This window comes from Methylobacterium sp. 2A (assembly GCF_009806555.1).
Lineage (GTDB): Bacteria > Pseudomonadota > Alphaproteobacteria > Rhizobiales > Beijerinckiaceae > Methylobacterium.
Map to the genome: position 1 here is coordinate 112804 of NZ_VUOK01000018.1, position 222658 is coordinate 335461.

General features: G+C 69.8%; 209 protein-coding genes, 3 tRNA genes and 3 pseudogenes (1 of these 215 cut by a window edge). 112 read left to right on the forward strand and 103 right to left on the reverse strand.

From position 1 onward, the window contains the following. The first annotated feature begins 2 nt into the window (after window positions 1-2). Both addB and FVE89_RS08825 read left to right on the forward strand, forming a co-directional pair. Window positions 3-3167: a double-strand break repair protein AddB gene (addB, locus tag FVE89_RS08820; protein WP_160533663.1), complete on the forward strand. Its 3165-nt coding sequence runs from the start codon at window positions 3-5 to the stop codon at window positions 3165-3167. 88 nt (window positions 3168-3255) lie between these two features. After that, on the forward strand, window positions 3256-3747 hold the full coding sequence (locus FVE89_RS08825; protein WP_160533664.1) for a VOC family protein: 492 nt from the start codon (window positions 3256-3258) through the stop codon (window positions 3745-3747). Between the two features lie 196 nt (window positions 3748-3943). Here FVE89_RS08825 and FVE89_RS08830 read toward each other — a convergent pair whose 3' ends face one another. From FVE89_RS08830 to FVE89_RS08845, 4 genes are all read right to left on the reverse strand, one after another. Next, a complete protein-coding gene (locus FVE89_RS08830) occupies window positions 3944-5173 on the reverse strand; it encodes an acyl-CoA dehydrogenase (protein WP_160533665.1) in 1230 nt (409 codons plus the stop codon). A gap of 111 nt (window positions 5174-5284) precedes the next feature. Beyond that, window positions 5285-6214: an AEC family transporter gene (locus tag FVE89_RS08835; protein WP_160533876.1), complete on the reverse strand. Its 930-nt coding sequence runs from the start codon at window positions 6212-6214 to the stop codon at window positions 5285-5287. Window positions 6215-6346: 132 nt separating this feature from the next. Then, entirely contained in the window at window positions 6347-6826 is a 480-nt protein-coding gene (locus tag FVE89_RS08840; RefSeq protein WP_160533666.1) for a hypothetical protein, read from the reverse strand. Window positions 6827-6917: 91 nt separating this feature from the next. Next, a complete protein-coding gene (locus FVE89_RS08845) occupies window positions 6918-8120 on the reverse strand; it encodes an aminotransferase class V-fold PLP-dependent enzyme (RefSeq protein WP_160533667.1) in 1203 nt (400 codons plus the stop codon). An 80-nt stretch (window positions 8121-8200) separates the two neighbouring features. Between FVE89_RS08845 and FVE89_RS08850 the strand changes: the two genes are divergently transcribed. Next, the gene (locus FVE89_RS08850) at window positions 8201-8719 is read left to right on the forward strand and encodes a TspO/MBR family protein (protein WP_160533668.1); all 519 of its coding nucleotides are present in this window, start codon (window positions 8201-8203) and stop codon (window positions 8717-8719) included. 19 nt (window positions 8720-8738) lie between these two features. Here FVE89_RS08850 and FVE89_RS08855 read toward each other — a convergent pair whose 3' ends face one another. From FVE89_RS08855 to FVE89_RS08875, 5 genes are all read right to left on the reverse strand, one after another. Beyond that, window positions 8739-9200, reverse strand: a complete 462-nt coding sequence (locus FVE89_RS08855; protein WP_160533669.1) for a coiled-coil domain-containing protein — start codon at window positions 9198-9200, stop codon at window positions 8739-8741. Window positions 9201-9254: 54 nt separating this feature from the next. Further along, entirely contained in the window at window positions 9255-9782 is a 528-nt protein-coding gene (locus FVE89_RS08860) for a phosphate-starvation-inducible PsiE family protein (RefSeq protein WP_160533670.1), read from the reverse strand. A gap of 173 nt (window positions 9783-9955) precedes the next feature. Continuing rightward, on the reverse strand, window positions 9956-10513 hold the full coding sequence (locus FVE89_RS08865; protein ID WP_160533671.1) for a DUF4337 domain-containing protein: 558 nt from the start codon (window positions 10511-10513) through the stop codon (window positions 9956-9958). 73 nt (window positions 10514-10586) lie between these two features. After that, window positions 10587-13724, reverse strand: a complete 3138-nt coding sequence (locus tag FVE89_RS08870) for an efflux RND transporter permease subunit (RefSeq protein WP_160533672.1) — start codon at window positions 13722-13724, stop codon at window positions 10587-10589. A 9-nt stretch (window positions 13725-13733) separates the two neighbouring features. Next, the gene (locus tag FVE89_RS08875; RefSeq protein ID WP_160533673.1) at window positions 13734-14948 is read right to left on the reverse strand and encodes an efflux RND transporter periplasmic adaptor subunit; all 1215 of its coding nucleotides are present in this window, start codon (window positions 14946-14948) and stop codon (window positions 13734-13736) included. A gap of 244 nt (window positions 14949-15192) precedes the next feature. Here FVE89_RS08875 and FVE89_RS08880 point away from each other — a divergent pair, with 244 nt between their 5' ends. Further along, window positions 15193-15375, forward strand: a complete 183-nt coding sequence (locus FVE89_RS08880; protein WP_160533674.1) for a hypothetical protein — start codon at window positions 15193-15195, stop codon at window positions 15373-15375. 58 nt (window positions 15376-15433) lie between these two features. Here the strand turns inward: FVE89_RS08880 and FVE89_RS08885 are convergent, their stop codons facing one another. The 3 genes from FVE89_RS08885 to FVE89_RS08895 are packed head-to-tail and all read right to left on the reverse strand — an operon-like array spanning window position 15434 to window position 18649. Further along, a complete protein-coding gene (locus FVE89_RS08885) occupies window positions 15434-16477 on the reverse strand; it encodes a glycosyltransferase (RefSeq protein WP_160533675.1) in 1044 nt (347 codons plus the stop codon). Continuing rightward, on the reverse strand, window positions 16474-17553 hold the full coding sequence (locus tag FVE89_RS08890; protein ID WP_160533676.1) for a glycosyltransferase: 1080 nt from the start codon (window positions 17551-17553) through the stop codon (window positions 16474-16476). The genes FVE89_RS08885 and FVE89_RS08890 overlap by 4 nt, the downstream gene beginning before the upstream one ends. A 1-nt stretch (window position 17554) precedes the next feature. After that, the gene (locus FVE89_RS08895; RefSeq protein ID WP_160533677.1) at window positions 17555-18649 is read right to left on the reverse strand and encodes a glycosyltransferase; all 1095 of its coding nucleotides are present in this window, start codon (window positions 18647-18649) and stop codon (window positions 17555-17557) included. A gap of 198 nt (window positions 18650-18847) precedes the next feature. Here FVE89_RS08895 and FVE89_RS08900 point away from each other — a divergent pair, with 198 nt between their 5' ends. Further along, window positions 18848-19192: an NfeD family protein gene (locus FVE89_RS08900; RefSeq protein WP_342389666.1), complete on the forward strand. Its 345-nt coding sequence runs from the start codon at window positions 18848-18850 to the stop codon at window positions 19190-19192. Between the two features lie 51 nt (window positions 19193-19243). On the opposite strand, the gene FVE89_RS08905 is transcribed toward FVE89_RS08900, so the two are convergent. After that, entirely contained in the window at window positions 19244-22117 is a 2874-nt protein-coding gene (locus FVE89_RS08905; protein WP_160533678.1) for a phosphoenolpyruvate carboxylase, read from the reverse strand. A gap of 117 nt (window positions 22118-22234) precedes the next feature. On the opposite strand from FVE89_RS08905, the gene FVE89_RS08910 reads away from it, so the two are divergent. After that, on the forward strand, window positions 22235-22552 hold the full coding sequence (locus FVE89_RS08910) for a hypothetical protein (protein ID WP_160533679.1): 318 nt from the start codon (window positions 22235-22237) through the stop codon (window positions 22550-22552). Continuing rightward, on the forward strand, window positions 22549-23196 hold the full coding sequence (locus tag FVE89_RS08915; RefSeq protein ID WP_160533680.1) for a hypothetical protein: 648 nt from the start codon (window positions 22549-22551) through the stop codon (window positions 23194-23196). The genes FVE89_RS08910 and FVE89_RS08915 overlap by 4 nt, the downstream gene beginning before the upstream one ends. A gap of 4 nt (window positions 23197-23200) precedes the next feature. On the opposite strand, the gene FVE89_RS08920 is transcribed toward FVE89_RS08915, so the two are convergent. Then, on the reverse strand, window positions 23201-23566 hold the full coding sequence (locus FVE89_RS08920; protein ID WP_160533681.1) for a helix-hairpin-helix domain-containing protein: 366 nt from the start codon (window positions 23564-23566) through the stop codon (window positions 23201-23203). A 225-nt stretch (window positions 23567-23791) separates the two neighbouring features. Between FVE89_RS08920 and rpmF the strand changes: the two genes are divergently transcribed. Further along, a complete protein-coding gene (gene rpmF / locus FVE89_RS08925; protein WP_003601373.1) occupies window positions 23792-23980 on the forward strand; it encodes a 50S ribosomal protein L32 in 189 nt (62 codons plus the stop codon). A 16-nt stretch (window positions 23981-23996) separates the two neighbouring features. On the opposite strand, the gene FVE89_RS08930 is transcribed toward rpmF, so the two are convergent. After that, on the reverse strand, window positions 23997-24311 hold the full coding sequence (locus FVE89_RS08930) for a hypothetical protein (RefSeq protein WP_160533682.1): 315 nt from the start codon (window positions 24309-24311) through the stop codon (window positions 23997-23999). Window positions 24312-24406: 95 nt separating this feature from the next. Next, a complete protein-coding gene (gene phaR / locus FVE89_RS08935; RefSeq protein ID WP_160533683.1) occupies window positions 24407-24994 on the reverse strand; it encodes a polyhydroxyalkanoate synthesis repressor PhaR in 588 nt (195 codons plus the stop codon). A 319-nt stretch (window positions 24995-25313) separates the two neighbouring features. Here phaR and FVE89_RS08940 point away from each other — a divergent pair, with 319 nt between their 5' ends. The 5 genes from FVE89_RS08940 (at window position 25314) to FVE89_RS08960 (ending at window position 29877) form a co-directional block, all read left to right on the forward strand. After that, complete coding sequence (locus tag FVE89_RS08940) at window positions 25314-26498, forward strand: acetyl-CoA C-acetyltransferase (protein ID WP_160533684.1); 1185 nt, start codon at window positions 25314-25316, stop codon at window positions 26496-26498. A gap of 111 nt (window positions 26499-26609) precedes the next feature. Continuing rightward, window positions 26610-27338, forward strand: coding sequence for an acetoacetyl-CoA reductase (gene phbB / locus FVE89_RS08945; protein WP_160533685.1), 729 nt, complete (start codon window positions 26610-26612; stop codon window positions 27336-27338). Window positions 27339-27849: 511 nt separating this feature from the next. After that, a complete protein-coding gene (locus FVE89_RS08950; RefSeq protein WP_246730553.1) occupies window positions 27850-28332 on the forward strand; it encodes a hypothetical protein in 483 nt (160 codons plus the stop codon). Between the two features lie 21 nt (window positions 28333-28353). After that, window positions 28354-28593 (forward strand): hypothetical protein, encoded by a 240-nt coding sequence (locus FVE89_RS08955; RefSeq protein ID WP_160533686.1) that lies wholly within the window; start codon window positions 28354-28356, stop codon window positions 28591-28593. Window positions 28594-28887: 294 nt separating this feature from the next. Further along, window positions 28888-29877 carry an EamA family transporter gene (locus FVE89_RS08960; RefSeq protein WP_246730560.1) on the forward strand — a complete coding sequence of 330 codons (990 nt, stop codon included), beginning with the start codon at window positions 28888-28890 and terminating at the stop codon, window positions 29875-29877. On the opposite strand, the gene FVE89_RS08965 is transcribed toward FVE89_RS08960, so the two are convergent. Further along, window positions 29816-30826 (reverse strand): helix-turn-helix domain-containing protein, encoded by a 1011-nt coding sequence (locus FVE89_RS08965; RefSeq protein ID WP_160533687.1) that lies wholly within the window; start codon window positions 30824-30826, stop codon window positions 29816-29818. The two genes, FVE89_RS08960 and FVE89_RS08965, sit on opposite strands and share 62 nt — an antisense overlap. Window positions 30827-31213: 387 nt before the next feature. Beyond that, window positions 31214-31642, reverse strand: coding sequence for a cupin domain-containing protein (locus tag FVE89_RS08970; protein ID WP_160533688.1), 429 nt, complete (start codon window positions 31640-31642; stop codon window positions 31214-31216). Window positions 31643-31742: 100 nt separating this feature from the next. Between FVE89_RS08970 and FVE89_RS08975 the strand changes: the two genes are divergently transcribed. Further along, on the forward strand, window positions 31743-32366 hold the full coding sequence (locus FVE89_RS08975) for a ribonuclease D (RefSeq protein WP_160533689.1): 624 nt from the start codon (window positions 31743-31745) through the stop codon (window positions 32364-32366). A gap of 241 nt (window positions 32367-32607) precedes the next feature. Here the strand turns inward: FVE89_RS08975 and FVE89_RS08980 are convergent, their stop codons facing one another. From FVE89_RS08980 to glnA, 4 genes are all read right to left on the reverse strand, one after another. Further along, window positions 32608-33288 carry a VOC family protein gene (locus tag FVE89_RS08980; RefSeq protein WP_160533690.1) on the reverse strand — a complete coding sequence of 227 codons (681 nt, stop codon included), beginning with the start codon at window positions 33286-33288 and terminating at the stop codon, window positions 32608-32610. A 77-nt stretch (window positions 33289-33365) separates the two neighbouring features. After that, complete coding sequence (locus FVE89_RS08985; protein ID WP_160533691.1) at window positions 33366-33644, reverse strand: hypothetical protein; 279 nt, start codon at window positions 33642-33644, stop codon at window positions 33366-33368. A 1-nt stretch (window position 33645) separates the two neighbouring features. Further along, window positions 33646-34299 (reverse strand): RNase A-like domain-containing protein, encoded by a 654-nt coding sequence (locus tag FVE89_RS08990; protein ID WP_246730562.1) that lies wholly within the window; start codon window positions 34297-34299, stop codon window positions 33646-33648. 161 nt (window positions 34300-34460) lie between these two features. Further along, window positions 34461-35870, reverse strand: a complete 1410-nt coding sequence (gene glnA / locus FVE89_RS08995; protein WP_160533692.1) for a type I glutamate--ammonia ligase — start codon at window positions 35868-35870, stop codon at window positions 34461-34463. A gap of 337 nt (window positions 35871-36207) precedes the next feature. Here glnA and FVE89_RS09000 point away from each other — a divergent pair, with 337 nt between their 5' ends. Continuing rightward, complete coding sequence (locus tag FVE89_RS09000; RefSeq protein ID WP_160533693.1) at window positions 36208-37242, forward strand: glutamine synthetase beta-grasp domain-containing protein; 1035 nt, start codon at window positions 36208-36210, stop codon at window positions 37240-37242. 262 nt (window positions 37243-37504) lie between these two features. Here the strand turns inward: FVE89_RS09000 and FVE89_RS09005 are convergent, their stop codons facing one another. Together FVE89_RS09005 and FVE89_RS09010 are read right to left on the reverse strand one after the other, a co-directional pair. Beyond that, entirely contained in the window at window positions 37505-37684 is a 180-nt protein-coding gene (locus tag FVE89_RS09005; RefSeq protein ID WP_160533694.1) for a DUF2735 domain-containing protein, read from the reverse strand. Between the two features lie 160 nt (window positions 37685-37844). Then, a complete protein-coding gene (locus tag FVE89_RS09010) occupies window positions 37845-38183 on the reverse strand; it encodes a P-II family nitrogen regulator (protein WP_003600526.1) in 339 nt (112 codons plus the stop codon). Between the two features lie 194 nt (window positions 38184-38377). Between FVE89_RS09010 and FVE89_RS09015 the strand changes: the two genes are divergently transcribed. Continuing rightward, window positions 38378-39883: an NAD(P)H-hydrate dehydratase gene (locus tag FVE89_RS09015; RefSeq protein WP_160533695.1), complete on the forward strand. Its 1506-nt coding sequence runs from the start codon at window positions 38378-38380 to the stop codon at window positions 39881-39883. Here FVE89_RS09015 and FVE89_RS09020 read toward each other — a convergent pair. Continuing rightward, entirely contained in the window at window positions 39876-41336 is a 1461-nt protein-coding gene (locus FVE89_RS09020; RefSeq protein ID WP_160533696.1) for a multicopper oxidase family protein, read from the reverse strand. The genes FVE89_RS09015 and FVE89_RS09020 overlap by 8 nt on opposite strands. A 147-nt stretch (window positions 41337-41483) precedes the next feature. Here FVE89_RS09020 and FVE89_RS09025 point away from each other — a divergent pair. The 7 genes from FVE89_RS09025 (at window position 41484) to FVE89_RS09055 (ending at window position 48967) form a co-directional block, all read left to right on the forward strand. Then, a tRNA-Leu gene (locus tag FVE89_RS09025) sits at window positions 41484-41568 on the forward strand. 138 nt (window positions 41569-41706) lie between these two features. Further along, window positions 41707-43125 carry a trigger factor gene (gene tig, locus FVE89_RS09030; RefSeq protein ID WP_160533697.1) on the forward strand — a complete coding sequence of 473 codons (1419 nt, stop codon included), beginning with the start codon at window positions 41707-41709 and terminating at the stop codon, window positions 43123-43125. 125 nt (window positions 43126-43250) lie between these two features. Continuing rightward, window positions 43251-43877 carry an ATP-dependent Clp protease proteolytic subunit gene (locus FVE89_RS09035; RefSeq protein ID WP_091712521.1) on the forward strand — a complete coding sequence of 209 codons (627 nt, stop codon included), beginning with the start codon at window positions 43251-43253 and terminating at the stop codon, window positions 43875-43877. A 184-nt stretch (window positions 43878-44061) separates the two neighbouring features. Beyond that, a complete protein-coding gene (clpX, locus tag FVE89_RS09040) occupies window positions 44062-45333 on the forward strand; it encodes an ATP-dependent Clp protease ATP-binding subunit ClpX (RefSeq protein ID WP_010684321.1) in 1272 nt (423 codons plus the stop codon). A 249-nt stretch (window positions 45334-45582) separates the two neighbouring features. Further along, complete coding sequence (lon, locus tag FVE89_RS09045) at window positions 45583-48009, forward strand: endopeptidase La (protein WP_160533698.1); 2427 nt, start codon at window positions 45583-45585, stop codon at window positions 48007-48009. Window positions 48010-48086: 77 nt separating this feature from the next. Next, the gene (locus FVE89_RS09050) at window positions 48087-48812 is read left to right on the forward strand and encodes an aspartate/glutamate racemase family protein (protein ID WP_160533699.1); all 726 of its coding nucleotides are present in this window, start codon (window positions 48087-48089) and stop codon (window positions 48810-48812) included. Window positions 48813-48891: 79 nt separating this feature from the next. Next, window positions 48892-48967: transfer RNA gene (locus FVE89_RS09055), tRNA-Val, on the forward strand. 119 nt (window positions 48968-49086) lie between these two features. On the opposite strand, the gene FVE89_RS09060 is transcribed toward FVE89_RS09055, so the two are convergent. From FVE89_RS09060 to FVE89_RS09075, 4 genes are all read right to left on the reverse strand, one after another. Next, a complete protein-coding gene (locus FVE89_RS09060; protein WP_342389665.1) occupies window positions 49087-50394 on the reverse strand; it encodes a glycosyltransferase family 4 protein in 1308 nt (435 codons plus the stop codon). 197 nt (window positions 50395-50591) lie between these two features. Next, window positions 50592-51707, reverse strand: a complete 1116-nt coding sequence (locus FVE89_RS09065) for a glycosyltransferase (RefSeq protein ID WP_160533700.1) — start codon at window positions 51705-51707, stop codon at window positions 50592-50594. A 348-nt stretch (window positions 51708-52055) separates the two neighbouring features. Then, window positions 52056-53375 (reverse strand): polysaccharide biosynthesis/export family protein, encoded by a 1320-nt coding sequence (locus FVE89_RS09070; RefSeq protein ID WP_160533701.1) that lies wholly within the window; start codon window positions 53373-53375, stop codon window positions 52056-52058. A 790-nt stretch (window positions 53376-54165) separates the two neighbouring features. Next, on the reverse strand, window positions 54166-54390 hold the full coding sequence (locus FVE89_RS09075; protein WP_160533880.1) for a hypothetical protein: 225 nt from the start codon (window positions 54388-54390) through the stop codon (window positions 54166-54168). A gap of 225 nt (window positions 54391-54615) precedes the next feature. Here FVE89_RS09075 and FVE89_RS09080 point away from each other — a divergent pair. Together FVE89_RS09080 and FVE89_RS09085 are read left to right on the forward strand one after the other, a co-directional pair. Beyond that, window positions 54616-54692 (forward strand) — tRNA-Pro (locus FVE89_RS09080). Between the two features lie 25 nt (window positions 54693-54717). Further along, window positions 54718-55029: an ETC complex I subunit gene (locus FVE89_RS09085; RefSeq protein WP_160533702.1), complete on the forward strand. Its 312-nt coding sequence runs from the start codon at window positions 54718-54720 to the stop codon at window positions 55027-55029. Between the two features lie 106 nt (window positions 55030-55135). On the opposite strand, the gene FVE89_RS09090 is transcribed toward FVE89_RS09085, so the two are convergent. Beyond that, window positions 55136-55594, reverse strand: coding sequence for a nucleoside deaminase (locus tag FVE89_RS09090; RefSeq protein WP_160533703.1), 459 nt, complete (start codon window positions 55592-55594; stop codon window positions 55136-55138). A 47-nt stretch (window positions 55595-55641) separates the two neighbouring features. Then, window positions 55642-56709 carry a spore photoproduct lyase family protein gene (locus FVE89_RS09095; RefSeq protein ID WP_160533704.1) on the reverse strand — a complete coding sequence of 356 codons (1068 nt, stop codon included), beginning with the start codon at window positions 56707-56709 and terminating at the stop codon, window positions 55642-55644. Window positions 56710-57093: 384 nt separating this feature from the next. On the opposite strand from FVE89_RS09095, the gene FVE89_RS09100 reads away from it, so the two are divergent. Together FVE89_RS09100 and FVE89_RS31500 are read left to right on the forward strand one after the other, a co-directional pair. Then, on the forward strand, window positions 57094-59007 hold the full coding sequence (locus FVE89_RS09100) for an EAL domain-containing protein (RefSeq protein WP_160533881.1): 1914 nt from the start codon (window positions 57094-57096) through the stop codon (window positions 59005-59007). A 311-nt stretch (window positions 59008-59318) separates the two neighbouring features. After that, the gene (locus tag FVE89_RS31500; RefSeq protein ID WP_160533705.1) at window positions 59319-60050 is read left to right on the forward strand and encodes a collagen-like protein; all 732 of its coding nucleotides are present in this window, start codon (window positions 59319-59321) and stop codon (window positions 60048-60050) included. 41 nt (window positions 60051-60091) lie between these two features. Here the strand turns inward: FVE89_RS31500 and FVE89_RS09110 are convergent, their stop codons facing one another. Both FVE89_RS09110 and FVE89_RS09115 read right to left on the reverse strand, forming a co-directional pair. Further along, window positions 60092-61102: an NAD-dependent epimerase gene (locus tag FVE89_RS09110; RefSeq protein WP_160533706.1), complete on the reverse strand. Its 1011-nt coding sequence runs from the start codon at window positions 61100-61102 to the stop codon at window positions 60092-60094. 175 nt (window positions 61103-61277) lie between these two features. Next, window positions 61278-62048, reverse strand: coding sequence for an MOSC N-terminal beta barrel domain-containing protein (locus FVE89_RS09115; protein ID WP_160533707.1), 771 nt, complete (start codon window positions 62046-62048; stop codon window positions 61278-61280). Between the two features lie 199 nt (window positions 62049-62247). On the opposite strand from FVE89_RS09115, the gene clpB reads away from it, so the two are divergent. After that, window positions 62248-64872, forward strand: coding sequence for an ATP-dependent chaperone ClpB (gene clpB, locus FVE89_RS09120; RefSeq protein WP_160533708.1), 2625 nt, complete (start codon window positions 62248-62250; stop codon window positions 64870-64872). 357 nt (window positions 64873-65229) lie between these two features. On the opposite strand, the gene FVE89_RS09125 is transcribed toward clpB, so the two are convergent. From FVE89_RS09125 to FVE89_RS09135, 3 genes are all read right to left on the reverse strand, one after another. Then, a complete protein-coding gene (locus tag FVE89_RS09125; RefSeq protein ID WP_160533709.1) occupies window positions 65230-65595 on the reverse strand; it encodes a response regulator in 366 nt (121 codons plus the stop codon). Window positions 65596-65617: 22 nt separating this feature from the next. Next, window positions 65618-65905: an STAS domain-containing protein gene (locus tag FVE89_RS09130; protein WP_160533710.1), complete on the reverse strand. Its 288-nt coding sequence runs from the start codon at window positions 65903-65905 to the stop codon at window positions 65618-65620. A 122-nt stretch (window positions 65906-66027) separates the two neighbouring features. Beyond that, window positions 66028-66237: a hypothetical protein gene (locus tag FVE89_RS09135; RefSeq protein WP_160533711.1), complete on the reverse strand. Its 210-nt coding sequence runs from the start codon at window positions 66235-66237 to the stop codon at window positions 66028-66030. Window positions 66238-66455: 218 nt separating this feature from the next. On the opposite strand from FVE89_RS09135, the gene FVE89_RS09140 reads away from it, so the two are divergent. The 8 genes from FVE89_RS09140 (at window position 66456) to FVE89_RS09175 (ending at window position 77355) form a co-directional block, all read left to right on the forward strand. Then, entirely contained in the window at window positions 66456-67523 is a 1068-nt protein-coding gene (locus FVE89_RS09140; RefSeq protein WP_348644678.1) for a methyl-accepting chemotaxis protein, read from the forward strand. 432 nt (window positions 67524-67955) lie between these two features. Beyond that, a complete protein-coding gene (locus FVE89_RS09145; protein ID WP_160533712.1) occupies window positions 67956-69980 on the forward strand; it encodes a chemotaxis protein CheA in 2025 nt (674 codons plus the stop codon). Then, window positions 69980-70441: a chemotaxis protein CheW gene (locus tag FVE89_RS09150; protein ID WP_160533883.1), complete on the forward strand. Its 462-nt coding sequence runs from the start codon at window positions 69980-69982 to the stop codon at window positions 70439-70441. Before FVE89_RS09145 ends, FVE89_RS09150 begins: the two co-directional genes overlap by 1 nt. Before the next feature lie 16 nt (window positions 70442-70457). Then, window positions 70458-72629: a methyl-accepting chemotaxis protein gene (locus FVE89_RS09155; protein WP_160533713.1), complete on the forward strand. Its 2172-nt coding sequence runs from the start codon at window positions 70458-70460 to the stop codon at window positions 72627-72629. Window positions 72630-72740: 111 nt separating this feature from the next. Continuing rightward, window positions 72741-74798 carry a methyl-accepting chemotaxis protein gene (locus FVE89_RS09160; RefSeq protein WP_160533714.1) on the forward strand — a complete coding sequence of 686 codons (2058 nt, stop codon included), beginning with the start codon at window positions 72741-72743 and terminating at the stop codon, window positions 74796-74798. Between the two features lie 126 nt (window positions 74799-74924). Then, entirely contained in the window at window positions 74925-75398 is a 474-nt protein-coding gene (locus tag FVE89_RS09165) for a chemotaxis protein CheW (protein WP_160533715.1), read from the forward strand. Between the two features lie 17 nt (window positions 75399-75415). Beyond that, window positions 75416-76261: a protein-glutamate O-methyltransferase gene (locus FVE89_RS09170; RefSeq protein WP_160533716.1), complete on the forward strand. Its 846-nt coding sequence runs from the start codon at window positions 75416-75418 to the stop codon at window positions 76259-76261. Beyond that, window positions 76258-77355 (forward strand): chemotaxis response regulator protein-glutamate methylesterase, encoded by a 1098-nt coding sequence (locus tag FVE89_RS09175; protein WP_160533717.1) that lies wholly within the window; start codon window positions 76258-76260, stop codon window positions 77353-77355. The genes FVE89_RS09170 and FVE89_RS09175 overlap by 4 nt, the downstream gene beginning before the upstream one ends. Window positions 77356-77818: 463 nt before the next feature. Here FVE89_RS09175 and FVE89_RS09180 read toward each other — a convergent pair whose 3' ends face one another. The 16 genes from FVE89_RS09180 to FVE89_RS09255 all read right to left on the reverse strand — a co-directional run bounded on the left by FVE89_RS09180 (window position 77819) and on the right by FVE89_RS09255 (window position 96042). Further along, window positions 77819-78628, reverse strand: coding sequence for a universal stress protein (locus FVE89_RS09180; protein WP_160533718.1), 810 nt, complete (start codon window positions 78626-78628; stop codon window positions 77819-77821). 84 nt (window positions 78629-78712) lie between these two features. Next, window positions 78713-79360, reverse strand: coding sequence for a BON domain-containing protein (locus FVE89_RS09185; protein ID WP_160533719.1), 648 nt, complete (start codon window positions 79358-79360; stop codon window positions 78713-78715). 50 nt (window positions 79361-79410) lie between these two features. Continuing rightward, complete coding sequence (locus FVE89_RS09190) at window positions 79411-79857, reverse strand: histidine kinase (RefSeq protein WP_160533884.1); 447 nt, start codon at window positions 79855-79857, stop codon at window positions 79411-79413. 71 nt (window positions 79858-79928) lie between these two features. Beyond that, window positions 79929-81260, reverse strand: a complete 1332-nt coding sequence (locus tag FVE89_RS09195; RefSeq protein ID WP_160533720.1) for a divalent metal cation transporter — start codon at window positions 81258-81260, stop codon at window positions 79929-79931. Further along, the gene (locus tag FVE89_RS09200; protein WP_160533721.1) at window positions 81257-81514 is read right to left on the reverse strand and encodes a hypothetical protein; all 258 of its coding nucleotides are present in this window, start codon (window positions 81512-81514) and stop codon (window positions 81257-81259) included. The genes FVE89_RS09195 and FVE89_RS09200 overlap by 4 nt, the downstream gene beginning before the upstream one ends. 10 nt (window positions 81515-81524) lie before the next feature. Further along, entirely contained in the window at window positions 81525-81740 is a 216-nt protein-coding gene (locus FVE89_RS09205; RefSeq protein WP_160533722.1) for a hypothetical protein, read from the reverse strand. A gap of 83 nt (window positions 81741-81823) precedes the next feature. After that, on the reverse strand, window positions 81824-82342 hold the full coding sequence (locus FVE89_RS09210; RefSeq protein WP_160533723.1) for a two pore domain potassium channel family protein: 519 nt from the start codon (window positions 82340-82342) through the stop codon (window positions 81824-81826). 534 nt (window positions 82343-82876) lie between these two features. Beyond that, complete coding sequence (locus FVE89_RS09215; protein WP_160533724.1) at window positions 82877-86158, reverse strand: PAS domain S-box protein; 3282 nt, start codon at window positions 86156-86158, stop codon at window positions 82877-82879. Next, a complete protein-coding gene (locus tag FVE89_RS09220; RefSeq protein WP_160533725.1) occupies window positions 86155-86979 on the reverse strand; it encodes a Crp/Fnr family transcriptional regulator in 825 nt (274 codons plus the stop codon). The genes FVE89_RS09215 and FVE89_RS09220 overlap by 4 nt, the downstream gene beginning before the upstream one ends. A gap of 455 nt (window positions 86980-87434) precedes the next feature. Beyond that, entirely contained in the window at window positions 87435-89132 is a 1698-nt protein-coding gene (locus FVE89_RS09225; protein ID WP_160533726.1) for a GMC family oxidoreductase, read from the reverse strand. Window positions 89133-89146: 14 nt separating this feature from the next. Beyond that, window positions 89147-89806 carry a gluconate 2-dehydrogenase subunit 3 family protein gene (locus FVE89_RS09230; protein ID WP_160533727.1) on the reverse strand — a complete coding sequence of 220 codons (660 nt, stop codon included), beginning with the start codon at window positions 89804-89806 and terminating at the stop codon, window positions 89147-89149. Between the two features lie 12 nt (window positions 89807-89818). Then, window positions 89819-90883 carry a hypothetical protein gene (locus FVE89_RS09235; RefSeq protein WP_160533728.1) on the reverse strand — a complete coding sequence of 355 codons (1065 nt, stop codon included), beginning with the start codon at window positions 90881-90883 and terminating at the stop codon, window positions 89819-89821. Next, on the reverse strand, window positions 90867-91961 hold the full coding sequence (locus tag FVE89_RS09240) for an enolase C-terminal domain-like protein (RefSeq protein ID WP_160533729.1): 1095 nt from the start codon (window positions 91959-91961) through the stop codon (window positions 90867-90869). The genes FVE89_RS09235 and FVE89_RS09240 overlap by 17 nt, the downstream gene beginning before the upstream one ends. Before the next feature lie 18 nt (window positions 91962-91979). After that, entirely contained in the window at window positions 91980-93770 is a 1791-nt protein-coding gene (locus FVE89_RS09245; RefSeq protein ID WP_160533730.1) for a thiamine pyrophosphate-requiring protein, read from the reverse strand. 183 nt (window positions 93771-93953) lie between these two features. Continuing rightward, complete coding sequence (locus FVE89_RS09250) at window positions 93954-94898, reverse strand: SMP-30/gluconolactonase/LRE family protein (protein ID WP_160533731.1); 945 nt, start codon at window positions 94896-94898, stop codon at window positions 93954-93956. 430 nt (window positions 94899-95328) lie between these two features. Then, entirely contained in the window at window positions 95329-96042 is a 714-nt protein-coding gene (locus FVE89_RS09255; protein WP_246730570.1) for a serine protease, read from the reverse strand. A gap of 401 nt (window positions 96043-96443) precedes the next feature. Here FVE89_RS09255 and FVE89_RS09260 point away from each other — a divergent pair, with 401 nt between their 5' ends. The 15 genes and pseudogenes from FVE89_RS09260 to FVE89_RS31030 all read left to right on the forward strand — a co-directional run. After that, complete coding sequence (locus FVE89_RS09260; protein WP_202130689.1) at window positions 96444-98333, forward strand: methanol/ethanol family PQQ-dependent dehydrogenase; 1890 nt, start codon at window positions 96444-96446, stop codon at window positions 98331-98333. Between the two features lie 124 nt (window positions 98334-98457). Beyond that, window positions 98458-99366, forward strand: coding sequence for a methanol oxidation system protein MoxJ (gene moxJ / locus FVE89_RS09265; protein WP_160533733.1), 909 nt, complete (start codon window positions 98458-98460; stop codon window positions 99364-99366). Between the two features lie 42 nt (window positions 99367-99408). Then, window positions 99409-100008: a cytochrome c(L), periplasmic gene (gene moxG, locus FVE89_RS09270; protein WP_160533734.1), complete on the forward strand. Its 600-nt coding sequence runs from the start codon at window positions 99409-99411 to the stop codon at window positions 100006-100008. 79 nt (window positions 100009-100087) lie between these two features. Continuing rightward, on the forward strand, window positions 100088-100387 hold the full coding sequence (locus tag FVE89_RS09275) for a methanol dehydrogenase [cytochrome c] subunit (protein WP_246730589.1): 300 nt from the start codon (window positions 100088-100090) through the stop codon (window positions 100385-100387). Between the two features lie 62 nt (window positions 100388-100449). After that, complete coding sequence (locus FVE89_RS09280) at window positions 100450-101481, forward strand: MoxR family ATPase (RefSeq protein WP_160533736.1); 1032 nt, start codon at window positions 100450-100452, stop codon at window positions 101479-101481. Continuing rightward, window positions 101478-102335, forward strand: a complete 858-nt coding sequence (locus FVE89_RS09285; protein ID WP_160533737.1) for a DUF58 domain-containing protein — start codon at window positions 101478-101480, stop codon at window positions 102333-102335. Before FVE89_RS09280 ends, FVE89_RS09285 begins: the two co-directional genes overlap by 4 nt. 1 nt (window position 102336) lies before the next feature. Then, window positions 102337-103230 carry a nonribosomal peptide synthetase MxaA gene (locus FVE89_RS09290; RefSeq protein ID WP_160533738.1) on the forward strand — a complete coding sequence of 298 codons (894 nt, stop codon included), beginning with the start codon at window positions 102337-102339 and terminating at the stop codon, window positions 103228-103230. Window position 103231: 1 nt separating this feature from the next. Beyond that, entirely contained in the window at window positions 103232-104275 is a 1044-nt protein-coding gene (locus FVE89_RS09295; RefSeq protein ID WP_160533739.1) for a vWA domain-containing protein, read from the forward strand. Next, the gene (locus FVE89_RS09300) at window positions 104272-104838 is read left to right on the forward strand and encodes an MxaK protein (RefSeq protein ID WP_160533740.1); all 567 of its coding nucleotides are present in this window, start codon (window positions 104272-104274) and stop codon (window positions 104836-104838) included. The genes FVE89_RS09295 and FVE89_RS09300 overlap by 4 nt, the downstream gene beginning before the upstream one ends. Continuing rightward, complete coding sequence (locus tag FVE89_RS09305; RefSeq protein WP_342389660.1) at window positions 104835-105830, forward strand: vWA domain-containing protein; 996 nt, start codon at window positions 104835-104837, stop codon at window positions 105828-105830. Before FVE89_RS09300 ends, FVE89_RS09305 begins: the two co-directional genes overlap by 4 nt. After that, entirely contained in the window at window positions 105827-106360 is a 534-nt protein-coding gene (locus tag FVE89_RS09310) for an SRPBCC family protein (RefSeq protein WP_160533741.1), read from the forward strand. The genes FVE89_RS09305 and FVE89_RS09310 overlap by 4 nt, the downstream gene beginning before the upstream one ends. Further along, window positions 106357-107292 (forward strand): YncE family protein, encoded by a 936-nt coding sequence (locus tag FVE89_RS09315; protein ID WP_160533742.1) that lies wholly within the window; start codon window positions 106357-106359, stop codon window positions 107290-107292. Before FVE89_RS09310 ends, FVE89_RS09315 begins: the two co-directional genes overlap by 4 nt. Then, window positions 107289-107804 carry an MxaH protein gene (locus FVE89_RS09320; RefSeq protein WP_160533743.1) on the forward strand — a complete coding sequence of 172 codons (516 nt, stop codon included), beginning with the start codon at window positions 107289-107291 and terminating at the stop codon, window positions 107802-107804. The genes FVE89_RS09315 and FVE89_RS09320 overlap by 4 nt, the downstream gene beginning before the upstream one ends. Then, window positions 107801-108499 (forward strand): response regulator transcription factor, encoded by a 699-nt coding sequence (locus FVE89_RS09325; protein WP_160533744.1) that lies wholly within the window; start codon window positions 107801-107803, stop codon window positions 108497-108499. The genes FVE89_RS09320 and FVE89_RS09325 overlap by 4 nt, the downstream gene beginning before the upstream one ends. A 30-nt stretch (window positions 108500-108529) precedes the next feature. Continuing rightward, window positions 108530-108628 (forward strand): annotated as a pseudogene (locus tag FVE89_RS31030) (universal stress protein); the annotation flags it as partial. A gap of 83 nt (window positions 108629-108711) precedes the next feature. Here FVE89_RS31030 and FVE89_RS09330 read toward each other — a convergent pair. The 4 genes from FVE89_RS09330 to FVE89_RS09345 form a co-directional block, all read right to left on the reverse strand. Next, window positions 108712-109572 (reverse strand): universal stress protein, encoded by an 861-nt coding sequence (locus FVE89_RS09330; protein ID WP_160533745.1) that lies wholly within the window; start codon window positions 109570-109572, stop codon window positions 108712-108714. A gap of 15 nt (window positions 109573-109587) precedes the next feature. Then, complete coding sequence (locus FVE89_RS09335; RefSeq protein WP_160533746.1) at window positions 109588-109923, reverse strand: cytochrome c; 336 nt, start codon at window positions 109921-109923, stop codon at window positions 109588-109590. After that, window positions 109923-110738 carry a universal stress protein gene (locus FVE89_RS09340; RefSeq protein WP_160533747.1) on the reverse strand — a complete coding sequence of 272 codons (816 nt, stop codon included), beginning with the start codon at window positions 110736-110738 and terminating at the stop codon, window positions 109923-109925. The genes FVE89_RS09335 and FVE89_RS09340 overlap by 1 nt, the downstream gene beginning before the upstream one ends. 139 nt (window positions 110739-110877) lie before the next feature. Further along, complete coding sequence (locus FVE89_RS09345) at window positions 110878-111090, reverse strand: hypothetical protein (RefSeq protein WP_160533748.1); 213 nt, start codon at window positions 111088-111090, stop codon at window positions 110878-110880. A gap of 322 nt (window positions 111091-111412) precedes the next feature. Here FVE89_RS09345 and FVE89_RS09350 point away from each other — a divergent pair, with 322 nt between their 5' ends. Further along, entirely contained in the window at window positions 111413-112273 is an 861-nt protein-coding gene (locus FVE89_RS09350; RefSeq protein WP_160533749.1) for a universal stress protein, read from the forward strand. Between the two features lie 594 nt (window positions 112274-112867). Here FVE89_RS09350 and FVE89_RS09360 read toward each other — a convergent pair. The 3 genes from FVE89_RS09360 to FVE89_RS09370 all read right to left on the reverse strand — a co-directional run bounded on the left by FVE89_RS09360 (window position 112868) and on the right by FVE89_RS09370 (window position 115919). Next, a complete protein-coding gene (locus tag FVE89_RS09360; protein WP_160533751.1) occupies window positions 112868-113680 on the reverse strand; it encodes a universal stress protein in 813 nt (270 codons plus the stop codon). A gap of 276 nt (window positions 113681-113956) precedes the next feature. Beyond that, complete coding sequence (locus FVE89_RS09365; RefSeq protein ID WP_160533752.1) at window positions 113957-114685, reverse strand: SDR family oxidoreductase; 729 nt, start codon at window positions 114683-114685, stop codon at window positions 113957-113959. A gap of 85 nt (window positions 114686-114770) precedes the next feature. Then, entirely contained in the window at window positions 114771-115919 is a 1149-nt protein-coding gene (locus FVE89_RS09370) for an MFS transporter (protein WP_160533753.1), read from the reverse strand. 50 nt (window positions 115920-115969) lie between these two features. On the opposite strand from FVE89_RS09370, the gene FVE89_RS09375 reads away from it, so the two are divergent. Then, complete coding sequence (locus tag FVE89_RS09375) at window positions 115970-116287, forward strand: helix-turn-helix domain-containing protein (protein WP_160533754.1); 318 nt, start codon at window positions 115970-115972, stop codon at window positions 116285-116287. Between the two features lie 66 nt (window positions 116288-116353). Here the strand turns inward: FVE89_RS09375 and FVE89_RS09380 are convergent, their stop codons facing one another. From FVE89_RS09380 to FVE89_RS31035, 4 genes are all read right to left on the reverse strand, one after another. Further along, window positions 116354-117250 (reverse strand): inositol monophosphatase family protein, encoded by an 897-nt coding sequence (locus FVE89_RS09380; protein WP_160533755.1) that lies wholly within the window; start codon window positions 117248-117250, stop codon window positions 116354-116356. Beyond that, window positions 117247-117822, reverse strand: coding sequence for an NUDIX hydrolase (locus FVE89_RS09385; protein ID WP_160533756.1), 576 nt, complete (start codon window positions 117820-117822; stop codon window positions 117247-117249). The genes FVE89_RS09380 and FVE89_RS09385 overlap by 4 nt, the downstream gene beginning before the upstream one ends. Window positions 117823-117831: 9 nt before the next feature. After that, window positions 117832-118539 (reverse strand): glutathione binding-like protein, encoded by a 708-nt coding sequence (locus tag FVE89_RS09390; protein ID WP_160533757.1) that lies wholly within the window; start codon window positions 118537-118539, stop codon window positions 117832-117834. A 181-nt stretch (window positions 118540-118720) separates the two neighbouring features. Further along, window positions 118721-119197, reverse strand: a complete 477-nt coding sequence (locus FVE89_RS31035) for a hypothetical protein (protein ID WP_342389659.1) — start codon at window positions 119195-119197, stop codon at window positions 118721-118723. Window positions 119198-119520: 323 nt separating this feature from the next. Between FVE89_RS31035 and FVE89_RS09400 the strand changes: the two genes are divergently transcribed. Then, window positions 119521-120174, forward strand: a complete 654-nt coding sequence (locus tag FVE89_RS09400; protein WP_160533758.1) for a protein-L-isoaspartate O-methyltransferase — start codon at window positions 119521-119523, stop codon at window positions 120172-120174. A gap of 16 nt (window positions 120175-120190) precedes the next feature. Here FVE89_RS09400 and FVE89_RS09405 read toward each other — a convergent pair whose 3' ends face one another. Genes FVE89_RS09405 through FVE89_RS09415 form a run of 3 tightly spaced genes read right to left on the reverse strand, consistent with a single transcriptional unit; the run spans window position 120191 to window position 123427 of the window. Beyond that, window positions 120191-121669, reverse strand: coding sequence for an NAD(P)/FAD-dependent oxidoreductase (locus FVE89_RS09405; RefSeq protein WP_160533759.1), 1479 nt, complete (start codon window positions 121667-121669; stop codon window positions 120191-120193). Then, window positions 121666-122574, reverse strand: coding sequence for an alpha/beta hydrolase (locus FVE89_RS09410; protein ID WP_160533760.1), 909 nt, complete (start codon window positions 122572-122574; stop codon window positions 121666-121668). The genes FVE89_RS09405 and FVE89_RS09410 overlap by 4 nt, the downstream gene beginning before the upstream one ends. Before the next feature lies 1 nt (window position 122575). Continuing rightward, on the reverse strand, window positions 122576-123427 hold the full coding sequence (locus FVE89_RS09415) for an SDR family NAD(P)-dependent oxidoreductase (protein WP_160533761.1): 852 nt from the start codon (window positions 123425-123427) through the stop codon (window positions 122576-122578). Window positions 123428-123682: 255 nt separating this feature from the next. Between FVE89_RS09415 and FVE89_RS09420 the strand changes: the two genes are divergently transcribed. Then, window positions 123683-124930, forward strand: coding sequence for a nucleoside transporter C-terminal domain-containing protein (locus tag FVE89_RS09420; RefSeq protein WP_160533762.1), 1248 nt, complete (start codon window positions 123683-123685; stop codon window positions 124928-124930). A gap of 147 nt (window positions 124931-125077) precedes the next feature. Here FVE89_RS09420 and pqqA (FVE89_RS09425) read toward each other — a convergent pair whose 3' ends face one another. After that, a complete protein-coding gene (pqqA, locus tag FVE89_RS09425; protein ID WP_091712468.1) occupies window positions 125078-125167 on the reverse strand; it encodes a pyrroloquinoline quinone precursor peptide PqqA in 90 nt (29 codons plus the stop codon). 80 nt (window positions 125168-125247) lie between these two features. Beyond that, window positions 125248-125337 carry a pyrroloquinoline quinone precursor peptide PqqA gene (pqqA, locus tag FVE89_RS09430; protein WP_007559223.1) on the reverse strand — a complete coding sequence of 30 codons (90 nt, stop codon included), beginning with the start codon at window positions 125335-125337 and terminating at the stop codon, window positions 125248-125250. 419 nt (window positions 125338-125756) lie between these two features. Here pqqA (FVE89_RS09430) and mgtE point away from each other — a divergent pair, with 419 nt between their 5' ends. Together mgtE and FVE89_RS09440 are read left to right on the forward strand one after the other, a co-directional pair. Then, complete coding sequence (gene mgtE / locus FVE89_RS09435) at window positions 125757-127127, forward strand: magnesium transporter (protein WP_160533763.1); 1371 nt, start codon at window positions 125757-125759, stop codon at window positions 127125-127127. 210 nt (window positions 127128-127337) lie between these two features. Then, window positions 127338-128561 (forward strand): aspartyl protease family protein, encoded by a 1224-nt coding sequence (locus FVE89_RS09440; protein ID WP_160533764.1) that lies wholly within the window; start codon window positions 127338-127340, stop codon window positions 128559-128561. Between the two features lie 31 nt (window positions 128562-128592). Here the strand turns inward: FVE89_RS09440 and FVE89_RS09445 are convergent, their stop codons facing one another. The 5 genes from FVE89_RS09445 to rpsF all read right to left on the reverse strand — a co-directional run bounded on the left by FVE89_RS09445 (window position 128593) and on the right by rpsF (window position 132795). Next, entirely contained in the window at window positions 128593-130140 is a 1548-nt protein-coding gene (locus tag FVE89_RS09445) for an AMP-binding protein (protein ID WP_160533765.1), read from the reverse strand. Window positions 130141-130299: 159 nt separating this feature from the next. Further along, window positions 130300-130872 (reverse strand): 50S ribosomal protein L9, encoded by a 573-nt coding sequence (gene rplI, locus FVE89_RS09450; RefSeq protein WP_160533766.1) that lies wholly within the window; start codon window positions 130870-130872, stop codon window positions 130300-130302. Window positions 130873-130913: 41 nt separating this feature from the next. After that, the gene (locus tag FVE89_RS09455) at window positions 130914-131957 is read right to left on the reverse strand and encodes a DUF2232 domain-containing protein (RefSeq protein ID WP_160533767.1); all 1044 of its coding nucleotides are present in this window, start codon (window positions 131955-131957) and stop codon (window positions 130914-130916) included. Window positions 131958-132087: 130 nt separating this feature from the next. Next, window positions 132088-132339, reverse strand: a complete 252-nt coding sequence (gene rpsR / locus FVE89_RS09460; protein ID WP_007561044.1) for a 30S ribosomal protein S18 — start codon at window positions 132337-132339, stop codon at window positions 132088-132090. A gap of 3 nt (window positions 132340-132342) precedes the next feature. Then, the gene (gene rpsF / locus FVE89_RS09465; RefSeq protein WP_160533768.1) at window positions 132343-132795 is read right to left on the reverse strand and encodes a 30S ribosomal protein S6; all 453 of its coding nucleotides are present in this window, start codon (window positions 132793-132795) and stop codon (window positions 132343-132345) included. Window positions 132796-133184: 389 nt separating this feature from the next. On the opposite strand from rpsF, the gene FVE89_RS09470 reads away from it, so the two are divergent. From FVE89_RS09470 to FVE89_RS09500, 7 genes are all read left to right on the forward strand, one after another. Continuing rightward, window positions 133185-133934: a pyridoxine 5'-phosphate synthase gene (locus FVE89_RS09470; protein WP_160533769.1), complete on the forward strand. Its 750-nt coding sequence runs from the start codon at window positions 133185-133187 to the stop codon at window positions 133932-133934. Continuing rightward, on the forward strand, window positions 133931-134341 hold the full coding sequence (gene acpS / locus FVE89_RS09475) for a holo-ACP synthase (RefSeq protein WP_160533770.1): 411 nt from the start codon (window positions 133931-133933) through the stop codon (window positions 134339-134341). Before FVE89_RS09470 ends, acpS begins: the two co-directional genes overlap by 4 nt. Window positions 134342-134511: 170 nt before the next feature. Further along, on the forward strand, window positions 134512-135297 hold the full coding sequence (gene lepB / locus FVE89_RS09480; protein WP_342390061.1) for a signal peptidase I: 786 nt from the start codon (window positions 134512-134514) through the stop codon (window positions 135295-135297). Further along, a complete protein-coding gene (gene rnc, locus FVE89_RS09485; protein ID WP_160533887.1) occupies window positions 135294-136073 on the forward strand; it encodes a ribonuclease III in 780 nt (259 codons plus the stop codon). The genes lepB and rnc overlap by 4 nt, the downstream gene beginning before the upstream one ends. Beyond that, entirely contained in the window at window positions 136070-137041 is a 972-nt protein-coding gene (gene era / locus FVE89_RS09490; protein WP_160533772.1) for a GTPase Era, read from the forward strand. Before rnc ends, era begins: the two co-directional genes overlap by 4 nt. Window positions 137042-137199: 158 nt before the next feature. After that, window positions 137200-138105 (forward strand): class I SAM-dependent methyltransferase, encoded by a 906-nt coding sequence (locus FVE89_RS09495; protein ID WP_160533773.1) that lies wholly within the window; start codon window positions 137200-137202, stop codon window positions 138103-138105. Then, the gene (locus tag FVE89_RS09500; protein WP_160533774.1) at window positions 138102-138839 is read left to right on the forward strand and encodes a pseudouridine synthase; all 738 of its coding nucleotides are present in this window, start codon (window positions 138102-138104) and stop codon (window positions 138837-138839) included. Before FVE89_RS09495 ends, FVE89_RS09500 begins: the two co-directional genes overlap by 4 nt. Before the next feature lie 17 nt (window positions 138840-138856). On the opposite strand, the gene FVE89_RS09505 is transcribed toward FVE89_RS09500, so the two are convergent. Further along, window positions 138857-139114, reverse strand: a complete 258-nt coding sequence (locus FVE89_RS09505) for a hypothetical protein (protein WP_160533775.1) — start codon at window positions 139112-139114, stop codon at window positions 138857-138859. Window positions 139115-139375: 261 nt separating this feature from the next. On the opposite strand from FVE89_RS09505, the gene FVE89_RS09510 reads away from it, so the two are divergent. Together FVE89_RS09510 and tsf are read left to right on the forward strand one after the other, a co-directional pair. Beyond that, window positions 139376-140443 carry a 30S ribosomal protein S2 gene (locus FVE89_RS09510; RefSeq protein WP_160533776.1) on the forward strand — a complete coding sequence of 356 codons (1068 nt, stop codon included), beginning with the start codon at window positions 139376-139378 and terminating at the stop codon, window positions 140441-140443. Between the two features lie 118 nt (window positions 140444-140561). After that, window positions 140562-141488, forward strand: coding sequence for a translation elongation factor Ts (tsf, locus tag FVE89_RS09515; protein ID WP_160533777.1), 927 nt, complete (start codon window positions 140562-140564; stop codon window positions 141486-141488). 395 nt (window positions 141489-141883) lie between these two features. On the opposite strand, the gene FVE89_RS09520 is transcribed toward tsf, so the two are convergent. Continuing rightward, on the reverse strand, window positions 141884-142699 hold the full coding sequence (locus tag FVE89_RS09520; protein WP_160533778.1) for a metallophosphoesterase: 816 nt from the start codon (window positions 142697-142699) through the stop codon (window positions 141884-141886). After that, on the reverse strand, window positions 142696-143622 hold the full coding sequence (locus FVE89_RS09525; protein WP_160533779.1) for a diacylglycerol kinase family protein: 927 nt from the start codon (window positions 143620-143622) through the stop codon (window positions 142696-142698). Before FVE89_RS09525 ends, FVE89_RS09520 begins: the two co-directional genes overlap by 4 nt. A 178-nt stretch (window positions 143623-143800) precedes the next feature. Between FVE89_RS09525 and pyrH the strand changes: the two genes are divergently transcribed. The 4 genes from pyrH (at window position 143801) to dxr (ending at window position 147289) form a co-directional block, all read left to right on the forward strand. Next, complete coding sequence (gene pyrH / locus FVE89_RS09530) at window positions 143801-144523, forward strand: UMP kinase (RefSeq protein ID WP_160533780.1); 723 nt, start codon at window positions 143801-143803, stop codon at window positions 144521-144523. Between the two features lie 115 nt (window positions 144524-144638). Next, window positions 144639-145202: a ribosome recycling factor gene (gene frr / locus FVE89_RS09535; RefSeq protein ID WP_160533781.1), complete on the forward strand. Its 564-nt coding sequence runs from the start codon at window positions 144639-144641 to the stop codon at window positions 145200-145202. 19 nt (window positions 145203-145221) lie between these two features. Beyond that, a complete protein-coding gene (locus FVE89_RS09540; protein ID WP_160533782.1) occupies window positions 145222-146091 on the forward strand; it encodes a phosphatidate cytidylyltransferase in 870 nt (289 codons plus the stop codon). A 19-nt stretch (window positions 146092-146110) separates the two neighbouring features. Beyond that, window positions 146111-147289: a 1-deoxy-D-xylulose-5-phosphate reductoisomerase gene (gene dxr, locus FVE89_RS09545; RefSeq protein WP_160533783.1), complete on the forward strand. Its 1179-nt coding sequence runs from the start codon at window positions 146111-146113 to the stop codon at window positions 147287-147289. A 12-nt stretch (window positions 147290-147301) separates the two neighbouring features. Here the strand turns inward: dxr and FVE89_RS09550 are convergent, their stop codons facing one another. Further along, window positions 147302-147940: a TetR/AcrR family transcriptional regulator gene (locus FVE89_RS09550; RefSeq protein WP_160533784.1), complete on the reverse strand. Its 639-nt coding sequence runs from the start codon at window positions 147938-147940 to the stop codon at window positions 147302-147304. Window positions 147941-148078: 138 nt separating this feature from the next. Between FVE89_RS09550 and FVE89_RS09555 the strand changes: the two genes are divergently transcribed. The 9 genes from FVE89_RS09555 to lpxB all read left to right on the forward strand — a co-directional run bounded on the left by FVE89_RS09555 (window position 148079) and on the right by lpxB (window position 159802). After that, window positions 148079-149320 carry an HlyD family secretion protein gene (locus FVE89_RS09555; protein ID WP_160533785.1) on the forward strand — a complete coding sequence of 414 codons (1242 nt, stop codon included), beginning with the start codon at window positions 148079-148081 and terminating at the stop codon, window positions 149318-149320. Window positions 149321-149328: 8 nt separating this feature from the next. After that, window positions 149329-150915, forward strand: a complete 1587-nt coding sequence (locus tag FVE89_RS09560; RefSeq protein WP_160533786.1) for a DHA2 family efflux MFS transporter permease subunit — start codon at window positions 149329-149331, stop codon at window positions 150913-150915. A gap of 138 nt (window positions 150916-151053) precedes the next feature. After that, the gene (gene rseP / locus FVE89_RS09565) at window positions 151054-152208 is read left to right on the forward strand and encodes an RIP metalloprotease RseP (RefSeq protein WP_160533787.1); all 1155 of its coding nucleotides are present in this window, start codon (window positions 151054-151056) and stop codon (window positions 152206-152208) included. Window positions 152209-152642: 434 nt separating this feature from the next. Beyond that, window positions 152643-155213, forward strand: coding sequence for an outer membrane protein assembly factor BamA (gene bamA / locus FVE89_RS09570; RefSeq protein WP_160533788.1), 2571 nt, complete (start codon window positions 152643-152645; stop codon window positions 155211-155213). A 50-nt stretch (window positions 155214-155263) separates the two neighbouring features. Continuing rightward, window positions 155264-156322 (forward strand): UDP-3-O-(3-hydroxymyristoyl)glucosamine N-acyltransferase, encoded by a 1059-nt coding sequence (gene lpxD, locus FVE89_RS09575; protein WP_160533789.1) that lies wholly within the window; start codon window positions 155264-155266, stop codon window positions 156320-156322. A gap of 149 nt (window positions 156323-156471) precedes the next feature. Continuing rightward, entirely contained in the window at window positions 156472-156948 is a 477-nt protein-coding gene (gene fabZ / locus FVE89_RS09580) for a 3-hydroxyacyl-ACP dehydratase FabZ (protein ID WP_160533888.1), read from the forward strand. Further along, window positions 156945-157763, forward strand: a complete 819-nt coding sequence (gene lpxA / locus FVE89_RS09585; protein ID WP_160533790.1) for an acyl-ACP--UDP-N-acetylglucosamine O-acyltransferase — start codon at window positions 156945-156947, stop codon at window positions 157761-157763. The genes fabZ and lpxA overlap by 4 nt, the downstream gene beginning before the upstream one ends. Before the next feature lie 9 nt (window positions 157764-157772). Then, window positions 157773-158642 carry a UDP-2,3-diacylglucosamine diphosphatase LpxI gene (gene lpxI / locus FVE89_RS09590; protein WP_160533791.1) on the forward strand — a complete coding sequence of 290 codons (870 nt, stop codon included), beginning with the start codon at window positions 157773-157775 and terminating at the stop codon, window positions 158640-158642. Further along, window positions 158639-159802 carry a lipid-A-disaccharide synthase gene (lpxB, locus tag FVE89_RS09595; RefSeq protein ID WP_160533792.1) on the forward strand — a complete coding sequence of 388 codons (1164 nt, stop codon included), beginning with the start codon at window positions 158639-158641 and terminating at the stop codon, window positions 159800-159802. The genes lpxI and lpxB overlap by 4 nt, the downstream gene beginning before the upstream one ends. Window positions 159803-159824: 22 nt before the next feature. Here the strand turns inward: lpxB and FVE89_RS09600 are convergent, their stop codons facing one another. Then, on the reverse strand, window positions 159825-160448 hold the full coding sequence (locus FVE89_RS09600) for a peptidase inhibitor family I36 protein (protein WP_160533793.1): 624 nt from the start codon (window positions 160446-160448) through the stop codon (window positions 159825-159827). Window positions 160449-160469: 21 nt separating this feature from the next. After that, window positions 160470-161102: a 2OG-Fe(II) oxygenase gene (locus tag FVE89_RS09605; protein ID WP_160533794.1), complete on the reverse strand. Its 633-nt coding sequence runs from the start codon at window positions 161100-161102 to the stop codon at window positions 160470-160472. A 279-nt stretch (window positions 161103-161381) separates the two neighbouring features. On the opposite strand from FVE89_RS09605, the gene FVE89_RS09610 reads away from it, so the two are divergent. Beyond that, entirely contained in the window at window positions 161382-161699 is a 318-nt protein-coding gene (locus FVE89_RS09610) for a hypothetical protein (RefSeq protein WP_160533795.1), read from the forward strand. Between the two features lie 148 nt (window positions 161700-161847). After that, a complete protein-coding gene (locus FVE89_RS09615) occupies window positions 161848-163959 on the forward strand; it encodes an ABC transporter ATP-binding protein/permease (RefSeq protein WP_160533796.1) in 2112 nt (703 codons plus the stop codon). 66 nt (window positions 163960-164025) lie between these two features. On the opposite strand, the gene eda is transcribed toward FVE89_RS09615, so the two are convergent. The 3 genes from eda to FVE89_RS09630 form a co-directional block, all read right to left on the reverse strand. Continuing rightward, window positions 164026-164655: a bifunctional 4-hydroxy-2-oxoglutarate aldolase/2-dehydro-3-deoxy-phosphogluconate aldolase gene (eda, locus tag FVE89_RS09620; protein WP_202130690.1), complete on the reverse strand. Its 630-nt coding sequence runs from the start codon at window positions 164653-164655 to the stop codon at window positions 164026-164028. Between the two features lie 22 nt (window positions 164656-164677). Continuing rightward, window positions 164678-166504 carry a phosphogluconate dehydratase gene (gene edd, locus FVE89_RS09625; RefSeq protein ID WP_160533797.1) on the reverse strand — a complete coding sequence of 609 codons (1827 nt, stop codon included), beginning with the start codon at window positions 166502-166504 and terminating at the stop codon, window positions 164678-164680. Between the two features lie 210 nt (window positions 166505-166714). Then, window positions 166715-167836: an asparaginase gene (locus FVE89_RS09630; protein ID WP_160533798.1), complete on the reverse strand. Its 1122-nt coding sequence runs from the start codon at window positions 167834-167836 to the stop codon at window positions 166715-166717. 172 nt (window positions 167837-168008) lie between these two features. On the opposite strand from FVE89_RS09630, the gene FVE89_RS09635 reads away from it, so the two are divergent. Continuing rightward, window positions 168009-168221, forward strand: coding sequence for a hypothetical protein (locus tag FVE89_RS09635; protein WP_160533799.1), 213 nt, complete (start codon window positions 168009-168011; stop codon window positions 168219-168221). Between the two features lie 63 nt (window positions 168222-168284). Here FVE89_RS09635 and FVE89_RS09640 read toward each other — a convergent pair whose 3' ends face one another. The 3 genes from FVE89_RS09640 to FVE89_RS09650 all read right to left on the reverse strand — a co-directional run bounded on the left by FVE89_RS09640 (window position 168285) and on the right by FVE89_RS09650 (window position 172603). Beyond that, entirely contained in the window at window positions 168285-169610 is a 1326-nt protein-coding gene (locus FVE89_RS09640; RefSeq protein WP_160533800.1) for an MFS transporter, read from the reverse strand. Window positions 169611-169754: 144 nt separating this feature from the next. Then, window positions 169755-171158, reverse strand: coding sequence for a sigma-54 dependent transcriptional regulator (locus FVE89_RS09645; protein WP_160533801.1), 1404 nt, complete (start codon window positions 171156-171158; stop codon window positions 169755-169757). Next, complete coding sequence (locus tag FVE89_RS09650; protein ID WP_160533802.1) at window positions 171143-172603, reverse strand: ATP-binding protein; 1461 nt, start codon at window positions 172601-172603, stop codon at window positions 171143-171145. The genes FVE89_RS09645 and FVE89_RS09650 overlap by 16 nt, the downstream gene beginning before the upstream one ends. Before the next feature lie 465 nt (window positions 172604-173068). Here FVE89_RS09650 and FVE89_RS09655 point away from each other — a divergent pair, with 465 nt between their 5' ends. Next, entirely contained in the window at window positions 173069-173470 is a 402-nt protein-coding gene (locus FVE89_RS09655; protein WP_160533803.1) for an Hpt domain-containing protein, read from the forward strand. On the opposite strand, the gene FVE89_RS09660 is transcribed toward FVE89_RS09655, so the two are convergent. The 7 genes from FVE89_RS09660 to FVE89_RS09690 form a co-directional block, all read right to left on the reverse strand. Next, entirely contained in the window at window positions 173407-174612 is a 1206-nt protein-coding gene (locus FVE89_RS09660) for an HWE histidine kinase domain-containing protein (RefSeq protein ID WP_160533804.1), read from the reverse strand. The two genes, FVE89_RS09655 and FVE89_RS09660, sit on opposite strands and share 64 nt — an antisense overlap. Before the next feature lie 254 nt (window positions 174613-174866). Next, a complete protein-coding gene (locus FVE89_RS09665; protein WP_160533805.1) occupies window positions 174867-176498 on the reverse strand; it encodes an AarF/UbiB family protein in 1632 nt (543 codons plus the stop codon). A 201-nt stretch (window positions 176499-176699) separates the two neighbouring features. Then, complete coding sequence (locus FVE89_RS09670) at window positions 176700-177401, reverse strand: substrate-binding domain-containing protein (RefSeq protein ID WP_160533806.1); 702 nt, start codon at window positions 177399-177401, stop codon at window positions 176700-176702. Between the two features lie 51 nt (window positions 177402-177452). Then, window positions 177453-178286 (reverse strand): NAD(P)-dependent oxidoreductase, encoded by an 834-nt coding sequence (locus FVE89_RS09675; RefSeq protein ID WP_160533807.1) that lies wholly within the window; start codon window positions 178284-178286, stop codon window positions 177453-177455. 13 nt (window positions 178287-178299) lie between these two features. After that, window positions 178300-179595 (reverse strand): MFS transporter, encoded by a 1296-nt coding sequence (locus FVE89_RS09680; RefSeq protein ID WP_160533808.1) that lies wholly within the window; start codon window positions 179593-179595, stop codon window positions 178300-178302. Window positions 179596-179908: 313 nt separating this feature from the next. Beyond that, on the reverse strand, window positions 179909-180964 hold the full coding sequence (locus FVE89_RS09685) for a lactonase family protein (protein WP_160533809.1): 1056 nt from the start codon (window positions 180962-180964) through the stop codon (window positions 179909-179911). A 13-nt stretch (window positions 180965-180977) separates the two neighbouring features. Continuing rightward, a complete protein-coding gene (locus tag FVE89_RS09690) occupies window positions 180978-182285 on the reverse strand; it encodes an alpha-hydroxy acid oxidase (protein ID WP_160533810.1) in 1308 nt (435 codons plus the stop codon). 119 nt (window positions 182286-182404) lie between these two features. Here FVE89_RS09690 and FVE89_RS09695 point away from each other — a divergent pair, with 119 nt between their 5' ends. The 3 genes from FVE89_RS09695 to FVE89_RS09705 all read left to right on the forward strand — a co-directional run bounded on the left by FVE89_RS09695 (window position 182405) and on the right by FVE89_RS09705 (window position 184999). Then, window positions 182405-183454: a LacI family DNA-binding transcriptional regulator gene (locus FVE89_RS09695; RefSeq protein ID WP_160533811.1), complete on the forward strand. Its 1050-nt coding sequence runs from the start codon at window positions 182405-182407 to the stop codon at window positions 183452-183454. Window positions 183455-183529: 75 nt separating this feature from the next. Continuing rightward, window positions 183530-184201 (forward strand): aspartate/glutamate racemase family protein, encoded by a 672-nt coding sequence (locus FVE89_RS09700; protein ID WP_160533812.1) that lies wholly within the window; start codon window positions 183530-183532, stop codon window positions 184199-184201. A gap of 3 nt (window positions 184202-184204) precedes the next feature. Continuing rightward, window positions 184205-184999 carry a TIM barrel protein gene (locus tag FVE89_RS09705; RefSeq protein ID WP_160533813.1) on the forward strand — a complete coding sequence of 265 codons (795 nt, stop codon included), beginning with the start codon at window positions 184205-184207 and terminating at the stop codon, window positions 184997-184999. A 175-nt stretch (window positions 185000-185174) separates the two neighbouring features. Here the strand turns inward: FVE89_RS09705 and FVE89_RS09710 are convergent, their stop codons facing one another. Next, entirely contained in the window at window positions 185175-186206 is a 1032-nt protein-coding gene (locus tag FVE89_RS09710) for a hydroxyacid dehydrogenase (protein WP_160533814.1), read from the reverse strand. A gap of 4 nt (window positions 186207-186210) precedes the next feature. Then, window positions 186211-187416: an amino acid aminotransferase gene (locus FVE89_RS09715; protein WP_160533815.1), complete on the reverse strand. Its 1206-nt coding sequence runs from the start codon at window positions 187414-187416 to the stop codon at window positions 186211-186213. Between the two features lie 238 nt (window positions 187417-187654). Here FVE89_RS09715 and FVE89_RS09720 point away from each other — a divergent pair, with 238 nt between their 5' ends. From FVE89_RS09720 to FVE89_RS09730, 3 genes are all read left to right on the forward strand, one after another. Beyond that, window positions 187655-188815, forward strand: coding sequence for a branched-chain amino acid ABC transporter substrate-binding protein (locus tag FVE89_RS09720; RefSeq protein WP_160533816.1), 1161 nt, complete (start codon window positions 187655-187657; stop codon window positions 188813-188815). A 212-nt stretch (window positions 188816-189027) separates the two neighbouring features. Continuing rightward, window positions 189028-189303, forward strand: a complete 276-nt coding sequence (infA, locus tag FVE89_RS09725; protein WP_012320343.1) for a translation initiation factor IF-1 — start codon at window positions 189028-189030, stop codon at window positions 189301-189303. Further along, complete coding sequence (locus FVE89_RS09730; protein ID WP_160533817.1) at window positions 189300-190268, forward strand: DMT family transporter; 969 nt, start codon at window positions 189300-189302, stop codon at window positions 190266-190268. Before infA ends, FVE89_RS09730 begins: the two co-directional genes overlap by 4 nt. On the opposite strand, the gene FVE89_RS09735 is transcribed toward FVE89_RS09730, so the two are convergent. After that, window positions 190238-190540 carry a hypothetical protein gene (locus FVE89_RS09735; protein ID WP_043382873.1) on the reverse strand — a complete coding sequence of 101 codons (303 nt, stop codon included), beginning with the start codon at window positions 190538-190540 and terminating at the stop codon, window positions 190238-190240. The two genes, FVE89_RS09730 and FVE89_RS09735, sit on opposite strands and share 31 nt — an antisense overlap. A 165-nt stretch (window positions 190541-190705) precedes the next feature. On the opposite strand from FVE89_RS09735, the gene FVE89_RS09740 reads away from it, so the two are divergent. Both FVE89_RS09740 and FVE89_RS09745 read left to right on the forward strand, forming a co-directional pair. Further along, window positions 190706-191311, forward strand: coding sequence for a sulfite oxidase-like oxidoreductase (locus FVE89_RS09740; RefSeq protein WP_160533818.1), 606 nt, complete (start codon window positions 190706-190708; stop codon window positions 191309-191311). Next, window positions 191286-192023 carry an FAD-binding oxidoreductase gene (locus FVE89_RS09745; protein WP_160533819.1) on the forward strand — a complete coding sequence of 246 codons (738 nt, stop codon included), beginning with the start codon at window positions 191286-191288 and terminating at the stop codon, window positions 192021-192023. The genes FVE89_RS09740 and FVE89_RS09745 overlap by 26 nt, the downstream gene beginning before the upstream one ends. A gap of 9 nt (window positions 192024-192032) precedes the next feature. Here FVE89_RS09745 and FVE89_RS09750 read toward each other — a convergent pair whose 3' ends face one another. Then, window positions 192033-193127: a calcium:proton antiporter gene (locus FVE89_RS09750; RefSeq protein ID WP_160533820.1), complete on the reverse strand. Its 1095-nt coding sequence runs from the start codon at window positions 193125-193127 to the stop codon at window positions 192033-192035. Window positions 193128-193384: 257 nt separating this feature from the next. Here FVE89_RS09750 and FVE89_RS09755 point away from each other — a divergent pair, with 257 nt between their 5' ends. After that, entirely contained in the window at window positions 193385-195136 is a 1752-nt protein-coding gene (locus FVE89_RS09755) for a DEAD/DEAH box helicase (RefSeq protein ID WP_160533821.1), read from the forward strand. Between the two features lie 311 nt (window positions 195137-195447). Here the strand turns inward: FVE89_RS09755 and FVE89_RS09760 are convergent, their stop codons facing one another. Continuing rightward, a complete protein-coding gene (locus FVE89_RS09760; RefSeq protein WP_160533822.1) occupies window positions 195448-196326 on the reverse strand; it encodes a hypothetical protein in 879 nt (292 codons plus the stop codon). A 309-nt stretch (window positions 196327-196635) separates the two neighbouring features. On the opposite strand from FVE89_RS09760, the gene FVE89_RS09765 reads away from it, so the two are divergent. From FVE89_RS09765 to FVE89_RS09800, 8 genes and pseudogenes are all read left to right on the forward strand, one after another. Continuing rightward, window positions 196636-198039, forward strand: coding sequence for an ATP-binding protein (locus tag FVE89_RS09765; protein WP_246730572.1), 1404 nt, complete (start codon window positions 196636-196638; stop codon window positions 198037-198039). Continuing rightward, window positions 198036-198710, forward strand: a complete 675-nt coding sequence (locus tag FVE89_RS09770) for a response regulator transcription factor (protein WP_160533823.1) — start codon at window positions 198036-198038, stop codon at window positions 198708-198710. Before FVE89_RS09765 ends, FVE89_RS09770 begins: the two co-directional genes overlap by 4 nt. 1 nt (window position 198711) lies before the next feature. Then, window positions 198712-199394 (forward strand): annotated as a pseudogene (locus FVE89_RS09775) (TenA family protein). A 145-nt stretch (window positions 199395-199539) separates the two neighbouring features. Continuing rightward, window positions 199540-200190, forward strand: a complete 651-nt coding sequence (locus FVE89_RS09780) for a DJ-1/PfpI family protein (protein ID WP_160533891.1) — start codon at window positions 199540-199542, stop codon at window positions 200188-200190. A 120-nt stretch (window positions 200191-200310) separates the two neighbouring features. Further along, entirely contained in the window at window positions 200311-200772 is a 462-nt protein-coding gene (locus tag FVE89_RS09785; protein WP_160533824.1) for a TerB family tellurite resistance protein, read from the forward strand. Between the two features lie 15 nt (window positions 200773-200787). Next, window positions 200788-201192 carry a CidA/LrgA family protein gene (locus FVE89_RS09790; protein ID WP_160533825.1) on the forward strand — a complete coding sequence of 135 codons (405 nt, stop codon included), beginning with the start codon at window positions 200788-200790 and terminating at the stop codon, window positions 201190-201192. Between the two features lie 3 nt (window positions 201193-201195). Further along, window positions 201196-201912, forward strand: coding sequence for an LrgB family protein (locus FVE89_RS09795; protein ID WP_160533826.1), 717 nt, complete (start codon window positions 201196-201198; stop codon window positions 201910-201912). Window positions 201913-202331: 419 nt separating this feature from the next. Continuing rightward, window positions 202332-202739, forward strand: a complete 408-nt coding sequence (locus FVE89_RS09800; protein WP_160533827.1) for a MucR family transcriptional regulator — start codon at window positions 202332-202334, stop codon at window positions 202737-202739. Between the two features lie 14 nt (window positions 202740-202753). Here the strand turns inward: FVE89_RS09800 and FVE89_RS09805 are convergent, their stop codons facing one another. After that, complete coding sequence (locus tag FVE89_RS09805) at window positions 202754-205408, reverse strand: glucosidase (RefSeq protein ID WP_160533828.1); 2655 nt, start codon at window positions 205406-205408, stop codon at window positions 202754-202756. Window positions 205409-205494: 86 nt separating this feature from the next. Then, window positions 205495-206157: an HAD-IA family hydrolase gene (locus tag FVE89_RS09810; RefSeq protein ID WP_160533829.1), complete on the reverse strand. Its 663-nt coding sequence runs from the start codon at window positions 206155-206157 to the stop codon at window positions 205495-205497. 260 nt (window positions 206158-206417) lie between these two features. Here FVE89_RS09810 and argC point away from each other — a divergent pair, with 260 nt between their 5' ends. The 5 genes from argC to FVE89_RS09835 all read left to right on the forward strand — a co-directional run bounded on the left by argC (window position 206418) and on the right by FVE89_RS09835 (window position 211919). Beyond that, a complete protein-coding gene (gene argC / locus FVE89_RS09815) occupies window positions 206418-207395 on the forward strand; it encodes an N-acetyl-gamma-glutamyl-phosphate reductase (protein ID WP_160533892.1) in 978 nt (325 codons plus the stop codon). Between the two features lie 205 nt (window positions 207396-207600). Beyond that, window positions 207601-208440, forward strand: coding sequence for a tryptophan synthase subunit alpha (gene trpA / locus FVE89_RS09820; protein WP_160533830.1), 840 nt, complete (start codon window positions 207601-207603; stop codon window positions 208438-208440). 81 nt (window positions 208441-208521) lie between these two features. Next, entirely contained in the window at window positions 208522-209418 is an 897-nt protein-coding gene (gene accD, locus FVE89_RS09825) for an acetyl-CoA carboxylase, carboxyltransferase subunit beta (RefSeq protein ID WP_160533831.1), read from the forward strand. Between the two features lie 8 nt (window positions 209419-209426). Continuing rightward, window positions 209427-210752: a folylpolyglutamate synthase/dihydrofolate synthase family protein gene (locus FVE89_RS09830; protein ID WP_160533832.1), complete on the forward strand. Its 1326-nt coding sequence runs from the start codon at window positions 209427-209429 to the stop codon at window positions 210750-210752. 267 nt (window positions 210753-211019) lie between these two features. Beyond that, window positions 211020-211919, forward strand: coding sequence for a porin family protein (locus FVE89_RS09835; protein WP_160533833.1), 900 nt, complete (start codon window positions 211020-211022; stop codon window positions 211917-211919). A gap of 110 nt (window positions 211920-212029) precedes the next feature. On the opposite strand, the gene trxA is transcribed toward FVE89_RS09835, so the two are convergent. Further along, a complete protein-coding gene (trxA, locus tag FVE89_RS09840; protein ID WP_010682902.1) occupies window positions 212030-212353 on the reverse strand; it encodes a thioredoxin in 324 nt (107 codons plus the stop codon). A 390-nt stretch (window positions 212354-212743) separates the two neighbouring features. Next, the gene (gene addA / locus FVE89_RS09845; protein WP_160533834.1) at window positions 212744-216235 is read right to left on the reverse strand and encodes a double-strand break repair helicase AddA; all 3492 of its coding nucleotides are present in this window, start codon (window positions 216233-216235) and stop codon (window positions 212744-212746) included. A 115-nt stretch (window positions 216236-216350) separates the two neighbouring features. Between addA and minC (FVE89_RS09850) the strand changes: the two genes are divergently transcribed. From minC (FVE89_RS09850) to FVE89_RS09875, 7 genes and pseudogenes are all read left to right on the forward strand, one after another. After that, window positions 216351-217100 carry a septum site-determining protein MinC gene (gene minC / locus FVE89_RS09850; RefSeq protein WP_160533835.1) on the forward strand — a complete coding sequence of 250 codons (750 nt, stop codon included), beginning with the start codon at window positions 216351-216353 and terminating at the stop codon, window positions 217098-217100. A 127-nt stretch (window positions 217101-217227) separates the two neighbouring features. Beyond that, window positions 217228-217493, forward strand: a pseudogene (locus FVE89_RS31040) (CopG family transcriptional regulator). A gap of 39 nt (window positions 217494-217532) precedes the next feature. Next, on the forward strand, window positions 217533-217772 hold the full coding sequence (locus FVE89_RS31045; protein ID WP_342389648.1) for a type II toxin-antitoxin system RelE/ParE family toxin: 240 nt from the start codon (window positions 217533-217535) through the stop codon (window positions 217770-217772). Between the two features lie 237 nt (window positions 217773-218009). After that, window positions 218010-218735, forward strand: coding sequence for a septum site-determining protein MinC (gene minC, locus FVE89_RS09860; protein ID WP_160533836.1), 726 nt, complete (start codon window positions 218010-218012; stop codon window positions 218733-218735). Between the two features lie 29 nt (window positions 218736-218764). Next, window positions 218765-219580: a septum site-determining protein MinD gene (gene minD, locus FVE89_RS09865; RefSeq protein WP_160533837.1), complete on the forward strand. Its 816-nt coding sequence runs from the start codon at window positions 218765-218767 to the stop codon at window positions 219578-219580. Beyond that, on the forward strand, window positions 219577-219918 hold the full coding sequence (gene minE, locus FVE89_RS09870; protein WP_160533838.1) for a cell division topological specificity factor MinE: 342 nt from the start codon (window positions 219577-219579) through the stop codon (window positions 219916-219918). Before minD ends, minE begins: the two co-directional genes overlap by 4 nt. A gap of 156 nt (window positions 219919-220074) precedes the next feature. Continuing rightward, window positions 220075-220959, forward strand: coding sequence for an alpha/beta hydrolase (locus FVE89_RS09875; RefSeq protein WP_160533839.1), 885 nt, complete (start codon window positions 220075-220077; stop codon window positions 220957-220959). Here the strand turns inward: FVE89_RS09875 and FVE89_RS09880 are convergent. Both FVE89_RS09880 and FVE89_RS09885 read right to left on the reverse strand, forming a co-directional pair. Next, complete coding sequence (locus FVE89_RS09880) at window positions 220940-222385, reverse strand: cytochrome P450 (RefSeq protein WP_160533840.1); 1446 nt, start codon at window positions 222383-222385, stop codon at window positions 220940-220942. The genes FVE89_RS09875 and FVE89_RS09880 overlap by 20 nt on opposite strands. A 69-nt stretch (window positions 222386-222454) precedes the next feature. Beyond that, a protein-coding gene (locus FVE89_RS09885) for an ABC transporter transmembrane domain-containing protein (RefSeq protein ID WP_160533841.1) crosses the window boundary here: on the reverse strand, window positions 222455-222658 show its end. Its footprint extends 2442 nt past the window's final position; only the last 204 of its 2646 coding nucleotides appear in the window; its start codon lies off the right edge, out of view; it ends in the stop codon at window positions 222455-222457.

Sequence of the window (222658 nt, forward strand, 5' to 3'; positions counted from 1 at the left end):
GCATGCCCGCCCGACAGGCCGTCTTCACCATCACCCGTGGCGTCTCGTTCCTGCCGACGCTGGCCGAGGCGCTGCTCTCCGGCCGGCTCGTCGGGCCGGTGGCGGACGACCCGCTGGCGCTCGCCGCCGTCACCCTCTACCTGCCGACCCGCCGCGCCGCCCGGGCGCTGTCCGCCATCCTGGCCGAGAGGCTCGGTCGGGACGCGCCCGGACAGGCCACGCTCCTGCCCCGGATGATCCCCCTCGGCGAGGCTGACGAGGCGGAGCTCGACCTCGCCGCCGAGCCGCTGCTCGAAGAGAACGCCGATCCCTTGAGCGCCCCGATGCCGCCGCTGGAGCGCCGGCTGATCCTCGCCCGCCTCGTCCAGGCCTGGGCCAGGACCGTGGACCGCACCCTGCTGCCGCTCGATGCGGAAGTGCCGTTCCTCGTCCCGTCGTCTCCGGCCGATGCCGTAGGCCTCGCGGGCGACCTCGAACGGCTGATGGACGCGCTCACCGTCGAGGGCCTGCCCTGGTCCGAGATCGGCGCCGCCGTGGAGGCCGAGTATTCCCGCTATTTCGGCCTGACCCTCGACTTCGTGAAGATCGCCGCCGAGAACTGGCCGAAGCTGCTCGCCGAACGCGGGCTCGCCGATCCCGTCGCCCGCGCCCGCGGCCTCATCCTGGCAGAAGAGCGGCGCCTGTCGCGCGGCGTCACGCAGGATCCGGTGATCGTCGCCGGTTCGCTCGGCTCGGTCCCCGCCACCGCCCGGCTGATCGCCGCCGTCGCCAAGCTGCCCCGGGGCGCCGTCGTCCTGCCGGGGCTCGACCTCGACCTCGACGCCGCCGGCTGGGACGGCATCGACACCGGCGAGGGGTTTTCACGGGTCATCGCCCACGGCCATCCGCAGGCGGTGCTGCACCGTCTTCTCGGACCCGAAAACCTCAACTTCGCCCGCGCGGAGATCGTCGCCCTCGGCGAGCCCGAGCCCGGACAGGCGGCCCGGGCCGCCCTGCTGTCGCAGGCGCTGCGGCCGGCCGACACCACCGACGCCTGGGCGGCGCTCGACCCGGCCGAGCGCGACGCCACCGCCCGCCTCGGCCTCGACGGGCTGGCCTTGGTCGAGGCCGCGGACGAGCGGGAGGAGGCGCTGATCGCCGCCGTGGCGCTCCGCGAGACCCTTGAGACGCCCGGCGCCACCGCGGCCCTGGTCACGCCGGACCGGGGCCTCGCCGGCCGGGTGGCGGTGGAATTGCTGCGCTGGGGTATCGTGGCGGAGGATTCGGCGGGGCTCGCGCTGGCCGGAAGCCCGGCGGGCCGCCTCGCCCGGCTGGCCGCCGAACTCGCCGCCGACCTCGCCCGCAACCAAGCGGATGCGATCCCGGCCCGCCTGATCGCGCTGCTCTCGCATCCGATGGTTCAACTCGGCCTGCCGCGCGCCGATGTGGTGCGGGGCGCGGCGGCCCTGGAGATCGGCCTGCTGCGCGGCCCGGTCCCGGCCCCGGGTTTTTCGGGGTTGCGCGCAGCCCTCGCGGCGGAGCGTGCCGGGCCGCCGGAGCACCGGCCCCGGGCCAAGCGCCGCCTCAAGGACATCGACTGGGACCTCGCCGCGGATCTCCTGGACCGGCTGGATCTCGTTTTCCAGGATTTCCCAGGGCCGGACGGGGCGGGCGAGTGCGACCTCGTCACCACGGCGGCCCGCCACCGGCAGGCCTGCGACCGGCTGGTCGCCGGACCGGAGGACGCCCCCGAGGCGGAGACGGACGGCTCCCTGTCCTGTCTCGACGCCCTGTTCGACGATCTTGAGATGGCCGAGCCCGGCCTGATGCCGGGGCGGTTCGACGATTACGCGACCTTCTTCACGTCGCTCGCCCGCGAGCGCATGGTCGGCTGCTCGGGCGAGGCGCCGCATCCGCGGCTGCGCATCCTCGGCCTGCTGGAGGCGCGCCTGCTCTCGGTGGATCGGGTGGTGCTCGGCGGTCTCGACGAGGGCGTCTGGCCGGTGCGCACCCTGACCGACGCGTTCCTCAACCGGCCGATGCGCGAGCGGGTCGGCCTCAACCCGCCCGAGCGGCGGATCGGCCAGATGGCGCATGATTTCGTGCAGGCTTTGGGCTGCCGGGACGCGGTGATCACCCGGGCGCTGAAGCGCGAGGGCGCGCCGACCGTGCCGTCGCGGCTGATCCAGCGTCTGCGCGCGCTCGCCGGCGACGCGACCTGGGACGCGGTGCTGGAGGCGGGCCGCCGTCTCGCCGGCTTCGCCGCGCGGCTCGATGCCGCCCCGCCGGAGCCACGGCTGAAGCGGCCCGCGCCGAAGCCGGACCCGGCCCTGTTCCCGCGCTCGCTCAGCGTCACCGAGATCGAGACGCTGGTGCGCGATCCCTACAGCATCTTCGCCCGCCACGTGCTCGGGCTCGATCCCCTGGACCCGCTGGCGGCGGCGCCGGGCGTCGCCACCCGCGGTTCCCTGGTCCACGAGGTCTTCGCCGAATTCGCCCGACGCTTTCCACGGGATTTGCCGCGGGATGCCGCGGAGCGACTGTTCAACCTCGCGGTGAACGCCTTCGGGGAGATCGAGGCGGAGTATCCGAACCTCTACGCCGAGTGGTGGCCGCGCTATCAGCGTATGGCCGCCGCCTATCTCGATTGGGAGGCGCAACGCCGGCCCGGCCTCGCCCAGGTCCATCCGGAGGTCCCGGGGCGCTGGGTGATCCCGATGGGCCGGGAGAGCTTCACGCTGCGCGCCCGGGCCGACCGGATCGAGCTGCGCCCGGACGGCACCGCCTGCATCGTCGATTACAAGACCGGCGCGCCGCCCTCCGGAAAGCAGATCTTTTCCGGGTTCTCACCGCAGCTGACCCTGGAGGCGGCGATGCTGATGCATGGCGCCTTCACCGATCTGCCGAAGGTCAAGGCGACGCCCGACCTGCTCTACATCCACGCCTCGGGCGGCCGGAAGCCGTTCCTGCCGGTGCCGGTGAAGCCGCCCCGGGGCGAGGCGCGGGACGTCGCCGCGATCGTCGCCGAGCACGCCGAGCGGCTGCGGGGTCTGGTCGCCCGGTTCATGACCGGGGAGGCGGCCTACACGGCGCGGCCCTACCCGCAATTCGCCAGCCAATACGGGTCCTACGACCACCTCGCCCGGGTGCGGGAATGGTCGCTCGCCGGGGAGGAGGGCGGAGAGTGATCCGACGCGCCGGCGAATCGCGGCAGGATCGCGTAGGGCCGGCGGTGGACCGATCGAGGTCCTCGAGCGGCACCTTCGGAGTGGTTCGATGTCCGACGTGAAGCCCCTGACCGATCCCGCGGCCCGGGCGCGATCCCCCGGCTCGGGCGGTGCACCGCAGGGCGGGATCGGGGCGCTCGTCCCGGAACTCTACGTGACGGATCTCGACGCGAGCCTGCGCTTCTGGTGCGGATTGCTCGGCTTCGCGATCGCCTACGATCGCCCGGCCGCGCGCTTCGCCTTCCTGACGCGCGGCGCCGCGCAGATCATGCTGTGCCAACGCAACGGCAGCTGGGAAACCGCCGCGCTGGACTACCCGTTCGGCCGGGGCATGAATCTGCAGACGATGATCGAGGCGCTGGCCCCGGTCCTCGCTGCGCTCGAAGCGGCGGGCTGGCCGCTGTTCGCGGCGCCGAGCGAGGCTTGGTACCGGGTCGGCGATGCGGAACACGGCCAGCGGGAATGCCTCGTGCAGGATCCCGACGGCTACCTCGTGCGCCTCGCGGAAGATCTGGGAATTCGCGCTCCGGCAGAGGGTTGAGGCGTCCGCGCCCGCAGCCGGCCGGCACCGCCTCTCTCCCTCCCCCGCACAGGGGGGAGGGAGACGCGCGGAGCTGGCTCGTCTCCTCTCCAAGAGAGAAGTGTGAAGATCGTAGCCGCAAGGGGGAGGAGAGCGCGACTGGGCCGGCGATGCGGGGATGAGCGTACCCGCAACGAAAGAACGCCCCGTCACCCCCTCAAAAAAACGCCTGCAACCCCGTCTGCGCCCGGCCGAGGATCAGCGCGTGGACGTCGTGCGTGCCCTCGTAGGTGTTGACCGTCTCGAGGTTCTGGGCGTGGCGCATCACGTGGTACTCGCCCATGATGCCGTTGCCGCCATGCATGTCCCGGGCGGTGCGGGCGATGTCGAGGGCCTTGCCGCAATTGTTGCGCTTGACGAGACTGATCATCTCGGGCGCCATCTTGCCCTCGTCCATCAGCCGCCCGACCCGGAGCGAGGCCTGGAGACCGAGCGCGATCTCGGTCTGCATGTCGGCGAGCTTCTTCTGCACCAGCTGCGTCTGTGCCAGGGGCCGGCCGAACTGCTTGCGTTCCAGCGTGTAGTTGCGCGCCCGGTGCCAGCAATCCTCGGCGGCGCCCATCGCGCCCCAGGAGATGCCGTAGCGCGCCCGGTTGAGGCAGCCGAACGGTCCCTTCAGCCCGGAGACGTTCGGCAGCAGCGCGTCCTCGCCGACCTCGACGCCCTCCATGACGATCTCGCCGGTGGTGGAGGCGCGCAAGCTGAGCTTGCCCTTCAGCGTCGGGGCCGAGAGGCCCTTCATGCCCTTCTCGAGGACGAAGCCGCGGATCGCACCCTCATGCGCGTCGGACTTCGCCCAGACCACGAACACGTCCGCGAAGGGCGCGTTCGAGATCCACATCTTGGCGCCCGAGATCCGGTATCCGCCGTCGATCTTCTCCGCCCTGGTCTTCATGCCGGCCGGATCCGAGCCGGCATCGGGCTCGGTGAGGCCGAAGCAGCCGATCCATTCCCCCGAGGCGAGCTTCGGCAGGAATTTTTGGCGCTGCTCCTCCGAGCCGTAGGCGTGGATCGGGTACATCACGAGGGAGGATTGCACGCTCATCATCGAGCGGTAGCCGGAATCCACCGCCTCGACCGCCCGCGCCACCAGCCCGTAGGCCACGTAGGAGGCGCCGGCGCAGCCGTATTCCTCCGGCAGGGTGACCCCCAGAAGGCCGAGCTCGCCCATCTTCCGGAACAGGCCCGGATCGGTCTTCTCGGTGGCGTAGGCCTCGACGATGCCGGGCAGGAGCTGCTCCTGCGCGAAGCTGTGGGCGACGTCGCGGATCGCCCGCTCGTCCTCGGTGAGCTGGTCCTCCAGCAGGAAGGGATCGTCCCAGACGAAGCGCGGCGAGGCCGGGGCCGAGGGGGACGCGCTGCCCGGGGGGCGCATCGGAGCGTTCATGGGATCCTCGCCTGCAGAAGTTGCGCAGGGCCTCAAGGGCTCGCGCTTGGCGCTACATTAGACCCGCGCCGGCCGTCCTCCAACGCGCGCGGTGACGCCGGGACGCGACCGTCACGCCCGCCCGAGAAGCGTCAGCCAGGCCACGGTCGTAAGCGGCGCCAGCATGGTGGATACCAGCACGGAGGCCGCCACCATCCCGGTCTCGGTCCGGTAGCGGACCGCAAGCAGGTAGGCGTTGATCCCCACCGGCATGGCGGCGAACAGGGTCGCGACCCCGGCATAGGCCGGCGGCATCGCGAAGACGTGGAAGGCCAGGATCCAGACCGCCAGCGGGTGCAGGAGGTTCTTCAGGAGCGCGATCACCAGCGCGCCCTTCAGGTCGAACAGCACCCGGTAGCGCTTCAGCCCGGCGCCGAGTGCCACCAGCGCACAGGTCGAGGCGGTGCCTGCGAAGGCGTCGATCAGCGACCGGACGATGCCGGCCGGCGCGAGGCCGAGGCCCTTCATGGCCATGCCGATCAGAAGGGCCACGAAGATCGGGTTCTTCAGGAGCACCAGGGCAAGGCCCCGGATCCGCGCCAGGATCGGCAGGCCGGCATCCGACTCGATCAGGAAGGTCGCGCTGCCCATCATCATCGGCAGGTGGACGGCGAGCAGCATGAACAGCGGGAAGGCGCCCTCCTCGCCATAGGCCTGGAGGATCATCGGCACGCCGACGAACACGGTGTTCGACTGGCTGGCCGCGAAGCCGTGGAGGATCGCGCCCCGCCGCTCGATGCCGGCCCGCCGCCGGGCGATCAGCGTGCCGACGAACCACGAAATCCCGGCGCCCCCAAAATACGAGACCCAGTAGGACCACGCCACGGTGCCGCTCATCCCGGGCTTCGTCAGCGTGGCGATGATCAGCGCCGGCACCGCGACCGCGAAGACGTATTCCGACAGACCGTCGCTCACCTTGTCGGAGAGCAGCCCCGCGAGCGCCGCCGCCCAGCCGATCAGGACGATCCCGAAGATCGGGGCGATAATGGCGAGGGCGTTCACGGATCCGGGCGGTGCGCTCAAGGGACGGGATCTCGGCCCATAACACGCAGCCGATGAAGCAAGCGTCGGCGAAACGGGCATGGGTCCCCGGCTCCTGCCGCCGACGCCCGGATCGCGGACCTGATCGCGGACCTACTTGCCGTCCAGCACCCGGATCGGATTCGTGCGCTGGCTCGCCGGGGGTTCCTTGGTCAGGTTGGCGCCGCCTTCCTGCTGTGCCTTCACGTCCCGCGGCGAACCCGGGCCGCCGACGGCCCGGCCGCCTTCGTTGCTCTGGGTCGGGACCGTGCCGGAGGCGAGTTCGAGGCAGGTCACCATCTCCACATAGGAGGGGTAGCCGCCCGCCTTGAACTGGTTCTGGCACTGCCGCTTGGCCGCCGGGGTGTAGCTGCCCCAGTGCCGCTCGGCCTCCTTCCTGGCCTCCCGCTCCGAACGGAGACAGCCGTCGTAATTGGCCTTGTCGCTGATCGACGTGTTGGCGACCTGCGCGGACTGGCAGGTCCGTTCCACGTCGAGGTCCGGCACCGCGTCGGCGCGGGCGGTGCAGGGCGCGAGCGCCAGAATGAGGAGGGCGAGGGAACCGGGCATCATCGCTCGGAAACGGGTCGTCATGACGTCGAACTCGCGGTCTGGGGCGTCTAGCGCCGGAGGATATGCCGGCACAACGCGCCAGAAGCCCGTTGGGCACCAGCGCCGTTGCCGCTCAGCCCGCATGCGAATCGCGCAGGGCCTGGTCGAGGTCGGCGAAAAGGTCCTCCGTGTCCTCGATGCCCGTGGACAGGCGGAGCAGATCGGGCGGGCAGGGGCTGCCCGGACCCTCCACCGAGGCCCGGTGCTCGATCAGGCTCTCGACGCCGCCGAGCGAGGTCGCGCGCTTCCACAGGCGCACCCGGGCCGCCGTCGCGATGGCGCCGGCTTCGCCACCCGCGACCCGGATCGACAGCATGAAGCCGAACCCGTCCCGCATCTGCCGTCGGGCGACCGCGTGGCCGGGATCCCCCGGCAGGCCCGGATAGAGGACGCGGGTCACGTGCGGATGCTTGCTCAGTCGCTCGGCAAGCCGCAGGGCGCCCGCCGATTGTGCCGCCGCCCGCAGGTGCAGGGTGCGCAGCGAGCGCATCAGCAGGTAGGCCTCGAACGGCCCGAGGATGCCGCCGTTGCCGGACCGGATCCCGCGGATCCGCGCCCAGAACGCGTCGTCCCGCGCCCCCGCCAGCACGCCCGCCACCACGTCGGAATGGCCGTTGAGGATCTTGGTGGCCGAATGCATCACGATGTCGGCGCCGCGTTCGAGCGGGCGCGTGTGCACCGGCGAGGCGGCGGTGGAATCGACCGCCAGCCGCGCCCCGGCCGCGTGGGCGATCTCCGCCGCGGCCGCGATGTCGGTGACCGTCCAGAGCGGGTTGCCGGGGGTCTCGATCCAGACGAGCCTGGTCTTGCCGGGCTGGACGGCGCCGCGCAGGGCCTCCAGGTCGTCCGTGTCCACGAAGGTCAGGCTCAGGCCGCGCCGGGGCGCCTCCTCGCGCAGCCAGCGTTTCAGCGCCCAGTACATGACGGTGCCGGCGACCACGTGATCGCCCGGTTCGAGGGCGCCGAACACCGCGGTCGCGGCCGCCATGCCGGATCCGAACAGGAGGGCGCCGGCCCCCGCACCCTCCAGCATCGCCAGGACCGATTCGGCCTCCCGCACCGTGGCGTTGTCGGGCCGCGCGTAGCAGTAGCCCGAGCTGTAGCCGTTATCGGGATCGCGGATGAAGGTCGTGGAGACGTGGAGCGGCATCACCACCGCCCGGGTCTCGGGCTCGACCCGGCCCATCGCCTGCGCGGCGAGGCTTGTCCGCGCGAAAGCCGGCGTTCCGTCGGGCTGTGTATCCGTCGGCCCCTGCGGCGCGTTAGGCTGTGTCATCTGGCGATTCCCGGCGGATGGATGAGCGGCGCGTGCCACGGGCCACCGCCCCCGGCAACCCGCCCTCGGAGACGGATGTCATGACGGCCGCCACACAGGTCCCCGAAGGTTCCGCCCTGCCGCGCTGGTTGCGGCTCGCCGCCGCGATCCTGCCGGTGGCGGCCACCGCGGCGGTCGGCTCGATCGCGACCCAGGCCGAGATCCCGGGCTGGTACGCCAGCCTGAACAAGCCGGCCTTCAACCCGCCGAACTGGGTCTTTCCGGTGGCCTGGACGCTCCTCTACACGATGATCGCGCTCGCGCTCTGGCGGTTGCTCGGCGCGATGCCGCGCACCGGGCCGAGCCGGGAAGGCTGGTGGCTGGCGCTGGCCGCCTTCCTGGTCCAGATCGCGCTCAACGCTGCCTGGACGCCGGTCTTCTTCACCGCCCACGCGATCGGCGCCGGGCTGATCGTGGTGGCGATGCTGCTGGTGATGGTGCTCTGGACGATCCGGCTGTCCTGGCGGTTCGACCGGATCGCGGCGTGGCTGCTGGTGCCCTACGCCGCCTGGGTGGCCTTCGCGACGCTGCTCAACGCCGCGATCCTGCGGATGAATTGAACGGCGCGAGCGGGTCGGCTCAGTGCAGACCCTTGGTCAGTGCCACGATGGCGCCGACCACGACGATGGTCTGGAAGCCGATCGCCGAGAGCACCCATTTGAGGATCTCGTAGCGCGTGTCGGCGATCTCGGTTCTGAGCTCGGATCTGACCAGGGCGATCCCCGCAGTGAGATCGGACCTGACGAGGGCAATCTCGGCAGTGAGATCAGACCTGACGAGGGCGATTTCAGCAGTGAGATCGGACCTGACGTGGGCAATTTCAGCAGCGAGATCGGACCTGACGAGGGCGATCTCTGCCTTCAGGTCGGATCGGATCAGAGCGGCTTCAGCTCTCAGATCGGATTTCGTCGCGAGGGTCGTCAGATCGCTTTCGCGCGCATCGCGCAGCACGCCGGTGACAGCGTCGGCCTGAACATCGGAGAACCCGGCCGCCTGCAGCTTCCGTGCGATCGCCAGAGTGTCGAGCGAGGCGAGGCTCATGGAATCGACGATAGCACAGGCGGCTTTGCTTGGCAGGTACTTGCCGCTGAGTCCTCAAGGCCCGCTGGCCGCCGATTCATCCCCCGCCGGCTTCCCGTCGGCCCGGGCACGATGGAGCAGGAAGATCGCGAACACCATCGTGATGATCAGGACCGCCAGCACGGCGAGCTCGATCATCGACGCCTGGAAAAGCGCCTGCTTCTCGGGCGACCAGTCCTTGGCGTGCATGATCTCCGAGGATTGCAGGGTGATCACCAGAACCCGCCGGATCGAGGCGATCAGTCCGACGATCAGGAACGGTTCGCAGGTCAGCGTGCCCGATCGCATCGAGACCCGCACGGTGTGCAGGATCTCGATCAGCATCAGCAGGAACAGCAGCCGGTCGACCACGTCCAGGATCTGGTCCGCGCTCCCGAGCGCTCGGAACGCCTGCCAGGTGAGCCCGGCGGCGTCGACCAGCGCGACGAGTGCGGTCAGCGCCAGGAGAAGCCCGAGCGCCGCGTAGATCGCGTGCTCGGTGTGCAGGAAGATCGCGCTGGCGATCTGCGTCAGGCGACCCTGATTCTCGGTCCCGTTCGACATCATATCCCTTGGAAGTTTGCCGAGACGATTAAGCCTCTGCGCCGCACGCCTCGTCCGGCGCGATGAGGTCCTCAGGGCCGCGCTCGATCGCGTTGCCATCGAGCGCGGCTCTAAGTCTTTGTTGGAACGCGTTCTCCTGCGCCGAACCGGCGTCCGCTTCGGCGCAGAGCGCTCTAGTGGAAGAACGGCAGCGCGTGCGGCGCGAGATAGCCGAAGCCGAGGAGCGCCGCCCCGGCGAGCCCCAGGAAGCCGCCGGCGAAGACCAGCAGTGCGATCCCGGTGATCACCTCGGCGGAGGCCAGCACGATCCCGATCTGGAACGCCGCCGAGGCCAGCTCGTAATGGTGGTAGCGCAGCAGCGCGAGGTCGCGCCGGCCCTCCGAGGTGCGGGCCTTCTCGGAGAGTTCCTTGCGGCCCTCACCGGTCGCCGGCTCCGAATCCCAGCGGGCCAGGGTCTTGGCCCATTCGGCGCGCTTGGCCGCGATCGCGTCCTGGTTCGGTCCCGGCGGCACGAGCGCCAGCGCCTCGTCGGCGGTCTTGAGCACGGTCGAGCGGATCGTGCGGGCCTGGAAGTAGGCCCATTGGTTGGCGGCCTCGACATTGGCGCCGATCGACTCCGTCTGCGACGCCTTGCCCAGGGTCTCGCTGAAGGCGAGGAACAGAGCCAGGACCGAGATCAGCAGCGCCACGCGCTTGTTCGAACCCTCGACCGCCCCGTGACCACTCGACATCCCGATCCATACTCCCGCTCGATTCGCCGGCGGGAGTCACAGCGCATCGCGGCGCGTTGCGCAATGCAGATCACTATTCCGCTGCTATGCGCGGCGGTGGCAGGTGCCCGTCATTGGCCGGATGCGCCGGGTCGGATGCATGCGCGTCCTCCGGGTCGTCCCGCTCGCCCACGAAGCGCCCGAACAGCCGCTTCATCAGGTGGGACAGGTCGTCCATCAGCACGAAGATCGCCGGTACGAAGACCAGCGACAGCACGGTGGAGACGAGCAGGCCGCCGATCACCGCCACCGCCATGGGCGAGCGGAACTCGCCGCCGATCCCGTAGGCGAGCGCCGAGGGCACCATGCCGGCCGCCATGGCGATGGTGGTCATCACGATCGGCCGGGCGCGCTTCCGGCCGGCATCGACGATGGCGACGTTCCGATCGACCCCGGCCCGGATCTGCTCGACGGCGAAGTCGACCAGCATGATGGCGTTCTTGGTGACCACGCCCATCAGCATCAGGATGCCGATCACCACCGGCATCGAGATCGGCATGTGGCAGATCAGGAGCGCCAGGATCGCGCCGCCGATGGAGAGCGGCAGCGAGAACAGGATGGTCAGCGGCTGGAGGAAGTTGCCGAACAGCAGGATCAGCACGCCGAACACCATCATCAGGCCGGCGCCCATGGCGAGGGCAAAACCCTCGAACACCTCGCCCATCACCTCGGCGTCGCCGGTCTGGCTGATCGTCACTCCGGGCGGCAGGTTCCTGGCGGTCGGCAGGTTCATGACCTGGCTGATCAGCTCGGCCAGGGCATCCGAGCCCTGCATGTCGCCTTCGAGCGCCACGCGTACCGCGCGGTCGTAGCGGTCGATGCCGGTCGGTCCCTGGCCGAGGCTGATATCGGCGACGGTGGCGAGCGGCACCGCGGCCCCGCCCTTCACCGGCACCTTCAGGGTCTCGAACTCGGAGAGCCGGCCGCGCAAGCTCTCGGGGAGCTGCACGCGGATCGGGATCTGCCGGTCGGTGGCGTTGAACTTGGCGAGGTTCATGCCGATGTCGCCGATCGTCCCGACCCGCACGGTCTCGGCGATCGTGTCGGTGGAGACTCCGAGATCGGCCGCGACCGCGGGCTTCGGCCGGATCCGGACCTCGGTCCGGTCCAGCGGCACCGTCGACATGACGTTGACGAGGTGCGGGATCTGCTGCGCCTCGCGCTGGAGCTTGGCGGCGACATCGGCGACGACCGCCTTGTCGGGGCCGGCGATGATCAGCGCGAGATCGCGCTGACCGTTCTCGCGCAAAGCCCAGAAACGGAGATCCGGCTCCTCGCGCAGGATCGCGGCGACCTCGGCATCGACCTGTTTCTGGGTGCGATGGCGGGTGTTCTTCGGCGTGAGGTTGATGGTCAGGCTCGCGAGCCGGACCTCCTTCTTGCCGGGCAATTGCCGGCCGCCATCCACGAACACGCTCTTCACTTCGGGCAGCGCCCGGATCTTCGCCTCGATCCGGTCGCTCACCTGGACGGTGTCCTGGAGCCGGGCGCCCGGCGGCAGTTCCAGGACGAACAGCGTGCGCGCCTGATCCTCCGCCGGCAGGAAGCCCGCCGGCAGCAGGCCCGTGGAGGCGATGGAGGCGGCAAAGCACGCGATGCCGAGGACCAGCGTGATGAACTTGTGCCGCACCGACCACGCCACGAGGCGGGTGTAGCCGCGCATCACGAACCCGTCGCGCGTGTGGTCCGGCCCGTGGTCGCGCAAAAAGTAGGCGGCGAGGAGCGGCGTGATCAGCCGCGCCACCAGCAGCGACATGAACACCGCGGCCGCAATCGTCAGGCCGAACTGCTTGAAATACTGGCCGGCGATGCCGCCCATGAACGATACGGGCGAGAAGATCGCCATGATGGTCGCCGTGATGGCGATGACCGCAAGCCCGATCTCGTCAGCGGCCTCCAGGGCAGCGCGGTAGGGCGATTTCCCCATCCGCATGTGGCGGACGATGTTCTCTATCTCCACGATCGCGTCATCGACGAGGATGCCGGTGACCAGCGTGATTGCCAGCAGGCTGACCGCGTTGAGCGAGAAGCCCAGCGCGCTCATCACCCAGAAGGTCGGCAGCACCGAGAGCGGCAGCGCCACCGCGGCGATCAGCGTCGCCCGCCAGTCGCGCAGGAACAGCAGCACGACGACCACCGCCAGGGCGGCGCCCTCGATCAGGCCCATCATGGCCGAGTGGTAATTGCCGATCGTGTTGTCGACGCTGGTGTCGATCAGGTCGAAGCGCACGTCGGGATTGGCGGCATGGAGCGCCGCGATCTTCTTGGCGACGCCCATCGCGACGTCAGCGTCGCTCGCGCCGTTGGCCCGGGAGATCGCGAAGGCCACCACCGGCTCGCCGTTGAAGCGCGCGAAGGTGCGGGGCTCCTCGGCGGTGTCCGAGAGGGTCGCGAGCTCGTCGAGCCGGACCTTGCGGTTGCCCGGCACGACGATCGAGGTCTTGGCCAACGTCTCCAGGCTCGCCGAGGCGGCGAGCGCGCGGATCGACTGCTCCTGGCCGCCGATTTCCGCCCGGCCGCCGGCCATGTCGGCCGAGGTCAGGCGCAATTGCCGGTTCACGTCCGCCGCGGTGATGCCCAGCGCCAGCAGCCGGTCGGGCTTCAGGGTGACGCGGATCTCGCGGGCGACGCCGCCCAGACGCTCGACGCCGCCGACGCCCTTCACGCTCTGAAGGCCCCGGGCCACCACGTCGTCCACGAACCACGACAGGTCCTCGGGCGTCATGGCGGGCGCGGAGGCGCCGTAGACCATGATGGGCAGGCCGGCGATCTCGACGCGCGAGACGATCGGCTCGTCGATCGTGCGCGGCAGGTTCTGGCGGATCTTGGCGATGGCGTCCTTGACGTCGTTGGTCGCCCGATCCTGGTTCACCTCCAGCCGGAACTCGATCGTGGTGGTGGAGATGCCCTCCGTGATCGTCGAGAGGATGTGCTTGACGCCCTTCACGCCGGCGATCGAATCCTCGACCCATTTGGTGACCTGGGTCTGCAACTCGGCCGGCGCGGCGCCGGACTGGGTGATCGTCACCGAGACGATCGGGATGTCGATGTTGGGGAACCGGGTGATCGGCAGCGAGCGGAAGCTCACCAGCCCCAGGATCATCAGGACGAGGAACAACACCACCGAGGGCAGCGGCTTGCGGATCGCCCAGGCGGAGACGTTGAGGCGCATGGTTCGGTCCTACCGCGGGGCCGCGTCGGCGATCGGCGTGCTGGCCTTGACGGGCACGGGACGCACCCGGTCGCCGTCGCGCAGGAAGCTGCCCGCGCGGGCCACGACGCTCTCGCCGGCCGCGACGCCCGAGCGGAGCTCGGTGAAGCCGTCTGCCGACAGGCCCGTGGCGACAATCCGCGCCTCGACCCGGCCGTCCTTGACCACCAGCACGCTGGCGCGCCCGTCCGCCGCGTAGAGCAGGCTGGAGACCGGAACCGCGACGCCGGTGCGGCGGGCCACCTCGACGTTGCCGCGGGCGAAGGCACCGATGCGCAGGGCCGGGTCGTCGCCCAGCCGGATGCGGACCTTGCCGAGCCGGGTCGCCCGGTCGACCTCGGGATAGACCCGGCGGACCGTACCCAGGATATGCCGGCCGTCGTCGAGATCGAGACTCGCCGGGTTGCCGACCTGGATGCGTGCGAGCGAGGTCTCGGGCACCTCGCCCTCCAGTTCGATCTCGCCCCGGGCGATCAGCCGGAACAGGGGCTCCCCGACCGCGGTGGCGGTGGCGCCGATCCGGGCGGTGCGGCGGTTGACGATCCCGGCTTCGGGCGCGCGGATGTCGGTGCGCGCGCGCCGCAGGGCGATCTCGGCCCCGGCGGCCCGGGCGGTGGCGAGGTCGGCCTGGGCCGATTGCAGCCCACCCTTCGCGGCGGCGAGGCGGCCTTCCGCCCCCTGCGCCGCTGAGACGCGCTGCTCCAGCACGGCCGCCGTGGCGTTGCCGGTCTTGGCGAGCGCCTGGGCGCGCTCCAGCGCCTGCTTGGCCTCGACGTTGGCGGCCTCCGCCTGGACGATCTGGCTCTGCGCCTGGACGATCGCCGCCTGGGCCCGCGCGATCGCCGCCGCGTTCGAGGCCTCCTGCGTGGCGATCATCTCCTGCGACAGCCGGGCGAGCACCTGACCCTTGGTGACGCGGTCGCCCTCCTCGACCAGCAACTCGGTGATGCGCAGCCCCTCGACCTCGGGGGAGACCAGGATCTCGTCCCGGGGCACGAGGGTGCCGGTGACGACGGCCCGCTCGACGATCTCACGGCTCTCGGCCGGGACTACGGTCACGGCGGGCGCGATGGCGGCGGCATCGGGGACGGCGGCGCTCTCGACGGCCGAGGCTGGCGCCGTGGCAAGAACCGCGAGCCCGCACAGGAGGCCGAGGCGGGACGCGCGCCAACGGAGGGATTTCACGACGGGGCCTCGCAGTCGGCGCTCGATTGATTACGCCGGTTCCTCGTCGAGTAGGTCGGCGATTTCATGGCGCAGGGTCCTCAATGAGGCCCAGTATAACGCCTGCGATCGAGGACGTCGCCGGACCGCGCGCCGCATGTCGCGCGCTGAAGAAAGGCGCCGCTTTTCCGGTCTTTGTCCTGCAACCCATCGCGAACCGCGGCGTTATCGCGGCAATGGTCTTCTCACGACCGGAGAAGGTTCGATGAGCATCTTTCAGATCAAGCAGAAGAAGAGCGGTGCCGTGCTCTGGACCGGCGCGGCCGATGACGAGCAGACGGCGCTCGATGCCATGGCGCGCGAGGCCGGCTACCGGGATTTCTCCGCGATTCCGGACGCGATCCGGGCCGACGGGATCGAGGCGGCCAAGCTCGACCTGATCTCGTAAGCTCTGCGCGGCGTCGCGCCGCGTCGGATAGGCGTCTGCCGACGAGGCGGGCGTCTTTTTATTGAGGCTTGAAGGAGGCCGCGAGCGCGTCAATCGCCGCCGCGCAGTCGGCCACCGCGTTGGGTTTGTGCAGTCCGCCGATCACCGCCGGATCGAGGGCGAGGCCCGCCCGGATCAGGCCCGGCCATGCGGAAGCTTCGGGCCAACCCGCGTGCACGATGGCGGCGCCGAGCCGGGCCAGGGCGGCGGCCTTCTCGGTCTGCTCGCCATAAGCCCGTTCCTCCGGCAGACAGAGAAAGCGCTTGGCCTGCGCCGCCGCTAGCGCCACCACCCCATCGCCGCCGCCCCCGACCAGCAGGGCGGCCCGCGCGACATGCGCGGCCACATCGGGGACCCAGCCGTGCAGGTGCAGGTTGTCCGGGATCGCGCCCGAGCCTGAGACCGGCCCCAGCACGTGCCAGGACCGGTCGGGCACGGACCGGGCCGCTGCGGCCAGCGCAGAAACGTCGCCGCCCGCGCCGCCCTGGCCAAACACCACCACGATGTCGCGGCTCGCCTCGGTGGCGGCCCGGGCCGGGTGGCCGAGAAAACCCGCGTAGAACGTTTTGGCCTGAATCCACTGGGGCACGCCCGCGCCATCCAAAACTTCGGGAAACGGTGCGAGAAGGCGGCTCGCGCTCCGAAACGCTTCGCAATGCGGCGGGTCGGTGCGGGTGCCGGCGAGCCGCACCACCAGCGTCGGGACCGAGAGCAGGCGCGCGAACAGCGCCACCTCTACCGAAACGTCGACCACGAGGAGCGCCGGATCGGTCCGCGCCACCCATTCGGCGATGCGCGCCATCCGGGACCGCACGCCGGGATGGTTCAGGGGCGCGTAGTGCAGCGCCTCCGGCCGCTCGGCCGCCCCGTCCCGGCCGTCGAAAGCCGCGTCGCCGAGCGGGCGGTCGTCGGGCAGGTCGAGGATGTCGAGGCCGGTGGTGTCGAAACCGGCGAGTGTGCCGATGATCGTGCAGGGCCGGGGCAGGGCGGCCGCCACCGCCCGGGCCCGCTGGAGATGGCCGGCGCCCTGGTGGTGGACGTACCAGCCGATGCCGCGGGTCACGCCGCGTCCCGCAGCGACAGGGCCAGGGCGTCGAGGTCGGCGAGCGCCTGGTCGAGGGGGCATTCCCGGGCGGGCGGGCTGCGCGATTCGAGAATCCGGTCGGCCCGCTCGACGAAGGCGATGTCGTTGGGGCAGGGGCCGAGAACCGCGAGGTCGTCGGTCCCGAGGCCGAGCCGCGCGCAGGCGGTGACGTGGGCCGGGGGCGGGAGGTGGAAGGCCCGGCGCAAAGCCGCCCGGCGCAGGATCAGCGCCTGCCAATGGGCGGCCTCCGGCAGCAGATAGGCCTCGCCTTCGAGCACGCGGGCGCGGCGGGCCATCTCGGTCGCCATCCCGCCCGAGACCCGGCCCTGGTGGCGGGCGGAGACCATCACGCGCACATCCGGGCAATGGCGCAGGCGGGCGCCGTGAGCGCGCAGCAGACCGACAAGAGCATTGTCCTCGCCGCAGGGCAGCGGCGGCAGACCGCCGACCGCGCGGTAGAGCGAGACCGGGACGGCGAGGCTCGCGCCGGTATGGTCGCCGTGGCGCGGGGCCGGGTCATAGGGTGGGGGGTCGATCAGATCCTCCAGGCGTCGGACTCCGGCCCAGTAAAGCTCGATCCGGGCATGGAGATCCGCCAGTCCCGGGTCCGCGTCGCCATCGTCGTCGATGACGAGGCGGCCGCCGACGACATCCGCGTGCTCAAGGGCCCGCAGGTTCGCGGCGATCCAGTCGGCCGGCAGGCGGGCATCCGCGTCTGTGGTGAGCAGAACCCCGTCCGGAACGCCGTCCTCCGCGAGCCAATCCGCGCCCGCCTGAAGCGCCATACGCCGTGCGGTGCCGACATGGGCCTCCGCACCGGACAGGGTCGCCTCGATCAGCCGGATGTCGAGCGCCGGCCAGGCGCCCACGGCCTGCCCGGCCCGGACCGCCGCCGCCGTCCCGTCCGTGCAGTTGTTGGCCAGCACGACGACGCGCACCGGTGTCGGGACCCCGGTCTGCCCGTCGAGCGATGCGAGCAGGAGCGGCAGCCGCTCCGCCTCGTTCCGTGCCGGGATGCAGACGACGCCGCGCGCGAGATCGGGCCGGCCGCTCATCTCAGCCGCGCCCGCCCGCGACCCGCAGGGCCGGCCGGGCCCGCTCGGCGCAGCGCGCCATGACGGCCTCGTAGGCTTCGAGATAGCGCGCGGTCATCGCGGAGGCGTCGTAGAGCGCCTCGGCCCGGTCGCGGCAGGCGCGTCGGGACAGGCCAGCGGCCTCCCGGATCGCCACGGAGAGATCCTGCGCGTCGTCGGGATCGGCGAGCCGGCCGCATTGCGCGTCGAGGATGTCGGGCATGGCGCCGCGACGGAAGGCGGCCACCGGCGTGCCGCAGGCCAGCGCCTCCGCGACCACGAGGCCGAACGGCTCCTCCCAGCGCGGCGACACGATCGCCACCCGAGCCCGGCCGAGATGGTGGGCGAGATCCCGGTGTGAGAGATGGCCGAGATGCGTGAGGTCCGGCCCGAGCCGCGGCGCGATCTCGGCCGCCCAATAGGCCGGGTTGAGCTTCGGCCCGGCGAAGACCAGCGGCAGGCCGGCCGCCCGCGCGGCGTCGATGGCGAGGTGCAGCCCCTTTTCGGGCACGATCCGGCCCGACCAGAAGGCGTAGGGTACCGCGTCGGCCGCCGCGTTGAAGGCGAAATTCGAGAGGTCGACGCCGTTATCGACCACCTGCGCGTCGGGCACGAGCGTGGCCCATTCCTGCGCGAGGGAGGGTGAGACCGCCAGGAAGGCCATGTCGGGATCGGCCTTCACGATGCCGCGCACCAGCGCCTCGAAGGGCGGCGTGTGCAGCACCGTGACCCATGGCAGGCCCAGCCGGGCGCTCTCCTGGAGGGGCAGGGCGTGCAGGGCGTTGTTGTGCACGAGGTCGAAGCCGCCGGCCGCGACCATGTCCATCATCCGCCGGTAGGCGTCGTGCTCGGCCCGGTCGATCGCCGCCTCGCGCTCGGGATCCATCAGGGCATCCCCCGTGGGATCGCACAGCATCACCGGATCGAGCGCCGGGTCCGAACCGCGGCTGGCGAACAGCGTCACATCATGCCCGTGCCGCTTCAGCGCGACGGTGAGCAGGTGCGTGTGCATCTCCAGACCGCCGGCATAGGGCTGGCCGATCGGGTATTTGAGATGTGCGAGGACAGCAATCTTCACGCGCGCACCAACTCTCGTAGGGTAGGGATATTCGCCGAGCGCAGCAAATCGGAAGGACTTAATTCCGTACTGCGGCGGCGGTTATCATGTCGCAGGTCTCTTCACCAAGCGTTGCGTCGACGGGCCGGAGCGACGACGAGCGCGACGCTGTCAGACTTCCTAGGCGCGGCGGCCTGAACCAAAGATGATCAAGCCGGTGTGAGACTGGTTCATCCGCACCATCCGGCGGTCGCGGACGTGGGCACCGGCCACCTGGCGGCGGCGCTCCCAGTGCCGTGGCGGGGGCAGACGCTGCCGTTCGCGGGGCTCGCCGTCGTGCTGGTCACGGCTGCGACCCGGCTCGACCGGCGCGCCGCCGGGCGGGGTGCGCCGGACCTGAACCGGCCCGATCGCGGGCTGATCGGGCGCGCGGGGATGTTGGGCGAGCCGATCGTGCAGGCCGCCGGGCGCATCCGGTTCGACGACACGCTGTGGCGGGTCGAGGGGCCGGACTTGCCGGCCGGGGCGCGGGTGCGCGTACCGGGATCAGCGGAACGGTACTGATGGTGGAGGCGGCCGGGGGCGTCCGGCGCGCCGACAGGCCCCCGCCGCCGCTTATCCGAACGCCCCCACTTCGTGCTGGATCATCCCCGAGATCTCGCGCACCTGCTCGAACATCCGGCGGATCGGCTGGAACAGGTTGGCGTGCTCGGCTTCGTAGGTGCCGACATCCCGGGGACCCGCCGGTTCGCCGAAATTGAGGCCGAGCGTCGGATCCGGCGTGACCGGAAAAATCTCGTCGAGCAGCGTCAGGCAGCCGTCGATGTCGAGGCGCAGGAAGCGCTCCAAAAGCTGCTCGCGGGAGACGCCCGCCTGCGGCCGGAAGCCGGGGATATGCACCGCCAGGAACCAGATCCGGTGGATCAAAGCGAGCCGCAGGGCGTGCAGCAGGGTCAGCCGCGGCGACATCACGGGCAGGTCGGGCGCGGCCGCCGTCAGGGCGAGCCAGTCGCGGGTCAGCCGCCCGAACAGGCTTCGAAGGGCTGAGGCCAGATCGAGGCGCTCCAGCGCGCCCGCGATCACCACCAGCTCGTCCCGGCGGAAATCCTTCTGCGTGCGCCGTGCCCGCTCCAGCCACACGGCCGGGTCGAGGGTGTCGATATAGGCGCGCAGCACGTCGAGGTCGCCGACCGAAGCCGCGTGCTGCACCAGCCGGAAGGCCCGGGAGAAGCGCACCGAATCGCGGCGCATGTCGCGGAACAGGTCGGGCCCGCGCTGGGCGGCGCGGCCGATCCCGTGGAGGGAATTCGCCAGGAAGCCGAGCTGGTGCAGGATCGCGTTGTTGGGGATCGCCCGCATCTGGCGCGGATGGGTGATGCGGGCCGGGCCGCCAGTGTCGCTCTGGCGCGCCACGGGGCGCGAGCCGGTGCGGTCGATCAGGCTCGGGCCGAAGGTGCCGAGCAGCGCCGCGTAGCCCGGATCGTCCACCAGCGCCTCCATGTCCTGGCGGGCCGCCGTGAAGAATTCCAGGGCGAAGTCGGGCTCGGAATAGATCGGATCGTCCTTGGCGTCGGCCCCCGCCTCATCGTCGCCGAGGGCGTCTTCCGCGAAGGAATCGTCCTGCGCGATATCGAGGGCGTAGACGTGCTCACTGATGCGGGCGACGCTGGCCTCCGCCAAGGCCTCGGTGCCGAACAGCAGGTAGCCGTCAGTGCCCTGGAAGCTCGATTCGAGCCGGACCTTGATACCGGCTTTGCGGGCGCGATCCCGGGCATCTTCGGGCGCGAGATAGGCGAGGCGGTCGCGCAAGGAGGTCGGATGGGCGCCGCGCCCGATCGACTCGCCGTGGGTGTCGAAGATCGCGAGCTCGATGTCGGCGAGGCCGTTCTGGACCAGCATCTCGGTGATGCGCAGGCGCAGGCGCTCGATCCAGAAGGTGGCGGCGAGCTGGCCGACATAGCGGCCGGAATCCGAGTAGCCGAACTGCACGGTCAGCCGGCCGATGCGCTTCAGGTACCGGCGCCAGTGCGGGTTGCGCAGCGCGTCGTCGAGCACCCGGATGCCCTGCTCCAGGGCGCTCGCCGTCTCGAACAGCGGGGTGATCTCCAGCTTGTCGGCGATGCCATAGTGGCGCGCGAGCCAGAGGGCGGCGAGGAGCGTGTAGCCGGTCTCGGTCTCGGCGATCAGGAAGCGCACCGGATGGGTGCCGTCCACGTGCTTGAGGATCTGGGCGATCGTCATCATCAGCCGGGCGGCCGAGGCCCGCTCGGCGGCGAGCGCCCCGAAATCCACCGCCACCGGCCGCACGTCGTTCAGGAGCGCGTGGATGGTCGCGAGGTGCGAGCGGCGGCGGGCCGCGTCGGTCGGCTCGCCCTCAAGGTCGATCACCCGACGCACCGCGTTGTGGACCTGGCTGGCGTTCAGCCGGAAATGCGGCAGGGCATTCGACAGCCCGTGCGTGGCGACGCCGGCGCGCAGGATCGCGATCCGGCGCTTGTCGGCCGGGTCGTCGGCGGCTTCGATCGCCGCGGTGAGGCCGTCCACCAGGGCGCCGGCATCGGTCTGGGCGCGCTCGCGCTCGATGATCAGCGCCAGGGCGAAACGGTGTACCGATTCGAGGGAGGGCTTGTCGCCGAGCCGCGGCGCCACCGCGAGCTGGCGGTTGACCGCCGCCAGCGCCTCCTCGGCCAGCGCCCGGACCGGGCGGCAGCCGGCGATCTCGGGCAGCTCGCGCATCACCCGGTCGAACTGCATGCGCTTCGAGATCAGCCGGTAGCGCAGGGTGTCCCACCAGCCGATATCGGTCCGCCCGTCGGTGTCGCAGCCGACCCAGCTCGCGATCGCGAAGGGGCGGGGTGTCAGCTCGGTCCAGCTTTCCGGCCAGCGGGCGCGGGCGGCGTCGAGCAGCGCGCCGTTGAAGGCGTCGAGCGCCAGCCGCGCGTTGTTGGCCGCCGCGCAGGCCTGCTCGAACTCGACATCCAGGGTGATCGGCGCGTCAGGTCGCGTCGAGTGGGCGGCGGCACGCTCGATCAGGCCGGCGCCGGCGTCGGGCCGGCTCGCCGCCTCCGCGAGGAGGTCGGCCACGGCCCGCGGCATCCCGAAGGTCGGGTGCGCCGTGAACACCACCGCGAAGGCGGTGCGGTGGATGAAGGCCGCGAAGCGCTCGAAGCCGTCGGCCCCATCGGGCGCCGCCGCCACGAGTCGGGCTGGGATCGAGGCCGCCGCGTCGACGGGCCCGGCCGGGAGCCCGACATAGCTGCGCAGCCGCGCCGCCCGCGCCGCCAGGGATTCCGCGCGCAACCGCACGAACAGGGGTTCGAGATCGTCCGCCGCGATCTCGCCCCGGTCGAACCGCCGGGTGATCGCCAGGGCCACGGCCAGCACGGGGTTGCGGAACGGGTCCTCCCGCGCCTGATCCCGGGCGGCCTCGATCAGGCCGAGGAGGTGGTCCTCAAGGTCCTCGGGCTTGCGGCTCGGCACGTGCTGCATCGGTCGGTTCCGGCTCCGGTCTGTCCGCATTGGCCCGGTCTGACCGCCCACGCAAGGAGCGTTCCGCGTGGCCCGGGCTGGCGGCGAGCGGGTGACCGGGTTAGAGCTGCGGGCCTCATGGAGCGTCTGTTCATCATCCTGGCAATATTGATCTTCGTCCTCGCCGTCGTGGCCGTCGCCGTGATGGCGGCCCGGGGCCGGCGCGAACCCCTGCGCATGCACTCCGAGCTTGATTCGGAGGACGAAGACCTGTTCCTGGGTTCGGTCGGCCCGCGTCGCAGTCCGATCGATCGGACGGCACAGGTCCTCGATCAGAGGTCGCCCGATCCGCACGTGCTCGACTTGGAGGCGTCCGAATTGGAACCGATCAGAGCCCTGACCAAGAGAGAGCGCGATGAGCCGGCCCGGCGCGGTCCGCCGGAGGCGGGTCGATGAGGCTGCTGGCTCGCGGGGGCGTCGCCCTGCTGTGCGCTGCGTCGTTCCCCCTGTCGATCGGGCAGGCGGCTGCGGCTGCGCCGGCCCAGGCGCCGACCGCGCCAGTACCAACCACCCCGGCGCCGAACGAACCGGCACCGAACGAACCTGCCCCGTCGGCCGGTCCCCCGTCCGCGCAGCCCTGCGGGGCCAGCGCGGCGCGTTTCGAGAACGGCAAGAGCTTCAAGATGGTGGTCACCCGGGCCGGCCAGGTCCAGACCACCAATCCGCTGCGGCCGCTGACGCCCGAGGTGAACGAGGTGCTGCTGGTGGTGATCGCGGGAAAGGTCGCGACCGCCTACGGCCCGGACTTCTCGAACCTGCGGCGCGGAAGCGGCCCGGCGGCCATCGAGGCGATGCTGGGTGGCCCGATCAAGTGGCAGCCGACCCTGCCGGCGCTGCCCGATTCGATCACCATCGTCAGCGAGGAGGGGTCGCCCCTGGCGCAGCTGACCTTCCGTGCCTGCGAGGCGCCGCCCGCCGTGAAGGCGGCCCCGAAGGCGGTGGCCCGCAAGAAGGCCCCCGCCCGGCATGCGCCGCCGAAGGCCGCGGCCGAGAAGGTCCCCCCGGGCTTCTCCCTGCCTCAGGGGGCGATCGCCGAGTAGGCGGCTACTTCTGCTTGGCGATGACCTTGTCCTTGATGCCGTCGTAGACGGTCTTCGGGATGATCTTCTTGGAGACCAGATCGTCCTTGCCGCGGTAGGGACGGCCCTTGATGATCGCGGCCGCGCGGGCTGCGCCGATGCCGGGCAGCGCATCGAGTTCCGCGGCGCTGGCACTGTTGAGGTCGATCAGCGCCGTCTTGGCGGCGTTCGGCGACCCGGCGACCGGAGCGCTCGGTGCCGTGGGCCGGGCGGGTGCGGTCGGGACCGTGGCCGTGGGCGCCTGCGGGGCTGGGGCCTGCGCCAGGGCGGGGGCGCCCACGAGGCTTGAGAGGAGGGCGAGCAGAGCGAGGGTCTTGGTGGAGGAAGCCATGGCGTTCTCCCGAGAAGCGCGGCCCGCTGCGCGGCACCGGTAATGCAGATCTGCGCTGCCGCGCTTGAACCCACGCTTAACGGTTGTGGTCGGGCACCCCTAGCCAGGGGCGGACGCCGCAGCTATAAGCGCGCCCTCATCCGTATCCCGCGGTGCGCGTGGCGATCCTCGATCGGGGAGCCGCCCGGGCGCCGCTTTGTCCGCGGCGTCACGAAGGATCACACCATGGCCGTCCCGAAGCGAAAGACCTCCCCCTCCCGCCGCGGCATGCGCCGCTCGGCCGACGCCCTCAAGGCGCCGACCTATGTCGAGGACAAGGATTCCGGCGAGCTGCGCCGTCCGCACCACATCGATCTGAAGACCGGCATGTACCGCGGCCGTCAGGTCCTCAAGGTGAAGTCCGCCGAGGCGTAAGGCTTCTCGCGGCGCCTCAGGCGAGGCGCCGCGCGGTCTCCGCGTAGCACGCGGTGGCCATTCGGGTCCGTTCCAGACGCGACGGAAGCAGCGTCGGGTCTTCGGCCGTCAGCAACTGCGCGATGAAGCCGGCGCGGGATGTTCCCGGGGCCGCGCGCTCCGCCGGCACGGCCCTGTCACGCCCCTCGGGGTAGCCCCCATCGATCACGACGAGTGCCCGTCCCGTGGGACGCACGGCCTCGGACCGCCCGCCTTCCGTGGCGCCGGGCGTCGCCCGCACAGGCCTGACCTGTGCCAGGCCGAGACGGTTGCCTGCTTCGACTCGCACCATGGCGACACGCTCCGCACGTTTCCGTGCCGGTGTCGCAAAGGTGATACCGGTATTAAGGTTTCATCAACTTCTATTCGGTCGCCTCGAATGGGCGATTATTTTTTTGCCAGAGCCTCCAGGCGCTGCTGCATCTCCAGCATCTGCCGCTTCAGGTCGTCGAGCTCGCCGCCGCCATAGGGCGCGGGGGCGGGCGGCGGGGCCGGCTGGGTCCCGGCGGGCGGCGCGAAGCCCGTGAACATCTTCATGGCATCGCCGAAGAAGCTCATGTTGGTGCGCACCTGCTGCTCGATCGCGTTCTGGAACGCGGCCGGGCCGAAGCTGTGGGCGAACTTTTCGCGCAAGCCATCCTGGTCCTTCGCGAAATTCGCCATGGAGAATTCCAGGAAGCTCGGCACCATGGTGCGCATGCTGTCGCCGTAGAAGCGGATGAGCTGGCGCAGGAACGCCACCGGAAGCAGGTTCTCGGCGCCGGCCTTGTTCTCCTGCTCGAAGATGATCTGCGTGAGGACCGAGCGGGTGATGTCGTCGCCCGTGCGCGCATCGTACACGACGAAGTCCTCGCCGTTCTGGACCATCGTGGCGAGGTCCTCGAGCGTCACGTAGGTCGAGGTGCCGGTGTGATAGAGGCGCCGGTTGGCGTACTTCTTGATGACGGTCTGTGTGGCCTTGACGGTATCCGCCATCGGGAACGGCCTTTCTCGACTCGAGACCTCGGGACATGCGGGTCCGCGTGATGCGGCCCTGCGGGGATCGTCTTCGCGTCCGCAGCACGATCCTTAAAGCCTTCTCCGGGCGCAGAAAACAGCAAACTGCATCTCTTCAACGCAGAATAATGCAGGCCTCGCCGCGGCCGGGCGCCATTTCAGTCTCGCAGACGCGTCATCGGCATCATTTCGAGCTCCGACGCGCAATCTTGACTTCGCCGATGCCAAGCCCTTCATCCCAGAGCCAGCACAGAGCGCGCCCCGGAAGGCGCGCCGGCTCGCGAGAGGAGAACGCAACATGGCAGCCAGCGAAGAGATCGTCATCGTCGGGGCCGCGCGCACGCCGGTCGGCTCGTTCGGCGGCGCCTTCGGGGCGGTGCCGGCCCACGAGCTCGGCGCGACGGCGATCAAGGCGGCCCTGGAGCGCGCCAAGGTCTCGCCCGAGGAGGTCGACGAGGTGATCTTCGGCCAGGTGCTCACCGCCGGCGCCGGCCAGAACCCGGCCCGCCAGGCCGCCATCAAGGCCGGCATCCCCGAGAAGGCCACCGCCTGGGGCCTCAACCAGGTCTGCGGCTCGGGCCTGCGCACGGTCGCCATCGGCATGCAGCAGATCGCCAACGGCGACGCCAAGATCATCGTGGCTGGCGGCCAGGAATCGATGTCGCTCGCGCCCCACGCGCAGTATCTGCGCGGCGGCCAGAAGATGGGCGACGTGAAGCTCGTCGACACCATGATCAAGGACGGGCTCTGGGACGCCTTCAACGGCTACCATATGGGCCAGACCGCCGAGAACGTCGCCCAGGCCTTCCAGCTCACCCGCGAGCAGCAGGACCAGTTCGCGACCCGCTCGCAGAACAAGGCCGAGGCCGCCCGCAAGGAGGGCCGGTTCAAGGAGGAGATCGTTCCGGTCACGGTCCCGGGCAAGAAGGGCGACACGGTCGTCGATACCGACGAATACATCCGCGACGGCGCCACCGTGGAGGCGATGGCCAAGCTGAAGCCCGCCTTCGCCAAGGAGGGCACCGTCACCGCCGCCAACGCCTCGGGCCTCAACGACGGCGCCGCCGCCCTGGTGCTGATGTCGGCCTCCGAGGCCGAGCGCCGCGGCCTCACCCCGCTCGCCAAGATCAAGTCCTGGGCGACCGCCGGCGTCGATCCGAAGGTGATGGGCACCGGCCCGATCCCGGCCTCCCGCAAGGCCCTGGAGAAGGCCGGCTGGAAGCCCGCCGACCTCGACCTGATCGAGGCCAACGAGGCCTTCGCGGCCCAGGCCCTCGCGGTCAATAAGGACATGGGCTGGGACGACGCGAAGGTGAACGTCAATGGCGGCGCCATCGCCATCGGCCACCCGATCGGCGCCTCGGGCGCCCGCGTGCTCGTCACGCTGCTGCACGAGATGAAGCGGCGCGATGCCAAGAAGGGCCTCGCCACGCTCTGCATCGGCGGCGGCATGGGCGTGGCGATGTGCGTCGAGCGGACCTGATGGATCTGTAACGCCCGGTCTCGACAACTTAGACTTAAGGCCGAGATCAGAAAAATTCGCGTGCGGACGCCATCCGCACGCGTCATCACGGGCTGCCAACAGGAGGAAACAATGGCTCAAGGACGCGTCGCCCTCGTCACGGGCGGCACCCGCGGTATCGGTGCGGCGATCTCGAAGCGGCTGAAGGACAAGGGCTACAGGGTGGCGGCGAATTACGGCGGCAACGACGAGGCCGCCAACGCCTTCAAGGCCGAGACCGGCATCCCGGTCTTCAAGTTCGACGTGGGGGATCTCGCGAGCTGCGAGGCCGGGATCAAGGCGATCGAGGCGGAGGTCGGACCGATCGACATCCTCGTCAACAATGCCGGCATCACCCGGGACGGCGCCTTCCACAAGATGACCTTCGACAAGTGGCAGGCGGTCATCAAGACCAACCTCGACTCGATGTTCACCTGCACGCGGCCGCTGATCGAGGGCATGCGCAGCCGCAACTTCGGCCGCATCATCATCATCTCGTCGATCAACGGCCAGAAGGGCCAAGCCGGCCAGACCAACTACTCGGCCGCCAAGGCCGGCGTGATCGGCTTCGCCAAGGCGCTCGCGCAGGAGAGCGCGTCCAAGGGCATTACGGTGAACGTGATCGCGCCGGGCTACATCGCCACCGAGATGGTGATGGCTGTGCCGGAGGATATCCGCAACAAGATCATCTCCACGATCCCGACCGGCCGCCTCGGCGAGGCCGACGAGATCGCGCATGCGGTCGAGTACCTCGCGAGCGACGAGGCCGGCTTCGTGAACGGCTCGACGCTGACGATCAACGGCGGCCAGCACTTCGTCTGATCGAGACCTCGGGCGCGCCGGTCTCAGGCTGGCGCGCCCGATTCGCCTGTCCCGCGCTTCGGCGTGTGCGCGGGCCGGCCGTATGGCTCCCGGAGCCGGTCCTGACGCGGCGTTCCCCGCCCGTACCCGCATCGCTTTTCGAGGCCCGGTGCCCGTGAACGGCCGGGCAGCGCGGTTGTCGGGGCTCTCCACGCGGCCTCTGCCGGGCTCCAGCTCATCAGGGTTGGCACCGATTCAGGATTGGGGTGCGCAGGCCTTCCTGTATCTGATGCCGAGCAATTGCGCTGCTATTAAGATCAATATTTACTATAGAAAATAAGTAACATTGTCTGCGGGCGCGGCGCGTCGATCCGCGCTGCATGCGCATGCCGACCGGCTGTGCAGAACAGACGATTCGAGAACCGATTGTTCACGTGCTCTGGGGCACGAACAAGCCGAGCGTGTCCGTATAGGTCTCGTTCCGTCGCGCCGCGGATGTTCGCGCCGACAGTAGAACGGGAGTGCGAGCACCATGATCCAGCGTCTTCACGGTAAATATGCCGTTCAGGCTGTCCGCGAAACCGGAGTCTGTTCTGCGCAACGCGGCGGCAAAGCTGGCGGCCGGCCGGTTCGGCTTCTCCCGAGCGCCGCGAAGGTCGCCCTGGCGGCGGCCTGCGCCCTGGGCCTCGCCGCCTGCGTCACGCCCCAGGAGCGGCACGCGATGGATCAGAACCAGTGCTACGGGTTCGGATTCGAGCCGGGCACCGATGCCTTCGCACAGTGCATGATGGGCCTTCACCAGGATCGTGCGGCCGCCGCGGCCGCCAGCAACCGGTACTGGCAGGCCCAGCTCGCCGAGCAGAACCGCCGCCGCGAGGCGCAGCGCGACCTCTACAGGATGATGAGCCTGCAGCGGAGCGGCGACACGCGCTTTCCCGTCTGCGGCGCGTCCTACGATGGCGGCATAGATCACCGGACCGCGACTTGGTACGGCCCCAACTGCCGCGCCCGCTGACCCGGACCGAGGGAGGTTCCCATGTCTGACGTAACGACCCGCGGCCCGGCCAACCCGAGCCGGATCATCTTCGTGACGACGGCCCTGATCGGCGCCGCCGTCGGCTTCGGCACCGGCGACATCCGCTGGTTCACGCTGGCCGTCATCGGCTCGGCCGCCCTGCTCTGCACGGGCTACGGCCTGCTCCGGCGGCGGCTCGGCTGGAAGCCGCTGAACGTCGAATATCTCGCCGATCTCATGCGGGTGATCAGCCCGCACTGAGGCGCCGGAAGACGCGGCCCGTGCGGGCGAACCGCCGGGCCGATCTGAACCGCGCGGGTCCGCGAGGACCCGGCCGCATCCGATCTCCATCCCCGCCCGCTTGCCCCGCTCCGGAGGCCACCATGACGCTCGCCCTGATCATCGCCTGCATCCTGCTCGTCAACTTTCTGATGGCCGGCCTGTTCTCCCTCGTGGCCCTGTGGGCCGACTGACCCGCACACGACGGTGCCCGTACCGGATGGGCGTGGAAACTTGTCCTCGCCGACTCGGATGTCTGCGTGGTAGCGGCCTCCCATGAATGGATCCGCGCCGGTCTCGTCCCGCCCGTTGACCCGCTCCGCCGCGACCCTGGCGGGCTTCGGCGCGATCGCGCTCTGGTCGCTGCTCGCCCTGTTCACGGCTGCGTCCGGAACGGTGCCGCCGTTCCAGCTCGCCGCCATGACGTTCCTGCTCGGCGGCCTTTGCGGCTGCTCCGTCTGGATCGCCCGTCCGGCCCGGGCCCGCGCGCTGCTCCAGCCCTGGCCGGTCTGGCTGCTCGGGATCGGGGGCTTGTTCGGCTATCACGCCCTCTACTTCAGCGCCCTGCGCCTCGCGCCGCCCGCCGAAGCCGGGCTGATCAATTATCTCTGGCCGCTTCTGATCGTGCTGTTCTCCGCGCGCCTGCCGGGATCGGACGGGCTGCGCCTCGGTCATCTCGCCGGCGCGTTGCTGGGTCTTGCCGGCGTCGCGGCCCTGTTCGTCGGGCGGGGCGACCTCGGATTCCCCGCCGGAGCCCTGCCGGGCTACGCGGCCTCCTTCGCGGCGGCCTTCGTATGGGCCGGCTACTCCGTTCTCTCGGCCCGGGTCGGGCAGGTGCCGACCGATGCGGTGGCCGGCTTCTGCCTCGCCACCGCGGCGCTCAGCCTCCTCTGTCATCTGGCCTTCGAGACGACAGTCTGGCCAGCCGATGCGACGCAGTGGGGCGCGGTGGTGTTGCTCGGCCTGGGTCCCGTCGGGGCCGCCTTCTATCTCTGGGACATAGGCTGCAAGCGCGGCGACGTCCGGCTGCTCGGCGTCACGGCCTATGCGGCGCCGGTCCTCTCGACGCTGATCCTGGTGGTGACCGGCTATGCCAGCCCCGGGCCGGCCCTGGCGCTCGCCTGCCTGCTGATCGTGGCCGGTGCGCTGACGGCGGTGCGTGCTTCGCGCGCGGCGCCCAAGCAGGCTCAGGGCTCAAGCAGGCTCAGGGATGAACCCGATTCGCCCGACTCTGCCCGCTCGCACCGCGGCCGGGCAGAATCCTGAGGACGGCGACCTCCCGATATTCGCGCGGGCTCATGCCATGGCGGTGCTTGAAGCGGCGCGCGAAGTGAGACTGGCTGGTGAAGCCGCATCCGTATGCGAGCGTGCCTATGGGCATGTGAACGCAGGCTGGATCGGCCAAGCGCTTGGCCGCGACCTCCAGCCGACGCTCCCAGATCCAATCGGAGATGTGCCGGCCGCGTTCGTGAAACAGTTCCTGCAACCGACGGAGCGAAACGCCCATCGCGGCGGCGAGCTGTGGAGGATCCAGGGAAGCATTCTGCAGATTGGCCTCGACGTAGGCCTTGGCGCGCTGGACCACGACGCTGCCATGTAGCGGCCGGGGCATCTCCTGCGCGAGCCGCTCGGCGAGACTCGCGACGATCAGATCGACGCCGATCTCCGCCATGCGCTCTGCCGCATCGGGCGAGAGCTGACGGCGCAGCTGGATCAGCTGATGGATGAAGCTCGTCGCCAGCTTGGTGGATGCGAGATCCGCTCCGAGGGACAGTCCCGCATAGAGGCGCGTCGAGCCAAACACGCTCTCCAGGCGCTCGCGCGGCAATTCGAGAAACAGAGCTTGGCTGTCCCGATGGGTCGCTATCACGGAGGGCCGATGATCCAGCACGACCATGTCTCCGGGGTGCTGCACCGCTTCTCGACCGTCCTGGAGGGTCGTCGATTGGCCGGCGAGTTTGATCACCACCACGAGCATCCCGGACCTGTCGTGGCGCCGCGCCGCGGCGGGCGTCGTCTCACACCGCAAAGCGCCTTGCGCCAGGCGTGAAACCTGGAGGGGACCGAGTGCGGCCACGTCGAGCTTGGCCTGAAAGGGGGCATCCCTGTCGAGGCGTTGGACGTCGATCGGGACGAGCCGCTCGGCCAGGAGGTCGCGCCACAGTTTGAAGCCGACGCCTGGTTGGAGGCCATCCGTCGAGAAGAGTGTTTGCATCGGCAGGATAAGCGACGGCTGCTATCGAGATTTCTGGCTCGAAACGCGACTGATCTGCCTCTGTATGTATTTATACGAAGCATCAAAGCGTATTAAAATAACATCTTTATAAAACGCGGTAAAACGCGACGTTGCAACCCGGCTATTCCGGAGCAGCAGTCCAATTCTCCCGGCAATCGGAACGGCGCGCCGATCGTTCTGCGTCGGCGGAGGGTTCCCGAGAGCCGACAATGCGGATCCGCGCAGTCGATCGCCAGAGCGCGCTCAGGGAGCGGCTGCCTCCAGATCTGGACGATCGGCTTGTTTTGCGTGTCGTTGCTTGAGATCGAAGCGTCACGCGGCCACCGATCTCAGGACGCTCCGCCGTCAGCTGCTTTGCCTCAGCTTCTAGCCTCGCGGCGTCGGCCGCCAATCCGGCGGCGCCATCTCGAACCCCGAAAACTCGAAGCCCGGCGAGACCGTGCAGCCGACGAGCGTCCAGGCGCCGAGGCTGGTCGCGGTCTGCCAGTGGCCCGCCGGCACCACGCATTGCGGCCGCTGGCCGGCGGCGAGGTCAGGCCCCAGATGCCGGGCCTCGGCGTCGTGCCCGTTCGGGCTCGTGGTGATCACCAGCGGCGCGCCGGCGTGCCAATGCCAGATCTCGGTGGCGTCGACCCGGTGCCACGCCGAGACCTCGCCGAGGTCGAGCAGGAAGTAGATCGCGGTGCCGACCGAGCGCCCCTCGACAGTCCGCGGATCGCGAAACGTCTCGCGGTAATGGCCGCCCTCGGGATGGGGCTTGAGCCCCAAAGTCGCGATCACCTCGGCTGCCGTCATGACCGTCCCTCCGCCGCGCAACGACTCCCGCGCGCCGCCGCATGCTTGCCGCCACTTGGCACCGATGCTACCGGCCGAAAACCCTCAAGGTCCGAGAAAGATGCCGAGCCCGACCGTACGCCTCCACCGCGGCGACCTGCCCGCCGATTACGATGCCGGCCGGGCGGTGGCCATCGACACCGAGACGCTCGGCCTCAACCCCCATCGCGACCGGCTCTGCGTGGTGCAGATCTCGACCGGCGACGGCACCGCCGATGTGGTGCAGATCCCGCAAGGTGGCCCGGAGCCCGTGGTGCTCAAGCGCGTCCTGGCGGATCCTGCGGTGCTGAAGATTTTTCACTTCGCGCGCTTCGATGTGGCGGTGCTCGACAAGGCGTTCGGGGTGATGCCGCAACCGGTCTACTGCACCAAGATCGCCTCGAAACTCGCCCGCACCTATACCGACCGCCACGGGCTCAAGGACGTGGTGCGCGAACTCGTCGGCGTCGACCTATCGAAGCAGCAGCAATCCTCCGATTGGGGCGCCGAGACCCTGTCGCAGGCGCAGCTCGATTACGCGGCCTCGGACGTGCTCCACCTCCACGCGGCGCGCGACCGGCTCGACGCGATGCTGGCCCGCGAGGGGCGCACCGACCTCGCCGCCGCCTGCTTCGCCTTCCTGCCGACCCGCGCCCGCCTCGACCTCGACGGCTGGCCGGAGGTCGATATTTTTGCGCATAGCTGAGTGCCTGTTTGAAGCGGCTTATCCAACTCACAGCCTCATCCTGAGGTGCCCGCGTCAGCGGGCCTCGAAGGAGGGCTCCAGAAATCGCGCGGCTGGCTGGAGGGCTCCTTCGAGGCCTCCGCTGCGCTCCGGCACCTCAGGATGAGGAGGTGGGGTTGGATCTGGGTCGCATCGAGCGATGCGCAGCCGCGGTTGGACCGTCAAACAGGTTCGAAGGAGCAGACCTCGGTCTGCCGGTCCATCAGGTCAGCGTCCGCGGGCCGGACGGCGTCGTGATCCGCGCGGTCCAGCGCGGACCGTCGCCCGGCACGACTGCCGGAGGGTCGGCCAGCCCAAGCGCCGCGTGAAGTTTTCGGACGCCGTCCGGATCCGGATGCGTCAGGGCCAGCGCATCGAGCCGCGCACCGAAATCCGGCATCGTCCGGGCCGGGCTGCCGCTCGGACCCCAATCCATCACGGAGGGCGCGGCGCCGTCCGCCGGCCACGCCCCATCCGGGCGGACGCCGAAACACCACGACAGGGCGCCGCGGGTCACCGTTGCGGCCTGCCCGAGCAGGCCCTGATGAGCAGCGAGCACACCGTCGAGATCGTCCGTGCGGGCGACGAAGCCGCGCAGCCGCCGGCCCGAATCCCAGTCCGCGCGCACCTTCGGCGGCTCGCTCAAGCCGAACCAGCGGGCTCGGGGTGGGGCAGGGGCTTCCGGATCGACGGCGATCACCTCCAGGAATACCGCGTCGCCAAGGCGCAGCAGGTGGTTGCGGGTGCCCATCTCGCGATGGCGACCGCCCTCCGGCATCGTTAGGCCGAGACAGTCCCTGACATGCGCCACGCCCTCCGCGAGATCCGGCGCGACGACGACGAGGTGGTCGAGGTAAGCATCACGGTGGAAGGATAGAGCGATGACATTTGGCTTGATCGACATCTCAGTATAGCCCCTAACTCTGAGGCCTCATCGGGGCAATTCATCCTTTTGGCGAAAGTTTATTTACCTAAATGAGATCAAAGCCGGTCTCGTGCCATTTTTAAAAGCTGACGCAGACCAAAGCTGTCGCGAAATACGGTATCCGCGGAGGATGACCACCAAATACTTTGTAGTTCTTTGTCGTCTATATCATCCTGAATTATAGTATTAAGATATGAACGTAGTCGTGATCTCTGTTGTTCATCCTGGAATGGAGATAGAACCGTATCAATTAATTCTTCTTCAGTTTCGACATCATCCAATATGCCAGAATAGAATTGGAGTGAAAATTTTTTGAATTCGGGCGGTTGTTGCATATCAATCTCCTTCAGTTCGCGGATATGCTGTCCGGACGCGAAATCCGCGAGACGAACTTGGGTCGTGTCTTAAATAAACGCCAACACCGTAGGTATCGCGCACATACACGACACCATCATTATTACTATAAGCTTCTCTGCCTGTCTTATAGCTAAACTGTTTTTTAATAAAAACGCTTTCGCTCGATCCAGACGCGACAAGATCAACCTCTGATTTATTCTCGTCAATCGTGGCGTTGACAAGCGAGTTGGCGGAATCGATGGATGAAAAACTCCCATCCCTCCTTTCGCCGCCATTATAAAAAAGCGTCCGCCACTGAGATTTTCGAACCCTCTCAGATAATTCATCATCAGATTTTCCGACATGCCTGCCTAGAGTGTGGCCGCCACGCCCCTCCTCAGCTCTGAGATCGACTTTATATCTTTGATCATCTTCACTGCTGACGAGAATAAGATGTGCATCATCACCGGTTATGAATTCTTCGGAGCCGTTATCACTTGTCCATTGACCGCCGTCCGGTTGGCCAGCCGGCACCCGCGGTTGGCCTGGGTTGTAGGCATGAAGAATGAGGCCGAGGCGAAGCAGCTTCACTTCAACCCGCAAAGCCGCCAACTGCCACCGCGACTGAGTGACAACGATCTCATTCGCGACCATGAATCACTCCGCTCGTGGACGGGAGTGTTCATAGGCTAATAATCTTATCAGGTTAATGGCGTTCTTGCTTTGTTCGAGCCATGGCAATGGGCCAGGCGACGGGCGTCTTCCAGTGCCTCTCACCGCGAAGGGGCCGGGCATCGCGCCCGGCCCCCTTCACCTCACAGCGAGTAGTACTGTACGAACTCGATCGGGTGCGGGGTCATCTCGTAGCGCAGCACCTCGGTCATCTTCAGCTCGATGAACGAATCGATCTGGTCGTCCGTGAACACGCCGCCCTCCTTGAGGAAGGCCCGGTCCTTGTCGAGGTTGGTCAGCGCCTCGCGCAAGCTGCCGCACACGGTCGGAATCTTCTTCAGCTCCCGCGGGGGCAGCTCGTAGAGGTCCTTGTCCATGGCCGGACCCGGATCGATCTTGTTCCGGATTCCGTCGAGGCCGGCCATCAGCAGCGCCGAGAAGGCGAGGTAGGGGTTCGCCATCGGATCGGGGAACCGGACCTCGACGCGCTTGGCCTTCGGGCTCTTGGTCCACGGGATGCGGCAGGAGGCCGAGCGGTTGCGCGCCGAATAGGCGAGCAGCACCGGCGCCTCGTAGCCCGGCACGAGGCGCTTGTACGAGTTGGTCGACGGGTTGGTGAAGGCGTTGAGCGCCTTGGCGTGCTTGATGATGCCGCCGATGTACCAGAGGCATTCCTGGGACAGGCCGGCATACTTGTCGCCCGCGAAGAGCGGCTGGCCGTCCTTCCAGATCGACTGGTGGACGTGCATCCCTGAGCCGTTGTCGCCGTAGACGGGCTTCGGCATGAACGTCGCGGATTTGCCGTAGCTCTGCGCGACGTTGTGGATGCAGTACTTGTAGATCTGCATGTGGTCGGCGAGCGTGACCAGCGTGTCGAACTTCATGCCGAGCTCGTGCTGGGCCGAGGCCACCTCGTGGTGGTGCTTCTCGACCTTCACGCCCATGGACTGCATGGCCGCCAGCATCTCGCCGCGCATGTCCTGCGCCGAATCCTGCGGCGGCACCGGGAAGTAGCCGCCCTTGGTCTGCACCCGGTGGCCCATGTTGCCACCCTCATAGTCGGTGAAGCCGTTCGACGGCAGCTCGGTGGAATCGAGCTCGAAGCCGGTGCGGTACGGGTCGGCGGCGAACTTCACGTCGTCGAACACGAAGAACTCGGCCTCAGGGCCGACATAGATCGTGTCGCCGATGCCGGTCTGCTGCAGGTAGGCCTCGGCGCGCTTGGCGGTGCCGCGGGGATCGCGGCCGTAGGGCTCGCCGGTCGCCGGCTCCAGCACGTCGCAGACGATCGAGAGCGTCGCGGCCGAGAAGAACGGGTCGAGCGTCGCGGTCGCGGGGTCCGGCATCAGCAGCATGTCGGACTCGTTGATCGCCTTCCAGCCGGCGATCGAGGAGCCGTCGAACATCGTGCCCTCGTCGAAGATCTCCTCATCGATGAGCGACACGTCGAACGTGACGTGCTGCCACTTGCCGCGTGGGTCGGTGAACCGGAAGTCCACGTAGCGCACGTCGTTGTCCCGGATCGTCTTCAGCACCTCGGCCGCAGTGGTCATCGTGGGCATCCTCCAGGGATCGCTCGAAAAACGCGCCCGCGGCGCGCCCGCTCTCAGTCGGGCCGCGCCAGCGAGCGGCGCTTGATATCCGTCGCAGGCGCGCGTTGCCACCCGCGGTGCGCGGGAATCGGCGCGGCGGTGGGACGATCAGGGGGAGAATAAGCCGGCTCTCGGTTCCGTGAACGAAAAATCGGTTCCGAACGGGTCGGCGCGGGCAGGCGGCGGCTTTCGTGGCACACTCCATGCAATGGCGGCAGCGGCCGTCTGAGAGGCGGCAAGCCGTTCGCGTCTTCCAGGGGTACCCCGGTCGCGCATCGATACGGACGAGAGAACCGGAATGACCAAATATAAGCTCGAGTACATATGGCTCGACGGGTATACGCCGACCCCGAATCTCCGTGGTAAGACGCAGATCAAGGAATTCGACAGCTTCCCGACCCTCGAGCAGCTCCCGATGTGGGGCTTCGACGGCTCGTCCACGAAGCAGGCCGAGGGCGGCAGCTCCGACTGCATGCTGAAGCCCGTGCGCCACTTCCCCGATCCGGCCCGCAAGAACGGCGTGCTGGTGATGTGCGAAGTGATGATGCCGGACGGCGTCACCCCGCACGCGTCCAACAAGCGCGCCACCATTCTGGACGATCCGGGCGCTTGGTTCGGCTTCGAGCAGGAGTACTTCCTGTACAAGGACGGTCGCCCGCTCGGCTTCCCCGCCTCCGGCTACCCGGCGCCGCAGGGCCCGTACTACACCGGCGTCGGCTATTCGAACGTCGGCGACGTCGCCCGCCAGATCGTCGAAGAGCACCTCGACCTCTGCCTCGATGCCGGCATCAACCACGAGGGCATCAACGCCGAGGTGGCCAAGGGCCAGTGGGAATTCCAGATCTTCGGCAAGGGCTCCAAGAAGGCCGCCGACGAGATGTGGATGGCCCGCTACCTCCTGCAGCGCCTCTGCGAGAAGTACGGCATCGACGTCGAGTACCATTGCAAGCCGCTCGGCGACACCGACTGGAACGGCTCGGGCATGCACTGCAACTTCTCGACCGCGTTCATGCGCGAGCATGGCGGGAAGGCGTATTTCGAGAAGCTCATGGAGGCGTTCAAGAACGCCCGTGAGGAGCACATCGCCGTCTACGGCCCGGACAACCACATGCGGCTGACCGGCAAGCACGAGACCGCCTCGATCCACGAGTTCTCGTACGGCGTGGCCGACCGTGGCGCCTCGATCCGCGTGCCGCACTCCTTCGTCAACAACGGCTACAAGGGCTACCTGGAGGACCGCCGTCCGAACTCCCAGGGCGACCCCTACCAGATCGCCTCGCAGGTGCTGAAGACGATCGCTTCCGTGCCGACCGAGGCCGCTGCAGCCGCGTAAGACGTGGACCAAGACCGAGACAACGAAGCCGGGCCTTCGGGTCCGGCTTCGCCGTTTTCGGGGCGATGGGCTGCCATTGGTGTCTCGCTCGCGGGAGCAATTCCCAGTCGCCTACCTCATCCTGAGGCGCCGGAGCGAAGCGGAGGCCTCGAAGGATCTCTCTGGACGTCACCGTGATCCCTGGAGTCCTCCTTCGAGGCCCGCTGTCGCGGGCACCCGAGGATGAGGGGGAGGAATGGATAGGGACCCCTGGTCTCGCCGCTCAAGACCGGCGCGGAGGCTCATCCTCGCGGATCGCGGCTTCATGGTACCATGCCCCGCCTCCGAAGCTGGGCACCGGCGCAGGCTTCGGTTCCGCGGCGATCCGCGGCGTCGCGCGGGCCCGTCGGAACGCGGACAGATCGTAGATCTTGGCGGTTTCGCGCGCGTCCGAGACGGCCATCGCATATCCTCCTGCATCGGGTCCAAGCGGCCGATTGCGTCGACCGTTCCCGAGCATGTGGGATGCGGGCGGCGGCGCTCCATGGCGGGAAGCGCCGTTGCCGGACATTCGTGCAGAGCGAAAACTTAGGCAGCGCTCGCGGGCGCCGCGAGGTTGTCGATCAGATCGCGTCGGTCCCGGTCTCGCCGGTGCGGATGCGGATCGCTTCCTCGATGGTCGACACGAAGATCTTGCCGTCGCCGATGCGGCCGGTCTGGGCCGACTTGCGGATCGCCTCCACGGCGCCTTCGACCAGTGCGTCCGAGAGGACGATCTCGAGCTTCACCTTCGGCAGGAAGTCGACGACGTACTCGGCGCCCCGGTAGAGCTCCGTGTGGCCCTTCTGGCGGCCAAAGCCCTTCGCCTCGATGACGGTGATGCCCTGGAGGCCGACCTCCTGGAGCGCCTCCTTCACCTCGTCGAGCTTGAAAGGCTTGATGATCGCTTCGATCTTCTTCATGCCGCCCGGGCCCGCGCTACGATGCGGCGTATTTCTAACATCCTCGTGACGTGTCCGCCATGCCGATTTGACGGCGTACCCAGACAGAATGCCCAATCTCTGTGCGGATTCCGCACATTCTGCGGGCGATTTCTCGATTTGTGGCGTACTTTTCATCAGGTCTGGTCGGCGCACGGGCAGGGACGGAGGCCAACATGCGGTTGCTGACGGTTGCGGCCATGAGAGAGGTCGATGCCGCGGCGATTGCCGGCGGCATCCCAGGCCGCGCGCTGATGGAAGCGGCCGGCACCGCGGTCGCGGCGCGCGCCCGCGCCCGGTTGCCGGCCGGCGGGCGCGTCCTCGTTCTGTGCGGACCCGGCAACAATGGCGGCGACGGCTTCGTGGCCGGACGCCTCCTGGCGGAGGCCGGCCATGCGGTCGACCTGCGGTTGCTCGGTGAGCGCGGGGCACTGACGGGTGATGCCGCGCGGGCCGCGGAGGCCTGGACCGGGCCGGTCGGACAGGTCGCCCCCGCGGAGCTCCCGTCCTGCGATCTCGTGATCGATGCGCTGTTCGGGGCCGGCCTGTCGCGCGACCTCGACGGTGAGGCCCGCGCGCTGGTCGAGGCCGTGAACGCCAGCGGCCGCCCCGTCTTGGCGGTCGATGTGCCGAGCGGCCTCGACGGCGACAGCGGCGCGGCCCGCGGCGTGGCGATCCGCGCGACCGAGACCGTCACCTTCGTGACGCTGAAGCCCGGCCATCTGCTGGAGCCGGGGCGAAGCCTGTGCGGCCAGCTGAGCGTGGCGGATATCGGCGCAGGGTCCACGGCTTTCGAGAAGGGCTTGGCCGCCTGCGGCGCGCCCCTCTATCGGAACGGGCCGGATGTCTGGGCGTCGACGTTGCCCCGGCTGACCGGGGCCAGCCATAAATATACCCGCGGCCACGCCCTGGTGCTGTCGGGACCCGCCACGAAGACCGGCGCCGCCCGGCTGGCCGCGCGGGGCGCCCTGCGGGTCGGGGCCGGCCTCGTGACCGTCGCCTCGCCGGCCGGCGCGCTGGCCGAGAACGCCGCCCACCTCACGGCGATCATGCTGCGCCCCTGCGAGACCGCCGACGACCTCGATGACCTGCTCACCGACGAGCGCCTGAACGTGGTGCTCGCCGGCCCCGGCCTCGGCACCGGCGAGCCGACCCGGGAACGCGTCGCGGTGGCGGCTGCGGTCGGACGCGGTCTCGTCCTCGACGCCGATGCGCTGACGAGCTTTTCCGGGCAGGCGCGACTCCTCGCCGCGCATCTCACCGATGGGGATGCGCAGGCTGTTCTCACGCCGCATGCCGGCGAGTTCGCGCGGCTGTTCTACGGCACGGACGCCGTGGCCGAGGGCGCCGACAAGGTCGCCCGGGCGCGCGCTGCAGCGGTCCTGACCGGCGCCGTGGTGGTCTACAAGGGCGCCGATACCGTGATCGCGGCCCCCGACGGGCGGGTGGCGATCAACGATCACGGCAGCCCCTATCTCGGCACTGCCGGATCAGGGGACGTCCTGGGCGGCCTCGTTGCCGGCTTGCTGGCGCAGGGCATGCCGCCCTTCGAGGCCGCAGCGGCCGGGGTCTGGCTTCACGGGGATGCGGGCCTGCGCCACGGGCCCGGCCTGATCGCCGAGGACATTCCGGAACTGATGCCCGCGGTGCTCGGGGGCCTCGCCGAAGCGGTCGTTACGTAACTTCGAACATCGTCCAGAGCCCGGTGTCGAACCGCTCCAACACCGTCGCGCTGATCAGCCACCGCCCGGGATTGTCGGCCAGGAAGCCGATCCGGGCGGTGCGGCCCTCCAGCAACTGGAACGTGTCGAGCCAGTAGGGCTCCCAGCCATCATCCAGGGGGTGAAGCAGGCGGAAGCAGTGCCCGTGCAGGTGGAGCGCCTGCGGGAAGGCGGTCTCGTTGCGCAGGGCCAGCACCACCACCTGGCCGCGCTTCACCGAGAAGATCGGTTGGAGGCCGGTGGTGCCGCTGACGCCGTTCACCGACCAGATTTTCTGCGGATCGCCGGTATAGACGGGATCGGCGGCGCCGTCTTTCTTGTCTTTCGGCACGAAGGCCCCGCCGGTGATCACCACGTCGCGGCGCATCGCGTTCTGGAGCTTGATCTCGGCCGGCAAGCGCTTGTTCTCGCCGATCGGGCCGATCGGCGGCCGCGCCTCGGTGATCCGGGCGCCCTTCGTGACCACGCTGGCGAGCGTCAGGCCCTTGCCGATCAGGGCCTCGATCGCGCAGGTGGCCCCTTCTTCCTCCGGCAGGTCGACCATCAGGTCGTAGCGCGTGCCGGGCGGGAAGGGCAGGGTGGCCCGCAGCGGCTCGAACGTGTCGGTGGGCTGCCCGTCGACCGCCGCCACGTAGACCTTCACGCCGTCGAACTTGATGCGCGTCGCCCGGGCGTTGCAGGCATTGCCCAGCCGCAGGCGGATGCGGGAGCCGGGGCGGGCCTCGAAGGTGTCGGGCACCGGCTTGCCGTTGACCGTGACGAGGTTGCCGAGCCGCCCGTGGGCCGCGGCGAGCGGCACTTGGCCGAACGGCATGAGCGTGCCGTCGTCCTGGATCCGCCAATCCTGCAGGAGCACGCTGACATCCGCGTCGACGGCCGGTGGATTCGTCTCCTCGACGACCAGCATCCCGGCGAGGCCGCGGCCCGAGGGCTCGCCCGCACCACCGACCACCAGGGGCCGGATCAGGTAGGAGCCGGCATCCGGCGGCGTGAACGCGTAGAGGAAGTCGCCGCCGGGCGGGATCGGCGCCTGAGTCACGCCGCCGACGCCGTCCATGGCGTTACTGTTGCGCACCCCGTGCCAGTGCAGCGACAGCGGCTTGTCGGTCCGGTTCTCGACCTTCAGGCGCACCGGCTGCCCGAGCTTCACCCGGATCGTGGGGGGCAGCGCCTTGCCGTCGAAGCACCAGACCGGCGTCTCCGGCGCGGGCTCCGGCCGGAACCGCGCCTTGCCGGGAGCCGCCGGCAGGGCAGGGGCCTCGGCCGGGGTCGCCTTAGGTGCCGCGGGCGCAGGTGTCTGGGCTTGCCCCCGGTCGGGCACGAGCCCGAAGGCGGCCGCGGCCGCCAGCAGGGTCCTTCGCGACGGGGCGCCGGCCTGCGAATCGGTCGGCGGCACGGGGCGGGATGGCGGCATGAAGTCTCGGCTGCTTCTCGCGACGGGCCCGCTCCATAGCGGTGCGGCGGCCCCGGCGCCACAGGACAAGTTTTTTGCTGCGACCCCGCCGGCCCATGCTATAGGGCGCGCTTCCGGCGGCCGGCGATGCGCCGGATGTCGGCGCGCGCGGGCGTGGCGGAACTGGTAGACGCGCTGGATTTAGGTTCCAGTGTCGCAAGACGTGGGGGTTCGAGCCCCTCCGCCCGCACCAGGACGTCTCTGAGGGCGCGGTCCCAGGCGGACCGCCCCGTTCCGTTCCCGACGTCTCAAGCATCCCGCACCGCGCGAACACGCCGTACGAGTCCGGCCCGGCCGGCGACCACAGGTTTTTGGAAGAGCGACGACGACGATGCAGGTGACCGAGATCAACGCCCAGGGTCTGAAGCGCGAGTTTCAGGTGCTGCTGGCCGCCCAGGAACTCGAGGAGCGCCTGACCTCCGAGCTGTCCGGCATGAAGGACAAGGTGCAGCTGAAGGGCTTCCGCCCCGGCAAGGTGCCGGTCGCGCACCTGCGCAAGGTCTATGGCCGCTCCGTGATGGCCGAGGTGGTGCAGAACGCCGTCAACGAGGCCAACCGCAAGATCGTGACCGATAACGGCCTCAAGCTCGCCCTGGAGCCGCAGGTCGAGTTCCCGAGCGATCAGGCCGAGGTCGAGAAGGCGCTCGACGCCAAGGGCGACCTCGCCTTCAAGGTCGCCCTGGAGGTGATGCCGAGCTTCGAGCTCGCCGACCTCTCCGACGTCAGCCTGACCAAGCAGGTCGCCAAGCCCTCCGACAAGGAGGTCGACGAGGCGCTGGAGCGCATGGCCGGCCAGGGCCGTCCGTTCGCCGAGCGGGAGGAGGGCGCGGAGGCCCAGAGCGGCGACCGCGTCACCATCGACTTCGTCGGCCGGATCGGCGGCGAGGAATTCCAGGGCGGCAAGGCCGAGGGCGTCGATCTGGAGCTCGGCTCCGGCTCGTTCATCCCGGGCTTCGAGGACCAGCTCGTCGGCGCCAAGGTCGGTGAGAAGCGCCTCGTGAAGGTGACCTTCCCGGAGGCCTACGGCGCCGAGAACCTCGCCGGCAAGGATGCCGAGTTCGACGTGACGGTCACGAAGATCCAGGCCCCGGGCGAGGCCAAGGTCGACGACGAGTTCGCCAAGTCCATGGGCATGGAATCGCTGGAGAAGCTCCGCGAGGCCGTCTCCGAGGCGATCGGCCGGGACTACGAGGCCGCCTCGCGCCGCCGGCTCAAGAAGGACCTCCTCGACGCGCTGGACACGAAGTACGCCTTCGAGCTGCCCCCCTCCCTGGTGGCGCAGGAATTCGCCGCCGTGTGGGCGCAGGTGGAGCAGGACCTGAAGACCCGCGGCAAGACCTTCGCGGACGAGGACACCACCGAGGAGAAGGCCCAGGCCGAGTACCGCAAGATCGCCGAGCGGCGCGTCCGGCTCGGTCTCGTGCTTGCACAGGTCGGCGAGAGCGCCGATATCAAGGTTTCGGATGACGAGGTGAACCAGGCCCTCATCGCCCGGGTCCGGCAGTTCCCGGGCCAGGAGCAGCAGGTCTGGGACTTCTACCGGAAGAACGCGCAGGCCCTTGCGGAACTCCGCGCGCCCCTGTTCGAGGAAAAGGTGGTTGACCACGTCCTCGGTCAGGTCAAACTCGTCGAAGAGCCCGTCTCGAAAGAGGCGCTTTTCGCAGATGATGATGACGACGACACGACCGGCGCGAAGCCGGCAGACAAGGCCGGGGCCGCGGACGAGACGTCCGAGCCCAAGGCCGACTGAGCCCCGCCCTGTCCGAGGACGGCGGGCAAGGATTAGGCGATGGTTAAGCATCGCCGGTGTTCGCTGACACGTCCGGGGCTGCCCTGATTCGCGGCAGCCCCGGGCCTCACTCTGGGCAGGACGAGATGAGAGATCCGATCGACGTCTACAACAACGCGCTCGTGCCGATGGTCGTCGAGCAGTCGAGCCGCGGCGAGCGCGCCTTCGACATCTACTCCCGCCTGCTGCGCGAGCGGATCATCTTCCTCACCGGACCGGTGGAGGATTACGGCGCCTCGCTGATCGTGGCGCAGCTCCTGTTCCTCGAGGCGGAGAATCCGAAGAAGGAAATTTCCTTCTACATCAATTCCCCCGGCGGCGTGGTGACCTCCGGCCTGTCGATCTACGACACGATGCAGTTCATCCGCTGCCCGGTGACGACGCTTTGTGTCGGTCAGGCCGCCTCAATGGGCTCGCTGCTACTCACCGCCGGCGAGCCCGGCCACCGCTTCGCCCTGCCGAACGCCCGGATCATGGTCCACCAGCCGTCGGGCGGCTTCCAGGGTCAGGCGACCGACATCCTGATCCATGCCCGCGAGATCGAGGCGCTGAAGCGGCGCCTGAACGAGATCTACGTGAAGCACACGGGCCGCGACTACGACGCGATCCACACGGCGCTCGAGCGCGACAATTTCATGACCGCCGATGCGGCCAAGGAGTTCGGGCTCATCGACGAAGTGATCGAGAAGCGCCCGGAGCCGGCGGCCGCCTGATCGGACCGCGTCCCCGGACCGCCGCGGCGCGGCCTTGATCCCGCCGCGGCAGCGTGCTTGCATCCAAGATCGGGTTTACGGTCAAAGACGCGCAGCACACTGTTTCTTTAGGCAGGCCCCCTTATTTTGAAACGATGCGCGTTCGCCCGTAGCCGGCTGCGGACGCGAGGAATCGGAGACCGATATGAGCAAGACTGGCGGCAACGACTCCAAGAGCACGCTGTATTGCTCGTTCTGCGGCAAGAGCCAGCACGAGGTCCGCAAGCTGATCGCCGGCCCAACGGTGTTCATCTGCGACGAGTGCGTCGAGCTGTGCATGGACATCATCCGCGAGGAATCGAAATCCTCCCTGGTGAAGAGCCGCGACGGCGTGCCGACCCCGAAGGAAATCCGTCGCGTCCTCGACGATTACGTCATCGGCCAGGATTTCGCCAAGAAGGTCCTCTCGGTCGCTGTGCACAACCACTACAAGCGGCTCGCGCACGCGACGAAGCACAACGACGTCGAGCTGGCGAAGTCCAACATCATGCTGATCGGGCCGACCGGCTCGGGCAAGACGCTGCTCGCGCAGACGCTCGCCCGGATCCTCGACGTGCCGTTCACCATGGCGGACGCCACGACCCTCACCGAGGCCGGCTATGTCGGTGAGGACGTCGAGAATATCATCCTCAAGCTGCTCCAGGCGTCGGACTACAACGTCGAGCGGGCCCAGCGCGGCATCGTCTACATCGACGAGATCGACAAGATCTCGCGCAAGTCCGACAACCCGTCGATCACCCGCGACGTGTCGGGCGAGGGCGTGCAGCAGGCACTCCTGAAGATCATGGAGGGCACGGTCGCCTCCGTCCCGCCCCAGGGCGGAAGGAAGCACCCGCAGCAGGAATTCCTGCAGGTCGACACGACCAACATCCTGTTCATCTGCGGCGGCGCCTTCGCGGGGCTGGAGCGGATCATCTCCCAGCGCGGCAAGGGCACCTCGATCGGCTTCGGCGCGACCGTGCAGGCCCCGGACGACCGCCGCACCGGCGAGATCTTCCGCTCGGTCGAGCCGGAGGATCTGCTGAAGTTCGGCCTCATCCCCGAATTCGTCGGCCGTCTGCCGGTCCTGGCGACGCTGGAGGATCTCGACGAGGCCGCGCTGAAGAAGATCCTGCAGGAGCCGAAGAACGCCTTGGTCAAGCAGTACCAGCGGCTGTTCGAGATGGAGAACGTCGACCTGACCTTCCAGGACGAGGCCCTGTCGCTCGTCGCCCGCAAGGCGATCGAGCGCAAGACCGGCGCCCGCGGCCTGCGCTCCATCCTGGAGACGATCCTGCTCGACACGATGTACGATCTGCCGGGCCTCGAGTCCGTCGAGCAGGTCGTGATCGGTCCGGAAGTGGTCGAGGGCAAGTCGCGCCCGCTCTACATCCATGGCGACCGCAACAAGGACGCGCCCGCCAGCGTCAGCGCGTAAGCGGTTGGTAGGGTTGCATTAAGCGCCCGGCTCAGAGCCGGGCGCGCTTCGGGGGCCGTCTTGAAAACGTTCTTCCCCGCAGCCACTTCAGGCTCAGCGCGGTGGCCGCACGCTCCTTCGAGGCGCGGTCCGCGTCGCCAGCCGCAAAGTCCCTTACAATCCCGACCCTCGCGGCCCGGTCGGCCCCTGGCTGTAGGCGCGCTCCATGCATGGAGGCGGCGAACCCGGGCGTCCTGAGAGGAAGTCAGAATGTCACAGTCGAAATCGCGCCAGCCGGTGGTCCCGGGTTCGACGGGCTCCTACGCCGTTCTCCCTCTGCGCGACATCGTCGTCTTCCCGCACATGATCGTGCCCCTGTTCGTGGGCCGCGAGAAGTCGATCCGCGCCCTTGAGGAGGCCGTGCGCACGGACCGCCATATCCTGCTCGCCACGCAGATCAACGCGGGCGACGACGATCCGGCGACCGATGCGATCTACAAGATCGGCACCCTCGCCTCCGTGCTCCAGCTCCTGAAGCTGCCCGACGGCACCGTGAAGGTGCTGGTCGAAGGCGTCGGCCGCGCGAAGGTCACGGGCTTCACCCGCTCGGACGAGTATTACGAGGCCACGGCGGAAGCCCTGCACGACGAGCTCGGCGACCGCGTCGAGGCCGAGGCGCTCGCGCGCTCCGTGCTGTCGGAGTTCGAGAACTACGTCAAGCTCAACAAGAAGATCTCGCCCGAGGTCGTCTCCGCCGTGACCCAGATCGACGAGCCCTCCAAGCTCGCCGACACGATCGGCTCGCATCTGCTCGTCAAGATCTCCGACAAGCAGGGCATCCTGGAGACGCCCACCGTGGCGCAGCGCCTCGAGCGCGTGCTGTCGCTGATGGAGAGCGAGATCTCCGTGCTCCAGGTGGAGAAGCGCATCCGGACCCGCGTCAAGCGGCAGATGGAGAAGACCCAGCGCGAGTACTACCTGAACGAGCAGATGAAGGCGATCCAGAAGGAGCTGGGCGACTCCGAGGATGGCCGCGACGAGTTGGCCGAGCTGGAAGAGAAGATCGAGAAGACCAAGCTCTCCAAGGAGGCTCGCGATAAGGCCACTGCCGAGCTGAAGAAGCTGCGGCAGATGTCGCCGATGTCGGCCGAGGCGACCGTCGTGCGCAACTACCTCGACTGGATGCTCGGCATCCCGTGGGGCAAGCGCTCGAAGATCAAGAAGGACCTGCTCGGCGCCCAGGCGCTGCTCGACGAGGACCATTTCGGCCTCGACAAGGTCAAGGAGCGGATCGTCGAGTACCTCGCGGTGCAGCAGCGCGCGAACAAGCTCACCGGCCCGATCCTGTGCCTCGTCGGTCCCCCCGGCGTCGGCAAGACCTCGCTCGGCAAGTCCATCGCCAAGGCGACGGGTCGCGAGTTCGTCCGGATGTCGCTCGGCGGCGTGCGGGACGAGGCCGAGATCCGCGGTCACCGCCGGACCTATATCGGCTCGATGCCCGGCAAGATCGTGCAGTCGATGCGCAAGGCCAAGACCTCGAACCCGCTCATCCTGCTCGACGAGATCGACAAGATGGGCATGGATTTCCGCGGCGATCCGTCGGCGGCGCTCCTCGAGGTGCTCGACCCTGAGCAGAACAGCACCTTCAACGACCACTACCTGGAGGTGGATTACGACCTCTCGAACGTGATGTTCGTGACCACGGCCAACACCCTCAACATCCCGGGCCCGCTCATGGACCGGATGGAGGTGATCCGCATCGCCGGCTATACCGAGGAGGAAAAGGTCGAGATCGCGCGCAAGCACCTGATCCCGAACGCCCTGAAGAAGCACGGCCTCGGAACGGACGAGTGGTCGATCGACGATGACGGCTTGATGATGCTGGTCCGCCGCTACACGCGGGAGGCCGGTGTCCGCAACCTGGAGCGCGAGCTGTCCAACCTGATCCGCAAGGCGGTGAAGGAGATCCTGATCACCAAGACCAAGTCGGTCGCGGTGACCACGGAGACCCTGCCGGTCTTCCTCGGGCCGCCGAAGTTCCGCTACGGCGAGATCGACGCGGACGATCAGGTCGGCGTGGTGACGGGTCTGGCCTGGACCGAGGTCGGCGGCGAGCTGCTGACGATCGAGGGCGTCATGATGCCCGGCAAGGGCAAGATGACGGTCACCGGCAACCTGAAGGACGTGATGAAGGAGTCGATCTCGGCGGCGGCGAGCTATGTCCGCTCCCGCGCGATCGATTTCGGGATTGAGCCGCCGCTCTTCGACCGGCGCGACATCCACGTCCACGTGCCTGAAGGCGCGACCCCGAAGGACGGTCCGTCGGCCGGCATCGCCATGGCCACCGCGATCATCTCGACGCTGACCGGGATCCCGGTCCGCCGCGACGTCGCGATGACCGGCGAGGTGACGCTCCGTGGCCGGGTCCTGCCGATCGGCGGCCTGAAGGAGAAGCTGCTCGCCGCGCTGCGCGGCGGCATCAAGACGGTGCTGATCCCCGAGGAGAACGCCAAGGACATCGCCGAGGTGCCCGACAGCGTGAAGAACGGGCTGGAGATCGTGCCCGTGTCGCGGATGGATCAGGTGCTGGAAAAGGCGCTGGTCCGTCAGCCCGTGGCAATCGAGTGGGAGGAGCCGCTGCCCGTGGCCAAGCCCGCCCGGTCCGAGGAGGATGGTGCCGCCTTCGTGGCCCACTGACCGCACGGCCGATGGAACGATGACAGGAAAGCCCCCGGGGATTGCCCCCGGGGGCTTTTTTCGTGGGGGAGGGCCGGATGCGTATCCTGCTGATCAATCCGAACACCAGCGCCACCGTGACCGATCTCGTCGCCGGCCATGTCCGGGCTCAGCTGGGTGAGCGAGCCGAACTGCGCGCCGTCACCGGCCGGTTCGGCGCCCGCTACATCGTGAGCCGCAGTGCCGCGGCCATTGCAGGCCACGCCGCTCTCGAGGCCCTGGCCGAGCACGAAGCGGGGTGCGATGCCGTCTTTCTCGCCTGTTTCGGCGATCCGGGCCTGTTTGCCCTGCGCGATCTCTCGCGGGTGCCGGTGATCGGGATGGCGGAGGCGGCCTGCCTTGAGGCTTCCGCCCGTGGGCCGTTCGGGATCGTCACCGGTGGGGCCGCCTGGGAGCCGATGCTGCGGGAGTTCGTGAGCATGCTGGGCCTCGCCGATCAGCTCGCCGCGATCCGCACGGTTGCGCCGAGCGGCGGTGAGATCGCCCGCGATCCGGACGCTGCTCTGGACGCATTGGCAGAGGCCTGCCGTGCCTGCGCGGCGGTCGGCGCTGACAGCGTGATCCTGGGGGGAGCGGGGCTCGCGGGTCTCGCATCGCGCCTGGCACCGCGTGTTCCGCGCCCGCTGATCTGCTCCGTCGAGGCCGGAACTCGGGCGGTCCTGACGGCTCTGCGCGGAGGTTCTTCGCGCCGGGCGGCCCCGCCGCCCGTCGAGACCATCGGCCTCGCGCCGGTCTTGGCGACACGGCTGGCCGCCCCCGAATAGCGTTCCCCGCACCTCAGGTCAGGCCGAGAGGCGCCAGATCTTGCGCCTGACGGGCTGCATGCCGTAACGGTCGGGCATGGGGCGGTTAGCTCAGTTGGTAGAGCGTCTCCTTTACACGGAGAGGGTCGGGGGTTCGAGTCCCTCACCGCCCACCATATTTTTCTGTGACTTAGCCAGAACTTGCGCTTCCGTTGACCGTTAGGTCTCCGGTTGCTCTCCAACAACCCGCGATTTTGCAGCGCAAAGAAGAGCGTGGCGCAGTCTGCGCAAAGCCTCAAAGATCTTCGAACACCCGATCGAGATCCTGAACGGACCGTTGGATCGAGAAGCGCGCGATGACCGTGCTCCGCCCTTCTGCCGCCAAGCGTGATGCCAGCGTGTGATCGCTCATCAGCGATCGCAAGGCCTCGGCGAGGGCCGCGCTGTCCCCCGGCGGATAGAGCAATCCGTTCGTCCCATGATCGATGATCTCACCCACGCCGCCGCCCCGCGTGGCGACCACGGGACGCCCCAGCGCTAGGCCCTCGACGATGACGCGTCCGAATGGCTCCGGATCGATCGATGTGTGCGCGACGATGTCGACCGCCGCCATGAGGCGCGGGACATCCTTCCGGAAGCCCAGGAATTTAACCCGATCCGACAGAGACCTCTGATCGACGCGGGCGCGGAGGCGATCGAAATAGGCGCTGTCCTGATAGGTCGCATCGCCGACGATGATCGCCTGCAGGCCCGGAATGCGGTCAAGGGCTTCGATCAGAACATGCTGGCCCTTCCATTCGGCGATACGGCCGAACACGCCGACCGTCGGCAGATCCGAAAGGCCGGCTTCCCGCAGGACGGGGCCGCGATCCGCACCTGAGGCCCCCGGGGGAAAATCCGCCGCGAAATCGAAGCCGTTATAGACGACCGAGATCTTGTCACCCTCGCCGCCGCATTCGATCAGGGCCTCCCGGGCGGCCTGGGAATTCGTCACCACATGGGCGGTCATATGATTGGCGAAGAAAACCAGCGCTCGCCGCATCAGCGGCGAGAAGCTGCGATCCGTCACCAGATCATGCAGGATCCAGACGAACGGCCTGCGCGCGAGGCGTGCGGCAAGGCCCGCCAGGAACAGCGACTTCTGGCTGTTGGCGCAAACCACATCGACGCCGCGGAATTCCCTGATGAGCGCACGCACGGCCGCGAAGATGCCCGTCAGGGCCGAGGAGACATCCCGGATGCTCGACCCGCGCTTCAACTTCAAGATCCGAGCGGCCGCCTTCACGGTTTTCGCGCTCGCCCCCGCATCGACGAGATCTTTGATCAGCGGGCCGTCATCGAGGAAGACGACCGGCCAGAGGCGACCGCTCTGACGGGCCTGAAGGACGATATCGCGGAGAAAGAGTTCGGCGCCCCCATAATGGGCCGCATGCGTGACGAACAAGATTTTCTTCATGGTGCGTTCCGAGCCATGACCAACATGCGCGACACGCTGATGGTGCAGACGACAATGCCGGCGCCGGCGAAAACGTCCGTCGGCGCGCTGAACGTTGTGTTGCGAGACGAGCGCTTCATCAGGCGATCGGATCCTGTTCCCTCGCACCGCAACAACCCGAGCCGACGACACCGCTACGAGGCCGATCGATCCTGAGACGAGGCCGACCGGCCGACGCGCGACCCTTCGCCCTGATGCGCGCCCTCGTACCGAGCCGGTGTCCCGTTGGGCGGAGCGCGGCTCTAAACCTTTGTCGCAACGCGCTCTCTTGCGCCGAACCGGCATCCACGTCGGCGGAGCGCGCTCTAGAGGTTGTACCGGCTGTCGGTACCCGATCGAGCCATGGTCAGCTCGATGAACCGGGACATCTCGCGGGTGAAGCGGTCCAGGCCGAATTCCGACGCCCGACGGGCGATCCGCTCGGGATCGAAGGCGATTTGCCGGCTCCGCTCGACGGCGTCGATCAGGCCATCGACCGTCTGTTCCTGGAAGAACGTGCCGGTGATCCCGTCCTGGACGGTTTCCGTTGCCCCGCCGCGCGCATACGCGATGACCGGGCGACCGCTCGCCATCGCCTCGACCGGCACGATGCCGAAATCCTCCTCCCCCGGGAAGATCAAGGCTTGGCAGCGCGCGTAGTGATGCTTGAGGACCGCAAAAGGCTGCGGCCCGAGGATCTTCACCGTGGGACCCGCCAGGCTGCGCAATTCGCGCAGCATCTCGCCGCCGCCGATGACGACGAGAGGCTTCTGCAACCGGTTGAACGCTTCGACGGCCAATTCCGGCCGCTTGTATCGGACAAGCTCGCCAACCATCAGGTAGAAATCGCCGAGCTCGTGGTCGGGAACGATGGCGAAGGCGTCCGTATCGACGGGCGGATAGACCACCGTTGCGTGGCGCCGATAATAGGTTTCGATGCGACGGGCGACGGTGGCCGAGTTCGCCACGAATTCATGCACCCGGTTGGCGGAAATGGAGTCCCAGTTGCGGATGTAATGTGCCGCAGGGGGCATGATGAGGCGGTTGATGAAACTCGTGCGCTCCCTGTAGTCATGGAACATGTTCCAGACGTAGCGCATCGGCGAATGGCAATAGCAGATATGTGTCGCCGCAGAGGGTGGGATGATGCCTTTCGCAGGGCCCGACTCGCTGCTGATCACGAGGTCGTAGCCGCGCAGGTCGAGCTGCTCCAGAGCCATGGGCATGAGCGGCAGGTACGACTTGTATTTCGCGACCGAGAACGGCAATCGGCCGATGAACGACGTCTTGATCTGGTGCGCCTTGATGGTCGCAGAGATCGCCGTCGGGTCGTAAGCGTGCGTGAAGATATCCGCGTTCGGATACATGTTGCACAGGGCTTCCACGACCTTCTCGCCGCCGCGCATCCCCACGAGCCAATAATGAACAATCGCAACTTTCATTCAGTTGGCCTCATGTGAAGATTTGTTTTATCGATATCGTTGTGACGGTGCGAAGTCCGGATCCGATGACGCGGGGCGCGCTGCATCGCTCTTGGCCCTAGCCCGGCGCGTTCCACCGCGGCCTGCGCGCCTCTGCACCGCAGCGCGCGGCGGACCCGTCCAGCTACCGACGAGACCGTGGTGCCGCATCGGTTGCACCCGGATGTGGATTGTGAAGCACCCTGGGGCGTGCCGGCTTGGCGGATCGCCAGAGCCGTTCCCGTTCGCGGTGCGATCGGGAACGACGCTAAGCCCCTGTCCTGCACGCTTTCGTACATCGAGCCCCCGCCGGCTTCGGCGGGGCGCGCGCTAGCGGATGCTCTTCAGCTGCGCTCCGGGGAGCTGGCCGGCCGCCTGCTCGGATCCGAGCTCGCTGCGCCCGGTCTCGGCAAAATCGGGCCGCCGGTTGATGCGGACGCGGATGACATCCTCGGGGAAGACGGGCGTGCTCTCCTCGGCGGCGATCTCCTGCGCCTTTCCGTCGACCTTGCGGACGATGCTGTAGGAAATGCGGGCGTTCCGGTCGCTCGCCTTGGAGATGTACCCGTCGGTTTCCGACAGCAGCGCCTGAGCCGTGCTGATCTTCTCCTTGGTTTCCTGCATCTTCAGCGAAACGTCGTGGATTTCGTCGGAAACCGAGTTCTTGAACTTGTTGCGCAGCTCCAGGCTGTCGCGATCGGCCTTGCTCAGCTCCTGCTGGGCGCGGAGGATCGAGGTCGAGATATCGAGCTTGGACGATTCGAATTGCGCGAGCTGCTGTTCGAGGGTCGATTGCCGCGCATTGACGGTCAGGCCCTTGTTCATGAGGGTATCGACCGCATCCCGCTCGCGCTTGGCGAGTTCGATCTGCCGCTGCTGAGACTGCGCCCGCTCGTTGAGCGAGGTGACTTCCTGAGCGAGCAGAACCTTGAGCGCCTCGTAGGATTTGAGCTGCGCGCGCATCGACTCCTTGCGCGACTGGAAGATGTTGACCTGTTGCTTGATGAAATCGCGAACGGTCGGGTTGTTCGCCTGATTGTTGACCTCGGCGGGGAACGAGACGCTGTTGGCGTCGGCCAGTTCCGCGTTCAGACGCGCGAGCCGTGTCATGTAGGAGGACAGGGTCAGCTGGAGGACGTTGAGATCCCCCTCGCCGCTGATCGATTCCCGCTCCGGCCGCTCGTCGGCGGTCCGGCGGAACCCGCCCGCGATGCCGACCGCCTGGAGGACCGTGAGGTTGGGCCGGTACGGGTAATCACCGGCCTTCGTCACCGGGCCGAGGATGTAGAACGGGCGATACTGGGTGATCTCGATCGCGATCTCCGGCCGCTTGACGGTGCCGATCTTCTTGACCAGCCCCTCCGCGATGACATCGGACAGCTCGCTCGTCGTCTTACCGGCCGCCTTCACGTCGCCGATCAGGGGCATCGACATGTAGCCCGATGAATTGATCGTGTACTCGCCTGAGATCGCATCCCATTCGTAGACCTGAGCCTGCGAGGCACGCCATTCGCTGGCCCGCACGCGCGTCTTGTCGCCTGCACCGAGCTTGTAGTCGCCTTCGAGGGCGTGGCCGCTCGCCGGCAGCATCACGATCAGGACGACCAGCGAACAGACGACGGCCAGGGCTCTCGATCCGGCGCGGCGCATGCGTTTTATTCGGCGGTTCCAACCGCCCGCATGTTTATCCATGATGGTAATCCTTACGCATTGCCGATCCGGGAATTAAGCCATTCCTAATATCGGATCCAGGCGGAAACCCGCCTGATCTAAGAACTTGGTGTCCGGTCCGGCCGCAATCCGACATGGCCCGCCCAGATCGGCCCCCGCTCATGCGGGGACCGGGCGCTTCAGGAACAGGCGCCGGCCACCCCGATGCGTCCCCGATCCGCATCGGGCGAAAGGGCGCGCCATGCCGCTGCATCCGGGACTGTGCCGGGAAGGCCCAGCCGCGTCCAGGCCCGGGAACCGGCTCCTCAGGTTGGAGAATGCGCAGATCCTGCGGGCGCGATACGGGATCGCGCGGCATCGGCGGGCCAGCCTCCGGAGGGGCGGCGTTCGCGCGTCCGGACCGGCTCGCCGTACGGGGCGTGAACGTCATGATGCCGCTCATCGATCCGGTGCCTCCTGGGCTGATCGCGCAGCCGCTTCGGCGCGATCTGACGCCGAACTCATATGGCGACCAATAGAGCGGTCTTCAGCCGCGCGTCGCGTCACGCCCGGATATACAGGAAGACGGGCGGAAACACCTATTGGCTGATCACGCGACGCTCAAAAGGGTTTCTCGGCAAAGGCCCGGCGGATGAAACAGGCAAGAACATTGCCATGCGCGATCCGTCGCGCCGCGTGGGGCGGGCCGCCACAGGCGCCGGGTCGTGTCGCTGCTTGGCGCCGCTGCTCCGGTGAGCGGAGGGATGACCGATGGTTTCGCGCCTGTGCATCACAGCCGCTTGGCCGACGCGACGCGACGGCGTTGGATCCACCCGGCGATGCGGCACCACAGCCTGTTCGGAAGCCAGTACAGCTTCACCACCATCGCGCAGGCGGCCAGGAGCAGCAGGAACAGGTACGCCACCGCGTTCAGCATCAGGCCCGGGGGCTCGTCGGCCTCGGCCCGGTCGTACCAGAGCGGGTCATCGTACCGGCGCGGATCATTATCGTCCAACACTGGGATCTCTCCATCACGCGCCGGGGCGCGGCAGGAGACGTTAGCAAATCATTTACCAATGCCGCTGTCACGATCGACTGATGAATCGGCGGCCGACGGACCCGGAAATTTCCTGTGGGTTTCCCACGGATCGGCGCCGGTTCGGCCGCGATGGCTTGTGCGTCGCTTGCCTTGCGGCGCGGCGGGCAAAACGCTAGGGATCAGAGCCCCTAAACGGGGTGTCGGGGTGTGGCGCAGTCTGGTAGCGCACCTGGTTTGGGACCAGGGGGTCGTAGGTTCGAATCCTATCGCCCCGACCATTTGTTCAGGAGCCTGTCGCGTCAGATGCCGAGTGCCCGCATCTTCCGTCCGTCTCGGGATGCCACGCAGTCCGGCCTTGCCCGGACCAAGCAATGGATCCTGGAGTTCGACCGGACCAGCCCGCGCGAGATCGATCCGCTCATGGGCTGGAACGGATCCTCCGACATGATGCAGCAGGTCCGGCTGGAATTCGACACGGAAGAGGAGGCGGTGGCCTACGCCAAGCGCGAGGGCATCGCCTACCGTGTCGAGCAGCCGGCCAAGCCCGCGGCCCGCAAGGGCCTGTCCTACTCGGACAATTTCAAGTTCAACCGGACCGCGCCCTGGACGCATTAGGGCGCTCTGCGCCGGCGTGGATGTCGGTTCGGCGCGAGAGGGCGCGTCAAAACAAAGGCTGAGTGCCGCGCTCGATGGCAGCGCGATCGGGCACGGCTCTGGCGCGTCAGGCGCCCCGCCGCGCCCGCCATGCCGGGTAAGGCGACTCGCCCGGCGGCCGCATTTGGCTGAGCTTCATGGGTTGCGCGTCGAGGGGTTGGCACAACTCGGCGTAGATCGTCGCGCTGCCGGCGCCGTACTGCTCGGCCTCCTCGGCCGAGAAGGCGAAGTAGCCCCGCCTGAAGCCCGCGAGCCGCATCGCGGCATGGCACATCGGGCAGGGGCGCCCGCTCGCGTACATCACGCAGTCGGAGAGGTCGCGGCGGCCCAGGATCCGGCTCGCCTCGCGCAACGCCACCATCTCGGCATGGGCGCTCGGATCGTTGGTCGCGTGGACCGTGTTGGCGGCCCGCACAAGGACGGCGCCGTCGCGCACGATCACGGCCCCGTAGGGCGCGCCGCCGGCCGCGACATTCTCGGCGGCGAGCGCGACGGCCTCGCCGATATAGGTCTCGTGCGTGGACATGATCCGGCCCCCTCGCTCGCGCTCCAACGCCGGGGATGGCCGGGAGTTCAGAACGCGTAGCGCACCGTGCAGGAGGGCAGGGACTCGGCGAGCAGCGCCTTGAAGCGGGCGAGCCACTTGCCCTTCCAGCCGGTCCGATAGCGCAGGTTGGTGCCCCCGCCCTCCGAGATCTTGGCCTCCTGGATGTCCGGCCGCCACAGGAGATCCTCGGCGCGGGGATGCCAGCCGAGGTTCACCGCATGCAGATCCGCGTTGTGGGTCAGCATGATGATCTCGCATTTGAGCTGCGCCCGGGCGGCGTCCGAGAGCGTGGCGTCGATCTCGGCGAAGAGGGCGCGCCAATCGGCCTCCCAGCCCTCGTAGAGGATCACCGGCGAGAAATTGGCGTGGACCTCGTAGCCGGCCGCCACGAAGTCGTTGATGGCGGCGATCCGCTCCGGCATCGGCGCCGTGCGCACGTCGACGACCCGGGCGATGCGCGCCGGCATGAGCGAGAACCGGATCCGCGTCTTGCCCTGCGGATCGTAATCCAACAGGGCGCGGTTCACGGTCTTGGTGGCGAAGGACGCCTTCGCGTTCGGCAGGCCGCGGAACAGCGCGATCATACGCGCGACGCCGCTGCTCACCGCGGCATCGACCGAGAGGTCGCCGTTCTCCCCGATGTCGTAGACCCAGAAGGCCGGATCGATCAGGTCCGGCGCCGGCAGGGGCCCCTGGCGCGCGGCATGACGGCCGATCGCCGCGCAGGCCTGTTCGATGTTCACGAACAGCGAGATCGGATTGGCGAAGCCCTTGCGGCGCGGCACGTAGCAATAGGCGCAGGCCATCGCGCAGCCGTTGGAGGTCGAGGGCGCGATGAAATGGGCGCTCCGGCCGTTCGGCCGCATGGTGAGACCCTTCTTCACCCCGAGGACGAGGGTCGAGCGCTTGATCCGCACCCAATCGTCCACGGATCCGGCATTCCCGTGCAGATCCGGGATGTTCCAGTGCGAGGGCACCGTGATGCGTTCGGCATCGGGGAAGCGCGCCAGGATCTCCTGGCCGAGCGGGAAATCCGCCACCGCGGGTTCCTGGTAGATCCTTCGGATATCGAGGAGATCGCGCGTGAGAGCCATGACGAATCCGGGGCCCGGACGCGGCCCGACGCCCGATATGGTGTCGGGCCGCAGGGCGGGAACGGCTTGCGACTCGTCGTCCTGGGGCAGCGCTCGGCTTCCGGATGCGTCCTGTGTTGCGCGGCCGCGCGGTGAGCCATGACATGTCCGGCTGAAAGTCCGTGGCGCCACAAAGCCGGGACAAATCCCGGTGTCTATGGACGCCGGTTGCTCTGCAACATTATCTTACGATTCATGGGGGAGAATCGCGCGTCTCTGGGTAGACGCGCGTCGACTGTCCGGGATCAGGAGATGACTGTTCCGCTGCCCGCGGGCCTGAGTGAAGCTGCCCGTCCGGCCGAGCTGCTCGCGCGCGCCCTCGTTCGGAGCGACCAGCTCCAAGCCATGCGCGGCAGCGTCCTGGCGGCGATTCCGGTCAACATGCTCCTCGGTCTGGCCAGCACATGGGTCGCCTTTCACAGCGGCCATGGTGAGGCTGGCGCCATCTGGTTCACGGTCTCCACGGCCGTCAACCTCCTGCGGATCGGCCTGTGCCGCGCTCCCTGTCTCGGGCTGGGCCTGACGCCGGACACGACGCCCGCCATGGCCGCCGCGTCCCTGCGGTCCGCCGATCGGCACCTGTGCGCCTGCATCGCGGCGGCATTCCTGTCCGGCTTGGTCTGGGCCTGCCAGCCCCTGCTCTGCGAGGGCTACACCTCGGCGCAGACCCTGTTCTACCTCGTGATCACCTGCGGCATCACGGCCGGCGCGGTGACGCACGGGACGGCGTATGCGCGGATCCCGCTGGCCTTCATCCTGCCGCCGCTGCTCTCGGTCACCGTCTGCCTCGTCGCGGCCGGCGATTTCGACCGGGACTGCCTCGCGGCCTGCGTGCTGCTCTACCTCCTGGCCCTGACGCATACGGCGTTCCGGAGCGAGGCCGGTTTCTGTGAGGCGAGCCGGATCAAGAACGAGGCGACCGCGCTGGCGCGATCCCGCGCTGAGGCCCATGCAAGCGTGAGCGCCCTGGCCGATGAGATGCGCCGCCGCGCCACGCACGACGACCTGACCGGTCTCTTCAATCGGGCCGGCTTCATTCAACAGGCGGAAAGTCGCCTCCAGGCCGGCGCGATCAGCCTGCTGCTGCTCGATCTCGACGGCTTCAAGCTCGTCAACGACGTCTACGGCCACAAGGCCGGCGACCGGGTGCTGGTCGAGGTGGCCCGACGCATCCGCGCCGTGCTGCCGGGCAACGGCCTCGCGGCGCGGCTCGGGGGGGATGAGTTCGCGGTGCTGTACGATCCCGCCGCGTCCGGCATCCCCCAGGATCAGCTCGCGGCGAGTCTCGTCGCGGCGGTCGCGCAGCCGCTGGACGGGTTCGATGCGGGCCGGCTCGGGGTGAGCATCGGCGTTCATTCCGGCACGGAGCCGAGCCTGACGGAGATGTTGAGCTGCGCCGACGCGGCTCTGTATGCCGCGAAGGCGGCCGGGCGGAACCATTACCGGATGTTCGATGCGGGCCTGCGCGAGCGTCTGCAGATCCGCCGCGATCTGGAGCGCGACCTCTCGACGGCCCTCGCGGAGGCCGATTTGGAGGTGTGGTTCCAGCCGATCTATGCCCTGGACGCGCAGACGCTGGTGGGGCTCGAAGCCCTGGTGCGCTGGCAGCACCCGCGGCTCGGCTGGATCGCGCCGCCCGACCTGGTCGTCACGGCGGCGACCGCTGGGCTGACCGAGTCGCTGCTGCGCTACATCCTCGAACAGGTCTGCGCGATGATGCAGATCCTGCGCGCCCGGGGCCTCGGGACGGTGCGCGTCGCCATGAACGTCTCCCCGCAGGAGATGGCCCAGGTGCCGGTGGACGAGATCGTCATCGAGCGATTGAACCGCCTCGATCTGCCGCCCGCGATGCTGGAGATCGAGATCACCGAGGAAACCGCGCTTGATATCGCGGCCGTTCAGGGCAAGCTGCACGGCCTGTCCCGCGCGGGCATCCGCGTGGCCCTCGACGATTTCGGCATCGGCTACTCGTCGCTTTCGTCGCTGCGCCAGCTTCGGGCGGACCGGATCAAGATCGACCGGAGCTTCGTGACGGGCCTCAGCGACTCGGACGACAAGCGCGGCCTTGTCCTCGCGGTCCTCGGCCTCGGCCGCATGCTCGGGCTTGAGGTCGTGGCCGAAGGGGTCGAATCCGACGAGGATCTCCGCACCCTGCAGACGATGGGCTGCCCGTTCCTCCAGGGCTACCACCTCGGCCGGCCGATGCCGGTGCCTGAACTGGAGGCCAAGGTGTTCGCGAACCGCATCGCGGCGGCCTGAGAAGACGGTCCGGATCGCCCGCTCGATCGGCGTCGATCCAGCCCCCTTTGACAGAGTTGTGAGCACGTCCAGGTGAACCCTTCGGCCCGGTGTGCATTCCTCTGGGCCGTTCGGCACTGGCCGAGCCGCGCTGCGATGCGACCGCGCGGCCGGGCGGTCGCGGGGTATTCAGTGCGATATGCTCACGGAAGTGCGTTTTGAGAGCATAACCTCTGGAAAACGTCCGTTTTCAAATTCGATCGTTCGAATGGGTAATTGCTTAACCTGAGCGGTACGGCATGGTGACTGCTCAGATGATTATGGAATTTGCAATGCGCGCAGCGCGAAAGCGCAACGCCGCCTACGGCGTGGCCGCCCTGTCGATCGCCTGGGCGGCCCCCGCCCAGGCCGAGATGCGGATCGAGGCGGCGAAGATCACCGGCGGCGATCTCTGGATCATCGGGTATGCCGACGACCCGGATACCGAGATCACGCTCGACGGCCAGTTCCCACATCGGACGGACAGCAACGGCTATTTCGAGTTCCGCGTCGTCTATCACCCGGCCACCTGTATCGCGACGCTTCAAACGCCGAAGCAGTCGCGCAGTGTGGTGATCGCAGGCTGTGGGCAGCAGGGGCCGCAGGCGCCCGGCCTCGTCGGACCGCAGGGTCCACGGGGCGAGGCGGGTCCGCGAGGGGAAACCGGGCCGGCCGGCCAGCCCGGCGCGATGGGTATGCCGGGCCCGGCCGGTCCGCCCGGTCTGAGGGGGGCTGCGGGCGCGCCGGGTGAGCCCGGTCGGCCCGGACCGGCCGGCGAAGCCGGGAGTATGGGGGAGACCGGGCCGATGGGTCCGATGGGGCCGATGGGCCCCCGCGGAGCCCAGGGGCCGCCCGGGCCAGCCGGTCCGCCCGGAAAGGCCGCCCCGCCCGTCGCCGTGCAGAGGGTGGCGCCGGTACCCCGGCGAGCGCCGATCAAGCCGCGCCCGAACCGGGAGGCGCCCCTCCCGGACGCGTCGCCCGAGGTCGAGCCGGGCGGAGGCGTGACGTCCGACGACCGGTACTGAACCGTGCCCGGCCGCGTCGGCGCGGCCGGCTCCGCGACGCGTCAGCTCCGGTAGTGATCCCGATACCAGCGGACGAACCGCTCCACGCCGACCTCGATGGGCGTGCTCGGCGCATAGCCCACCGCGGCCGCGAGATCCTCGACATCCGCATAGGTGGCGGGCACGTCGCCGGGCTGCATCGGGAGGAAGTCCTTGCGCGCCTTGCGGCCGAGGCACGTCTCCAGGATTTCGATCAGGCGCAGGAGCTGCACCGGCTGATGGGTGCCGATGTTGTAGACCCGGTAGGGTGCGCTGCTGGTGCCGGGGTCGGGCGCGTCCGAATTCCAGGCCGGATTGCCGCGGGCGGGCGCCGCCGCGAGGCGAACCACGCCTTCGACGACGTCGTCGATGTAGGTGAAATCGCGCCGCATCTGCCCCTGGCCGAACACCTTGATGGGCTCATCCGCCAGGATCGCCCGGGTGAACAGGAACAGCGCCATGTCGGGCCGGCCCCAGGGGCCGTAGACCGTGAAGAAGCGCAGGCCGCTGCACGGGATGCCGTAGAGGTGGCTGTAGCTGTGGGCGAAGAGTTCGTTGGCCTTCTTGGTCGCCGCGTAGAGGCTGACCGGATGATCGACGTTCTGGTGGACCGAGAACGGCATCTGCGTCACCGCACCGTAGACCGAACTCGACGAGGCGTAGAGGAGGTGCCCGACGCGCGCGTGCCGGCAGCCCTCCAGCACGTTGAGGAAGCCGTCGATGTTGCTCCGCGTGTAGGCGTGCGGGTTCTCGATCGAGTGGCGCACGCCCGCCTGCGCGGCGAGGTGGATGACCGTGTCGAAGGCCTGTTCCCGGAAGACGGCCTCCATGCCGGCGCGGTCGGCCAGATCGATTTTTCGGAACGTGAACGTGTCGAAGGGTTCGAGCGTATGGAGGCGGCTCTCCTTGAGAGCGACATCGTAATAGTCGTTCAGGTTGTCGAGCCCGACGACGGTGCAACCCGCCTCCAGGCAGCGCCGGGCCACATGATAGCCGATGAACCCGGCCGCCCCGGTCACCAGGACATGTTTCATGGCGTGCTCCGAGGCTGCGGCACGGCCCCGTATGCGGGCCGGGACGCGCAGGGGCTCTCTCGTATCGGCCCCCCATATACCCGCTGCACGGGCCGATTGTAGACCCGTCAAGCCGCAGGCGAGGCACGACCTTCGATCCGAGCAGCCTCGGACGGCTGGGAGAGCGGCGTGACCTTCAGCCGACCGGCCGCAGCGCGTCCCCGCGCGCGATCGCCCCGCCGGCGATCACTTCCGCGTAGACGCCGAGGTCGCGGTGGCCGAGCCGCGCGTCGAGCGTCCAGGGGATATCGCAGTTGCGGATGCCGCTCGCCGGATCGACGTTGGTGGCCGCGCACCGCACCGTCCGCTTGGTGATCTTGAGCCGCAGCCCGCTCGGCGCCTCGATCACCCGGCCGACCATTTCCAGCTCGGCGAAGGGCGCCAGCCCCTCGACCAGCAGGTTGCCGCGGAAGCGCAGCGGATCGACCGGAGTGCCGAGATAATCCTCCAAAGCCGCCACGCTTGCCCGGTTGATCAGCGAGACGTAGCCGATGGGCGAGTCCGTGAAGCGGTATTGCGGCGGGGCCGCGAGCACCTTGGGCTCACCGCGCAGGCTCTCGGGGACGAAGCGCCGCATGAGATCGGCGAGGCCGTCCCGCCCGGCTTCGGTGTCGAGCCGGAAGGCCTGCGGCTCGCCGTAGCCCTCGACGGTCAGCGTCGCCGTGGCGTCGTCGTAGCGGGTGCGCAGGCGGGCCAAAGCCTCATCGCGCATGAGCATCAGGTACTTGGTCTTCGGCTGATGCCGCGGGGCGACTTCATTGAAGCCCGACGGGCCGTTCTCGATCGCGTAGAGCCGGTCGCCGGGAAAAAATCCGCTGGTTTCGAGGTTGGCCCGTTCTACGGGTTCGGGGCTCAGGCCCTTCACCGGATAGCGATAGAGGGCGCTGACGTGAATCAATGCGGTCATGCGCGGAGCGTGGCCCTGAAATGATCCGTCGCGCAAGAGCCTCGCCGCCCCTTGTGGTGCCCATTTGCAACACCACATCGGGTCTACCGGCGGCCATCTACGGCGCTGGGGCCCTCGTGCGGCGGAGTGCCGGAGGGCGACGTTTCGGTGGCGCCGCGCCTCTCATCGGGCGGCGGATGCCGGTACGGGAGGGTTGTGCATGAATTTCGAAAAATACACCGAGCGCGCACGCGGCTTCGTGCAGGCGGCTCAGAACCTCGCGATGCGCGAGGGACATCCCCAGCTTCAGCCGGGCCACCTGCTCAAGGTCCTGCTCGACGATCCGGAGGGCCTGTGCGCCGGCCTGATCGATCGCGCGGGCGGTCAGTCGCGCGTGGCTCTGGCCCAGACCGAGCAGTGGCTCGCCAAGCAGCCGAAGGTGTCCGGCAACGCGTCTCCCCCGCAGGCGACGCGCGAGCTGATGCGCCTGTTCGACACCGCCGAGAAGGCCGCCGAGAAGGCGGGCGATTCCTACGTGACGGTGGAGCGGCTGCTCCTGGCGCTCGCGGTCGAGAAGGATTCCGAGGCCGGCAAGGCGCTGCAGGCGGCGGGCGTCACCCCCGCCTCGCTGAACGCGGCGATCAACGCGCTGCGCAAGGGCCGCACCGCCGACAACGCCTCGGCCGAGAACGCCTACGACGCGCTGAAGAAGTATGCCCGCGACCTCACCGAGGCCGCCCGGGACGGCAAGCTCGACCCGGTGATCGGCCGCGACGAGGAGATCCGGCGGACCATCCAGGTCCTGTCCCGGCGCACCAAGAACAACCCGGTGCTGATCGGCGAGCCCGGCGTCGGCAAGACCGCGATCGTCGAGGGTCTGGCCCTGCGCATCGTCAACGGCGACGTGCCGGAGAGCCTGCGCGACAAGCGCCTGCTCGCCCTCGACATGGGCGCGCTGATCGCCGGCGCGAAGTATCGCGGTGAGTTCGAGGAGCGGCTGAAGGGTGTGCTCTCCGAGGTCACGGCGGCCGAGGGCGGGATCATCCTGTTCATCGACGAGATGCACACGCTGGTCGGCGCCGGGAAGGCGGACGGGGCCATGGATGCCTCGAACCTGCTGAAGCCGGCGCTTGCCCGCGGCGAGCTGCACTGCGTCGGCGCGACCACCCTCGACGAGTACCGCAAGCACGTCGAGAAGGACGCGGCCTTGGCCCGGCGCTTCCAGCCGGTCTTCGTGTCGGAGCCGACCGTGGAGGACACGGTCTCGATCCTGCGCGGCCTGAAGGAGAAGTACGAGCAGCACCACGGCGTGCGCATCCAGGATTCCGCCCTGGTCGCGGCCGCGACGCTCTCGAACCGCTACATCACCGATCGCTTCCTGCCCGACAAGGCGATCGACCTCGTCGACGAGGCCGGCTCGCGCCTGCGCATGCAGGTCGATTCCAAGCCGGAGGAACTCGACAACATCGACCGCGAGATCGTCCGGCTGAAGATCGAGGCCGAGGCGCTCAAGAAGGAGTCCGATTCCGCCTCCCGCGACCGGCTGGTCCGGCTGGAGAAGGAACTCGGCGATCTCGAAGAGCGCTCGGCGGCGATCACCGCGCGGTGGAAGGCCGAGAAGGACAAGCTCGGCACGGCCGCCGGCCTCAAGAAGAAGCTCGACGAGGCGCGGAACGAGCTCGCCGCGGCGCAGCGCCAGGGCCAGTACCAGCGTGCGGGTGAGCTCGCCTACGGGGTGATCCCGGGTCTGGAGAAGCAGCTCGCCGAGATCGAGGCGAAGGCGGAGAACGGCCGCGACGGCATGATGGAGGAGGCGGTCACGCCCGCCCACGTCGCCGGGGTCGTCTCGCGCTGGACCGGCGTGCCGGTGGACAAGATGCTGGAGGGCGAGCGCGAGAAGCTGCTGGCCATGGAGGAGGCGCTGTCGAAGCGCGTCGTCGGCCAGCACGAGGCGGTGGAGGCGGTCTCGACCGCGGTCCGCCGGGCCCGCGCCGGGCTTCAGGACCCGAACCGGCCGATCGGCTCGTTCATGTTCCTGGGCCCGACCGGCGTCGGCAAGACCGAGCTGACCAAGGCTCTGGCCGGATTCCTGTTCGACGACGACACGGCGCTCGTGCGCATCGACATGTCGGAATACATGGAGAAGCACGCGGTCGCCCGGCTGATCGGCGCGCCTCCGGGCTATGTCGGCTACGAGGAGGGCGGGGCATTGACCGAGGCCGTGCGGCGCCGGCCCTATCAGGTCGTGCTGTTCGACGAGGTCGAGAAGGCGCATCCGGACGTGTTCAACGTCCTGCTGCAGGTTCTCGACGATGGGCGGCTGACGGATGGGCAGGGGCGGACGGTCGATTTCCGCAACACGCTGCTGATCATGACCTCGAATCTCGGGGCCGAGTATCTGGTGAACCAGCCCGCGGGCCAGGACACCGAGGCGGTCCGCGACGAGGTGATGGGCGTGGTGCGGAGCCACTTCCGGCCGGAATTCCTGAACCGGGTCGACGAGATCATCCTGTTCCACCGCCTCGCGCGGTCGGAGATGGGGGCGATCGTCGAGATCCAGCTCGGGCGGTTGCAGAAGCTCCTGGACGATCGCAAGATCACCCTCGACGTGGACGAGGACGCCAAGAACTGGCTCGCCGACAAGGGCTACGACCCGGCCTACGGGGCGCGGCCGCTGAAGCGGGTGATCCAGAAGAACGTGCAGGATCCGCTGGCCGAGCTGGTGCTCTCCGGCAAGGTCCATGACGGCGAGACGGTGCCGGTCCGCCTCGGCCCGCTGGGGCTGATGATCGGCGACGTCACGGTCGGCACCGAGCGCCGGCCGGTCCATGCGACGCTGAACTGAGCGTGTTCCTTGACGGGGCGGTCCGCTTCGGTGGGCCGCCCCGTTCAGTCGCGGCCGAGTGATCGTCGGGCTATGGGCGTCGGGACGGCACGCGAGGCTTATCGGTCCGACACCGATCCGGACGTGCGTCGGGAGCGCCTGATCCGAATCGTGGGCGAACGCTATTGCGGCTGATCGCCGACGACCCGACGGGTCGAGAGTTCAGCCGGCGAAATGCCTTGACCCCCTGGGCCGACGACGATCTGCCAGCTCCCGCGCCCGACTCTTTTCGTCACCGCGGCCCGTCGGCGTGGAATGCTGGAGAGCCACCAAGGCGCCATCACACGATCGATGCCGGTGCACGCCCCGGGCCGGCGTTCAGCTGCGGATCAGCTTCGTGACCACGGCGAGGAGCTGATCCGGCTTGAACGGCTTCGTGATCCAGCCGGTCGCACCGGCGGATCTGGCCTGCTGCTTCATGCCTTCGTCCGACTCGGTGCTCAGGAACAGGATCGGCACGCCGGTGCAGGATGGAACTTGCCGGAGCTGCCGGATCATCTCGATTCCGTTCATCACCGGCATGTTGAGATCGGTGATCACGAGGTTGACCGGCTCGGCCGTGGCCTTGGCGAGCCCCTCGGCGCCGTCGCCGGCCTCGACCACCGTATGGCCGGCCGGTCCCAGGACGACCTTGATCATCTGCCGGATGCTGGGCGAATCGTCGACCGCGAGAACAGTTGCCATGGCGAAATCCGAATCTGCGCGTCTAAAGGGCGGGCATGGGCGGGGCGGAAGGGTCGAGACCCGCCCGGCAAAAGGCAACGTCGAGACCCGCGGTCCGATTCGTCAACGCGAGGCTCACACCGCGACGGGCCGCCGACATCCCGGCCGCCAGGACGAGCTGAACGAAGGCCATGTCGGCCCGCTCGACATCGGCACAGTCCAGTGTGACCGCCGCGGCGCCGTCGAGGGCGGCGAGCATGTCGCCCCGGAGCGACGGGACCGATCGAAGATCACACTGCGCCGGCAATCTGAGTGTTCGGGATTCGGACATGACGCCTCGGACAGCTGTGATTGCGCGGATCGACCCGCGGACCGACCCTTGCCGATCATTCCAGAAACCAGATGTCTTAAATCCTCCTCCATCCGCGTGGATCGGTCAAACAAATTCGACTCTCATCCTTCCATCCGAGCCAAAACAATATCGTCGCGTATTGGCGCACCACTATAAATATCGCGGCCGTCGCCGGAGGCGTATTTGCTTATATTTGGCTTGCGCATCAAATCCGCCGCCGCCCCGTCGTCGAAGTGACTTCGTGAATATTGATATTTAAAAATTAAGCAAAAATACAGTTCATGATTTTTGATACGTGCGATTTGAGGCATGAATTTTTAACGCGCCTCAGCAGAAAGAGATTGTCGTCCAAGTCGACGCGCCGAGCACTTGGGATAGGATGGAGAACGATGGTATGCCGCCGTCGGTTGCTCGGGCGGAGTTCAAGGAATACACGCGGATGTCCTTCCGGGATCGCGCCCATCTCAGTCAGCGTGACACAGGGTCGGTGGATGCGGAGCCGGAGGCTCGGGCGGAGGATCGGCTGGATGTGCAGCCATCCCCGGAAGCGCGTCTCGGCCGGACCGGCTTGGCCGACCTGCTGCATGGCTGGCTCGACCTGTCCGACCGGCAGCGCGCCCTGCTCGATGCCCTGATCGACGAACTCGGGATCGTCTCGACGGATATCGAGACCCATGTCGACGGGCTGTCGGAGCGGTTCCAGCGGATCGCGGATACGACCCGCGGTCAGGCCGAGATCGTGCAGGGGCTGGCGAGCGCGATCCAATCGGTGCGGATCGACGGGTCCGAACAGCCCCTGGCGGAGGTTGCGGCGGGTCTCGGCGGCATCCTGTCCTCGCTGATCGGCAAGATCGCCCTGCTGTCCTCCCGCGGCACGACCCTGACGGAGGCGCTGAGCACCGTGCTCGGCGAACTCGGCTCCATCGACGGCAGCGTGGCGCGGATCGAGGCGATCAACCGCCAGACCAATCTCCTGGCGCTCAACGCCAAGATCGAGGCGGCCCGGGCCGGGGAGGCCGGGCGGGCCTTCGCGGTGGTGGCCGACGAGGTGCGCGGACTCGCGGGCTCCATCAACGCGCTCTCGGGGGTGATCAAGGGTCAGATCGGCTCGATCGCGACCGGACTGCGCAGCAGCCACGGCCTGCTGCACGACATCGCGACGATCGACATGTCGGAGGAGAGCCGGAGTGCCGATGCCCGGGTGCGCCTCGTCATGGAGGCGCTGGTCGATCAGAATCGGCGATTCGCCGAGGTTCTGTCGCAGACCGTTCGGGCCACGGAGGCCATTGCCGGGGACGTCTCCGGGGCCATCGTCACCATGCAGTTCCAGGATCTCGCCAAGCAGCGCCTGCAGAACCTGCAGGTTCTGCTTCGCGCCGCGGAGGACCGCCAGCGCCACCTGTCCGACGAGACTGGTGCGGTGGTCGCCCGCCGGGGGGGGGCGCCGAGCGAATCCGCCTGGATCGCGGAGGCGATCGCCGCCTGCACCCTCGGCGAGATCCGGGATCGGATGTCTCAGCGCCTGCTCGGTGCGTCGGCCGCGTCGCGGTCCGATTCGGACGTCGCCGATCCCCTGGCCGGGGTCGATCTGTTCTGAACCGCGCGTGCGTTGCCCGGCACTGTGTCAAAGCCCGGCGAAATCAAGCGCTGGTCAGACTTTTCGTTGGCGCAAGGCAGAAAAAGATTCAGCTCGTGGAGGCAATAATTCTTTTCACGCAGAAAGAGCAAAAACTGCGCAGTGATGTCCAAAATTGTTTCGAGCCTGGTGGTCGGTTTATTGATTTACAATTTCAGTGAAGAGCATCCAGTTTTAGCAATGCGAGATGTAAAATTTCGTGGACACGAAATCTTGATGAGCGTAGGTGAGCAATTCTAAGCTATAAACCAGCCGGTCGGTCGGGAACGGCGGACCGTAAAACTGCAACGCGTCGCGATAGCTCAGATCGTCTGCACAGGTTGAACCCGCGGGGAGGCGATCAGGTGATCGTTTCACCGAGATCGATGTCGCTGGATTCGGATCTCTTTGACCATGACGACACTTGATCCCCGAGAGGTCTTTCTGTCGGAAGCCAATGAGCTTCTCGACCGCCTGGAAACCACGCTGCTCGATCTCGGCGACCGGCCGGACGACACGACGCTGATCGACACGGCCTTCCGGGCGCTGCACACGATCAAGGGCTCCGGCGCGATGTTCGGCTTCGACCGGGTTGCCGCCTTCACGCATGATTTCGAGACCGCCTTCGACCTCGTCCGGCGCGGCGCGATCGCGCCGAGCGTCGAACTCGTCAACGTCGCCCTCTCGGCGAAGGACTACATCCGCTCGTTGATTGAGGAATCCGATCCCGACACTGCGGTGATCGGGGACGCGATCCTGGCGGAGCTGGAGCGGCTCGTGGGCGGTGCGCCGGCGCAGTCGGCCGCGCCGGTGGCGGGGCCCACATCCGAACCCGCGCCGACCGGATGGCAGATCGGGATCCGCTTCGCGCCCGAGATCCTGCAGAACGGCACCAACCCGCTGGCCCTGTTGGACGAGCTGCGCGAACTCGGCGCCTGCACAGTCGTGCCCCGCCTCGCGGACCTCCCGGAGCTCGAGAATCTCGATCCGGAGAGCCTGCATATCGGCTGGGACGTCACCCTGGTCGGCGCCGTCGAGCGGGCGGCGATCGAGGACGTGTTCCTGTTCGTGCAGGACGCGATGGAACTCACCCTCGCGCCGCTGGCCCCTGGACTGCCCGTCGCGGTGCCCGAACCGGCTTCGCCGCCAGCCGATCCGGTCGCGCCGGCCGCCGAGGCCACGCTGGTCGCCGTGCCGGCCGCGCCGGCCGCGGAGCGGGATACGCCCGTCCGCGGCCCGGCCGAGCGCCGGGCACCGCCGCGGGCCGCCAGCACCGTGCGGGTGGAGGCGGAGCGGCTCGACGAGCTGATGGACCGGGTCGGCGAGCTGGTGATCGCCCAGGCGCGGCTCAGCCAGCTCGCCGGCCTGCACGCCGATGCCGGGATCAAGACCATCGCGGAGGAGATCGAGCGCCTGTCGGCGCGGCTGCGCGACACCACCATGAGCATCCGGATGGTGCCGATCGGCGCGCTGTTCAGCCGCTTCCGGCGCCTCGTCCACGACCTGTCGCGTGATCTCGGCAAGCCCGTCACCTTCGTCACCGATGGCGAGGAGACCGAGCTCGACAAGACCGTGATCGAACGCCTCGCCGACCCGCTCGTGCACCTGATCCGCAATGCGATCGATCACGGGGTCGAGGCGCCCGAGCGCCGCGCGGCGGCCGGCAAGGACGCGACCGGGCAGATCGCGCTCACGGCCGAGCATGCGGGCGCCCAGGTTCTGGTGACCGTCCGCGACGACGGCGCCGGCCTCGACGTGGCCCGCATCCGCGCCAAGGCCGAGGAGCGGGGGCTCGTCCAGCCCGGCACGCCGCTCACCGACCAGCAGGTCTACCAGTTCCTGTTCGCCCCCGGCTTCTCCACGGCGCACGAGATCTCGGCCCTGTCGGGCCGCGGGGTCGGCATGGACGTGGTCAAGAAGACCATCGAGGCCCTGCGCGGCTCCATCGACATCACCACCGAGCCCGGCGCCGGCACGGCCATCGTACTGCGCCTGCCGCTGACGCTCGCCATCATCGAGGGGCTGCTGATCCGGGTCGGCGAGGCCCGCTACGTCCTGCCCCTGGCGGCGGTGGAGGAATGCATCGAGCTGCCTGCCGACCGGAATCGGGGCTGCGGCCGGGACTTCCTCGACATCCGCGGCGCCCTCGTGCCGTTCCTGCGGCTGCGCGACCTGTTCGACGCGTCGGGGGAGCCCGACCCGCATCAGAAGGTCATCATCGTCGCGGTGGGGGAGACCCGGATCGGGCTCGTGGCCGACCAGATCCTCGGCAATCACCAGACGGTGATCAAGTCCCTGTCGAAGCTTCACGCCGACGTCGCAGCCTTCTCGGGTGCCACGATCCTCGGCGACGGGACGGCGGCGCTCATCATCGATCCCGCCCAGATCGCGGCGGGCGGGCACGCGGCCGGCCAGGGCGAATACCGAGAGGTGGCATGATGACCGACTTCGTCGAGGCCGGCCGGGCGGCCGGTACCCTTCAGGTGGTGATGCTGGGCATCGGCACCGAGACCTTCGCGCTCGATGCCGGGATGGTGCGCGAGATCATCGATCCGATCCCCGCCACGCGGATGCCCGGGGCGCGGCCCCACCTCGCCCATATCGTGAATGTGCGCGGCAACGTGGTGCCGCTCGCCGACATCCGCGCGCGCTTCGGCATGCCGGTGACGGCCATGACGCGCGACACCCGCTTCGTGGTGATCGAACTCGATTTCGACGGCGACGCGACTCTGGTGGCGCTCGTGGCCGACAAGGTCTTTGAGGTGACCGCCGTTGCGCTGGAAACCCGCCAGCAGGTGCCCGCGATCGGCACGGCGTGGCGGCCCGAATTCATCCGTTCGATCGTCAAGTCTGGGGATGAGTTCGTGATCATCCCGGACATGCAGCAGATCTTGAACTGACCGGGGGGTCGTAGAGATGCGGGTTTCGATCAAGACCAAGCTGGCGGCCGGGTTCGGCGCCGTGCTGCTCCTCGCCGGAATCGCCGGAGGAGTCGGCTACCAGAAGCTTTCGGCCACGGCGGACGCGCTGCACTTCGCGGTCGGGCGCGCCGACCTGCAGGCCCTGGTGCTGGATGCCGAGGGCCAGACAGCGAAGAGCGTCGCGAACGTCCGGGCCGCAGTGATCAGCACCAGGGACACCGAAATCGCGGAATTCGGTCAGCGCGCCGCTGTGAACCGCGCCAAGGCGCGCGCCGCCCTGGAGAAGGCGAAGGACGGCCTGCTCACCGAGGAGGGCAAACGCCTCTATGCCGACGTGACCGTCAAGCTCGCCGCACAGGAGGTCCTGGCCAAGGCGATCATCGAGAAGGCCCAACTGAACTCGAATGTCCGGACCTGGGCCGAGATCATCAATGTCGGCCGCCCGGCGACCGTGGCGGTTCGGGCGGAACTGGATGCCCTCACCGGAAGAGCCGGCGCGCAGGCCGGCGCGCTCCTGCGACCGCTTCTGGCCTTCCAGACCCGCCTCGAACGCTCCTGGGGCCGCTTGCAGGCCGCGACGGGCGCGACCACGATGGCCGCCCTGGAGGAGCGCGTGGATGCGGCGCGCAAGACGCAGCAGGAAACCACACAGAGCCTGGACGATCTGATCCGGGTCGCCAGCGGCCTCAAGCTTCCCACCGAAGGCCTCCGCACGCGCTACGATGCCTGGACCGCCTCGTTCCAGAAGGCCGTCGCCATCGTGGCGACGGGGGGAGCCGTCGAGGCCGCCGCCCTCGCGGCCGCGGATTTCGTTCCCGCCACCCAGGCCGTCTACGGCGCCCTCGACAAGCTGACCGATTACCAGACGCACCGCACGGCGGAAGCCGCCGAGCGCGCCAGAGCCGACGCGCATGAGGGCCAGACGGTGCTGCTCGCTGCGGTGCTCGGCGCGCTCCTCGTCGGCCTGATCGTCGCCGCTTGGCTCGCCGTCTCGATCGCGCGGGGCCTGGGACGGGCCGTGTCGCTGGCCGAGGCCGTCGCGGTCGGCGACCTGAGCCAGACGATCACCGAGACCTCACAGGACGAGATCGGCGATCTGATCGCCGCCATGAACCGGATGACCACCAACCTCAACGCCACCGCAGTCCTGGCGGGTGCGATCGCCGAGGGGGATCTCACCGTGAAGGCCGTGCCGCTCTCCGACAAGGACACGATGGGCCACGCCCTGGAGCAGATGCTGGAGAAGCTGCGGGCGGTGGTGGCGGACGCGGCCGCCGCGGCCAACAACGTGTCGGCCGGGTCTCAGGAGCTGTCGTCCTCGGCCGAGCAGCTGTCGCAGGGTTCGACCGAGCAGGCCGCGTCCACGGAAGAGGCCTCCGCCTCCATGGAGGAGATGGCCGCCAACGTGAAGCAGAACGCCGAGAATGCCGGCCAGACCGAGGCGATCGCCCGGCAATCGGCCCGGGACGCCGAGGCCAGCGGCGCGGCGGTCGGGCGCGCGGTCGAGGCGATGCAGACGATCGCGCAGAAGATCACGATCGTGCAGGAGATCGCCCGCCAGACCGATCTGCTGGCGCTCAACGCGGCGGTGGAGGCCGCGCGCGCGGGCGAGCATGGCCGCGGCTTCGCGGTGGTGGCCTCGGAGGTGAGGAAGCTCGCCGAGCGCAGTCAGGCGGCGGCGGCCGAGATCGGCACGCTGTCGGCCGACACGGTCAAGGCGGCTCAGCAGGCGGGCGAGATGCTGGGGCGTCTCGTCCCCGACATCAAGAAGACGGCCAGCCTGGTGGAAGAGATCTCGGCGGCGTGCCGGGAGCAGGATGTCGGCTCGGGCCAGATCAACCAGGCGATCCAGCAGCTCGACAAGGTGACCCAGCAGAACGCGAGCGCGTCCGAGCAGGTCTCGGCGACCTCGGACGAGCTGGCCCTGCAGGCGGAGCGGTTGCAGGCGACGATCGCCTACTTCCGGACCGAGGCGTCCTCGGGCGTGGCGGCGGCGGTCCCGCAATTGCGGGCTGCGGCGGCGCGGATGGCAGCGCCGGCCCGGCCGGGCAAGGCGGTCGCGCCGAAGGCGAAGGCACGCCCGCGTGCGGCCGGTGCGGCGGGCTTTGCCCTCGACATGGGCGGCGAGGGCGACACCCGCGATGCCGAGTTCATCCGCGCCGCCTGAGCGATGCGGATGCCGATTTTCACGGGTTGGCACGGCCACCAAGGCCGCGCCAACCGCGATCCCCCGAGACCTCTCGAACATCCCACCCAAATCTGACGGAAGAAATCTCCTATGCGTCTCACGATCCGCACCAAGCTGGGCACGGCATTCGGCTTGATCCTCCTGCTTCTCGGCGGAGCCGGCTTCCTGGCCATCACGAGCCTGAGCAGCGCCAACGACCGGATGCAGGCCTTCGCGTCCGGCCCCTTCGCTCAGGTCCAACGGGTTCTGCGTTTCGAGACGCTGGCCGTCGATGCCGCGCGCATGTTCGCCGGGTCGCTGCTCGAGCCGACGGAAGCGGCCCGGGCGAAGCTCGCCGCTGACCTCAAGCAACAGGACGTGACGTTTCGCGCACTTCTGAAGGACTATTCCGACGCAACCGCCGCCGAGGAGCGGGTGCGTCTCCAGCCTCTGCATGAGGCCTGGGACAAGCTGGCCGCCGCCGCCGCCAAGGGCACGGAATTTTCCGTCAAGAACGGCAACAACGTCGCGATCGGCATTGCTGGCGGCGAGCAGCTGACGCTCTCCCGGGCCGTGCTCACCCGCATCCAGGATCTGGCATCCCGGCCTGACATCTCATCGGAGACGCGCCGGCTCAGCGCGATCCTTGAGGCTCGGATGACGCGCCTCGTGGCGGATGTCTACCGCGAGGTGGTGATCAGCGACGACGCGCTCCTGGAGAAGCTGGCCAACGAGTATCACGAGCATCGCCGCCAGTTCGATCAGGATTTCGCCAAGCTCAGCGAGGCGGGGCGTAGCGATGGGCTTTCCGAGGCCGTCGCGGCCATCGGTGCCGCGTTCCGCACCTGGGAGGCGGCTGGCGAACAGGTATTCACCCTCGGTCTCGCCAACACCGACGCCAAGGCGCTCCAAGTCTATGTCGGTCCGTTCACGCAGGCGCGGATGGCGCTCATCGAGGAGGTCAAGAAGCTTCGCGCCTACGAGGAGGGCATCGCGCAGAGCTATGTGCGTGAGACTCAGACCGCCTTCGAGACGACCCGTATGATGCTCATCGGTGTCGTCGCCGGCGCGGTGGTGATCGGGCTTGTCATGGCGATCTGGCTGTCGGTCTCGATCTCCCGCGGCATGCTGAAGGCCGTCGGGGCGGCGAACCGGGTGGCTCACGGCGATCTGACCGAGGACGTGGTGCCTACCGGCAGCGATGAGATCACCGATCTCCTGACCGCCGTGCAGGCCATGACCCTGAAGCTGCGCGAGGTGGTGGGACAGGCGAGTGCGGCGGCCAACAACGTGTCGGCGGGGTCGGAGGAGCTGTCGTCCTCGGCCGAGCAGCTGTCGCAGGGTTCGACCGAGCAGGCCGCGTCCACGGAAGAGGCCTCCGCCTCCATGGAGGAGATGGCCGCCAACGTGAAGCAGAACGCCGAGAATGCCGGCCAGACCGAGGCGATCGCCCGGCAATCGGCCCGGGACGCCGAGGCCAGCGGCGCGGCGGTCGGGCGCGCGGTCGAGGCGATGCAGACGATCGCGCAGAAGATCACGATCGTGCAGGAGATCGCCCGCCAGACCGATCTGCTGGCGCTCAACGCGGCGGTGGAGGCCGCGCGCGCGGGCGAGCATGGCCGCGGCTTCGCGGTGGTGGCCTCGGAGGTGAGGAAGCTCGCCGAGCGCAGTCAGGCGGCGGCGGCCGAGATCGGCACGCTGTCGGCCGACACGGTCAAGGCGGCTCAGCAGGCGGGCGAGATGCTGGGGCGTCTCGTCCCCGACATCAAGAAGACGGCCAGCCTGGTGGAAGAGATCTCGGCGGCGTGCCGGGAGCAGGATGTCGGCTCGGGCCAGATCAACCAGGCGATCCAGCAGCTCGACAAGGTGACCCAGCAGAACGCGAGCGCGTCCGAGCAGGTCTCGGCGACCTCGGACGAGCTGGCCCTGCAGGCGGAGCGGTTGCAGGCGACGATCGCCTACTTCCGGACCGAGGCGTCCTCGGGCGTGGCGGCGGCGGTCCCGCAATTGCGGGCTGCGGCGGCGCGGATGGCAGCGCCGGCCCGGCCGGGCAAGGCGGTCGCGCCGAAGGCGAAGGCACGCCCGCGTGCGGCCGGTGCGGCGGGCTTTGCCCTCGACATGGGCGGCGAGGGCGACACCCGCGATGCCGAGTTCGTCCGCGTCGCCTGATCGACATGCGCTCCGCGCCGAGTCCGGGCCCGCGCGGGCCCGGATTCCGAATGTACCGACCACCCCACCGATATGCGGACTCCCCGAGCGGGAATCCGACAGGCGACGACCAAGCCGGAGACCCGTATGTCCAGCGTCTGGCAGTATCTGACCCTCGGCCTCGATCGTGAGATCTTCGGGATCGATATCGAGTCCGTTCACGAGATCCTCGATTACCGCGCACCGGCCGCCCTGCCGCATGCGCCGTCCTTCCTGGTCGGCATGATCGATGTCCGCGGGCAGAGCTACCCGGTCATCGATCTGCGGACCAAGCTCGGCCTGCCGGCGGTTCCGGTGACGCCGGCCACCCGCATCATCCTCCTGAACATCGCGTTGCGGGACCGCGCCCTGCGGGTCGGCTTCGTGGCCGACCGGGTGATCGAGGTGACGGAACTCGACCGGGCCGAGATGGAATCGGCCCCCGAGGTCGGCGGACGCTGGCGCTCGAATTACATCGCCGGCATCGGCCGCAAAGGCGAGGCCTTCGTGGTGGTGTTCAATCTCGAGGCGCTGATGGCGGGCGACGATCCGGCCCTGCTCGAGCCGCCGCTCGCCGCCTGATCGCCGGGATCGATGCCATGCCGCAGCTGAAGGACCGCCATTTCCAAACGGTCGCCGATCTGATTCAAGCCCGGATCGGCATCCAGATCCCCGAGACCAAGCGCAGCATGGTCGAGGGTCGGCTGCGCAAGCGCATGCGGGCGCTCGACCTCGACAGCCTCAAGGCCTACGGCGACCACCTGTTCGATGACGGACACCTCGCCGAGGAGTTCGTCCACATCATCGACTGCGTCACCACCAACAAGACGGATTTCTTCCGGGAGCCCGCGCATTTCGAGCACCTGCGCGACGATCTGGTGCCGCTGCTCTGCCGGCGGCGGGGCGGGAACCCGCGCCTCAAGATCTGGAGCGCCGCCGCCTCGACCGGGGCGGAGGCCTACACCCTGGCGATGATCCTGCAGGACATGATCGCGGCCGGGCACGGGTTCAGCTACGCGATCCTCGGCACCGACATCTCCACGGAGGTCCTGCGGGTTGCCGCGGAGGCGATCTACCCGGAGGAGATGCTGGTTCAGATCCCGCCGGCCTTCCGGCGCCGCTACGTGATGGCCTCCCGGGACCCGGCGCGGAAGCTCGGGCGGATCGTACCCGAGCTGCGCAGCCACGTGCATTTCCAGCGCCTCAACCTGATGGATGCGTCCTACCCGGTCGATCAGGATGTGGACGTCATCTTCTGCCGCAACGTCCTGATCTATTTCGACAAGGACACCCAGAGGGCGGTGCTCAGCCGCCTCGCCCAGCATCTGCGACCGGGTGGCTTCCTGATCGTCGGCCATTCGGAATCCATGGCCGGGACCGGCGTGCCGGGTCTTGAGCAGGTCTCCTCGACCATCTTCAGCCGGGCGCGGGACATGATCCAATGAACCAGCGCGATCCGACCCGAGTCCTGATCGTCGACGATTCCGCCTCGGTCCGGCAGACCCTCGTGACCATCCTGGAGGGTGCGCCCGACATCCGGGTGATCGGTACGGCCGCGGATCCGTTCATCGCGGCCCGGCGCATCCAGGAGGAGGTGCCGGACGTGATCCTCCTCGACCTCGAATTGCCGCGCATGGACGGGCTGACCTTCCTGCGGAAGATCATGGCCCAGCGGCCGATCCCGGTGATCATCTGCTCCGCCCTGACCGAGGCGGGCTCGCGGACGCTGTTCGACGTGCTGGAGGCGGGCGCCGTCGATGTCGTGCCCAAGCCTCGGATCGATACCCGCCAGTTCCTGGTCGAGTCCTCGGTGCGGGTCTGCGATGCGGTCCGGGCCGCCGCGCGGGCGAAGCTGCGTCCGGGGCGCCCGGAGCCCCGCCGCATCGAGAAGAAGCTGACGGCCGATGCCGTGCTGCCGGCCCCGACCCCCAACCGGGCCGTGGCCGAGACGGACCGGATCGTCTGTATCGGCGCCTCGACGGGGGGCACGGAATCCCTGCGCGACGTGCTGGAAGCGCTGTCGCCGGATTGCCCCGGCATCGTGATCGTCCAGCACATGCCCGAGCATTTCACCGCGGCTTTCGCCCGGCGGCTCGACAGCCTCTGCACCGTCGCGGTGAAGGAGGCGGAGGACGGGGACGCGGTGTTGCCTGGGCGGGCCCTGATCGCCCCCGGGGGGCGCCACCTGCTGCTGCAGCGGACCGGAAACCGCTACAGCGTGTCGGTCAAGGACGGCCCCCTGGTCTCGCGGCACCGGCCGTCCGTGGACGTGCTGTTCCGCGCGGCCGCGCGCTGCGCCGGCGCGAACGCGCTCGGCATCCTGATGACCGGGATGGGCGACGACGGCGCCACCGGCCTTCTGGAGATGCGGCGCGCCGGGGCGCTCACGGTCGCGCAGGACGAGGAGAGCTGCGTGGTCTTCGGCATGCCCAAGGAGGCGATCGAGCGGGGCGCGGCCATGAAGGTCCTGCCGCTTGACCGGATGCACCACGAGATCCTCCGCTTCGGTGCGTTGCCGGCGCTGCGCCAGCCTGCATGAGCGGTAGGCTGGCGCGCGCGCATCCGTCGGGGACCGGCTTCCTGTGCGAAGCCTCAGTTCGGGTGATCCGCCCCTGACCTCGCTGTGCGCTCTGCTCGGAGCGGCGCGACGGCTATGGGACGGTACCGCCAAACGACCGTGCCGAGGCGGCCGCGATGGTCTGCTGATCCGCCCGATACTCGGCAGGCGGCGGATGGCGCCGCTGACCGCAGACGGCCAAGATCCTGGGTCCGTCCGCAGCAGGCCCGAACGGATTGAAAGTCTTCGCGAACAAACGGTGGCTGCTTCATCGTCTTGCGGTCTGGACACCGTCGACGTCGTTTCCTGAGCAGACGTCAAGTCAGGCGATCCCACCTGAAGACGCGCTTCCACCGGCTCGGAGTTTCGCATCCGCGCCCCGATCGGCGGACCGGACGAAGTGTCAGACGATGCCGGAAGCGTCTCAATGCTTCCCGGTGCCCGGTCAGTGACTTATCAGACAGCAGACGGGGCAGCGGGCCAGCAGGTCGCGGGTGACACCTCCGAAGGCCCATTCTTGAAGCCGGCTATGCCCGTAGCCACCGGCGACGATGAGATCGGCGGCCTGATCCAGCGCCGCTTCGAGCAAGGCTTCGGCGGTCGATGCGCCGTAGGCATCCCGATGGACCGCCGTGGCGGAGACGTCGTGCGACTGCAGCAGACACAATGCGTCCCGCGCGTCGTCAGCGCCCCGGCCGTCATCGACGGAGATCAGGACGACACCGGAAGCCCGCTTCAGGAACGGCAACGCGTCGCGGAGGGCACGGCGCGCCTCGCGGGTATTCTTCCACGCCACCGCGACCCGCCGAGCTTCAAGGTGATCGACCTTGGGCGGAACGATCAGCACCGGCAGGCCGAGCCGCATCACGGCATCCCCGGGACCGACAGACATGAACGGGCTGCCGTCGTCGCCCCGCCCGACGACCAGCAAGTCGCCGGCGGCCGACTGGACCCCGAGGAACGCCGCGGGGAAGTCGAGGGTGGAGCGCCACTCGACCCGGCTCCGGCCTCCGACGGTTTCCTTGAACGTCTCGTGCGCGAGGCGGAGGTCATTCAGGACAGCTTCCTGGACAGAAGCGAGGCAGTAACCGCCACCCGGAGTCGGGCCGTAAGGCGCGCCCGCGTAGGCCGGCATCTCTGCCGCAAGGCCGATCAGGCGAGCGTGAAAGTCGTCGGCGACGTGAGCGGCCAGCCGGACGCGTTCCCGCGCATGCTCGCCGAGATCGACCGCTACCAGGATGCTTTTGTAGGACATCGAAGCCTCCGACCGGATTGGCAAGGCGATCGTGCGGGCCGACCGGCCCGGCGAGGCTTGCGGGCACGCCTGGCCTGTCCGCAATCAGGCCAGCGTGAGGTGGTCCTCGACGGCGCGCACGCCCGGGGCCGACCACGCGGCGTTCTCGGCGAGCCGGCGCTCGTGGCAGGCGTTCACCTTGCCCGCGAGGACGACCCTGCCGTCCTCCACCGTCACCTGGATCGCATCCGCCTCAAGCTCCGCGCTGCGCCTGAGCGCCGCCATGATCTTCGCGCGCACGTCGGGAACGCTCGCCTTCGGGGTCACCGCGATGGTGTTCACGATGCCCGCCACGCCCGCGAGCCGCCGAATCGCCCGGTAGGCCTCCTCCTTCTGGTATTGCCACCCGACCGTGCCGGACAGCGTCACCCAGCCGTCCTGAACCTTTACCTGCACGGCGTTCTTCGGGACGGTCACCGACCAGTCGAGCATCTGCACGGCGCGGCGCGCCAAGTCCTCGTCGCGCGGCGGCGTCTCGTCGCCGAAGCGGACCTTGATCTCCTCGACCACCCCGCGCACCCCGCGCACCTTCTGGGCAGCCTTCTCGGCTGAGACGCGTTCCGTGTCGCTGCCGACATGGCCGGTGAGCGTGGCGATGCCGTTCTCCACGGCGACGCCGATATGGGCGGCGTCGATGCTCGGGTCGAACTCAAGCTCGTCAATGATGTTCTGGCGGATCTGCTTGTCGCCCATCGGCCGTCTCCCCGATAAGGTCTCTCGGACGTCCTTGACATCAGCGGACGTTAGGCCCGGCAGGCGCTGGGACATTGATCCAGCGCAACGGCCTTGTCCGCCGCGATCCGTCCGGCCATGGGGCAATCGCGACGGACGCCCCGGACCGGGCAGCGGGCGGCCAAGACGGCGATCACGTCCCGGGCATCGAACAGCCGGTCGAACGTCGGCACGTCCGAGAAGGCACGAGGCACGCACGCGTTTCCCGCGATCAAGGCGAAGGGGATGCCCTTACGGCGCAGGGCGCAGGCCAGCGGGAAGCCCGGCCCCCGATTCAGGTCGGCGCTGATCACCGCGAAGTCCGGGGGCGCCGTGTCCAGGCTTCCGGCCGCTTCCGCGCAGGTGCCGTAGGGGCCGCTGACCGCGCACCCCGCGTCGGTGAGGACGTCCTCCAGCCACATGCCCGGCAGCGCCTGAGGTTCCGCCACCAGCACGACCGGCCTTCTCCGTGGTTCCATCGGCATCGCCGGTTTTCCATTCCTGGTTGCGACGGGGCCAGGATGGAGGGCGGCGGCCGGGCCGCATTGCGCTAGATCAAGGGAAGCGCAGCAGTCGCCATCATGGCGAGGACCGCGAGCAGCATGCAGGCCGTGGCGGCCCAGCCGAGCAGCTTGAGCCATCCGCGCACGGCGAAGGGGCCCATGACGTCGACGCGCGCAGCCGCCCGCATCATCACGGCCATGACGGGGACCGCGATGACCCCGTTGACCACCGCGCTCCAGTAGAGCGCCCGGATCGGGTCGACCGCGCCGAGGCTGACGGCCATGCCGACCAGGGTGGCGAGCGCGACCGTGCCGTAGAAGGCGCGCGCCTCCAGCAGGCGCCGCCCGAAGCCCACCGGCCAGCGTCGGGCCTCGCCGACCGCGTAGGCCGCGGAGCCGGCCAGCACCGGAACCGCCAGCAGGCCTGTGCCGATGATGCCGAGCGCGAAAACCGTCGCGGAGAACGGGCCGGCGAGGGGGCGCAGCGCCTCCGCGGCCTGGGCGGAAGTCTGAATGTCCGTGACCCCGTGCGCGTGAAGGACAGCCGCCGTGGTGACCATGATGGCGAGCGCCACGATGTTCGAGAAGGTCATGCCCACGAGGGTGTCGACCTCGATCCGGTGCAGGGCGCTCCCGCCCTGCTCGGGCGCGTGCAGGAGATCGCGCCGCCGCGGATAGGCGTGCAGGTCCTCGGCCTCCTCGGCCGCCTGCCAGAAGAACAGGTACGGGCTGATCGTGGTCCCGAAGAGCGCCACCAGCGTGGTGAGGCTGCCGCCGCCGAGGTCGATCCGCGGCATCATCATGGCCGCGCCGAAATCCGACCAGGAGACATGGGCCAGGATCACCACGCCGAGATAGGCGAACAGGCTCAGCGTCAGCCACTTCAGGACGGCGACGTAGCGCGTGTACTGCAGGACGAGCTGCATGAAGGCGCAGCTGCCCGCGAAGAGGACCACGTAGAGCCAGCGCGGGCCCGGCAGCAGCAGGGCGAGGGCATCCGCCATGGCGCCGAGATCGGCCCCGAGGTTCAGGACGTTGGCGGCGAGCAGCAAGAACACCACGCCCTGGAGCTGGCCGTTCGGGTAATACGCGCGCAGCACGCCGGCGATGCCGTGGCCGGTGGTGCGGCCGATCCGAGCCGAGACCATCTGCACCGCCGCCATGAGCGGCAGGGTGTACAGCATGGTCCAGCACAGGCCGTAGCCGAATTGCGCGCCCGCCTGCCCGTAGGTGGCGATGCCGCTCGGGTCGTCATCGGAGGCGCCGGTGATCAACCCCGGCCCGAGCACCCGGAGCAGACGCGGCTTCGAAGGGCCGACGGCGGGGCTCGGCAGCTCGGGGTCGTCCGTTTCGCCGGACGCGACGGGAGAGGCGCTCATGCGGCCGGCCTCGATGACGCGACCTTCGCCTCGGCCCCGATCATACGCGCGACCCGCAGGGCGGCCGTCGGGTCGTCGCCATCCGTCCCGTAGCGCCGGCAGAGGGCGCCCAGCCACTCCGGCGGGTCAGCCTCGGCGTCCGGTATGTCCGCGAATGCGATGGGGTCCATCCCGTCGAGCGCCTCGACGCCGTACCCGGTGACGGTCCATTGCCGCCCCTGCCCATGCACGGGTTCGGTCAGTCCATGGCTCATCCCCGCCTCCTCAGGCCGCCTGCTCGCGCAGTTCGGAGACCGCGCGGGTGTCGGCGCGCAGGCGCCAGTCGATGAGGCCGTCGGCCTCGCACCGCATCGCCTTGGCCGAGGAGGCTGCGGCGGCGACCGAACGGACGGTGACGACCGCCTGCCGCTGCCGGACGCGATGAGCATGTCGGGTGTCGTCCGGAACGGTCTCGTGAAAGGTGACCAGGTATTCGCGCATCGCGCGCCTCCGCTCGTCGGATGGGGTGACCTTGAACGAGCGGGATCAGCCGGGCTTGATCCAGCGCAAGGGCGCCTGCGCGCTCATGTGCCGGCCGTTGGTGGGAAAAGGGGTTCGCGACCAAGCTCTTCGTCCGCCGAACGGCGGGCCGTCATGGCGCGAGGCGCGCGCGCCTTCCCGTGCAGCGGCCAGTAGCGCTCCATGGCGAGGTAAGTGAACGAGGCGGACCAGCCGATCAGCAGGAGTCCGTTCAGCGCCTCGACGCCGGTTAGCAGGCGGGCATGGCCGACGGGCGCGTGGTCGCCGTAACCCAGCGAGGAATAGGCGACTACCGAAACGAAGGCGCAGTCTTCGAGGGTTGTCACCGGTACGCCCGAGAAGGCGCCGAGACCCAGTTTCAGGACGAGCAGCCAGTAAGCCGCGGCGTAGATCCAGACTGCGGCCGTGTGCCCGGCGAACGCGGCGAGGACCACGGCGACGATACGCCAGCGCGGCGGCACCGGCAGCTCCGCGAGGTGCTCCGACGTCAGGCGAAGGGTCTCGTAGAGCACCAAGATGGTGGCCATGACGAGAACGATGCTGGCGGCCAGGACGACGAACATGGCTTCGGTCCCAAGGCGGGGTCGGGGGACCGTGCTCTCCTTTCACGGCGGTCGCGTTGACCTGCCTCAAGGGCCGTCGTCCCGGCGACCTTGGTTGTTCCGGCCCTGCCATGATCCCGTTCGTCGCAGAATCGGGGCCATGCCGGCATTCCTCCCCACCCTGGGACGGAACCGAAGGCTTGAGGCAGATCAACACCGTCCTGCCCGGGGCCCGCAGCGTGATGGCCGCCCATTCCGGCTCGAAAGTGACTCCGATGTCCTTTGCCAGCATCACGGTCGCGGTCGATGCGGTGCCCCTCGTCACCTGCGATTTCGACCTGCTGCGCGACGGTGGAGCGTGGGGGCAGAGCCCAGTCCGGCCGCCCGTCGTGGCAGGTGCATCCGCCCGGACGACGCTCCGGAAATCCGGCGCCTTCTCCGAGGCGCGCTCCGGCAGTTCGGCGCGCAAACCCGCGGGGCGCTTATCGACCCGGAAGACACGGTTCCACGATGGGCGCCACGGCCCTCTTCTGTCGCTCGACCCGTACCGTGACCTCAGCGTTCCTTCTGGAAGCTGCGCAGCGGCGCCTCGACGACGCAGGTCACGCCGGCCGGGGCGTAGTCCAGGCTGAGGGTGCCCCCGACCTGCCCCGTCACCCCCCGCTCGATCAGCCGGGACCCGAACCCCTTCCGCGACGGGGGGGTGACCGGGGGACCGCCGCTCTCCCGCCACTCGATGCGCATGCACGGCTCGTCACCGGCCTCCGAGATGGACCACGTCACGTCGACGTGGCCGCCCGGTACCGACAGGGCTCCGTACTTCGCCGCGTTGGTCGAGAGTTCGTGGAGCATCAGCGCCAGGGCGAGCGCGGCGTCGCCGCCGATCTCGATGTCGGGCCCGGCGTAGCGGAAGCGTCCGCCGCCGTCGTCATGGACCCCGATGCCGCCCCGGATCACCGGCTCGATATGCGCCCGGTCGGCTGCGCCGCCCAGCAGGATGTCATGGGCGCTCCCGAGGGCGATCAGTCGGCTCCCGAGCACCGCGCGCACGGTCTCGACGTCCGGAGCGTTGCGCGTCGACTGCACCGCGATGGCCTGCACCATGGCGAGCAGGTTCTTCATGCGGTGGCTGAGTTCGTGGTTGAGCAGGTCCTGGCGCTCCTCGGCCTCGGCCCGCGCGATGGCGGCGCGGGTTCGATCGGCGAGGTTGCGCAGGAACCCGACCTCTTCCGGCGTCCAGTTTCGGGCGGAGGCGGACAGCATGAAGAACAGCGCCACGAAGCGCCCCTGCTCCATCAGCGGGATGTTCACCAGCGCCCCGGCCTGGATGGCGACGAGCGACGCTCCCTCTCCGGCGGTGCGCGGGTCCGTGGTCACGTCGTCGATGACGACGGTCTCGCCGCGCTTGAGCGCCTCGATGTAAGAACCGTAGTCGCGGAACCGGTGGTCGCGCGGGATGGCCGCTATGCCGGGCGCGGTCCAGGCACGCTCGATCGTGATGGTCTCGCGGTCGGCGTCCGCCGCGCCGTAGCCGGCATGGCTCAGCCCGAGCGTGCGGCCGGCGATCTCGGCTGCGGCCTCGGCGATGCAGGCGCGGTCCCGCAGATCCCGAAGGCGGTCGCCGAGCTCGATCAGGGCCGCTTGGCGGATCTCGCCGTTGTGCCGCGCCGTCACGTCGAGGAACAGGCAGGCGAAGCGCTCGCCCGCGTCCTTGCTGGCCCGCACCTCGAACCACCGGCCCAGCCCCGCGACCCCGGTCTCGAACCGAGCCGGCTCGCCGGACTCGACGACCCGCGCGTAGTGGTCGATCACGGATTGTTCGAGGTCGGGGACGAAGTCTCGGATCGTGCGTCCGACGGCGTCCATCGGCAGCCCGGACTGCCTGGAGAAGGCGGGGTTGATCTGGAGGTAGCGATAGTCGACCGCCTGGCCGGCCCCGTCACGGACGAGCTCGCCCAGGAAGAAGCCCTCCTGCATGCCCTCGAACAGGCCGCGCCACCGGGCCTCGCTGTCGGCCAGGGCCCGCTCGGCCCTCTTCCGCTCGGTGATGTCGCTGACCGTCAGGACGGCGCTCGTCACCTTGCCATCGGTGAACACGGGCGCGTTCGTCGCCAGGACCTGGACGGGCGTGCCGTCCCGGCGGAAGAACACGTCCTCGTGGTCGCGCAGGGTACCGCCATCCGCCAGCGCCTGGACCAGGGCGCAGTCCCCCGCCGGGAACGGCCGCCCGTCGGGATGGTGGTGGTGCAGGGTCTCGTGGAGGTTGCGGCCGATGAGCGCCTCGGGTTCCCAGCCGAACATCGCCGTGCAGGCGGGGTTGGCGAAGGTGACGTCGCCGGCCCCGTCCATCTGCAACACGGCCTGACCGAGATGGTCGGTGATGGTCTGCAACAGGTCCCGCTGAGCCTGCAGCGCCTCCGCGCCGAGGCGCTGCTCGGTCCGGTCGCGCAGCATCTTGACGAAACCGACGGGGCTTCCGGCCGCGTCGCGCAGGACCATCATTTCGCCGTTGGCCCAGAACCGCTCGCCGTTCTTGCGCATGTGCCAGCGCTCATCTGCGCCGCGTCCCCGCTCCAACGCGGAGCGCATCTCCTGCTCCGGGATGCCGGCCGCGCGGTCCTCGGGCGTGAAGAAGCGGTCAGCCGGCTGACCGCACATCTCGCCCGGCGTCCAACCCAGGATGGCGCGGGCGCCCGCGTTCCAGTCGAGGACCCGCCCTTCGCGGTCCAGGACGATGATGGCGTAGTCGATGGCGCTGTCGAACACCGCCTTGTAGCGGCCCTCGCTGGCGTTCGCGTCGCGCCGCGCGTCGGCTTCGCCGATCCGGGACAGGCCGGTGGCGACGGTGCCGGCGAACAGGCGTGCGACCTCGACGTCCGCCTCCCCGAAGGCGCCGATCCGGCTCGACATGAGCTTGAGCACCCCGATGGCGTCGTCGCCATGCGTCACGGGCACCAGGATGCAGGAGCGCAGCCCCAGGTGCTCGACCACGGCGTGCCGCACATCATGATCTTCGAGCACGTCGGCCACCACCCGCGCCCGCTCAGCGCGCAGGCATGTCCCGGCGAGGCTGCCGCCGAGGGGCAGCCTCATGCCGGAGTGCCGGGCGAGGTCGCCGGCGCCGCCCCGATAGACGATCTCGTCGCCTGCCCGCATCGCGATAACGCCGCCCTCGGCCTGCGGCAGGGCCTGCATCGCGCCCTTGACGACGGATGCGAGCACCTCGTCGACCGTGCCCTCGGACGACATCACGGCCGCCTGCGCAGCCAGCAGGGCCTCCTGCAGGGTCAGGCTCGCCCGCTGGGCGGAAAGCGCGGCGTCGCGTTCGCCGAGGGCGCGACGGAGCTCGATCTGCGCCATGACCTGCCGGGCGAGGCGCGCGAGGCCCGCGCGCTGGCGCTCGGTCAGGCCCTGCGGGCGTGGAACGTGGTCGAGGATGCAGAGCGTCCCAAGCCGCTCGCCGTCCGCATTCTCCAGGGGAGCCCCGGCATAGAAGCGCAGATGCGGCGCGCCCGTCACCAGGGGGTTGTCCCGCGTGCGCGGGTCCGCAGTCAGGTCCGGGATCTCGAGCAGGTCCGGCTGTCCGAGGGCGTGGGCGCAGACCGAGCGGTCGAGGGTGGTCTGGTCCGGCTCGAACCCGACCCGGGCCTTGAACCACTGCCTGTCTTCGGCGACGAGGCTGACCAGGGCGACGGGCGCGTCGCAGAACGCGCAGGCCAGCGCGACGATGTCGTCGAACCCCTCCTCGGCGGGCGTGTCGAGGAGGCCGGATGCGTCGAGCGCCTCCAGCCGCGGACGGGCGCGGACCGCCGTGGGGAGGGGGGCGGTGGGGCTCATCGGGTCGCTTCACGCATGTCGTTCGGGATCGTGCCGTGGCTGGCCTTCGGCTCGGTGTCGGGCTCCGTCGCCGCGAAGGTCGCGAACGCGCCTTCCGGTGTGCGGGCACCGCCGAGGACGGTCGCGAAATGCCGCCTGACGCGGGCATGGCACTCGCAGCAGGCCGTCTCGGCGCGGTCCCGGTCGAGGATGTGGATGCGTCCCCGGCCGACGACCACCAGCCCTTGGTCCTGGAGGGTTCCGAGCACGCCGGTGATGTAGCTGCGCCCGACGCCGAGCATGGTCGCGAGCACGTTCTGGGTGACCGGCAGCGCGTCGGTCCCGAGGCGGTCCTGGAGCGACAGCAGCCAGCGGATGACCCGTTGCTCGATGGGGTGGGCGGCGTTGCAGGCGACCGACTGCAGGATCTGGGCGAGGAGGCAGTCGGCGTAGCGCACGAACAGGTCGTCGAGGGCCGGGGAGGCGCGCTTCGCCTCGCGCAGGCGGTCCGCATCCATGCGCAGGACGCTGCCCTCGATCTGGACGACGCACCGGGTGAAGGCGGGCAGGTAGCCCTGGCTGACCACGCCGCCGATGGCGCCCTCGTGCCCGACCGTGGCGGTCTCGACGGTGCGACCGCCGCGCAGCGGCACGATCAGGGTGGCGACGGTGCGACGGAGCGGGAAGGTGACCTGCGAGACGTCGTCGTCCGCCTCGAACAGGACCGACCCGCGTGTGCATTCGACCGGCACCAGGTGCGGGGCCAGGAGCGCGCGGTCGCCGGCATCGAGGGCGTCGAGGAGCAGGTTGCCCTCGAACGATGGGTGGCTTGTCGAAGGCATGGGGTGTGGACCACGGGAACGTTCGAGGCAGTCCCCACCACGACCCTTGCCATGACAGACCTATGTCTACAACTCAACAATCGTTGAATTCTGTGCGATCGTGGAACGTCGTCGCAGCCGGGACATCCAGGGCGGCCCCTGATGCGGGGAGCGCGACCTGCCGGGGATCCGGCTCATGCTTTTTCGGCGCCAAAAGGATGGACGCGCGGTTTGATCCTGACGAGGCGGCTCGCACTGGGCCATCGGTCAGGCCAGGGGCGCAGGTTCAGGAAGGGGACGCCGAGTCAGCCTCTTTCGTCGCGCGACGGGTCGGTTTACCCGCAGCCCAAGGTCCGAAGCAGCCATTCCATTTGCGGCCAGATCGGTGACTTTGCGCGCCATCGCCCGTCTCAAATCACTGGATACACATCCGGAAGCTGTCGATAGGAGCGCTGTCATACGGCGCTCAGCATGTATCACCCGTTTCGAGCCGAAATGCGGTCTGCCGTACGCAAAGCGATAGCCTGAATGGTCAGCGAGGGATTGACGCCGCCCACCGTCGGGAAGACCGAACCGTCGCAGACATACAGATTCGGAATGTCCCAGGAGCGGCAATCGGCATCGACCACGGAGGTGCGCGGGTCGGACCCCATCCGGGCGGTGCCGTTGAGATGGCAGGTGTCGTCGCCCTGGTCCCAGACCTCGCGCCCGCCCGCGGCCACCAAGGCCTCGCGCATGAACTTCAGCGCGTGCCGGTTCAGCGCCTTGTCGTTGTCGCACCAGGAATAGGTGATGCGCGCCACCGGCAGCCCGTACTGATCCTTCACGTCGGAGAGCGTCACCCGGTTGCGCTCCTGCGGCATGTATTCGGAGACCACCTTGAGGCCGGCGACGTGGTTGTAGCGCTGCATCTCGGCCACAAGCGCCTCGCCCCAGAGGCCGTGGGCGGAGGCCTGGGTATTGGCCCAGAGTTGCGGCAGCGGGCCCTGGCTCATGTAGGAATAGCCGCCGAAAAAATCCTTGGCGAAGGGGCCGTGACCCGTGTCGTCGTAGTTCCAGTGCTCGCTGATGGCGAGCGAGGGCGGCCCCTTGTAGCTGCGGATCTCCTCGTCGAAGACACCCCAGACCGCTTGATTGCCCTGGACCATCAGGTTCCTGCCGACGAGGCCCGAGGAATTGGCGAGCCCGTCCGGAAATTCCTGGTTGGCCGAGTTCAGCAGCAGGCGCGGGGTCTCGATGGCGTAGCCCGCCACCACGACGTTCTTCGCCCGCTGGAAGCGCCATTGTCCCTCGCGGTGATAGTGGACGCCGGTGGCGCGACCGTTCTTCGTCTCGATCCGTCCGACCATGGCGAGGTCCCGGATCTCGGCGCCGGCCTTCAGGGCACGGGGCAGGTAGCTGACGAGCACGCTCTGCTTGGCGTTGGTCGAGCAGCCGAGGGTGCAGAAGCCGCGGTAGACACAAGGAGGCGCGTCGCCGTGCGGGGCCGAAACCGTGGCGAGCGGCGTCGGCGTCCAGTCGATGCCCATCGCTTCGGCGCCCCGGGCCAGGACCTTGGCGGCGGCGTTGATCTCGTGCGCGCGCCGATGGTAGCGCCGCCGGTGCGGCCCCCAGGGATACGAGACCGGGCCGGAGATCTTCAGGTCGTCCTCGACCTGATCGTAGTAGTGCCACATCTCCCGCCAATCGATCGGCCAGTCGGCGCCGTAGCCCATCAGGGTGCGCGCCTTGAACCAGTCCGGCCGGAAGCGCAGGGCCACCATGGCGTAGTGGACGGTGGAGCCGCCCACGGCCTTGCCGGAATTGTTCGAGCCCATCTGCAACGGGTTCTCGCCGTCGACGATGCGCTCGTCCGTCCAGTAGAGCTTGGACTGGTGGCTCTCGTCCGAGGCGAAATCCTCGAGCGGCCGGAAATACGGGCCGGCATCGAAGGCCACGACCGAGAAGCCCCGCTCGGCGAGCCGGCAGGCCAGGGTGCCGCCCCCCGCGCCGGTGCCGACGATGGCGAAATCGACCTCCTCGTCGTCCCGGTGCTGACGCATCGGGACCCATTCGCCGATCCGCATGACGTTGGGGGCGCGGCCGTCGCGGGCACGGGGATGGTGCTCCGGGTCGTCGCCGGGCGTGGCGTGCTTCGGGTTGTCGGCGGCGTTGCCGAGGCCGGGGATGCGCATGGGCGGGAAAATCCTTACCGGCCGACCAGGAGGTTCTCTGCGTGGGCCTCGTCCTCGCGGCCGGGCTTGGCCTCGGCCGCCTCCCAGGGGTCGCGGCGGTCGAAATCCATGCGGACGTAGCCCCGCGGGCTCGCCGGGCCGCCCCATCCGATCTCGTTCCAGGCGGTGGGGTGGGCGTAATAGGCCTTCACCACGTCGGGGAGGATCCGCTTGTGGAAGAACAGCCTGGACGGCATGCCCGCCCAGGCCGCGCCGGTGAGCTCACCCGCCTCGGCGCGCTTCAGCAGATCGTCCTGCGCCCAGGCGCCGAGTTCGTGGAAGCGCGCGCCGAACCGCGCCTGCGCCTCTGCATCCAGAGCCTTCAGCCCCAGGCGCCACGCTCCGCGCTCCTCGGGCAGTTCGGGGTTGCGGTAGCCGTCGCGGGTATCGGTGGCGAGCTTGTGGTCCACGAGGGCGGCCACCGGCACCGGATCCGCCCGGTCCGCCGGCTGCGGCACGATCCGGTCGGCAATCGCCTTCATCGTCAACCATTCGGCTTCGTCGAAGAAGCGGCGCGTCTCGGGGCCGATCGCCAGCCGTTCGTCCAGGACCGCGCGGGTCTTGGCGTTCCAGGAGGGGCTGTCGCGCTTCGCCAGCACGTCGTAGCCCGGATAGAGATCACGTCTCGGCAGCATGGGACACCCGGCTCAGAAGCGGAAGGGTCGGTGTTCGAGCAGTTCGAGGGCGGCGAGCCCCCCGAGCGCGACGCCGGAGAAGGACGGCGGGGCCGGCAGCGGCGGGCCGTCGATGAGGTTCTGGCGCCAGTTGTCCCAGCCGCCCATCATCCGGGCGACGCCGTAGGCGTGGAAGGCGACGCCGCCGATTCCCATCGCCGAGACCGCCCACATCCCCCATCTGGCGGCCGTTTGGCTCGCCCCTTGCGGCTTGGTGGCGGCGCGCACAAGGAGCGCGGCGGCGAGCGGCGGCAGGGTCACGGGGATATACATGGCCGGGTTCTGGAAGGCGCCGCGGAAATGCAGCAGCCCGGCCTCCAGGGTCGTGCCGGCGAGCATGCCCGCGGTGGCGATCGCCAGGGCCCGGCCGGCCGGCAGGCCGGCGAGGCGGGGCGTTCCGGGATCGGCGTTGCGGACATGCTCGGCGACGACGCCGAGGATGCCGGCGAGCGTCAACGCCATCGGCGCGCCGATGGGGGCGGAATAGAACAGGTTCTGGAAGGAATAGCCGCCCTCCCGCTTGCCGACATTGTAGCCGTGGAAGCCGAAGCCGATCAGCCCGGTCAGTCCGGCCAGCGCCTGCACCCCGTGGCGGATGCGGGAGCTGCCGGGATCGGTATCGCCGGCCCCGTGCAGGGATGCCGCCAGGGTGACGCTGGACACGATGATCGGCGTGTACATCGCCCGGTTGAAGAACTGGCCGCGGTAATGCTCCAGGCCGGAATCGAACAGCACCGAGGCGGCGAGCATCGTCGAGGCGTGGTTGAGGCGCTGCGCCGCGCTCGCCGTCACCGCGCTCCCGCGGGGCGCGTAGCGGCGCCCCTCCGACTCGGTCGAGGCGAGGCGCTTCGAGCGTCCGGAGGCGAACCATGTCAGCAGGCCGGCTCCGGCCGCCGCGGCGGCGAGGACCACCACCGGATGCACGGCGGCCTCCACCCGCACCGGGGCGACGCGCCGCCTCAGGGCGGGCCGGGATGATCGCGGGGCGCCGCGCTGGCGCTGCGGCGGGCGGGGGCCGCGGTCAGACAGCGTAGGCATCGGCGTCCCGGGTCTTGAGGATGAGGCCGTGGCCCGGCCGGGTCAGGTCGGGGGCGATCGCCCCGTCCCGCGCTACGGGCGCGCCGTCGAACAGCATCCGCTCGATGCGGACGTGGTCGTGAAACCATTCGAGGTGCCGGAAGCGCGGCGCGGCGACCGCCACGGGCAGGTGCAGCGCCGGGGCGCAATGGCCGGAGAGGTCGAGATGCGCCGCCTCGCAGAGGGCCGCGATCTTCAGGAAGCCGCTGTAGCCGCCGCAGCGTGTCACGTCCGCCTGCGCGACATCGACCGCGCCGGCCGCGAGCAGGCCGCGCAGGTCGTCCAGGGTGTAGACATATTCGCCCGCCGCGATCTCCATGCCGGCAGGCGCCGCCGCGCGGACGGCGGCCAGCCCGGCGGGATCGTCACTCGACACCGGCTCCTCGAACCACGCCACGCCGAATCGCTCCGCGGTCCGCGCGACCGCGACGGCGCGCTTCGGGGTGAAGGCGCCGTTGGCGTCGATGAACAGGTGCGCGGCGCCGATCGCCGCCTTGGCGACCGCCATGCGGGCCGGATCGCGCTCGGGCTGGCTGCCGATCTTCATCTTCACGGCGCGGCAGCCGTCGCGCTCCACCCAGCCGGCGAGCTGTTCACGCAAAAGCCGGTCGTCGTAGCTCGTGAAGCCGCCGCTGCCGTAGATCTCGGCCCGCTCCCGCGCCCGTCCGAACAGGCTCGCGAGCGGCCGTCCGAGGAGCCGCGCCTTCAAGTCCCACAGGGCCGTGTCGAGGGCCGAGATCGCCGTGGCGGCGAGCCCGGAGCGGCCAAGGTTGCGCACCGCGCCCCACAGCACGGCGTTCGCCCGCGGGATGTCGAGGGCGGGGAGTCCGGAGAGGCGCGCCGCCAGGGTCTTTTCGATCAGAGGGGCGACGCTGGCATCGGTGTAGCTGTAGCCGAGACCGGTCTCGCCGCCGGCCTCGATCTCGGCGACCACGAGGGTCGTCCTGTCCCAACTGAGTGTGCCGTCGGCCTCGGGCGCGTCGGTGGGAATGGTGAAGGCCCGCGCCCGCACCGCCCTGATCGTCGGATCCTCACGCATGGTCGTGGACCTTGCGCCCTACTTCCTGTCGCCGGGCAGGACCGAGCTGAGCACCTGCCGGGCGGTGTCGGCGAGGAGATGGCGCTCCTTCGGATCGCCCTTGCCGAGCATCGACATGAAGTTCTGCACCTGCTGGAGGGTGAAGAACGGCGGCAGCGGCGGAACCTCGGGGTCGGTCTTGACCTCCAGCACCACCGGAACCGGGCTCGCCAGGGCCTCGTCCCATGCCGGGCCGACCTTGGCGGGGTCGTCCACGTAGATCCCCTTCAGGCCGATCAGCTCGGCGAACTTGTGATAGGGCACGTTCGGGATGGTCTGGCTCGCCTCGAATTTCGGGTTGCCCTCCATCACCCGCTGCTCCCAGGTGACCTGGTTCAGGTCCTCGTTGTTGAACACGCAGCAGATCCAGGTCTTGTTCGACCAGCGGTGCCTGTACTTCGCCACCGTGATCAGCTCGGCCATGTTGTTCATCTGCATGGCCCCGTCGCCGACCAGCGCGATCACCGGCCGGTCGGGATGCGCCACCTTGGCGGCGATGGCGTAGGGCACCGCCGCGCCCATGGAGGCGAGGCCACCCGAGAGCGAGCACATCTGGCCGCGGCGCATCTTCAGGTCGCGGGCGTACCAATTGGCGCAGGACCCCGAATCCGAGGTGACGATCACCCGTTCGGGCATGCGCGGCGAGAGCTCCCAGGTCACGCGCTGCGGGTTGACCGGGTTGGCCTTCGCCATGGCGCGGTCCTCCGCCTCCTTCCACCAGGAGGCGACGCCCTTCTCGATGCCGGTGCGCCAGGAGCCGCCCTCCTTCTTCTGCTCCAGGAGCGGCAGCAGGGCGGTGAGGGTCTCGGCGGACTCGCCGCAGAGCGGCACCTCCATCGGGTAGCGCAGGGACAGCATCTCCGGGGAAATGTCGATCTGCACGCCGCGCGCCTGCCCCTCCTCGGGGAGGAACTCGGCCCAGGGGAAGCCGGAGCCCACCATCAGCAGGGTGTCGCACTCGGCCATCATGTCGGAGGACGGCTTGGAGCCCAGGAGCCCGATCGTGCCGGTGACGAAGGGCAGATCGTCGGGGAGCGCCGCCTTGCCGAGCAACGCCTTGGCGACGCCGGCCTGGAGCTTGTTGGCCACCGCGATCACCTGATCGGTGGCGTGGAGCGCCCCGGCGCCGACCAGGATCGCGACCTTCTTGCCGGCGTTCAGCACGTCGGCGGCCCGGCGCAGGTCGGCGTCGAAGGGCACGACCTTCGGGGCGGTGTAGCCGACCCCCGAGAAGGTGTTGCCGTGCTTGCGCACCGGCGCCTCGTAGGGGACGTCCTGCAGGTCGTTGGGCAGGATGATCGCCGCGACCTTGCGCTCGGCCTTGGCGATGCGCATGGCGCGGTCGACGATGTGGCGGACCTGCGCCGGCGAGGACGCCTGCTGCACGTAGGCCGAGACGTCCTTGTAGACGCTGGTGAGGTCGAATTCCTGCTGGTAATGCGCGCCGTTCACGTTGCGCGCCTGCTGGCCGGCGATGGCGAGCAGCGGCACGTGGTCGAGATGGGCGTCGTACATGCCGGTGAGCAGGTGGGTCGCGCCCGGCCCGGAGGTGGCGAGGCAGACCCCGACCTCGCCGGTGAACTTGGCGTAGGCCGAGGCCATGAAGGCGGCCATCTCCTCGTGGCGGACCTGGATGAACTCGAAGGGCAGGTCGTTGCGCTGGAGAGCGCCGAGCAGCCCGTTGATGCCGTCGCCGGGGTAGCCGAAGATTGTCTTGACGCCCCACTCGGCGAGACGCTTCCAGAAGAAGTCCGCGACGGCTTCGGCCATGGAAAAACTCCTTGAACCCGCGCCCCCGCGTCGCCCCGGGAAGGAGCCACGCCTCACGTGCTGCGACGGGATTCCCAATGAGACGCGCAGTGGCTCGCGCAGTGTCGTGAGGCTAACGGGCGGTGTTCCGGCGCGTTCCTGTCCGGCCTGGAAGCGTTCTGACGTTTGCGTGAGTCACCCGGCTCAGCCGGGCATGAGGTCCACGGCGTAGAGGTGCTCCTTCGAGGTGATGAAGAGCCGCCCCTCGCCGGGACCGAAGCAGCAATTGGAGCAGAGCTGCGGCGTCGGGATCAGCCCCAGCCGGTGCCCCTCTGCCGAGAACACCTGCACCCCGGCCTCGGAACTCGTCCAGATCCAGCCGCGGCGGTCCACGCGAAAGCCGTCCGGCACGCCGGGCTCGACCTCCGCGAAGATGCGGGGCTCCCCGAGGCTCCCATCGTCGCGGACGGGAAAGGCGTGGATCGTGTGCCCATCGCCACCCTCGGTGCGGGATGTGTCACTGACGTACAGGGTGCGCCCGTCTGGGGCGAAGGCCAGCCCGTTCGGCTGACCGAGATCCACCATGCGGCGGACGCTGCCGTCACGCGGGTCGAAGCGGTAGACGCTGTGGTGACCGAGGTCGGACACGTCGAGCACGCCCTGCTTGGGCAGGCGCAGGCCGTAGGCGGGATCGCTGAACCAAAGTGCCCCATCGGCGGCGCAGACGACGTCGTTCGGCGCGTTGAATCGGCGCCCCTCGTAGGTCTCCACCAGGGCGGTATAGGTGCCATCCGGCGCCGTCCGCGACAGGCGGCGGTTGCCGTGCTCGCAGTGGATCAGATTGCCGTCCCGATCGACGGTGTTGCCGTTGATGAACGGCGTGGCATCGATCACGACCCGGACGCAGCCATCCGGATGCCAGCCGAGGACGCGGCGCCCCTCGATATCGGACCAGACGAGGATGTCCCGGGCGGGCCACCAGGTCGGGCCCTCGCAGAAAGTCGCCTGATCGTAGAGTGAGACGAGCCGGGCGCCATGGGGCACGGCCTCCGCGAAGCGCGGGTCGGAGGCCCGGGGCGGGTCGACATGAGGCACAGGCTCCGGCGGGCCGGGCCGGCGCAGAAGGTTCGATGCCTGTTCGACGGCCATGATCCCTCGAATCTGCTTCTCTTCGACGCTGAGGTTCGGCAGCTCTCAACCCGACAATGGCTGTCGGTCGGTATCGTTCGGCCGCTGCCTGAAACGAACAACGCAGACTTGAAGGTCGCTTTCCCCTGGGCCGGCTCCACACCGGACGCACCACCGGATCCGATGATTTGCGCGTGATCAGGCTGCGCGACGGATGTCTGCTCCGAGGCGGTCGTCGCTCGATCGCGGACCAGGCGCTCCCGGCCGAGCTTGGCCGGCGGTCGTGCGCCCCTTGCTGCCGCTCGGCCGAAGGCATCGGCCTCCCGAAAGCAGACCTTCTTCGTGCCTGCCGCAGCAGGCATTTTGCATGCTCGACGTCCTTGATCCGTTCCGATTGAAGCGAACGTGATCAAGGGACGGTGTGCGTGTTTCCGATCGCCGTGCCTCAATCTTACCGATGTCGAGAAAGAAGCTTCAGTTCGGCGATGAGTTGGCCTTCAAACAGCAACGCTGAGCCATAATGGAATTCAGGGTCGAACCCATGTTTCGCGTTCATTGCTGACGACGCGCTCTGCATAGCAATCAGCCGACCAGACTCGTCGAACAGGCCTGAACCGGAACCGCCGTAGCCGTCGTTGCAATCGTGGCGGGCGCGGCGGATCTCGTCTTCGCTCGGCGGGTCGATGCGCCGGATCGTGCAATGCTCCAAGCTGCTGGGACCATGATAATTTTCGTGCCCGGCCGGTGAAACCATCGTCACACCCACAGAGACCGCGCCGATCGGCAGGTCCGGCGGCTCGGGCAGGGGTTGCGGGACGGCGTCCGCCGGACTCGCGAGGCGCAGGATCGCCCAATCGTCCGTGATGTGCAGGGCTTGGGCACCGGGCGCCGCTCCGAGCCGGAGGCTGTCGGGCACAAACGCGTAATTGCGGCCGCTGATCTGGAAGTAGCAGTCGGAGACCGGACGCGTCTGCTCCAGGCGCCGATCGCGGAAGTTGTGGGCGTTGAGCACGACCACGGACGGGTCCGCCACCAGCCACGCCGCGGCGGCCTTCTGCGGCACCCCGTCCGGCCGGCGGCACCAGAGCACACCCGCGCCCTTGTAGCGGTCGAGATCGGCGCCGGTCAGGTCCCGGCGCTGGTCCTGCGGGTAAAGCGCGGCCATTGCGAGACCTGCTCCACAAAAGAGCGGCACAACCAGGAGGAACAGGCGCCTCGCCAGCCCGCGTCTCATCCCGCCTCCACCTCGATCTGCGCCGATGTTGCGGCCATGAAAGGGCGCGGGTGCAGGGCGCGTCAAGCAATACGCGCGAGTTCCACACTTGCCATCGCCAATTGCCGCTTTGTCCCGGCAACAAATGACCGAGTGCCTAGAGACATTCGCAAGCTGCCCTCGGTAAAAATAAATCGCGATCGAGGTCGTAATAAGTCTTTCATAAGAGATATGCGTCGTCAATCTCTTGCGATCGACCGACCATCCGCGAGATCGACCTGAAGTCTGTCTTGCAACGCACAATCAACAGCCGCGAGGCCTCAAGGCGCGGCGGCCCGGCGAGGAGATGCACGATGAGATTGGGACAACTTTCGCGCTCGGTGTCGGTGCTGGCGATGGTCGCGGTCGCGCCGCTCGGCCTGCCCGGGGCGGCCTTTGCCAACGACAAGCTCGGCGAGCTGGCGAAGAGCGGCGAAAACTGGGTGATGCCCGGCAAGAACTACGACTCGAACAATTACAGTGAGCTGACGCAGATCAATAAATCCAACGTCAAGCAGCTGAAGCCGGCCTGGACCTTCTCCACCGGCCTGCTCAACGGCCATGAGGGTGCGCCGCTGGTCGTGGACGGCAAGATGTACGTCCACACCTCGTTCCCGAACTACACCTTCGCCCTCGATCTCGACGATCCGGGCCACATCCTGTGGCAGGACAAGCCGAAGCAGAACCCGGCAGCCCGCTCGGTCGCCTGCTGCGATCTCGTCAACCGCGGGCTGGCCTATTGGCCGGGCGACGGCAAGACGCCGCCGCTGATCCTCAAGACCCAGCTCGACGGCCACGTGGTGGCGCTGAACGCGCAGACCGGCGAAACGGTGTGGAAGGTCGAGAATTCCGACATCAAGGTCGGCTCGACCCTGACCATCGCCCCCTACGTGGTGAAGGACAAGGTGATCGTCGGGTCCTCGGGCGCCGAACTCGGCGTGCGCGGCTACCTGACCGCCTACGACGTGAAGACCGGCGCGCAGGTCTGGCGGGCCTACGCCACCGGGCCGGACCAGGACCTGCTGCTGGCCGACGACTTCAACATCAGGAACGCCCATTACGGCCAGAAGGGCCTCGGCACGGCCACCTGGGAGGGCGATGCCTGGAAGATCGGCGGCGGCACCAACTGGGGCTGGTACGCCTACGACCCCGGCACGAACATGATCTACTTCGGCACCGGCAACCCGGCGCCGTGGAACGAGACCATGCGGCCGGGCGACAACAAGTGGACCATGACCATCTTCGGCCGCGACGCCGATACCGGCCAGGCTCATTTCGGCTACCAGAAGACGCCGCATGACGAGTGGGACTATGCCGGCGTCAACGTGATGATGCTGTCCGAGCAGAAGGACAAGGACGGGAAGCTGAGGAAGCTCCTCACCCACCCGGACCGCAACGGCATCGTCTACACCCTGGACCGGACCGACGGCTCGCTGGTCTCGGCCAACAAGATCGACGACACGGTGAACGTGTTCAAGTCGGTCGATCTGAAGTCCGGCACCCCGGTCCGCGACCCGGAATACGGCACCCGGATGGATCACCTCGCCAAGGACATCTGCCCCTCGGCGATGGGCTACCACAACCAGGGCCACGATTCGTACGATCCGAAGCGTCAGGCCTTCTTCATGGGCATCAACCATATCTGCATGGATTGGGAGCCCTTCATGCTGCCCTACCGGGCGGGCCAGTTCTTCGTCGGCGCGACGCTGAACATGTATCCGGGCCCGAAGGGTGACCGGCAGAACTACGAAGGTCTGGGCCAGATCAAGAGCTACAACGCCATCACCGGCAAGTTCAACTGGGAGAAGATGGAGCGCTTCGCGGTCTGGGGCGGCACCACCGCCACCGCCGGGAACATCGTGCTCTACGGGACGCTCGACGGCTTCATCAAGGCGCGGGATTCCGATACCGGCGACCTGCTCTGGAAGTTCAAGCTGCCCTCCGGGGCGATCGGCTACCCGATCACCTACACCCACAAGGGCACGCAATACGTCGCCATCAATTACGGCGTCGGCGGCTGGCCGGGCGTGGGCCTCGTCTTCGACCTGCAGGACCCGACCGCCGGCCTCGGCGCGGTGGGCGCGTTCAAGAAGCTCGCCAACTACACCCAGATGGGCGGCGGCGTGATCGTGTTCTCGCTGGACGGCAAGGGTCCCTACGACGACCCGAATGTCGGCGAGTACCAGCAGGCCTCCACGAAGTAACGCCACGCGCGACATCGCCGGCCTCCGGGCCGGCGGGATGCCCGCGGTGCCGCCTGCTCCGGACGGGCACGCCCTGCCCGGGACGGCGCGCCGCCTCTCAGAACATCATCAGGGATCAACGTGCATGCCGCTCCTCGGCGGATCCTTTCGTGCGGCGACCTGCGCCGCCCTCCTCCTCGCCCTGCCGCCGCTCGGTGGCCAGACGCGCGCCCAGGAATCGGAGGCCCAGGCCGTCCAGTCCGACGCCGTCAGGGCTCCGACGGCGCCGGCGGCCGATCCCGGGACGCTGCGGATCTGCGCGTCCGAGACGCAGCCGCCGCTCTCGATGAAGGACGGGTCGGGCCTGGAGAACCGGATCGCGGTGGCGGTGGCCGAGGCGATGGGCCGGAAGCCGGTCTTCGTCTGGATCGCCAAGCCGGCGATCTATCTCGTCCGCGACGGGCTGGAGAAGCGCCTCTGCGACGTGGTCGTCGGCCTCGACAGCGACGACCCGCGGGTGCTCACCACCAAGCCCTATTACCGCGCCGGCTACGTCTTCCTCACGAAGGCCGATAGCGGCCTCGACATCACATCGTGGAGCGACCCGCGCCTGAAGACCGTCGACCACATGGTGGTGCCGTTCGGCTCCCCCGGCGAGGCGATGCTCAAGGATATCGGCCGCTACGAGGAGGACATGGCCTACCTCTATGCGCTGGTCGGCTTCCGCGCGCCGCGCAACCAGTACACGCAGATCGACCCCGCGCGTCTCGTCGGCGAGGTGGCGCAGGGCAACGCCGCGGTGGGCGTGGCCTTCGCCCCCGACATCGCCCGCTACGTGAAGGCCTCGACGGTGCCCCTGCGCATGGCCCCCGTCCCGAACGACACGGTGACCAGCGACGGCCGCCGGATGCCGCAGGATTTCGACCAGTCCATGGGGGTGCGCAAGGACGACGCCGCCCTGAAGGACGCCCTCGATGCCGGCATCGCGACGGCGAAGCCGAGGATCGACGCCATCCTGAAGCAGGACGGCGTGCCGGTCCTCGCCACCAACTGAACGCCCACCACAGATCTCTCGAGAGAATTGCGAAGTCTTGGTATGACCGTTTCCAAGCGTATCCTGACCCTCACGGCCGTGTTCGCCCTCGGCTCGGCGGGCGTCGCCGGCGCGGTGCTGGCCCAGCCGCAATCCGGCCCGCAGACCGGCATCGTCTTCCGCAACACCATCACGGGCGAGGCGCTGGATCTCAACGAGGGCAAGCCCGGCGGGCGCGACACGGAGGCGGTGAAGACCTTCTTCCAGACGGGGAAGAACATCTACATCGACGACAAGTCCTGCCTGCGCAACGGCGAGAGCCTGTTCCTCACCTCCTGCTCGGGCTGCCACGGGCACCTCGCGGAGGGCAAGGTCGGGCCGGGCCTCAACGACAATTACTGGACCTATCCGGCCAACACCGAGGACACGGGGCTGTTCGCGACCCTCTGGGGCGGGGCCAACGGCATGATGGGCCCGCACAACGAAGACCTGAACCCGGACGAGATGCTGCAGGTGATCGCCTGGATCCGGCATCTCTACACCGGCCCGGTCAAGGACGCCGTCTGGCTGAACGACGCGCAGAAGAAGGGCTACACGCCGTTCAAGGAAGGCGAGACCTTCGCCAAGGACACGCCCGGCCAGTGCAAGCCCCTGGCGGAATGAGCGGTCCAGCGAGGAGAGGCCCCGGTCGAGGGGCGAGGAAGCGAGGAGACGTCAGATGCGCAAGACGATGAGGGTGGCGATGCTGTTCGCGGGGGCGGCCTTGGCGGTCCCCTTGGCGGTCCCCTTGGCGGTCCCCTTGGCATGCCCGGCGCTCGCCTATGACGGGCAGACCTGCAAGGCGCCGGGCAATTGCTGGGAGCCGAAGCCCGGCTTCCCCGAGAAGGTCGCGGGCACGAAATACGACCCGAAGCACGACCCCAGGGAAATCTCCAAGCAGGCCGCCTCCATCACGCAGATGGAGGAGCGCAACAGGAAGCGCGTCGAGAACTTCAAGAAGACCGGCACGTTCGAATACGACCTCGCCAAGATCCCGAACTGAGCGTCACGGGCATGGGCTCCCCCGGCCCATGCCCGCCCGTTTGCGAATCCCCCGAGTCCCCCATGAACCCTCCGCGCCCCGGCGACGCGATGCTGACCGACTGGCGCGACGCGGCCGGCCGGTTCGAGGCCGAGATCGCCCGGGCGGTGGTGGGCCAGGCCCGCGCCATCCGCCTCGTCACGATCGCGATCTTCGCCCGCGGCCACGTGATGCTGGAGGGCGATGTCGGCACCGGCAAGACGACCCTCCTGCGGGCGGTCGCGCGCGCCCTCGGGGGCGCCTACGAGCGGATCGAGGGCACGGTCGACCTGATGCCGACCGACCTGATCTACCACACCTTCCTCGGCGCGGACGGCCGCCCCCGGGTCGAGCCCGGCCCGGTGCTGCGGCAGGCGGAGGATCTGTCGGTCTTCTTCTTCAACGAGATCAACCGCGCCCGGCCGCAGGTCCATGCCCTGCTGCTGCGCCTGATGGCGGAACGGACCGTCACGGCCTTCGAGCGGGAATGGCGCTTCCCGAACCTTCAGGTCTTCGCCGACCGCAACCGGGTCGAGCGCGAGGAGACCTTCGAGTTGCCCGCCGCCGCCCGCGACCGGTTTTTGATGGAGATCGGCCTGGAGGCACCCCGCGACGCCGAGACCCGCCGGGCGCTCGCCTTCGATCCGCGCTTCCACGACACCGACCGGCTGATCGACGAGGTGGCCCCCGCGGTGCTCGACCACCGGGGCATCGGCGGCATCGCGAACGCGATCCAGCACGCGGTCGATGCGGCCCCGGCGATCGAAGCCTATGTCGTCGCCCTGTGGGACGCGCTGCTGCGCCCCGCCGAGGCCGGTATCCGCCTACCCGGGATCGACATGGCGCACCTCGTTCAGGGGGGCGCCTCGCCGCGCGGCCTCGCCTTCCTCGTGCGCGCCGCCCGCGTCCGGGCGTGGCTCGAAGGCCGCGACTGGCTCGTGCCGGAGGATATCCGCGCACTCTTCCCCGACGTGATGGCCCACCGGATCTTCCTCGAACCGGTCCACGAGATGCGCCGGGCCGAGATCGTCCCCGCCCTGTGCCGGGCGGTGTTCGACACGGTGCCGGCCCCATGAATGGGCCCCCATCCGCCGAAATCGTCTACCGGCCGCGCTGGCGCCCGCGCGGAAGCCGGCCCGGCGCCCATCGCGGGCGGGATGCGGGCGGGCTCGGCACGTTCCGCGATCAGGTGCCGTTCCTGAGCCTGCCGGATGCAAGGCGGATCGATCTCCGCGCCACCCTGCGCGACCCGTTCGAGGGCGTGCATGTCCGCCGCTTCGAGACCCGCGTACCGGTGGAGATCTACGCCCTCGTCGATCTCTCGGCCTCCATGCGCTACCGGGGCGTGGCCGATCGCATCGCGCTGGCGGCCGAACTCTGCGCCGGGCTCGCCGCCTCCGCGACCCGGATCGGGGACGGGTTCGGGCTGATCGCGGCCGACCGGGCGATCCGCGCCGACCTCACCCTGCCGGCGACCCGCCACCGCAGCGCAGCCCTGACTCTCGCCGGCCGGCTCGCCGCGGCCTCATGCCCGGCGGGCGGAGCCGAGGGGATGGTCGAGGGGGCACACAGCCTCCTCGGGCGGCCGAAGATGGTCTTCGTCATCTCGGATTTCCGCTGGCCGGCGGAGCTGATCCGCCGGCTGTTCAGCGCCCTGGCGCTGCACGATACGGTGCCGGTGCTCCTCGCCGACAGCGCGGAGGACGAGGATCTGCCGGATTGGGGCCTCGCCGAGCTCGAGGATCTCGAAGGGGCAGGGCGCCGTCTCGTGTTCCTGCGGCCGGCGCTGCGCCGCCGCTGGATCGCCCGCGAGCAGGAACGGCGCGAGGCCCTGGCCGCGATGGCGGCCGCGTCGGGCGCGCGCCGGCCCTTCACGCTCGTCGATCGCTTCGATGCGCAGGCGCTGAGCCGCCACCTGCTGACGGATTGAGATGCGCGTCGTCGCGATCCTGTTCCTCATCCTCCAGGCTGGCGTGGCCGCCGCGCAGGTCCGCTCGGTCGAGCTGCGCGTGCCGCGCAGCTTCGGCTACTTCCTCGGCGACCTGCTTCAGGTCCGCGCCGACATCGCCCTGGAGCCCGGCTTCACCGTGCAGCGCGCCTCCCTCCCGAAGCCCGGCCCCGTCACCTACTGGCTCGACCTGCGCGACGTCGCCGTCGAGCGGGTTTCCGGCGGTGCCCGCCTGCGCCTGACCTACCAGAGCTTCTATGCCGCCCTCGACGCGCGGCGGCTCGACGTGCCGGGCTTCAGCGTCGCCCTCGCCGACGCGAATCCCGGCGGAGCCATCACAAGTCAGGCCGAGATCCCGCCCTGGTCCTTCGGCGTCTCACCCCTGCGGGAGATCCAGCCGGAGAAGCGCGACGACCCGGCCGATTACCTGCAGCCGGACGGCCGCGTGTCCCGCCTCGACCCGGAGCCCGCCGCCACGGCGGCGCTCGTGCTGGTCGGTCTCGCGCTCCTGGCGCTCGGGCTTCTCGCCTATGACCGCGCGTGGTTCGGCCGCCGCCGGGGCCGCCCCTTCGCCCGTGCCGCACAGCGCCTGCGCCGGCTCGCGGGGACGGACGAGGGCGGCTACCAGGAGGCCCTGCGCCTGATCCATCGCAGCCTCGACGAGACGGACGGGCGGCGGCTCCTCGCCGACGACCTCCCGGCCTTCCTCGACCGCCATCCGGCCTTCCGGGAAGAGGAGGAGGCCCTGGCGCGCTTCTTCGCGGCATCCCGCCGGGCCTTCTTCGGGCGGGAGGCGCAGGCGGCCCGGGAGATCTGGCCCTGGCCGGAGATGCAGGCGGCGCTCCGCCGCCTCGCCGCCGCCGAGCGGGCCGCCTGACATGCCGGCCGTCTTCGCTCCTTACGGCGTCGAGACCGCGTGGGTGCTGTGGCTCCTGCCGCTAGCCCTGCTGCCGATCGTCGCCTCCGGCCGGAGGCGCAGCGCGGTGCCGGCCATCGCGGCGGCGCCGGCCGATCCACTCTCCCGCCGGATCGGCCGCGCTCTGACACTCTCGGGGATCGCCACGATCGGCGGCCTCGTGGTCGGTCTGTCCGGCCCCTATCGGGCGGGGGAACGGATCACGCGCATCGGCATCGGCGCGCAGGTTTCGATGCTCATCGACCGCTCCGGCAGCATGAACGAGACGTTTGCCGGCAAGCAGCCCTCGGGGGCGGAGGAATCGAAGGCGGCGGCCTCCCGGCGCCTGCTCTCGGGCTTTGTGGGCGAGCGGGCGCACGATCACTTCGCCGTCACGGCCTTCTCGACGGCCCCGATGCTCGTCCTGCCGATGACCGACCGGCACGACGCCGTGCGTGCGGCCATCGCGGCCATCGACCGGCCGGGCCTCGACTACACCAACGTCGCCAGGGGGCTCGCCATGGCCCTGTCGCAGTTCGGGGCGGACCGGGGCATCGCGCGGGTGCTGCTCTTCATCTCGGACGGGGCGGCGGTGATCGACCCGCGCGTGCAGGACCAACTCCGCGCCGCGTTCGCCAAGGTGCGGCCGAACCTCTACTGGCTGTTCCTGCGCACCAAGGGCTCGCCCTCGATCCACGACCGGCCGGCGGGCGAGGACACGCCCCAGGCCGCCCCCGAGCGCCATCTCGATCTGTTCTTCAAGAGCCTGACCATTCCCTACCGCGCCTTCGAGGCCGAGGGGCCGCAGGCCGTGGCCGACGCCATCGCGCGGATCGAGGCGCTGGAACGCGACCCCATCCCCTCTACGGAGGTTCGACCCCGCCACGACCTCACCGGATGGGCCTACGGGGTGGCAGCCCTCGGCCTTCTCCTGCTGGCGCTCGCGGTTTTGGCCGAGGCGGATCTCCCCGCTCGCCGGGCCGTCCGACGGATCGCGGCGGACGAGCCCCTGCGGAGGGCGGCATGAAGCGCCTGTGGGCCCGCCTGCGCCCGAGCCTGATCGTGGTTCTGCCCGTCCTGCTGCTCGCAACGGCCGCCGCCTTCGGCATCGAGGCGTGGCGGCTCGAACGGGCGAACCGGACCATCGCCGCGCTGGAGCGCGGGACCGACGCGGAGGTCTCCGCCAATGCGCCGGGTCCGGTCCTGGCCGCGCGCGTCGCCTTCCTCGCCAAGCGCGGGCGCCTGGACGAGGTCGAGCCGCTTCTCTCCGGCCTCGAAGCCGGCGATGACAGGGGGAACCTCGCCCGCGCCCGCTACACCCTCGCCAACGCCCGCCTGCGCGACGCCTTCGGTCTCCTCGCCCGGGGCGAGTTGGACAAGGCCGGGCCGCTCGTGACGCTCTCCCGACAGGATTACCGTCGGGCACTGCGCGAGCGTCCCGATTTCTGGGACGCCAAGTTCAACCTCGACGTCGCCTCGCGCCTGATCCGCGACTACCCGGAGCTCAACCGCACGGACGGCGACGAACTCCGATCGGAGCCCAAGAAGATCTGGACCGACATTCCCGGCCAGCCGAGGGGCGGCCCGTGATTGCCGCCTCGCCCATTCCCTGGCCCATCGCCCGCAACCTGCGCGGCTGGCGCTTCCTCGCCCTGGCCGTCGCCTTCGGCCTGACCCTCGCCGCCCTCGTCGTGCCGGTGCTGCCAGTCACGCGCATTGGCGCCGAGATCCTGATGGTGGTGGACATCACCGGCTCGATGAACGTCCGCGACTATGCGCAGGACGGGAAGCCGGTGAGTCGCCTCGACACGGCGAAGGCGGCGCTCCGCCGGCTGATGGCGGATCTGCCCTGTGGTTCGCGAGCGGCGCTCGGCCTGTTCACCGAGCGACGCCCCTTCCTGCTCTTCACGCCCATCGAGGTCTGCGCCGATTTCGCCCCCCTCGACGGCGCGCTCGCCGCCATCGACTGGCGCATGGCCTGGGAGGGCGACAGCCGCATCGCCGCCGGCCTCTCCCGGGCGATCGAGATGGCCGCCGGGCTCGGCACCGATCTCGTCTTCGTCACGGACGGCCAGGAAACGCCGCCCCTGCCGGGGGGCGAGCCGCCCGCCTTCGACGGCAGGCCCGGCGCCGTGCGCGGGCTCATCGTCGGCGCCGGGGCCTACGCCCTCTCGCCGATCCCCCGCTACGACGAGCTCGGCCGGGAGAAGGGCTTCTATGGCGAGACCGACGTGGCGCAGGAGAACCGCTTCGGGCCGCCACCGAGCGATGCCGAAAACCGCGAGGGCTACAACCCGCGCAACGCGCCCTTCGGTGCCGCGGCCGCGCGGGGCACCGAGCACCTCTCCTCCGTGCGCGAGGCCTACCTGAAGCGCCTCGCGGGGGCGACGGGTCTCGCCTACGCCCATCTCGACAGGCCGGGCGGGCTCGACGCTCCCGTCCGCGCGGCGGTGACGCCCCGCGCCCTGAAGGGCTCCCTCGATCCACGTCCGATCCTCGGCGCCCTGGCGCTGGCGCTGGTGCTGGCCACCCTCTGCGCCGGCCTGCCGCTTTCCCTCAGCCCCTCAGCGAGAATGCGATGATCCGTACCCTGGCCACCCTGACTCTGATCCTCGCCACAGGCACGGCCCTGGCCCACGGCCCGACGCCGCAGAAGGTCGTGCAGACCGTGACGATCAAGGCGAAGCCCGACGCGGTGTGGAAGATCGTGGGCGAATTCGGCGGCATCGCCGCCTGGCACCCGGACGTCGCCACGGTCGAGGCGACGGGCGGCAATGCCGGGGGCGCCGTGCGCAAGGTGACGCTCAAGTCCGGCGGCACCCTGGTCGAGGGGCTCGACGAGTGGAAGGGGTCCGAGCGCACCTATTCCTACCGCATGTCCGACCCGGACCTGACGGCGCTGCCGGTCTCCTCCTATTCCGCGATCCTGACCGTCGACCCGGATGGGGACGGCTCCAGGGTCGAATGGATGGGTCGCTTCTATCGGGGAGACACGGGCAACGAGCCGCCGGAGAACCTGAGCGACGAAGCCGGCCGCGAGGCGATGAACCGCTATCTCGCCGATGGCCTCAAGGGTCTGAAGGCCAGAATGGAGGGCGGGCCGACGCAATGATCGGGTGCGTTCGCCTCTTCGGGCTCCTCGTCCTGCTGGCGGCATGGCCGGCGGCAGGCGGGGGCCTGTTCGTCGTGAGCCAGCAGGGCGCGAAGGTCACGCGGATCGAGGTAGGCGGGGCGACAACCGCTACCCTCGTGGCGGCGGCACCGGCCGTCGTGGCGGCGGATGCGGCCGGCAGGTTGTATCTCAGCCATCCCGATCGAAGGGTCGTCTCGGTGGTCGCGCCGGACGGATCCGTGCGGAGCCTTCCGCTCAAGGCTCAGCCCTTCGGTCTCGCCGCCGAGCCGGACGGCAGCCGGATCTATGTCGGCGATTGGTCGGGCAACCGGGTGATCGCCCTCGCGATGGACGGCGCCGTCGCGGGCGAGGCGGCGACCGGGCCCGACCCGGCGCATCTCGTCCTCGGGCCGGCTGGACGTCTCTACGTCGCCGAGCGGGAAGGCCGCTCGGTGGGCGTGATCGACACGGTCGCGATGCGGCGGGTCGGCAGCTTTCCCGTGGGCGATGGACCGTTCGCCCTGGCCTACGATCCGGCGCGCGGGCGCCTCTATGTCGCGAATGTCCGCAGCAACGACGTGACGGTGATCGATACCCAGGCCGGGCGCATCCTGGCGACCGTGCCGGCGGGCGCGAGCCCCTACGGCATCGCCGTCACCGCGGATGGCGCGCGCGTGCTCGTCAGCGACCAGCACGCGGGCAAGGTCTCGGTGATCGACGCGAAGACCCTCGCGGTGACGGCGACGGTGCCGGTCGGCCCCTACCCGGAGGGGGTGGCGATCCGCGGCGGCTTCGCCTACGTCGCCAATTGGTTCTCCGATACCGTCTCCGTGATCGACCTCGCGACCCTGCGCGAGACGCGCCGCATTCCGGTCGCCGAGGGGCCGCGCGGCCTCGCCGTGGCGCCCGGTGCACCGGAGGCGTCCCGATGAGGAATGTCCTTCTTCCCGCCCTGGCCCTGATGTTGCCGCTCGCCGCCTGCAATCGCGGCGAGGAGGACGCGAAGACCGATGAGGCGGTGGTGGCGCGCACCTCCGAGACGGAGCTTGCCGCCTGGCTTTCGCCCAAGGACGGGACCGATCCGGCGCGCTGGCTCGCCGGCCGCGAGGCGGGGCACCCGCTCGCCAACGACGCGCCGGCGGTCCAGGCGATGCGCACGAGCCTCGCCCGCGCCGCCGAGGGCTTCATCGAGGATCCGCGGATGATCGCCAACCGCACGGTCCAGCTCGGCCAGATGCTCGCCGAGACCGGCAAGTCCGAGAGCTACGGCGACCTCCTCGACGGGTTCGGGCAGATCGCCGCCAAGCGCGGCCGCCACAAGAGCCTCTACGGCGAGATGTGCCAGCACTACGTCAACATCCGTAACCGAGGGCTCGGCCACGAGGCGGCGCTCTCCGAACTCTCCGAGAACGAAGTGAGGCCGCTCACCCGGAGCACCCCATGAGCGCCGCCCTCGACATCGCCCCGCGGAGGGAGGCGCCCTCGGCGCGGGCGGGAATCCTGATCGTCGACGACCACCCGGTCGTGCTCCAGGGCTTCCGGCAGCTCGCCGAGATGGAGGGGATCGCCGAGGTCTTCGAGGCCAACGACATCGTCTCCGGCTACCGGGTGTTCCATCGCCACCGGCCGGGCCTCGTGGTGACGGACCTTTCCTTCGGGGAGGACGGCCCCTCCGGCCTGTCGCTGATCCGCCGGATCCGGGCGCTGGAGCCGGCGACCCGCATCCTCGCCTTCAGCATGTACGACGACCCGGTCATCGCCGCCCGCGTGCTCGAAGCCGGGGCGCTGGGCTTCGTGATGAAGGATACGTCCGTCGCGACCTTCCTCGAAGCCCTCGATGCGGTGCGCGCGGGCCGGAGCTACCTGCCCCATGCCATCGCGACGCATATCGCGGTCCTCGACCTCGCCGCCGATCGCTCGCCGCTGACCCGCTTGAACGCGCGGGAGCTTCAGATCCTGTCGCTGCTCGGCAAGGGCAAGACTTACACCGAGATCGCCCACATCCTGGCGCTGAACTACCGCAGCGTCGTCGGAACCACATCGGCCATGCGGCTCAAGCTCGGCGTGGGGAGTCTCGCGGAACTGATCCACATCGCCCTGTCCCAGCCCGGGGCGCGATCCGGCTTCCCGGCTCGCTGACGGCGGGCCTCACCGTGAGATGAGGATGCGATCGGCGCCTGCGGGCACAGCCGCCTGCGTGGGTGGGTCTTCGGCGGCGTCACCTGCGGCATCCTGACGACGCCCGCCTGTTGCCTGATGTCCCACTGATGACGCGGGCCGGATCGAGGGTCCGTCCCCTGAGGCGGGCCGCCCTGTTCGTCCCAGACTTCGCAGGCGGGCTGGCCCGATGCTCAATGGGCCATGAGCACCGGGAGGCGGGCGTGCTCGATCACATGCCGGGTGACGCCCCCGAGGAGGAGTTCGCGCACCCGGCTGTGGGTATAGGCGCCGAGGGCGAGCATGGAGGCCTTGCGTCGCTCAGCCTCTGCCAGGATGGCCGCGCCAACCGAGGCCCCTTCCTCGACCGACAGAGAGACGGCCTCCGCCATGATGCCGTGCCAGTGCAGGTAGCCGCAAAGGTCCGCGGCCCGCGCCTCCTCAAAGCGTTCGGTTCGAGCCTGCACGACCGTGACCCGGGTTGCCTCGTGCAGGAGCGTGATGGACTGACCGATCAGGCGTGTCGCTTCCAGGCTGCCGTTCCACGCGATCACGACGTGATCCAACAGATCGTAGGGCAGGATCTCGCTGACCATCAGGGTCGGTCGACCCACCGAGAACAGCGCCGTGTCGAGCGCCCGCTTGGTGAACGGATGCTCCGGGGCGGGCCGGTCGACGATGACGAGGTCGCTGACGCGGCCCGCCAGGGTGAGGAGCGGCTCGACCTCGCCCGAGAGTTCGGTCCAGGTCGCGAAGGTGGCGTCCAGGCGCCCGCCCGACACCGCGAACGGCACGCCTTCGCGCGCGCACCACGCCCGCAAGGCTGCCTGACCCTCGGCCGCGGATTCCCGCACGCCCCGCTCGATGGCCTCGATGGTCGCGCCGTCCATCGGCACGAGGCTGGCCATCCCGGCGAGCACGTGCTCCGGGCCCGGCGCCATGAAGCTGACGCCGATATGCGCGTGCAGCCGGCGGCCCAGCCGCAGGGCCGCATCCAGCCGCCGGGTGGCGTCGAGGCCGGGGGCGGTGGGAACGAGGAGGCAGCGCAGGTACATCGGCAAACTCCTCGCTCAGCGTTCCAGGCTCTTGAGGTAGGCGATCAGGGCTTCGGCCTGGTCCGGGTCGAACCGGAATTCCGGCATGCTCGGATGACCCGTGCGGATGCCCTCGGCGAGTGCCTCGCCGAGATCCTCGACGGGGTAGCGCGTGTGCAATTCGCGGAAGGGCGGCGCTTCCCGCAGGGGGCTCGCTCCGACTTTTCCCACGGCGTGGCACCGGGCGCAGTTGGTCCGGGCGAGCGTCTCGCCCTGCTTGACCTGCCGGTCCCAGGCGAGGGCGTCCCCGGTGGGAAGGAGGCTGGCGAGCAGCGCGAGGGCGCCCGCCGGCAGGGTGGCGGCCACGCGCATCAATGGCTCATCAGGCAGCAGACGGGCGTCGTCGTCAGGATGTCGCGGGTGGCGCCGCCGAAGACCCATTCGCGCAGGCGGCTGTGCCCGTAGGCGCCCATCACGATCAGGTCGGCGTCCGCGCGTTGGGCGAACCGGAGGATCTCGTCCGCGGTGCCGATCTCCGGCTTGTGCAGCAGATGCGTGGTGACCCCGACGCAATGGCCGGAGAGGTAGGCGGCGACATCCTCGGCGCCCTCCCGGTCGGCCTCAGGGCCGACCACCGCCACCTGGACCGCCTCGGCCCGTGTCAGGAGCGGCAGCGCGTCGTGAACGGCCCGGCGCGCCTCGCGCGTGTCCTTCCAGGCCACGACGATCCGCCGCGCCGCGATGGTCTCCACACCGGGCGGCGCGATCAGAACCGGACGCCCGGCTTCCATCAGGAGCGGCCCGGCCGGGACGCCCATCGGACCGGGGTCTCCGTCCGCCGGCCCGTGCCGGCCGACGACCACCAGGTCGGCCGCCCGCGCCTGCCCGGCGAGGTAGGCCAGCGGGTTGGTCGGAGCCGCGCGCCACTCCGATCTGGGCGCTGCCCTGGCCTCGCGCGCGAACAGGGCCTTGGCCGCCGCGAGTTGCTCATCGGCGAGGCGCTCCTCGATGGCCCAGATGCGCTCGACCTCCAGCATGTCGCCGATCGGCATGGGCGCCAGGACGGCGCGCGCCGCGACGCCGGTCAGCTTGGCCTCGAAACGTTCGGCGAGGCTTGCAGCGAGTTGGACGCGGTCCGCTGCCGCCGCCCCGAGATCGACCGAGACCATGATGTTGGAGATCTTCATGACCGCCTCCCGCTGCCGGAACTCCGGCGCCCTATGAGGAGCGTGCCTCCGGTTCGCGGCGTCGGCCTTGATCCATCTCAAGGGACGTGCCGGTGTGCCGTGACGTCACCCATCGCCCGCCACCGCGCTTCGGTCGGGGTCAGAGGACGAGCCAGAGCAGCGCTGGCGTCACCACCGCCGCCGCAAGGGCCAGGGCCAGGGCCAGGGCAAGGGCCCGCCGGCTGCCGATGCTCCGGTATCGATAGCCATCGGCGATAAGCCGTTGGCCCGCATCGTTCCGCGGCGCCAGCCTGACCGGGACCCGCGCGCGGCGCACCGCCTCCAGGTAGGTCGTTCGAAACGCCTGGGTCATCGTCCGCTCCCATCCAACCTGACAGAGGCCATCCTGCCCGCCATCGCCGGAAGCGCTTTGATCCACTTCAACGCTGCCGATTCGGCTCATCGGCACGGCCGATCCCGGGATCAGCACCCGCCCGGGGCCGGCATGACGGCCAGCACCCGGAAGCGTTTCCAGAACAAGGAACGGCCGCCTGTTCGTATTCGAGGCCGGTGCCGGATGAGTTTTTGGTTTGAACTCAAGATGCGGCCGTATTGGCTCCGCCGCTTGCGGTGGATCAAGGCCGCGAAGCCGTGACGGGGCGAATCATGGGGCCGATCAAGACCGGAGACTCCCCATGTCCAGTTCATGCCCATCACCGCTCGCAGGCATCCGAGACGTCCTCGTCGGCACCGCAATCGAGGGCGAGCGCGAGGAGGCCTCGTCTGCCATCGGCTATGGCCTGACATTGGCCAAAACCGCCGGCGCGCACCTCACCGTTCAGTCAGCCTCGTGGCGCCTCTCGGGCGACGATGCGTGGCTTGGCGCGTTCGATGTCGAAGGCGTCTCAATCCTCGATCGTCGGCTCGACGCGCTGGCCCATTCGATCGCGGAGCGCTCGGCTGCGGACGCCGCGCAGGCCGGCGTGGTCTGCACGTGGGACGCGCCGAACCTGCCCTATCCGGAGATCGTCAGCCGGCTGGCCGCGTGCGCGCGCCTGCACGACCTGACGGTCCTCGACATCGGCGCGCGAACCTACGACCTCGACCGCGAGATGATCCAGAAGGCGCTGTTCGACAGCGGCCGCCCGGTCATCGCCGTCCCGCCGGGACATGACGCCTTCGTCGCGCGGCGGATCATCGTCGCCTGGGACGGCAGTGCGCAGGCAGCGCGGGCCGCCAACGACGCCCTGCCGTTCCTGCGTGCGGCCGAGGCGGTCGAAATCGTCTCAGTCGGCACCGAGGCCGAGAGCCACGCTTCGCTGCCGGGCGCCGAATTTGCGCCCCACCTCGCACGGCACGGGGTGGCCGTGACGGTCAACGACCTGCCGCAGCGCGACAGCGTCGCCGCGACGCTTCGCAGCCAGGCCGGCCTGTTCCGGGCGGACATGATCGTGATGGGCGCCTACCGGCATTCCCCGACACGCGAATACTTCTTCGGCGGCGTGACGCGCTCCTTCCTGAGGGGCAGCCCGGCACCGCTGTTCCTCGCCCGCTGAAGCTCCGGGAGGCGACGATGCCCGAGCGAGATCCCCGTCGAAGCGACATGACCGGCCGGGTCGTGCGCGCGCGCAAGCCCAGGCGTCCGGTCCCGACGGCACCGACCCCATCCACGATCGACGAGGCGCCGCCTCAGCTGCGCGCACCGAACAGGACCGACTGGCGCGGTCCATTGGACGAGGACGAACGCGCCGCGTTGGAAGCGGGCTGGGGCTTCATCGAGTGAGGTGCACGGCGCAGCGAAGGCCGCCACGGACCGCATCCGTGGCGGCTCTCGTCGGGCGCCGCTCACGGCGCAGGACCCCGGAAAAGGCGAGGAGATCGGCGGTATCTGAGGGGGCGAGCCCGACCGGGCATAGTCGGATGCCGACAGTTCTTGCCCGCTGCCAAGACATCGGCGCGGTCGCCGATGGAGGGGCGCCCGGCGAGCGCGAAATGACGGCGCCTCGGGCATCGGGCCGGCTGGTTTCGAACCGACCGCACGGCGGGGGCCGCCATGTGCCCGGGCACATGCCAGGCCGCGAATTGCCGGGACGTTCCAGGCTGCCGTCGCTACGGCGGCCATACGCCGAGGCGCGCGTGGGACGAGCCGATCAGTGGCACATCAGGCAGCACACCGGCGCGCGTTCGAGCGCCGCGCGCGTGACGCCGCCGAAGATCCACTCCCGCAGGCGCGAATGGCCGTAGGCACCCATCACGATGAGGTCGGCGTCCTGAAGCAGGGCGAAGTCCAAGATCTCTCCGCCCTCGCTCCCGGCCGCCCGCAGCAGATGCGTGGTGACAGGCGCGCCGTGCCGCGCGAGATGGCCGGCCACCGCCTCCAACCCCTCGTGCCGCCTGTCGGCCCCGACCGTCGCGACCAGGACTTCCTCGGTGCCGGGGATGAGGGGCAGCATCGCCGATATGGCGCGCCGCGCCTCCGGTCCATCCTTCCAGGCGACGATGATGCGGGCCGCCCTCAAGCGCACGAGCCGGGGCGGTACGACGAGGACCGGCCGGCCCGCTTCCATCAGCACCGGTCCGGGCGGCACGCCGAGCGGCCCGGGATCGTCGTCTTTCGGCCCGCGCCGGCCGACCACCACGAGGTCGGCGGCCCGCGCCTGTTCGACGAGGTGCGTGATCGGCCCGGCAAGGGCGGCTTGCCAATCCATGCGGGTGCCCTCGCCGGCGCTACGCTCGAACATGGCGCGCGCCTGTTCGAGGATCTCGTTGACCACCACGCGGCTGCGCTCCTCCTGCCGGGCGGCGTCGGAGACGTCGCGCACCAAGAGGGGGGCCGGCACCTTGTGGGCGGCCGTACCCGTGAGGGTGGCCTCGAAGCGTCGCGCCAACCCGGCGGCGAGGCGGATCCGATCCGGTGCAGCGTCGCCGAGATCGGCGGAAACCAAGATATTCGCAAGGTCCATGGCCACCTCCACCATAGGCCGATGCCGACGCGGGAAGCCTGGCGTGGGCTGGATCCACCCACCTTGATCCAGCGCAAGTCCGCGCGGTCGTTCGATTGGCCTAGCGGATGAGCCTGCCCGGCCCCTTCTGCGCTCAGCCGTCTCGGCGGCCGAGCGCGCATGGCGTCGAGGAGGACGGCGATGTCGATGGCTTCCTGCACGATCGCCGCCGACCATCATCACGGGACCGTTCCGGCGCCCGGCGGCGATCGTGCCCGTCTTGGCCGTCTGCTTCGGTCAGATCGTCCAGCCGCCGTCGATGGTGACGGCTTGGCCGGTGGTGTAGGTCGCCCCCGCCAGATAGACGGCGAGGTCTGCGATCTCCTCGGGCGTGCCGAGCCGTCCGATGGGCTGGCGGGCGATGAAGGCCGCTCGCGTCTGCTCGTAGTCGCCCTGCGCCCGGATCCGCTCCTGCAGAGACGGGCTCTCCACCGTGCCGGGGCAGATCGCGTTGCAGCGGATGTTGTCGGCGACGTAATCGGCCGCGACCGCCTTGGTCAGCCCGATCACCGCCGCCTTGGTCACCCCGTAGGCGAAGCGATTCGGTACGCCCTTCACCGAGGAGGCGACCGAGGCCATGTTGATGATCGCTCCGTCGCGCCGCTCCACCATGCCGGGGAGAACGGCGCGGATCGTGCGAATCATCGCCTTGACGTTGAGGTCGAAGGCGAAGTCGAGGTCGGTATCGGGCATCTCCAGGATGGTCCCGCCGTGGACGATGCCGGCGCAGTTGAACAGGATGTCCACGGCGCCGATCCCCGCGACCAGTGCTTTGACGGCGGCCTCGTCCCGCACGTCGAGGCGCGCGGTCTTGAGATTGTCGGCGTGCAGTTCACCCAGCGCCGCCGCGTTGATGTCGGTGGCGTGGACCCGCGCCCCGGCGCGCGCGAAGGCGAGGGCGCTCGCGCGCCCGATGCCCTGGCCGGCCGCCGTGATCAGGACCGATTTTCCGGACAGATCAGCCATGCCTTGCTCCTGAAGTGCGTGTCCCGACGCGGACGGTCGCCTCGATCATAGGCGAGGACCACGATCCGAACACGCGCCACGACGATCAGGCCGCCGCGACGCGCCCTCCGCGCGTCAGGGCCGCGAGCTGGAGTATCAGGGCCGCCACCGCGACCCCGGCCGCCGCGACCGGCAGGGCGGTGATACCCGCCACCGCCATGACGATGCCCCCGAGCGCCGCACCCACGGCGCCCCCGAGATAGTTTGCCGAACTGTTCAGGGCCACGGCGACGCTGCCGTGCTCAGGCTTGAGCCCGAGCAGCGCGTGCTGTTGCGGCGCCTGAGAGGCCCAACCCATCGCGCCCCAGATCAGGAACGGCAGGTAGCCCAGCAAGCCGCGTTCGAGCAGGCCCGGCAGCGCGGCCAGCGTCAGAGCCAGAACTGCCAGGATCAGGGCCATCAGTCGCCGGGGTGCCCCCGACCAGTCGAGCAACGGGCCGATCGCGAAGCTGCCGACGAGGCCGCCGACGCCCCAGGCCCAGAAATACGCCGCCGCGGCCTCGCTCAACCCCGTGCTCTCAAGGAGCGGCGCGACGTAGGTGTAGAGGCCGAGGCTGGACACTGCGGTCAGGAACGAGACCGCCACGGTGACGACGATCCGGGGATCGGCGAGGAGCGCGGCCCGTGCCCGCCAGGACGGCGGCTCCGCGGCGGGGAGGTCCGGCAGGCGCAGGAGGATCGCGGCCGCCGCCAGGGCGCCGAGCAGCGCCACCAGCATGAGGGTCCCCTGCCAGCCGAGCCGCTCCGCGATCCACAGGCCGGCCGGCACGCCGATCACCGTGCCGGTGCTCATGCCGCCGAGCGTCAGGGCGAGGGCGCGACCCTTGCGGCGCGGCTCCACCAGGGTGGCGGCCGCCGCGACCGCCACGGGCGCGTAGAGGCCCGCGGCGAGGCCGGCGAGCGCGCGGGCCAGCAGCAGCCACAACAGACTGGCGGCGCATGCGCTCAGCGCGTTGGCGACGGCGAAGACCGCGAGCGCCAGGGCCAAAATCTTCCGGACCGGTCGCCCGGCCAGCAGCGTGGCGCAGACCGGGGCCGCCAGGGCGTAGGTCAGGGTGAAGACGGTGACAGCCTGCCCGGCCTCGCCGGGCGCGATCCCGAAGCTCGCGCCGATTCCCGGCAACAGGCCCGCGACGACGTAGGCATCCAGGCCGAGAGCGAACATCCCGTTAGCGAGAACGACGATACGCTCCATGGCACGACTCGCTTTACGATGTACGACGAACACCGTACATTATCGCCGCCATGAGCCCGCGCAAGTTCTTCCATCCCGACGCCGCCGCGTTGACGCTGCACCGGATCCTGTTCGCGCTGAGCGATCCGACGCGGCTGGCCGTGGTCTCGGAGCTGAAGGATGGCGCCGAGCGCGCCTCCGGCGATCTCCTGGCCGAGAGCGTGCCGCGCTCGACGATGACGCATCACCTCAAGATCCTTCGAGAGGCCGGCGTGACGCGCACGCGGCCCGAGGGCATGCGCTGCCTGATCTCACTCCGGCGTGACGATGTCGATGCGCGCTTTCCCGGGCTGCTGGAGGCGATCCTGGCGCACGGGCATTCGGGCTGAGGCGCCGACGCCGGCAGCCCGCGCGACGATGCGCTGAGGCGTCTCGGCCAACCTTCCGGATCGGCGCTAGGCGCGCCGGATCGCCCGCGCCAGATCGGCCGCCTGATCCCGGTCCCGGCAGATCAGCCAGAGATCGTCGTGGCTCGACAGCGCGGCATCGAACAGGTCGATGAACGCGGGTGGCGGCTCCGCGAGATCGGGCCAGTGGAACAGACGGAAGCCCAGCGCTTCCAGCACGGGTAGGATCGGCGCGAGATCCCACAGCATGTTGCTGGTCAATGTCGCGTCGAGGCGGCCGGTCGCCAGAAGGGCGGCGTCGGAGATCGCGCCGCCCTCGCTCCAGGGAAACCAGCCGCGCCCATAATCCAGGGTGTAGCGCTGCGCCGAGACGGCGAGCCAGCCGACATGCCCGGTGCGTGTGGCGGGCCGCTCCAGGGGCCGCAGCGCCTCGGTCGGGCGTCCGCCCCGGGTCGGTGCCCAAAGGGCCTGGCCCTCGCAGGCCGCCAGCAGGAGGCCGCGCGCCGCCTCCGGCGGATCGATCCGGGCGGGACCGGCGCGGTCCTCGGCCCAGACCGGCAGGTTCATCACGCCGATGCGCGGCCAGCCTGCGCGGCAGGCCGCCACCATCACGCCCCAGCCCGTCAGGCCGCCCGCGAAGGGGCGGGTCCCGTCGATCGGGTCGGCCACGAAGGTCCAGGCATCCCGGGCGAGCATCGCCGAGGCGGCCGCGTGGCCGAGATCGCCGGCCGTCTCCTCCTCGATCAGGTCCGGGCCGAGTCGATCGTGCAGCAGGCGGCTGACGGCGAGGTCGGCCTCCGTGAGGGCCTGGCCCAGATCCGGGCCCTTGTTGGTCATGTCGAGCCCGGCCGCGCGCATGCGCAGGGCGATGGGTGCCGCCTCCTCGACGAAGGCCAGCATCCGGGCGAGGACAGCCTGCGCGGAGGCATCGGACGGAACGGTCATGCGGCGAACAGCGCGGGGTGACGGAGCATCAGGGCCTGGACGAGCACGAGCGTCTTGAGGTCGGGAAGCCGGCCCGAACGGGCGGCGTCGGACAGCTCCGCGAGGGGAACTTCCACGGGCAGCACCTGCTCGCCCTCCGCGTGCAGCCCGCCGCCGGGACCGACCTTGTCGGCCTGCCCGTAGGGCGCGAGGTAGAGCCAGAGGCGCTCCGAGGAGACGCTCGGCATGCTGTAGGCATGTGCCACGCGTTCCAGCTGCCGCAGGTGCACGCCCGCCTCCTCCATGGCTTCCCGGATCGCGGTCGCCTCCGGCTCGCCGCCGTCGAGGCCGCCCGCCGGTGCCTCGTCCAGGTCGGCCGGCTCGCCCCAGAAGGCCGGGCCAACCCGGGCCTGCCGGACGAGCAGCGCCACGCGCCGCTCGGGGTCGTAGGGCAGGACGCAGGCCGCCTCGCCGTGATCCTCCAGCGCCCTCGGCACCGTGCTGCCGTCGGGCAGGGTCAGCGTGGCGATCCCGAAGGTGTTCCACCCGCGGTGGATCACCCGGAGGGGCAAAGCGGCCGGCGTCTCGCTCATCGGGGCGGGTCAGCGCTTGGTGTTGGCGGCCGTCTGGCCGAACATCACCTTCTTGGCGTCCTCGCTCATGGTCTTGCCGAAATCGGGATTGATCTCCGGCGCGCGGGCATAGGCCGCCTTGGTGGCGGGCCGCTCGGCGATGGCCGAGAACCAGCGCTTGAGGTTCGGGTGCTCGTCGAGGTTCTGGCCCTGCTTCTCCCACGGCACGATCCAGGGATAGCAGGCCATGTCGGCGATGGAGTATTCGGGCCCGGCGACGAACGCACGGTCGGCCAAGCGCCGGTCGAGCACGCCGTAGAGCCGGTTGGTCTCGTTGACGTAGCGCTTGATCGCGTAGTCGATCTTCTCGGGCGCGTATTGCGAGAAATGGTGGTTCTGGCCGAGCATGGGCCCGAGGCCGCCCATCTGCCAGAACAGCCATTGCAGCACCTCGGCCCGGCCGCGCAGATCGGCCGGGATGAAGCGCCCGGTCTTCTCGGCGAGGTAGAGCAGGATCGCGCCCGATTCGAACAGCGAGACCGGGGCACCCCCACCGACCGGCTCGTCGTCGATGATCGCCGGCATGCGGTTATTGGGGGCGATCTTCAGAAAATCCGGGTTGAATTGCTCGCCTTTTCCAATATTGACCGCGCTGATTTTGTACGGCAGGCCTGCTTCTTCGAGGAACATCGTGATCTTGTGGCCGTTCGGTGTCGGCCAGTAGTAGAGATCGATCATCGGCTTATGTCCCGCTAAACCCCCGGCGGACGGGAAGTGGGCCTGCCGGGTGCTCCGGTCAAGCATGTGCGTACGGCCATCGAGCTGTCGTTGATCCTCCAGACAGCCCCCTCGTCCTGCGGGCCGTCGCGCAGAGGAGGCCTCGAAGGATGGCGACCGGATTCGCGCATCGCGTTCGGGATCAGCCTATGGTTGCCAAGAGGGGCGGGCCGGACATCCCCCACGCATCTGCCTCCCGGCAGAGGAGGAGGGCGATTCGCACAAACGTCCTGTCTCCTCTCCAGAGGGACATGTGGACATCGTCCCAGTTGAACAGGAACTTCCGGCCACGGTTCAGCACCTCGTAGAGGAGGGTGCCGCTGCCGCGCGCGAAATCCTTGGGCCGCAGGATGAACAGATCGGTGCGGTATTCGACAAAGCCGCGGGCGTTGCGGGGCGCCAGGGCAATATCGGCGATGCCGGCATTGGCTGAATCGGTCGGGTCGATCTCGCCGCGAGCCGTTCCGATCACCCGCTCGTAGGGGACGGCCTGCCCGAAGGCTGCGCCATCCGCGAACGGCTCGACCGCGGTGATGTCGATGCCGACGATCCGGGCCGAGGCGGGTGCCATGAGCGGAGGGGCCAGCGCCAGGGCGCCGATACAGGCCTGCAGGCGCACGGCGCGGGCACGCATTCCCGACCTCCACGATCTTGTGGCCCCGGCAGACGCGGCGCCCTTGTTCACGACATGATAGGGGCCGGCCTTCCGTGCCGGCAGAATTCGGTCGACCCACCTCTCACGTCGGCGTCAGATGTCAGGCCGACGATGGGGCCGCGGAATGCCGTTGCATTCATTCGAGGACGTACGCGCCAGCCTTGCGTTTTGGCGACCGATCTCCGAAAACGCCCCCCGTCCGGGAAGCTAGGCTTGGCCGGGGCATCCGGCCGTCCGTCGGAGCCCGGCCGGTGCGGCATTCCGATCCCGTTCGAGGACAGGGTTCGATGATCGATTACGCGCAGGCGCGGCGGATGATGGTCGACTGCCAGTTGCGGACCTTCGACGTCAACGACATCGCGGTGCTCGACGCGTTCGACGACGTGCCGCGCGAGACCTTCGTGCCCCAGGGGCGCGAGCCCTTCGCGTATATCGATCAGACCCTGCATATCGACGAGGCCGGCGGCGGGACCCGCTGCATGCCGGCGCCGATGGTGCTGGCCCGGATGATCCAGGCCCTGAAGATCCGCCCGGGCGTAGCCGCCCTCGATGTCGCCACCGGCTACGGCTACGCGGCGGCGGTCATGGCGCATCTCGGCGCGCAGGTGACGGCGCTCGAATCGGTTTCGAGCCTCGCCGCCGAGGCGCGCAGGCGGCTCGGCCCCACGGTGCAGGTGATCGAGGGGCCGATCGAGGCGGGTGCGCCGAAGCAAGCGCCCTTCGACGCGATCCTGATCAACGGCCGCATCGAGGTCCGGCCGCAAACGCTGCTGGAGCAGCTCAAGGACGACGGCCGCCTCGTCTGCGTGATGGGACCTCATCGCAACGCCAAGGTGACGCTGTTCGTGCGCGCCGGCGACGCCTTCGGGGCACGGCCGCTGTTCGACGCGTCGCTGCCCGGGCTCGAGGCCTTCCAGGAGGAAGCCGGGTTCGCGTTCTGAACGTTCGATCCGAGCTTCAGCCCAGCCGGTAATCCGCCATCCGCGCCCGCCGGGCGCTCCGGCGATAGGCCATCACGGAATCCGGCCAGAGGGTCGCGTTGCGGCCCTGCGCGTCGAGGTACCAGCTCCGGCAGCCGCCGGCCTGCCAGATGCTGTCTGAGAGCCGGGCGCGGATCCGGTCGAGGAAGCGCGCCTGCGCCTCCGGGCGGACCTCGATGGCGCGGGTGCCCCGCCGCAGGGCCTTCAGGCAATCCAGCACGTGCTGCACCTGGATCTCGATCATCGCCACGACCGAGTTGTGCCCGAGCCCCGTATTCGGCCCGAGCAGCATGAAGTAGTTCGGGAAGCCCGCGACCGTGATGCCCTGGTAGGCGCCCATGCCGTCGGCCCAGGCCTCCTTCAGGCGCAGACCGCCGCGGCCGACGAGGTCCATCCGCGTGAAGGTCGCGGTGACGTCGAATCCGGTGGCGTAGACGATGACGTCGAGATCGTGCGCCCGGCCATCCTCGGTGACCGCGCCGGCCTCGGTGATCCGCGCGATGCGGCCGGTTTCCAGCGTCACGTTCGGGCGCTGAAGGGCGGGGTAATAGTCGTCCGAGATCAGCACGCGCTTGCAGCCGAGCCGGTAGCTTGGCGTCAGCTTCGCCCGCAGGTCCTTGTCGCGCACCGCCTTGGCGAGGTGGCGCCGCGCCAGACCCTCCGCCTGAACAGTCAGCTTCGAGACCTTGGTGAAGCCCAGGAGGGCGCGCACCTCGTGCAGCCAGAACAGCCGAGCCCGTTCAAGCCGGCGAGCGAGCGGGAGGCGCCGGTAGCGGTCCCTGGCGCGCTCCGCGATGGCATGATCGTTCTTGGGCATGATCCAGGGTGGCGTGCGCTGGAACAGGGTGAGATGGCCGGCGATCTTGGCAAGTTCCGGCACAACCTGGATCGCGCTCGCCCCCGTGCCGATCACGCCAATGCGCTTGCCGGCGAGGTTCACGGAGTGGTCCCAGGCGGCCGTGTGGAAGGCCGGACCCGCGAAGCTGTCGCGGCCCGGAATGGCGGGATAGGCCGGATGGTGAAGGCCGCCCATGCCGGAGACGATCGCCCGCGCGGTGATCGGCCCGCGGTCGGTCTCCACGTGCCAGAGCGCGGCCGCCTCGTCCCAGGTCGCGCCCTGGAAGGTCGTGCCGAGCTGGATGAGGGGCGTCAGATTGTGGCGCTCGGCGGTCTCGCGCAGATAGGCCAGGATCTCGGCCTGCGGCGCATACATCCGGCTCCAATCCGCCTTGGGAGCGAAGGAGAGGGAGTAGAGGTGGGAGGGGATGTCGCAGGCCGCCCCCGGATAGGTGTTGTCGTACCACGTGCCGCCGATGCTGCCGGACTTCTCGATCACGCGCAGCGGCCCGATCCCGGCCTGCCTGCAGCGGATCGCCATGGCGAGCCCGGAGAAGCCGGCGCCGACGATCAGGACCGCCAGCGGCTCCGGTCCGGTGTCGCGCGGAATGTCGGTCATCGCTTCGGGCTCCCGGAAGAGGCGTCGGGCTGCGGCGCGTGGGCCTTGAGGAAGGCGGCGGCCTCGTCCAGGGAGGCGCGCGCCTCCGGCAGCATACCGGCGGCGAATTGCCAGGCGTGGGAGACGACCGGAAAGACCTTCAGCTCCGTCGCGACGCCGGCTGCCCGGGCCCGCTCCGCCATGCGCACGGAATCGTCGCGCAGCACCTCCCGGCCGCCCACGTGGAACAGCAGCGGCGGGAAGCCGGTCGGGTCGCCGTTGATCGGTGAGATGCGCGGGTCGGCCGGGTCGGCAGTCCCGAGATACATCGTCCGGATCGTCGCCAGCGCCTTCGGGTCGAACATGGCGTCATGCCACGCATTCGTGACGCGCGAGCCCCCTTCGGAGACGAAGTCGGTGGCCGGGGAGAACAGGGCGGCGGCCCAGGGCATCGGCAGGTTCCGCGACCGGGCCTCGCTCATCAGGACGAGGGCGAGGTTGCCGCCGGCGGATTCCCCCGCCACGCAGGCCGCGCCCTCGGCGCTGAAGGCCCGCCAGACCGCCATGACATCCTCGACGGCGGCCGGGAACGGGTGCTCGGGGGCGAGGCGGTAATCGGGGGCGAAGATCGTGAAGCCGCGATTGGCCAGGGCGCCGGTGACGGGCCGGTGCGTGCGCGGCGAGCAGGCGATGAAGCCGCCGCCGTGGATGTAGAGCATCCGCCGCCCGGGCCCCGCCTTCGGCCGGACCCACTCGCCCCGCACGCCGCCGACGCTGCCGGCCTCGTAGGTCACGCCCTTCGGGTCCGGGAAAGTCGGCGCCTCGAAGATGCGGCGGAAGTCGGCCGCGCTCCGCGCCCGGGCCAGCGGGCCGCGGACCCGGCTGCGGATCATGTAGGCGCCGATATAGGCACGCAGGCTCGCCATCTCAGAGTTTCCCACCCGACATGCGCACGATCGTCTTCCAGTAGCCCGCCGGCATCAGACGCTGGATCAGGGCCGCGCTGCGGGCATCCTTGCCGATCACGAGGCGCGGCGCCCGGGTCTCGATGGCGCGGATGATCTGCGCCGCAGCCTCCGTGGGGGCGAGCGTCAGGAGCTTGCCGAAGGCCTCGCGGGCCTCCGCATCCTCCACCGCCGCGCGCTTGGCCGCCTCCGGGTCGCTCGGCGGCCGCCGGCCGCGGGCATTGCGGGAGATGGCGGTGGCGACGCCGCCCGGATGGACCACCGTCACGCCGAGCCCGGTGCCGGCATATTCATGCCGCAGGGCCTCCGAGAAGCCGCGGACCCCGAACTTGCTGGTGCAGTAGGCGACCTGCCCGGGCGGCGCGATCAGCCCGAACAGGCTCGACAGGTTGACGATCTGCGCCGCAGGCCGGGCGCGCAGCATCGGCAGGAAGGCGTGGCACATCCGCACGACCGCGCGCAGGTTGATGTCCATCAGCCACTCGAAATCGTCGAGATGCGTCTCGTCGAACCGGCCGCCGAGCGCCACGCCGGCATTGTTGATCAGGATGTCGACATGGCCGAAGCGCTCCGTCGCCCAACCCGGCAGTGCGCGGATCGCCTCCGCGTCCACGAGATCGACGACCCGGGTCTCGACCGCCGCGCCGTGCTCGCGGATCCGCCGGGCGATCGTCCCCAGGCCTTCCGAATCGCGGTCCACCAGCAGCAGGCTACATCCCTTGGCGGCGAGCGCCGTCGCCAGGGCAGCCCCGATGCCACTCGCGGCACCGGTGATGAGCGCGACCGTTCCCGCGAGCTGAAACCTCTGAGCCAAGCTGCGCCTCCCGTTTCGCCGGTTGGTCCGGGCGTTGACCGAGGGATAGGGCCGGCTCGCGGGATTGTCTAGGGTGAACACCCTAGACGAGGCGATGGCCGGCGGGACGGCACCGCGCGACGGAGGCCGGGCTCGATCGCGGTTTCGTGCCTCTCCGCGATCCGCTCGCCCCGCATCTCGCCGCTCCTCAACCGGATCGACAGATTCTGGCCCGAACCTTCCATGGGCGCCGACCGTGCTCATGAGAAGGATCCGATGCTCGACCGCCTGACCCATGCCGGCCTCAGCCTCCTGCTGCTGCTCGCCGTCGCGGTGCTGTTCTCCACGAACCGGCGGGCGATCCGCCCGCGGGTCGTGCTCACCGGCTTGGCGCTTCAGGTGGGCCTCGGCGCGCTGATCCTGTTCCTGCCGGCCGGGCAGGCGGCCCTGAACGCGGCCGCCGCTGTGGTGGTGCGCGTGCTTTCCTACGGCGATCGCGGCACCGCCTTCCTGTTCGGCGGGCTCGTCGAGCCGAAGATGTTCGAGCTGTTCGGCGGCTCGGGCTTCATCCTGGCGCTGCGGGTGCTGCCGCAGATCCTCTACGTCTCCGCCCTGATCGGCGTGCTCTACCACCTGGGCGTGATGCAGGCCCTGGCACGGGGCCTCGGCGCGGTGCTGCGGCGGATCCTCGGCACCTCGCCGATCGAGTCCTTCGCGGCGGTGATCACCATCGCGATCGGCCAGAGCGAGATCGCGGTGGCTTTGCGCCCGTTCCTCGCCCGCCTGACCGGGGCCGAATTGTTCGCCGTGATGTCGAGCGGGGCCGCCTCCACCGCCGGCTCGATCCTGGCCGGCTACGCGGCGCTCGGCGTCCCGATGACCTACCTGCTCGCGGCTTCCGCGATGGCGATTCCCGGTGGGCTCCTCTACGCCAAGATGCTGGTGCCCTCCACGGAGCCGACCCGGATCACCACCACCCGGGTCGAGTTCGGCGAGACCCGGGCGGCCAACGTCATCGAGGCGGCGGCCGACGGCACGCAGAAGGGGCTGGCGGTGGCGGTCTCGGTCGGCGCGATGCTGATCGCCTTCGTGGGGTTGATCGCGCTGGCGGATGGCCTGTTCGGCACCCTCGGCGGATGGGTGGGCTATCCCGGCGCCTCGTTCGAGGGGGTGCTCGGCTGGGCGCTCAGCCCGCTCGCGTGGCTCCTCGGCGTCCCCTGGGAGCACGCGACGCTGGCTGGCGGCGCGATCGGCCAGAAGATCGCCTTCAACGAGTTCCTGGCCTACGCCAACCTGTCGCCGACCCTGAAGGCCGGGACGCTCGATGCCCGGTCGCAGGCGATCGTCTGCTTCGCCCTGTGTGGCTTCGCGAACTTCGCCTCGATCGCCATCCAGCTCGCGAGCTTCGCGAGCCTCGTGCCGGAGCGGCGCTCCGAGGTCGCCCGCTACGGGCTGCGGGCGATCCTGGCGGGGACGCTGTCGAACCTCACGAGCGCGGCGATCGCGGGGTTGTTCGTGAAATGACTTGGCTGCGGTCGTATTCCGAAGACAGGCCGGCCGTCGTTTCTAAAGAGCCTGCCGTTTGCCGTACTGAACGCACAGATCTGCACACCGCGCAAAAGAAAAGCGCCGCTTCGCGAGAAGCGGCGCCCGAACCATCTGATCGAGATCTTAGTTGAAGGTGTCGATCTCGGCGGACTCGTAGCTGGTGACTTCCATGCCGACGCAGATCTCGGACACGATCGGAGCAGTCCAGGCCATGTATTCCTCCTCGTAAACTTCAGGTGGTTGACGCAAGCGACCACGGTGACCGGAGCGACGACCGCGCCGGCCCGGGCCTCTTAGTTGAAGGTGTCGATCTCGGCGGACTCGTAGCTGGTGACTTCCATGCCGACGCAGATCTCGGACACGATCGGGGCAGACCAAGCCATGGCGTTTCTCCTCAGTGTTGATGAGGCGTATATAGGCAATATCTTGGACGCAATACAAGTGAGCGCAACACTTATATTTCTCATAGGGACCCCTGGTGCATCGGCGCGACACAAGCGGGCGGCGTGCGCGCCGGGGAGCTGAAAGCCCGGGACCCTGGAACCGTTACGGCTTGACGGACCTCCCGCGCGGGCGCACGACGCAGCCGCGCGACATCGTTCCGGCGGCGCCGCGCTCCCCTTCAGCAGCGACCCGCGAAGCGACGTGCCCGACCGATCGTGCCTGCCGTGCCCGGCCCCGTGCCGTCGTCCCGCCTGAGCCGCTGAGAGGCCTGGCCGCGGGGCAACCGACGCGGCGCCCGTCACGGCCCAGCCCCAGGATGACCGGCGCCGCGTCGCCTCGTAACCGACGAGGCGAGGCCATGAACGAGATCGCCCCCTTCGACACCCGCGTCGACCCCTCCGTGCTGGCCGCGCGGCTCTCGGATGAACGCGCCCCCGACATCGTCGAGAAGCTCAACGACGAGGCCCCCGAGGTCGCGGCCGCGATCCTGCTCGGCCTGCCGATGGAGCGGGCCGTGGAGGTGCTGGACCAGCCGGAACTCGACTGCGCCGCCGACATCATCGAGATGCTGCCCCGCGACCGGGTGGCGAGCTATCTCTCGGGCATGTCGGCCGACCGCGTCACCGACGTCTTTCGCGAGATCGAGGAGCCCGGCCGCTCCGACCTGCGCGCCCGCCTCGATGCCGAGACCCGCGGCGCCGTGGACCGCCTCTCGGCCTATGGCGAGGAGACGGTCGGCTCGCTGATGACCACCGAGTTCGTCACCGTGCCGGGCACCTGGACGGTGGGCCAGACCCTGGAGCACATCCGCCACGTCGAGAAGACCCGCGAGACCATCTACGCGATCTTCGTGCTCGATCCGCGCACCCGCGCGCTCACCAAGGCGGTGCCCCTGCGCCGGCTGATCTCGGGCAATCCGAACGACAACGTGCTGAGCGTGGCCCCGGGCCGGCGGCCGCTCGCCGTCTCGCCGACCGCGAGCCGCGAGGAGGCGGCCCGGCTGATCTCCAAATACGACCTGCTGGCCCTGCCGGTGGTCGACGCGGTCGGCCACGTGATCGGCATCGTGACCGTCGACGACATGATCGACGCGATGATCGAGAAGCAGACGCAGGACGTGCAGCGCTTCGGCGGCATGGAGGCGCTGCCCGAGCCCTACATGGATATCGGCTTCTTCACGATGATCCGGAAGCGGGCCGGCTGGCTCTGCGCGCTGTTCCTCTCGGAGATGCTGACCGCCTCGGCCATGCAGGGCTTCGAGGGCGAGCTGGAGAAGGCGATCGTCCTGACGCTGTTCATCCCGCTGATCATGAGCTCGGGCGGCAATTCCGGCTCGCAGGCGACTTCGCTGCTGATCCGGGCGCTCGCCCTGCACCAGATCCGCCTGCGCGACTGGTGGCGGGTGGCGTTGCGGGAACTGCCGACCGGGATGCTGCTCGGCGCGATCCTCGGGGTGATCGCGGTGATCCGGATCGTCGCGTGGCAGAAGCTCGGCCTCTACGATTACGGCGAGCACTGGCCGCTGGTCGCCGCCACGGTCGGGGCGGCGCTGGTCGGAATCGTGACGTTCGGCTCGCTGTCGGGCTCGATGCTGCCGTTCCTGCTCCAGCGGATCGGCTTCGATCCGGCGACCGCCTCGGCACCGTTCGTGGCGACGCTGGTCGATGTGACCGGGCTCGTCATCTACTTCTCGGTGGCGCTGCTGATCCTGCGCGGGACGCTGCTGTAGAACGCCGCGTTCCCGGGGGGGACGAAAAGTACGAACCCAGGTTCGGAGTGGATTCGGCAAGGACGGCCGCAGGTTTCCCGGCTGGAACCGGCAATTGTCCAGCGCTCTTGCCGCGCGCGGCGTTGGCTTGCCACCGGAAGTCTGTTTAGGCGGGCCTTGCGCCGTCGCGCTATCGCGTGGCGGCGCCACGACCACCGGAGCAATCTGCCGATGCAGCGCCACGTTCGCGAATTGAGCTTGGCCCTCTCTGTCTGGGCCGGGCTCATCCCGATGGCTCCGGCCCTTGCGGAGGATCAGGCGTCCACCGGGCAGGCCCATTACCGCCCCGCGCCGGAGACCGGGCAGCCTGACTGGATCGCCTGGACGGCCGACGGCGATGGCGTGCTGCGGTTCGATGCCGTGGTCGCCGGCCGGCCCGTCAACGCCATGGCGGATACCGGCGCGACCTTCACGGCGCTCGATCGCCGGTTCGCCGAGACGCTGGGCGCCAAGGTGGCGGCGAACGCGCAGGCCATTCCGGTGGTCGGGACCGGCGGTCCGGCCTCGGCCTATCCGGGACCGACGATCGATCTGACCTTCCCCTCCTACACGATCGAGCGGCTGCCGACGGCCATCCTCGACCTCGCGCCGCTGCGGGCCGACGGCGAACGCCCGATCGACATGATGCTCGGGCTCGATGTCCTCGGCAGCGGCGCCCTGGAACTCGATCTCGCCGGTCACGGCTGGCGCCTGTGGCCGAGCGGGGTCCAATGGCAGGAGGCCGCGACGGCACCCCTGCACCGGTCGGAGACGGGCTTCTACACCTTCGTGACGATTCCGCTCGGCGCCCGGCCGCTCCGCTTGTGGGTCGATACCGGCGCGATGGCGGGGCTGCGGCTCACCGCCGCCGCGGCGGAGACGATCGCGGCTTTGAAGCAGGGCCGGCGCACGTCGATCGCCGCGCAGGGGGTCAATGGCATGGCGGTGGAGACCCTCGTCATTCCGAGCCGCCTGACCTTCGGCGCGGCCGAGCTGTCGGAGGTCCCGGTGCAGATCGAAGGGGAGGGGGGCGACGCGCAGCCGGAGGGGTTCGACGGCATGATCGGCCTCGGACTCCTGCAGCGGCTCCACGCCGTCCTGGATGTCCCGGCCGGCACCTTCCTGTACGCCGCCGACACGGCGACGCCGAAGCCCCTGGTGCGATCGACCATCGGGCTTCAGACGGGATGGGATGGCGGCGGCGTCGTGGTCCGCCACGTAATGGCCAACAGTCCGGCCGCTTCCGGCGGATGGCGGGCGGGCGATCGCATCTGCGCCGTCGACGGCGCGCCCGTGACCCAACGCGCGGCGAACCATGCGGCCTATCCGTGGAGCGTCAAGCCAGCCGGAACGAAGCTGACCTTCCGGCTCTGCGACGGCACCGAACGCGCGCTCGTCGCACAGGATTTCTATTGAGGCCCCGTGCCGGCCTCGGGCGCTGCCCTGATCAGCCGGAGGATCGCACCGCCTCGGCCAGCCGCTTCCGCTGCACCTTGCCGTTGGCCGTGCGCGGCAGGGCGTCGAGGAAGCGGATCTCCCGCGGGCGCTTGTAGGCGGCGAGCCGCTCGGCACACCACGCGAGCAGCGCCTCCGCGTCGGGCTCGGCATCGGGTTGAGGCACCACGAAGCCGCAGATGACCGAGACATCCGCCCGCACCGGCAGCTCGGCGACGCCGACCTCCGCAACCGCGGGGTGGGCGGCCAGCACCACCTCGACCTCGTTGGGCGAGACCCGGTAGCCCATCGCCTTCATCAGGTCGTTGTTGCGGCCCTCGAACCAGAGGTAGCCGTCTTCATCGAATCGGGCGAGGTCGCCGCCGACGAACCAGTCGCCGCGCATCACCTCGGCCTCCTCCTCGGGCCGGTTCCAGTAGCCGAGCATCAGGGCCGGCTCGGAGCGGTGGACGGCCAGCAGCCCGGTCTCGCCCGCCGGCAGCGGCACCGGCTCGCCCTCGACCGGCAGGATCGCCACGCGCCGCCCGGGCTGCGGCTTGCCGGGTGAGCCGGGGCGCACCGGGATGGTGGGGCCGCTGGAGATGTAGGTCGAGATCTCGCTCATCCCGAGCGCCTCGTAGAGCGGCTTGCCGGTTGCCTCGGTCCAGGCCGCGAGCAGCTCCACCGGGAGCGCCTCGCCGGCCGTGCAGCCGTAGCGCAGGCGCGACAGGTCGTGGGCCTCGGGGCCGCCGTATTTCAGGATCTGACGGTAGAGGGTCGGCACGGCCGCGAAGATCGTGGCGCCGTATTCCGCGATCAGCCGCGGCCAGACGGCGGGGTCGCGCGGGCCGTTGTAGAGCACCGCCGTGGCGCCCACCGACCACGGGTCGCTGAGGCCCACGCCCAGCGTGTAGGTCCAGTTCATGGTGCCGGCATGCAGCATCACGTCGGATTCGGTTAGGCCCAGCCAGTGGTCGAGCATCGGCCGCCGGCCATAGGCGGCGCGGTGGGCGTGCAGGACGCCCTTCGGCCGGCTGGTGGTGCCGGAGGTGTAGATCAGCATCGCCGGATCGTCGGCGGCGGTGTCGGCGTAGTCGGGCAGCGGCGGCCCGGCCTTCAGGGCGGCGATCGTGGGGGCGTCGAGGAGCAGCCGGTCGCCCAGGGCCTCGGGCGCGACGGTGCAGCCGCTGCCGACGACCAATGCGGCGGCGCCCGAATTCTCCATCAGGAACGCCGCCTCGCCCTCCGTGAGCTGTGGCGAGGAGGGCAGCGACACGAGGCCGGCCGCGAGCGCGCCGAAATGCACGAGGACGTAATCGACCTCGTTGCCCATCCGGATCATCACCCGGTCGCCGGGCCTGAGGCCGAGGCCGAGCAGGCCCGCCGCGATGCCGCGCACCGCGCGCTCGACCGCGCCGAAGGAGAGCCGTTCGACCGTGCCGTCGCCGACCATCACCAGGGCGGTCTTGTCCGGGCGCAGGCGCGCGTTCTCGGCGAGGCCATAGCGGGCCGCATTGAACCGCGCGGGCGGGTGGCGATCGTCAGGCAGGATGTCGGACACCGGGTGCTTCTTCCTGGAAATGGGCTTCCGACCGGGTGTCCTGCGTCGGTGTGCCGTCGTCAACAGAAAGGGGACGGCGGCACCGTACGGCGCCGGACCGTCCCCTCCTGAATAGGCTCGATCCGGGCAGGCCCGGATCGAGCGGCCGTGCGAAGAGGATCAGCCGCGGTCGTCGGCGCCCTCGCCGGCATCGGCCAGCGCCTGACCGACCTCCAGGCCGAGATCGTCGAGGTTGAACGCCTCGCGCTCGGTGACCGACTCGCCGCGGGCCTGACGCTCGGCCTCCTCGGGGCTGCGGGCGACGTTGACGGTGATCTCGACCTCGACCTCGGGGTGCAGCACCACCGGGACCGTGTGCAGGCCGAGCGTCTTGATCGGCTGGTTCAGGGTGAACTGGCCGCGATCCACCGTGAAGCCCTCCTTCGAGACGACCTCGGCGAGGTCGCGGGTCGAGACGGAGCCGTAGAGCACGCCGGTCTCGCCCGACTGGCGGATCAGGACGAAGCTCTGGCCGTTCAGCTTCTCGGCCACCGCCTCGGCGTCCTTCTTGCGGTCGAGGTTGCGGGCTTCGAGCTGGGCGCGCTGGGCCTCGAAGTGCTTCTTGTTGGCTTCCGTCGCGCGCAGGGCCTTGCCGCGGGCGAGCAGGAAGTTGCGGGCGAAGCCCGGGCGGACATTCACGGTCTCGCCCATCTGGCCGAGCTTGGCCACGCGCTCGAGCAGGATCACTTCCATGGTCTTTCTCCTTCAGGGTTTCGGCCTCTCGGGCCGGGGTCTCACGGCGCCGGGCGCTTCTGCGAACGCCGGCGGTCGAGGGCTGTGTCGGCGAGGCCGAACAGGGTGAGGGCGACCAGGGCGATGCCCTGGGTCACGAACAGGATCAGGTACAGCCCGAACAGCATCAGGGTGCGTCCCGGCCGGCCGCGGGAACGGTCGTGGAAGGCGGCGAGGCCTTGAAGCGCGAAGGCCGCGCCGAACCCGCCCACCAGGGCGACGCCGAGCACGCCGACATAGCCGGGCGCGAGGCACATCAGCAGCGCGGCCCCGAGGGCGGCGAGCGTGATCCGCGGCATCGCCGTCGCGGGGAGGTCGGGCCAGGGCCGGGGCAGGCGGCCGGAGATTTTCACGATGCGCGCCGAGGCCCAGAGATAGAAGGCCAGCAGCAGCGCCAGCCCGTTCGCCGCGAAGGCCGGCACCACGCGCGCCAGGGCGTCGGCCATCTCGGTCCGCGTGACGTCGGCCGGATCAGCATCCGCCTGGGCCTGCGCATCGGTGTCCGCACCCGGATCTTGGCCGGCGCGGTCCGTCTCGGACGGAGGCGCGTCGGCGCGGCCGGCCTCGCCGGTCGTGCGGGCAGGAGCAGGAGCGGGCATCCGGGCCTGCACCAGGGTTTGGGCGAGGCTGCGCAGCTGCCGATCGAAGGCCGCGTGGTTCGGCGAGGACAGGACCGCGATGGCGATGAAGGCGAGCGCCGCCGTGGCGGCGATCCAGCCGAGCAGGCGGCCGGTCGGGTACCATTCGAGGCCGCGCGGCGTCTCGCGCCCGAGGAGGGTCAGATAGGCGAGCCACCACGCGGGCAGCGCGATATAGGCCCCGAAGGCGAGGCCCATGAAGGGCGCGATCGCCAGGCCCAGCGCGAGGCTGCCGGCCGCGGCCGCCCACAAAGCCGCCTTGTGGCTCCAGCCGAGGCCGACGATCAGGATCGGCAGCGGCGCCACGAGGTAGAGCAGGATCGCGAGCGGCGTCGCCTTCAGGAGCACCCCGAACAGGAGTGCCGAGACGAGGCCCGCGCCGATGCCGATGCCGATATGCTGTGCCATGAAATCCGCTGTCCCGCTGCCGCTGCGGCAGGGTTAGAGGCGGCGTCGCGCCCCAACGATCGGGCGACCTCGGGGCCGCCCTCTGCGAGGACCGGCCCGGGCTGATGCCGGGCCGGCGGTTTTTCGTGTCTTACTTGATCACATAGGGCAGCAGGCCGAGGAAGCGGGCGCGCTTGATCGCCTGGGCGAGCTCACGCTGCTTCTTGGCCGAGACCGCGGTGATCCGCGACGGCACGATCTTGCCGCGCTCGGAGACGTAGCGGGACAGGAGCTTGACGTCCTTGTAGTCGATCTTCGGCGCGTTGGCGCCGGAGAACGGGCAGGTCTTGCGACGACGGAAGAAGGGACGGCGTCCGCCGCCCGCACCAGCACCGAATGCCATGGGTTAGCCCTCCCCGCCGAAGCTGCGCTCGCCGCGATCACCGCGGTCGCCCCGGTCACCGCCGAAGCCGCCGCCACCGAAGCCCTCGTCGTCACGACGGCGGCCGCGCTCGCGATCCTTGCGGTCGTCGCGGTCGCGCTTCTGCATCATGGCGGACGGCTCCTGATCGAGCTCCTCGACCCGGACGGTCATGAAGCGCAGCACGTCCTCGGAGATCTGCATCTGGCGCTCCATCTCGGCGATCGCGGCCGGCGGGGCGTCGATGTTGAGGAGCGCGAAATGCGCCTTGCGGTTCTTCTTGATCCGGTAGGCGAGGGACTTCACGCCCCACATCTCGATCTTCTCGAGACGGCCACCGTTCTGCTCGATCACACCCTTGTAGGTGTCGATCATCTGTTCGACCTGCTGGGACGTCACGTCCTGGCGGGCCAAGAGCACATGCTCGTAGAGAGGCATCGTCGGGCCTTTCAGCATCAAAGGAAGCCCGGCCGCGCGAGGCGGCTGATCCGGGCCGGTTCATCCCGCGAAACACTCGGCGCCAAGCCCTTCGAGCCGATTTTCAGGCCCGAGCGGTTGATCGAAGGCGGAGACACCGGACGACGGGTTTTGGGAAAACCCTGTGCCGCAAGCGGCACCGTCCGTTCAGCCCCCGGCCGGAGCGAACGCGAGGGGCGGCGCATAGTCGGTTTTCGCCGGGATGGCAAGTCGGAGAGCCTCCTCGAAATGCCTTCTCGCCGGCCCGTCTTGCCGGCCCGTCTTGCCGGAGCGCGGGAACGCCAGCATATCGCGGCTTCGAATCTTCGCGCACATCTGTCGGATCGCGCCGACAGGGGACGAACCAGCGGATGACCTCCGAAACACTGCGCCTCGGCGTCAACATCGATCACGTCGCCACGGTCCGCAACGCCCGCGGCGGTGACTATCCGGACCCGGTGCGGGCCGCGCTCCTCGCGGTCGAGGCGGGGGCGGACGGCATCACGGCGCATCTGCGCGAGGACCGGCGCCACATCCGCGACACCGACATCGCGGCGCTCAAGCGCGGCCTGTCGGTCCCGCTCAACTTCGAGATGGCCGCCACCGACGAGATGGTGGGGATCGCGCTGGATACCCGCCCCCACGCCGCCTGCCTCGTCCCGGAGAAGCGCGAGGAGCGCACCACCGAGGGCGGCCTCGACATCATCGGCGGCCGCGATCACCTCGCCCCACGGATCCGGGCGCTGTCGGAGGCGGGCATCCGGGTCTCGCTGTTCGTCGAGCCGGAACCGGCCGTGATGGAGGCCGCCCGGGCGCTCGGGGTGCCGGTGGTCGAGCTGCATACCGGCCGCTACTGCGAAGCCGCGCTGGCGGGCGACGCGGCGCAGACCGCGCAGGAACTCGCCCGCATCCGGCGCGCCGCGGAGCACGGCGCCGGCCTCGGTCTGGAGATCCATGCCGGCCACGGCCTCACCCTCGGCAGCGTCGGACCCGTCGCGGCCCTGCCGCAGATCCGGGAGCTGAACATCGGCCACGCGCTGATCGCCGACGCGATCTTCGTCGGGCTGTCCCAGGCCGTGCGCGACATGCGGGCGGCCATGGACCGGGCGCGGCATCCATGATCCTCGGGATCGGATCGGATCTCTGCGACATCCGCCGGATCGCCCGGACGCTGGAGCGCCACGGCGAGCGGTTCACCCATCGGGTCTTCACCGACGGGGAACGGACCCGCTGCGACGGGCGGGCCGCCCGCGCGGAGGGCTATGCGAGGCGCTTCGCCGCCAAGGAGGCCTGCGCCAAGGCGCTCGGCACCGGCCTCAGCGCCGGGGTGTTCTGGCGCGACATGGAGGTGGTGAACCTCCCCACCGGTCAGCCGACCCTGCGCCTCGCCGGAGGTGCGGCTGCGCGGCTCGCAGAGCTGGTGCCGCCGGGGCACGCGGCGCGCCTGCACGTCAGCCTGACGGACGATCCGCCCCTGGCACAAGCCTTCGTGATCATCGAGGCGCTGCCCGTGCCGGGTGCCGGCTGAGGACGGGCCGGATTAGCAGGCCCCCCTCGCGCGTTGCGGGGGGATCGCGCTTGGTCTAGACCCGCCGCTCACAGCGGACACGATTGCGGCGTATTCCTCGGGACAACCGCTTTCCGCGCCGCCTCCGGGGCGGCAGACGACGCAATTTCAACCGAAGACGGAACGTGCGCGTGGATTACGACGGCAAGCCGCTCAGGAAGCCCGCCGAAACCGGCACCTGGGCCAGCATCCGCGAGACCCTGAAGGTCGGCATCCAGGCGCTGCTCATCGCCCTCGTGGTGCGCACGCTGCTGTTTCAGCCGTTCAACATCCCCTCGGGATCGCTGGTTCCGACCCTGCTGATCGGCGACTACCTGTTCGTCTCGAAGTACTCTTACGGCTACTCGAAGTACTCGCTGCCGCTCTCGGAATACATCCCGATCCAGGCCGAGGGCCGGGTCTGGGCCGCCGAGCCCAAGCGCGGCGACATCGCAGTGTTCAAGCTGCCGAAGGACAATTCGACCGACTACATCAAGCGCGTGATCGGCCTGCCGGGCGACAAGATCCAGATGATCGACGGCGTGCTCAACATCAACGGCAAGGCGGTCAAGCGCGAGCGGATCGCCGATTACGAGACGACCGACCCCTACGGTCAGGCCACCAAGGTGCCGCAATACCTCGAGACCCTGCCCAACGGCGTGGTCCATAAGGTGATCGAGCGCGACGGCGACAACGGCTTCTGGGACAAGACCGAGCTCTACACGGTCCCGCCCGGCCACTTCTTCATGATGGGCGACAACCGCGACAACTCCACCGATTCGCGCGATCTCGCCAATGTCGGCTACGTGCCCTTCGCCAACTTCGTCGGCCGGGCCGAGATGATCTTCTTCTCGATCGACGAGGGCACGCCGGCGTGGCAGGTCTGGAACTGGCCGGCCCATGTCCGCTGGTCGCGCCTGTTCTCGACGATCCATTGACCGGTTCGGACTTGGACGAGGCCGCTCAGCCCCGGACCTCGGCGCGGACCCGGCGCGCCCACAAGCCGCGTCCCCCGCTTGGCGTGCTCGAGGCGCGGATCGGGCACAGCTTCGCCGACCAGAGCCTGCTCACTCGGGCGCTGACCCATACCAGCAAGGCCGCCGGTCGAGGTGGCAGCTACCAGCGCCTGGAATTCCTCGGCGACCGCGTGCTCGGCCTCGCCGTGGCCGACCGGCTTTACGCCGCGTTTCCGGAGGCCGACGAGGGCGATCTCTCGCGCCGGCTCGCCGCGCTCGTGCGGCGGGAGACCTGCGCGATGGTGGCCGCGGCCTGGGACGTCGGACCCCACCTGATCCTCGGGCAGGGCGAGGTCATGGGCGGTGGGCGGCGCAACCAGACCATCCTGGCCGATGTCTGCGAGGCGATCCTCGGCGCGATCTACCTCGATGCCGGGTTCGATGCGGCCCGCGCCGTGGTCGAGGCGCATTTTCATCCGAGCGAGCCCCCGGCGGCCTCGCGGGGCCGCGACGCTAAATCGGCCTTGCAGGAATGGGCCATGGGCCGGAGCCTGCCGATCCCCACTTATGAGGTGGTCGAGCGCACCGGCCCGGACCACGCGCCTAAGTTTCGCATCGCGGTTCGGGTCGAGGGCCTTGCGCCCGGGCTCGGCGAGGGCACATCGAAGCGGATTGCCGAGCAGGCGGCCGCGCAGGCGCTGATGGAGCGGGAGGGAATCGGAGCCCTGCCGGCGGCGGGGCCGACGGAGACAGCATGACCGAGCACGAGCAGGATGATCCCCCGGCGGAAGGGCCCGCCAGCACCGTCTCCGCGCTCCCGGGCACGCCCAGCGACGCCCGGGCGGGCTTCGTCGCGCTGATCGGCGTGCCGAATGCCGGCAAGTCGACGCTCCTGAACAACCTCGTCGGCACGAAGGTCTCGATCGTCTCCCGCAAGGTGCAGACCACGCGGGCGCTGGTGCGCGGCATCTTCATCGAGGGCAACGCCCAGGTGGTTCTGGTGGACACGCCCGGCATCTTCGCACCCAAGCGCCGGCTCGACCGGGCCATGGTCCACTCGGCCTGGAGCGGCGCCGCCGATGCGGACGCGGTCTGCCTTCTGGTGGATGCCCGCAAGGGCGTCGACGAAGAAGTCGAGGCCGTGCTGTCCCGTCTCGACGCGGTGAAGCGCGACAAGCTGCTGATCCTCAACAAGATCGACCTGATCGCCCGCGAGCGGCTGCTCGACCTCGCGGCCCGGCTCAACGCCGCCGCGCCCTTCACCGAGACCTTCATGATCTCGGCGCTGAACGGCGACGGCGTGCAGGATCTCCGGCGGGCGCTCGCCGCCAGGATGCCGGCGGGTCCCTGGCTCTACCCGGAGGATCAGGTCTCGGACGCACCGCTGCGGATGCTCGCCGCCGAGATCACGCGGGAAAAAATCTACGACCGGCTGCACGAGGAACTGCCCTATCGCTCCACGGTCGAGACCGATCAGTGGCAGGTCCGGACCGACGGCTCGGTGCGGATCGAGCAGACGATCTTCGTGGAGCGCGAGAGCCAGCGCTCGATCGTGCTCGGCAAGGGCGGCCAGACCATCAAGGCGATCGGGCAGGCGGCCCGCATCGAGATCGCCGAGGCGGCGGACGCCAAGGTCCACCTGTTCCTGCACGTGAAGGTGCGCGAGAACTGGGCCGACGACCCGGCCCGATACCGCGAGATGGGGCTCGAATTCCCCCGGGGTTGATGGCGGATCCGGGCAGCCCCGACCGGAGAGGCTGGGCTTCCGCCGCTATTCCGGTATAAACTGGGGCGTTCCCCCGGATGATCCGAGTCGGGCGCGGGTTTCTCCGCACCGCCGCGGAGCCGCGTTCCGGAGCCGACTCTCCAACGCCCGAATCGTTCATGCGACATGCCGTATACGGCTTGCCGCCGGTGGATCTCGCCGAGATCCCCGGCGATGCCGTCCAGGTTTCCCCTTTGATTCCCGGTGCCGCGCGGCTCGAGGACCTGTCCGAGAACAGCCTTGAGGCCGCCACCGTCCTCGCCCCGCCCGGAACGGTGGAGCGGCGTTACGTGCTCGCGCAGGTGCTGCGGGCCTTGGGTCCCGGCGGCCGGATGATCGCCCTGGCGCCGAAGGATCGCGGCGGGACACGGCTGGCCAAGGAACTCAGCACCTTCGGCTGCGCGGCCGCCGACCAGCCGCGCCGTCACCACCGGATCTGCATGGCGGCGCGGCCGCCGGAGCCGGCCGGGATCGCCGAGGCGATCGACGAGGGCGGTCCGCGCCACGTCGACAACCTCGCTTTGTGCACGCAGCCCGGCATCTTCTCCTGGGACCGGCTCGATCCCGGCACGGCCCTGCTCCTGGGAAACCTGCCGGTTTTGAAGGGGCGCGGCGCCGATCTCGGCTGCGGCCTCGGGATCCTCGCCCGGGCGGTCCTCGCCTCGGAGGCCGTGACCGCGATGACCCTGGTGGAGATCGACCGGCGCGCCGTCGAGATGGCCCGCCGCAACGTCCCCGATCCGCGGGCGACGATCCTCTGGGCCGATATCCGGACGCCCGGGCAGGTGCCGGGCGACCTCGACTTCGTCGTCACGAATCCGCCCTTCCACGAGGGCGGTTCGGAGGATCAGGCGCTCGGCCGGGCCTTCATCGCCCGGGCCGCCGAGGCGCTGCGGCCGGGCGGCTCCCTGTGGCTCGTGGCCAACGCGCATCTGCCCTACGAGGCCCCCCTGCGCGCGGCGTTCCGCTCCGTGTCGGTGGCGGCCCAGGAGAACGGCTACCGGGTCTACGAGGCGCGCCGGTGACCGCGAAGGCCGTGCGGCTCGACAAGCTGCTCGCCAATCTCGGCTACGGCTCGCGCCGGGAAATCCAGGGTCTCGCCCGCGCCGGGGCGATCCGCCTCGACGGCGCGGAACTCGATGATGCCGGCGCGCGGATCGCCCTCGATCCGGATCTCCCCGAGCGTCTGACGATCGACGGCGCGCCGCTGGATCCGCTGCCGGGCCTGTGTCTGATGCTGCACAAGCCCCTCGGGGTGACCTGCTCGCACAAGGAGGCGGGGCCGCTCGTCTACGGGCTGCTGCCGGAGCGCTGGCGCCGCCGCGACCCGCCGCTCTCCACCGTTGGCCGGCTCGACAAGGAGACCTCGGGCCTGCTGCTGCTAACCGATGACGGGGCGCTGCTGCACCGGATCATCAGCCCGAAGGCCCATGTGGCGAAGCGCTACCGCGTCACCCTCGATCGCCCGTTGACGGGCAGCGAGGCGGCGGTCTTCGCCTCGGGCACGCTGTTGCTGGAGGGCGAGGAGCGGCCGCTGCTGCCGGTGGAGCTTGAGGCCGAGGATGCCATCCATTGCGCGGTGACGCTGACCGAGGGCCGCTACCATCAGGTCCGCCGGATGTTCGCCGCCGTGGGCAACCACGTCACGGCTTTGCACCGCGATCGCGTCGGCGGTCTCGCTCTGCCGGCGGATCTCGCCGCGGGGGCCTACCGCGTGATGACGGCCGAAGATGTGGCTGCCGTGTTCGCGGGCGGGTGATCCGGGCTGCGCGCCTGTCAGTGCAGAGCCCGGGCCAGGGCGATGACCGCGCCGATGACGGCGAGCGTCTGAAAGCCGATCAGGCCCGCAACCCAGCGCACGATCTCGGACCGTGTATCCGCCAACTCGGCGCGCAGATCCGCTTTCGTAACGAGATCGCCCTGCAACGCTTCCGCCATGGCATCGGCCAAGCCCCCTGCCTGTTCGGGTGAGAGCTTGGCCTTCTCCCGGAGGGTTCGGGCGAATTTCAGGGTGTCGAACGCAACCGCCGCCATGATCCTGATTATCAGGAGCCGGGCCCGCGTGTTGCAAGCGGTTTGAACGCAGGCTGTGATTGAAGACAGCGCCGCCCGCGCGGCATCCTGCGACCGCGTCGCCCCGCGAAGCCTTGCTTCCAACCTCGCCCTCTGCTAAGCGCCCGCCCATCCCACACGCGGAGCCGGCCTCATGCCTGAATGAGGCGTTTCCGGTGGTCGCCCGAATGCGTCGGGCGGCTGCATCCCTCCGCGGCGGATCCAACCGGAGAGCACAAAAGAATGGCCGTCGATTTCTCTATGCGTCAGCTCCTCGAGGCGGGCGCCCATTTCGGTCACCAGGCCCATCGCTGGAACCCGAAGATGCAGCCGTACATCTTCGGTACGCGCAACAACATCCACATCATCGACCTCGCCCAGACCGTGCCGGCGATGCACCAGGCGCTGCAGGCGGTGAGCGACACCGTCGCCAAGGGCGGCCGCGTGCTGTTCGTCGGCACCAAGCGCCAGGCGGCCGACACGATTGCCGAGGCGGCCAAGCGTTCGGCCCAGTACTACGTCAACTCCCGCTGGCTGGGCGGCATGCTCACCAACTGGAAGACCATCTCGGGCTCGATCGCCCGCCTGCGCAAGGTCACCGAGACGCTGGAGACCGGCGGCCCGGGCCTGACCAAGAAGGAGCGCCTGATGCTCTCCCGTGAGAAGGAGAAGCTCGAGAAGGCGCTCGGCGGCATCAAGGACATGGGCGGCGTGCCGGACCTGCTGTTCGTGATCGACACCAACAAGGAGCAGCTGGCGATCAAGGAGGCGAACCGCCTCGGCATCCCGGTGGCCGCCATCGTCGACACCAACTGCAACCCGGACGGCATCAGCTACATCGTCCCGGCCAACGACGATGCCGGCCGCGCCATCGCGCTGTACTGCGACCTGATCGCCAAGGCCGCCATCGACGGCATCTCGCGGGCGCAAGGCTCGTCCGGCATGGATCTCGGCGCCTCCGAGGAGCCGATGGCCGAGGAGCTGCCGGCGAACGACGACGAGGCCGTCTCGGTCGAGTCCGATGCGCTGGATCCGGCCGACGTGGCGATGCTCGCCGAGTCGACCGAGCATTTCGAGCTGCTCGCCGCCCCGCGCGGCGCGCCGGACGACCTGACCAAGCTGAACGGCGCCGGCCCGCAGATCGTGCAGAAGCTCAACGACGCCGGCATCTATCATTACTGGCAGATCGCCGCGATGACCCCCGAGGACGTCGCCAAGGTCGATGCCGACCTGAAGCTCAACGGCCGCATCGACCGCGATTCGTGGGTCTCGCAGGCCCGCGGCTTCGTCGAGGCCGCCGCCGCGGCCTGATCCATCCGGACGTCGCGGCGGCACCGTCATCGGGCCGTCGCGGTTCCCCGCATACCGGGCCCGGCCGCTCTCCCGCGCGCCGGGCCTCTCTCATCCAGACCACACGAAAGGGACCGCCATGGCCAACATCACCGCCGCGATGGTGAAGGAGCTCCGGGAGACGACCGGCGCCGGCATGATGGATTGCAAGGGCGCGCTCAACGAGACGCAGGGCGACATGGAGGCCGCGGTCGACTGGCTGCGCAAGAAGGGTCTCGCGAAGGCCGCCAAGAAGGCCGGCCGCGTCGCCGCCGAGGGCCTCGTCGCCGTCGAATCCGCCGGCCATCACGCCGCGGTGGTCGAGGTGAACTCCGAGACCGACTTCGTCGCCCGCAACGACGCTTTCCAGGCCTTCGCCCGCGAGGCCGCCAAGATCGCGCTGAACACCGACGGCACGCTGGAGGGCCTCCAGGCCGCCAAGTTCCCGGGTGCGACCGAGACCGTATCCGAGAAGCTGCAGGCCCTGATCGCCACGATCGGCGAGAACATGAACCTGCGCCGCGTCGCCAAGCTCGAGGTCAAGAAGGGCGTCATCGCCTCCTACGTGCACAACCAGATCTCCGAGGGCCTTGGCAAGATCGGCGTGCTCGTGGCGCTCGAATCCGAGGGTGATGTCGAGGCGCTCTCGGCGCTGGGCCGGCAGATCGCCATGCACGTCGCGGCGACCAACCCGGTGGCGCTCGACGCCTCGGGCGTCGATCCCGCCACGGTCGAACGCGAGTCGAACATCCTGCGCGAGAAGAACGCCGGCAAGCCGGACCACGTCATGGCCAAGATCATCGAGAGCGGCCTGAAGAGCTACTACAAGGAGGTCACCCTCCTGGAGCAGCCCTTCGTGCATGACGGCTCGAAGACGGTGAGCCAGGTGCTCAAGGAGGCCGGCTCCAAGGTCGGCGGTCCGGTGACCCTGACGGCCTTCGTCCGCTACGCGCTGGGCGAGGGCATCGAGAAGGAAGACGGGCCGGACTTCGCCACCGAGGTCGCCCAGCAGGCCGGCCGCGCCTGATTGTTTCGGACCGCGCGGTTCGATGATTTCGACACCCCGTCCGGCGCGAGCCGGGCGGGGTTTTCTTTTGTCGGCAGACTTGGCGAGGCGCGCGAAGCCGGCCTCTGCATAACTTGAGCCGGGATTGCGGGCGGTTCGGACGTCGAGGAGAGGACAGCCCTTGACCCGGGTGCTATCGCCACGCGGGGGGCATGATCGGTTAGGGCGTGATCCTCTGTCCCGTGTTGCGGCGCACACGCCATCTCGCAGAAGCGCAGTACTGTCGTCGCATGGCTTTGAAACCCTTCTCCTACCTGATGATCGGCGTCTTTGCGTCCGGTCTCGTGATGACCGTCGTCGGCGCCGTCGGCGTCTTGACGGCCAGCTGAGAATTGGCGCCGGCGTGGCGGGTCCCGTCATGCCGGCGCCGCATCGATCCAGGCTCCGCCGTCCCAGACCCGCACCGAAACGGTGGCGCAGCCACCTGCGACGGTGATGCGGTTGTAGGCGTTGGGCTCGTTCCCGCGCAGGCGCGTCGAGGTCGCCGAGCCGGCCTGAACGGCCAGCAGCCGCCCCCGGCAGCCGCGCATCACGCCCCGATCGACTGTTTCCGCCCCGGGATCGTCGTCCCGGGCGAAGCGCGCGTAATGCCGGTGCAGATGGCCGGCGAGCGTCAGGCCAACGCCGCAGCGGCGGAACGACGCCAGCGCCAGGTCGGCACGCCCGACGAGCCGGGCCTCCTCGTCCCAGGGCGGTGGCACGAACGGGTGGTGACCCACCACGATCTTGAACAGGTGCTCCGGCATGGCCGCGAGGCGCGCTTCGGTCCGGGCGATCTGGCTGCGCCGGATCACCCCGTGCGACCAGTCCGGCTCCGGCGCCCAGCGCCGCACCGTGTTCAGGCAGACCACGCCGATCTCCGAATCCGCGAAGCACGGTTCGGTCTCCTGCGCGATGGCGTGCCGGTAGCGCGCGAAGGGCCGCGCGAACCGCTGCACCAGGTCGTAGGGCGAGATGTCGTGGTTGCCCGGCACGCCGATCCAGGGCGGCGACAGGCGGTTCAGGAAGGCGCGGGCCTGCGCGAATTCGGACGGGCGCGCCGCCATGGTGAAGTCGCCCGAGACGACGATCAGATCCGGCGCGTCGCCATTCAGCTCGTCCACCAGAGCCTCGACGACGTCCGGATCGGTGCGGCCGAAATGGAGGTCGGAGATGTGGCTGATCCGCCTCATGCGTCCGCGCTCTCGTCCGCGAAGCGCCGGCTCGTCGCCAAGGGCGGCACGATGACGGTCAGCGCGTGCCGCCGGATCCGGTAATGCAGGGGCGCGGGGATCAGCAGCACCTCGCCGTCGTTCATCACCAGGAGCGCCCGCCGGCGCGACGCGATGCTGAGGTCGCCGACCGGCAGCCGCTCCACATCGGGGAGCCGGCGCCAGTCGCCGAGGGCGAAACCGACCGCAAGCCGGAGGCTGCGCCACACCGAGAGGTTGGCCAGCACGTAGAGCGTGAGCTGGCCGGCATCGATCGGCGCCCGCAGGAGCACATGCCCCGGCCGCTCGACGTAATCGCCCACGACCACCGCGATCAGCCGCCCGCGCAGGCGACGCGCCCGCCCGTCGATCAGGCCGGTCACCGTGAGCCGCGGATAGCGGCCGAGATGGCGGAGCATCCCGAGCGCCCAGCGCAGCAGGGTCCGCACCGCCCGGCGTTCGCGATGGGCCTCCCGGTGGCGGGCGACCCGGGCGGCCATGCCGAGCACCGAATTGATCACGAAGATCCGGCCGTTCACGTCGCCGACATCGATCGGGCGCGGCACGCCCTGCGCGAGATTGGCGATGGCGCCGTCGAGATCGAGCGGCAGGCCGAGATCCCTGGCCAGCAGGTTCATGGTGCCGAGCGGCAGGATGCCGAGGGGCGTCCCGCGCCCGACCAGGGCGGCGGCCGCGCAGGCGACCGTGCCGTCGCCCCCGGCCACCACCACGGCGTCGATCCCCGGCTCGGCCACCGCCGCCGCGATGCGCGCCGGGAGGGAGGCTCCCCGGTCGGCCTCCCCTAAGGCCTCGATCCCCGCTGCGGCAATCCGCTCGCGGATCGCCTCCGGCGTCACGCCGCCGACGCTGCCGGATTCCGTGTTGATCACCAGGGCGATGCGCATGGATGTCCCGGGCCGGGGTCGGTGTCCGCACCGCTTTGCCAGGGCTGCACGTCGGTCGCGTGTCGGTGGTGGTTCAGCCGACGATCCCCGGCCGATCACGGCCTGCCCCTCGACGGCGCTCACACGGTTGACGTAGAAGCCTCCCGGCTCGCACGAGGCGGGTCGGACGGGGATCGAGATGCCGGAGACGACGCCGTTTCGCCGTATCCTCGTGAAGCTGTCGGGGGAGGCGCTCGCCGCACCGGACGGCTACTGGCTGCATCCGCCGACACTGGCGGGGCTCGCCGAGGACATCGCCCGCACCATCGAGGCCGGGGCCGAGGTCGCCATCGTGGTGGGCGGCGGCAACATGATCCGCGGCGCGCGCATCTCGGCGGCCGGCTGGATCGACCGGGCCACCGGGGATTCGCTCGGCATGATGGCGACCGTCATGAACTCGCTCGCCATCGAGACGGCGCTGAACGCGGCGGGCGTCCAGGCGCGGACCATGTCGGCCGTGTCGATGCCGACCATCTGCGAGACCTATGCCCGCCAGCCGGCTTTGCATCACCTCGACAAGGGCCAGGTGGTGGTTCTCGCCGGAGGCACCGGCAACCCGTTCTTCACCACCGACACCGCCGCGGTGCTACGCGCCGCCGAACTGCGCTGCGATGCGGTGCTCAAGGCCACGCAGGTCGATGGCGTCTATTCGGCCGATCCCAAGAAGGATCCGAGCGCCACCCGCTACGACCGCATCACCCATGACGAGGCCATCGCCCGCGACCTCAAGGTCATGGACACCGCCGCCTTCGCGCTGGCGCGCGAGAGCCGCCTCTCGATCGTGGTCGGCTCGCTGCACCCGCCGAGCTCGATCGCCGCGATCCTGTCGGGCGAGGCGCCCTCGACCCTCGTGGCGCCCTGACGCCGCAGCGGGCATGCCGCCGCAACCGTTTGCGGCCCTGAAAAAATTCGTCCATTGAGGCCGCGACTGCCCCGCCGGGCTCAAAGACCACGTCAGACGTCTCGGGACGATCCTCATGGCCACACCGGAATTCGACCTCAACGACATCAAGCGCCGGATGCAGGGCGCCGTCGCCTCGCTGTCCAAGGATCTCGGATCCCTGCGCACCGGGCGGGCCACGCCGTCGCTGCTCGACCCGATCCAGGTCGATGCCTACGGCTCGATGATGCCGATGGCCCAGGTCGCCACCGTGAGCGTGCCGGAGCCGCGGCTCCTGTCGATCTCGGTCTGGGACCGCAGCATGGTCACCGCCGTCGAGAAGGCGATCCGCGAATCCGATCTCGGCCTCAACCCGCAGACGGAGGGCCAGACCATCCGCCTCCGCATCCCCGAGATGAACGAGCAGCGGCGCAAGGAGATGGTCAAGGTCGCCCACAAATACACCGAGGAGGCGCGCGTCGCCGTGCGCCACGTCCGCCGGGACGGGCTCGACCATCTCAAGAAGCTCCTGAAGGACAGCGCCATCTCGGAGGACGACGAGAAGCGCCAGGCCGCCGACGTGCAGAAGGCGACCGACCAGTTCATCGCCGAGATCGACGGCGTGCTGGCCGCCAAGGAGAAGGAAATCATGCAGGTCTGAGGCGCAGGCCGAGACCCGCGTGACCTCCGCCGCCGCACCGGCCGCGCCTTCCGACGCCCCTCGCAAAGGGCGGCGCGAGCTGTGGCTGCGCGTCGCCTCGGGCCTCGTGCTCGGGGCCGGCGTGCTGGCCGGGCTCGTCTATGGCGGCTGGCCCTTCGCGGGGATCTGGCTCGCGGCCGGCATCATCGGTTTCGCCGAATGGATGGTGATGAGCCGCACCGAGCCGCGCGAGGTGCTGATCGCCCTGGGCGCGGCGACGCTCGGCGCCCTGCTCCTCTGCCAGCGCGGCGGCGCCCCGGCTCCGGCCTGTCTCGCCGTGCTGATCCTCGGCGCCGCCGCCGGCGCCACGGTGGCGCGGACCGGCTGGGGTCGATGGCGCGCTCTCATCGGCGTGCTCGGGGCCGGCGCCATCGCGGCGGTGCCCGTGGCCCTGCGCGACGATCCCGCCATCGGCCTCATCGGCCCGGCCTGGATGTTCGCGGTGGTCTGGTCGACCGACATCGCCGCCTATTTCGCCGGCCGGAAGATCGGTGGTCCGAAGCTGATGCCCCGGGTCTCGCCCAACAAGACGTGGTCCGGTGCGATCGGCGGCCTGATCGGGGCGGTCGCGGCCGGGACCCTGGTGCCGGTCGCCGCCGACCTCGCCGGGATGACCCTGCCGAGCGCCGCCTCCCTGCCGGTGGTGGCGGGCGTGAGCGCGCTCGCTTCGGTGCTCAGCCAAGCGGGCGACCTGATCGAATCCGGTCTCAAGCGCCGTTACGGCGTGAAGGATTCCGGAAAGATCATCCCGGGCCATGGCGGGGTCATGGACCGGCTCGACGGATTTTTTGCGGTCGCCGTGTTGGCGGCGCTCTATCTCGCCCTGCGCGGGTCCGGTCTGATCGCGTGACGATGAGGGAGTTGAACCCGTGACCCAGATCGTCACCGTCTTCGGCGCCACCGGCTCGATCGGCAAGTCGACCGCCGACCTGCTCGCCCAGCACACAGACCGATTCCGCGTCGGCGCCCTCGTCGGCGGCAAGGATCCGGTCGCGCTCGCCCGGATGGCGCGGGAGCTGAACGCGTCCTTCGCGGCGCTCGCCGACGAATCCGCCGGCCCGGCGCTCGCCGAGGCCCTGTCGGGCTCCGGCATTCCCAGCGGCGCGGGGGAGGGGGCCGTCATGGAGGCGGTCGCCCGGGATGCCGACATCGTCGTGGCGGCGGTGAGCGGGGCGGCGGGCCTCAAATCCACCCACGCGGCTTTGCGCCTGGGCCGGACGGTGGCGCTCGCCAACAAGGAGAGCCTCGTCTGCGCCGGCGACGCCTTCATGCGCGACGCCGCGCGCTACGGCGCCACGATCCTGCCGATGGATTCCGAGCACGACGCGCTGAGCCAAGCGCTCGCGGGACGGCCGCTCGCCGACGTGCGCACCATGATGATCACGGCCTCCGGCGGCCCGTTCCGCACCTGGACCCGCGAGCGCATCGCCGCCGCCTCCGCGACCGAGGCCGCTGCCCACCCGACCTGGTCGATGGGCATGAAGATCAACATCGATTCGGCGAGCCTGATGAACAAGGGCCTCGAACTGATCGAGGCCCACCACCTGTTCGGCATCGAGCCGGAGCGCCTGGACGTCGTGGTGCATCCGCAATCGGTGATCCACGGGATGGTCTACTGGCTCGACGGCGCCGTGACCGCCGAGCTGGCGCTGCCCGACATGCGCGTGCCGATCTCGCACTGCCTCGGCCTCGGCGACCGGCTGACGATCGCGCGTGGGCGGCCGCTGGATCTCGTGAAGCTTGGCGCCCTCACCTTCGAGGCCGCGGACGAGGCGCGCTTCCCGTGCCTGCGGATCGCCCGGGCGGCCCTCGCCGCGGGCGGCGCCGCGCCGACCGTGATGAACGCGGCCAACGAGATCGCGGTGGCGGCTTTCATCGCCGGCCGGATCGGCTTCTACGGGATCAGCGATCTGGTCGAGCGCGCCTGCAACCATTTCGCCGGCCAGTACCGGACCGCGCCGGCCGATGTCGACGAGGCGCTGGCCATCGACGCCCATGTCCGGGTTTGGAGCGCCGAGGCGCTGCCGGAGCTGCGCGCTGCGGGATAAGGCGGCTGCGCGTCAGCTCTCGGGCCCATACCCGGCCAGAAACACCCGCACCGCCTCGACGGTCTGGAACCGCATCCGGTTTTCGTCCGCCTCGCCGCCCGCGGCGAACAGCATCCGCGTCAGGAGGCCGGCGAGGCAGAGATGCAGGAAGTGCTGCGCCGCCAGGGTGGTGTCGGCCATACGCAGCCGGCCCGCCTTCACCTGCACGTCGAGATAGGCTGCGAGCCGCGCCACGCCGCGCGCCGGACCCGCCTCGTAATAGACCTGCCCGAATCGCGGAAACTTCTCGCAGACGCCGATCACCATACGGTGCATCGAGATGTGCCGCGGCTGGGACATCTCGGCGAGGAAGCTCATCCCCAGGCGGCTCAGGACGGCCGGGATGTCGGTATCGTCCGGGTCGAAGGTGAAGAGGGTTTCCGCGAGGCTGGCCTTCTCCTCGAGGATCAGCGCCTCGAACAGCGCCTCCTTGCTGTCGAAATATACGTAGAGCGTACCCTTCGAGACGCCGGCTGTCCGCGCGATCTCACCCATGCTGGCGCCATCGTAGCCCGCCGAGAGGAAGACCGTCCGGGCACCGTCCAGGATCTGTCGGCGTTTGTCGCCCTCGTGCGCCGTCACGCCCCGATCCAGCGCTGCACCCTGTGCCATCGTTCCGCTCCGCGTCCTGGACGCTGCTACGCTTGACCGAACCGTTCGGTCAACTTAACCTGTGGCCAATTCGGATTCGCGTCAAGGCAGATCCGATTTTTGACCGAACGGTTCGGTCATTGGCTGCGAGGCTCCGGGATGTCCCTTCGCGATGACGCAGATCGGCCGTCTCCCGCCATCGAGATCGGCGAGGAGGAGCGGGCCGAGGGACCGGCCCCGCGCCGGTCCGCTCCGGCCACGGCCCCCTCAGCCGCCCAGGATGGCCCGGCCGAGGCACCCCCGCCCCGCAAGCGGCCGCTGCGTCGCGCCATCCTGCTCGCCGTCCTGGCCGTCGCGCTCGGCGCCGCCGTCTATGCCGGGTGGCAATGGTGGACGGTCGGGCGGTTCTTCGTCGCGACCGACGACGCCTACGTCCAGGCCGACATCTCGGTGCTCGCCGCCAAGGTCTCCGGCTACCTCGAGGCGGTCCCGGTGGTGAACGGCCTGTCGGTGAAGAAGGGCGACGTGATCGCCAAGCTCGACGATGGCGATTACCGCCTCGCCCTCCAGGCCGCGCAGGACAAGCTCGCCACGCAGGAGAGCACCATCGCGCGGATCGCCCGGCAGGCCGAGGCCGCTCAGGCGCAGGTCGCCCAGGCCGCCGCCCAGCTCGATGCGACCCGCGCCGACGCGGTCCGCGCCCAGGCGGATTTCGCCCGCTCGACGCAGATGCAGGCCGACTACGTCGCCAAGTCGCGCATCGATCAGACCCGGGCCGACCGCGACCGGACCGAGGCGTCGGTCAAGGCCATGGAGGCCGCTCTCGTCGCCGCCCGCGCCAATGTCGACGTGCTCCAGGCGCAGAAGCGGGAGGCGGAGAGCCTCGCGGCGGAGCTGCGCACCGCGGTCGACCGCGCCCGCCGGGATCTCGACTTCGCGGTGATCCGCGCGCCCTTCGACGGCGTGGTCGGCAACAAGGCGGTCGAGGCCGGCGCCTACGTGGCACCCGGCACCCGGATCGCCGCCCTGGTGCCGCTCCAGAGCGTGCGGATCGACGCGAATTTCAAGGAGACCCAGGTCCAGCGCATGCGCCCCGGCCAGCCCGTCATCGTGACGGTCGACGCCTATCCGGATCGCGAGATCCAGGGCGTCGTGGAATCCTTCTCGCCGGCCTCGGGCTCGGTGTTCAGCCTGTTGCCGCCTGACAACGCGACGGGCAACTTCACCAAGATCGTCCAGCGCCTGCCGGTGCGGGTGCGGGTTCCGGAGGAGGTCGCCCGCGAGGGCCTGCTGCGGCCGGGCCTGTCGGCGGTGGTGCGGGTCGATACCCGCGCCGGCGCGGACCGCTCGGTGCTCGACCGGGCCGCGCGCGCGCGGCCGGTCAGCACCGCGAGCCGCTGAGTCGGGTCATGGCCGCTACCGCTGCCCTGGCACCGGGCGTGCCGGCCCGCGCCGCCGAGCCGCCGCTCGACCGCCGCCGCATGGTGGCGTTCGTCTGCATGGTGTTCGGAATGTTCATGGCGATCCTGGACATCCAGATCGTCTCGGCCTCCCTCAACGAGATCCAGGCCGGCCTCTCGGCCTCCGGCGACGAGATCCCCTGGGTCCAGACCAGCTACCTGATCGCCGAGGTCATCTCGATCCCGCTGTCGGGCACCCTGTCGCGGGTGCTCTCGACGCGGTGGATGTTCGCCATCTCGGCGGGCGGCTTCACCCTGATGAGCCTGATGTGCGCGACCTCCTCGTCGATCGGCGAGATGATCGTCTGGCGGGCCGCGCAGGGCTTCATCGGCGGCGGCATGATCCCGACCGTGTTCGCGGCGGCCTTCACGATCTTCCCGCCCTCGAAGCGGACCATCGTGTCGCCGATGATCGGCCTCGTGGCGACGCTGGCGCCCACCATCGGTCCGACGGTCGGCGGCTACCTCACCGACCTGATGTCCTGGCACTGGCTGTTCCTGGTCAACGTCGTGCCGGGCATCTTCGTCACCGTTTCGACCTGGATCCTGGTCGATTTCGACAAGCCCAATTACAGCCTGCTGGAAGCGTTCGACTGGGCGGGCCTCGCCTTCATGGCGGGCTTCCTCGGCTGCCTCGAATACGTGCTGGAGGAGGGGCCGAACCACGACTGGCTGCAGGACGAGACGGTGTTCGCCTGCGCGATGGTCTGCGGGGTCTCGGCGCTGCTGTTCTTCTGGCGGGTCTTCACGGCGCGGCAGCCGATCGTCGATCTGCGCGCCTTCTCGGACCGCAACTTCGCCAGCGGTTGCGTGGCGAGCTTCGTGCTCGGCATCGGCCTCTACGGCCTGACCTACATCTACCCGGTCTATCTCGCGCGGGTGCGCGGCTACTCGGCGCTGATGATCGGCGAGACGATGTTCGTCTCCGGCCTGTTCATGTTCATCACCGCGCCGATCGCCGGCCGGCTCTCGGGCAAGGTCGATCCGCGCCTGATGATGGGGATCGGCTTCGCGGGCTTCGCCTGCGGCACCTGGATCGTCACCGGCCTCACCAAGGATTGGGATTTCTACGAGCTGCTGCTGCCGCAGATCCTGCGCGGCTGCTCGCTGATGCTGTGCATGATCCCGATCAACAACATCGCGCTCGGCACCCTGCCGCCGGCCCGGATGAAGAACGCCTCCGGCCTGTTCAACCTCACCCGCAACCTCGGCGGGGCGGTGGGCCTCGCGCTGATCAACACAATGCTCAACGACCGGTGGGACCTGCACCTCGCCCGGCTCCACGAGCGCTTCAGCTGGACCAGCAACGCCGCCCTGGAACGCCTCGACAGCCTCCAGCGCGGGTTCGCGTCCTTCGGGAGCGCCGCCCCCGACATGGCGCTGAAGGCCATGACCAACACCGTGCGGATCCAGGGCCTCGTCATGGCCTTCGAGGACGTGTTCCTCGCCCTGACGATCCTGTTCCTGGCCATGGCCTGCGCCACGCCGCTGGTCCGGCGCCCGCGCGCGGTGGCCGGCGGTGGGGGAGGGCACTGACGGGGCATCGCCGTGCCCGCTGCGACGATGCGCGATCCAACACAGGATTGCGTTGGCGGTGCGCCCCACCGATCTGCTAGGATGTCGGGATGCGCCGGTCCCCGGGGGGGCAGCGCGGCGACGGCCAGGGATCGGCTTATGGACTTCCTCAACGCGATGGGCGGTACCGCGGGCGGCTTCTTCGGCGCCCTGATTCCGTTCCTGTTCGTGCTCACCGTCGTGGTGTTCGTGCACGAGATGGGCCATTTCCTGGTCGGACGCTGGTGCGGCGTCGGCGTCCACGCCTTCTCCCTCGGCTTCGGACCGGAACTCGTCGGGTTCAACGACCGCCGCGGCACCCGCTGGAAGCTCTGCGCGATCCCGCTCGGCGGCTACGTGAAGTTCCACGGCGACGTGAACGGGGCGAGCATGCCCGATCCCGAAGCGGTCGCCCGCATGACCCCGCAGGAACGGGCGATCAGCTTCCCGACCCAGCCCGTGGCCAAGCGCGCCGCGATCGTCGCCGCCGGGCCGGTGGCGAACTTCATCCTGGCGATCCTGCTCTTCGCCGGGGCGATCTGGCTCGGCGGCCGCTACGAATTGCCCGCCCGCGTCTCCTCGGTGGAGCCGAACAGCGTCGCGGCCCAGGCCGGGTTCCAGCCGGGCGACGTCATCACCGCCATCGACGGCGAGAAGATCGGCGACTTCAACGCCATGTACCGCACGGTGACGGGCAGCGCCGGCACGCCCCTGACCTTCACGGTGGAGCGCGGCGACAAGCCGATCACCATCCAGGCGACGCCGGCCACCTTCGAGGAGAAGACCCCGTTCGGCCGCCACCGCATCGGCCGCCTCGGGATCCGCTCCCCCGCGGGGTCGGAGGCGCGGCTCGTGCGCTACGACGCCCTCGATTCCCTCAATCTCGGCGTGAAGGAAACCTACTTCGTCGTCGAGCGCACCTTCTCGTATCTCGGCAAGCTCGTGACCGGCCGGGAATCGGCCGACCAGCTCTCGGGTCCGATCGGCATCGCCCGCGTCTCCGGCGAGGTCGCCAAGACCGGCGGCGTCGGCGGCCTCGTCGGGCTGATCGCGCTCCTCTCGGTCTCGATCGGTCTCCTGAACCTGTTCCCGGTGCCGCTGCTCGATGGCGGGCACCTGTTGTTCTACGCCTTCGAGGTCGTCCGCGGCCGTCCGCTCAGCGAGAAGGCACAGGAGATCGGCTTCCGGATCGGCCTCGCCCTGGTCCTGATGCTGATGCTGTTCGCCGCCTGGAACGATATCCTCAACCTTGGCGCGTCCTGGCGGAACACCTGATCCGGACGGGTTGCGGGCCGTCCCCAGGCCCCTGGGTATCCTGTCCGATCTCCACCGGAAAGGATGCCCGATTCCCGCCGCGATCCGGCCCCGAAGCCGCCCGACCGGTGCCCCGCCGAGCGGTCAAAACTGGGTTAATCCGACGTTGAAGGTCGCGGTGGCGGGTCGAAAAATGCGCGTCGTCACAGGCGTTTACGCGTTGTTCACTACAATTGGCGGTTTGCGCGCGCGGTGGCCGCATCGTTAAGTGGCGCGAAGGCCACGACCCCCCAAAATCCCCTGACGATGGCCGCCCGCGCGTTTGCTTGGCAGGGGAATCCCGCTAAGAGCTACGCTTGGACCGAAGCCACGCTTGGACCAGGTGACGGGACGGCCGATCAACGGTCGCCTGTGACGGGCTAACCCCCGCGACCAGAACAGAAACGGGCGATTGCATGATGTCGTTGACGGGGAAGCCCCGACGTAAGTCGGTGCGGAGAACCATCGTCCTAGTCACTGCGGGTTTGAGCGTCGTCCTGAGCGGGGCCGCTCAGGCGCAGCAGATTGTCGTCCAGGGCAACCAGCGCGTCGATGCCGACACGATCCGGTCCTACGTGACCGGAACGGCGTCCGGCTCCGCGGAGGAGGCGCGCCGCAACCTGCTCGCCAGCGGCATGTTCTCGGACGTGAAGGTCGCCCAGTCGGGCGGCCGCACGGTGGTCACCGTCCGCGAGAACAACCTGATCAACCGGGTGGTGTTCGAGGGCAACAAGAAGATCGAGAAGGCGACCCTGGAAGGGGTGGTCGAGGCGAAGGCTCGCGGCCCCTACAGCGAGGCGATCGTCAACGCCGACCTCGCCCGCATCCGGGACGTCTACAAGCGGTTCGGCCGCGGCACCGCCAAGGTGACCTACCGCACCGTCGACCTGCCGAACGGCCGGGTCGACGTGATCTACCAGATCGACGAGGGCGACAAGACCGGCATCATCTCGATCAACTTCGTCGGCAACAACGCCTATTCGGACCGGACCCTGAAGGGGCTGATGAGCTCCTCGGAGATGAACTTCCTGTCGTTCATCAAGACCTCCGACGTCTACGATCCCGACCGCATCACCAACGACCTCGATCAGGTGCGCCGCTACTACCTGAAGAACGGCTACGCCGACTTCCAGGTGGTCAGTGCCGACGCGCGCTACGTCGAGGGTGAGAAATCCGGCTACGTCATCACCATCACGGTGAGCGAGGGCGAGCAGTACAAGGTCGGTGCGGTGCAGGTGGATTCGCGCCTGCCCGGGCTCGATACCACGCAGCTCAATGATGGTGTCGCCACGGCCGTGGGCGACGTCTACAACGCCGACGATGTCGAGAAGACGCTGAACAACGTCACCCGCGAGGTGAACCGAGCCGGCTATCCCTTCGCGCAGGTGCGCCCGACCGGCCAGCGCGACCCGGCAAGCCATCAGGTCTCCCTGGGCTTCGTGGTCGAGGACGGCCCGCACGTCTACGTCGAGCGCATCAACATCCGCGGCAACACCCGCACCCGCGACTACGTCATCCGCCGCGAGCTCGATATCGCCGAGGGCGACGCCTACAACCGCGTGCTGACCGACCGCGCCGAGCGGCGCCTGAACGGCCTGGGCTTCTTCAAGAAGGTCCGCTTCTCCAACGAGCCGGGCTCGGCGCCCGACCGCGTGGTCATCAACATCGACGTCGAGGATCAGCCCACGGGTTCGTTCTCGGTGGCGGGCGGCTACTCCACCCAGGACGGCATCATCGGCGAGGTCTCGGTCTCCGAATCGAACTTCCTCGGCCGCGGCCAGTATGTCCGCCTCGCCGGCACGGGCGGCCAGTACTCGCGCGGCGTCGATTTCTCGTTCACCGAGCCGTACTTCCTCGGCTACCGTCTGGCGGCCGGCTTCGACGCCTTCTACAAGTACTCCGACCTGACCCGGTACTCGCGCTACGAGACCACGGTCTATGGCGGCCAGCTCCGCTTGGGCCTGCCGATCACCGAGGAATTCGGCGTCACCCTGCGCTACTCGCTGTACAACACCGAGCTGAAGGTGCCGAACACCCTCAAGCGGCCGTACAACGACTGCTCGATCCCGATCCCGGGCTACACCGCCACCTACGCGGCGAACACGATCGACCCGAATACGGGCCGCAACATCGGCGGTCAGGCGATCTACCCGAACTGTGCCTATGACGGCGAGGCCTCGATCGCCATCAAGGGATCGCAGGGCAACACGCTGACCTCGCTGGCCGGCCTGACGCTCGCCTACTCCACCCTGGACGTGATCGGCGCGCCGCATAACGGCCTCTACGCGGAGCTGAAGCCCGACGTGGCGGGTCTGGGCGGCGACTCGAAGTTCTTCCGCATCACCGCTGACGCGCGCTACTACAAGGAGCTGTTCGAGGATGTGGTCGGCTTCGTCCGGTTCCAGGGCGGTCACATCCAGTCCATCGACGGCAAGCCCCTGCGCGTCACCGACGAGTTCTTCCTCGGCCCGTCGCTGGTCCGCGGCTTCGCCCCGAACGGCATCGGTCCGCGCGACGTCGGCATCGCCGATGCCCGCTCGAACGCGATCGGCGGCTCGACCTATATCGGCGGCACCCTCGAAGTGCAGTTCCCGCTGCCCGGCGTGCCGCGTGATCTCGGCCTGAAGGGCGCGCTCTTCGCCGACGCCGGCACCCTGTTCGGCTACAACAGCCGGCGCTCCTTCGACGTGAACGGCGACAGCTTCATCAACGGTACGGACCCGCTGACCGGACGCTGCAACTTCAACGCGTTCAAGATCGGCGTCGAGCCGGAATGCGTGAACGTCCGCGACAGCGCCAAGATCCGCTCCTCGGTCGGTGCCTCCATCCTGTGGAACTCGCCGCTCGGCCCGATCCGCTTCGACTACGCCTATGCCCTGAGCAAGGACGAGGGTATCCCGGTCTACGTGCCGATCCTCGGCAAGTACGGCCATATCGGCAAGGACCAGACCCAGGCGTTCCGCTTCTCCGGCGGCTCGCGCTTCTGATCACAATCCCCGGCGCGGCGGCCACCATCAGGGCCGCCGCGTTATCAAGCATGTCAGATCCCATCTTCTTCGCCGCCGCGGCCAGCCTGACCCTCGCGGAGATCGCGGCCGCCGCCGGGGCCAGCCTGCCTGAAGGCGCCGATCCGGACGCCCGGCTCGTCGGTGCCGCGCCCCTGGAGGGGGCCGGGCCCGCGCACCTCGCCTACATGGATAACGCCCGCTACGGCGACGCCCTGGCGGCGACGCGTGCGGGGGCCTGCCTCGTCTCGCCGCGCTTCGCGGCCCGTTGCCCATCCGGCACCGTCGCCCTCGTCACCCGGGATCCCTACCGCGCCTACGCCGCGCTGCTCGGGCGCCTGCATCCCGATGCGCTCCGACCGGGGACACAGTTCGGCGTCCGCGGGATCGCCCCGGGCGCCCACATCCATCCGGAGGCGCGGCTCGAAGACGCCGTCACGGTCGATCCGGGCGCGGTCATCGGCCCGGGCGCCGAAATCGGAACCGGCACGGTGATCGGCCCGAACGCGGTGATCGGCCCCGGCGTGCGCATCGGGCGTGACTGCGCCATCGGCGCCGGCGCCACGCTCAGCCACGCGCTCCTGGGAAACCGCGTGATCCTCCATCCCGGCGCGCGGCTCGGCCAGGACGGATTCGGCTTCGCCATGGGCGCCACCCATCTCAAGGTGCCGCAGATCGGCCGCGTGATCGTCCAGGACGACGTGGAGATCGGCGCCAACACCACGATCGACCGGGGCGCCTCGCGCGATACGGTGATCGGGGAGGGGACCAAGATCGACAACCTCGTGCAGATTGCCCACAACGTCGTGATCGGGCGCCATTGTGTGATCGTGTCGGGCGTCGGCATCTCGGGCTCGACCACGCTGGAGGATTACGTCGTCCTCGGCGGTCAGGTCGGCGTCGTCGGGCATCTGCGCATCGGTCGCGGTGCGCAGATCGCCGGCTCGTCGAATGTGAACCGTGACGTGCCGCCGGGCAGCCGCTGGGGTGGAACGCCCGCCAAGCCGGTGCGTGCCTGGTTCCGCGAACTCACGACCCTGGCCCGCCTCGCCGAGCGTTCGGGCAGGGGCCCGGCGGACGACGAGGCCTGAATCGGGCTGCGGCTTTCCGGTCACCCGGCTCGCCCCGCGATCCGGAAGGTCTTGCGCTTCCGGCGATTTCTGCCGAAGAGGGCGCTCCCTCCGCCAGAGGCGGCGGCATGTCAGGCCGCCGCTGGCGGCAAGTCGAGGTGCGGGATCCGATGAGTGAGGCGGCGCGCGAGACCGGCGGAGAGCTGGGCACAGCCGATATCCAGACCCTGCTGGAGCTGCTGCCACACCGCTATCCGTTCCTCATGGTGGATCGGATCGTCGAGATCGACCGGGACGAATCCTGCGTCGGCATCAAGAACGTCACGGCCAACGAGCCGCAATTCATGGGGCATTTCCCCGGGCTTCCGGTCTTCCCGGGCGTGCTCCTGATCGAGGGCATGGCTCAGACGGCCGGCGCGATCTGCTGTCGCCACATCCGGACCGACGAGCTGCGCACCAAGCAGGTGTTCTTCATGACCATCGACAAGTGCAAGTTCCGTAAGCCGGTCACGCCGGGCGACCAAGTGCGTTTCCATATGAAGAAGATCAATCACCGCCGGACCATGTGGTGGTTCCGCGGCGAGGCCCGGGTCGATGGCACGCTGGTGGCCGAGGCCGAGATCGGCGCCATGCTGGTGACGGAGTGAGCGCGCCGTTCATCCACGCGAGCGCCGTAATTGAGCCCGGCGCTCAGATCGGCGACGGGGCGCGGATCGGCCCCTTCTGCCATATCGGGTCCGAGGTGGTGATCGGATCCGATTGCGAACTCGTCAGCCACGTCGTCGTCGCGGGCCGTACCACGCTCGGCGCCCGAACCCGGATCTTCCCCTTCGCGTCGATCGGCCACCCGCCGCAGGATCTGAAATACCGGGGCGAGCCCTCGACCCTCACGATCGGCACCGATTGCCTGATCCGCGAGGGCGTCACCATGAATCCGGGAACCGCCGGCGGCGGCCTGGAGACCGTGGTGGGCGATCACTGCACCTTCCTGGCGAACTCCCATGTCGGCCACGATTGCCGGGTGGGCGCGCACGTGATCTTCTCCAACAACGTGATGCTGGCGGGCCATTGCTCCGTGGGGGATTACGCGATCCTCGGGGGCGGCGCCGCCGTCATCCAGTTCGCCCGGGTCGGGGCGCACGCCTTCGTGGGCGGCCTCTCCGGACTGGAGAATGACTGCATCCCCTACGGGATGGTACTCGGCAACCGCGCCACCCTCTCCGGCCTCAACATCATCGGCCTCCAGCGGCGCGGCTTTGCCCGGGAAGACATCCACGCCCTCCGGCGGGCCTACCGCCTGCTCTTCGCGCCCGAGGGCACGCTGATGGAGCGGGTCGAGGACGTGGCCGCGACCTTCGAGTCCCACGCCGCGGTGCGCGAGATCCTCGACTTCATCCGCGTCGGCGGCAAGCGCTCGATCTGCACGCCGCGCGAGATTCCGACTCCGATCGGCGCCGCCTGACCGATCCCCGTGAAGGCGAAGGCCGACCCCGCACCCGAATGCGCCCTGGTGCTGATCGCCGGGGCCGGGCGGCTGCCGGAACTGGTCGCCGAGTCCCTGCGCCGGGCTCGCCGGCCCTTCCGGGTGATCGCCCTGCGCGGATTCACGGGGCAGACCCTGCGGGCCAGCGCCGACGCCACGGTCGATCTCCTCGACCTCGCCGCCACCTTGAAGCTGCTGCGCCGGTGGGGTCCGGCCACCGTGGTGCCGGCCGGCGGCGTCTCCCGGCCGAGCCTAGCCGCGATTCTCAATGCCGGCGCCGCCCTGCGCAACCGCGAGGCTCTGCGGGCCATCGCGGGCGGGGGCGATGACCGCCTCCTGCGTGCCGCGCTGGCGCTCGTCGAGGAGGAGGGGCACCGCATCCTCGGCGTCCACGAGGCGGCGCCGGACCTTCTGTGTCCCGAGGGACCGATCGGGCGCCGGCGGCCCGATCCGGACGCGGCCGCCTCGATCGCCGCCGGGCGGGGCGTGCTGAAGGCCCTCTCGCCCTACGATCTCGGGCAGGCCGTGGTCGTCGCCGGTGACCGGGTGCTCGCCGTCGAGGGACCGGAGGGGACCGACCGGATGCTCGCCCGGGCGCGTGCCCTCGGGCGTCGTCCGTTCGGATGGGGTCGGGCGCTCCCCGCGACCGTGCTGGTCAAGGCGCCCAAGGTCGGACAGGACCGGCGCATCGACCTGCCGGCGATCGGTCCGCGCACGGTGCGCAACGCCGCCCGGGCCGGCTGCGTCGGCCTCGCGCTCGAAGCCGGGGGCACATTGGTGATCGACCGCGATGCCACCGCTGCGGAGGCCGACCGCCTCGGCCTGTTCGTCGTCGGCTCCGGGACCGCGCCGCGATGACCCGACCCCGCACCATCTGGCTCGTGGCGGGCGAGGATTCCGGCGACCAGCTCGGCGCCAAGCTGATGCGGGCGCTGCGCGAGGCGGCCCCGGACGTGGCCTTCGGCGGCGTCGGCGGCGAGGCCATGGCGGAGGCGGGGTTCGCCTCCCTGTTCCCCCTCGATGACGTGGCGGTGATGGGCTACCTGCCGGTGCTCGCCCGCGCCCGCACGCTGCTGCGCCGCATCCGCGAGACCGCCGAGGCGGCGGTGCGCGCCCGACCGGACGTGCTGGTCATCATCGACAGCCCCGGCTTCACCCATGCGGTGGCGAAGCGGGTCCGCAAGGCTGCCCCCGGCATCCCGATTATCGACTATGTCTCGCCGAGCGTCTGGGCGTGGCGCCCCTGGCGCGCGAAGGGCATGCGCGCCTTCATCGACCACGTGATGGCGCTGCTGCCCTTCGAGCCCGACGCCCATCGGCGGCTCGGGGGCCCACCCTGCACCTATGTCGGGCATCCGCTGATCGAGCGCTTGGCCGATCTGCGCCCGTCCGGTCCGGAGCGTCTGCGCCGTGATGCGGCGCCCTACAGCCTCGTCATCCTACCGGGCTCCCGCCGCTCCGAGATCGAGCGCCTGATGCCGGTCTTCGGGCAAGCCCTGGCGCTCGTGGCGCGCGCGCATCCCGTCGAGGCGGTGCTGCCGGCGGTGACGCGCCACCGGGCCCTGATCGAGCGCCTTGCGGCGGCTTGGCCTGTTCCGGTCCGGATCGTCACCGGCGAGGCGCCGAAATATGCCGCGTTCCGGCGCGCCCGGGCGGCGCTCGCGGCCTCGGGCACGGTCACGCTGGAACTCGCGCTGGCGGGCGTTCCCATGGTGGTCGCCTACAAGGTCTCGCGAGCCGAGGAGGTCATCGCCCGCCGGCTCATTCAGGTGCCGACCATCGTGCTGCCGAACCTGATCCTGGCCGAGAACGCCATGCCGGAATTCGTCCAGGCCGATTGCACGCCCGGCCATCTCGCCGAGGCCCTGGCGCCGCTGCTGGCGGGGGGCGCCGCGCGCGTGACGCAATGCGCGGCGCTCGCCCGGATCGACGACCGGATGCGGCTCGCCGATGCGCAGACGCCGAGCCGGGCTGCCGCGCGGATCGTGCTGCGCGCGGCCGAGCGGCCGTCCGGATAGGCCGTGCGCCGGGCGGCGAGCGCTACCCGCTGCGCCGGCCGCAGCGGGTATACGTCACGGTTCCCCGGGTGCTCGACCAGGTCAGGTGATCGTCGTCCACCGTCAGCCGGACCTGCGACGACCAGTGCCGTCCGCGGTCGCTGCACTCGGCCGAGGTCACCCAGGCGCCCCCGGACCGGCGCATGTCGTGGAAGGTGCACACCGTGCGGCCGGCGCGCGCCTGATCCTGCGTGATCGTCGCCGGGATGTAGCCCCGCCGCCGCGAGCGATGCCCGCAAGCCCCGGGCGTCGGCCCCCAGACGCCGACATACTCGGCGCTCACCGGTGCCGGAGCCGGCCGCGGCAGGGGAGCCGGCGCTGGCAGCTGGGCAGCCGGTGCCGCCCGGGAAGGCGCCGGTGGCGCGACGGCGCTGGGTGAATCGAGCGTCACGACCCGGCTCGCCACGGCCCGCGGCCCGGTTGCCGTCTCAGCCGGCGCGGCCGCTTCGGGCCGCTGGGGCCGGAACGGGAGGTCCTCCGTCAGGTAGGCGGCGCTGTAGGCGAACAGCCCGATCCAGCCGGCGATCAGCAAGGCCGGCAGGACGAAGCGGCGCCTGGGCTCCGAACGCGTTCCGCCGCCCGGATCGGCCAGCACCACTGCCCCCATCGTGTCCCCCCTCGCGTCCGCTCAGCGACCGAAAATCCCTTTCAGGAACTGTGCCGTGCGGTTGCGCTTGCGCTTGCGCTCCAGCTCGGACGCATCCTTGAGCCAAGCGACCTGGACCACGCGCCGCTCGCCCTCGAACGGCTCGTGGCCGTGCCAGGAATTGTCGGCGCGCAGGAACGCGAACATCGTTCCCATGGTGGGCGGCACCTCGACCGCGAAGGGCTCGTAGTTCTTCCCGTCGTAGAGCACCCGCAGGCGGCCGGCGGCCGGGGCATCCCAGGCGTCGTTCATGTAGACGAGGAGCGTCAGAACCTTCGACGGCCCGTCCGTGTGGATCGAGCCGTATTTCGGCTGGCTCTTCCGCATGATGGTTGTGAGCCGCGGGCAGGAGACGAGGTCGATCCCGAACTTCTCGCCCAGGATCCTCGAGAATTCGTCGCTCTCCAACTCGTCGATCAGCGCCTTGAATCGGCCCTTGAGGGCGACCTCGTCGACCGTGAGGTAGCCGGGCTTGGCAATGTCCGGGAAGTCGCGGCGGATCGCGTCGATCGCGTCGGGATTCAGGACGTTGCTGCCCAGCGTATAGGCGTAGGGCTCCCGGGTGACGGGCGCGGCGCGCACCGCGGAAATGTCGAGGATCGAGAGGGCGGACATCGGTGGATCCCTTGGGTCCAGTGCGAATCGGCCGACACACCGGACGCGCGTGCCGGAGGTCCAGTCGGTGGGATGGGCCGGCTCGGGCCGCTGGCCCCCGGCCGTCATGGTGCAACCCATCGCGGCGGTCCGGAAATCTCATAATCCGCCGATTGCGGCGGTCCGACGGCGAAAGCCGGTTGGTGGCACATTCTGGTGACAGTCTCGGGCCGCCGGCCCGTGCAGGATAGTACGATGTCTGCGGACTTTCGTCCTGGGCGCATGCTGGACCCGTGTCTGATGAGGCCGCTGGCCCTCGCCTTGCTGTGCATCCACCTCGTCGCCGTCGCGACCGGGGCGGAGGCGCTTGCCCAAACCCGCGCGCCGCGCGGCTCGATGACCGCCCGCATGACCTGCGCCGAGGCGATGGCGCTGGTCAAAGGCGAGCGGGACGTCGTGATCGCGGCCGGGTCGGCGCCGGAGCGCTTCGTCAGCGGCCCCGGCCAGTGCAGCGGCTCGGAGATCGCCGAGTTGCGGTTCGCGCCCACGCGGGACAATCCGCAATGCCCGATCGGCTATCATTGCCGCGAGCCGGGCTTCGAGGAATGGAATTGGTGAGCGGGCAACCGGCCTGAATCGCCGGATCCCGAGAACGTGACGAGAATTTCACACGACAGCGTGGGGCAAAGGCCACTATCTCGCCATCGACCGGGGCCAAGGCCGCCGGGTTGCGCCCCAGCCGGGCGCGGTGGGACGGGAGAGACGCGTGGCAGCACTCAGGACGGGGCTCGGGATCCAGGCCGTGCTCACGGCCGTGGCCGCGCTGATCCTGCTGGCCATGCCGGGCATTCCGAGCCCGCCGCTCTACGTCTCGCTCGCCGGCTTCGCCCTGGCGGCCATCCTGGTTGCGTCGAACGGCATCTCGGCCTACCTGAAGGTGTTCGTCTCGGTCTACGGCGTCGGCTACCTGCTGCTCGCCGGCTCGAAGACCGCCGCCGCCATGGGCCTTCTGCCTCCGGTGATCGCGGCCCTTCTGCCCCCGGCCTTCGCCGCCACCGGCGCGGTGGTGTTCGCCGCCATCGTGCTCGGCATCTCCTATCTCGAGCCGATCCGGGCGATCACCAACATCGCCGACCCCTACTTCGCCAACCGCGACAAGCCGACCAAGGAGATCGGCCTGTTCCGCTGGTTCGGGACGACCGAGGGTCGGATCGGCCGTAACCTCGTGGCGCTCTCGATCTTCGTGAACTTCGCCGACGTCGCCCTGACCCTGCGGTTCAACTTCTTCTATCGCGACATCTACAACGCCCTGCAGGAATACGACGCGAACGCCTTCTGGTATCAACTGCTCTGGGTGTTCGTGCCGCTGGCCACGCTGAACATCGCCATCGGCATGTTCGACCTGTTCGTGGATTCCTCGCTGCTGATCCGCTGGCGCACGTGGCTGACCCACAGCCTCTACGAGCGCTGGCTCGGCAACGGCACCCATTACCGGATCCCGTTCACCGACGAGGAGGCCGACAACCCGGATCAGCGGATCCAGGCCGACGTCAACAGCTTCATCGTGCAGACCACGACCCTGTCGATCCGGCTGCTGAGCCAGGCGGCGCAGCTCGTCTCGTTCATCGTGATCCTCTGGACCCTGTCGCGGGACTTCGTCGTGCCGTTCACCGACGCGGTGATCCCGGGCTTCCTCGTCTGGCTGGTAATCGGCTACGCCGTGGTGGGCACGTGGCTCACCCATCTGATCGGCCGGCCGCTCATCGGGCTCGATTTCCGGCAGGAGCAGGTCGAGGCAAATTTCCGCTTCGCGCTGGCCCGCAACCGCATCTATTCCGAGCAGATCGCCCTGCTGCGCGGCGAGCGGGCCGAGGCCTCGCGGCTCTCGACGCTGTTCCACAGCGTCATCGACAACTACGTCGGCATCATTTTCCGGCGCATCAAGCTGATCGCCTTCACGTTCAGCTACCGTCAGGCGAGCGTGATCTTCCCGATGGTGCTGGCCGCGCCGTCCTTCTTCGCCAAGAAGATCACGCTCGGCGCCCTGCAGCAGACCTCACAGGCCTTCGGGCAGGTGCAGAGTTCGCTCTCGTTCTTCGTCGATTCCTACACGACGCTCGCCGCCTACAAGGCCAACACCAACCGCCTCGGCTCCTTCCGCCGGGCCATGACCAAGGCCGAGGCGCTGGAGGCGGCGGGTTACGGGCTCGTCCAGGGCAACGATAGCGCGGGCGACGTGACCGCCCGCGGCCTCGTCCTCGCCCTGCCGGACGGGCGCTCGATCGTGACCGCCGACGCGCTGACCCTGCCGCGGGGTGCCGCGACCCTGGTCACCGGACCGTCGGGCTCGGGCAAGTCGACGCTGTTCCGGGCGATCGCCGGGATCTGGCCGTTCGGCAAGGGTCGGGTGGACGTGCCGGCCGGACAATCGGCGCTGCTGCTGCCGCAGCGGCCCTACATTCCGCTGGGCACCCTGCGCGGCGCCGTGGTCTACCCGAACACCACGGATCAGTTCTCCGACGAGGCCGTCAGGGACGCCCTGGTCGCCGCCCAGCTCCCGCACCTCGCCGACCGGCTGGATGAGGTCGACACCTGGGAGCGGCGTCTGTCAGGGGGCGAGCAGCAGCGGCTCGCCATCGCCCGGGTGCTGCTGGCCAAGCCCGAATGGCTGTTCCTCGACGAGGCGACGGCCTCCCTCGACGAGCCGTCGGAGGCGGCGCTCTACCGGACCCTGCGCGAGCGGCTGCCCGGGACCACGATCGTATCGATCGGCCACCGCTCGACGCTCGACGCGTTCCATGACCGGCGCATCACGCTGGAACCGGAGGGTGGCGTGTTCACCCCGCGGGAGCAGCGGCAGCCGTTGCCGGCGGAGTGAGGCAGGCCCTCTCCGCTCTCTCCCTCCCCCGCGGTGGGGGAGGGAGCCCGCACGGCTGGTTCTGCGTTACGCCGCCTTCCGCAGCGCCGCAGCCGCCCGCGCCGCCTGCTCGATCGCCGCCGGATCGGGCGCACCGGGCTTCACAACCCAGCTGCCGCCGACGCAGAGCACCGACGGGAGCGCCAGCCAGTCCGGTGCCGTCGCCTCGGTGATTCCGCCGGTCGGGCAGAACCGCGCCGCGCCGAACACCGCCGCATGCGCCTTCAGCGCCTTGATGCCGCCCGCGGCCTCCGCCGGGAAGAACTTGAACCGGTCGAGCCCGTAATCGAGCCCGCGCATGAGGTCGGCCGCGGTGGCGACGCCCGGCAGGTAGGGCACGCCGTTGGCCTTGGCGGCGTCGGTCAGCGGCTCCGTCAGGCCGGGGGAAACGATGAATTCGGCCCCCGCCGCCAGGGCATTCTCCAGATCGCGGGGGTTGAGCACCGTCCCGGCGCCCACCACCGCGCCCTCCACCCGGGTCATCTCCCGGATCACGTCGAGGGCGGCGGGTGTCCGCAGGGTGACCTCCAGGGCGGTCAACCCGCCCTTCACCAGGGCCTCGGCGATGGGCCGCGCCTGGGCCACGTCGTCGATCACCAGGACCGGAATGACGGGCACGGAGCGCATCAGCGCGTCGATGCTGGTCAGATCGTTCATGATCGGCAACTCCTGTACGGTTTCAGAGGCCGGCGGCCGCGAGCATGGCGGAGGCGCCGCGCTCCGCCGTGTCGGCCCCCTGGCGCATGAACGCGAACAGCTCGCGCCCGGTGCCCAGACTGGGTGGCGGAGCTTCGGCTTCGGGGCGGGCGGCGAGTTCGGCCTCGTCCACCAGCACCTCCAGCAGACCCTCGGCGGCGCTGAGCCGGACGATATCGCCGTCGCGGATCCGCCCGATCGGCCCGCCGCCCAAAGCCTCGGGGCTCAGATGGATGGCGGCCGGGACCTTGCCGGAGGCGCCCGACATCCGGCCGTCCGTCACGAGGGCGACCTTGTGGCCGCGGTCCTGGAGCACGCCGAGGGGCGGGGTGAGCTTGTGCAGCTCCGGCATGCCGTTGGCCTTCGGCCCCTGGAACCGGACCACCACCACGACGTCCCGCTCCAGCTCGCCGGCCTTGAACGCCTTCAGCACCTCGTCCTGATCGGAGAACACCCGGGCCGGCGCCTCGATGGTCCGGCGCTGCTCCTCGACGGCGCTGGTCTTGAACGTCGCCCGGCCGAGATTGCCCTTCACCAGCCGCATGCCGCCATCCGGCTGGAACGGGTTGTCGGGACGCCGCAGCATCGCGTCGTCGAGGCTTTCCGCCACGGCGTCCTCGAAGACCAGCTCCTCGCCGTCGAGCTTCGGGTCGCGGGCGTGATCGCGCAGGGACTGGCCCGCAACGGTGAGGATGTCGTCGTGCAACAGGCCGGCATCGAGCAGCGCGCTCATCACGAAGCTCATCCCGCCCGCGGCGTGGAAGTGGTTCACGTCGCCGGAGCCGTTCGGGTAGACCCGGGCGATCAGCGGTACGGCGCTGGAGAGCCGGTCGATATCCTCCCAGTCGATCACGATGCCGGCGGCGCGGGCGATCGCCGGCAGGTGGATCGCGTGGTTGGTCGATCCCCCCGTGGCCAGCAGGCCGACCGCCGCGTTCACGACCGCCTTCTCGTCGACGCAGAGGCCGAGCGGCCGGTAATCGTTGCCGGCGCCGCCGATCTCGGTGAGCCGGTGGATCGCCGCCCGGGTCACGGCCTGCCGCAGCTTCGTGCCGGGATTGATGAAGGACGCGCCCGGCATGTGCAGGCCCATCATGTCCATCATCATCTGATTGGAGTTGGCGGTGCCGTAGAAGGTGCAGGTCCCGGCGGAGTGGTAGGAGGCGGATTCGGATTCGAGCAGCTCCGCGCGGCCGACCTTGCCCTCGGCGTAGAGCTGGCGGATCCGCTGCTTCTCCTTGTTGGCGAGCCCCGAGGGCATCGGGCCTGCCGGGATCAGGATCGTCGGCAGATGGCCGAAGCGGAGCGCCCCGATCAGCAGGCCGGGCACGATCTTGTCGCAGATGCCGAGCAAAGCCGCGCCGTCGAACATGCCGTGGCTGAGCGCCACCGCGGTCGAGAGCGCGATCGTGTCGCGGGAGAACAGCGACAGCTCCATGCCGCTCTGCCCTTGCGTGACCCCATCGCACATGGCCGGCGTCCCGCCCGCGACCTGCGCGGTGGCGCCGCGCTCCCGGGCGAACAGCTTGATCTGCTCCGGGTAGCGCCCGTAGGGCTGATGGGCCGAGAGCATGTCGTTATAGGCGGTCACGATGCCGATGTTCATCGTGGTCCGCTCGTCGCGGATCGCCACCTTGTCCTCGCCGGCGGCCGCGAAGCCGTGGGCGAGGTTGCCGCAGGCAAGCTTGCCGCGCCGGACCCCCGCCTCGCGCTCGCGGGCAATCAGGTCGAGATAGGCACGCCGGGTCTCGCGGGAGCGCGCCACCACGCGCTCGGTGACCGCCGCGACCTCGGGATGAAGCTCGGTCATGCTGATTCCTCCAGGCTCGGTGCCGACGGGCCGGGTCGAGGCCGCGATTCGGCTCGGCGCCAGGGCCATGTCGGTTGCCGGTACTTAAGCTGTGTGCTGCGGGATGTAACCCGGCCGCGGCGCGGACTCTCCCTCCCCCGCAGAGGGGGAGGGAGACCCGCGGTGCCGGCGCCTCACGTCTCCAGCAGAGGCTTTTCGCCTCGGATCGTCTCAATACTCCCAGAAGATGCGCTGCAACTCCTTGGTGTCGCTCGTCTTGGTGAGCGCCACCGCGGCCAGGATCTTGGCCTTGGCGGGGTTGAGATCGTGCGCCACAACCCAGTCGTACTTGTCGTCCGGCTGCTCGGCATTGCGCAGGACCAGCCCGTCCGGCACGCGCGAGGAGCGGATCACGATCGTGCCCTTGGAGCGGATGTCCTTGAGCTTGTCGACGAGGTAGCCCGCCACCGAGCCGTTGCCGGTGCCGGCATTGACGATCGCCTTGGCGCCCGCCTGGACCTCCGCGTCGTAGACGCCCGGGATCATGTTGCCCGAGCCGTAGACGATGCCGACGAGCGGCAGGCTGTCGATCGTGTCGATGTCGAACTCGGATGTCGTGTTGTGGCGCTTCGCCAAGCTGCGGAAGAAGTAGGTCTTGCCCTCGACCACCATGCCGAGCGGCCCCCACTGGCTGTAGAAGGCGCTCGGCACGACGTTGGTCCGCTTGTTCACGTCGCGGCCGCACTGGATGGTGTCGTTCATCGTCACGGTGACGCCCTTGCCGATCGCCTCCTTGCTGCCCGCCACCGTCACGGCGTCGAGCAGGTTGAGGGCGCCGTCGGCCGAGATCGCCGTGCCGGGCCGCATCGAGCCGACCACCACGATCGGCTTGTCGCTCTTCACCACGAGGTCGAGGAAGAAGGCGGTCTCCTCCAGCGTGTCGGTGCCGTGGGTGACGACCACGCCGTCGACGTCGTCCTGCTTCAGGAGCTGCGAGACGCGCTTGCCGAGCTGGACGAGCTGGGCGTCGGTGAAGCTCTCGGAGGCGATCTGGAAGACCTGCTCGCCGCGCACGTTGGCGATGGTGCTGATCTGCGGCACGGCCGCGATCAGCTTGTCCACCGGCACCTTGGCGGCGGTGTAGGTGGCGCTGTTGGCGGCGTCCGCGCCCGCGCCCGCGATCGTGCCGCCGGTGGCGAGGATCACCACGTTCGGCTTCCGGGCCTCCGTCGCCGCTCCGGCCTCCGGCATCTCGCGGGCGAGTAGCGGGCTCGCTCCGCAGAGGCTGGTCAGGGCCAGCGCGAAGGCCGCTCCGCGCAGGGACAGGGCCGCGCCGCTTCGGCAGACAAACATGCGGTGATCCTCGAACTGGGATGAGGTTGGCGAGTCGGGCTCGACGCGGCGATGGTAGCCGCGCGGATCGGTCAGGCAAGGATCGTGCGGGCCGCCGCGGTGCACACGGGCCTGGATCGTTACGCAAGCTCGAGCGTTAGGATCGGTTGCCGTCCGATCGGAGGTAAGCCCCATGCTGCATCTCGCCAGCCTGCTGGAGGAACTTGAGCGGAGCGAGCCCGCACGGGCCGCCATGGCCATCCTCGAAGGCTCGCTCGCCCGCCGCTCGCCGGAAGAGCAGGGCGCGTTCTGGCGCGCCGTCGATCTGTATTACGTCTCGCGCAAGGCGCCGCCCGAGGCGACGCAGCCGGTCGAGATTGCGCCGGAGCTCGCCGCCGCGTCGTGATTCACGGAGCGCCGGCTGCTGGGGCGACGTCCTTGCGAGCGGAGCGCGCGCTCCTCTCCTTCGTCAGGCGCTCGCGGGAACGGCCGGCGGGAGCGTGCCGCCGCTCTCGGGCTCGCTGCCGGCGGCGGCGCCCCCGCGGGTCTCGGGCATGAGCGTGAGGTAGAGCGCGAACCCCAGGGCCGCGATGGCGGCGAGCGCCAGGAAGGCCGTGGAATAGCCGGCCGACACGATGATCACGCCGGCCAGCGTGGCGCTGAGCGAGGCGCCGATCCCCTGCGCGGTGGCGACCGCGCCCTGGGCGGCGTTGAAGCGTCCGCCGCCGCGGGTCAGATCGGACACCACGATCGGGAATAACGCGCCGTAGATACCCGCGCCGATGCCGTCGAGGAGCTGCACGCCGACCAGCCAGAACGGGTTGTTCGACAGGGTGTAGAGCACCCCGCGCAGGGCGAGCACGCCGAAGGCCGCCAGGAAGATCGGCTTCCGGCCGATCACATCGGCCTTGGCGCCCACGAAGATCGCCACCGGCACCATCACGCATTGCGCCGCCACGATACAGACGGCGATCAGCGAGGTCGCGTGATCCTTGCCCGACAGGTGCGTGAGGAGCTGGCCCACCGAGGTCAGCATCGCGGCGTTGGCGAGGTGGAAGATCGCGCAGAGCACCGCGAAGAGCAGCAGCGCCTTGTTCTGCAGCAGGGTGGCGAGGCCGGAGGGTTTCTCCTGCGCGGCTTCCTCCTCCTCGGTCATGCCCCGGGCGAGGTCGTCGTCGATGGCGTCGGCCGGCACCATCAGCATGGCGCCGATGGAGCAGGCCGCCAGGATGCCCATGAGCCAGAACACCACGATCGGCCCGAAGAAATAGGCGAGGCCGCCCGCGACCGCGGCCGAGACCGCGTTGCCGGCGTGGTTGAAACCTTCGTTCCGGCCGATCCGCTTGGCGAACATCTTCGGGCCGACGAGGCCGAGGGTGATGGCGGCCAATGCCGGCGGGAAGATCGTGCCGGCGACATGCGCGATCGATTGGGTCGCGGTCACGACATAGAAGTTCGAGATGAACGGCAGGACCAGGCAGCTCGCCGTCACCGCGATGGCGCCGCCGATCACCACGGCGCGCTTGTGGTTGGTGGCGTCGATGAAGGCCCCGGCCGGCGTCTGCGCCACGAGGCCGAGGATGCCCGCGATGGTCATGACGAGGCCCGTGGTCGCCTCGTTCCAGCCCTGGTCCGGCCCGCGCACGGCGATGAGGTAGATGGCAAGGTAGGGGCCGAGCCCGTCGCGCACGTCGGCCAGGAAGAAGTTGAGGGCATCGAGGCCGCGCAGGGCCTTGGTCGAGGGGGTGCGGGTCCCCGCATCGGCGCCCGTCGCGCCCATCCTGTTGGTGCTCATCCCGATCCGCCCCGATCAAACGGACAGGACCGCCGGAATCCGGACGGCCCGTCGCTCGCGGTGCTCGACGCCTGCACCGATCTCCGGTTCCTTCAGAAAGAGGATCGCACCTGCGCTGTGCACGATTCCCGCGCGGGCGAAGGGTCAATCGGGGTCGAGGACCTGGATAGCGTCAGGATTCCCGACATCGGCTGTTGGATCAGGCGACAGATCGGCGCCCGGTGTGCCGAGGCCGTAGCGCTCGATCTTGGCGTAGAGCAGCTGGCGCTGGATCCCGAGGCGGCGGGCGGCGCCGGCGCGGTTGCCGTCGGTCTCGCGCAGGGCGGCTACGATCATGGCGCGCTCCAGGCGGGCGACGGCGCTCGGCAGGTCGCCGGACAGCCAATCCGTCGCGGGGGCGTCCCCGCTCCGCCGGTCAGGCCGGTCCGACGGCAGGTCGAGATCCCCGGCCGCGATCACGCCGCAGCGGACCAGGACCGCCGCGCGCTCGACGACGTTGCGCAGCTCGCGGACGTTGCCGGGCCAGTCGTGGGCCAGCAGCCGGGAGGCCGCGCCCCGATCGAGGCGCTTGCCCGATCGGGCCAGAAAATGTTCGGCCAGCGGGACGATGTCGGCGAGGCGCTCGCGCAGGGGCGGCAGGGCGATCGGCACCACGTTGAGGCGATAGTAGAGATCGGCGCGGAACCGCCCCTCGGCCACGAGCGCCGGGAGGTCGCGGTGGGTTGCGGCCAGGAGGCGGACATCGACCCGCGCCGGGCTGCCGCCCAGAGGCGTCACCACGCAATCCTGGATGACCCGCAGGATCTTGGCCTGCATGGCGGCCGGCATATCGCCGATCTCGTCCAGGAACAGCGTCCCGCCTTCGGCCCGGTGGAAGGCGCCGGCGCGGTCCGCCGCCGCCCCGCCGAACGCTCCCCGGACATGCCCGAACAGCTCGCTCTCCAGCAGGTCTCCCGGGATCGCCGCGCAGTTCACCGGGACGAAGGGGCGCGCACGCCGCCGGGAGAAGGCATGGAGCGCGCGGGCCACCTCCTCCTTGCCGGTGCCGGTCTCGCCCTGGATCAGCACCGTGGCGGCGGTATCGGCCACGAGGCCGATCGTCTTCTGGACCCGGCGCATGCCTTCGCTGGAGCCGATGAGGCCCGGATGGCCGGCCGGGGCATCCGGGACGGCGCCCTCCGAGCGGACGGCCTTGAGCATCCCGTCGAGGGCGGCGGCGAGGTCGGCCCGGCCGATCGGCTTGGTGAGGTGGTCGTGCGCGCCGAGGCGCATCGCCTCGATGGTGTTGGCCGGGCTCGCGAAGGCGGTCAGCACGGTCACGGGCGGCCGGTCCGGCAGGGCGCAGATCCGTTCCAGCGTCGCCATGCCGTCGAGGTCGCCGGGCATGCGCAGGTCGAGGAGCACCGCCGAAACCTCGCTGTCCTGCAGCCGCACCAGCGCCTCGGTGCCGGAGGCCGCCGAAAGCGGATTGTGCCCGAGGTCGGCCACCGTCTCGGCAAGCCCCTCGCGCAGGGCCGGGTCGTCATCGACGATCAGGATGGTTGCCATGGCAGATCCAGCAGGAAGGTGGTCTCCGGCGCGGTCTCGTCCAGCCTGACCTCGCCGCGATGGGCCAGCGCGATCTCGCGCACGATCGCGAGCCCAAGCCCGGTCCCGTCCGCGCGGCCGGTGGCGAAGGGCTCGAACAGGTTGTCGCGGATCGCCGGATCGACACCGGGGCCGGTGTCGCCGACCCGCAGCCGCAGGCGGACGGCGCCATCGACCGTGACCCGCTCGGCGGCGAGGCAGACGCGGCCGCCGGGCGGCGTGCTCTGGAGGGCGTTCAGCAGCAGGTTGTCCAGGGCGCGCGCGACCTGAGCCCGGTCGATATGCGGATGGTCATGCTCAGGCAGTCCGTCGGCGGCGATCACGACCTGCACCGCGCGGGTACCCGCGAGATCCTCGTGCAGGCCGGTGCACGCCCCGAGCAGCGGCGCGACTGCGGTCGGCGTCCGGGTGAGCGGGCGCGCCTGCGTCAGGTTGAGCAGGTCGCGCAACAGCGTGTCGACCCGCGCGATCTGGCCGAGCACCGTGCGCAGGGCCGAGGTCGCGCGGTCCGGATCGCCGCTGACCAGGGCGTTCTCGGCCTTCAGCCGCATCGCGGCGATCGGATTGCGGATCTCGTGGGCGATGCTCGCCGCGAGGCGGCCCACAGCGGCCAGGCGCTCGGCGGCCACGACGCGGCCGCGCGCCTCCCGCAGCCGTCCGCCCGCCGCATTGAGGGCATCGACCAGGCGGTCGAATTCCCGCTCGCCCGTGGGGTCGAGGCGCGGCAGGTCCTCGCCGTCCGGCCGCGGCGCCGAGAGGGCGCGCTCCAGCCGGGCGATCCGGTCGGAGAAGCCATAGAGGAACCATCCGAGAAAGGCCGCCGAGCCCAGCACCGTGGCGGCCAGGAACCCGAGCCCCGCCACGAAGCGCGTGTAAGTGGGGCCGTCATTGACGTGGGCGCGCCCCATGGTCCACGCCGTCAGTCCGGGCTCCGGCCCGCGCAGGGGGCAGGCCTGGAGCAGGAGCACCTGCGTGCGGCTCGGCCGGTTGAGCGAGACGGCGTGTCCGGCCCGGAGCGCCTGGGCATTCACGGCGGCGATGGTATCGCGCTCGGCGGCCGGAAGATCGGTCTTCGGACCCGTGCCCTCGTAGGTGGGATAGGCATAGGCGATCGACCCGGCCTTGGCGCTCCAGATGCCGCCCTCGACACCCGGAACCCCGGCGAGCGCGGCTTCGACGACCGTGGCGAGATCGGCTTCGCCGGCAGCCTCCCGCAGGCCGACCAGGGCGGCGTACCGGTCGATGATCTCGCGGCAGGCCCGCCCCACCGTGATGTCCGTCCGGGCCACCTGGACGCCGGTCGACTGGGTGTAGACGCCGAACATCAGGTAGGCGGTCGCGATCGCCGAGGCGAGCAGCAGGATCCACAGGGCGAGGAGCCGGGCGCGCAGGCTGTAGGCCGTCACGGCGGCGCTCGGTCGAACACGGCGCAGGCTCCCCGGACCTTCGCCCCTTGTCGTAACCGGTTCCGAGAGGGCTCTCCGCCGAAGTGGAGGCCGGTTCGGCGGAGAGCGCGCTGCGACAAAGGCTTAGAGCCGCGCGCGCTTGCAACGCGATCCGGCGCGGCTCCAAGCATCGGCAGCCTGCCGGACCACTCGGCCGAGGAACGGAGGCGATACACGTTCAAAGTTCGTCCTTGAAAGGAATACAACTTTTCGTCGTCATAGTGGACGCAGCCAGCTTTTCGCCGCCGGAAAACGGCTCGACACGGTGAGATGCCCACCGGACTCTTGAACTTGGTGGCCGCGACTGCTGACTGCGTCGAAAAGTTGACACACCAGCGCGCCATCGGATCTGTCAACCCGATCGTGAGATTGCGCCGCTCGGCCGCCGGCCTCGGATCGCCATCGGGGCCCTGACGGAGACGGACCGTGTCCCAAGCGCTGGTGAATCGAGAGACGCTCGACGAACTCAGCGCGGTGATCGGTCCGGAGAAGCTGGCCGGCATCGTCGAGCGGTTCCTGCTCGGTCTCGCTGGCGCGATCGAGGAGGGGGACCGCAGCCCGGACGATTACGGGCGCGAGGCGCACACACTCGTGTCGATGTCGGGCATGCTCGGCTGCGACGCCCTGTCCCAGGCCTGTCGCACGGTCGAGGAAGCCGCCACGACAGGACTCGACCTGACGGAGCCCCTGGCCGCCCTGCGCAGGCTGCGCGATCAGACGGTCCTGGCCCTGCAGGATCTGGGCGCCGTCATGCCCCGCAAAGATCAGCCCGCGATCACCGCCTCCAGCGGCGCCTCGAAGGTCAGCACCGCCCCTTCCGGCGGATAGGTCAGCAGCGCCGAGCCGCCGAAGCCGTGGACGAGGCTGCGGGCGATGAGGCGGGTGCCGAAACCGCTCCGGGTCGGCGGGCTCACCGGCGGACCGCCGGTCTCCTCCCAGCGGAAGCGCAGCCGCGGGCCGCCCTCCGCGTCGATCACCGTCCAAGTGATGCAGACCTTGCCGCCGGCCGCCGAGAGCGCGCCGTACTTGGCCGCGTTGGTCCCGAGTTCGTGCAGCATGAGAGCCAGGGTCAGGCCGTGGCGCGGTCCCAGGGTCAGGTCGGCGCCTTCGACCCGGAAACGACCGGTCATCCCGTCATCGTGCAGCGAGATCGCCCCCGCCACCAGACCGAGCAGGGACGCCCGGGCGAAAGATCCCTGAAGCAGCACATCGTGCGCGTTCGCCAGCGCCAGCAGTCGTGCCGCCAGCGCCTCGCCGGCGGCTTCCAGCGAGACCGCGTTGCGCATGGTCTGGGTCGCCACCGCCTGAACCATGGCGATCGTGTTCTTCATCCGGTGCGCGAGTTCCTGCATCAGCAGCGTCTGATGCGCCTCCGCGAGCTTCAGCTCGGTGATGTCGCGTGAGACCGTGAGGATGCGCTCGGGGCTGCCGGGCGTCGCGCCGATCGGCGTCACGGCCACGTCCCACCACCGGACCGCTTGGCCGGCCTCGATCTGCGCCTGGAACCGGCTCGGCCGGCCGAGGCGTGCCCGGTCCAGGGCGGCCGACGCGGCCTCGCGATCCTCCGGCCGGGTCCACACCTCGAGCCAGGGGCGGCCGATCGCCTCCGCTTCGTCCGGGACGCCGGACAGCGCCGGACCACCCGCCGAGGCGGTGATCAGGTATCCCTCGCAATCGAGCAGTTCCAGATAGTCGTTGGAGGCCGGTGGCTGTGCGGAAGGCTTGAGGCCTGCGAGCGGCGCCCGGCTCTCCGGTGCTGCGGCAAGCGGTCGCTCGGCAGCGACCCGGCCGGACTCGACGCGGCTCGCCGCCTCGATGATGCGGGCGAGTCGGCGGCTGCGCTGCCGCTCCCGGTCGGCCTGCGCGCTGGCCTGCGCCAGCAGGTTGCGCAGACGGGCATTCTCCGCCTCGAGCATATCGAGGCGCCGCTCCGCCCCCTCGACCCGCGGCAACACGATGACCGCTTCCATCGCCCGCCCCCTCGTCACCCCGGCGGCGCGCCCGTGCGCACCGCAGCAGGTCCACCGAGGCGCAGGCGCGGCGACGCCGGATCGAGCCGGAGGGCACCGGCGGCTTGCGCCGCTTCTGATGCCCAATCCCGGTCCGCAGCCCTGCGAATCGTTGGATGGCTCAGGCTACCATGACGGTCGGGATAATCAATCGGAACCTGTATTCGCCGCCGGGCTAAAACTTATGATGCGATCCTGTTCTGCGAGGAAGACAGCTATTTGTTGCGCATCAGCAGAACGAGCCAGCCGATCCCGAGCACGAAGATAATCAAGCCGATCGAGACGAAGACCGGCGTGCCGAGGTCGATGAGGCGGGGCGCCAGCTGGGTCGCGAAGGCCGCCACCACCAGGGCCACCGCCACCCGGGCGGCGGCGCGCTCGATGCCGCGGGTGACCTTGTCGAGCCCCTTCACCTCGATCTCGACCGTGACGCGGCCCTGCTTCAGGCGCACCAGCATCAGGTGAATCAGGGTCGGCAGTTCCGAGGCCGCGCCGTAGAGGCCGACGCCCAAAGCCTCGGCCTTCTGCTTGAGGGCGGAGAGCGAGAACTGCGTCTGCATGCTGGCCCGCACCGTGGGGCCGGCCGCCGCGAACAGGTCGAAATCGGGATCGAGGTGGCGCATCACGCCGTCGGCGGTGACCAGCCCCTTGAACAGGATGGCGAGGTCGGTCGGCATGGCGAGGTCGTTCTCGCGGGCCATGTTCATGAAGTCGGTGAGCACCAGCCCGAGATTGAGCGGGATCGAGGAATGGCTCTCCACGAAGGACTGGGCCGAGACCTGGAGGCGGGTCAGGTCCGGGTTGCTGGTGCCGGTCCAGTCGAGCAGCACCGCCATCAGGCCGTCCGCATCCTGCTTGAGCATCGCGCCGATCAGCACGAGGAGCTGCGACCGGCGGCGCTGCGACAGGCGGCCGATGATGCCGAAATCGATGAAGCCGATTCTGTTGCCCGGCAGCGCCAGCATGTTGCCGGGGTGCGGATCGGCGTGGAACACGCCCTCGATCAGCGCCATCTGCAGGAAGGCGTCGGTGCCCTTCTGGGCGAGCAGCTTCTTGTCGAGGCCGGCCGCGCGCAGCGCCGCGTCGTCGTTCGGCGGGATGCCGTGGATGAAATCCTGCACCAGCACCCGCTCGGAGCAGTATTCCCAGTGGATCTTCGGGAAGACGATGTCGTCGCGGTCCTCGAAGATCTGCGCCAGGAGCTCGCAGTTGCGCGCCTCGTTGAGCAGGTCGAGCTCGCCGTTCAGCCCGTCGGCGAGGTGGCGCATCTGCTCCCGCGGCTGATAGCGGGCCATGTCGGGCCACTCGTTCTCGACGATGCGGGCGCCGTGCGCCATCAGGCGCAGATCCGCCTCGATGATCTTGCGCAGGTTCGGCCGCAGCACCTTGACGATGACGTCCTCGCCCGAGTGCAGCCGCGCCCGGTAGACCTGCGCGATCGAGGCCGAGGCGATCGGGCTCGTGTCGAACTCGGCGAAGACCTCCTGGGGCGGGGCGCCGAGATCCTGTTCGAGCTGCGGCCCGATCTGCTCCCAGGAGACCGGCACGACCTGGCTGTGGAGCTTCTGCAGCTCCTCGGTCCAGGCCGGCGAGAGGAGATCGGGGCGGCTCGCCAGGACCTGCCCGAACTTGATGAAGGTGGGGCCCAGCGCCTCGATCGCCCGGCGCAGCCGCTCCGGCTCGGACAGGCGGGTGACGTCGACCCGCGGCTGGCGGCGCGGCAGCAGGGGCAGGTGGCGCAGGCCGAGCCGATCCACGACGCGGGTGACGCCGAAGCCGATCAGGATCGTCGCGATCTCCGAGAGCCGCTGGCGGTCGCGGGCGGCAACGAAGGCGGTCTTCAGCATGGAGGGCGCGATCCGGTCGGACGGGATTGGGCGTCCGGACAGCACGAGCATAAGGACTTTTTTGCGGTCGCGTCCCGGTCGATGTGGCCGCGCCAGCCCGGATCGGCAGGCGGTGGGCCGGGCCCGCGCCGGATTGCCTCAGCGCTGCGGTGCGGGTGCCGGCCGCGTCGGCGGATCGCCGCTTTGGATCGCCCCGGGCGGTCAGAAGGCCGGTTCCAGCCCGCTCGCCCGATAGGCCTCGGCGGCCTCGGGCGTCGTCAGTCCGGCGAGGAAGCGCGCGGCGCCGTCCCGGTCGGTCGCGCCCCGCAGGATGGCGGCCGCGAAGGTCGTCACCTCCTGGACCGGCTCGGGGAAGGGCCCGACCACCTCGATCCCCGGCACCACCATCAACTCGCTGATCTGCTGGACCGCGATATCGGCCTCGCCCGAGACGAGTTTCTCCGCCGTGAAGCCCTGCGGGATGATGGTGGCCTTGGCGTTGACCGCCTCGGCGAGGCCGAGCCGCGGCAGCAGGCCGGCGAAGTAGATCCCGCTGGCGCCGGTGCGCGAATAAGCGACCGAGCGTGCCGCCGTCAGCGTGCGCTTCAGCGCCTCCACGGTCACGATGTCCGGGTGTGGTGCACCCGCCTTCACGGCGATTCCGTAGCGCGAGCGTACCGCGTCCACGCGGGTTTCCGGCTCGACCCTGCCCGCCGCAATCAGGCGCTCCATGGCGTCCGACAGGACCAGCACCGCGTCGGCGGTCTCGCCGGCCTCCAGCGCCTTCATGATGACGGTTGTCGGCGCCCAATGGATCGCCGCCCGGCCGCCCGCCGCCTCGAAGGCCGGGATGACGTGCGCGTCGAAGGCGCCGCGCACCACCAGGGCGCATTTCAGGCGGGTCGCGGTGTGATCGTCGCGCATGTCGTGTTCCATCGATCCATTAGCTTTGAGTGGGCGCGTTTCGTGTCCGGATCAGGATTTCCCCGGATCCCCGCGCGAGTAATCGAGCCCCGTGAACCCGCCGCCCTGGTAGCGCTCCACCACCGGGTTGCCGCTCGTCTTGCCCTCCAGCGCCTGAGCGTAGGGATCGGCGCTGTCCTGCGGCGCCCAGCCGATCGTGTCGCGGCCGTCTTTGCCCCACCACGTCATGCGGCTGTTCTTCGAGGCGCCCCAGATCACGGCCGTCCCGTCGGGGCCGAGGCTCGGCGCCAGGGTCGCGCGCATCACGAGGCGGGTCAGGTCGGCGTAGGACAGCCATGTGGCCAGCATCCGGGCGTCGGTGGGCTCCGGGAAGCACGAGCCGATCCGCAGGAAGACGCTCTCGACCCCATGCTTGTCGCGGTACAGGCCGCCCATCAGCTCGCCGTAGGCCTTGGACAGGCCGTAATAGCCGTCCGGCTTCAGGGCGCAGTCGTCGTCTAGCGTCTCGGACCGCTCATGGAACCCGATGGCGTGGTTCGACGACGCGAACACCATCCGCGCCCCCTCCCGCCGGGCCGCCTCGTAGGCATGGTAGAGGCCGCGGATATTCGGGCCGATCACCATCTCGAACGGGTGCTCCACCGAGATCCCGCCGAAATGCAGGATCGTGCCGCAGCCCTCCGCCAGCCGTAGGATCGCGGGCCCGTCCTCGAGGTCGGCGAGCCGGAAGCGCGCGCCCTCCGGCAGCGGATCGGGGAAGGGGACCCGGTCGGTCAGCCGCAGAGCCCAGCCGGCCTCCCCGAGCGCGCGGGTCAGCACGCGTCCGAGGGCGCCGGAGGCGCCGGTCAGCAGGACGGGTCTTTGCGGGACGGTCTCAGCGCTCATGGATGCTCCGGGGTCAGACGGCCTTGGCCGCGTCGAGGGGGGCGGCTGCCTCGGGCAGGCGGGGCCGCCGGACGAAGATCGCCATCGCGATGACGCCCGCGGCCGCGATCAGGGCCGCGATCACGAAGGCGCTGGCGTAGCCGCCGAGATACTGCACGGCGAGGCCCGTGGCGGTCGGCCCGATGATCCCTGAGATGTTACTCAGGAGATGGATGAACCCGCTCACCCCGCCGACCCGGGCCTCGGGCACCAGCTCGTGGATCGTCGCCCAGCAGGATTGCACGGAGCTCGTCAGCATCAGCACGGCCAGCGCGATCAGCGCGACCGCCACGGCCGCGTTCGGCGCCGCGTTGACCGCGATCAGCGCGAGCCCGGCGATGGCGAGCGGCACGATCGTGGTGAGCTTCCGGGCGGCGAGCTTGTCGCCCATCCGCTTGTACAGAAGGTCGGCGACGATGCCGCCGCCGACATAGCCGACGAAGCCGCAGGCCCAGGGGATCGAGGCGACGAGCGCCATCTGCTGCACGGGCATGTGCAGGGCGTCGGTGAGGTAGCTCGGGAGCCACGAGAGGAAGATGTAGAGGGTGTAGTTCACCGCGAACATGCCGAGCCCCAGCGACAGGGTGCTGGGCAGGAACAGGTATTCCTTGAGCGAGCGGGCATGGTCGGAGGGCGCGAGGTGCGTCACCGCCCGGCTGCGTGCGATCAGGGCGATCTCGTCCGGGCCGACGCGGGGATTGTCCTGCGGCCGGTCGGTCATCAGGAGGCGCCACGCCACCACCCAGAGCAGGCCGACCGCGCCGATCGCCACGAAGGCGACCCGCCAGCCGTACTGGATCGCCAGCAGGCCGACCACGGGGGCCGCGATCGCGCTGCCCACCGTCTGGCCCGAGAAGGTGAAGCCGATGGTCCGGGCGGTCTCCTCGCGGGGAAACCACGTGGTGAGGGTGCGGTTCGTGGTGGAGTTCATCGGCCCCTCGGCGAAGCCGAACAGGGCGCGGACCACGAACATCTGGGCGAAGCCGGTGACCGCCCCGGTGAGCATGCACAGGATCGACCATGCGGCGGCGGCCCAGCTGTAGACGCTGCGCGGTCCGTAGCGGTCGGCGAGCTGACCGCCCACGAAGGCGAACAGGGCGTAGCCGAAGAAGAAGGTCGAGAAGATCACCCCCAGTTCCGAGGGCGACAGGTTGAGATCCTGCTTGACGAAGGGCGCCGCCACGCCGAGCGCGGCGCGGTCCATGTAGTTGATGATCCCGGCTAGGAACAGCAGGAACGCGATCAGGAACCTGTAGCGCTTGGCGAACATGGGGTTTCCTCTGGAGTGGTTTTGATTTTTTGTTTTCTGATTGCTTATCGGGTCGTCACAGAAGCGAGGCCGGCGCCTCCGCGTCTCTCCCTCCCCCCTCTGCGGGGGAGGGTGGCCCCTGCCTCAGCAGGGGTCGGGAGAGGGGAACCCGGGTTCAGGAAAGGACGGAGCAGACGTGAAGGCTACAGCCTCATCCTGCACCGTCGCTCCCCTCTCCCGACCCCCTTCGGGGGCCACCCTCCCCCGCAGAGGGGGGAGGGAGGAGCGGTTAGGCCTGTGCCCCATCGCAAAGCGGGATAGGTGCTTGAACCTCCTACAAAAACGCGATCGTGCAGGGGCTGGGGCTCGGCCGAGACCCCGTTCGGGTCAGATCCCCGCCATCAGCGTCGATGGCGAAGTCCACGAGGCTGTCGCCCTGCTCGTTGGCGACGAGGAGATGCCGGCCATCCGGCGCCAGCACCATGAAGCGCGGGTCGCGCCCGCCCGAGGGCGTCCAGCCCGCGGGATCGAGCCGCCCGGCCTCGTCCACGCGGAAGCGCGCGATCCCGTCCTGGCCGCGGTTCGACGCGTAGACGAACCGCCCGTCCGGCGTGACCACGATGGCGGCGGCGGTGCTGGCGCCGAAGAAGTCCGGCGGCAGGGTCGGGGCGAGGTGCAGCGGCGTCAGCGTCCCGGCCTCGGCATCCCAGCGGCAGGTCGCGACGCTCGAATCCAGCTCGTTGACCAGGAAGGCGAGGGGCGCGTGCGGGTGGAACGCGATGTGGCGCGGCCCGGCGCCCGGCCGCATCGCGGTCTCCGACACGATCGCCAGCCGCTCGCCGTCGACCGCCAGGACGAAGACCCGGTCGAGACCCTTGTCGGGCACGAGCACGTGCCGCCCGTCCGGCGACAGGACGACGTGATGCGGGTGGGCGCTGGCCTGCTCGGTTCGGTGCGGGCCCGGATCACCCGGCAACGGCAGGATGTGGCTTGCCGGTTCCAGGCCACCGTCGGGCCGCACCGGCAGCAGGGCCACGGAGCCGCTGGCGTAGTTGGCCACGATCAGGAAGCGCCCGGTCGCGTCGAGGGCCTGATGCACGCTGTTGGTGCCACCTGTCGCGGCGCTGCCGAGCGACCGGAGGGTCCCATCGGGCGCAGCCGCGAAGGCGCTCGCCGCCTCCCCGTCGCCCTGCACCGTGTAGAGCACGGCGCGTCCCGGATCCGCGATCAGGAAGGACGGATTGGTCAGGCCCTCGACCCGGCCGAGATGCGCCCAGCCCTCCAGGCTGCCCCCGGTCCGGTAGATGTCGATACCCCGACCGCGCGCCCGGCGCCGCTCGGTGGTGAAGCAGCCGACGAAGGCGAGGCCGAGGGGGGCAGGGTCGGTCATACGGCGCTCCGGCTCAGGTCCTTCGGGCGACGCGGCGCAGGAAATCGGGGTTCAGCTCGGACAGGCGGTTGATCCCGATCAAGGCCATGTCCCGGTTGAGCTCCTCCTTGAGGATCCGCATGGCGTGCTCGACGCCGGCCGCCCCACCGAGTGCCGCCGCGAACATGAAGGGCCGGCCGAGCAGCACGAAGTCGGCGCCGAGCGCGAGGGCCTTCATCACGTCGGTGCCCCGGCGGATACCGCTGTCGACGATGATCTTCAGCCCGCCCTTCCGGGCGGCGATCTCCGGCAGCACGTCGAGGGGTGCGACGGCGTAGTCGAGCTGGCGGCCACCATGGGTCGAGAGGATCACGCCGTCGGCGCCGCACTCCCGGGCGATCTCGACATCCTCCGGAGCAAGCAGCCCCTTCACGAGGAGGTTGCCGGTCCAGCGCTCGCGGATCGCCTCCAGGTTCTTCCACGAGAGCTGATCGCGCGCGATGGTGTTGCGCACCGCGCCCTGCGACATCATCGGCGGGCCGCGCTCGGCCTCGGTGTTCTCGAAATGCGGCGCGCCGTGCTTGAGGAAGGTGCGCGCGACGGTGCCGATGAGCCAGCGCGGATGCGTCGCGCTCTGCCACGCGACCTTGGGCGTGACCTTGATCGGCATGGAGAAGCCGCTGCGGGTGTTGTGCTCCCGGTTGCCGAGCGTCGGCGTGTCGGCGGTGACCACGAAGGTCCGGTAGCCTGTGGCCGCGACGCGATCGAGCAGGCGGTCGATCCGGTTCTGGTCGCCGGGCAGATAGCCCTGGAACCACGCCTGCGGGTTCTGGGCGTAGACATCCTCCAGCTTGATCAGCGAGGAGGCGCTGAGACACATCGGCAGGTTCATCCGCCGCGCCGCCTCCGCCAGCACGAGGTCGCCCCGGTAGGCGATGAAGGCGGCGCCGCCGAGCGGGCCGATCCCGAAGGGGACCGCGTAGGTCTGGCCGAACAGCGTGGTGGCGGTGTCGCGCGCCGAGGTATCGCGCATCAGCCGGGGGACGAGGGCGTAATCGGCATAGGCGCCGCGGCTCTGCGCCAGGGCGGACCCGGTCTCGACCCCGCCGGAGACGTATTGAAATATCATCGGCGGCAGGAGCCGCTTGGCGTGCCGCTCGAAATCGTCGAGCGCCAGCAGGTCGCGAAACCGGTAGGGCGTGACCGCGTCGCTGCGCTTGAGGCTGGTGACGATCGCCTGCGGCGCGGCGATGCCCGCCGCGGTGGCGTCGGCCCCGCCCACGGTCGGTGACTGGCGCTCCGCTGCACGGCCGCCGGAGGCAGGGTGGTCGAGTGTCGCCATCAGGTTTTCCTGCGCTCCGTCACGAGGGACGGTTTCTGAAAGCGCTTTCAGATAGCCAGCCGGCCAAAGGAGTGTCAATATACTGCCGGACCCCCCTCGGGCTGCGGGATAAGAAAGCGGTGCTCGATCTGCCGGACGACATCCTCGAACCGCCGGGGCGCAGCCCGGTGGCGCGGGACGTGGCCCGCCGCGCCGGCGTCTCCACCGCGACGGTCTCCCGGGTGCTCAACGGCTCCGCCGGGGTCCGGGCCGACAAGCGCGAGGCCGTGATGCGCGCCGCGCAGGATCTCGGCTTCGTCGCAAACGGCGCCGCCCGGGCGCTCTCGACGCGCCGGTTCATGGCGGTGGGCGCGGTCGTGCCCAACATCGAGAACGAGGCCTTCGTGCGCGTCTTGTCGAGCGTGCAGGACCGGCTGCGGCAGGCCGGCTACACACTGATCGCCGCCAATGCCGGCTACGACCTGGAGGACGAGCTGCGCGAGGCGACCTTCCTGCTGGAGCGGGGCGTCGACGGGCTGATGCTGGTCGGCGACATCCACCACCCGGATCTCTACGCGCGGATCGCCCGCTCGGGCATCCCCATGGTGCAGACCTTCAGCCTGTCGCGCGAGCACCCCTGCGTCGGGTTCGACAATGCCGCCTCAGCGGCCCGGGCGGCCAATTACCTGATGGATCTCGGCCATCGCCGGATCGGCGTGATCTCCGGCCAGCGCAAGGACAACGACCGGGGCGGCGCCCGGGTGACCGGCATTGCCCAGGCGCTCGCGGCCCGCGGGCTGCGGCTCGCGCCCGAGCACGACATCGAGATCTCCTACGGGATCGGCGGCGGCCGCGACGGCTTCCGCCAGATGCTGGCCGGCGGGCCGGCGCCCACCGCGATCATCTGCGGTACCGATCAGATCGCCTTCGGGGCGATGATCGAGGCGCGCGCCCGCGGGCTCTCGGTGCCGGGCGACCTGTCGGTGATCGGTCACAACGATTCCGATTTCGCGCCTTTCCTCGATCCGCCGCTGACGACGATCCGCATCCACTCCGCCGAGATCGGCCATGCCGCCGGAGACCATCTGATCGCCCGGATCCAGGGGCGCCCGGTGGTGCGGCTCACCGAGATCGATGCCGAGCTGATCCTGCGCGCCAGCACGGCACCGCCCCGGCGTGGCGCCGGCTGATGTGCGCTATTGTGCCACCATTCTGAAATCGCTTACAACGCGTGGACCGCCCCCGCGCTCAACCCGGACAATCCTATGGCGCCCCGCATCGTCCTCCTGCACGCGACGCCGGTCGCCATGGCGCCGATCCAGGCCGCCTTCGCGGAGACGTGGCCCGCGGCCGAGACCGTGAACCTCCTCGATGACGGCTTGTCCCTCGACCGAGCGAAGGAGCCCGGCGAGATTTCGCAGGGCATGATCGAGCGGTTCGTGCGGTTCGGCCGCTACGGCCACGACATGGGCGCGGACGGAATCCTGATCACCTGCTCGGCCTTCGGGCCGGCGATCGACCGGCTTATCGAGACGGTGCCGGTGCCGGTGCTCAAGCCCAACGAGGCGATGTTCCGCGCGGCGATCGCGCAGGGTGAGCGCATCGGCATGCTGGCGACCTTCGGCCCCTCCATCGGAACGATGACCGACGAGTTCGAGGAATTCGTCGGCCAGTCGGGGCGCCCGGCCACCCTGCGGACGATCCTGGTGGACGACGCCATGGCGCGCCTGCGTGCGGGTGACGCCGAAACCCACAACCGCCTGATCGCCGAACGCGCGCCGGAACTCGCCGATTGCGATGCGATCATGCTGGCGCATTTCTCCACCTCCCGGGCCGCCGAGGCGGTGCGGCAGGCGGTGTCCGTCCCGGTCCTGACCGCCCCCCACGCGGCGGTGGACCGGATGCGCGCGATGATCGAGACCGGCCGGAGCGCCTGACCCATGAAGCTCCGTGCCTTCAAGGACCGCCTCAGCGGCCATTGCGGCTTCCTGTTCACGGAACTGCCGCTCGCCGAGCGCTTCGCGGCCGCCGCCAGGGCGGGTTTCCGGGCGGTGGAGCATCCGAACCTGTTTGCGACGCCGGCTAAAGAGGTGGCGGGCTGGCTGGAGCGGGCGGGCGTGCCGCTGGTCCAGACGGGGTTTCCGGCGGGCGACGCCTCCAAGGGCGAGAAGGGTTTTGCGGCTCTGCCCGACAGGATCGAATATTACCGCTCCACGATCGCGCCGACGCTCGATTATGCCGAACAGCTCGGCTGCCGGATGGTCCACCCGATGGCGGGCGTCCGTCCGGCCGGGGTCGAGCCGGCGCGGCTCTGGGACACCTACCTCGACAACCTCGCCTTCGCGGCCGACGCCGCCAAGGCGCGGGGCATGACGGTGATCGTCGAGCCGATCGGCCCGGGCTCGATCGCCAATTACGTGATCGACGATCCGCTGGTGGCAGTCGATGCGATCCGGACCATCGGCCGCGACAACGTCAAGCTGCTGTTCGACGCCTATCATTGCGTCTGCCTGGGCCACGACCCGGCGGCTTTGATCCGCGCCCACGCGCCGCTGATCGCCCATGTCCAGATCGCCGACGATCCGGGCCGGCACGAACCTGGGAGCGGCACGATCGCGTTCGATCCGATCTTCGCGGCATTGGAGGAAGTGGGCTATGCCGGCTTCGTCGGCTGCGAGTACCATCCGGCGGCCGGCACCGAGGCGGGGCTCGGCTGGATGCGGGCTGCGGTTTAGTAGCGGATCCAGGATCGGGACATCCAACCCACCCCCTCATCCTGAGGTGCCGGAGCGCAGCGGAGGCCTCGAAGGAGCCCTCCAGGGATCGCGCGGCCGGCTGGAAGTCTCCTTCGAGGCTGCTGCGCAGCACCTCAGGATGAGGTCGTGGGGTTGGATCCAGGCCGCTAGAACCTCAGCCCAGCAGCCGCGCCCGGCGCTCCAGCACCGCCGGCCAGACCTCCGGGTTGACCAGACGCGGCGGGGGCTCGCCCTTGAGAAGGCCGATGATCTGCGCGGCGCCCCAGGTGGCGACGTTGCGGCGCGCCTCGTGGGTGACGCCGGCCGTGTGGTAGGTCGCCACCACGGTGTCGAGCTTGAGGAGTCCTGAATCCAACGGCGGCGGCTCCGGCGCCCAGACATCGAGGCCTGCGCCTGCGAGATGTCCGGAGGTCAGCGCCTCGGCAAGGGCCGCCTCGTCATGCACGCCGCCCCGGGCGGTGGTGATGAACAGCGCCCCCGGCTTCATCGCCGCGAAGGCCTTGGCGTCGAAGCTGCCGCGGGTGGTGTCGTCGAGCGGGCAGTGCAGGGACACGATGTCGGACTCGGCGAGCAGCCGAGCCCGGTCCACCGGCTCCGCGCCGCGCGCCCGGCTCTCCTCGGCTGACAAGAGCGGGTCATAGGCCAGGACCCGCATGTCGAAGCCGCGCGCGAGCTTGGCGACCGCGCGGCCGGTATGCCCGATGCCGACGAGGCCGAGGGTCGCGCCGCCGATCTCGTGGCCCATCAGCGATTCCCGCGAGAAGCCGCGCGCCGTCCGCAGCAGCCGGTCCGACACGCAGATCTTGCGGGAGACGGCGAGCATCAGGCCGATCGCCAGCTCCGCGACCGACTGGGCGTTGCCGCCCACCTGATTGACCACAGCCACGCCGGCCCGGGTGCAGGCGGCGGCATCGACCGTGTCGAAGCCCGCGCCCGCCGACGAGACGGCGAGCAGGTTCGGGCATTCGGCCAGCAGCGCGTCGGTGACGTGCCAGCGGCGGGGCACCTCGTCCCGCGCGGGCGAGACGTGGAAGACATGCGCCTGCCGAAGCAGGTCCCGCAGCGCGTCCTCCGGACCCTGCAGGTCGCCGACCTGCAGGTCGATATCGGGTTCGGCCCTCAGCCGTTCGTCGAAGACCGGGTTGATCCAGACGTTGAACCGGCAGACGCGCTTGAGGGCCGCCACGGGGTCAGCCCTTCACCACCGCGTCGATCGCGTCGATGACGTGATCGATGTTGTGGCTGTTGACTGCCGCCACGCAGATCCGGCCGGTTTCCAGCGCGTAGACCTCGTGCTCCTCGCGCAGGCGGGTGGCCTCGGCGGGGCTGAGGCCCGTGTAGGAGAACATGCCCTTCTGCGCCTTGATGGCATCGAAGCCGCGCTCGGGGTGGCGCTGCTGCAGGCTGTCGGCCATCCGCTCGCGCATGGCGCGGATCCGGTCGCGCATCTCGGCGAGCTCCCGCTCCCAATCGGCGCGCAGCTCCGGATCGGTGAGCACGATCTCGACGATCGCGGCGCCATGGGTGTGCGGGTTCGAGTAGCTCGCCCGGACGAGGCGCTTGGCAAAGGCCTCGACCTTGGCCTTCGCGGCCGGGTTCTCGGCCACGATGGTGAGCGCGCCCACGCGCTCGCCGTAGAGCGAGAACGACTTCGAGAACGAGGAAGCGACTAGGAATTCCTGACCCGACTCGGCGAACAGGCGCACCGGCTCGGCATCGGCGTCGAGGCCGTTGCCGAAACCCTGATAGGCGATGTCGAGGAACGGGATCAGGCCGCGCTCGGCCATCAGGGGCACGAGGTCGCGCCACTCGTCGAGGCTGAGATCGGCGCCGGTCGGGTTGTGGCAGCAGGCGTGCAGCACCACGATCGAGCCCTTCGGCAGATCCTGGAGATAGGCCTTCATGGCCGGGTAGTCGGCGCCGCCGGTCTCGGCCGAGAAGTAGGGATAGTCGACCACGGTGAAGCCGGCCTGGGTGAACAGGGCCTTGTGGTTCTCCCAGCTCGGGTTGCTCACCGCCACCTTGGCGTTCGGATAGAGCTTGGCCAGCACGTCCGCGCCGGTCTTCAGGGCGCCGGTGCCGCCGATGCTCTGGAGCGTCGCGGTGCGGTTCTGGGACAGGATCGGCGCGCCCTTGCCGAACAGCAGTTCCTGCACCGCGTCGCGGAACGGCTTGGTGCCCTCGATCGGCCGGTAGGTCTTCGGCAGGCCCTTCTCGATCCAGCGCCTCTCGGCGGTCTGCACGGCGCGCAGGCGCGGCACCTTGCCCTCCGCATCCGTGTACACGCCGACCACGAGGTTGAGCTTCTTCGGGCTCGGGTCGGCGTTGAAGGCCTCGAACAGGCGCATGATCGGGTCGAGCGGCGCGTCCTGGATGCCGGCGAACAGCGAGGTCATGATCGTCAATCGTCCCAGAGGGTCTTGGTCGCGGTAACGCCGTGGCGTCCCGGCACGCCCGGCGACGGGCCGGGGCGAGGCCCTTATTCCGCACATCGCGCCCGCCCGCCAGCGCTTGTGCGCGGATCAGTCTCCCGACACGCCCACAGGGTGCATGGCCCGTTGCCTTCCGGGCCGCATCGAGCGTGCGGGGAAGCGGCTCTTCCGGAACCCCTATGCCGGGCCATAGAGTGCCGCCATGAACCGACGCGTCACCCTGGCCCTCGCGGGCCTCCTCGCCCTGGCTGCGGCGCCGGCCGCCGCGCAGGCGCCGGTGCGGATCGGCCTCTCGGCCCCGCTCTCAGGCCCGGACGCCGCCTTCGGCCAGGGGCTCCGGCAGGGGGCCGAGCAGGCGGTGGCCGACCTGAACCGCGCAGCCGGCGGCCGCCCCAGGCTGGTGCTGGTGCCCGCCGACGATGCGGGAGAGGCCAAGCAGGCCGTCGCGGTCGCCCGGAAGCTGACGGCGGATGGCGTGCGCCTCGTCATCGGGCCATTCGAATCCGCCGCGGTCGCGGCCGCGTCGCCCGTCTACGAGGATGCCGGGGCCGTCATGCTGACGCCGGGCGCGACCTATACGCCGCTCACCGGCCGGGGCCTCTGGAACGTCTTTCGGCTGGCGCCGAGCGATGCGCAGCAGGGCCGGGCCGCCGGGGCCTATCTCGCCAAGACCTTCGCGGGGCGCCGCGTCGGCATCCTCAACGACCGCTCGACCTTCGGCCGCGGCCTCGCCGACGCGGTGGCGTCGCAGCTGAAGGAGGCCGGCGCACCGGAGGTGCTGTTCGACGGTTTTCCGCGCGGCACGCGCGACCTCTCGGATCTCGTCGCCCGGTTGAAGGCGGCGCGGGTCGAGGCGGTCTATTTCGGCGGACTCGCTCCCGAAGCCGCGACCCTGCTCCAGGCCATGCGCGACGCGGGCCTCGGCGCCACACTGGTAGCGAGCGACGGCATCCTCGATCCGGGCTTCGCGGCGGCGGCCGGCCCGGCGGGGGAGGGCACCGTCATGACGCTCGCCCCCGATCCGCCGCGCCTGCCCGATCCCCGGGGCGGCAAGCCGGTTGCGCGCAGCCCGGAGGCCGAGAGCGTGGCGGCCGGCGCCTACGCGGCGGTGGAACTGCTCCATCAGGCGGTCGAGCGCGCCCGCGCGGCCGATCCGAAGACCGGCCGGATCGCCGATGGCCGCAAGGTGGCCGGGGCTCTGCGCAGCAACCCGCCGATCCGCACGATCCTCGGGCCGGTCGGCTTCGACGCGCGGGGCGATCGGATCGGCGACCGCACAGGCGGCCCCGTCGTGCTGCGGGTATGGCGGCGGACGCCGGACGGCCGCCTCGACTTTGCCGGGCACGAGCCCGCTGAGCCGTGAAAGCCGGTCAATCGTGTCGATGACGAAACTCTGAGTCGCCGCCACGACTTGCCGCCGGTTCCTGCGGCGACTAAATGCAGGCGGTGCTGCTGAGCTGGCGCGGTCGATCCGTCGGATCGGATCCGCGCCCTGCGGCGTTTCCCGAGCTCGATGACAACCCGAGACGTATTGCCGGAACGCCTGCTGCCGGACGGTCCGACTGGAGAAGGTGCATGGCAAAAGAAGAATTGATGCAGTTCGATGGTCTCGTCATCGAGATCCTGCCGGATGCGCGCTACCGCGTGCAGCTCGACCAGGGCCACGAGATCGTGGCCTACACGGCCGGCAAGATGAAGAAGAACCGCATCAAGACGCTGGCCGGAGACCGGGTGACGGTCGAGATGTCGCCCTACGACCTCGAGAAGGGCCGCCTCGTGTTCCGCCACAAGGACGAGCGTTCCTCCGGCCCGCGTCCGCCCGTCCGGGGCGGCCAGTTCCGCCGCCGTTGAGTTCGGAGCGGGCGGCCCGCACACCTTCGGCCGCGCCCGCTTACGGTCTGCTCACGCTCACGGCGCTGCTCTGGGCCGGGAACGCGGTCACCAGTCGCTGGGCACCCGGGCATATCTCGCCCCAGGTCATCACCACGTTGCGCTGGGCGGTGGCCTGCACGGCGCTCGTGCCCTTCGCCGGGCGAAAGCTCGCCGCGGAATGGCCGGTGCTGCGCCCCCACTGGCTGCGCATCCTGCTGATGGGCGGCCTGGGCTATACAGCCTTCAACTGCCTGTTCTACGCGGCCGGCGCCTATACCGGGGCGATCAACCTCGCGCTGTTCCAGGGGGCGATCCCGGTTCTGGTGATCGTGCTGAACCGCGTGGCCTACCGGATTCCGGTCACGGCCGGGCAGATGGCGGGCGTGGTCCTGACGCTGATCGGCGCAGGCCTCGCCGCCACCCACGGCGACCTCGCGGTGCTCACGCACCTCGCCTTCAACCGCGGCGATGTTTTGGTATTCGGGGCGTGCCTGCTCTATGCGGGCTACACGGTTTTCCTGCCGACACGGCCCAAGGTCTCGGGGCTGGCCTTCTTCGCCGCCATGGCGGTCGCCGCCCTCGTGACCTCGCTGCCACCGCTCGCCGTCGAGTGGGTCGCCGGCCACGCTGTCTGGCCGGGTCCGGAGGGCTGGGCCATGGTGGCCTTCGTGGGCCTCGGGCCCTCGCTGCTGTCGCAGCTCTTCTTCATGCGCGGCGTCGAGCTGATCGGCCCGAACCGGGCCGGCCTGTTCGTCAACCTCGTGCCGATCTTCGGCGCGATCCTCGCCGTCCTGCTGGTCGGCGAGCCGTTCGGGGCGACGGAAGGGATCGCCCTGGCGCTGGTGCTCGGCGGCATCGCCTGCGCCGAGCGGCTGAAGCCGGGGCGGGCCGTCGAGCCCGCGCCCGAGGCCGCTTACTCGCAGACGCGGACGCGGCGGATATAGACGTCGCCGTAGGGATCGATCGTCCGGCGGCGCTCGAAGTGGCAGACCGGGCCGTAATCCTCTTCGACGTAGACCGGCGGCGGGGCGCGGTAGACCGGGCGGCCCGGGTAATAGCCGTTGTTGGCCGACGCGATGGCGCCGCCGACCGCGAGGCCGCCGAGCACGCCGAGGGCCGCCGCGCCGCCGGCGCCGATGCCGTCACGGGCCTGGGCGGCCGGCGCGAGCGTGGCGAGGCTCCCGACGACAAGGCTCGTCGCGAGTAGGTACTTCATGACATCCCCCTGAATGCAGGCGATTCGTGCCGCTCATCGGCACAATCCGGATAGCACACCCCAGCTTTGGGGCGTTTGTTCGGCCGCACATCACGGGTCGCGGCGGCTTGACGTGGGGTGTTCCGCCGCACCACACCCGCAGAAACGCGCGCAGCGGAGGCCGGCATGGTGACACGGGGTTTCGTTGGACGCAGGCAGCCGCCCGAGACCGGCGCGCGCCTGCCGCCGGGCCAGTATCTCACCGACGATTTCCCGATCCTCCAGATCGGCCCGAACCCGACCGTCGATCGCGCGACGTGGCAGTTCACGCTCCGCGACGGCTCCCGCCCGATCAAGACCTGGAGCTGGGAGGCGTTCGAGGCGCTGCCCCGGACCACGTGGCACGGGGACATCCACTGCGTCACCAAGTGGTCGAAGTTCGATACCGACTGGGAGGGCGTCAGCTTCGACGACCTGCTCGCCGATGCCGGGATCGCGGCGCCGACGCCGTATCTGCTGGCGGAATCCTACGACGACTACACCACCAACGTGCCGGTTTCCGATCTCGTCGGCGGCCGGGCCCTGGTGGCGACGCGCTATGCCGGCCAGCCGATCCACCCGGACCATGGCGGCCCGGCCCGGCTGTTCGTGCCGCACCTCTACTTCTGGAAGAGCGCCAAATGGGTGAAGGGCCTGCGCTTCACCAAGACCGACACCGCCGGCTTCTGGGAGCTGCGCGGCTACCACATGTACGGGGATCCCTGGCGTGAGCAGCGCTACACCGGTGACTGAGGCGGTCGTCTTCCGCTGGCACCGGGCCGAGATCGTCGCGCTCGCGCCGGTCACACCCCACGTGACGAGCGTGCGGCTGCGCTGTCCGCTGGCGGAAAGCTACCGGGCGGGCCAGCACGTCGATGTCCGGCTCACCGCCGAGGACGGCTATCAGGCGCAGCGCAGCTATTCCATCGCCTCGGCCCCGGACGGCAGCGGCACGCTGGAGCTGATGATCGAGGCCCTGCCGGACGGCGAGGTCTCGGGCTGGTTCACCGGCGTCGCCGAAGTGGGTGATCGGGTGGAACTGCGCGGGCCGATCGGCGGCTCGTTCTCGTGGGACGGTCCGGATGGGGGGCCGCTGCTCCTCGGCGGCGGCGGCTCAGGCGTGGTGCCCCTGCTGGCGATGCTGCGGCGGCGGGCGCAGGGCTGGCGGGAGATCCCGGCTGCCCTGGTCTACTCCGTCCGCACAAGGGCGGAGGCGATCGCGCTGCCCGAGCTGGAGCGGCTGGCGGCGGAGGACGCGAGCTTCTCGCTCCACCTCGCGACGACGCGGGACCCGAGCGGCAAGCGCATCGATGCCGGCCTCGTCGCCGAGGCGCTGCGCCGGACCGGGCCGCCCGGCAAGGTGTTTCTCTGCGGCTCGAACCGCTTCGTCGCGGCGGCCTCCGACCTGATCGTGGCGGAAGGCGTGGCGCCGGGGGTGATCCGCACCGAGCGGTTCGGGGCCTGAGCGCAAGGATTACGGGCTGAAGATCAGCACGAGGTAGACGAAGAACAGCACGAGGTGCACCGCGCCTTCCAGCACCGTGGTGCGCGTGCCGGAAAACGTCTGGGCGCTGAGGATCAGCGTCACGGCAAGCAGGGTCATCTCGGTGGGCTTGAGGCCGAGCACCACGGTCTGCCCGGTGAGCAGCCCGATCGCCAGCACGGCCGGCACGGTGAGGCCGACCGTCGAGGTAGCCGCGCCCAGGCACAGGTTGATCGCCCGCTGCAGCTCGTTGCGCGCCACCGCCTTCAGCGCCGAGATCCCCTCCGGCGTGAACACGATGGCGGCGATCAGGACGCCGCCCAGCGCCGAGGGGGCGCCCAGCGCCGCGATGCCGTGATCGAGGATCACCGCGAGGCTCTTGGCCAGGATCACGATCGGCACGACGTTGGCGAGCAGCAGGCCGACAGGCTTCGCCACGCCCCCGCCCGCGGTGGAGGCGGCCTCGGCCGGATGCTCGGCGTCGCGGGCCTCGGCGTCGATGAAGAACTCGCTGTGGCGGCCGGTCTGGATCAGCAGGAAGACGCCGTAGAGCGCCAGGGTGAACACCGAGAAGGCCCCGGCCTGCAGCGTCGTCAGCGTGCCGTCGCTGGTCGAGCGCGTGAAGTTCGGGATGATCAGCGCGATGGTGGTGAGCGGGATGATCACCGACAGGAAAGCGGAGGCCCCCTGCAGGTTGTAGCGCTGCTGGTGATGGCGCAGGCCGCCGACCAGCAGCCCGAGCCCGACCACGCCGTTCAGCACGATCATCAGCACGGCGAACATCGTGTCGCGGCCGAGCGTCGGCGCGTCCTTGGCCGAGAGCATCACGGCCGAGATCAGCGCCACCTCGATGATGACGATGGAGAGGGTCAGCACCAGAGTGCCGAGCGGCTCGCCCAGCCGGTGGGCGATCGCCTCCGCCTCGTGCACCACGCCGAAGGCCGCCCAGACGATCACCGCGAGCAGCCACGCGAACAGCCCCAGGGCGAAGAGCGGCTGCGACAGGTCGGCCAGCCAGCCCTTGCCGAACCACGCGAAGGCGAGGACCGTCGCCCAGGCCACCGCCACCCGCAGCGCTGCCATCATGTCGGTGCCGTTTCCCGGTCGAGCCGCGTCGCGCCCGCACTGTGCGAGACTTGACTGTTTCTTAGGTCGTATGTTCGTGGATGCCAGGGCTGCTGCGCGCGGGATGTGTGCGCAACCGCCCCATGCTGCTGCGGGAGTGGTCAGCGCGCCCGGTTGGCGCTACTTTCCCGGGATCCGAGTAAAGTCCGGTGCCTGAACCCTCCGCCGCGCGATGGCGCGCAGTCGAGCGCGGCGCGGCCGTTGAGAGTTTCCGAAGCTTGCCTTTCCCGACCCTGCCCGCCCCCCTCGCGCGGGCCCTTTCCGACCGCGGCTACGCCGATCCCACCCCGGTCCAGGCCGCGGTGCTGGAGGCGGCCGCCGGTGCCCGCGACCTCCTCGTCTCCGCCCAGACCGGCTCCGGCAAGACGGTGGCGTACGGCCTCGCCATGGCCGGCATGCTGATCGGCGACGCCGAGGCCCTGCCGCCGGCGGCGGCGCCCCTCGCCCTGGTGATCGCGCCCACGCGGGAACTCGCCCTGCAGGTGCAGCGCGAGCTGTCCTGGCTCTACGGTCTGGCTGGCGGCCGGATCACGGCCTGCGTCGGCGGCATGGATCCGCGCCGCGAAAGCCGGATGCTGGCCGAGGGCACCCATATCGTGGTCGGCACGCCGGGCCGCCTGCGCGATCACTTGGAGCGGCGCAACCTCGATCCCACGGCGCTGCGGGCCGTGGTGCTCGACGAGGCCGACGAGATGCTCGATCTCGGCTTCCGGGAGGATATCGAGTTCATCCTCTCGGCGACCCCGCCGGAGCGGGCGACCTACCTGTTCTCCGCGACCCTGCCCAAGGGCATCGAGGCCCTGGCCGAGCGCTACCAGCGCGACGCGCTCCGGCTCGCCATCAAGGGCGAGACGCGGGGCCATGCCGACATCGCCTACCGGGCGGTGCGGATCATGCCGCGGGAGACCGAGCACGTGGTGCTCAACCTCCTGCGCGAGGCGGATGCCAAGACCGCGATCGTGTTCTGCAACACCCGTAACGCCGTCCGCCACCTTCAGGCGAGCCTGACCGAGCGCGGCTTCTCGGTGGTGGCGCTCTCGGGCGAGCTCGGCCAGGGCGAGCGCAACGCCGCCCTCCAGGCCCTGCGCGACGGCCGCGCCCGGGTCTGCGTCGCGACCGACGTCGCCGCCCGCGGTATCGACCTGCCGAGCTTGAGCCTCGTGATCCACGCGGATCTACCGCACGACGCCGAGGTGATGCAGCACCGCAGCGGCCGCACCGGCCGGGCCGGGCGCAAGGGCACCTCGGTGCTGCTGATCCCGAATTCCCGGCGGCGCCGGGCCGAGCAGATGTTCGCCATCGCCAAGGTCAGCCCCGAATGGTCGGGGCCGCCCTCGGCCGACGAGATCCGCCGCCTCGACGGCGAGCGCATGCTGTCCGACCCGCTCTTCGCCGAACCGCCGGCCGAGGAGGATGTCGCGCTGGCCGGGACGTTGCTCGCCAGCAAGAGCCCCGAGGAACTGGCCGCCCTGCTGGCGCGGGTCTACCGCACCCGCCTGCCGGCCCCCGAGGAGGTCAGCGATCCGGGGGAGGGGCGCGCGCCCCGGGGCGAGCGGCCGCCCTACGATCCGATGGATCCGGAGCGGATCGCCGCCATGGGACCCGCCGTCTGGTTCCGGCTCAATCTCGGCCGCCGCGACAACGCCGACCCGCGCCGCCTGCTGCCGATGCTCACCCGCCGGGGCGGGATCGGCCGCCAGGAGATCGGGGCGATCCGGATCTTCGACCGCGAGACCAAGTTCGAGGTGCGCGGCAACGCGGCGGCGCGCTTCGCCGAGGCTTTTGCTCGTAACGGCTCGCCGGAGATCCAGGTCGAGGCTTTGTCGGGCGATGGCGCACCGGCCGAGCGGCCCGGCCGCGGCGGGCCGAAGGGGTTTGCGAGCCCACGGGCCGGCAAGCATCAGCGCAAGGTCGAGCGGACCGGGCCGCGGCCGGAGCGCAAGCCGGATCGGCATTCGGGCCAGGGCTAGGGCGGACGGGCTCGCGCCACTGCGGCGTTCGCATCGACCTGCGGCCCCACGCATTTTCGTCGGAGAACAGGCGCGAACGGCCCCGCATCTCTCCCTCTCCCCTTTGCGGAGGAGGGTGGCCCCCGAAGGGGGTCGGGAGAGGGGAGCAACGGTGCAGAATCAAGCTCTGCGCTGTTTCAAGGCCGCGACCTTTCCTGACGCCGCGTTCCCCCCTCCCGACCCCTGCTGACGCAGGAGCCATCCTCTCCCACAGAGGGGGGATGCGCGGGCTGTCCGGCGGCCCATCGGCTCAAATCGGTGACGCCAACCGATCAGAACACGCTCTTCACCGCATCGCCGAGGGCGTCGACGCTCTCCTTCAGCTTGCGGCCGGCGGGTGCCAGGGACGGCAGCTTGATCCCGAGCACCTCCGTCTCCTCCGGTTCTGCGGTCTCGGCCTGCGCGACGGTGGCGGAGGCGGTGCGCTTGGCCTTCTCGGCCGTCTTCATCGGCGCCGTCTTCATCGGCGCCGGCTTGGCGGCGACGGTCTGGGCGGCCGGCTTCGCGGTCCTCTCCGGCGGTGCCGACGGCGCCGCGGCGGCGACGGGCTTGGCGGCCGGTTCGGCCGGCGCGTGGGTGAGCACGTGAGCCCGCACGGTCTCGGACGGGCGCGGCGCCTGAAGCGCGGCCGTGCGGCTCGGCGGAAGCGGGACGACCTGACGGGCCGCCGCGAGCGGTGCCACCGGGGTCGGCGTCGGGATGCGCCGCGTCGGCGGCACGGGGGCATCCGCGGCCTTGGCGGGCGGCGCTGCCGCGGCCTTGGCGGGCGCCACGGCCAGGACCTTGCCCGGCGCGGCCGCTGGGGTGAACGCCTCGGGCAGCGATGCCATGCGCGGGGCCGGCGCCACCGGTTCGGCAGGCTTCACCTCCGGGGCCGCGGCCGCGACGGTTCCGGCCACGGCCGGAAGCCCGTCCTTCAGGTCGGGCCAATCCTCGGCCCGGCCCGGGGCGGCGGTGATCTTCATCGGGGGCGGCGCGGCGAGCCCGGCCATCAGCGTCGAGGCGGCGACCCCGAAGCCGCCGAGCCCGCCGATCCCGGCCAGCCCGAACAGAACGATGCGCAGGTTGAGCGCACGGCGCGGGGGCGCTGCCGGAATCCGGGTCTCCCGGGTCTCCCGGGTCTCAGAGGGGTCCAGAGCGAGATCGATCATGGTCCGGGGTCTCTGACACGATGTGCGCTGCGCGCGACCGGGCCCCCATGACCGATCGCCTTCCTCCATCCAGCCGGAGGCGGTTCGACTCTGTCGCCAGTAGAGGAGCCGCAATACGGCGCAATGATGTCGGTCTAAGTCTGGGCGCGGGCCAGTCGAGCCAGCTCTATCCACAGGATATGCTGCGACGGCTTAACGATCCGTCATCGATCGGCGCCTCGGAAGCCCGGTATCGACAGGGGCCGCATGGACTTCGCCTGCCTGCCCGCTATGGCTCTCGGCGTGGACGCGCGACCGACTCATCTTCCGATGCCCGATACGCCCGCGAACCGGCCCGGGCGCTGGCCCTGGGCCATGTGGTCGACCCGCGCGCGGCTCGTCGCCGTGGTGCTGCTCATCGACGCGCTGGCGGCTTTGATCTCCTGCGGCGTGATCGTGCTCAACGCCCGCAACGCGGTGCGGATCGAGACCCGGGCCTCGCTGGCGACCGTGGAGTCGCTGGTCGCCGACACGATCCGCCTTTCCGAGACGACCCCGCCCGAGAGCCTGCTCCAGACCCTCGACCTGCGCTTCAAGGTGCTGCGGCACGTCCGGGTCGCCGTCCTCGACGATTCCGGCACGCGCATCGGCAGCCCGGCCGAGGCCCATCGCGCCCCGCGCGAGGCGCCGCGCTGGTTCGCCGACCTGATCATGCCGCCGATCGAGCGCCACACCCTCCCGATCACCGTGAACGGGCAGCGTCTCGGCACCGCGCAGATCACCACCCAGCCCCTCGACGAGATCGACGAGATCTGGGGCTACGCCCGGGCGCTCTCGCTGACCACCGCGGCGATCAACGTCGCCATGCTGATCGCGCTCTACGTCGCCCTCGGCCGTATCCTGGCGCCCCTGCGGCGGCTCGGCGCCGGCCTGACGCAGCTGGAGCACCACGATTACACCGCCCGCTTGGAGGCCCCCGGCGCCCGGGAACTCGCGGTCATCGCCGAGCGCTTCAACAAGGTGGCGGCGGCCCTCGGCGAGGTCCGCGCCGCCAACGGGCGCCTCAACCGGCAATTGCTCACCGCGCAGGACGACGAGCGCCGCCGCACCGCCCTCGAACTCCACGACGAGTTCGGTCCCTGCCTGTTCGCGCTGGAGGCGAACGCCGCCTCGATCGCCCGGATCGCCTCGGGTCCGACCGAGCCGAGCCGCGAGAAGCTCGCCGCGCGGGCCGCCGAGATCAGCGCCATCGTGGGGCAGGTCCAGACCGTCAACAGGGAGTTGCTGAACCGTCTGCGGCCGCACGGTCTCGGGCAGGCGCCGCTCGCCACCTGCCTCGATCTCCTCCTGCGCGGCTTCGCCCGGCGCCACCCCGGCCTCGAGTTCGTCGGCCGGTTCGACGGGTTGGCGCGCGGCTACGGCGACCTCGTGGACCTCACCGTGTTCCGCTGCGTGCAGGAGAGCGCCACCAACGCCGTGCGACACGGCGCCGCCACCCGGGTCGAGGCGGAGGCCGCCGAGAGTGACGGCCATCTGACGGTCACCATCCGCGACAATGGGACCGGCATCCCGAACGAGCACGGCACCGGGCTCGGTCTGTCGGGGATGCGCGAGCGCGTCGAGGCCCTGGGCGGCACCTTCGCCCTTGACAATGCCGGCCCCGGCGCAATCGTCCGGATCGTGATCCCCGTTCCGCCGGACCGGGTCGACGAGAACGCTTCACCGAGCGCATGAACGCCATCGCCTCCCAGATCGACATCGCCGCCACCCGCCTTCCGGTCCTCGTGATCGACGATCACCCGATCGTCCTGCAGGGCTGCCGCCGTGTGCTGGAGGATGCCGGCGTCGAGACCATCGCGGAGGCGACCACGGTGGTCGGCGGCTACCGGATCTTCCACCGGCTCCGCCCGCCGGTGGTGATCTGCGACCTGACCTTCCAGGGCAGCGGCATGGCGGGCCTCGGCCTGATCCGCCGGATCCGCGCGGTCGCGCCGGAGACGCGGATCCTCGTGTTCAGCATGCACAACGACCCGGTGATCGTGGCCCGCGCGCTCGAAGCCGGGGCGCTCGGCTACGTCCTGAAGGATCACGCCTCGGCCGAATTGTTCGAGGCCTTCGGCAAGGTGCGGATCGGCGAGGTCTATCTCGACCGGCGGCTCGCCACCGAGGTCGCGATGCTGCGGGCCGACGCCCGGCGCACCCCGGAATCGCAGCTCACCCCGCGCGAGCAGCAGATCCTGGCGCGGCTCGCGCAGGGGCGGTCCTACGGCGCCATCGCGAGCGACCTGTCGGTGAGCTACAAGACCGTCACCAATGCCTGCTCGCAGATGCGCCAGAAGCTCGGCGTCCGGACGCTGGCCGAGCTGATCCACGTCGCCGTCACGCACGCCCAGCGGCAGGGCTGACATGGCCGACCCTACCCACAAGGGCACGTTCTCGGAAGCAGCCTGGGCGCGCAACGTCGGCGCTTACGAAAAAATCCGGTCGATGCCGTTCAACGCCGAACTCGCCGCCGGCACGCTGCCGCAGGAAAGGTTCCGCCACTACATCGTGCAGGATGCGCATTACCTCGTCGGCTTCGGCCGGGCGCTCAGCCTCGCCGCCGCGAAGGCGCCGGATCCGGACGGGATCGTGCAGTTCGCCGCGGCCGCGCAGGAGGCCATCGTGGTGGAGCGCGCCCTGCACGGCGGCTTCTTCCGCGATTACGGCACGAGCCCGCGACCTTCGCCGCCACGCCGCTGACGCCGGCCTGCGACCATTACGTGAACTATCTGCTCGCCACCGCCTATGCCGAACCGTTCCCGGTGGTCTGCGCTGCCCTGCTGCCCTGCTTCTGGATCTACAAGGCGGTCGGCGACGACATCTTCGCCCGGGCCCAACCCGACAATCCGTACCGGGCCTGGATCGACACCTATGCGGGTGCGGATTTCGCCGAAGCGGTGGCCGCCATGATCGCCGCCGCCGACCGGGCGGCCCAGGATGTCGGCGCGGGCGAGCGGGCGCGCATGCACCGCGCCTTCACGCAGGCGACCCGTCTCGAATGGATGTTCTGGGACAGCGCCTACCGCGACGCGGCCTGGCCGCTGTGACGCGCCGGTCGTGACAGGGCCGGCGGGTCCGCGCCGCCGGGATCTCATCGCCGCCGCGGTCGCGGCAGCGGCCGCCTGGCCGGCCCTTGCACGGGCGGACGAGGCTCCGGGCCTGATCCCGGAGGAAAAACCGGTCCGGATCGCGATGGTGCTCTATCCGGGGCTGACCGCCCTCGACCTCGTCGGACCGCAGGATCTGCTCGCGGGTTTGGCCCCCGGCAGCCTGTACCTCGTCGCCGAGGCGGCGGGTCCGGTGGTGAGCGATACCGGCCTGTCGCTGCTGGCCACGCACAGCTTCGAAACCTGCCCGCAGGACCTCGACGTCCTGTTCGTGCCGGGGGGCGACGGGACGCCGGCGCAGATGCGCAACGCGCGGCTGCTGACCGTCCTGCGGGATCGTGCGGAGCGGGCCGCCTGGGTGACGAGCGTCTGCACCGGATCGCTGATCCTGGGCGCGGCCGGCCTGCTGCGGGGCTACCGCGCCACCTCCCACTGGTGCGTGCGCGACACGGTGCTGCCGCTCCTCGGCGCCGAGCCGGTGGCGCAGCGCGTGGTCGTCGATCGCAACCGCATGACCGGCGCGGGGATCTCGGCCGGTCTCGATCTCGGGCTGGCGCTGGCCGCGCGCCTCCGCGGATCCGCCTACGCCCGGACCGCGCAGCTCGTGGCCGAATACGCCCCGGAGCCGCCGTTCCGGGCCGGCACCCCGGCCGAGGCCGGGCCGGACGTCGTCAGGGCGGCGGACGCGATCCTGGCCGAGCTGGTCGCCGGCTCGAACGCGGCGGCGCGGCGCTGAGATCGGGGCGATGCAGCGCGGCCACGCCCCGCCTCCATCGGCGGTGCCGTGCTTGACGGCGAGAGGCGCCGGCCCGAACTGTGCGTTGCACGATCGATTGGCATCCGCCTCGGAGCCCTTATGTCCCTCATCGCACGCCTGCGCGCCTACGCGGCCGAAGCCCTCGGCGTCGGCACGCACGAGGCCGTGGACGACACGCATCTCGCGGCCACCGCGCTCCTCGTCCACGTGGCGCGGGTCGACGGGATCCTGGCGGCCTCCGAGAGCGAGCGCCTGTCCCGCCTCGTGCAGGGCCATTACGCGGACGGTCCGGAGGCGGCGCGGGCGCTGATCGCACGCGCCGCCGCGATGGATTCCGAGACCCGCGACGTGGCGAGCCTCGTCGAGATGATCCCCCACGAGGCCAACACGACCGAGCGCCGGGAGCTTCTCGCGATGGCGTGGTCGGTCGCGGCGGCGGATGGCCGGGTCGACGAGTTCGAGGAGGCCCTGGTGGAGCGGCTCGGCCGGCTCCTCGGCTTCGACGACGGCGCCATCGCGTCCGCGCGTCGGACCGGGCAGCAGCAGGCCGGGCTGGCGTAAGGGGCGGCCGGGGCGATGATCGCGAGCCTGGCGCTCATCCTGCTGGCGCAACTCGTGGGCGAGGCGATCGCCCGCGGGGCCCATGTGCCGATCCCCGGACCGGTGATCGGCATGGGGTTGATGTTCGGCTTCCTGCTCCTGCGCGACAGCGCCCGGTTCGGCCTGCCCCGCTTTCTCCCGAAGCCGCTGACCGACGGCACCCTCGAGAATACGGCGCGGGGGCTCCTGATGAACCTGTCGCTGATGTTCGTCCCGGCGGGCGTCGGCGTCGTCGGCCGGCTCGACCTGCTGCGGTCGCAGGGCGTCAAGCTCGCGATCGTGCTGGTGGTGTCGACGGCGCTCTCGCTGCTGGTCACCGTGCTGGTATTCCGCGCGGTCGCGCTCCTGGTCGAGGGGCGCGGGACGGATGGGGAGTCCTGACGCGTGAGCGGCGACTTCTCCCTCTGGGTCTACCTCGCCAAGACGCCGCTGCTGTGGCTGACGGTGACGCTGACCGCCTACGTCCTGGCCGACCGGATCGCCGCCGCGACCGGCCGGCACCCGATCGCCAATCCGGTGCTGATCACGGTGACGCTGGTCGGCGGCGTGCTGGCGCTCACCGGCACGCCCTATCCGGTGTATTTCGAGGGCGCGCAGTTCGTGCACTTCCTGCTCGGGCCGGCCACCGTCGTGCTGGCCATGCCGCTCTACGAGCGGCGGGCCACCGTGAAGCGGGCGCTGGTTCCGATGCTGACGGCTTTGGCTGCCGGCGCGGCGACGACGCTGGTCGTCGTGATCGCCCTGGCCCGGATGCTCGACATTCCGCAGCCGATCCTGGTCTCGCTCGCCCCGAAATCGGTGACGTCCGGCGTCGCCATGGGCATCGCGGCGGCGCTCGGCGGCGATCCGACGCTCACCGCGATCCTGGTGATCCTCACCGGCATCATCGGGGCGATTCTGGTGACGCCGATGATGAACGCGCTCAAGATTCAGGACATGCGCGCCCGCGGCTTCGCGGCCGGGCTGGCCGCCCACGGCATCGGCACGGCGCGGGCCTTCCAGGTGAGCGAGGTCGCCGGCACCTTCGCGGGCATCGCCATGGGGCTCAACGCCTTCCTGACGGCGATCCTGGCGCCGCTGGCGCTGCATCTGCTGTTCTAAGCAGGCTTCGCAGCAGGGGCCGCCGGTTTTGCGACGAAAACCTGCGGGCCAGCCCGGGACCTCATTGGACGGCGCGTCGGCCTGCCAACGGGAGTCTGCTGAGGCGCGGGCACGTCATCGGCTTCGTTGCGTTCGGGCCGAGCCACGCCTCCGATCCGGACATCGTCGTCGAAATGGCTCGACCCGCCGCGTTCTGCCGTCCTCAACAGTATCGCATCGCACGTGGCCAACGTTCGCGCCGAGGGGCGCGCATGCCGAATCGGCGTTGACTGCAATTACATATTTTAGGTAGAGTGAATCAACAAACAATTCGCGTCTTAGTTGTGTCTGCAGTTCGACAAAACAGGTCTGACGAACGGCCGGCACCGCAAACACGCCCATAAACAACCCGTCAAATTCTGACGGGAGAGGAGGCGGCCATGCGGACCACCCCGCCGAGTGTCGAAATCGCCGCCCGGATCATGAGGGCCTATGTCGCGCGCAACAGAGTCCCTTCCGACAGCTTGCCCGAACTGCTCGCGACGGTCCACCGCGCCGTTCTGGCCCTTTACCGCCCGTCGCAGCCGTCGGTCAGGCGTGCGACCGAGGCGCAGATCCGGGCCTCGATCCGGCCCGATGCGCTGATCAGTTTCGAGGACGGCAAACGCTACAAGACCCCGCGGCGCCACCTGACCCTCCGGGGTCTCACGCCCGAAGCCTACCGGGCCAAATGGGGCCTGCCGGTCGATTATCCCATGGTCTCGGCCATCTACAGCGCCCGCCGCTCGGACATCTCGCGCCAGATCGGGGTCGATCAGCGGCTTCGGATGAAGACGGCGGCGGAGTAGCCGGACGCTGCGGCTCAGCCCGACGCCGTCCCGGCTGCGATCTCCTGGATCAGCAGGGCCACGAGCCCGGACCAGCCGGTCTGATGGGAGGCGCCGACGCCCCGGCCGGTATCGCCGTCGTAATACTCGTAGAACAGGATGAGGCTGCGGAAATGCGGGTCGTCCTGCTCGATCCGGCTTTCTCCGTAGACCGGCCTCCGGCCCTCCGCGTCGCGGGCCGACAGGGCGATCAGGCGGCGTGAGAGATCCTGGGCGATCTCGCGCAGCGAGGCGGTCCGTCCCGACCCGGTCGGCGCCTCGACGCGGAAATCCGGGCCGTAATAATCGTGGAACCGGTTCAGGGCGGTGATGAGCAGGTAGTTGACCGGCATCCAGACCGGCCCACGCCAGTTCGAATTGCCGCCGAACAGGCGCGAGCGCGATTCCGCGGGCTCGTAGGCGAGGCCGAGATCCCGTCCGTTCCAGGCGAAGCAGAAGGGGGTTTGCGCGTAGACGCGCGAGACAGCCCGAAGGCCGTGATCGGAGAGGAATTCCGCGGGGTCCAGGGCGCGGTGCAGCAGCGCCTTCAGCCGGTGCCCGCGCAGCAGCGACAGCAGTGCGGTCTGGCCCTGGCCGGGCTCGCTCCAGCGCGATACCAGGGCGGCGAGGTCCGGGCGGTTTTGCAGGAAGAACTGCATCCGGTTGCGCAGCGACGGCAGCCTCTCCAGATCGCATGCGTTGATCGTCGCCACCGCGAAGATCGGGATCAGGCCGACCAGCGTGCGCACCCGGATCGGCAGGCGCGCGCCCGCGCGGGTCTCGATCACGTCGTAGAAGAAGCCGTCTTCCTCGTCCCAGACGCCCTCGCCGGTGGCCGCCGCGATCAGGAGGAAATGCTCGAAGAACTTTTCCGCCATGTCCTCGTAGGTCGGATCGCGGAGCGCCAGCTCGATGGCGATCCGCATCAGGGCGAGCGCGTAGGCGGCCATCCAGGCGGTGGCGTCCGACTGGGTGAGGGTGGCTCCGTCGCCGATGGGCTTCGACCGGTCGAAGATCCCGATATTGTCGAGCCCGAGGAAGCCGCCCTGGAACAGGTTGCGGTCGTCGGCATCCTTGCGGTTGACCCACCACGTGAAGTTCAGGGTCAGCTTGTTGAAGATCCGCTTGAGGAAAACGTGGTCCGGCGTACCGGTGAGCGCCCGGTCGAGCTCGAACACCCGCCAGGCGGCGAGCGCGTGGATCGGCGGGTTGGCATCCCCGAAGCCCCATTCGTAGGCCGGCAACGCCGCGTTCGGATGGGCGTAGGCCTCGTCCACGAGGAGCAGGAGCTGGTTCTTGGCGAAGTCGGGGTCGATCAGCGCGAAGACGATCGCCTGGAGGGCGAGGTCCCAGGAGGCGAACCAGGGATATTCCCAGGCATCCGGCATCGAGATGATGTCGTTGGCGCGCAGATGCGCCCAGTCGCCGTTGCGCCCGTGCCGGCGCTCGGGCGACGGGGCGGGCTGGGCCGGATCGCCGGCCAGCCACTCGCGCACGTCGTAATGGTAGAGCTGCTTGGACCAGAGCATGCCGGCGAGCGCCTGCCGCTGGACGCGGCGCATCTCGGGATCGGCGATCGGCGCCTGGAGCGCGGCGTAGAAGGCGTCCGCCTCCGCCGCGCGGCTGGCGAAGACCGCGTCGAAATCCGCGAAGGGCTCGCCCGGCGCGGTCTCGGCGCGCAGGCGCAGGCGGAGGGTCCGGCTCTCGCCGGGGCCGAGATGGAGCGCGTAGCGGGCCGCGCATTTGGTGCCGGACAGGTGGTTGGCGGCCGACCGATCGCCGCCGATCACGCAGCGATCGATCCCGTCCTTGTAGAAGCCCGCGGCGGGCCCTGAGCCGAACAGGCGATGCGTGTTGGTCACGTTCTCGGTGAACAGCAACGCGTCCGCATCCTCGGCGAAGAAGCGCATCGGCGGCATGTCGGGATGGCGCGCCCAGACCGATCGGTCCGACCCGGCCGTCAGCTCCGGCTTCGGCGCCCCCTGCTTCCACGACCACGTGTTGCGCGCCCAGAGCTGCGGCAGCAGCGTGAGGTCGGCGGCCTCCGGCCCGCGGTTGGTGGCGGTGACCCGCATCAGGATGTCGTCGGGCGCCGCCTTGGCGTATGCGATTGCGACGTCGAAATAGCGGCCTTCGTCGAAGATGCCGGTGTCGAGCAGCTCGAATTCCGGATCATCGAGGCCGCGGCGCCCGTTCTCCGTGACGAGGCGTTCGTAAGGGAATTCGGCCTGCGGATACTTGTAGAGCATCCGCATGAAGGCGTGGGTCGGGGTGCCGTCGAGGTAGTAGTAGAGTTCCTTGACGTCCTCGCCGTGGTTGCCCTCCTGATTGGTCAGGCCGAACAGGCGCTCCTTCAGGATCGGATCGCACCCGTTCCACAGGGCGAGCGACAGGCACCAGTTCAGGTGCCGATCGCCGAAGCCGCCGATCCCGTCCTCGCCCCAGCGATAGGCCCGGGAGCGGGCATGGTCGTGGGGCAGGTAGTCCCAGGCGTCGCCGCCGGGGCTGTAATCCTCCCGCACCGTGCCCCATTGCCGATCGCTGAGATACGGACCCCAGTGGCGCCAGGCCGGGTCGGTGCGCGCCGCGACGAGGCGGCGGCCCTCCTCGGTTTCGAACAGGCTTGGCCTCACGCCGTCGGGCTCGGTCATCGGCAGGCTGCTCCGGATCCGGCTTTCGGCCGCTGAATAGGGCGGCGCGGCCGGAAACAGAAGTCAACGGCTCGGCCGTGACCGCTTCACATGTCCGTGGTCAGGCGGATACCGTGCGCATCCGAGACCGCGCGGAGATCGTGGTAATCCGGGATCGCGGGATGTCCGGCCGAGGCCGGCTCGTGATGGGTCGCGGTCACCACGACCACCGACGCGCCCGCCGCCTCGGCGGCGCGGATTCCGGCCGGCGCATCCTCGAACACGCAGCACTCTTCCGCGACGACGCCCAGCCGGCGCGCGCCCAGCAGGAAGCAATCCGGTGCGGGCTTGCCCTGCTTCACGTCCTCGGCGGCCACCATCAGGTTGGGCACGGGCATATCGGCCGCCGCGAGGCGGCGGAGCGCCAGGGCCCGCGGGGCCGAGGTCACGATCGCCCAGCGATCCGGCGGCAGCGTCGCCAGGAAGGCCCGCGCGCCCGGGATCTCGGTGATGTCGCCGACATCCTCCATCTCGGCCCGGGTGATCGCCGCGGCTTCGGCCTCTGGGTCGATTCCCGGCAGGTTCAGGCGGCGGATCGTCTCCACCGAGCGCACGCCGTGGATCGTCGGCAGGAACGTGGCCACGTCGAGCCCATGCGCCGCGGCCCAGCGCGACCAGATCCGCTCGGCGGAGGCGATCGAGCTGATGAGGGTGCCGTCCATGTCGAACAGCAGCGCGGCGAACGGGCGCGACGGGAGAGACGTGGTCATAGCGCACCGCTACCGGGGTGCTGTCGCCGCAGCAACCAGGGTGCGCGCAGAGGAGCCGAGCGTTGCGCATCAAGGTCGAAGTGCGGCGCGAGCCCTGACAGATCCAATCCCGGATCGGTTTCGCGCCACGCCATCTGTTCGGGGAGGCGACCGAAATGTAAGACGCGATCTGCCTTGTCTCGGTGCAGGCGGCCATCATGGAATGCACCCGGGATCGTTCCTCTGGTCCTGATCGCTCGCAGCTTCAGCAGGTCACCGTCATGAGCATTCGCGTCGGCATCGTCGGAATCAGCGGTTTCGGCGGCGGCGAGGCGATGCGCCTGATCGCGAGCCACCCGTCTTTCGAGCTGGTCTATGCCGCGGGTGAGGGCAGTGCCGGCAGCCGGTTGAGGGACCGCTTTCCTGGCGTGCCGGCCAAGCTGGCCGAGCTGACGATCGAAAAATGGGATCCCGAGACACTGCCGAAGCTCGATGTTCTGTTCGCGTCGCTGCCGACGGGCGCTTCCGCGGAGGCGCTGGCGCGTGTGCCCGCGGACGTGAAGATCGTCGATATCGGCGGTGATCACCGCTACGTCGAAGGTTGGGCGTACGGCTTGGCCGACATCTGGCCAGACCAGATCGTGGGCCGGACCCGCGTGGCCAACCCGGGCTGCTTCCCCGCGGCGACCCTGAGCGCCCTCGCGCCGCTGCTCGCCAACAAGCTGATCGAGCCCGGCAACATCGTGATCGATGCCAAGACCGGCATCTCCGGTGCCGGCCGGGGCGGCGCCGACAGCAGGTTCGGCTACGCCGAGAGCAACGAGAACCTGCTGCCCTATGGCCTGCTCAAGCACGTCCACATGCCCGAGATCGCCGAGACGATCGAGCGGTTGAGTGGCGGCAGCGCGGCAGGCCTGGTCTTCACGCCGCACTTGGTTCCGATGACCCGCGGCGTGCTCACGACCATCTATTGCCGCGGCCGCGCAACCACCGGCCAATGTCTCGATGCGGCCCGGCACTTCTACGCGCAGCGACCCTTCGTCCGGGTGACCGACAAGCCGCCGCACACCAAGTGGGCGACCGGCTCGAACCTCGCGTTCGTCAGCTATGCGGCCGATCCGGACCGCGACCTTGTGATCGCGATGGGCGTGGTCGACAATCTCGGCAAGGGTGCGGCTGGCCAGGCCGTGCAGAACGCGAACCTGATCTGCGGCCTGCCGGAAACCGCGGGGCTCGACGGCGCGCCGGCCTGGCCGTGAGATCCCCGCCGGGTCCGGATCGTCCGTCACGCGCAGAGACCGCCCTGAAGGACGCGTGCCCGGTCGGTTGAGCGAAGCGCCTCGCCATGGCGCCGGTCTGAACGCCGTTGCCTTGGCGCGCCCGCTTCACGGGCCGCCGGCTTTGGTGTAGCGCGGGGGCAACCTCGGGCCCCGGATGGCCCCAACCGCGAACCCTGCCCGACCCATGCCGAGCCGCATCGACGCCACCTTCGCCCGCGCCCGCGCGGAGAACCGGGCCGTCCTCGTCACCTACGTGATGGCGGGCGATCCCGATCCCGAGACCTCCCTGGAGGTGCTGAAGGCCCTGCCGGGCGCCGGTGCCGACATTCTGGAATTCGGTCTGCCCTTCACCGACCCCATGGCGGACGGCCCGGCCATCCAGGCGGCCGGCCTGCGGGCGCTCAAGGCCGGGCAGACGGTGGCCGGCACCCTGGATCTCGTGCGCCGCTTCCGCGCCGGGAACGCCACCACGCCGATCGTGCTGATGGGCTACTACAACCCGATCCACACCTATGGGGTCGACCGGTTCCTGGAGGACGCGGTGGCGGCCGGGATCGATGGGCTGATCGTGGTCGATCTGCCGCCGGAGGAGGATTCCGAGCTGTGCCTGCCGGCGCTGGCCAAGGGGCTGGCCTTCATCCGGCTCGCGACGCCGACCACCGACGCGCGGCGCCTGCCGGCGGTGCTCGCGAACACGGCGGGCTTCGTCTACTACGTGTCGATCACCGGCATCACCGGCACCGCGACGCCGGATTTCGGCAGGGTCTCGGAGGCGGTCTCCCGCATCCGCCAGCACACCGACCTGCCGGTCGTGGTCGGCTTCGGCGTGAAGACAGGGGCTCATGCGGCGGCGATCGCGAAGGGCGCCGATGGCGTCGTGGTCGGCTCGGCTCTGGTGGACGCGCTGGTGCGCTCGCTCGACGCCGAGGGCCGGCCGCAGGCCGGGACCGTTCCGGCGGTGGCGGGGCTGGTGCGCGAACTGGCCGAGGGCGTGCGCGCCGCGGCCGTGGGGCGGGCCGCCTGACCGGAATCCCGGGGCGACCCTGGCGGTGACGCGCCCGCCACCTGATATTGGCGCGGGCACGAAGCGGACGGACGCGAGTCGATGGTCGAACCGATGAACTGGATCTCGGAGGTGGTGCGCCCCCGGATCAAGACCCTGTTCAAGCGCGAGACGCCCGAGAACCTCTGGGTGAAGTGCCCGGATACGGGCCAGATGGTGTTCCACAAGGAGGTGGAGGCCAATCACTGGGTCATTCCCGGCTCGGAGCATCACCTGAAGATGGGCGCCCAGGCGCGCCTGAAGATGATGTTCGACGAGGGCACGTGGCTCGACGTGGCGCTGCCCGAGGCGCCGACCGATCCGCTCAAGTTCCGCGACGAGAAGCGCTACGTCGACCGGCTCAAGGAGGCCCGCGCCAAGACCGGGCTGCAGGACGCGTTCAAGATCGGCTTCGGCCGGGTCGGCGGCCTGCCGATGGTGCTGGCCGCGCAGGAATTCGGCTTCATGGCCGGCTCGCTCGGCATGGCGGCGGGCGAGGCCTTCGTGCGCGGCGCCGAGACGGCGCTGGAGAAGCGCACGCCCTACGTGCTGTTCGCGGCCTCGGGCGGCGCGCGCATGCAGGAGGGCATCCTGTCCCTGATGCAGATGCCGCGCACCACCGTGGCGGTGCGCCGGCTCAATGCGGCGCGGCTCCCCTACATCGTGGTGCTGACCAATCCGACCACCGGCGGCGTCACCGCCTCCTACGCCATGCTGGGCGACGTGCACCTCGCCGAGCCGGGGGCGCTGATCTGCTTCGCCGGGCCGCGGGTGATCGAGCAGACCATCCGCGAGAAGCTGCCCGACGGGTTCCAGCGGGCGGAATACCTGCGCGAGCACGGCATGGTCGATCAGGTCGTCCACCGCCACCAGCTCAAGGAGACCATCACCCGCCTCTGCGGCCTCCTGACCAACGTCGCTGATCCGGCGGCGTCGGCGACGGCCGCCGAGGTGGCGTAAAGCCCGCGATGGCCTCGTCCGACGCCCTCATGGCGCGATTCCTCGCGCTGCATCCGCGGACCATCGACCTGTCGCTCGGCCGGATCGAGCGGCTGCTCGCGCAGCTGAACCATCCGGAGCGGCGCCTGCCGCCGGTGATCCACGTCGCCGGGACCAACGGCAAGGGCTCGACCATCGCGTTCATGCGGGCGATCCTCGAGGCCGGCGGGCTGGCCGCGCATGTCTACACCTCGCCCCACCTCGTGCGCTTCCATGAGCGGATCCGGATCGGCGGGATCGGCGGCGGCCAGTTCGTGGACGAGGACCGGCTGGCGGACGCCTTCGCCCGCTGCGAGAGCGCCAATGCCGGCGCACCGATCACCATGTTCGAGATCACCACGGCGGCGGCCCTGCTGCTGTTCTCGGAGAGCCCGGCCGACGTCCTGCTCCTGGAGGTCGGCCTCGGTGGCCGGCTCGACGCGACCAACGTGATCGCGCAGCCCGCCTGTGCGGTGGTCACGCCGATCGGCCGCGACCATGCCGAGTATCTCGGCGACACGGTGGAATCGGTGGCGACCGAGAAGGCCGGGATCTTCAAGCGCGGCTGCCCGGCGGTGATCGCGGCCCAGGACTATGCCGAGGCCGACGCCGTTTTGTGCCGGCGCGCCGAGGAGGTCGGGGCGGGACCCATCCTCGTGGGCAATCAGGATTTCTCCGTGCACGAGGAGCGCGGCCGGCTCGTCTACCAGGACGAGACCGACCTGTTCGACCTGCCGCGCCCCCGGCTCGCCGGGCGCCATCAGCTGGTCAATGCCGGCACGGCGATCACGGCCCTGCGGGCGGCGGGGTTCGGCGACATCGGCACGACCGCCCTGGAGAAGGGGCTCACCGAGGTCGAGTGGCCGGGCCGGCTCCAGCGCCTCGGCCGCGGGCGGCTGGCCGCGCAGCTCGATCCCGGCACCGAGCTGTGGCTCGACGGCGGCCACAACATCGACGGCGGCCGGATCCTCGCCGCCGCCATGGCGGATCTCGGCGAGAAGAGCGACGTGCCGCTCGTGCTGATCGTCGGGCTGCTCGGGACCAAGGACGCGGACGGCTTCCTGCGCAACTTCGTCGGGCTGGCGCGCGCCCTCGTCGCAGTGCCGATCAGCGGCACGCTGGCGGCGCGTCCGGCCGAGGAAGTCGCCCGAATCGGCGAGGGCGTCGGCCTCTCGACCTATGCGGCACCGAGCATCGAGGCCGCTCTCGCAATGGTGAAGGACATCGCCTTCGAGCGCCCGCCGCGCATCCTGATCTGCGGTTCGCTCTACTTGGCTGGCTTAGTACTCGCCGCCAACGACACTCCGCCGGTCTGACGCCGCCGGGGCGCTCTCTCCCGAATCGGGTGCGATTCGAGGGTCTGCAAGTAATGGGTTTGCACCCTGCGGATGTCGCTATTGGATTGAGACAACCGTAAATTCATTGCGCGTTGCCACCCTGGGGTCGTCTATTCGCCGTAATCGAGCTGACCGAAGTCATCGTCCGCTCACGCTTTCCCCCGGCTGTGGCCGCCAAGCTACATCCGCGGCAGGCCCGCTCGCCTAATTTCACTATCGATCGGGCTTTTGCTGGGGATCACAACAATGAAGCGTCTTATCACGTCTCTCGCGGCGTTCACGGCACTGACCGCTGCTGCCTCCGCCGCCGACCTGCCGCGCCGGGCTGCGCCGCCGCCGGTGTTCACGCCGGTGCCGGTCTTCACCTGGACGGGTGCCTATTTCGGTATCAACGCCGGCTACGCGTTCGATGCCAGCAGCCGCTCCAACAACAGCGGTTTCGTCCAGACCCCCGGCAGCCCGGCCGTTCTGACCGGCGCCGGCCTCGTGCCGTATCAGGCCCTCGCCCCGAACGGCTCCGTGCTGCTCTACAACCGCAACAACCGCGAAGGTTTCTCGGGCGGCGGCCAGATCGGCTACAACTACCAGTTCACCCCGGGCTCGGGCATCGTGGTCGGCTTCGAGGCTGACGCGCAGTACCTCGATTTCGGTGGCCGTCCGCGCTTCGCCACGAACGCCGCCGCCGTGAACGCGGGCTTCATCCCGGTCAACGGCACGCTCAACACCATCGACTTCTTCGGCACCGTGCGCGGCCGCCTCGGCTACGCCTTCGACCGGACCCTCGTGTACGCCACCGGCGGCTTCGCCTACGCCACCGGCACCGACGACGGCACCCGGAACATCGCGTTCCAGAACTTTGCCGGCCGCCGCGACGACTTCAAGACCGGCTACACGGTCGGCGGCGGTGCCGAGTTCGCGCTGCCCACCGACTCGTTCCTGAACTTCTTCCGCTCCTCGGCGGTGACGTTCAAGGTCGAAGGCCTGTATGTCAGCCTCGACCGCAACCGCACCGGCCTGCCGCTGGTCGGCGCCGCCGCCGTCAACGGCGCGTACCTGCCGGTCTATGCCGTCTCCGGCAGCAACCGGAACACGAACGACTTCGCCGTCGTCCGCGCCGGCCTGAACTACAAGTTCGGCTCGTACTGAGACCGGACGCAGGACCCCGGGCACAAGCCCGGGGCCGCATAACAGGGTCTTGAAACCGAAAAAGCCCGGCCTCACGGCCGGGCTTTCCTTTTGGCGTCAGAGCTTTTGGCTCAGGCGGTCTGGGCGCCGATCCAGCGGGACAGGTCGCCCTTCGGCGCGGCGCCGACCTTCTGGTCCACGCGCTCGCCGTTCTTGAACAGCAGCAGCGTCGGGATCGAGCGGATGCCGTACTGGGCGGCGATCTGCGGATTCTCGTCGACGTTGACCTTGGCGATCTTCACCTTGCCCTGCAGATCGGTGGCGATCTCCTCCAGGGCGGGGCCGATCTGGCGGCAGGGGCCGCACCATTCCGCCCAGAAATCCACCACAACGGGCTCGGCGGACTTGAGAACGTCCTGCTCAAAGCTCGCGTCGGTTACCTTCACCGTCGCCATAACGTCACCTTTCGGAAGTCGCCGCCTGAGCAGCGGCGTCGGACGGGCAGGGGCCCGCGCGGTTCGACCAGAATTGGCGACGGGCCGGGGCCTGGTCAAGAAGCCCGGCTGCTCCCGCCGTGTCCGGTATTCGCGCCTCGGCTCGGGAGACGCGCTTTCCTTTCCTTTGAGGGGGGAGTTGGAGGCGAGGGTGCTTCAGGATCGAGCGGAACGATCCCCTCCGCAGGATCTCCAACCCGGTCCCTCCGCGCAAGGAAGAGGGAAAAGGCTGTGTTTTGTCAGACGCTTGGCGTCCTGAAGACGGTGTGGCTCCGCTGATCGGCACGGCCAGGCATGCGACACACCAACCGCATGTGCGCTGGCGCACGCCGAGCCTTTCTCCGCCCGGGCTCAGGCCTCGATCCCGGCCCGCTCCAAGGCTGCTGCGATGTCCTCCGCTTCCAGCACGCGGATCACCGGTCCCGATGTCCAGACCAGCATCGGGCGGATCGTGTGGCCCGGATAGATCTGGTTGAGGAGCCGCGCGTAGAGGGCGATCTGGCCGGCCTCGGCGGGGGGCAGGGGGGTGTCCGGATCCGGCGGCCGTCCGGTCTTGAAATCGGCGATCCGCACCGAGTCGGCGGTGACGCAGAGGCGGTCGATGCGGCCCTGGACCACGCGCTCGCCGGCCGCCGTGCGCACGCGCCCCGACAGGCTCACCTCGGCCCGGGCCTCCGGGGCGAAGAGCGGGGCGAGACCCGGATCGTCGATGATCCGCAGGACCGAACGCACGATCGCGCCGTGGACGGGCCGGGGCAGGCCGGGCGCCCGGGACCGCACGAAGGCGAGGCCGGCCGCTTCACGCCGCTCCTGCGCGACGCGCGGCAGGTGCTGCAGCAGGGCATGGATCAGGATGCCCCGCCGTCGCGCCTGCGCATCCGCGAGGCGGGGCGGCGGCACCCGGGCGCCATCCGCCGCCGCGAGCGCCCCGGACGGGTTGAGCGTCTGGATTTCGGGCTCCGGCGGCACGGGGCTGCGGAGCCAGTCGGGCTCCGGGAGCGGCGGCGCGGCGGCGGGTGGCGCGTCGCGCTCGCGGGGGGCCTCGGCCCCGTCCTGCCAGACTGTGGCCCGGCCGTAGGAGAGTTCGACAATCTGGCCCGTGCCGAGAGCCGCCTCCAGACCGGCCTGGATCATGCGGCACCATGCCGCCTCGGTCTCGCGCTCGTGGCCGCGGAACGGCGCGACGATCAGCCGGTCGGCCGCCCGGGTCATGGCCACGTAGAGCAGGCGGTTGTGTTCCTGCCGCGCCCGGGCGAGCAGGGCGGCGCGGGCGGCCTCGGTGGCGGCACAATCCTGCGTCCGCCCGCCGGACCAGACCGGCGGCAGCGCGGGCCCGGGCACCGGGAGGGGGAGGAGAGGCGGGTCGTTCCGGCCGAGGGGCTCGCAGCCGTCGAGGAGGACCACGACCGGCGCCTCAAGACCCTTGGCCCCGTGCACGGTCATGACGCGCACCTCGTCGCGCCCGGATTCGAGGTCGCGCTTGACCGTGTGTCCGGCCTCGGCACCGACATAGCGCGCCAGGAAGCCGCCGAGCGAGGGGGCGTCCTCGCCGGTTTCCGCTTGGGCTGCGGCCGCCAGGAACACGTCGATGGCATCGCCGGCCTCGCCGCCGAGCCTTGCCACCAGCCTCGCCCGGCCGCCGAGCGGTCCGAGGAGCCGCGCGTAGAAGCCGAACGGGCCGTGCAGGCCGGCCAGCGCGATCCAGTCCGTGAGCGCCGCGAGTCCACGGATCGCCGCGGCGTCACCCGACGCGGCGTGGCGGTGGAGGGCATCCTCCAGCGTCTCCGACAGGTCGCGGCGGGCGGCGATCCGGACCAGATCGTCGTCGGTCAGTCCGACGAGCGGCGTCTTGAGGGCGGTGGCGAGCGTCAGATCGTCGGCGGGCAGGAGGCCGGCCCGGCCGGCGGCGACGAGATCGGCCACCGCGATATGGGCCGAGACCTCCAGCCGGTCCTGACCGGCCACCGGGACCCCGAGGCCCTTCAGGGCGCGGATCACCTCCTCGAAGGCCGGCCCGCGCTTGCGCACGAGGATCAGCACGTCGCCGGGCCGCCAGATCCGGCCGGTGGCATCGCCCCGGGTGATCCAGCTCCGCACCGCCTGCGCCACCCGGCGGGCCGTGACGATCGCCGGGGCGCTGGTCTCGGGGGCATCGACCGGGGCGGTCCAGGCGTCGGGCTCGGCCGCCGGCTCCGGCTCGGCGATCGGCCACAGCTCCACGGCCCCGGGCGCATCGGGCCGGGCGCTGGCATGGACGGTCCGGCGCACCGTGTCCTCGAAGGACAGGCCCTCGTTGTGCGCGTCGAGGGCGAAGACGGCATCGACCGCCCGCAGGACGAGGCTGGTCGAGCGGAACGAGAGGGTGAGCGGCACGTCCTCGAAGGTCAGCCCTGCCGAGCGCGATTCCGCGATCCAGGCCGCGCGCGTCAGGGCGAATTCCCGCGGCTCCGCGCCCTGGAAGCCGTAGATCGACTGCTTGGGATCGCCCACCGCGAAGCGGGTGCGGCTGCCGGTCCGGGCGCCCTCGCCGGCGGCGAATTCCTGCGTGATCGCCCGCAGGATCGCCCATTGCTCCGGGTTGGTGTCCTGCGCCTCGTCGACCAGAACGTGGTCGATGCCCCGGTCGAGCTTGTACAGGACCCAGCCGGCGCCGACCCGGCCGAGCAGGTCGAGCGCCTTGTGGATCAGGTCGTCGAAGTCGAGGGCGCCGAGCCTGGCTTTCTGGGCTTCAACCCGGCGGTGGATCTCGGCGGCGAGCTGGAACAGCGCCTGCGTGCGGGCATGGGCCCGGGCGGCGCGCAGCCGGTCGAACAGCGGGTCCAGCCGGTCGCGCTCGGCGATCAGCGCCTCCTTGGCGGCGGCCGGGACGGCCTTGGTGCCGAGGCTGCTGTCGGCCTTGGGCTCGTCCTTCTGGGTGAAGAAGACCGACCGGTAGAGGGCGAGCGCCTCGGCCCGGTCCGGCAGCCCTTCCGAGCGCGCGCGCTCGGCCTCCGCCTCCGCGAGGGCGTCGGCGAGCTTTTCGTCGTTGGCCTTGCCGGTGCGGAGCGCCGCGACCAGGGCAGCCCTGTCCTCCGGACGGCATCCGGGGCCGCCGTCGAGGATCATGGCCTCGATCCGCTCGGCCGTCTCCTCGGCGGCGAGCCCGAGCGCCCCATGCAGGCGCCCGAACGCGGCTTCCAGGCCGGCCGCATCCCCGATGAAGCTCCGGGCCCGCAGGGCGGAGCGGATCGCGGCCCGCAGGGCATCGCCCGTCGCCTCCGGGGCGACCCGGGCCAGGGCGGCGCTCAGCGGCGTGTCGCCGTTCGAGACCGCATCGGCCAGGACGTTGGCCATCTCGATCTCGAAAATCTCGCGGGCCTTCGTGTCGTCGAGCACCACGAAGCGGGCCGGCACGTTCGCCTCGAAGGGGAACATGTGCAGCAGCCGCTCGCACAGGGCGTGCAGGGTCTCGATCTTGAGGCCGCCCGGCGTCTCGACCGCCCGGGCGAACAGCCGGCGCGCCATGCGCAGGCGCTCCGGCCCGGCGCGCTCGCCGGTCAGCTCCGCGAGCTCGGCCGCCAGTGCGTCGTCGTCGAGGGTCACCCAGCGTCCGAGCAGGCGGAACACGCGGATCGCCATGTTGGCGGCGGCCGCCTTGGTGAAGGTGAGGCAGAGGATCCGCCCGGGCGGCGACCCGTCAAGCAGCAGGCGCACCACCCGGTCGGTGAGCACCTTGGTCTTGCCCGCCCCGGCATTGGCCGAGACCCAGGCGGAGGCCCGCGGATCGGCCGCCCGGCGCTGGTTGGCCCGGGTCAGGTCATCGACGACGAAGGGCTTTGGGGCTTGGAGACTGGCGCTGCTCAACGGTCCCGTCCGGATCGGCTGCCGGCCCTCTCTACAACAGAATTGCGCCGTCAGGCTCGCCTTGGCGTCACAGGAGCCTTGGCGGGATTGCCCCAAGAGCGCCGGCAAAGCATGGATGCAGGCGACGATTGCAGCGACATCGAAGATACCCGTGACCCAGCCGACATCCGAGCCGGCGCGCCCGCCGATCCGCTTCCGCGGCCGCTCCTTCATGGCGACCGTGCTGGCGCCGATCCCGCCCGTGGCCGACTGGCTCGGCGACCTCGACGCCCTGAACCGGCGGGCACCGAATTTCTTCGCCGGGCGCCCGGTGATCCTCGATCTCGCCGGCCTGCGTCTGACGCGGGAGGATCTCGACGGGCTGCTGGCGGATCTCGCCATGCGCCACATCGCCATTCTCGGTATCGAGGGCGCATCGCCGGCCTTGCTGGGACTCGGGATGCCGCCGGCCCTGTCGGGCGGGCGCGCCGCCGGGGAGGTCGCCGCGCCCGGCGAGACGGCGCCGCCCGAACCGGCCGCGAAGGAGATGGCGCGCTCGCTGATCCTCGATACGCCGGTGCGTTCGGGCCAGACCGTGCTGCATCTCGAAGGCGACGTGACGGTGCTCGGCGCCGTCGCCTCGGGGGCCGAGGTAATCGCGGGTGGCTCGATCCACGTCTACGGGGCTCTGCGCGGCCGGGCGATCGCGGGGGCCGCGGGCAACCCCGCCGCGCGGATCTGGTGCCGGAAGTTCGAGCCGGAGCTGGTGGCGATCGACGGCCTCTACCGCGCCGCCGACGATCTCGATCCGGCCTTCCGCGGTCAGGCCGTGGAGGTGCGGCTGCTGGAGGACGCGATCAAGCTGAACCTGTTCGAGCGGGGATAAGCCTCATTTTCCCTGCGGGTTCTCTGATCATCCGATGGGCGCTTCGCCCCACGATGTGGCCGTGTCGACGGCTCGTCTTAGTCCTCTATAGTGCGCGCGTCGGAACCGCTCGACTCGAGTTCGCAGCATGGCCGTATCCACATCCATCGAACTCGATGACGCGCTGAGGGGCGCGTCGAGATCCGTCGCCGTACGCCTGGCGGCATTATGTGCGAAGCCAACGCTGAATATGTCGAGCGCGAGGAAAAGCGGGAGCGCTTACGGCAAGATACCCTGAAGGCCTGGGACGAAGCCCAGGCGACGGGCCTTCATGCGACGGCTGAAGAAGTCGAGCAGTGGTTATCGAGTTGGGGAGACGAGAACGAGCGTCCTGCCCCCGAATGCCACGGATAGTCTTTGCAGCCTCCGCGGTTCGCGACCTGCAGCGCCTCCGTGCGTTCCTTCGTCCGAAGGGATCCGTCGGCAGCCAAGCGAGCGGGCGCGGCAATCATGCAAGGCGTTCAGAAACTCGGCACCCATCCGTGGATGGGACGAGCGATCGAGGATCAGCCCGATGCGTTTCGGGAGTGGCTGATCGGTTTCGGTGATAGCGGCTACGTTGCCCGCTATCGGATCGACGGCGACGTGGTGACGATCCTGGCCGTGCGGCACCAGAAGGAAGCCGGGTCCTGATCGGACGTTAACTCTCCCTGGCGCGAGGCGTCGCCGAAACGGGTTTTCCGAAGAACTTGGGACCGGACGGCTGCCCCGCCTTGGAGGCCATGGGTCACAGGCCGATAGACGCGCGAATCGTCCTCCACCGCACCGATACCAGGATCCCGGCAGAATTTGCCGACCGGATCCAAAACTTAACCCTTCGGTAACCATGCCCCCCGTCAATGGTCCGGTAAGGACTCTTAACGGGCGGACATGAGCGAGACCCTCCCCGAGCCGATCGACCCGGAGACCGCCCCCAAGGTGGCTCCTTCCGCGCCCCGGCCACTCAGCCTGCGCGGACGGGCCTTCAAGGCCCTGGCCCTCTCCCCCGAGCCGCCACTCCCCGAGTGGCTCGCGGGCCTCGACGCGGCGCTCAAGCGCTCGCCCACCCTGCTGAAAGGCCGGGCCGTCATCCTCGACTGCGCCCAGCTCAAGCCCGAGCCGGACGCCCTCGAAACCCTCATGCGTGAGCTCAAGGCCCGCGGCATCGCGGTCCTCGGGATCGAGGGCGCCGACGTCGTCGGCGAGGGTCTGCCGCCGCTCCTCGTGAAGGGGCAGCCCTCCGAAAAGGTCGAGATCCCGAGCCCGGCCGAGCCGGCGCCGCAGGTGGTCACCTCGATCACCGTCGAGGGGTCGGTCCGCTCCGGTCAGAGCGTGATCAACCCGACCGGGGACGTCACCGTGATGGGCTCGGTCTCCTCGGGGGCCGAGATCCTGGCCGGCGGCTCGATCCACGTCTACGGCGCCCTGCGCGGACGCGCGATCGCCGGGGCTGCGCGCAACCCGCGCGCACGAATCTACTGCCGCAAGTTCGAGCCCGAGTTGCTGGGGATCGACCGCCTCGTGCGGACGGCGGAGGACATGGGCACGGCCCTGCGCGGCAAGGCCGCTCAGGTCTGGCTCGATGGCGGCAACATCCGAATGGCAAGTCTCGATTAATTCATCTCTGGATCAAGGGAGTTCGACGCGTGGCAAAGGTTCTCGTCGTCACATCGGGCAAGGGCGGCGTCGGCAAGACGACGACGACCGCGGCCCTCGGAGCGGCCCTGGCCCAGGGTGGTCAGAGCGTGTGCGTCGTCGATTTCGACGTCGGCCTGCGCAATCTCGACCTGATCATGGGCGCCGAGCGCCGGGTGGTCTACGATCTGATCAACGTGGTCAACGGCGATGCGAAGCTGCCGCAGGCGCTGATCAAGGATAAGCGGGTCGACACCCTGCACCTGCTGCCGGCCTCGCAGACCCGCGACAAGGACGCGCTCACCGATGCGGGCGTCGCCCGGGTGATGGAGGAACTCCGCGAAAAATTCGACTGGGTGATCTGCGACTCTCCCGCCGGCATCGAGCGCGGCGCCCAGCTCGCCATGCACCACGCCGACGTCGCGGTGGTCGTGACCAACCCCGAGGTCTCCTCGGTGCGCGACTCCGACCGGATCATCGGCCTCCTCGACTCGAAGACCGCCAAGGCCGAGAAGGGCGAGGAGATGGAGAAGCACCTGATCCTCACCCGCTACGACCCGTCCCGGGCCGACCGCGGCGACATGCTCAAGACCGAGGACGTGCTCGACATCCTGTCGATCCCGCTGCTCGCGATCATCCCGGAGAGCCAGGAGGTGCTGCGCGCCTCGAACCTCGGCTGCCCGGTCACCCTCAACAACCCCCTCTGCGCCCCGGCGCGGGCCTATGCCGACGCGGCGCGCCGGCTGAAGGGCGAGGAGGTGCCGATGAGCCTGCCGGTCGAGCGCAAGTCGTTCCTCGACAAGCTGTTCATGCGGAGGGCGGCATGAGCATCCTCGGAATCTTCCAGAAGCGCAATTCCGGCACGGTCGCCCGCGACCGGCTGCAGCTGATCCTGGCCCATGAGCGCGCCGAGTCGGGCCGTCCCGATCTCGTGCTCCAGCTCCGCGAAGAGATCCTGGCGGTGATCGCCAACCACGTCGCGGTCGAGCCCGACAAGGTGAAGGTCACCCTGGAGCGCGGCGAGGCGGTCTCGACGCTCGGCCTCGACATCGAGCTTCCGCTCGGTGCCGCCGCCAAGCTCGACGCGAAGCTCGCAGCCAAGCTCGCCGAGGTCGCCGCCAACAAGGGCGGCGCCAAGCCGGCCTCGCCCAAGAAGGCCGCTTGAACCGGAGCGAGGTCGCTCCCGCCGGCACGCCATCCGACACGCCGCGCCCGGTCCGCCGGGTGCGGCGTCGTCATGCCGGTCTGCGCCCCGGCCCTCGACCGCCCGAGGCGCCGCCCTACCTCCGCCGGCGCGGGGGAGAGCGTCGACGGAGCGGCCATGCCGAGCGCCACCACCGATGACGGAATCCGCCTCCATTACGAGGAGAGTGGATCCGGCACACCGCTGATCTTCGTGCACGAATTCGCCGGCGATCACCGCAGCTACGAGGCGCAGCTGCGCCATTTCGGTCGCCGCTACCACGCGGTCGCCTTCAACGCCCGGGGCTATCCGCCCTCAGACGTGCCCGATTCCGTCTCGGCCTACACGCAGGCTCGCGCCGCCGACGACATCCTGGCGATCCTCGACCATATCGGCGGATCGCGCGCCCATGTCGCCGGGATCTCGATGGGCGCCTTCGCCACCCTGCATTTCGGCCTGCGCCACCACGAGCGCGCCCTGTCGCTGTGCCTCGGCGGCTGCGGCTACGGCGCCGAGCCCGACCGGCAGGCGACGTTCCGCGCCGAAGCCACGGCGACCGCCGAGCTGCTGCGCCGGGAGGGCATGGCCGCCTTCGCGGAGCGCTACGCCTACGGGCCGACCCGGGTGCAGTTCGCCAATAAGGATCCGCGGGGGCACGCCGCGTTCAAGCAGATGCTCGCCGAGCATTCCGCCCTGGGTTCGGCCAACACGCAGCTCGGCGTCCAGAGGGAGCGCCCCTCGCTCTACGATCTCACGGATGAACTCGGGCGAATCACCGCCCCGACCCTGATCGTCTCCGGCGATGAGGACTGGCCCTGCCTTGCCCCGAGCCTGATGCTGAAGCGCGTCATCCCGTCTGCGGGCCTCGCGATCCTGCCCAACACCGGCCACGCCCTCTCGGTGGAGGAGCCCGACGCCTACAACGCGCTGCTCGACGCGTTCCTGGCCCAGGTCGAGACCGGGCGCTGGCCGATGCGCGATCCGCGCTCGGCCTCGGCGACGATCACGGGGATCGCGGGCTGACCGGATCCCGCGGGATCAGCCGGAAGCGGGCAGGCCGCTCCGGCTGGGTGGTGACCACCGCCTGCGGCAGGACCGGCTCGGCGTCGTCGAGCTCGAGCCGGAACCGGATCAGCACCTGCGCCAGCGCGAGCACCGCCTCGCTCAGCGCGAATTGCGCGCCGATGCAGACCCGCGGTCCGGCCCCGAAGGGCAGATAGGCGAAGCGCGGCGGCGGCGGCGCCCCCGGCAGGAAGCGGCCCGGATCGAAGGTCTCCGGATCGGTCCAGAGCGTCCGGTGGCGGTGGAGCACCCAGGGGCTCACCATCACGATATCGCCCTTCCTCACCGCATGACCCGCTACAATGTCGGGTCCGAGTGCCCGGCGCACCACCACGAAGGCCGCCGGGTAGAGGCGCAGGGTCTCGTCGATCACCGCGCGGGTCAGAGGCAGGCGCCCGTCGCTCTGGCACCCGGTCGGGTCGGTGAGATCGGCGCTCCGCGCCTCCGCGGCGACGCGTTCCTGAATCTCCGGAGCGAGGGCCAGCAGGTAGGAGGCCCAGAACAGCGTGCCGGCCGTGGTCTCGTGGCCGGCGAGGATCATGGTGGCGACCTGATCGCGCAGCTCCGCCGGCGTGAAGGCGGCCCCCGTGTCGGGATTGCGCGCCGCCGCGAGCAGGTCCAGCAGGTCGCCCGAGCGGGCATGACTCCGGCCCGAGGCCTGGCGCGCCGCGATGATCCGGTCGAGGAACGGGATCCAGCGGCGGCGGAAGCGCGCCCGCGACCAGTCGAGCGGCACCGGCCAGCCCGGCGGCGTCACGATATCGAGGAGGTGCGGCCGGCCCATCCGCTCGCCGTATTCGGCGATGAAGCGGCGCAGCTCCGCCCCGTGCTCGTCCATGCCGACCGAGAACATGGCGCGCCCGGCCACCTCCAGGGCGAGCCGGTAATAGGCCGTGAACAGGTCGACCGGCCCCGCTTCGGCCTCCTCGGCGATCGGGGCCAGCCCCTCCGCGATCGCGGCCGCGATGTGCGGCACGAGGCCGTCGATCGCCCGCGGCGTGAAGGCGGGCGCCAGGGTCCGGCGCTGGTGCCGCCAGGCCGAGCCCTCGCTGATCAGGAGCCCGTCGCCCAGGATCGGGCGCAGGATCCGCGTCGTCCCGGTGGTGCGCGCGTAATTGGCCTGATTCTCGACGAGGACCCTGCGGATCGCCTCCGGGTCGTTCAGGACGAAGCTCGACCGGCCGAGCAGGCCCCGGCGGGTCACCGGCTCCTCGAAGGCGCGCCGGGGGAAGCCCGTGAGGCTGTTGTCGCGGATCGAGCGGAGATAGGCCCAGATCGGCAGTTCCCGCTCCGGCGGCGCGCGGTGCGGGGGCACCACGCGCGGCAGCCCGGCGAGGCTCGGGGTGGTGCCGGCCTGTGTCACGGTCGCGTCCAGGAGAACGGGCATGGGCGCCATTCTGTGCCGGAGACGGGTTGAGCTGTAAACCGCAAGCCCGTGCGCCGGCTCACGCCGAACTCATTCGGCCGCGCGCAGGCGTGCCTCCGGCTTGCGCAGCGGCAGCTGCGCGGGGAACCGGGTGGCATCCGCTTCCGCCGACAGGCTGGCCACGAGGCTCGCCCGGGGCAGAGAGGCCTCCGCGACACTGAGCAGCGTGTCGACGCCGTGCTCCAGGAACTCGTCCACGCGGTCGGCCACGAGAATCTCCGGCTGGCGCAGGAT

What these genes read in the sequence shown, in the direction of transcription:
- FVE89_RS08905 (WP_160533678.1), bottom strand. Translation starts at nt 22,117, where the DNA reads ATGCAGCACGTGCCGAGCCGCAAGCCCGAGGACCTTGAGGACCACCTC.
- FVE89_RS08825 (WP_160533664.1), top strand. Translation starts at nt 3,256, where the DNA reads ATGTCCGACGTGAAGCCCCTGACCGATCCCGCGGCCCGGGCGCGATCC.
- FVE89_RS08860 (WP_160533670.1), bottom strand. Translation starts at nt 9,782, where the DNA reads ATGTCGAACGGGACCGAGAATCAGGGTCGCCTGACGCAGATCGCCAGC.
- FVE89_RS09810 (WP_160533829.1), bottom strand. Translation starts at nt 206,157, where the DNA reads ATGACCACGTCTCTCCCGTCGCGCCCGTTCGCCGCGCTGCTGTTCGAC.
- FVE89_RS09750 (WP_160533820.1), bottom strand. Translation starts at nt 193,127, where the DNA reads ATGATGGCAGCGCTGCGGGTGGCGGTGGCCTGGGCGACGGTCCTCGCC.
- FVE89_RS09335 (WP_160533746.1), bottom strand. Translation starts at nt 109,923, where the DNA reads ATGCGCGTGGCCGCCACCCTGCCGGCGGGCGCCCTCGCGCTGCTCGCC.
- FVE89_RS09230 (WP_160533727.1), bottom strand. Translation starts at nt 89,806, where the DNA reads ATGCTGCCGAGACGTGATCTCTATCCGGGCTACGACGTGCTGGCGAAG.
- lon (WP_160533698.1), top strand. Translation starts at nt 45,583, where the DNA reads ATGTCACAGTCGAAATCGCGCCAGCCGGTGGTCCCGGGTTCGACGGGC.
- FVE89_RS09320 (WP_160533743.1), top strand. Translation starts at nt 107,289, where the DNA reads ATGAGGAATGTCCTTCTTCCCGCCCTGGCCCTGATGTTGCCGCTCGCC.
- FVE89_RS09250 (WP_160533731.1), bottom strand. Translation starts at nt 94,898, where the DNA reads ATGGCCGTCGAACAGGCATCGAACCTTCTGCGCCGGCCCGGCCCGCCG.
- FVE89_RS08990 (WP_246730562.1), bottom strand. Translation starts at nt 34,299, where the DNA reads ATGGTCGCGAATGAGATCGTTGTCACTCAGTCGCGGTGGCAGTTGGCG.
- FVE89_RS09200 (WP_160533721.1), bottom strand. Translation starts at nt 81,514, where the DNA reads ATGAGCCATGGACTGACCGAACCCGTGCATGGGCAGGGGCGGCAATGG.
- tsf (WP_160533777.1), top strand. Translation starts at nt 140,562, where the DNA reads ATGGCCAACATCACCGCCGCGATGGTGAAGGAGCTCCGGGAGACGACC.
- FVE89_RS08890 (WP_160533676.1), bottom strand. Translation starts at nt 17,553, where the DNA reads ATGAGCGGCCGGCCCGATCTCGCGCGCGGCGTCGTCTGCATCCCGGCA.
- FVE89_RS09390 (WP_160533757.1), bottom strand. Translation starts at nt 118,539, where the DNA reads ATGATCGATCTCTACTACTGGCCGACACCGAACGGCCACAAGATCACG.
- FVE89_RS08965 (WP_160533687.1), bottom strand. Translation starts at nt 30,826, where the DNA reads ATGCAAACACTCTTCTCGACGGATGGCCTCCAACCAGGCGTCGGCTTC.
- FVE89_RS08870 (WP_160533672.1), bottom strand. Translation starts at nt 13,724, where the DNA reads ATGCGCCTCAACGTCTCCGCCTGGGCGATCCGCAAGCCGCTGCCCTCG.
- fabZ (WP_160533888.1), top strand. Translation starts at nt 156,472, where the DNA reads ATGAGTGAGGCGGCGCGCGAGACCGGCGGAGAGCTGGGCACAGCCGAT.
- FVE89_RS09375 (WP_160533754.1), top strand. Translation starts at nt 115,970, where the DNA reads ATGAGCCCGCGCAAGTTCTTCCATCCCGACGCCGCCGCGTTGACGCTG.
- FVE89_RS08940 (WP_160533684.1), top strand. Translation starts at nt 25,314, where the DNA reads ATGGCAGCCAGCGAAGAGATCGTCATCGTCGGGGCCGCGCGCACGCCG.
- lpxB (WP_160533792.1), top strand. Translation starts at nt 158,639, where the DNA reads ATGACCCGACCCCGCACCATCTGGCTCGTGGCGGGCGAGGATTCCGGC.
- FVE89_RS09510 (WP_160533776.1), top strand. Translation starts at nt 139,376, where the DNA reads ATGGCCGTCGATTTCTCTATGCGTCAGCTCCTCGAGGCGGGCGCCCAT.
- pqqA (WP_091712468.1), bottom strand. Translation starts at nt 125,167, where the DNA reads ATGGCCTGGACTGCTCCGATCGTGTCCGAGATCTGCGTCGGCATGGAA.
- FVE89_RS08865 (WP_160533671.1), bottom strand. Translation starts at nt 10,513, where the DNA reads ATGTCGAGTGGTCACGGGGCGGTCGAGGGTTCGAACAAGCGCGTGGCG.
- FVE89_RS09020 (WP_160533696.1), bottom strand. Translation starts at nt 41,336, where the DNA reads ATGCCGCCATCCCGCCCCGTGCCGCCGACCGATTCGCAGGCCGGCGCC.
- FVE89_RS09135 (WP_160533711.1), bottom strand. Translation starts at nt 66,237, where the DNA reads ATGCCTCAAATCGCACGTATCAAAAATCATGAACTGTATTTTTGCTTA.
- FVE89_RS09150 (WP_160533883.1), top strand. Translation starts at nt 69,980, where the DNA reads ATGACCGACTTCGTCGAGGCCGGCCGGGCGGCCGGTACCCTTCAGGTG.
- FVE89_RS09210 (WP_160533723.1), bottom strand. Translation starts at nt 82,342, where the DNA reads ATGTTCGTCGTCCTGGCCGCCAGCATCGTTCTCGTCATGGCCACCATC.
- FVE89_RS09385 (WP_160533756.1), bottom strand. Translation starts at nt 117,822, where the DNA reads ATGAGCGAGACGCCGGCCGCTTTGCCCCTCCGGGTGATCCACCGCGGG.
- FVE89_RS09205 (WP_160533722.1), bottom strand. Translation starts at nt 81,740, where the DNA reads ATGCGCGAATACCTGGTCACCTTTCACGAGACCGTTCCGGACGACACC.
- FVE89_RS09610 (WP_160533795.1), top strand. Translation starts at nt 161,382, where the DNA reads ATGAGGCCGCTGGCCCTCGCCTTGCTGTGCATCCACCTCGTCGCCGTC.
- FVE89_RS09215 (WP_160533724.1), bottom strand. Translation starts at nt 86,158, where the DNA reads ATGAGCCCCACCGCCCCCCTCCCCACGGCGGTCCGCGCCCGTCCGCGG.
- argC (WP_160533892.1), top strand. Translation starts at nt 206,418, where the DNA reads ATGAGCATTCGCGTCGGCATCGTCGGAATCAGCGGTTTCGGCGGCGGC.
- FVE89_RS09345 (WP_160533748.1), bottom strand. Translation starts at nt 111,090, where the DNA reads ATGACCCAGGCGTTTCGAACGACCTACCTGGAGGCGGTGCGCCGCGCG.
- FVE89_RS09645 (WP_160533801.1), bottom strand. Translation starts at nt 171,158, where the DNA reads ATGGCAACCATCCTGATCGTCGATGACGACCCGGCCCTGCGCGAGGGG.
- FVE89_RS09875 (WP_160533839.1), top strand. Translation starts at nt 220,075, where the DNA reads ATGCCGAGCGCCACCACCGATGACGGAATCCGCCTCCATTACGAGGAG.
- FVE89_RS09185 (WP_160533719.1), bottom strand. Translation starts at nt 79,360, where the DNA reads ATGGGCGACAAGCAGATCCGCCAGAACATCATTGACGAGCTTGAGTTC.
- FVE89_RS09255 (WP_246730570.1), bottom strand. Translation starts at nt 96,042, where the DNA reads ATGGCCGCGCTTTACCCGCAGGACCAGCGCCGGGACCTGACCGGCGCC.
- FVE89_RS09310 (WP_160533741.1), top strand. Translation starts at nt 105,827, where the DNA reads ATGATCCGTACCCTGGCCACCCTGACTCTGATCCTCGCCACAGGCACG.
- FVE89_RS09665 (WP_160533805.1), bottom strand. Translation starts at nt 176,498, where the DNA reads ATGCTGAAGACCGCCTTCGTTGCCGCCCGCGACCGCCAGCGGCTCTCG.
- FVE89_RS09110 (WP_160533706.1), bottom strand. Translation starts at nt 61,102, where the DNA reads ATGAAACATGTCCTGGTGACCGGGGCGGCCGGGTTCATCGGCTATCAT.
- FVE89_RS09300 (WP_160533740.1), top strand. Translation starts at nt 104,272, where the DNA reads ATGAAGCGCCTGTGGGCCCGCCTGCGCCCGAGCCTGATCGTGGTTCTG.
- FVE89_RS09130 (WP_160533710.1), bottom strand. Translation starts at nt 65,905, where the DNA reads ATGTCCGAATCCCGAACACTCAGATTGCCGGCGCAGTGTGATCTTCGA.
- FVE89_RS09550 (WP_160533784.1), bottom strand. Translation starts at nt 147,940, where the DNA reads ATGGCACAGGGTGCAGCGCTGGATCGGGGCGTGACGGCGCACGAGGGC.
- FVE89_RS09330 (WP_160533745.1), bottom strand. Translation starts at nt 109,572, where the DNA reads ATGTACCTGCGCTGCCTCCTCGTTCCCACCGCCCCCGGCCTCGACGCC.
- FVE89_RS09735 (WP_043382873.1), bottom strand. Translation starts at nt 190,540, where the DNA reads ATGAAGTACCTACTCGCGACGAGCCTTGTCGTCGGGAGCCTCGCCACG.
- frr (WP_160533781.1), top strand. Translation starts at nt 144,639, where the DNA reads ATGGCCACACCGGAATTCGACCTCAACGACATCAAGCGCCGGATGCAG.
- FVE89_RS09155 (WP_160533713.1), top strand. Translation starts at nt 70,458, where the DNA reads ATGCGGGTTTCGATCAAGACCAAGCTGGCGGCCGGGTTCGGCGCCGTG.
- FVE89_RS09880 (WP_160533840.1), bottom strand. Translation starts at nt 222,385, where the DNA reads ATGCCCGTTCTCCTGGACGCGACCGTGACACAGGCCGGCACCACCCCG.
- FVE89_RS09780 (WP_160533891.1), top strand. Translation starts at nt 199,540, where the DNA reads ATGGTGCTCTATCCGGGGCTGACCGCCCTCGACCTCGTCGGACCGCAG.
- FVE89_RS09165 (WP_160533715.1), top strand. Translation starts at nt 74,925, where the DNA reads ATGTCCAGCGTCTGGCAGTATCTGACCCTCGGCCTCGATCGTGAGATC.
- FVE89_RS08980 (WP_160533690.1), bottom strand. Translation starts at nt 33,288, where the DNA reads ATGTCGATCAAGCCAAATGTCATCGCTCTATCCTTCCACCGTGATGCT.
- FVE89_RS09805 (WP_160533828.1), bottom strand. Translation starts at nt 205,408, where the DNA reads ATGACCGAGCCCGACGGCGTGAGGCCAAGCCTGTTCGAAACCGAGGAG.
- accD (WP_160533831.1), top strand. Translation starts at nt 208,522, where the DNA reads ATGGTCGAACCGATGAACTGGATCTCGGAGGTGGTGCGCCCCCGGATC.
- FVE89_RS08880 (WP_160533674.1), top strand. Translation starts at nt 15,193, where the DNA reads ATGAGCATCTTTCAGATCAAGCAGAAGAAGAGCGGTGCCGTGCTCTGG.
- FVE89_RS09835 (WP_160533833.1), top strand. Translation starts at nt 211,020, where the DNA reads ATGAAGCGTCTTATCACGTCTCTCGCGGCGTTCACGGCACTGACCGCT.
- FVE89_RS09070 (WP_160533701.1), bottom strand. Translation starts at nt 53,375, where the DNA reads ATGCGCCGCGCCGGATCGAGAGCCCTGGCCGTCGTCTGTTCGCTGGTC.
- FVE89_RS09350 (WP_160533749.1), top strand. Translation starts at nt 111,413, where the DNA reads ATGTCCAGTTCATGCCCATCACCGCTCGCAGGCATCCGAGACGTCCTC.
- FVE89_RS09315 (WP_160533742.1), top strand. Translation starts at nt 106,357, where the DNA reads ATGATCGGGTGCGTTCGCCTCTTCGGGCTCCTCGTCCTGCTGGCGGCA.
- rpmF (WP_003601373.1), top strand. Translation starts at nt 23,792, where the DNA reads ATGGCCGTCCCGAAGCGAAAGACCTCCCCCTCCCGCCGCGGCATGCGC.
- FVE89_RS09675 (WP_160533807.1), bottom strand. Translation starts at nt 178,286, where the DNA reads ATGAGCGCTGAGACCGTCCCGCAAAGACCCGTCCTGCTGACCGGCGCC.
- FVE89_RS09715 (WP_160533815.1), bottom strand. Translation starts at nt 187,416, where the DNA reads ATGACCTCGCTGTTCGCCGGCATCCAGGACGCGCCGCTCGACCCGATC.
- FVE89_RS08840 (WP_160533666.1), bottom strand. Translation starts at nt 6,826, where the DNA reads ATGACGACCCGTTTCCGAGCGATGATGCCCGGTTCCCTCGCCCTCCTC.
- FVE89_RS09260 (WP_202130689.1), top strand. Translation starts at nt 96,444, where the DNA reads ATGAGATTGGGACAACTTTCGCGCTCGGTGTCGGTGCTGGCGATGGTC.
- FVE89_RS09760 (WP_160533822.1), bottom strand. Translation starts at nt 196,326, where the DNA reads ATGATCGATCTCGCTCTGGACCCCTCTGAGACCCGGGAGACCCGGGAG.
- FVE89_RS09000 (WP_160533693.1), top strand. Translation starts at nt 36,208, where the DNA reads ATGACCAAATATAAGCTCGAGTACATATGGCTCGACGGGTATACGCCG.
- FVE89_RS09145 (WP_160533712.1), top strand. Translation starts at nt 67,956, where the DNA reads ATGACGACACTTGATCCCCGAGAGGTCTTTCTGTCGGAAGCCAATGAG.
- FVE89_RS08950 (WP_246730553.1), top strand. Translation starts at nt 27,850, where the DNA reads ATGATCCAGCGTCTTCACGGTAAATATGCCGTTCAGGCTGTCCGCGAA.
- moxJ (WP_160533733.1), top strand. Translation starts at nt 98,458, where the DNA reads ATGCCGCTCCTCGGCGGATCCTTTCGTGCGGCGACCTGCGCCGCCCTC.
- FVE89_RS09770 (WP_160533823.1), top strand. Translation starts at nt 198,036, where the DNA reads ATGAACGCCATCGCCTCCCAGATCGACATCGCCGCCACCCGCCTTCCG.
- acpS (WP_160533770.1), top strand. Translation starts at nt 133,931, where the DNA reads ATGATCCTCGGGATCGGATCGGATCTCTGCGACATCCGCCGGATCGCC.
- FVE89_RS09740 (WP_160533818.1), top strand. Translation starts at nt 190,706, where the DNA reads ATGGTGACACGGGGTTTCGTTGGACGCAGGCAGCCGCCCGAGACCGGC.
- FVE89_RS09095 (WP_160533704.1), bottom strand. Translation starts at nt 56,709, where the DNA reads ATGGCTCTCACGCGCGATCTCCTCGATATCCGAAGGATCTACCAGGAA.
- FVE89_RS09400 (WP_160533758.1), top strand. Translation starts at nt 119,521, where the DNA reads ATGATCGATTACGCGCAGGCGCGGCGGATGATGGTCGACTGCCAGTTG.
- minC (WP_160533835.1), top strand. Translation starts at nt 216,351, where the DNA reads ATGCAGGCGACGATTGCAGCGACATCGAAGATACCCGTGACCCAGCCG.
- edd (WP_160533797.1), bottom strand. Translation starts at nt 166,504, where the DNA reads ATGACCGAGCTTCATCCCGAGGTCGCGGCGGTCACCGAGCGCGTGGTG.
- FVE89_RS09800 (WP_160533827.1), top strand. Translation starts at nt 202,332, where the DNA reads ATGCGGACCACCCCGCCGAGTGTCGAAATCGCCGCCCGGATCATGAGG.
- tig (WP_160533697.1), top strand. Translation starts at nt 41,707, where the DNA reads ATGCAGGTGACCGAGATCAACGCCCAGGGTCTGAAGCGCGAGTTTCAG.
- FVE89_RS09370 (WP_160533753.1), bottom strand. Translation starts at nt 115,919, where the DNA reads ATGGAGCGTATCGTCGTTCTCGCTAACGGGATGTTCGCTCTCGGCCTG.
- FVE89_RS09050 (WP_160533699.1), top strand. Translation starts at nt 48,087, where the DNA reads ATGCGTATCCTGCTGATCAATCCGAACACCAGCGCCACCGTGACCGAT.
- rplI (WP_160533766.1), bottom strand. Translation starts at nt 130,872, where the DNA reads ATGGAAGTGATCCTGCTCGAGCGCGTGGCCAAGCTCGGCCAGATGGGC.
- FVE89_RS09690 (WP_160533810.1), bottom strand. Translation starts at nt 182,285, where the DNA reads ATGGCGACACTCGACCACCCTGCCTCCGGCGGCCGTGCAGCGGAGCGC.
- trpA (WP_160533830.1), top strand. Translation starts at nt 207,601, where the DNA reads ATGCCGAGCCGCATCGACGCCACCTTCGCCCGCGCCCGCGCGGAGAAC.
- FVE89_RS09605 (WP_160533794.1), bottom strand. Translation starts at nt 161,102, where the DNA reads ATGTCCGCCCTCTCGATCCTCGACATTTCCGCGGTGCGCGCCGCGCCC.
- FVE89_RS09495 (WP_160533773.1), top strand. Translation starts at nt 137,200, where the DNA reads ATGCGACATGCCGTATACGGCTTGCCGCCGGTGGATCTCGCCGAGATC.
- FVE89_RS09100 (WP_160533881.1), top strand. Translation starts at nt 57,094, where the DNA reads ATGCGCGGCAGCGTCCTGGCGGCGATTCCGGTCAACATGCTCCTCGGT.
- FVE89_RS09160 (WP_160533714.1), top strand. Translation starts at nt 72,741, where the DNA reads ATGCGTCTCACGATCCGCACCAAGCTGGGCACGGCATTCGGCTTGATC.
- glnA (WP_160533692.1), bottom strand. Translation starts at nt 35,870, where the DNA reads ATGACCACTGCGGCCGAGGTGCTGAAGACGATCCGGGACAACGACGTG.
- FVE89_RS09065 (WP_160533700.1), bottom strand. Translation starts at nt 51,707, where the DNA reads ATGAAAGTTGCGATTGTTCATTATTGGCTCGTGGGGATGCGCGGCGGC.
- FVE89_RS09680 (WP_160533808.1), bottom strand. Translation starts at nt 179,595, where the DNA reads ATGTTCGCCAAGCGCTACAGGTTCCTGATCGCGTTCCTGCTGTTCCTA.
- FVE89_RS09035 (WP_091712521.1), top strand. Translation starts at nt 43,251, where the DNA reads ATGAGAGATCCGATCGACGTCTACAACAACGCGCTCGTGCCGATGGTC.
- trxA (WP_010682902.1), bottom strand. Translation starts at nt 212,353, where the DNA reads ATGGCGACGGTGAAGGTAACCGACGCGAGCTTTGAGCAGGACGTTCTC.
- FVE89_RS09325 (WP_160533744.1), top strand. Translation starts at nt 107,801, where the DNA reads ATGAGCGCCGCCCTCGACATCGCCCCGCGGAGGGAGGCGCCCTCGGCG.
- FVE89_RS09125 (WP_160533709.1), bottom strand. Translation starts at nt 65,595, where the DNA reads ATGGCAACTGTTCTCGCGGTCGACGATTCGCCCAGCATCCGGCAGATG.
- FVE89_RS09640 (WP_160533800.1), bottom strand. Translation starts at nt 169,610, where the DNA reads ATGAGCACCAACAGGATGGGCGCGACGGGCGCCGATGCGGGGACCCGC.
- FVE89_RS09380 (WP_160533755.1), bottom strand. Translation starts at nt 117,250, where the DNA reads ATGACCGTTCCGTCCGATGCCTCCGCGCAGGCTGTCCTCGCCCGGATG.
- minE (WP_160533838.1), top strand. Translation starts at nt 219,577, where the DNA reads ATGAGCATCCTCGGAATCTTCCAGAAGCGCAATTCCGGCACGGTCGCC.
- FVE89_RS09520 (WP_160533778.1), bottom strand. Translation starts at nt 142,699, where the DNA reads ATGAGGCGGATCAGCCACATCTCCGACCTCCATTTCGGCCGCACCGAT.
- FVE89_RS08975 (WP_160533689.1), top strand. Translation starts at nt 31,743, where the DNA reads ATGCCGAGCCCGACCGTACGCCTCCACCGCGGCGACCTGCCCGCCGAT.
- FVE89_RS09245 (WP_160533730.1), bottom strand. Translation starts at nt 93,770, where the DNA reads ATGGCCGAAGCCGTCGCGGACTTCTTCTGGAAGCGTCTCGCCGAGTGG.
- FVE89_RS09525 (WP_160533779.1), bottom strand. Translation starts at nt 143,622, where the DNA reads ATGCGCATCGCCCTGGTGATCAACACGGAATCCGGCAGCGTCGGCGGC.
- FVE89_RS09085 (WP_160533702.1), top strand. Translation starts at nt 54,718, where the DNA reads ATGCCGAGTGCCCGCATCTTCCGTCCGTCTCGGGATGCCACGCAGTCC.
- FVE89_RS09560 (WP_160533786.1), top strand. Translation starts at nt 149,329, where the DNA reads ATGGCCGCTACCGCTGCCCTGGCACCGGGCGTGCCGGCCCGCGCCGCC.
- FVE89_RS09670 (WP_160533806.1), bottom strand. Translation starts at nt 177,401, where the DNA reads ATGCGCGACGATCACACCGCGACCCGCCTGAAATGCGCCCTGGTGGTG.
- FVE89_RS09235 (WP_160533728.1), bottom strand. Translation starts at nt 90,883, where the DNA reads ATGCCTACGCTGTCTGACCGCGGCCCCCGCCCGCCGCAGCGCCAGCGC.
- FVE89_RS09175 (WP_160533717.1), top strand. Translation starts at nt 76,258, where the DNA reads ATGAACCAGCGCGATCCGACCCGAGTCCTGATCGTCGACGATTCCGCC.
- FVE89_RS08845 (WP_160533667.1), bottom strand. Translation starts at nt 8,120, where the DNA reads ATGACACAGCCTAACGCGCCGCAGGGGCCGACGGATACACAGCCCGAC.
- FVE89_RS09785 (WP_160533824.1), top strand. Translation starts at nt 200,311, where the DNA reads ATGTCCCTCATCGCACGCCTGCGCGCCTACGCGGCCGAAGCCCTCGGC.
- FVE89_RS09635 (WP_160533799.1), top strand. Translation starts at nt 168,009, where the DNA reads ATGCTGCATCTCGCCAGCCTGCTGGAGGAACTTGAGCGGAGCGAGCCC.
- FVE89_RS09180 (WP_160533718.1), bottom strand. Translation starts at nt 78,628, where the DNA reads ATGTCCTACAAAAGCATCCTGGTAGCGGTCGATCTCGGCGAGCATGCG.
- FVE89_RS09765 (WP_246730572.1), top strand. Translation starts at nt 196,636, where the DNA reads ATGCCCGATACGCCCGCGAACCGGCCCGGGCGCTGGCCCTGGGCCATG.
- FVE89_RS09470 (WP_160533769.1), top strand. Translation starts at nt 133,185, where the DNA reads ATGACCTCCGAAACACTGCGCCTCGGCGTCAACATCGATCACGTCGCC.
- FVE89_RS09170 (WP_160533716.1), top strand. Translation starts at nt 75,416, where the DNA reads ATGCCGCAGCTGAAGGACCGCCATTTCCAAACGGTCGCCGATCTGATT.
- FVE89_RS09280 (WP_160533736.1), top strand. Translation starts at nt 100,450, where the DNA reads ATGAACCCTCCGCGCCCCGGCGACGCGATGCTGACCGACTGGCGCGAC.
- FVE89_RS08850 (WP_160533668.1), top strand. Translation starts at nt 8,201, where the DNA reads ATGACGGCCGCCACACAGGTCCCCGAAGGTTCCGCCCTGCCGCGCTGG.
- rpsR (WP_007561044.1), bottom strand. Translation starts at nt 132,339, where the DNA reads ATGGCATTCGGTGCTGGTGCGGGCGGCGGACGCCGTCCCTTCTTCCGT.
- FVE89_RS09290 (WP_160533738.1), top strand. Translation starts at nt 102,337, where the DNA reads ATGCGCGTCGTCGCGATCCTGTTCCTCATCCTCCAGGCTGGCGTGGCC.
- FVE89_RS09455 (WP_160533767.1), bottom strand. Translation starts at nt 131,957, where the DNA reads ATGGCACAGCATATCGGCATCGGCATCGGCGCGGGCCTCGTCTCGGCA.
- FVE89_RS09220 (WP_160533725.1), bottom strand. Translation starts at nt 86,979, where the DNA reads ATGCCTTCGACAAGCCACCCATCGTTCGAGGGCAACCTGCTCCTCGAC.
- FVE89_RS08930 (WP_160533682.1), bottom strand. Translation starts at nt 24,311, where the DNA reads ATGGTGCGAGTCGAAGCAGGCAACCGTCTCGGCCTGGCACAGGTCAGG.
- FVE89_RS09190 (WP_160533884.1), bottom strand. Translation starts at nt 79,857, where the DNA reads ATGGAACCACGGAGAAGGCCGGTCGTGCTGGTGGCGGAACCTCAGGCG.
- FVE89_RS09830 (WP_160533832.1), top strand. Translation starts at nt 209,427, where the DNA reads ATGGCCTCGTCCGACGCCCTCATGGCGCGATTCCTCGCGCTGCATCCG.
- FVE89_RS09090 (WP_160533703.1), bottom strand. Translation starts at nt 55,594, where the DNA reads ATGTCCACGCACGAGACCTATATCGGCGAGGCCGTCGCGCTCGCCGCC.
- FVE89_RS08855 (WP_160533669.1), bottom strand. Translation starts at nt 9,200, where the DNA reads ATGAGCCTCGCCTCGCTCGACACTCTGGCGATCGCACGGAAGCTGCAG.
- FVE89_RS08920 (WP_160533681.1), bottom strand. Translation starts at nt 23,566, where the DNA reads ATGGCTTCCTCCACCAAGACCCTCGCTCTGCTCGCCCTCCTCTCAAGC.
- FVE89_RS09365 (WP_160533752.1), bottom strand. Translation starts at nt 114,685, where the DNA reads ATGGCTGATCTGTCCGGAAAATCGGTCCTGATCACGGCGGCCGGCCAG.
- FVE89_RS08970 (WP_160533688.1), bottom strand. Translation starts at nt 31,642, where the DNA reads ATGACGGCAGCCGAGGTGATCGCGACTTTGGGGCTCAAGCCCCATCCC.
- eda (WP_202130690.1), bottom strand. Translation starts at nt 164,655, where the DNA reads ATGAACGATCTGACCAGCATCGACGCGCTGATGCGCTCCGTGCCCGTC.
- FVE89_RS09630 (WP_160533798.1), bottom strand. Translation starts at nt 167,836, where the DNA reads ATGTTTGTCTGCCGAAGCGGCGCGGCCCTGTCCCTGCGCGGAGCGGCC.
- FVE89_RS09225 (WP_160533726.1), bottom strand. Translation starts at nt 89,132, where the DNA reads ATGCGCATCCCCGGCCTCGGCAACGCCGCCGACAACCCGAAGCACGCC.
- bamA (WP_160533788.1), top strand. Translation starts at nt 152,643, where the DNA reads ATGATGTCGTTGACGGGGAAGCCCCGACGTAAGTCGGTGCGGAGAACC.
- FVE89_RS08960 (WP_246730560.1), top strand. Translation starts at nt 28,888, where the DNA reads ATGAATGGATCCGCGCCGGTCTCGTCCCGCCCGTTGACCCGCTCCGCC.
- mgtE (WP_160533763.1), top strand. Translation starts at nt 125,757, where the DNA reads ATGAACGAGATCGCCCCCTTCGACACCCGCGTCGACCCCTCCGTGCTG.
- FVE89_RS08910 (WP_160533679.1), top strand. Translation starts at nt 22,235, where the DNA reads ATGGAGCGTCTGTTCATCATCCTGGCAATATTGATCTTCGTCCTCGCC.
- pqqA (WP_007559223.1), bottom strand. Translation starts at nt 125,337, where the DNA reads ATGGCTTGGTCTGCCCCGATCGTGTCCGAGATCTGCGTCGGCATGGAA.
- phbB (WP_160533685.1), top strand. Translation starts at nt 26,610, where the DNA reads ATGGCTCAAGGACGCGTCGCCCTCGTCACGGGCGGCACCCGCGGTATC.
- FVE89_RS09410 (WP_160533760.1), bottom strand. Translation starts at nt 122,574, where the DNA reads ATGGCGAGCCTGCGTGCCTATATCGGCGCCTACATGATCCGCAGCCGG.
- FVE89_RS09295 (WP_160533739.1), top strand. Translation starts at nt 103,232, where the DNA reads ATGCCGGCCGTCTTCGCTCCTTACGGCGTCGAGACCGCGTGGGTGCTG.
- FVE89_RS09360 (WP_160533751.1), bottom strand. Translation starts at nt 113,680, where the DNA reads ATGGACCTTGCGAATATCTTGGTTTCCGCCGATCTCGGCGACGCTGCA.
- FVE89_RS09600 (WP_160533793.1), bottom strand. Translation starts at nt 160,448, where the DNA reads ATGGGGGCAGTGGTGCTGGCCGATCCGGGCGGCGGAACGCGTTCGGAG.
- FVE89_RS09685 (WP_160533809.1), bottom strand. Translation starts at nt 180,964, where the DNA reads ATGACCGACCCTGCCCCCCTCGGCCTCGCCTTCGTCGGCTGCTTCACC.
- phaR (WP_160533683.1), bottom strand. Translation starts at nt 24,994, where the DNA reads ATGGCGGATACCGTCAAGGCCACACAGACCGTCATCAAGAAGTACGCC.
- FVE89_RS09660 (WP_160533804.1), bottom strand. Translation starts at nt 174,612, where the DNA reads ATGGAAGCGGTCATCGTGTTGCCGCGGGTCGAGGGGGCGGAGCGGCGC.
- lpxD (WP_160533789.1), top strand. Translation starts at nt 155,264, where the DNA reads ATGTCAGATCCCATCTTCTTCGCCGCCGCGGCCAGCCTGACCCTCGCG.
- FVE89_RS08830 (WP_160533665.1), bottom strand. Translation starts at nt 5,173, where the DNA reads ATGAACGCTCCGATGCGCCCCCCGGGCAGCGCGTCCCCCTCGGCCCCG.
- FVE89_RS09115 (WP_160533707.1), bottom strand. Translation starts at nt 62,048, where the DNA reads ATGACCGCATTGATTCACGTCAGCGCCCTCTATCGCTATCCGGTGAAG.
- pyrH (WP_160533780.1), top strand. Translation starts at nt 143,801, where the DNA reads ATGCCGGAGACGACGCCGTTTCGCCGTATCCTCGTGAAGCTGTCGGGG.
- FVE89_RS09340 (WP_160533747.1), bottom strand. Translation starts at nt 110,738, where the DNA reads ATGAAGATCTCCAACATCATGGTCTCGGTCGATCTCGGGGCGGCGGCA.
- FVE89_RS09285 (WP_160533737.1), top strand. Translation starts at nt 101,478, where the DNA reads ATGAATGGGCCCCCATCCGCCGAAATCGTCTACCGGCCGCGCTGGCGC.
- infA (WP_012320343.1), top strand. Translation starts at nt 189,028, where the DNA reads ATGGCAAAAGAAGAATTGATGCAGTTCGATGGTCTCGTCATCGAGATC.
- FVE89_RS09505 (WP_160533775.1), bottom strand. Translation starts at nt 139,114, where the DNA reads ATGGCGGCGGTTGCGTTCGACACCCTGAAATTCGCCCGAACCCTCCGG.
- FVE89_RS08915 (WP_160533680.1), top strand. Translation starts at nt 22,549, where the DNA reads ATGAGGCTGCTGGCTCGCGGGGGCGTCGCCCTGCTGTGCGCTGCGTCG.
- FVE89_RS09440 (WP_160533764.1), top strand. Translation starts at nt 127,338, where the DNA reads ATGCAGCGCCACGTTCGCGAATTGAGCTTGGCCCTCTCTGTCTGGGCC.
- FVE89_RS09240 (WP_160533729.1), bottom strand. Translation starts at nt 91,961, where the DNA reads ATGCGTGAGGATCCGACGATCAGGGCGGTGCGGGCGCGGGCCTTCACC.
- minC (WP_160533836.1), top strand. Translation starts at nt 218,010, where the DNA reads ATGAGCGAGACCCTCCCCGAGCCGATCGACCCGGAGACCGCCCCCAAG.
- FVE89_RS09405 (WP_160533759.1), bottom strand. Translation starts at nt 121,669, where the DNA reads ATGACCGACATTCCGCGCGACACCGGACCGGAGCCGCTGGCGGTCCTG.
- FVE89_RS09005 (WP_160533694.1), bottom strand. Translation starts at nt 37,684, where the DNA reads ATGGCCGTCTCGGACGCGCGCGAAACCGCCAAGATCTACGATCTGTCC.
- FVE89_RS09790 (WP_160533825.1), top strand. Translation starts at nt 200,788, where the DNA reads ATGATCGCGAGCCTGGCGCTCATCCTGCTGGCGCAACTCGTGGGCGAG.
- FVE89_RS08955 (WP_160533686.1), top strand. Translation starts at nt 28,354, where the DNA reads ATGTCTGACGTAACGACCCGCGGCCCGGCCAACCCGAGCCGGATCATC.
- rseP (WP_160533787.1), top strand. Translation starts at nt 151,054, where the DNA reads ATGGACTTCCTCAACGCGATGGGCGGTACCGCGGGCGGCTTCTTCGGC.
- FVE89_RS09720 (WP_160533816.1), top strand. Translation starts at nt 187,655, where the DNA reads ATGAACCGACGCGTCACCCTGGCCCTCGCGGGCCTCCTCGCCCTGGCT.
- FVE89_RS31500 (WP_160533705.1), top strand. Translation starts at nt 59,319, where the DNA reads ATGCGCGCAGCGCGAAAGCGCAACGCCGCCTACGGCGTGGCCGCCCTG.
- FVE89_RS09275 (WP_246730589.1), top strand. Translation starts at nt 100,088, where the DNA reads ATGCTGTTCGCGGGGGCGGCCTTGGCGGTCCCCTTGGCGGTCCCCTTG.
- FVE89_RS09010 (WP_003600526.1), bottom strand. Translation starts at nt 38,183, where the DNA reads ATGAAGAAGATCGAAGCGATCATCAAGCCTTTCAAGCTCGACGAGGTG.
- rpsF (WP_160533768.1), bottom strand. Translation starts at nt 132,795, where the DNA reads ATGCCTCTCTACGAGCATGTGCTCTTGGCCCGCCAGGACGTGACGTCC.
- moxG (WP_160533734.1), top strand. Translation starts at nt 99,409, where the DNA reads ATGACCGTTTCCAAGCGTATCCTGACCCTCACGGCCGTGTTCGCCCTC.
- addB (WP_160533663.1), top strand. Translation starts at nt 3, where the DNA reads ATGCCCGCCCGACAGGCCGTCTTCACCATCACCCGTGGCGTCTCGTTC.
- clpX (WP_010684321.1), top strand. Translation starts at nt 44,062, where the DNA reads ATGAGCAAGACTGGCGGCAACGACTCCAAGAGCACGCTGTATTGCTCG.
- FVE89_RS09705 (WP_160533813.1), top strand. Translation starts at nt 184,205, where the DNA reads ATGAAGCTCCGTGCCTTCAAGGACCGCCTCAGCGGCCATTGCGGCTTC.
- FVE89_RS08985 (WP_160533691.1), bottom strand. Translation starts at nt 33,644, where the DNA reads ATGCAACAACCGCCCGAATTCAAAAAATTTTCACTCCAATTCTATTCT.
- era (WP_160533772.1), top strand. Translation starts at nt 136,070, where the DNA reads ATGACCGAGCACGAGCAGGATGATCCCCCGGCGGAAGGGCCCGCCAGC.
- FVE89_RS09015 (WP_160533695.1), top strand. Translation starts at nt 38,378, where the DNA reads ATGCGGTTGCTGACGGTTGCGGCCATGAGAGAGGTCGATGCCGCGGCG.
- FVE89_RS09195 (WP_160533720.1), bottom strand. Translation starts at nt 81,260, where the DNA reads ATGAGCGCCTCTCCCGTCGCGTCCGGCGAAACGGACGACCCCGAGCTG.
- FVE89_RS09420 (WP_160533762.1), top strand. Translation starts at nt 123,683, where the DNA reads ATGCTCGACCGCCTGACCCATGCCGGCCTCAGCCTCCTGCTGCTGCTC.
- FVE89_RS09700 (WP_160533812.1), top strand. Translation starts at nt 183,530, where the DNA reads ATGGCGCCCCGCATCGTCCTCCTGCACGCGACGCCGGTCGCCATGGCG.
- FVE89_RS09555 (WP_160533785.1), top strand. Translation starts at nt 148,079, where the DNA reads ATGTCCCTTCGCGATGACGCAGATCGGCCGTCTCCCGCCATCGAGATC.
- clpB (WP_160533708.1), top strand. Translation starts at nt 62,248, where the DNA reads ATGAATTTCGAAAAATACACCGAGCGCGCACGCGGCTTCGTGCAGGCG.